Source organism: Arthrobacter sp. KNU-44, from assembly GCF_051843155.1.
Classification (GTDB): domain Bacteria; phylum Actinomycetota; class Actinomycetes; order Actinomycetales; family Micrococcaceae; genus Arthrobacter.
The window spans coordinates 3,229,167-3,456,227 of record NZ_JBPXNG010000002.1; the positions used below are offsets into that span (position 1 = coordinate 3,229,167).

Here is a 227,061-nt window from a genome sequence, read left to right on the forward strand (position 1 = left end):
TAAACTTGGGGGGTGCTGAACGAATTCTGGGCCACGGCCTCTACCGCCTACAAGACGCTGGTTTTCAGCGCGATGGGGCTTATCGCCGTCGGGATCATCCTTACGATCATCGGCAACACCTCCCATAACCAAAGCCTTGCACTGACGTCCTTGTTCGTGATCGGGCTCGGCCTGGTCCTGCATGTCGTGGGCATGGTGGTCCGCGGCCAGCAGGTCCGCAAAGGCTTGAAGAAGTAGCCTGGCGGAGCATGGCGATGGCCAAGCATGCGGTGGTGATCGCCGGAGGAGGCCCTACAGGGCTGATGCTAGCCGGCGAGATGGCGTTGGCCGGCGTCGATGTCGCCATTGTCGAGCGGCGTCCAAACCAGGATCTCGCCGGTTCACGTGCGGGCGGTTTGCACTCACGTACCATTGAGGTCCTCGATCAGCGCGGAATCGCTGATCGGTTCCTGTCCGAGGGGCAGGTGGCCCAGGTCGCGGGGTTCGGCGGCGTCCGTTTTGACATCAGCGACTTTCCCACCCGGCACAACTACGGGCTTGGGCTGTGGCAGAACCACATCGAGCGCATCCTGGCCGGCTGGGTTGCCGAGCTCGCGGTGCCGATCTACTACGGACGAGAGGTAACCGGTTTCGCGCAGGACGAGACCGGCGTCGACGTCGAGCTGTCCGACGGCGGGCCGTTGCGGGCTGAATACCTGGTCGGGTGCGACGGCGGACGCAGCCTGGTCCGTAAAGCAGCCGGAATCGAGTTCCCCGGGTGGGATCCGACCACCAGCGCCCTGATCGCCCAGGTCGAGATGACCGAGAAGCCGCCATTGGGCGTCCACCCCAATGCTTTCGGCATCCACTCCTTCGGCAAGCTGGATTACAAGATTCTCGACGGCAAGGTGGTCTACGCGGATGGCGGGCCGGTGGGGGTCATGGTGACCGAAGAGCACGTAGGCCCCGCGAGCGAACCCACCCTGCATGACCTGAGCGAGGCGCTCATCGCCGTATGCGGGACGGATTACGGGATCCACAGTCCCATCTGGATCTCCAGGTTCACCGATATGACCCGGCAAGCCGCGAGCTACCGCGACAAACGGGTCCTGCTCGCCGGCGACGCCGCACACGTGCATGCCCCCGACGGCGGACAGGGCCTCAACATGGGTGTGCAGGATGCCGTGAACCTTGGATGGAAGCTGGCCCAGGTGGTCAAGCGGACATCGCCGGAGAGCCTCCTCGATAGCTACCACGCGGAGCGCCACCCGGTGGCCGCCCGCGTGCTGCGAAATACGATGGCGAGTGTCGCGCTTCGCCGCCCGGACGAACGCACAAAAGCCGTGGGCGAGGTCATAGCCGAGCTCCTAGGCATGGAGGAACCCCGCAAGCGCTTCGCGGCGATGCAGTCCGGCCTCGATGTACATTACGACGTCGGCGAGGGGCACCCGCTGCTTGGACGCCGCATACCCGATCTCGACCTGGTCACGGCTAACGGCCCGTTGCGCGTCTTCAGCTTGCTGCACGATGCCCGGCCGGTCCTCCTCAACCTTGGATCGTCCGGCGGCATCGACATCACGCCGTGGGCGGACCGCGTCCAGTTGGTCGACGCCGCCTACCTTGGTGCCTGGGAGCTTCCGGCACTCGGGGCCGTCACTCCTCCGGCCGCCGTGTTGATTCGGCCCGACGGATACGTGGTCTGGGTGGGAGACCGAACCCAGGAGGGCCTTGCCGACGCGCTGACCGCATGGTTCGGACCGCGTGCCGCGGAGTAGTGGTACGGCGTCGATGCTCATCCGGAGACACGTCCCGGGCCGATAGGGTTGGACCATGACTATTAACCCGGACTTGCAGGGCCGCAGCTACCCTGCCGCAGAGGTGTACGACGTCGGCCGCGAGAAGATCCGGGAGTTCGCCCGGGCCGTGAAGGCCACCCATCCCGCCCACTTCGACGTCGAAGCCGCCAAAGCCCTTGGCCACAGCGACCTCGTCGCCCCGCCGACCTTCGCCATCATCGTCGCGCAGCGGGCCGATGCCCAGCTGATCGAGGACCCCGATTCCGGGATTGACTTCAGCCGCGTGGTTCACGCCGAGCAGCGCTTCACGCACCACCGCCCGATCGTTGCCGGGGATCAGTTGCGGGCCGAACTGCACGTCGACGGCGTCCGCGCCATGGGCGGCGGGGCAATGATCACCACTCGTTCGGAAATCTTCGCTGTCCGCGAGGACAACCAGCGCGAAAGGGTCGCCACCACCACCTCGTCCATCCTGGTCCGCGGAGAGGGACAGTAACCATGAGCTTGAAACTTGAAGAACTCACCGTCGGGCAGGAAATCGGCACCCGCAGCATCGAGGTCACGCGCCAGGACCTGGTCAAGTACGCCGGCGCGTCCGGCGACTTCAACCCGATCCACTGGAACGAATCCTTCGCCACCGGCGTCGAACTTCCCGGAGTCATCGCCCATGGCATGTTCACCATGGGCTCCGCCGTCCAATTGGTGAGCGACTGGGCCGGCGACCCCGCCGCCGTCATCGACTACCAGACGCGCTTCACCAAACCGGTGCTGGTCACCGACACGACCGGTACCAGCGAGCCCGGCGCCGTGATTGAGGTTGCCGGAGTGGTGGGAGCGCTCGACGCCGAAGCCCGCACCGCGCGCATCGACCTGACTGTCACCTTTGCCGGCCAGAAGGTCCTCATGAAGTCCCAGGCCGTTGTGAAGCTCGCTTGAGCCGGTTGCAACAATCAGCACCTCGCGCCACCGCGGCGGAATTGTCGCGGTGGCGTAATGCTGTGGTGGCCGCGTACGGCGCCAGCGGCCTGGCCTTCTCTTCGTGGGTCTCCCGCTTGCCCGCGATCCGCGATGGCCTGAACCTGACGCCCGGCACGGTAGGGCTCCTGCTGATGTGCATGACCGTGGCATCGTTCCTCTCCGTGTCGGCGTCCGGGGTGATCGTGATCCGGCTCGGATCACGACTGACCACGCGGATCGGCGGCGCCATGGTGGGCCTCGGCCTCGCGGTTGCCGGTTTTGGCACGTCCGTGCTGGCCAGCCCGGTGGTCGTGGCGCTTGGACTCATGGTCATCGGCCTCGGCACGGCCAGCTGGAACACGGCATCGAATGTCGAGGGAGCGTCACTGGAACGCGCCCTCGAACGGCACATCATGCCGCGTCTCCACGGATCCTTCAGCCTCGGCACCGTTGCGGGCGCAGGGCTCGGCGCTTGGGCCGCTGCCGCGGGACTGCCGGTCTTCTGGCATCTGGCCGCGGCCGGCCTGGTGGTCGCGGCCTCGGTGGTGACAACCACTGCCTGGTTCCGTGCGGATATCACCCGCCATTCCATAGCGCGAGGGGCTGCCAAGGCTTTCAAGCCCGAAAGGCCGGACACCTTCGAAGATCCTTCAACCGGCCCCTTGCCGGTCATCCAGCCGGGCGAGCCCGCTCAGCAGGGACCGGCCGAACCCTTGGACAGCAAGCGCATGGTGGCGCGGGCGTGGCGCGAACGCCGGACCCTCCTGCTTGGATTGCTCGTCCTGGGGCTCGCCCTGGCTGAGGGCGCGGCGGGGGACTGGGTGGCCTTGGCGTTGGCCGATGGCCACGGTCAATCCGATGCTGCCGGAGCCATCGGCTACGGAATCTTCGTGACCTTCATGACTGTGGGCCGTTTTGCCGGGACGGTGGTCCTGGACCGTTTCGGCCGGGTGCCCGTCATGCGTTGGTGCTCGGCCACGGCTGTGGTGGGGCTGGCGCTCTTTGTCTTCGCCCCCGTGCCGTGGCTCGCCTTCGCGGCCCTGGCCATCTGGGGTCTTGGCGCCTCTTTGGGGTTCCCGGTGGGCATGTCCGCCGCCGCGGACGATCCAGCCCATGCGGCGGCCCGGGTTTCAGTCGTCTCCACGATCGGCTATGGGGCTTTCCTTTGCGGTCCGCCGCTTTTGGGACTGCTGGCGGAGCACTTCGGCATCCTGCATTCCTTGCTCGCCGTCCTGGTCCTGCTCGTCGCGAGCTTCTTCTTGGCGCCGGTCTCGCGGAAGCGTGCCCCTGAGCCGGCGCACCCCTGAGTAGGCTAGGGCCTGCAATCCCCTGAGTCGGCTAGGGGCTGCAATCCCCGCTAGGCTTGTTTGGTGACCCAGACGATGCTTTCCGAACTGACCACGGCCGCTGTCGGTGGCCCCGCCGGCACCTTCGTGGAGGCCCGCAACGAAGCGGAAATCATCGACGCCGTCCGCTCGGCGGATGCTGCGGGCGACAAACTGCTCATCATCGGCGGGGGATCCAACTTGCTGATCTCCGACGCCGGATACGCGGGCACCGTGCTCAAGATCGCTTCGCAAGGCTTCACCGTCAATTCGGAGGATAGCTGCGGAGGCGTTTCCGTGGTGGTCCAGGCCGGGCACAACTGGGATGCCTTCGTGGAGCACTCGGTGCTGCACGCGTGGTCCGGGCTGGAAGCCCTCTCCGGCATCCCAGGAGCCACAGGCGCCACTCCAGTGCAGAATGTGGGCGCCTACGGTGCCGATGTCTCCCAGACCATCGCCGCGGTCCGTACCTGGGACCGCGAACGCAACGCCGTGCAAACCTTCACCAACTCCGAGCTCAAGTTCGGCTACCGGGACTCCATCCTCAAACAGACCACCACCGAGGGCTCACCGCGATACGTGGTGCTGACAGTTGAATTCCAACTGCCGCTCGGACGGATGAGCGCGCCCATCCGGTACGCAGAGCTGGCCCGGTCACTCGGGGTCGAGGCCGGGAAACGCGCGTATTCCAACGACGTCCGGCGCGAAGTCCTGCGGCTGCGTGCCTCCAAGGGCATGGTCCTCGACGCTTCGGACAGGGACACCTATTCCACGGGCTCCTTCTTCACCAACCCGATTGTCCCGGCAGCAGCGGCCGCGTCACTGCCCGAGGGAGCGCCGCAGTACCCGGCCGGAAACGATGGCCTCGTCAAGCTGTCGGCAGCCTGGCTGATCGACCAGGCCGGCTTCGGAAAGGGCTTCGGACTCGAACCCGCAAGCATCTCCGGCGGCCGCGCCTCGCTGTCCACCAAACACACCCTGGCCATCACCAACCGGGGAGGAGCCAGCGCGGAGGACATGGTGGCGATCGCGCGCGAGGTGCGCCGCGGCGTCGTCGAGCGTTTTGGCATTGAACTGCATCCGGAGCCGCTATTGATCGGGTTGGCCCTGTAGAAAACCGCTTAGGAACCCGCGAGGAAAGCCCTTCAGCGCTTTCCGCTCGGGAGGACCTTGTTCAGGAGCAGGAACGTCAGCCCGCAACTGGCTGCCCCCAAGAGGAAGATCTGGCTGAACGCTATGCTCTGCGGCGACGGACCGCCGGGGGAAATCCAGCCGGCTGCCGCAAAGCCAGCGACGCCCAAGAGCATAACGATGGCGGCAAGCAGGAAACTGCGCACTTGATCGCTCGCGCCTTTCTGGAACCCTGGTTCGGAATCGTCAACGTGCCGCTCGGACGAGGGCTGGCACGCGGCGGCAAGGCCCAGGAGGAGGGCCGCGGCGCCCGTGGCGGCAAGTCCCACCTCTTGGACAGCCTGCATCGACGGGGACAACCGGACCCCCGCACCAACAGCTATTGCCAAGCCGCAGACAAGCCCGACGGCGGCGGCGCACCAACCAGCGGCCGCTAACCGCCGGCTGAGCGGCCGCAGCAGCGGACCTAACTCACCGAACAGCATTCCCCTAGCGTAGGAGGGCCCGCTGGAAGGCCCCTGTGAGCGGCATGGGAGTTCCTTCAGCGGGCTAATGAGGACCGAAGCTGTCCTCCGTGCGTCCTATGATGGGGCCATGGCAGCTTCGACGAAGATCAGCGTCACTCCCAAAGTCATGGGCAGGCTGCGCCTTGCGAGCCAAGGATTGCTTGGCGGATTCAGTAGCCCGGAGGAATGCGTCTCCAGGATGGGCGCCATGCAGGCCCAGGACCTTGCCTCGGCTTTCTGGGCGGTGGGACAGCGGGTCCCCGGTTCCGGCCTCTCGAAGGTGCTGGAAGCGCTGGAGAACGGCACAGTGGTCCGGTCCTGGCCCATGCGGGGCACACTTCACTTGGTTCCGCCGCAGGACTTGCGCTGGATCCTGGCCATCACCACGGATCGGTCCATGCGTTCGGTTGCCGCACGGCATCGGGAGCTTGGGATCGACGACGCAGACATCGCCACGTGCCGGGACCTTGCCCTTGAACGGGTCGCCGGCAGCCCAGGCGCCACGCGCGAGGAACTTTTCAAGATCTTCGAATCCGCAGGCCAAGTGACCACTGCCCAGCGCGGCATCCATTTGCTCTGGATTCTGTGCCAGAACGCGTGGCTGGTCCAAGGCCCTCCGGCCGGCACGGCAGGCAAAGCGCTTGGACAGCAACTATTCGTGGCCTTCGATGAGTGGATTCAGGAATCCAAGGGCTTGGGCCGTGAAGAGGGAATTGCCGAATTCCTGCTCAGGTATATACGCAGCCACGGACCGGCCACGCTCTTGGACTTCGCGTGGTGGACCCAGATTCCCAAAGCCGAGGTCCGGGCAGCCCTCGAGGCTATTCGCAGCCAAATCGTTGAGCTCGTCTTCCGCGGAACGTCCTATTGGCTGTCGCCTGAGACGGCAACACTGCTCGACGACGGCGTCCCCGGCTCCCGGACGGTCCTCGCCTTGCCGGGATTCGATGAATTCCTGCTGGGGTATACGGACCGCAGCCTTGTCCTGCCCCCGGAGCATTTCCAGAAGGTCGTTCCGGGCGGCAACGGGGTCTTCAAGCGGATGATCGTGTCCGGCGGCGAAGTGGTGGGCACCTGGTCCCGCAGCGGCACCGGCCGGACCGCCGTCGTCGTGCCCGAACCGTTCGCCGCTGAAGGCCTGGCTCCGGCGGCCAAACGCTCCTTCGAACTCCAGGCCGCGAAGTACCTGCGGTTCATGGAGAGTTGACCGCGCCCAACTGGCTCGCAGTTGTTGTCGTTATGAGCGCTCAAAACGACAACAACTGCGAGTCAGTTGATGCCAGCAGGACGCCTAGAGCGTGCCGGTAGCGATCTTCAGCATGCGGCGCAGCGGCTCGGCAGCGCCCCACAGGAGCTGGTCGCCCACGGTGAAGGCGCTGATGTATTCAGGGCCCATCTCGAGCTTGCGGATACGGCCCACAGGGATCTCCAAGGTACCGGAGGCAGCCACCGGGGTGAGGTCAGCCATGGATGCTTCCTTCGTGTTGGGCACAACCTTGGCCCACTCGTTGTCAGCGTCCAGGAGCTTCTCGATTTCGGCGACGGACAAGTCCTCGCGCAGCTTGAGCGTCAGTGCCTGGGAGTGGGAGCGCATGGCGCCGATACGGACGCAGAGGCCGTCCATGACCACGTGGTCCTTGCCCGGCTTTCCGTTGCCCGTGCCGAGGATCTTGTTGGTTTCCACCCCGGCCTTCCACTCTTCCTTGGACTGGCCGTTGCCGAGGTCGGCGTCGATCCACGGGATCAGGGAGCCGGCCAGCGGCACGCCGAACTGGGTGGCATCGACGCCGGTGCGTTGGGTCGCAAGGACCTTGCGGTCGATTTCCAGGATCGCGGAGGCGGGATCATCCAGTTCGCTGCTGACTTCGTTGTTGAGGGTGCCGAACTGATTGAGCAGTTCGCGCATGTGGCGGGCACCGCCGCCCGAGGCCGCCTGGTAGGTCATGGAGGTACCCCACTCGACCAGGTTGTTCTTGAACAGACCGCCGAGCCCCATGAGCATGCAGGAAACCGTACAGTTGCCGCCGATGTAGTCCTTCACGCCGCCGGACAGGCCTGCGTCGATGACGTCGCGGTTAACGGGGTCCAGCACGATGATGGAGTCGTCGTTCATGCGCAGCGTGGACGCGGCGTCGATCCACAGACCGTCCCAGCCACGGCCGCGCAGCTCGCCGTGGACCTGCTTCGTGTAGTCGCCGCCCTGGGCGGTGACAATAATCGGCAGCTTGGCAAGAGTCTCAATATCGAACGCGTTCTCGAGCTTGCCTGCGCCGTCGGCAAATGACGGCGCGGCACCTCCAGCGTTCGAGGTGGAGAAAAATACCGGGTTGATGTTGGCGAAGTCGCCTTCTTCCTGCATGCGCTGCATCAGGACGGAGCCGACCATGCCACGCCAACCGACCAGTCCAACGGACGGATTAGCTGCTGTAGTCATTGAACCAGTCTAGACTTTCGCGGCTCCCGGCCGCTGTCGGTTACGTCACGAGGACATCCACGACAAACCCAACTAACTCGCAGTTGTTGTCGTTTTGGGCGCTCAAAACGACAACTAATGCGAGTTACTTGGGTGAGGGGCAGGGCACACAGCCTTACTTGCCGGAGTCGGGCTCTTCCAGCAGGGCCGCCTTGCGGGCGCGCAGGGCGTAGAAGGCGCCAAAAGCGAAGACCTGGGTCACAACTACAAGCACGATGATTCCCAGGATCTTGTTGCCGCCCAGGATCATGGTGAGTCCAACGATCGCGGACAAGAGCGCGAAGAGCGGCAACAACATGTAGCCGAGCACGAACAGGGTCTCAGGTTTCTTCAGCATTCTCAGTCTTCCGTCCGGCGCCACGTGGCGATCCGGTAGTTGGTACCGTTCTCGGACGTCAGCCAGCCTTCAGCCGGCTCCGTCGCCTCAAGATTCCAGGCCTCGCCGAACTCCGGCGCGTAAGTGTCGCCGTCGGTGTCGGTATCGATGACCGTGACGACGGCGACATTCGCGATATCCATGGACTGCCGGTAAATTTCGCCGCCGCCAATGATCCAGACATTCTGGCCGCCCGGTGCGAACTGGGACTCGAGCAGGGCTGCGTCAAGGGATGAAACCACGACGGCGCCACGTGCTTCGGGCGAGTCCGCCCAGCCGTGTTGCCGGGTCACCACGATATTGGTGCGGCCGGGCAAGGGCCGGTACTTTGCGGGAAAAGACTCCCAGGTTTTCCGGCCCATGATGACCGGATGTCCTTTTGTCAGCCGGCTGAAATGCTGCAGATCTTCGGGAACGTGCCAAGGCATGGTCCCGCCCTTGCCGATGACTCCGCTGCCGGTCTGTGCCCAGACCAGGCCGATTCCGTTGAGCGTGTCCGCGGCCTCCCCGGAGGAAGGCGACTCCGCGGCAGGAGTTTCGTGGGTGTTCATACCGCCACGGGCGCTTTGATCGAGGGGTGGTGGCGGTAGCCGACTACTTCGAAGTCCTCGAAGGTGTAGTCGAAGATCGAGTCCGGCTTGCGGGCGAAGCGCAGTTGCGGGTACTCGTAAGGCTCCCGGGAGAGCTGCTCGGTGACTTGCTCCACGTGGTTGTCGTAAACGTGGACGTCCCCGCCGGTCCAGACGAAATCGCCGGGTTCAAGGCCCAGTTGCTGGGCCACCATGCAAGTCAGCAGAGCATAGGAAGCGATGTTGAAAGGAACACCTAGGAACATGTCTGCCGAACGCTGGTACAACTGGCAGGACAGCTTGCCGTCGGCTACGTAGAACTGGAAGAACGCGTGGCACGGCGGCAGGGCCATGTCCTTGATCTCGGACACGTTCCATGCCGAAACGATATGCCGGCGCGAATCCGGGTTGGCGGCCAGGCCCTTCATGAGCTCGGCGATCTGGTCAATGTGCCCGCCGTCGGGGGTCGGCCAGCTGCGCCACTGCACGCCGTACACCGGGCCGAGTTCGCCGTCGGCGTCCGCCCATTCGTCCCAGATGGTGACACCCTGCTCCTGGAGCCACTTCACGTTCGACTCGCCGCGGAGGAACCACAAGAGCTCCAGCGCGAGTGATTTGAAGTGGACCCGCTTAGTGGTTATGAGAGGGAAACCCTGGCTCAAATCGAAGCGCAGCTGGCGGCCAAAAACGCTCCGCGTGCCTGTGCCCGTGCGGTCCGACTTATGCGTGCCGTTGGCCATGACGTCGCGCAGGAGGTCTTCGTATGGGGTTGGGATGCTCACGCACCCAGCTTACTGGAGTCAGTCGTCGAAGGGCTTGATCTGTTCCACGGCCACAACGCGCTGGCCGTTTGCCCGGGCCACGTGGCACACGATCATCTCGCCAGGCGCCAGGTACGGATCCTGGGCAGGCAGCATCTCGTGAAGCTCGGGACCCATACGCTCGCCGAGCGCCTTCAAGACGGTGGGGAGTGCCGGCCTGTGGGTGCACAGCGCAACCCCGCGTTGCTTGTCGAACAAGCCCTCGACGACGGCGGATGCCTTCTTCGGGCTCCGCTGGTGGTTGTGCTCGGTCAGGGCCTCCACAAGTTTCACCTTGGCTCCGGCTGACTTGGCATACGGCGCGATGGTGGATACGCACCTGGCCCACGGACTGCTCACGATCCGCTGCGGCTTCCACACGCCCAGAAGCCGTTCGACGGCCAGCGCCTGCCGCAGTCCCGTCACGGCCAGCGGCCGGCTGCCTTCGGCCTTGGACCAGGAGGATCGCGGCTTGGCCTTGGCATGGCGCACCAGAATCAGGGGCCAGGTCTCCAGCTCACCGTTCAGGTGTGCCTTCGCGAGCGCCTGGAGGGGTCCCACGTCCGTCGGGTTGCTGAGGAAACGCGCCGCTTTGTCCGGCGCGGCCCACATGTAGGCATCCACTTCCTCGCCGTCCGGCTTGATGATGGACCCGTTGACCTGCGTCGCCCAGTAGTGCACCACCTTCAACCCGGCCGCCACATGGTAATGGGTCGGCGGAAGGGGGATCCCGAGGGCAGCGTCGAGGCCGATTTCTTCCCTGATCTCGCGGACGGCGCACTCCGGGATGGTTTCCCCGGAGTCGAGCTTGCCCTTGGGCCAGGACCAGTCGTCGTATTTTGGCCGATGAATCAGTAGGACCTCAAGGGCGCCCTTGGTAATGCGCCAAGGAATAGCGCCGGCCGCCGTGACGGCGATCGGCTCCCCGGGATGGTCCGTCTGGTCTGCAACAGGTGTATCGCTCTTCAACTTTTCGCTGCCTACCGCCGGGCAACTGCACGTTGGCGGGACCGGGAGGCAAGCAGCCAGGACTGGATGTCCAACAGCGGCGTGCCGTCCTCGGTCTGGTGGAACCTGGTCCAGTGGCCTTGGTTGTCGAGGTGCCAGCTCGCCGTGCCTGGGTCCATGTAACGGCGCAGCAGGTCCATGACCTCGGCCGTGTCTTCGCGGTTGGAGAGCTGCACCAAGGCCTCAACCCGGCGGTCGAGGTTGCGGTGCATCATGTCCGCGGAGCCGATGTAGACCACGGGATCGTTGGCATTGGCGAAGGCAAACACGCGGGAGTGTTCCAGGAAGCGGCCAAGGACGGAGCGGACCGTGATGTTCTCGCTCAGTCCAGGCACTCCCGGACGCAGCGAGCAGATGCCACGGACAATGACGTCAACCTTTACCCCGGCCTGTGACGCCCGGTAAAGGGCATCGATGGTGGCCTCGTCAACCATGGAATTGACCTTGATCTGGACTTTGGCGGTAATTCCCGCGCGGGCGTTGCGGATCTCGGTCTCGATCCTGTCGATCAGACCGGACCGCACCGAGCGCGGCGCCACGAGGAGCCGCTTGAAGGTCGACTTGGGGGCATATCCGGAGAGCTGGTTGAAGAGCTTGGACAGGTCCTCGCCCACCTGCTCATTGGAGGTCAACAGGCCAAGGTCCTCGTAGTAGCGGGCCGTCCGCGGGTGGTAGTTGCCCGTGCCGATATGGCAGTACCGGCGGAGGCCATCCACTTCCTGACGGACAACCAGGGACAACTTGCAGTGCGTCTTGAGTCCCACGATGCCGTACACCACGTGCACACCGGCCTGCTCCAGCTTGCGGGCCCAGGAGATGTTGGCCTGCTCATCAAAGCGGGCTTTGATCTCCACGAGGGCCAGGACCTGCTTGCCAGCCTCGGCGGCGTCGATCAGTGCGTCCACGATCGGGGAATCGCCGGACGTGCGGTACAGGGTCTGCTTGATGGCCTGGACCTTGGGGTCGGCGGCGGCCTGCTCCAGGAAGGCCTGGACCGACGTCGAGAACGAGTCGTACGGGTGGTGCAGCAGGATGTCGCGGCGACGCATCGCCGCGAAGACGTTGGCGGCTTTGGAGGTCTCGGATTCGTTCAGGTACCGCGAGGTGTGGGGCACGTGCTTGGGGTAGTGGAGGTCGGCGCGGTCAATTCCGCCGATGACCGACAGGCCCCGGAGGTCCAAGGGAGCCGGAACGGAGTACACCTCGGATTCCTCGACGCCGAGTTCCCGCACCAGGAGCGCACGGATGTTCGGGTTGATGTCGGTGGTGACCTCAAGCCGGACGGGAGGGCCGAAGCGGCGGCGCAGCAGTTCTTTTTCAAGCGCCTGCAGGAGGTTCTCGGCGTCGTCCTCCTCAACTTCCACGTCCTCGTTGCGGGTAACGCGGAAGGAGTGGTGCTCCATGACTTCCATTCCGGGGAACAGCTTGTCCAGATGCACGGCGATGACCTCTTCGAGCGCGATGAATCGTGCCACGCGGCCCGGGACCGCGCCGGCACGCGGTCCGTCGATCGAGACTAGCCGCGGCAACTGGTCCGGAACCTTGACGCGTGCGAACAGTTCCTTGTCGCTCACGGGGTTGCGGACAATCACGGCCAGGTTGAGGGAAAGGCCGGAGATATACGGGAACGGGTGGGCGGGATCGACAGCGAGCGGGGTGAGGATCGGGAAGACCTTCTCGCCGAACATGATGCTCAAGCGGTGCTGGGCCTCGTCGTCGAGTTCGTCCCAGCGCATGAGGTGGATGTGCTCGTAGGCCAAGGCGGGGCGGATCTGCTCGGCAAACACGCGCGCGTGCCGTTCCTGCAGCTTCCGGGCGGCATCGCCGATCTGCTCCAGGACTTCGATCGGGCTCAGCCCGGCGGGGGAGGGGACCGCGAGCCCGGTGGCGATGCGCCGCTTCAAGCCGGCAACCCGCACCATGAAGAATTCATCCAGGTTCGAGGCGAAGATGGAGAGGAAATTGACCCGCTCCAGCAGGAAGAGGTCCGGATCCTCCGCGAGCTCGAGAACCCGGGAGTTGAAGGCGAGCCAGCTCAGCTCGCGGTCCAGGAAGCGGTCCGGAGTGATGTCGCCTTCCGGTTCAAGGGAGGGCGCAAATTCGGGAATGTCGATGCGGTCCTGTGTTGCCCGCGCAGCCGGGACTTCGGAAGATCCGAAGCGGGGAGGCAAGGTTGCGCCCTTGACCTCGGTTTTGGTGGTTCCGACCGGGTCCGGGTTCATCGGGCTCTCCTTCGTTCAGCGCGGGGGTTTGATTCAACCCTACAAGGATTCCACGTGCCGGAATCCTAGATGTCCTAGCCTTTCAGATACGCCTTGGTTCCGGGTTACTTCCGGGTCAACGGCGCATACATGACATCGACGTCCCAGCGGACGAAGCCCAGCTTCTGGTAAAGGGCGACGGCCGCGGTGTTGTCGGCGTCCACATACAACATTACGGAGTGCAGCTCGTGGCTCTGGAGATACCTGATTCCGGCGACCGTGAGCGCCTTGCCAAGCCCCAGCCCTTGGGCCGCGGGGGTCACACCGACGACGTAGACCTCTCCGATGGCCGGATGGGGTCCTTGCCGGGGGTGCACCTTGGTCCAATGGAATCCGAGCAGTTCCCCGGCCTGGTTCACAGCCAGCAGGAAACCGGCGGGATCGAACCAGTCCTCGGCCATACGCGCTTCCAGGTCGGCCCTGGTCAGGGAACCCTGCTCGGGGTGGTGGGCAAATGCCGCCCTGTTGGCGGCCAGCCAGGCGGACTCATCCTGGCCCGGCACGAAGGCGCGCAGCGAGACTCCCTGAGGGAGGCCGGCGTCGGGCAGCTCCGCTGTGGAGGTCATGAGGCGCATCTTCCACAGTTCGCGCGCCGGGCCGTAGCCGTAACGGGCCGCAAGCTCCGCGGCGGCCTCGTGATTCCCATGGGACCAGGCGTTCAGCCCCTCGAGCCCGCGGCTGTCCCGGAGCGAGTCCAACAGCCGGCCTGCGACACCCTGGTTGCGGTAGCTGGGGTGCACCGCCATTTCCAGGACTCCGGTCCCGTCGTCCGCTTCAACCACGACGGCGATTCCCGCCAGATCCTGGCCGCTTGCGGGATCGGACTGCTCGTCCGGGGCGTAGAGGGCCAGCGTGAGCACCGAGTGGTCGCCGGCATCGGCTCCGCGCAGCATGACCAGGGTCTGTTCGGACAGCGGGGGATTGCCGTCCGACTCCTCGGCAGCTGCGGCCAGCGTCTTGATGTCTTTCAACAAGTCGTTGTCCGACGCGCCTTTGACGACGAGGACGGGCCAGTTCTCCGGGTGCGCAGGGCTCATGCTGCAAGGCTATACGTCTCCGGCCGGTTTGGCGGGATGGATTTTGCGGCCACCGTGTTGGCCGTGTAAGGTCTATATCTCATCCGGCTTCGCGAAGCAGGATACGAGGGGGATCCACCAGTGGGGTGGCCTCGATACGTTCGACCCGTATGTCCTCCACTCAAGCAAGGGAAGGCCCGGACTCAGTGAGTCCGGGCCTTCCCTGTGTTTTGAAGGGTGTCGGAAGCCTAGGCCTCCGTGAGCTCGTCTTCCGGTAAGCGGACCAAGGTCAGGCGGTAGCCGACGTTGCGGACCGTGCTGATGAGGTTCTCGTGGTCCACGCCCAGCTTGGCGCGCAGGCGCCGGACGTGAACGTCCACGGTGCGCGTGCCGCCATAGTAGTCGTAGCCCCATACTTCCGTGAGCAGCTGCTGGCGCGTGAACACCCTGCCCGGGTGCTGGGCCAGGTACTTCAGGAGTTCGAACTCCTTGAAGGTCAGGTTGAGCGGCTGCCCGTTCACGCGGGCCGTGTAGCTCGCTTCATCGATCACGACGCCGGCCGCCCGGATTTCGGTGTTGGTTTCCTCTTCGCCGGGGATGGCGCGTGCCACGGCCAGGCGGATCCGGGCTTCGACTTCGGCCGGCCCCGCCGAGTCGAGGACGATGTCATCAACAGACCATGCGGAAGAGACTGCAGCCATGCCGCCTTCGGTGAGGATCAGGATGAGGGGGGCGCTCAAGCCCGTGGCTTTGAGCAACTGGGTCAAGGAGCGGGCCCCCACGAGGTCCTTGCGGGCATCAAGGAAGACGACGTCGGTGGGGTCGGTTTCGAGCAACGCCGTTGGCTCTGCCGGAAGGATGTGGACCCGGTGGTTCAATAGCTCCAAGGCGGGCAGGATGTCTACCGACGAGCCGGTGCTGTTCGTCAGGAGCAGGATGTGCGACATAGTTCCTCCAATGGGCGGTCCGCGCATCATCGGGCGTCTGAACCGGGTTTCCACCGGCCGGTAGCTGCTTATGGGGCGTGGTTCCGTTGTAACGGAAGCGTTGCAACAAGAAGCGCTGTTGACAACCGAGTATACCCAAAGGCCCCTGCAACGTCAGGGATTCGTGTCACCTTCAACCCATGTTTGCGACATATTTGTGCCGTATAAGGCAGGATTGGCAGGAGGTTGCTCGCAGCCTGGAACGAAATGGGGCCCATCGCGGATCCCACGAGGGCGCAACGAGGTTAGGGACACAGTGAGGTCAGGGGCGCAGTGAAGTCTTGGAGCATCGGGGTGGTCGGCCTCGTGGCGCTCGCGGTTTTCGTCGCCAGCTCTTACGGTCCCACGGAAGGGCTGGTCGCCGTCGGAGTTCTGGCGTCGGCCGCGGTTGGCATCGGCTGGCCCCATTTTCTAGCGGTCCCCGCGAAGAAGACGCTCGCCACCGTGATCGGCCTGAGCGGTGCGGGTTCAGCCTTGGCTGCCGGCTTCGTGCCAGCCCCCGGATTTCTCGACGCAACCCCCGCCTTCATCGCCGCAGGCGTGATCGCGGTGTTCGTCGTGCAGCTGATTCGCGGAACCGGTCAGGCCCAACGGCTCGAATCCACCCTTGGCAGCTGCGCCGGCGTCCTGCTAAGCTGCCTTGGCGCGGGCTGGATTGCGGGTGCTAGGTTCAACGGGATCAAGGAAATGGTGCTGGTCGCCGCTCTCAGCGCCGCCGTCGCGCTCCTCGCCGGCTTGTTGCGCTGGCCGGACCGGGTTGTGGCGCCTTTGGGCATCGTGGCGGCCGGGTTGGTGGCTCCGCTGGCAGGCCTGGTGTTCTCCAATATCGCGATCGTGGCCGCCATCGTGGTGGGCGTCGTCATCGGCTCGGTCCTGGTCAGTTTCCGCCGGATGGTGACGCTTCGGCTCGGCCGCCTCAATTTCCCGGCCGTCCTTGGAATGGGTGTCGCTCCCGTCTGGGCGGTTGGCGCCATGTGCTACTTCATCGACAAACTACTCATCTACTAACAGTTAGGATGGCATCATGTCCGTACTTGCATTTGAAATCTTCTTCCTTGTCCTCCTCGGCCTGGCCAGCCTCTCGATGGCGTGGTTCGCTGGTTTTGTCGTTTACCGTCTCTTCAAGGGCCAGAAGTAGAGCTCCCATCGCTTTTGATCAACCTGTACCTTCCGGTCCACTGAGGTAATTGCTGTGCCCATCGAAATCCCTTCCGACCTAACACCCGAATTGGTACCTCTTTCCTGGCTCATTGGTGAGTGGGAAGGCCGGGGACGGCTTGGAACCGGTGAAGAAGACTCGGATCATTTCATCCAGCATGTCTCCTTCACGCACCACGGTCTGCCTTACCTGGAGTACCGCGCGGAAAGCTGGCTCAGCGACGAGGACGGCACCAAGTTGCGGCCCCTCACGGTGGAAACAGGCTTCTGGGCGCTGGAGCGGAAAATGCTCGACGCCGACGGCGGCCCCGGCTTGATTCCCGCGGAAATTGTCCCGGTTTTGAAAACCGCCGACGACGTCGAGGCGCACCGGAATGCGGACGGCGGGTTCGACATCACCGTGACGATCGCCCATCCAGGTGGCATCAGCGAGCTGTACTACGGCCAAATCAAGGGGCCGCAGATCCAGATGAGCACCGATATGGTGATGCGCGGCGGCCACTCCAAGGAATACACTGCGGCCACACGCATCTTCGGCCTCGTGGATGGCAATCTGTTGTGGCGCTGGGATGTGTCCACTCCGGGCAAGTCGCTCGAGGCCCACGCTTCGGCTTTCCTGAACAAGCTTTAGTAGGAGGGTTTGTTCCCTGGCTTCAAGGTCTCACCGAAGAGGTCTCACTGAACGTCCTGTTTCGCAATCCGAACCAAAGGGGAACAGCAAGTGAACGAAGCAACAAAGCCTGCCAGCTATGACGATCTCAAAGCTGTGTTTTTCAACGGGACGCTCAAACCATCCCCGCAAGTGAGCAATACCGACGGACTGATAGCCATCAGCCGGCGCATCATGGAAAAGCAGGGCGTCAGTACGCAGGTGATCCGCACGGTGGACCATGACATTGCCGCCGGAGTGTATCCGGACATGCGCGAACATGGCTGGGCCACGGACGAATGGCCGGAGTTGTACCCGGCCGTGTTGGAGGCCGACATCGTGGTGGTGGCCGGTCCTATCTGGCTTGGTGATAACTCCTCCCAGACCAAGAAACTCATCGAGCGGCTCTACGCCCATTCGGGCCAGCTCAATAGCAAAGGCCAATGGGCCTACTATCCAAAAGTCGGCGGCTGCCTGATCACGGGCAACGAGGATGGCATCAAACACTGCGCCATGAACGTCCTGTACAGCCTCCAGCACGTCGGCTTCACGATTCCGCCGCAGGCCGACGCCGGCTGGATCGGTGCCGTCGGCCCCGGCCCCAGCTACCTCGACGAAGGATCAGGCGGCCCCGAGAGCGACTTCACCAACCGGAACACCACCTTCATGACGTGGAACCTGCTCCACTACGCCCGCATGCTCAAGGACGTCGGCGGCATTCCTGCCTACGGCAACCTCCCGGATGAATGGAAAGCCGGCACACGCTTCGATTTTGAAAACCCGGAATACCGCTGAGCCCCAAGGACTTCTACTACATATGACTTACAAGAGCCCCCTATTGTCGCGCCCCGGAGCTGTAGAAGGCGGCGGCGAGGACTCCGGCGTCGCGGCCCACTACGGCGAACCCCTGCGTGAGCAGCGCGCACTCGCCGCCGGCACCGCCGTCGTCGATCTTTCCTACCGGGGCGTTGTCACCGTCACCGGCCCTGACCGACTGAGCTGGCTCAACACTCTTTCCTCGCAGCAATTGACCAACCTCCAGCCGCGCGTCTCAAGCGAACTGCTGCTTCTCACCATCCAAGGCCGCATCGACTTCGATGCCCGTGTGGTGGACGACGGCGGGACCACCTGGCTGCTGGTCGAAGCCGCCGAGGCTGCCCCGCTGGCGGAGTGGCTCGACAGAATGCGGTTCATGTTGCGCGTCGAGGTGGCCGACGTGTCGGCCGATTGGGCCGTCGTCGGCTCAACCAAGCCCGTTGACGCCTGGTCCGGGCGGCTCGTCTGGGAGGACCCGTGGCCGCACATCGGCGTCGGCGGGTATTCGTACAGCGTGGTGGAGGAAAGCTCCCATCCCGGCCTTGAGCGTCCCTGGTTCGAGTACCTCATTCCCGCGGACGAGTTTGAAGCGGCCGTTGAAGGCATGGCCCTCGCCGGCTCGTTGGCGGCGGAGGCGCTCCGCATTGCCGCGTGGCGTCCCCGGCTCGGCGCGGAGACAGACGAGAAGACCATTCCGCACGAGCTCGATCTCCTGCGGACCTCGGTCCACTTGTCCAAGGGCTGCTACAAGGGCCAGGAGACCATCGCCCGCGTCCACAACTTGGGACACCCACCACGGCGGCTCGTTTTCCTGCAATTGGACGGCTCGCAGCACACCCTTCCGGCGCCGGGCAGCGTCGTATTTGCCGGAGAGCGCAAGGTGGGTACGCTGACATCCGTGGCCCAGCATTTCGAAATGGGGGCAGTAGGACTGGCTCTGATCAAGCGGTCCGTCGACCCGCACGAAGTGCTGACCGTGCTGGACGGTGAGGAGCCTTATCCGGCCGCCCAGGAAGTAATCGTTGCGCCCGATGCCGGACAGGTGGTGGGGCGTCAGACCGGATTCCTGAAGGGACCCCATCGATGAGCGAAACGACGGGCGCCGAAGCCCAAACGGGCGGTGCCGATGACGAGGCCATTGCCTTGGCGCATGCCTTGTTCGATGCCGCCAGGGAAGGCAACTCGCAGATCCTGCGCAGCTACCTCAATGCCGGTGCGCCGGTTGGAATGCGCACTGCCGCGGGTGACTCGCTGCTGATGCTGGCCGCATACCATGGCCACGCTGAAACCGTTCAGCTTCTGCTCTACCACGGTGCCGACGCAAACGGCGCGAACGACCGTGGCCAGACTCCGCTGGCCGGCGCAGTCTTCAAGGGTTACACGGAGGTGGCCCGGGTTCTGATCGACGCCGGCGCCGATCCCGACGCCGGCGCACCCACAGCGCGCGACACCGCCCGGATGTTTGCCCGGACGGAGATTCTCGGACTGCTCGGATAGGCCAAGGCGGGGCCGTCGGGTTTTGCCCATGCGTGACGGCCTCACCGCGCCGGCTGGCTTGCGGCCAAATATTCCATGTGGAATATTTGTTGTGGAATAGTTCGCACGGAGGATGGGGAAATGGCACGAGCCGCACTGACTCCACTGGGCGTCGCTGCATTGGCCCTCCTTGTCGAGGCGCCGATGCATCCTTACGAGATGTACCAGCTCCTGATGGCCCGCCACGAGGATCGTTTGGTCAAAGTCCGGCCGGGTACGCTCTACCACGCGGTCGGTCGCCTGGAAGAGGCGGGTTTGGTCGAGTCCACTGGCATTGACCGTTCCGGCAACCGGCCCGAGCGCACCACCTACCGAATCACGGGAGCCGGCCGGGAGACGCTGACCGAGCGCCTCCAGAACATGCTGGAGGAACCCGTGAATGAGTACCCGGTGTTCCCCCACGCGATCGCCGAGGCGCACAACCTGCCCTCCGGCGTCGTACTCGAACTACTGGACCACCGCGTGGCGAACCTGGAAAACCAGCTCGACTTCCTGGTCCGCGGTGAAGAAGCTGTCGCTGCCAAAGGCGTCGAGCCCAAGTTCTGGATTGACGTCAAGTACCAACAAGCTATGCTGCGGACGGAAATCGACTGGATACGCAGCTTCCAAAATGATCTCCGCAGCGGGCAGTTGCCATGGTGACCGCCCATCCCACGAACCAACTTGCAATAGATTCAGCACAGTCAAAGGAAACCCATGGAAAACGTAGCTAAACCGTGGCCCGCACTGTGGTCCCTCGTGGTCGGGTTCTTCATGATCCTGATCGACACCACCATTGTCTCCGTGGCGAACCCGCGGATCATGGAGGGCCTGCACACGGATATCAACGCCGTAATCTGGGTGACGAGCGCCTACCTCCTCGCCTACGCCGTCCCGTTGCTGATCACCGGACGGCTCGGTGACCGCTTCGGGCCGAAGAACCTCTACCTGATCGGCCTCGTGGTCTTTACCCTGGCTTCGCTGTGGTGCGGCCTCTCGGGCGATATCGGCATGCTGATCGCCGCCCGGGTGGTCCAGGGCATCGGCGCGGCCATGATGACGCCCCAAACCATGGCCGTCATTACCCGGATCTTCCCGCCGGACCGCCGCGGCGCGGCCATGGGCCTCTGGGGAGCGACGGCCGGCATGGCTATCCTCGTCGGCCCGATCCTCGGCGGCGTGTTGGTTGACGGCCTCGGTTGGCAGTGGATCTTCTTCGTCAACGTTCCCATCGGCGTCGTTGCCTTCGTCCTCGTGACCCGGCTCGTACCGAAGCTGACCACGCACAGCCACAAGTTCGACGTCCTGGGTGTGCTGCTGTCCGCAGCGGGTATGTTCCTGCTGGTGTTCGGCATCCAGGAGGGCCAAAGCTACAAGTGGGGCACCGTCAGCGGACCCATTACCGTTTGGGGACTGATCATCACGGGGCTCGTGGTCCTCGCCTTGTTCGTCTTGTGGCAGTGGCTCCTGGAACGCCGCGGCGGCGAACCCCTGCTGCCGTTGGGCCTGTTCAAGGACCGCAACTTCTCCTTGGGAAACACCACCATCATGGCGGTGGGTTTCACCATCACCGCGTTCCCGTTGCCCACCATTTTCTACTACCAGGTAGTCCGCGGTTTGTCCCCGACGCAGTCCGCGTTGCTCATGATCCCCATGGCCGTGATCTCCGGGGCGCTGGCACCTTTCGTTGGCAAGCTGATCGACCGCATCAACCCGCGTTGGTTCGCCGCCTTCGGCCTCGTCTGCCTGTCCGGTGCACTCTTCTGGACGTCGACCCTTCTGAAACCGGACACCCCCATCTGGATGTTCCTGCTGCCCAGCGCCCTCCAGGGTGTGGCCAACGGCTTCATTTGGGGACCGGTCTCGAACGCCACCACCCGAAACCTCCCGCCGCGCTCGGCAGGCGCCGGTTCGGGTGTCTTCAACACGACGCGCCAGATCGGTGCGGTGCTGGGATCGGCCGCGATTGCTGCCCTCATCCAGTCCCGGCTCGCGGCCGAGCTGCCCGCGGCTCCGCCAGGTGCCGCCCCGGCGGGCGAAGGCGGATTCACCGGCAAGTTGCCTGAATTCCTGCATGACGGGTTTTCGACGGCGATGAGCCAGTCGGTCTTGCTGCCGGCCTTTGCGATTCTGCTGGGCGCCGTAGCCGCGTTGTTGTTTGGCAAGCCCAAAGCCGTCCAGGGCTGGGGTTCCCCGACTGCCGCAGAGGCCAAGCCTGAGACTGTTTCGCAAGACGGTTAGTCCGCGCGAACTGGCAGACGATGCCTTCAAAATGCGATTTTGAGGGCATCGTCTGCCAACTCGCGGGCAGTGGAGGGCGCTAGCGGAGCAGCACGGAGGTCTGGATGCCGCCGTCGACGAATCCCAGCTTCCGCGCCAAGGCCATCGAGCCCCGGTTGTCCAGCGCAGTCCGCCATTGCAGCGTCAGGCCGGAGGCCAGCGCCTCGTGGGCGGCGATCGACACAGCCAGGGTTCCGAGCCCTTGCCGGCGCAATTCCGGGGGCACCAGGACGCCCATATCCGCGAGGATCCCCTGCCACTCCGCATAAGCGCCGCAGGCAACCGGTTTGCGGTCCGGTTCGTTGCCATCCATCACCGTGAAATGGTGGTCCATCCTGGAGAGATGGACTTCATTGACGTCGTCCGGAGGGCACCTGCCTTCCAACTCGATCGCCTCCGGATGGCCGTGCGAGACGGTGACTTCGCCGCCCGGCTGGAAGAGGGGAAGGTCATCGGCGAACAGCAGCGCAGACGTCCCGAGCCCGTGGCCACCGTGTTCGCGGCTGATCCGCAACAGTACGGAATGCTCGCTCAGTTGATCATCCGAGAGCTCGACGGCGGCGGCCGCCGCCCATCCCGGGGCCACCAATGCGGAGCGGCCGAAGAGCCTCACGAACGTAATGGATTCGGCGTCCTCATCTTCCCGGACCAACCGCTCGCCGTTGAGGGCAGCAGGTGAGCCGGAGACGAAACTGAAGGCTTCGTCGTCGAACCCTAAATGTCGGGCCCAGGCCAGCAGCACAATTTCCGCCGATCCCGCATCAAGTTCCATGACATCGAGTCTATGCAGTCCCTGGAAAAGGAAGGAGCAGGCAGGCACCTGGTGGTGCCCGCCTGCTCCTTGAAGAACCGGCTCAGCCGAACGGCAGCAGCTCAGCCGAACAGTACCGCGGCCTCGTCATAGCGGTTCTGCGGGACGGTCTTGAGCTTGCCCAGGGCGGCTTCGAAGCCCACGTGCTCGATGTCCGTGCCCTTGAGGGCCACCATGGTTCCCCAGCGGCCTTCCACGACGGAATCGATGGCCGCCATTCCCAGGCGGGTGGCCAGGACGCGGTCGAAAGCCGAGGGGACGCCGCCGCGCTGGATGTGGCCGAGGATCGTGGCGCGGGTCTCGATGCCGGTGCGGGCTTCGATTTCGGGGGCGAGCTGGTCGGCGATGCCGCCCAGTCGGGGCCGGCCGAAGGTATCCAGGCCGCGTTCGGAGTGCGGGGCTTCCATGTGGTCGGGAACAAAACCCTCGGCAACAACAATCAACGGCGCACGGCCACGGTCGTGGGCCTCCTGGACCCATTCGGTGATCTGCTCGATGCTGACTTTCTGCTCGGGGATCAGGATGGCGTGCGCGCCGGCAGCCATGCCCGCGTGCAGGGCGATCCAGCCCACGTGGCGGCCCATGACCTCGGCGATCATGCAGCGGTGGTGGGATTCCCCGGTGGTGCGCAGCCGGTCGATGGCCTCAGTGGCGATCTGGACGGCGGTGTCGAACCCGAAGGTATAGTCGGTGGCGTCGAGATCGTTGTCCACGGTCTTGGGGACGCCCACGATCTTCAACCCGGCGTCGGTCAGGCGCTTCGCGGCGGCAAGGGTACCTTCGCCGCCGATGGCAATGATGGCGTCGATGCCGAGGCGGTCCATGTGGGCCTTGATGACATCCGGGCCGCCGCCGTTCTCGAACGGGTTGGTACGGGACGTGCCGAGGATGGTTCCACCCTGCTTGGCGATACCGCGGACCATGGTGCGGGGAATGTCGATGACGTCGCCCTCCACGACGCCCCGCCAACCGTCCCGGAAACCGACGAATTCCTGGCCGTGAATGGCAATTCCCTTGAGGACGGCGCCGCGGATGACGGCGTTAAGTCCGGGGCAGTCGCCACCGCTGGTAAGGATTCCAATTTTCATGAGGGCTCAAATCCTGGCTAGGAGGTATACGTGCAGAGCGCCACGCTGAGCTCACAATGATTGTAGGGGGCAATGTGGGGTGGGACACAAACCATGACCACCGCCGGGGATGAGACTTTTGAAACAGGGTTGAAACTCGCCGGCAAACCCGGGCTGTGCTACTTCCGGCCCTGCGAACGCTGGGTGAGGAAGGATTCCAGTGCAATGGTGCCGCTTTGGTTGGGAAGCAGCAGCCAAGCCACCACGTAGATCACTACGGCGGGCCCGGGTAGCAGGCAGAAGATCAGGTAGCCAATGCGGACGTAGGCCACGTCCACATTCAGTTTGGCGGCAATGCCACCGCACACCCCTCCGATCAAACGCTGCGGACCGCGCTTCAGGCCGATGCCCCGTACGATGCTGAAGAACTTGTTCATGGCTAGAGCCTTCCCTGTTGTGGCTGCTTTGTCACGTGCTGCTTGCTACCGGTGGTCGGAATCGGTGACGCCGGCCCCGGAGTCCGGGCCTGACCCGCTGCCCTTTCGGGAGCGGGCGGACATTAGGCCTCCGATCACGAGTGCCGCGCCGGCCCCGATCATGAGCCCGATCAACACATAGTTGCCGTTGAGCGCCACGAGGCCGAGCTTGGAAATGATGATCAAAGCAGCGAGTGCGACGACAATCAGCCCCCAGACCACCGTGCCCACCCTGGCCCGGGCGGCTTGCGCCCCGGGCTCGGGTGCCGTTTCAAATGCCCGCGTGGGTTCGTGCGTGCTCATGTCAGTTTCCTTCCTGGACGGTGACGTTGCTGAAAGTGCCGTTGAGTCTGACGACCAGCTTGGCCCCGGGTTTGTTCGTGTTGAAGCTCTCCCTGGTACCACCGTTGCTTTGGGTGACGGCGCTACCGTCCTGCTTGAGGTTCGCGAAGGTCATGTCTGCTTGGACCTCCACCGGCACGGTCGAGGGGATGACGAGTTTGATGTTGCTTGCGGTCACGTCCATCGGAACCACGACGTTGGAGCCCAACGGCGCGCTCAGGTTCAGTTTGGTCAAGTCAACGGTCCCGTTGGCTCCCGTGATGTCGAAGCCTTTGCGGGCATCGTCGATGCTCACGGGATTCCATTGGGCATTCTGGAGGCGGAAGTGGTCCGCGCTCGGGGCGATATTGAATACGGCTCCGATTATCAGCGTCGCTACGGCCAGGAAGCCGAGCAGCCCCGACGAACGGCCCCGGAGTCCGGCGACAAGGATGCCGAGGCCGAGGACTGCGGCGCCCGTGGCCCAGACCACTGCGTTGGCGGCGTCGCCAAGGTGGATGACATTGCCGGTGTCGAGCAGCTTGAGCGTTCCGCCGGCCAACAGGGCCGCCCCGGCTGAGACCGCTACGATGGCCGCGCCCGGTCCTTGCCGCCTCGGCCGCTCTGGCCGCTCTGGGCGGTTGGGTACGCCGGCCGGTGGGTACGGGCCAGCTGGATTGACGGGGCCTGCGGGAGTTGAGGGGCCGCCTGTCCCGTAAGTACCGGAGCCGTAAGGAGCTGCGCTGTAAGGAACCGCACCGTAAGGGCCTGCGGTGTAGGGGCCGGCTGGATAACCTGCCGAGGCAGGGGTGCCCGCCCCGCTGGGGGAGCCGGGAGCGGCCGCGTGGTTGTGAGGGCCCATGGTCTGCCTTCCGTTGCGGGATTTGCTGCGCTGGACCAGGAAGTAGATCAGGTAGATGGTGCCGCCTACCCAGAACAGCGTCCAGAGGATTCCAGGAACGCCGTTCCAGCCCCATCCCCAGAAACCGCGGCCGAGGCCCGGCAATCCGATGATGGTTGTGATGAGGGCGCCGGTCATGCCTGCGGACCAGCGGCCTGCTCCGGCCTCCTGGGCGTGGATGCGGCCATCCGGTTCGGGCAGGAGCGCCCAGGCGACGCCGTAGAGCAGCATGCCGACGCCGGCGAAGAGGGTAAGGACGATGAAGATGCCGCGGACGATCAATGGATCGACACCGAAGCGGTGCGCGATGCCGCTCGCTACGCCGCCCACCCAACGGTCCCGGCCACGGCTGATGCCTTGGCTGCGGATCCAGTTGAAGAAGTTCTGCGGGGGAGCGGGAACGGCGTAGTTCGGCGAGGCGCCGCTGTGGGCAGCGTTTGGCTGGGCCGGTTCTTCCGGCGAGCCTGTCCCGGCCGGCTGGCCGGATTCTTCAGGTTGACCGGGCTCCGCTGCTTGTCCGGAGTCCTCGGGATTCATGCTGTTCGCGTTCATACTTCGATCTTGCCGCCCGGCGACGCCGCCCTCTATTGGGGGATACCCTGAACGTTCCCTGAGTGGCCCCCTGAGATGCCCTGGCTTCGAGCGCCGAAGGCCCTGATACGTGTTTGGATGGAATCATGACAACCGCCATGCAACGCCCGCCGCTGGTCCGGAGCAGCGACCGGATGATTGCCGGCGTGTGCAGTGGCCTGGCGGACCACCTTGGCTGGCCTGTGAAATACATCCGGCTCGGTATGGTCCTTGCCTCGTTCGCCGGCGGCGCGGGCCTGGCCTTCTACGCCTGGCTTTGGGTCATGGTGCCCACTGCCGACGAAAGCGCCCGTCGCAATAGCCGCCGGCCGGCGTCGCCCATTGCTCCCGCAGTGAGCATGCCCCTTTCAGTGAGCATCCCTCTCGAGGTAACAGCGCCCGACGGCGGCGCGCAGCCGCTGCCGCTGTCCACCCCGGCCCCCGTCTTCGCCTCCTGGTTCAGGATTCGTCGCATCCAGTACGGGAAAGAGATCCTCCTGGGAGCCGGCCTGCTCCTGGTGGCCGCCATCCTCATCGCCCGGCAGTTCGGCGTCGAGGTCCCTCTCGGCACGCTGATCCCGGCGGCGGCCATACTCGGCGGAGCGTCGATCGCGTGGATGCAGTTGGACGAGACACGCCGGGCCGGGCTGGTGGACAAGACCAAGGCCGACCAAGCAGGCGGCTGGGTCCGTCTTGCCGCGGGCCTGGCCTTGGTGGTTGCCGGGGTGTTGGTCATGGTGTCCGGTTCCGGCTCGTGGGAGCAGACCTGGCTCGCGCTGCTGGCTTCGATCGCAGTGCTTGGCGGCGTCGCCCTGGTGCTGCTGCCGTGGGGCTTGAAGTTCTGGAAGGACCTTGAAACTGAGCGGGCGGCGCGGGTCCGGGAGACGGAGCGGGCCGAGATTGCCGCCCACTTGCACGACTCGGTACTGCAGACGCTCGCCTTGATCCAGCGCCGGGCAGGTTCCGAGCAGGACGTGGTCCGCCTCGCCCGTGCCCAGGAGCGCGAACTGCGCACCTGGCTGTACCGGGACGCCGCCAAGGATGCGGGACTCCTGGCGGAGCGGATTGCCGCGGCCGCAGCCGAAGTCGAGGACGCCCACGGACACGCCGTCGACGTCGTCAGCGTGGGAGACGCCGCCATGACAGACAGGCACGAAGCGCTCGTCCTGGCGGCCCGGGAGGCCATGCACAATGCCGCCCGGCACGGCGGCGGCGCCGTGTCCGTCTATCTCGAGAGCTCGGACACGGGCAGCGAGGTTTTTGTCAGGGACCGCGGGCCTGGCTTTGACCCCGATACCGTCCCGGAAGACCGGCTCGGAGTCAAGGAATCAATCATCGGACGGATGAAGCGCCACGGCGGAACGGCGGTCATCAGCAGTAGCTCGGAGGGCACCGAAGTACGCCTGAAACTGCCCGTTGAGAACCCCGATAAAGCAGAGAACCGAAACGGAGAAGCCAAAGCATGAACGCCCTATCAGAGCAAGTAGCGCGGAAGGTTCGTGTGGTGATCGTGGACGACCACGCCATTTTCCGGTCCGGGCTGAAGGCCGACCTCGATTCCAGGATCGACGTCGTAGGCGAAGCCGGAACAGTGGAGCAAGCTATCGCCGTGATTGCCGAAGTTCACCCGGAAGTGGTGTTGCTCGACGTCCACCTGCCTGGCGGCCTTGGCGGTGGCGGTCGGGAAGTCATCAGCGCATCCGCGCCGTTGCGTGGGAGCACGAGCTTCCTGGCCTTGAGCGTCTCGGATGCCGCCGAGGACGTCGTGGCCGTCATTCGGGCTGGCGCCCGGGGCTATGTCACCAAGACCATTTCCGGCCCCGAGATCTCTGATGCCGTGATCCGCGTGGCCGACGGTGACGCCGTCTTCTCGCCGAGACTGGCCGGTTTTGTCCTCGACGCGTTTGGAACCTCCCCGGCCGAGATCGCCGACGACGAACTGGACCGGCTTTCCGCGAGGGAACTGGAAGTCATGCGCCTCATCGCCCGCGGCTACAGCTACAAGGAGGTGGCCAAGGAGCTGTTCATTTCCATCAAGACCGTGGAAACCCATGTCTCGGCGGTGCTCCGCAAACTCCAGCTCTCCAGCCGCCACGAACTGACCAGGTGGGCCGCCGAGCGCCGCCTCCTCTGACGCCCGCTCACCTTTAGCGGGTTAAACCCAAACGCCCGCTCACCTTTCGCGGGTTAAACCCAAACGCCCGCTCACCTTTAGCGGGTTAAACCCAAACGCCCGCTCACCTAAACCCAAGGTGAACGGGCGTTTGTGCAGGCGGAAGGCTACTTGGCCTGGCCGAGGAATTCCTGGAGGCGACGAACGCCTTCGGCAAGGTCGTCGTCGCCCAAGGCGTAGGAGAGGCGCACGAAACCGGAGGGGCCGAAGGCCTCGCCCGGAACAATTGCGACCTCAACCTCGTCGAGGATCAGCGAGGCCAGCTCAGCGGACGTTGACGGACGGACAGGACCGTTCGACGTCGGGAATTCCTTGCCCAGCAGACCGCGGACGTCGGCGTACACGTAGAAGGCGCCGGTCGGCGTCGGGCATTCCACACCCTCGATCGCGTTCAGTCCGGCGACAATCGCCTTGCGGCGGCGGTCGAAGGCGACTTTCATTTCGTCGACGGCGGTCAGCGGACCGGACACGGCAGCCAGGGCTGCGATCTGCATGATGTTGGAAACGTTCGACGTCGCGTGCGACTGGAGGTTGGTGGCGGCCTTGATGACGTCAGCCGGGCCGATCATCCATCCAACACGCCATCCGGTCATGGCATAGGTCTTGGCGACACCGTTGAGGATGACCACCTTGTCGCCGAGTTCGGGGGCGGCAGTGGCGATCGAGGTGAAGGGCACGCCGTCGTAGGTCAGGTGCTCATAGATTTCGTCGGTGACAACCCAGAGGCCCTTTGCCGCAGCCCATTTTCCGATCTCAGCCACCTGTTCGGCGCTGTAGACGGCTCCGGTCGGGTTGGACGGCGAAACGAAAAGCAGGATCTTCGTCTTGTCGGTGACCGCGGCTTCGAGCTGCTCCACGGTGACCAGGTAACCCTGCTCGGGGCCGGCGAAGACCTCAACGGGAACGCCTCCGGCCAAGCGAATTGCCTCCGGGTAGGTGGTCCAGAACGGCGTGGGGATGATTACTTCGTCGCCCGGATCAACAAGGGTCGCGAAGGTGTTGTAGACGGCCTGCTTGCCGCCATTGGTAACCATCACCTGGGAAGCGTCTACTTTGTAGCCCGAGTCGCGGAACGTCTTGTCCGCGATGGCCTGCTTCAGCTCCGGCAGGCCGGCGGCAGGGGAGTAGCGGTGGTACTTCGGCTGGCCGGCGGCCTCGACGGCGGCCTTGACGATGTAGTCGGGGGTCGGGAAGTCGGGCTCCCCGGCGCCAAAGCCAATCACGGGGCGACCCGCTGCCTTGAGCGCCTTGGCCTTGGCGTCAACGGCAAGGGTGGCGGATTCGGCGATGGCGGAAATTCGCTGTGAAATGCGGGCGGCTGGTATTCCGGCAGACATTAAAGCACCGTTCTTCGCGGGCAGCTCATGGGCTGGATGGTGGGATTCGACGAAATCTACTTTATGCTGTTCTGCGGAGCTATCGGGCTAACGCCGGGAAAGTGACAGTGAAGGCTGATCAAGCGAGCGCTGATCACACGAGCGGGACGGCCTGAACGCTCCGGAAATGGCCCGGTTCGACTATCGCGACGTTGTTGCGTAGACTGGTTCACCGGTGTTGAAAAACATCACAATGGTTCGCGCCCCAGATAGGCTCCGGAATCTCGTGTTCTTCTGGATTCCTTGGCTTCGATGGAGTGCGGCCGAAATATGGATTCGTTCCATAGGGTAGTGGCGCAATTGGTAGCGCAGCGGTCTCCAAAACCGCAGGTTGCAGGTTCGAGTCCTGTCTGCCCTGCGCAAGCTGTTCCGGGTTTTGCTCGGAACAAGCGCAGCAACCATGACTCTGATCAGAGTCGGGTCAACGACGTTTGCATAGATGAGTGAGGATCAGGTGACCGAAACAGCTGCGAGCAGCTCGAAGGGCCGCCCTGCCAAGAAGTCCGATTCCGGCCTCTTCGCTCGAATTGCGCTTTTTGTTCGCCAGGTAATTGGCGAGCTCAAGAAGGTAGTTGCCCCCACCCGTAAGGAACTGGTCAACTACACAGTCGTGGTGCTGGTGTTCGTGGCCATCATGATGCTGGTCGTCACCATCCTGGACCTGGCTTTCGGTACGGGAATCAAATGGGTTTTCGGCGCTACCGGCACCACGAACCACTAAGCGGATCGCTCCGCAAACCGCGCGGAATCCCCGGAAAATCAAGGGATTTCGTAGGGTTTGCGGAATTGAGCCATTTAAATAGGCATGTTAGGCAATGAGGAAGCAGGAGACCAAGTGTCTGAGCAGGAGCTCGAGGTAACTGAGACTGAGCTGGATGGGCCCGCTGAAAGCACGGCCCACGCCACGGCTGACGCCGTGGAAGGATCCGAGGTCGATTCTGCTGCGCCCGAAACTGCCGACGTCGACGACGCCGATGAGTCCGACGCCGAGGTGTCCGACGACGACGAGTCTGACGACGCCGAGTCCGGCGCCGACGCCTTGGCCGCCGCTGCAGCCGTAGCGCCCGCCGACCCCGCTGAGGAGTTCAAGGCCAAGCTTCGCCGCCAGGAGGGTGACTGGTACGTCATCCACTCCTACGCCGGTTACGAAAACCGCGTCAAGGCCAACCTTGAGACCCGCATCCAGACCCTGGACATGGAAGATTACATCTTCGAGATCCAGGTGCCCATGGAGGAAGTCGTTGAGATCAAGAACGCCCAGCGCAAGATCATCAACCGCGTACGCATCCCGGGTTACGTCCTCGTCCGTATGGACCTGACCGACGCATCCTGGGGCGCCGTCCGCCACACTCCGGGTGTCACTGGCTTCGTGGGCAACGCACACAACCCGGTCCCGCTTCGCCTTGACGAGGTCTTCTCCATGCTGGCTCCAGTCTTCGAAGAGCAGCAGGCCGAAAAGGGCAAGCCGGTCAACAAGCAGCACCAGACGCCCGTCGACATCGACTTCGAGGTCGGAGAGTCCGTCATCGTCAAGGAAGGTCCGTTCGAGACCCTTCCCGCCACGATCTCCGAGATCAAGATGGATTCCCAGACGCTTGTGGTGCTGGTGTCGATCTTCGAACGCGAAACCCCGGTTACGCTCGCATTCAACCAGGTCACCAAGATCTAGTTGATCCAAGAATTTCGCCCCGTGGTTGCCCGCTTAGCAACCACGGAGCGGTCGGTCGCCTTGCCATGGCGGCCACAAACCTGAGGCACGCTCCTGTGTCCTAGGAAGTTATTGAGAGAAGGACCTACATTGGCTCCCAAGAAGAAGGTCACCGGCCTCATCAAGCTGCAGATCCAGGCAGGTGCCGCCAACCCGGCCCCGCCGATCGGTCCTGCGCTTGGCCAGCACGGTGTCAACATCATGGAATTCTGCAAGGCGTACAACGCTGCAACGGAAGCCCAGCGCGGAAACGTTATCCCGGTTGAAATCACGGTCTACGAAGACCGCTCTTTCACCTTCATCACCAAGACCCCGCCGGCTGCAGAGCTCATCAAGAAGGCTGCAGGCGTTGCAAAGGGTTCGGCCACGCCGCACACCGTCAAGGTTGCCAAGCTGACCCAGGCACAGGTTAACGAGATCGCCACCACCAAGATGGAAGACCTCAACGCCACCAGCCTTGAGGGCGCTGCCAAGATCATCGCCGGCACCGCACGCTCCATGGGTATCACCGTCGAGGGTTAATTCCCCTCACCGCTTCATGGCGTCTGTTTTGGGAAACTGACGACGCCGGGTAGCACCGCCGGGAAACCGGCACCACTGAAATATTGAAAATGTTGGAGATCCACGCCGGATTTCCAACTGTGGCAGGGCCCAGCGCGGTCCGCAGACCACAACTGCACAAGGAGAATAAGCAGCATGGCAAAGCGCAGCAAAGCATATGAGGCAGCCGTAGCCAAGATCGAGGCAGACAAGTTCTACGCCCCGTTCGAGGCCATCAAGCTCGCCAAGGACACCAACCCGTCCAAGTTCGACGCCACCGTTGAGGTTGCTTTCCGTTTGGGCGTTGACCCGCGTAAGGCCGACCAGATGGTGCGCGGCACCGTCAACCTGCCGCACGGCACGGGTAAGACTGCCCGCGTCCTGGTTTTCGCAACGGGCGACAAGGCCGAAGCAGCAATCGCTGCAGGCGCCGACTTCGTTGGTTCCGATGACCTGATCGAAAAGATCGCCGCCGGCTGGACCGACTTCGACGCCGCAGTGGCAACCCCGGACCTCATGGGCAAGGTTGGCCGTCTCGGTAAAGTCCTCGGCCCGCGTAACCTCATGCCGAACCCGAAGACCGGTACCGTGACCGCAGACGTCACCAAGGCTGTCAACGACATCAAGGGTGGCAAGATCGACTTCCGCGTCGACAAGCACTCGAACCTGCACTTCATCATCGGCAAGGTTTCCTTCGATGAACTGAAGCTGGCCGAGAACTACGCAGCCGCTCTGGAAGAGGTGCTTCGCCTGAAGCCGTCCGCTTCCAAGGGCCGGTACATCCAGAAGGCTACGGTCGCCACCACGTTCGGCCCGGGCATCTCCGTTGACCCGAACGTCACCAAGGTTCTCACCGAGGCGTAAGCCACCGGGAGCATCGACTCTGAAAGGACCGTCCGGCATTCGCCGGGCGGTCCTTTCGTTGTACGCAAACCGGCACCTATCGCGCGTAGCGACCGCTGATTAGGCTAAGGGCATGACAGACCGGCTTCCGGATTTCAGCATCCATGAGCTCCACCTGCCGGAGTCCCTGGACGGGCCGGACGCCAAGGAATTCCGGGAGCTTTCTTCCGTAATGGATGCCATGGTGCTGGAAACCTGGGGAAACCTGGACCGGGCATCATCGGCGCAGGCCCGGCTCGCCGGATGGCGGGATTCCCCATACGAGGCCTCAAGGAACTTCTTCGCCCGGGTTCACGGAAGCATCGTCGGCTACGCTTCCTGCCAGGTTCCGCTCAAGGACAACGTCCACACCGCTTGGCTCCATGTAGATGTTCTGGAGGGGCACCGCCGGTATGGAATCGGAACCGCACTGCTCCGCACCGTAGAAGAGGTTGCCAGGGCACAGGGGAGGCACGTCCTGCAGGCGCACACCGAACACCCGATCGGTTCCGCAGGGGCCGAAGGAGTACCCGGGGGAGTGCCCGAAGACAGTCCGGGCGTGGCCTTCTGCCTCAAGAATGGATTCACCTTGGAACAGGCCAGCAGATTCAGCAGCCTGGACATGGACCACAGCGGGGAATGGTCAAGGCTGGAGCTTGCGGCCCATTCCAAGGCCGACGCCGCCTACGAGGTCCTTGCCTGGACGAACCGGTGCCCCGCAGAACACGTGGACCACATGGCCGTGCTGATGGGCCGGATGAGCACGGATACCCCGGCGGGCGGTCTTGAGATCGAGGCAGAGGCCTGGGACGCTGCGCGCGTCAGGCAACTCGAGGACACAACGCTTGCCGAGGGCCAGACTGCCCTTGTGGCAGCTGCGCAACATCAGCGGACAGGGGAGCTCGTCGCGTACACCGTGATCTACCTTGATCCAGCGAAGCCCTGGGTGGCCGAGCAGGACGATACTTTGGTGGCAAAGCCGCACCGGGGCCATGGACTGGGAATGCTCGTGAAACTGGCCAATCTGCGCAGACTTCAAGCGGAATATCCAGCCGTCCAGCGCGTCATGACTTTTAACGCCGAGGAAAACGAACATATGCTGTCCATCAACGTACAGCTCGGCTTCAAACCGGCGGGATACGACGGCGAATGGCAAAAGAGGATCAAATGACGAGCACCGTGGAGATCGGCCAACTCTGGATCCCGGATTCCCTTGACGCCGACGACGCAAAGGATTTTCTGGCGGCCGTCGAAGTCAGCCGCAGGGTCCGCATGCAGATCTGGGGCACGGACGATCTCGCCTACACTCCGTTGGAGAAACTGCTCGAACTCGGCGACCCTTACGAACGCCAGGTCATTCTCGTAGCCCGCGTCGACGGCCGTATTGTCGGTACCGTGGACATCGCGCTGCCCCTTGCCGACAACATGGACCTGGCCGAGTTCACCCTCGACATCCTTCCTGAATTCCAGCGCAGGGGCGTCGGCCGGCAGCTTCTGGAAGCTGCCGAACATTTCGCGAAAAGCGAGGGCCGGACGATGATCATGGTGGACACCAACCATCCTGCCGAGTCCTTGCGCGGTGGTGCCGAGGGCCAGCTCGTACCTGGCAGCGGCCTGGGCTTCGTTCCCTTGGCCAGCCGCGAGGTCGACTTTGCCCGTCGTACCGGTTACACCCTCCAGCACATCGAACAGTTCAGTTCCTGTGCGCTCCCGCTGGATTCAAAACTCGTCGCTGAGCTTGAGGCCGAGGCCGAAGCCGCGAACGCCGGCCGCTATCGGGTCCACCACTGGACCGATCGCTGCCCGCAACAGTGGCTCGAAGCAGTGGCCGCGCTGGAGAACGCGGCCGGAGAAGTGGTGTCCGAGAGCAGTGAGACCGCGGAGGCCGAGCAGCAGCAGTTAGTGTTCGACGCCGGTGTGTTGCGCCAGGCGGAAGACGCCGCCGTCGCGCAGGGGCGCCGAACGGTGGTCACCGCCGTCGAGCACGTCGCCAGCGGGCGGATCGTTGGGCTCACCACGATCGGCGTCCTGGCGCAACGCCAGGACGTCGTCTTCCAGGACGACACGATCGTCCTGCAGGAACACCGGGGAAACAAGCTCGGGCTCCTCATCAAGGTCGCCAACATGCAGCGCCTTAGCGAACAGTTCCCCGATGCCCGGGTGATCTACACCTGGAATGCCCCCGAAAACCGGTACCTGCTGACGGTGAACAAGCAATTGGGATTCACGACGGCCGGGGTCACGGGGCTTTGGCAGAAAGAACTGCCGAGCATGGGCCCGAGAGTCACCTCCTCCGAGTGAGGCCGCGCGATTTGGCGATGCACTTGCCAGTCCCGTAAGCTTGAACTACCAAAGACCGTCGGTTGATGGGAATCCACTCCTCCGGGCGCAGCTCAACTCTGCAGCAACGCGCGGAAGAACCAAGTGGATTCCTTGACGAAGGACCCTGACAAAGGGCGGCCGGCGCAGGTGAACGAAGCAAATCTCCGCGATCATTCGATCGTGTTGAGCCAAGCCCCGTGCATCTGCGCGGGGCGTTTTTTAGTTGCAGCTCTTTTGAGCGGGGACCCGGAAAACCGGCTTTATTCCCCGGAAGGAGGGTTATGGCAACGCCTAGCAAGATCTCTGCAGTAGCTGAGATCACCAACGATTTCAAGGAATCGAACGCCGCTGTCCTGACCGAATACCGCGGGCTCTCTGTTGCACAGCTCAAGCAGCTGCGTGTTTCTCTCGGCCTGGACACCAAGTTCTCGGTCGTTAAGAACACCCTGACCGCCATTGCAGCCAAGGAAGCTGGTGTCGAAGCATTCGACGGTCAGCTCGCCGGCCCCACTGCAATTGCATTCATCAAGGGTGACGCGGTTGCTGCCGCCAAGAGCCTGACGGACTTTGCCAAGGTCAACAAGCAGCTGGTCATCAAGACCGGCTACTTCGAAGGCAAGGCACTGAACGCAGCAGAGGTTGCCGCACTGGCAGCCCTCGAGTCCCGTGAGCTGCAGCTCGCCAAGGTTGCAGGCATCCTCAAGGCACCTGCTGCCGCGGCTGCACGCATCATTGACGCTCTGCGCCTCAAGCTTGAAGAAGAGGGCGGCGCTGTAGCACCGGCCGCTGAAGAAGCACCGGCTGCCGAAGAGGCTCCCGCCGAGGCTGCTGCAGAAGAGGCTGCCGCTCCGGCTGAAGCCGCTGAAGCAGCAACCGAAGAGAACTAAGTTCTCCCCATTCAAACTGCGGTGCAGTAACGGACCACGTCCGTGGCAGCACCACCTAAAGGAAGGACGCCAAACATGGCGAAGCTCAGCAACGAAGAGCTCATTGAAGCTTTCAAGGAACTGACCATCATCGAGCTCTCCGAGTTCGTCAAGCTCTTCGAAGAGACCTTCGAAGTCACTGCTGCTGCTGTTGCAGTTGCAGGCCCGGCTGGCGCCGGCGCTGGCGAAGAAGTTGAAGAGAAGACCGAATTTGATGTCATCCTCGAAGCTGCCGGTGAAAAGAAGATCGCAGTGATCAAGGAAGTTCGCGCCATCACCTCCCTCGGCCTCAAGGAAGCCAAGGACCTGGTTGACGGTGCACCGAAGGCTGTTCTCGAAGGCGCCACCAAGGAAGCCGCTGAGAAGGCCAAGGACCAGCTCGAAGCTGCAGGCGCCACGGTTACTGTCAAGTAACTCGCCTTTTCAGAAAGCCCCGTCCGGATTCGTCCGGGCGGGGCTTTCCTGCGTTTAAGGGCAACGCGGGGTCACTTACGGCCCATTGGGTGCTGCTGGATGGGCCGTAAGTGACCCCGCGTTGCTCAGATGGGGTCGCTGATGTCGGCCACGACGGCCTGCAGCGCGGCTGCCAGCTCATCGGCCTTCACGAAAGCGCTGAATCCGTGTTCGCCCGCCCCCATGGAGATCCTCCGTCCGGCGATGCTGGCATCGGCATATACCGGCCAGGGCTTGGAACTTCCGAGCGGCGTGATGGTACCGCGCTCATAGCCGGTTGCCTCGAAGGCGATGTCTGCGGACGGCATGGACAGCTTGTTGACGCCCAGGAGGGCGCGCAGCTTGGGCCAGGAGATCTGCCGGTCACCCGGAACCAGCGCAAACAGGAACGTGCCATCCCGGCGCTTGACCACAAGGGACTTCACGATGTCCGCCGGTCTGATCCCCATGATGCGGGCCGCTTCGTCAAGGCTGCTTGCCGCTGTCCGCTCCACGAGTTGGACGTCGAGTCCGCGGGCGGCCGCGTCGGCCAGGAATCGCTCAGTGCCCCGCATTCATGCCCCTTTTCCAGTCATGGCCGCTCCCGCTGCCGAATACCCCGAATATCTAGTCGCGGTAGAGAAGCAGTGCTTCGCCTTGGCCGCCGCCACCACAAAGGGCGACGGCCGCTTTGCCCTTCCCGCGGCGCTTCAGCTCGTGGGCCGCATGGAGGGCAAGCCGCGCTCCTGAGGCGCCGATCGGGTGTCCAATCGCAATTGCTCCGCCATGGACATTGCACTTCTCCAAGGGATAGTCCAGGTCCTTCAAGGACTGCACCGCAACCGAGCCGAAGGCTTCATTGATCTCGATGAAGTCCAGATCGGCCGTTGTCCACCCCGCGCGGCCCAGCGCGTGCCGTATCGCGTTGGAAGGCTGCGAATGCAGGCTGTTGTCGGGTCCGGCTACTTGGCCGGGTTTGCCGACGACGGCGAGGTAGTCAAGGCCGTTCTCCTCGGCAAAGCGCCGGCTCGTGAGGACGAGTGCGGAGGCGCCGTCGGACAGGGGAGAGGAGTTGCCCGCGGTGATGGTTCCGTCGGTGGCAAAGGCGCCCTTCAAGGGGGCCAGGGTCTCCAGGGTCGTCTGGGGGCGGACGCCTTCGTCGCTCGTCAGCACCAAGGGTTCTCCCTTGCGCTGCTTGACGCTGATGGGTGTGATCTCGCCGTCGAACACGCCTTGCGCGGCGGCCGCGGCGGCCCGCTGGTGCGAAGCGGCGGCCACTTCATCCTGGGACCGTCGGTCGATCCCAAGCGAAAGGTTCTTGATCTCGGTGGACAGGCCCATTGACTGGCCATCAAACGCGTCGGTGAGGCCGTCGTGGGCCGCGACGTCGAGGGCCTGGATCGCTCCGTAGCTCCACCCTTGCCTCGAACCGGGCAACAGGTGGGGAGCGCGGCTCATCGATTCCTGGCCGCCGGCAACCACGACGGCGGCGTCCCCGCTGCGGATCATTCGCGCGGCATCGATCACGGCAGTCAGCCCGGAGAGGCAGACCTTGTTGATGGTGACGGCCGGGATGTTCCAGCCGATTCCGGCGGCGATGGCGCTTTGCCGGGCCGGATTCTGGCCGGCGCCCGCCTGCAGGACCTGTCCCATGATCACCGCGTCCACTTTGTCCGCGGTGAGTCCGCTCGCGGCGATGGCGCCCGAAATGGCGTGAGCGCCGAGCTCGACGGCGGTGAGCCCGGCCAGTTGCCCGTTCAACCGTCCCTGTGGGGTGCGGCTGGCGGAAAGGATGACAACGTCGTTGTTGTTGTCCGTCATGTCTGAGGGGGTGCTCATTTTCTCTCTTCCGATCAAGGGTGGTGAGCCTAGGTTACCGTGGCGTACATCACCACTCCATTCAACAATGGAGCCTGGATCTACATTCCGTCGACGGCAGTATCGGGCAGGGCCGCATAGGTGCCTGCAGCAACTGTGCTTGCATTCGGGCGGGATGTGGGGTAGACAGGTGGGTTGATTTGCCGTATTGTGGATATTTGCGTCTTCCCTGTTAACCTTCAGCCTTCATATAGCGGTGGGCTTTACCTCTCAGCTGCGCCATCGACGTGCCGTTAAGAACGCGCATGGTCTTGGCCAGCGGGGGTCCCGGGTCATATAGCGGAACCGGAAAGGTACACTGCGGATTCAATCTGCAGGGTGCAAGCGGGGGAGATCTGAAAACGCCTGAAGGTCTGTGGAAGGATCCCTCTTGGTCGCCTCGAGCACCTCTAATAACGAAACCGCTAATACGGCAAGCACCGATGGTGCAACTCGCCGGCTCTCATTCGCAAAGATTCACGAACCGCTGGACGTTCCGAATCTGCTCGCACTGCAGACGGACAGCTTTGACTGGCTGGTCGGAAACGAACGCTGGCAGTCGCGGGTAGCGAAGGCCGTCGAGGAAGGCGACCTGAGCGTCGCCACCACCTCGGGACTTGCTGACATCTTCGAAGAGATCTCCCCCATCGAGGACTTCCAGGGCACTATGTCCCTGAGCTTCTCCGAGCCGGAGTTCGCTGATCCGAAGTACACCATGGCCGAATGCAAAGACCGTGACGCCACTTACTCGGCACCGCTGTATGTCAAGGCCGAGTTCATGAACAACAACACGGGTGAAATCAAGCAGCAGACCGTGTTCATGGGCGATTTCCCTCTCATGACCGAGAAGGGAACGTTCGTTGTCAACGGCACCGAGCGTGTCGTCGTCTCCCAGCTGGTCCGTTCGCCGGGCGCCTACTTTGAGCGCACCGCTGACAAGACCAGTGACAAGGACATCTTCACTGCAAAGATCATCCCGTCCCGCGGTGCATGGTTCGAGCTCGAAATCGACAAGCGCGACCAGGTCGGCGTACGCCTCGACCGCAAGCGCAAGCAGTCGGTCACCGTTCTGCTGAAGGCCCTCGGTTGGACCGAAGGCCAGATCCTCGAAGAGTTCGGCCAGTACGACTCGATGCGCGCAACGCTGGAGAAGGACGCCACCGAAACCCGCGAAGACGCCCTGCTGGACATCTACCGCAAGCTGCGTCCGGGCGAGCCGCCCACCGTCGAGGCTGCCCAGTCCCTGCTGGACAACCTGTACTTCAACGCCAAGCGCTACGATCTGGCCAAGGTCGGCCGTTACAAGATCAACCGCAAGCTCGGCATCGACCGCTCCCTTGGCGACAAGGAAGCTTCGGTCCTGCACGTTGAAGACATCGTGGCCATGATCAAGTTCCTCGTCGCGCTTCACGCCGGCGAGAAGACCCTCATGGGCAAGCGCGATGGCGAAGACCACGAGCTCCGCGTCGAGATCGATGACATCGACCACTTCGGCAACCGTCGCATCCGCGCCGTCGGCGAACTGATCGAAAACCAGGTCCGCACCGGCCTGTCCCGCATGGAGCGCGTCGTCCGCGAACGTATGACCACGCAGGACGTCGAAGCGATCACGCCGCAGACCCTGATCAACATCCGCCCTGTTGTGGCAGCTATCAAGGAGTTCTTCGGAACGTCCCAGCTGTCGCAGTTCATGGACCAGAACAACCCGTTGTCGGGTCTGACCCACAAGCGCCGCCTGTCGGCCCTTGGCCCGGGTGGTCTGTCCCGTGACCGCGCAGGCATGGAAGTTCGAGACGTGCACCCGTCCCACTACGGACGTATGTGCCCCATCGAAACTCCTGAAGGCCCGAACATCGGTCTGATCGGTTCGTTGGCTTCCTACGGCCGTATCAACCCGTTCGGTTTCATCGAGACTCCGTACCGACTGGTGTCCGAGGGTGTCGTTTCCGATGAGGTCCAGTACCTCACCGCCGACGACGAAGCAGAAGTCCTGATTGCACAGGCCAACGCACCGCTCGACGCCGACAAGAAGTTCGCGGAAGAAACCGTGCTTGTCCGTGCCCGTGGTGGTGGAGGCGAGCCCGTCCTGGTTCCGGCCGGCGAAGTTCAGTTCATGGACGTTTCCCCGCGCCAGATGGTGTCCGTGGCTACCGCCCTGATTCCGTTCCTTGAGCATGACGATGCAAACCGCGCACTCATGGGTGCCAACATGCAGCGCCAGGCTGTGCCGCTGGTCCGTTCCGAGGCCCCGTTCGTGGGTACCGGCATGGAGCGCGCTGCCGCCGTCGACGCCGGTGACGTTGTCATCGCGAAGAAGGCCGGTGTCGTCAACGAAGTTTCCGCTGACCTCGTCACCATGCTTAACGACGACGGCACGGAAACCAGCTACCGCATCAACAAGTTCGCCCGTTCCAACCAAGGCAACTGCTACAACCACCGTGTCCTGGTCAACGAAGGCCAGCGCCTCGAAGTCGGCGGCATCATCGCTGACGGCCCGGCAACGGACCAAGGTGAACTCGCCCTCGGTAAGAACCTCCTCGTGGCATTCATGTCCTGGGAAGGCCACAACTTCGAGGACGCCATCATCCTGTCGCAGCGCATCGTCGCTGAGGATGTTCTTTCCTCCATCCACATCGAGGAGCACGAGATCGATGCCCGCGACACCAAGCTTGGTGCCGAGGAAATCACCCGTGACATCCCCAACGTGTCCGAGGAAGTCCTCGCAGGACTGGACGAGCGCGGCATCATCCACATCGGTGCCGAGGTTGAAGCCGGCGACATCCTGGTCGGAAAGGTCACCCCGAAGGGTGAAACCGAACTGACTCCGGAAGAGCGCCTCCTCCGTGCGATCTTCGGCGAGAAGTCCCGCGAAGTGCGTGACACCTCCCTGAAGGTTCCCCACGGTGAGTCCGGCACGGTCATCGGCGTGCGCGTCTTCGACCGCGACAACGACGACGAGCTGCCCCCGGGCGTCAACCAGCTGGTCCGCGTCTACGTTGCTGCCAAGCGCAAGATCACCGACGGCGACAAGCTCGCCGGCCGCCACGGTAACAAGGGCGTCATCTCCAAGATCCTCCCGATCGAAGACATGCCGTTCCTTGCCGACGGTACGCCGGTGGACATCGTCCTGAACCCGCTGGGTGTTCCGGGCCGCATGAACGTCGGCCAGGTGCTCGAAACGCACCTCGGTTGGGTTGCGAAGACCGGTTGGAAGATCGAAGGCGAGCCGGAGTGGGTCAAGAACCTCCCGAACCTGCCTCGTGAATCCGGCCAGACCACTGTCGCCACCCCGGTGTTCGACGGTGCACGCGAAGAGGAAATCACAGGTCTGCTGGATTCCACCAACGTGACCCGCGACGGCGACCGCCTGATCGACTCCTCCGGCAAGACCCGTCTGTTCGACGGCCGCTCCGGCGAGCCGTTCCCGGACCCGATCTCCGTGGGCTACATGTACATCCTGAAGCTCCACCACCTGGTGGACGACAAGATCCACGCGCGCTCCACTGGCCCGTACTCCATGATCACGCAGCAGCCGCTGGGTGGTAAGGCACAGTTCGGTGGCCAGCGCTTCGGTGAAATGGAAGTGTGGGCGCTCGAAGCATACGGCGCTGCCTACACCCTCCAGGAACTGCTGACGATCAAGTCGGACGATATCCACGGCCGCGTGAAGGTCTACGAAGCCATCGTCAAGGGCGAGAACATCCCCGAGCCTGGCGTTCCGGAATCCTTCAAGGTCTTGATCAAGGAAATGCAGTCGCTGTGCCTGAACGTGGAAGTTCTTTCCACGGACGGTACGACGATCGAAATGCGTGACTCTGATGACGCAGTCTTTACGGCTGCGGAAGAACTGGGCATTGATCTGTCTCGCGCAGAGCCCAGCTCCGTAGAAGAGGTCTAACAGCCGCTCTGGCTGGCGGTGCAGACCGCCAGCCAAGGCAGCTGCCTCTTTCCGTAAACCCAAGACTTCAGAATTTAGAGAACAAGAGAGAACAGGGACCATATGTCCAGCGAATCCTCCTTCGGCCTCATGCAGATCGGCCTCGCCACCGCGGAAGACATCCGCGGCTGGTCTTACGGTGAGGTCAAGAAGCCGGAAACCATCAACTACCGCACGCTCAAGCCCGAGAAGGACGGCCTCTTCTGCGAGAAGATCTTCGGCCCGTCCCGGGACTGGGAATGCTACTGCGGCAAGTACAAGCGCGTGCGCTTCAAGGGCATCATCTGCGAGCGTTGTGGCGTTGAAGTCACTCGCGCCAAGGTGCGCCGCGAGCGCATGGGCCACATCGAGCTGGCCGCTCCCGTCACGCACATCTGGTACTTCAAGGGTGTTCCCTCCCGCTTGGGCTACCTCCTTGACCTGGCGCCGAAGGACCTTGAAAAGGTCATCTACTTCGCTGCCTACATGATCACGAGCGTCGACACCGAGAGCCGTCACGCGGAACTGCCGAACCTTCAGGTGGAGCACGACCTCGAGAAGAAGCAGCTCGTCGACAACCGCGACAGTGACATCGCCACGATCGCCCGCGACCTTGAGGACGAGCTTGCCCGCCTCGAAGGTGAAGGCGCCAAGGCTGCGGACAAGAAGAAGGCCCGCGACTCCGCGGACCGTCAGATGGCCAACGTCCGCAAGCGCGCGGATGCTGAGATCGAGCGCCTCGAGCAGGTCTGGGACCGCTTCAAGAACCTCAAGGTCGCCGACCTTGAAGGTGACGAAGGCCTGTACCGCGAACTGCGCGACCGCTACGGCATGTACTTCGAAGGCTCCATGGGTGCCGAAGCCATCAAGAAGCGTCTTGAGAACTTCGACATGCAGGCAGAGTCGGAGTCCCTCCGCGACACCATCCAGAACGGCAAGGGCCAGCGCAAGACCCGAGCCCTCAAGCGACTGAAGGTTGTCAACGCATTCCTGACCACCAACAACAGCCCGCTTGGCATGGTTCTTGACGCTGTCCCGGTGATCCCGCCGGAACTGCGCCCGATGGTCCAGCTGGACGGTGGCCGCTTCGCGACCTCCGACCTCAACGACCTCTACCGCCGTGTGATCAACCGCAACAACCGACTCAAGCGACTGCTTGACCTCGGCGCTCCGGAGATCATCGTCAACAACGAGAAGCGCATGCTTCAGGAAGCTGTTGACAGCCTCTTCGACAACGGACGTCGCGGCCGTCCCGTCACGGGTCCGGGCAACCGTCCGCTGAAGTCCCTGAGCGACATGCTCAAGGGCAAGCAGGGTCGTTTCCGCCAGAACCTGCTCGGCAAGCGCGTCGACTACTCCGGCCGTTCGGTCATTGTCGTCGGCCCGCAGCTGAAGCTGCACCAGTGTGGTCTGCCCAAGCAGATGGCCCTGGAGCTCTTCAAGCCGTTCGTGATGAAGCGGCTGGTTGACCTCAACCACGCGCAGAACATCAAGTCGGCAAAGCGCATGGTCGAGCGTTACCGCCCGCAGGTCTGGGACGTGCTGGAAGAGATCATCACCGAACACCCGGTGCTGCTCAACCGTGCACCTACCCTGCACCGCCTCGGCATCCAGGCATTCGAGCCGCAGCTTGTTGAAGGCAAGGCCATCCAGCTTCACCCGCTGGTTTGTGGCGCCTTCAACGCCGACTTCGACGGCGACCAGATGGCAGTCCACCTGCCGCTGAGCCCCGAAGCGCAGGCTGAAGCCCGCATCCTGATGCTGTCCTCCAACAACATCTTGAAGCCGTCTGATGGCCGTCCGGTGACCCTGCCTTCGCAGGACATGATCATCGGTCTGTACCACCTGACCACCAAGCGCGTTGGTTCCGCCGGCGAAGGCCGGATCTTCTCCTCGGTTGCGGAAGCCATCATGGCCTACGATGCCCGCGAGCTGCACCTGAACTCCCAGGTCAAGATCCGCCTTGAGGGCTTTGTCCCTTACGCCGGCTGGGAAGCTCCGGAAGGTTGGGAGCCGGGTCAGGTCGCACTGGTCCAGACCTCCCTCGGCCAGGTTCTCTTCAACGAGACCCTGCCGGAGGACTACCCGTGGGTTGAGGCTGTTGCCGACAAGGGCGAGCTTTCCCGGATCGTCAACGACCTCGCAGAGCGCTACCCGAAGGTTGTCACGGCTGCAACGCTGGACAACCTGAAGGACTCCGGTTTCTACTGGGCAACCCGCTCGGGCGTCACCGTGGCAATCTCCGACATCGAGGTGCCTACCTCCAAGCCGGCCATCCTGGCCCGTTACGAGACCATGGCTGCCAAGATCCAGGGCCAGTACGACAAGGGCCTGATCGACGACGACGAGCGTCGCCAGGAACTGATCGAAATCTGGAACAAGGCCACCAACGAAATCGCCCAGGCGATGCGTGACAGCCTGTCCCCGATGAACACCATCAACCGCATGGTGTCCTCCGGTGCACGTGGTAACTGGATGCAGGTCCGCCAGATCGCGGGTATCCGTGGTCTTGTGGCCAACCCGAAGGGTGAGATCATCCCGCGTCCGATCAAGTCCTCGTACCGTGAGGGCCTGTCGGTGCTGGAATACTTCATCGCCACGCACGGTGCCCGTAAGGGTCTGGCCGACACCGCGCTGCGTACCGCCAACTCGGGTTACCTGACCCGTCGTCTGGTGGACGTTTCGCAGGACGTCATCGTCCGTGAAGAGGACTGTGGCACCGAGCGTGGTCTCATGACCGCAATCGCCGTGCCGGACTCCAACGGTGAGCTGGTCCTTGACGAGAACGTCGAGAACAGCGCCTACGCACGTACCCTCGCCGTCGACGTCGTCGACTCCAAGGGTGCGGTGCTGGCAGCTGCCGGCACCGACTGCGGCGACGTCGTCATTGCCGAGCTGCTCGCAGCCGGCATCACCGAGGTCAAGGTCCGTTCCGTGCTCACGTGTGAGTCCAAGGTCGGCACCTGTGCACTCTGCTACGGCCGTTCGCTGGCTACAGGCAAGACCGTGGACATCGGAGAGGCCGTCGGCATCATCGCCGCACAGTCCATCGGTGAACCCGGTACCCAGCTGACCATGCGTACGTTCCACACCGGTGGTGCTGTTTCCGCCAGCGGTGGCGACGACATCACCCAGGGTCTGCCCCGTATCCAGGAGCTCTTCGAAGCCCGTACTCCGAAGGGTGTTGCACCGATTGCTGAAGCAGCCGGCCGCATCGCCATCGAAGAGTCCGAGCGCCAGATGCGCCTCATCATCACCCCGGACGATGGTTCCGAGGAGATCGCCTACCCGGTGCTGCGCCGTTCCCGCCTCCTCATCGAGGATGGCGAGCACGTCAGCGTCGGCCAGAAGCTGATCAACGGTCCTGTGGACCCGAAGCAGGTTCTGCGCATCATGGGTCCGCGTGCCGCCCAGAAGTTCCTGGTGGACGAGGTCCAGGGCGTTTACCGCAGCCAGGGCATCGGCATCCACGACAAGCACGTGGAAGTCATCGTCCGTCAGATGCTGCGTCGCGTGACCGTCATCGAATCCGGCGACTCCGATCTGCTTCCGGGCGAGCTCGCTGAGCGCAGCCGCTTCGAAGACGAGAACCGTCGCGTGGTGTCCGAAGGCCGTACCCCGGCTTCCGGTCGTCCGGAACTGATGGGTATCACCAAGGCATCTCTGGCAACCGAGTCCTGGCTGTCGGCCGCTTCCTTCCAGGAGACCACCCGCGTTCTGACGCAGGCGGCCATGGAAGGCAAGAGCGACCCGCTGCTTGGCCTCAAGGAGAACGTCATCATCGGTAAGCTCATCCCGGCCGGTACGGGCCTGCCCCGTTATACCGAGGTCACCGTGGAGCCGACTGAAGAAGCAAAGGCAAGCCTGTTCACAGGCCCCAGCGCCTTCACCGACTTCTCGTATGACGCCCTGGGCGGCGACGGAGCTCCCGAGTTCCACGCCATCCCGCTGGATGACTACGATCTCGGCAACGACTTCCGCTAACGGGCGCGGCGGGCCCTTTCGTGTCGCGTTCCGCGCCACGTAGGGACCCTGCCGCCCTGCCCTTAGTCTTCTAGTCAAGGTAAGGACCCCGTACTCAGTGAGTACGGGGTCCTTCCCGTTAAGTGCCCGACGACGGCGGGCGGCACCCGCCGTCGTGGTTCACCCCTTTACACCCGATTAAGGCCTCAGATCAAGCCATGCTAGAATTTTGGTAATTGTTCTGTGTGGCAGTGGATGAAGGCCGCCGCAGCATCATTTCGGTTTTGTTCTCATGATGTTGGGTGGAGCCTGTTTCCGGGTTGCGGGCTACGTGCGCAACGAATGCCGCACTTTTGCACGCCCACCGGTCTTCGGACCAGGGCCGCATGGACAACGCCAAAGCTCTCACGCAAACACAGGCCAACGTCTGGGCGCGGAGCAGAGATCAACCAACGGAGAACACGAAAGTGCCTACGATTAACCAGCTGGTCCGCAAGGGCCGCACGCCGAAGGTCTCCAAGACCAAGGCTCCCGCGCTTAAGGGCAGCCCGATGCGCCGCGGTGTTTGCACCCGCGTTTACACGACCACCCCGAAGAAGCCGAACTCGGCTCTCCGTAAGGTTGCACGTGTGCGCCTCAACGGTGGCGTTGAAGTTACCGCCTACATCCCCGGTGTTGGCCACAACCTCCAGGAGCACTCCATCGTGCTGGTCCGTGGTGGTCGTGTGAAGGACCTTCCGGGTGTCCGTTACAAGATCGTCCGTGGTGCCCTCGATACCCAGGGTGTCAAGAACCGCAAGCAGGCCCGCAGCCGCTACGGCGCAAAGATGGAGAAGAAGTAATATGCCTCGCAAGGGTCCGGCCCCGAAGCGGCCGCTAGTTTCCGATCCCGTTTACGGTTCCCCGTTGGTCACGCAGCTGATCAACAAGGTTCTGATCGACGGCAAGAAGTCCACCGCAGAGCGCATCGTTTACGGCGCACTCGAAGGTGCACGCGCCAAGTCCGGTGGCGACCCCGTCGCCGCCCTCAAGAAGGCCATGGACAACGTCAAGCCTTCCCTCGAGGTCCGCTCCCGCCGTGTCGGTGGCGCAACCTACCAGGTTCCCGTTGAGGTCAAGCCGGGCCGCTCCACCGCCCTCGCTCTCCGTTGGCTGGTTGGCTACTCCAAGGCCCGCCGCGAGAAGACGATGACCGAGCGCCTCCAGAACGAAATCCTGGATGCGTCCAACGGTCTCGGTGCCGCTGTGAAGCGTCGCGAAGACACCCACAAGATGGCCGAGTCGAACAAGGCCTTCGCACACTACCGCTGGTAAAACTTCCCGTACGCCGCCGGCTCCCTGAGCTGGCGGCGAACGTGTAGTCCATCCGAAAGGGAGACACCGTGGCACAGGACGTGCTTACCGACCTTAGCAAGGTCCGCAACATCGGCATCATGGCCCACATCGATGCCGGCAAGACCACCACCACCGAGCGCATCCTGTTCTACACGGGTGTGAACCACAAGATCGGCGAAACGCACGACGGCGCTTCGACGACCGACTGGATGGAACAGGAAAAGGAACGCGGCATCACCATCACGTCTGCCGCCGTGACCTGCTTCTGGGACAAGAACCAGATCAACATCATCGACACCCCGGGCCACGTGGACTTCACGGTTGAGGTCGAGCGCTCGCTGCGCGTCCTCGACGGTGCCGTTGCTGTCTTCGATGGCAAGGAAGGCGTCGAGCCGCAGTCCGAGACTGTTTGGCGCCAGGCCGACAAGTACAACGTGCCGCGTATCTGCTTCGTCAACAAGATGGACAAGCTCGGCGCTGACTTCTACTTCACCGTAGACACCATCATCAGCCGCCTCGGTGCCAAGCCGCTGGTCCTCCAGCTGCCGATCGGTGCAGAGAACGACTTCATCGGCGTTGTGGATCTCCTTGAGATGCGCGCCCTGGTGTGGCCGGGCGATGCCAAGGGTGACGTCACCATGGGTGCCAAGTACGAGGTCCAGGAGATCCCCGCTGATCTCCAGGCCAAGGCTGAGGAGTACCGTGCACAGCTCGTTGAGACTGTTGCCGAGGCTTCCGAAGAACTCATGGAGAAGTACCTCGAAGGTGAAGAACTCACTGTCGAGGAGCTCAAGGCCGGCATCCGCAAGATGACCATCAACTCCGAGCTCTACCCGGTTCTCTGTGGTTCTGCGTTCAAGAACCGCGGCGTACAGCCGATGCTGGATGCTGTTGTCGACTTCCTGCCGAACCCGCTCGACGTCCCGCCCATGGTCGGTCACGACCCGCGCGACGAAGAGAAGGAGCTCACCCGCAAGCCTTCTTCCGAAGAGCCGTTCTCGGCCCTCGCGTTCAAGATTGCCGCGCACCCGTTCTTCGGCCAGCTCACCTTCATCCGCGTGTACTCCGGTCACGTGGAAGCAGGCGCACAGGTGGTCAACTCCACCAAGGGCAAGAAGGAGCGCATCGGCAAGCTGTTCCAGATGCACGCCAACAAGGAAATGCCTGTTGAAGGCGCTACCGCCGGCCACATCTACGCAGCGATCGGTCTGAAGGACACCACCACGGGCGACACCCTGTGCGACGCGAACAACCAGATCGTCCTCGAGTCCATGAGCTTCCCGGAGCCCGTGATCTCGGTTGCCATCGAGCCGAACACCAAGGGTGACCAGGAGAAGCTCTCCACGGCCATCCAGAAGCTCTCTGCTGAGGACCCGACCTTCCAGGTCTCCCTCAACGAGGACACCGGTCAGACCATCATCGCCGGCATGGGCGAGCTCCACCTGGACATCCTGGTGGACCGCATGCGTCGCGAATTCAAGGTCGAGGCGAACGTCGGCAAGCCGCAGGTTGCTTACCGCGAAACCATCAAGCGCGCTGTAGAGCGTCACGACTACACGCACAAGAAGCAGACCGGTGGTTCGGGTCAGTTCGCAAAGATCCAGATCGCCATCGAGCCGATGGACACCGCCGACGGCGAGCTCTACGCGTTCGAGAACAAGGTCACCGGTGGCCGCGTGCCCCGCGAGTACATCCCGTCCGTTGACGCGGGCATCCAGGATGCACTCAACGACGGCGTTCTGGCCGGCTACCCGGTTGTCGGCATCAAGGCCACGCTGATTGACGGCGCGTACCACGATGTTGACTCCTCGGAAATGGCGTTCAAGATCGCCGGCCGTATGGCTTTCAAGGAAGCCGCACGCAAGGCGAACCCGGTTCTGCTCGAACCGCTGATGGATGTTGAGGTCCGCACCCCTGAGGAATACATGGGTGAAGTAATCGGTGACCTGAACTCCCGCCGTGGCCAGATGCAGTCCATGGAAGATGCCGCCGGCGTCAAGGTGATCCGCGCGCACGTTCCGCTGTCCGGCATGTTCGGCTACATCGGTGACCTGCGTTCGAAGACCCAGGGCCGTGCTGTGTACTCCATGACGTTCAACAGCTACGCCGAGGTCCCGAAGGCAGTTGCCGACGAGATCATCCAGAAGAACCGCGGCGAGTAATCACCGACGGATAAACCAGGATGTTGGCCCGTTCCGGGAAAGCATTCAGCGCAGGCGCCGGGCTGTAGCCCAGGCCGCAGTCCGGTCCCTGCGCGAACAGACTCCAGGTGCCGATAATGGTCCCTGAATCTGCAATTTCACCAAATCCAAAGCCCCCAAGTAGACTTGCTGGAGTTTCTGCCGCGAAAAGCGCGGCCGAGGAGCAACTCACTTGAAATCGTTCTAGGAGGAACCTGTGGCAAAGGCAAAGTTCGAGCGGACTAAGCCGCACGTCAACATCGGCACCATTGGTCACGTTGACCACGGTAAGACGACGCTGACTGCCGCCATTTCCAAGGTGCTGTACGACAAGTACCCCACTCTCAACGAGCAGCGCGACTTCGCGTCGATTGACTCTGCTCCGGAAGAGCGCCAGCGTGGTATTACCATCAACATCTCCCACGTTGAGTACCAGACCGAGAAGCGCCACTACGCACACGTAGACGCTCCGGGTCACGCTGACTACATCAAGAACATGATCACCGGTGCTGCACAGATGGACGGTGCGATCCTCGTGGTTGCCGCCACTGACGGTCCGATGGCTCAGACCCGCGAGCACGTCCTGCTCGCCCGCCAGGTTGGTGTTCCCTACCTGCTGGTCGCGCTGAACAAGTCCGACATGGTCGACGACGAAGAGCTTCTCGACCTCGTTGAAATGGAAGTTCGCGAGCTGCTCAGCGCTCAGGGCTTCGATGGCGACGACGCTCCGGTTGTACGCGTTTCCGGCCTCAAGGCACTCGAAGGCGACCCGGTTTGGGTCAAGTCCGTCGAGGACCTCATGGAAGCTGTCGACAACTCGGTTCCGGACCCCGTTCGTGACCGCGACAAGCCGTTCCTGATGCCGATCGAAGACGTCTTCACGATCACCGGTCGTGGCACCGTTGTTACGGGTCGCGCCGAGCGCGGTACCCTCGCGATCAACTCTGAAGTTGAAATCGTTGGTATCCGTCCGGTCCAGAAGACCACCGTTACCGGTATCGAGATGTTCCACAAGCAGCTCGACGAAGCATGGGCCGGCGAGAACTGTGGCCTCCTGCTCCGCGGTCTGAAGCGCGACGACGTCGAGCGTGGCCAGGTTGTCGTCAAGCCGGGTTCCATCACCCCGCACACCGACTTCGAGGCCAACGTCTACATCCTTTCCAAGGACGAAGGCGGACGTCACAACCCGTTCTACTCGAACTACCGCCCGCAGTTCTACTTCCGTACCACGGACGTAACCGGCGTTATCACCCTGCCGGAAGGCACGGAAATGGTTATGCCTGGCGACAACACTGAGATGACCGTTGAGCTCATCCAGCCGATCGCTATGGAAGAGGGCCTCGGCTTCGCAATCCGTGAAGGTGGCCGCACCGTTGGTTCGGGACGTGTCACCAAGATCATCAAGTAGTTTCTACTTGTAGATCGGTGGAGGACCGGGCGCCTGGCGACCGGTAGCAAACCAAATAAGAACCCCGTCACTATCGTGGCGGGGTTCTTCTTTGCTATAGTTTATCGATCGAATGGATTAATGGTGACAGTGGATCCGTGCCTTGCGAATCCACAGCCCGTGTGGCTTCGTCGCCCCTGGACAGGAGAGCAGGAATGTCTGGCTTCTTTGGCACCGTCCTCGTACTGCTTGTCGTCTTCGTCACCGCTTTGGTGGCATACTCCACAGGGAAATCGAAAGGGCGATCGCTTGCCGCAAGGGCCGCCCAACGGCTTGCTGACGATTCTGTCCGGCAGTATCGCTTAGGCTATCTGGCTGGTCACCTGGCAGGATGGCGCGACGCCGAGGCTCACCGCGGGGGGCCTCCCGCGAAGGAAGGGGATTCCCGCCCGCCAGGCGCGGAACGCGGTCAAACGTTCGCACCTGCTTCCGTCCAGACGGTCCCGGTTCGGACTACTCCAGTTCAAGCCACCCCAGCCCAGGCCGCCCCGGTTTGGCCCGTTCCAGTCAAGCCCGGTCCACTCCCCATCCATCCGCAAGCAGCCCGGATCCCGCCGGAGGCGCTGCGGGAGGAGCAAGCGGCCCGGAAGCTGAAACGGGATCGGCAGAACATCAACGTCACGCTGTATGTGGCGAGCCTTCTACTGGTCGCAGCTTCGGCACTGTTCATTGGCACCAGCCTCCCGTCTGTCCTCCGCTTTGCCGGCGTCTGGACCATCACTGCTGCCTTCTACGCGGGGGGTTTCATCCTCCACGCGAGGGCTCCCAGGCTGCGGCCCGCCGCGATCGCCTTTGCGGGAACGGGCCTTGCCTTGATCCCTGTGACGGGTTTGGCGATGTACAACTTCGCGCTGCACAATGGCCCGGCCGCCTGGCTGGTCACGTCCGTCGTTGGGACAGTGGCCTATGTTGTCGCCGCGGTGCGACTCGACAACAGGGTTCTCGCCTTCCTGTCGTTGAGCTTTGTGGTCTCCGCGGCTTGGTCCGGTGTATCCATGCTCGGCGGCGCCCTCGTCTGGTATTTCGCGTCCCTGATCGGGTTCGCCGCGGTCCTGACCCTGATGGCCATGCGGAGACCGCGCTGGCTTCCGCCGGTCTATGTCCGGCCTTTGATGTCCCTCCACCCTTATGTCGTGCCGTTCGTTGCACTTGCCGCCAGCTTCGTGCCCGAGCATCTGGGGAAGGGTGAGTACGCCATGATCATGATGGCGTGTGGACTGTATTTCGCCGTGATGGCAGCCATTCCCCAGAGCGTGTTCCGGCTCCCACAGTTCTACGCGGCGAGGCTCTCATTCACCGTGGCTTTCCTCGTGGCCCTGGCCGACGCAGGGCTTGGGCTGCCGGAAGTGCTGCTCGCCGCGGCCGCTCTCTTTGCACTGCAGGCCCTGTGGTCGGCATTCGACAGCCGCCGGCACGTCCGTTGGTTCCCGGGACCGGGCACATCCCAGGCAATCCGGCGCTGCTGGATTGATGCCGTGGTGTGCTTCGGCCTTCAATTGGCCGCCGCCTTCATGGCGGCCTTCGCCATCCTGGTCCGGCATTCCGAGACGCCCTTGGGGATTCCGTTGTTCGCGACCCTCCTGTGCAGTCTGGTCCTGGCGTGGAAGCTGGGAGGGCCGGCCGAATGGCTCCCTGTGACAGCCATTGCGGTGGCTGCTCCGTTTGCCGATGAGCTGGGCGGGTGGCCGACGGCGGCCCTATTGGCTATCGCCGGCGCGTTCTGGCTGTTGCGGGCAAGCAGGCCAACGGAGCCCAAGCGCAGGGTGTTTGTCTTGGCGGGGCGGATTGCGCTCACTCTCAGCGTCCCGGCAATGACAGCGGGGATATTGCCGGAGAATTCCGACCGCATTGCCGCGGTCGTCCTGGCGTTTCTTGCCGCAACGACGTTCCAGTTGCTGGTGGAAGGCGCGCTGATCCGTTCCGGCGTCAGGACCTTCGCGCCGACCGCCTGCCTCGCAGCCTTTGCCGGTGCCGGCATGGCAGGGATGCCTTTGGTTGTGTTGTTCGAGCAAGCGCCCCGCCAGCCCCTGACAGTATCGGCCGTCGTGATTCATGTCCTCGCCGTCGCGTTGCTTGGCTGGGCGCTGTTCCCGAAAGCCGTAAGAGCTACCTTGCGCGGAAGGGTGGTTGAGTTCCTCGCGCCGGCATCCTTTGCCTGGGCTGGGGCGTTTTCCTTCGGGGCGGTGTCCGTGGCGTTGGGAAACGTTGTGTTGCTCATTGGCGTGGTCTACTTCGCCGTTCAGGCGCTCCGCCTTCCCCGCGCCCTGCACCGCCGCCGCTATTGGTGGGCCGCCCGTGCGCTCGTCACCGTGCTCGCCGGCACAGCCTATCTGCAGTTGCTCCGGGACGGAGGCGGCCTGGTGGTGGCGGGGGAGAGGCTTCAGCTTGCCACCGTGGTCTTCGTGGCATTGGCACTCCAACTGATTCCGCCGCTTGCCGAGGCGTTGCGCGGCCCTGATCGAGGTCTCGCTGCACTCGACGTTGCCGTGGTGCTGCCTTTCATGGCCGGCGCCGCCGCCGTCGTGAGCATTTCCGGGAGCTACTTCGACAGCTCCGCGGCCGGAAGCTGGCAGGCGGTAGCGATCTCAATCATCATGGCGGTGTCGGCTGTGGTGGCGGGGTTCATGATTCGCTCGGAGGGCGCGTCTGCGGTCTTCGCGCCGGCGACGTTGGCGCTCTTGCTGTTGCTTCGCGGTGCACACATTCACGAAGTCGAGGCGTTGCTCGCCATCTTCGCCGTATTCGGCGCGGTCATGGTGGCCGCGGCTCCCGGGCGCACTGCGAAGGGCATTTACTTCATCGCCGCCAGGTTTCTCACGGCCGCCGTTGCCGCGGTTTTTGCCCATGACCTATCGGCGTCCGCCACGGTGGTGTCGCTGACTTTCGCGGCCGTCCTGGTACTCCAGCACATCATCCGTTGGTTCATGCGGAACCGATTGCAGCAGATTCCCTTCCAGCAGGCAGCAGTGTGGGTGACGCTCAGCGCGCAGGCCGTGCTGCCGGCGACGTACCTTTCGTCTGTGGTTCAGCCGGAAGCCCACGACGGCGGCCGCTGGGTCCTGTTGCTTGAGCTGGCCGTGTTGTTGGTTTCCGCCGTTGTCGCGAACCGGATCTTTACCGCCCGAGGCGCTGTGTATTTCACCATTCCGGCGTCGATCGCGGCGGTGGCGGCAGCCGGACCCGAGGCGTCCTTCCCTTCCGGGACGTGGCTTGCCGCACCTCTCCTCAGCCAGTTGGCGGTGCCCCTGGTGCTGCTCGCGATGTCACTCTTGGTGACTGTTGTGAGGCTACTCGTCCAGCCGGTAAACGGCGTCCCTGAACGTTGGTTCTGGTTGGTGGCGGCGCTGGCTTTCACCGGCGCCGGTGGGGCGCTGTCAGTGGACGTGTCGGACACCGCCACGGGAATGGCGGGACTGGTATTGGCTGTAGTGTGCTTCGTGGCCTCGCACGTCGAGGGAATGCCCGGCTTCTATCCTCTTGCCTCCGCCGCGAGCCTCGTCGGGGCTACAGTCTTCGCCTCTTCTGTCTTGGAAAGGGCTCCGATTGTTGGCCAGGCCGGGGCTCACTGGGAGGATTTCCTGCCGTGGCTCCTGGGCTGCGCAGGAACGGCCGCTGTTCTTTACGCTGTCCGGTGGTCCCGGATTCCGGGGGTGGGGTCGCAGCCCGTGCGCAAGTTGTCGCTCGCAGTAGCGGCAGGAGGGGGATTCGCCCTGGCCGGAGCTGCAGGCCTACTGCACGATGACATCGCTCTGGCAGGAACTTGCTTGCTCGGCGCTGCGGTGGCCGTGGCTTTCCTAGAGGCACCCCGGGCCATCAGATTCGCTGTCGCCGAGCTGGGTGCGGTGCTGGTGCTTGCCGCTGCTCAGCGGGCGGTTCTCTTCGTCCATGGAACCAGGCCAGAGCTCTTTTGGGTGGTGCAGTGGTTCACGGTCCTCGGCGCCGTTTTGGCAGGGCTGCGCTACTACGCGGGGAACCAGCTGGAGGGGCGTATCAGGTTGGGCCTCGCCTCAGGCCTATTGTCCCTCGGGGGCCTCCTCTCGATAGTGCCAGGCAGCGTCTTCACGGGCACTGTGCCACAGCAACTGTGGGTCCTCATCGGATACGCGATGCTACTGCTTGCCGGACTGGTCCTCGCCGAGCGCATGTTTGTATGGTGGGGTGCCGCGGGCGTTGTCCTCAGTGTTATGTGGGCCCTTCGTTCCTACGCCTTCGCGATGCTCGCCGTGATCGCCTTGGCGCTGATCGTCCTTGCCGTCTGGCGCCTGAACAGGACCGCGCCCTGATAGCGTTGCCTCAAAGGAGGAATGCGGAATGGGATGGCTCATTTTTCTGGTTGTTGTGGTTGTGGTGGTGGCTGGCGTGATGTGGGGAAGGAAATACTTCCGCCGCGAGATCGAGCGCGCCAAGCGGATCAATCGGGCCAACAGGAAAGATTGATTTAGCACGATCGGTCCACAAAAGGGGCTCGAATCAGCTCCTGCGTGCCTTGCTCAAGGACTGGTACCAGTAGTACGAGTCTTTGGGGGTTCTTTCGAGGGTGTCGAAGTCGACGTGCACCAGCCCGAATCGCTGTGAATACCCGGCGGCCCATTCGAAGTTGTCCAGCAACGTCCAGACGTAGTAGCCCAGAAGTTCGACGTCGTGGGCGATCCCGCCGGAGGACGTGGCCCTCAAGGCCTGGCCAAGGTGCGAAGCAAGGTAGCTGATGCGATCGGCGTCGTGCACCGGACCCGGGGTGTGGTCCGGTTCCGGGAAGCTCGCGCCGCTCTCCGTGATGAACAGGGGAGGCAGCGCTGCCCCGTAGCGGTCTTTCAGCTCCCGCAGCAGGATTCCGAGGTGTTCGGGAGCCACAGGCCACCCAAATCCCGTCGTTTCGTATTCCGGGAAGGCCGCCAGATGGAACGGCAGCTTGGCCATCATGTCCGGGTTGCTGCTGGGTCCGCTTCCGTCGCCGCGGCCCGAGGCCACCTTGATGGGGTAGTAGTAATTCAAGCCGTAGAAATCCAACGGCTGGTGGATGGTCTTGAGATCCTCGTCGCGGACCTTGCCCAAGGCCCGGAACCAGGGCCTTACCTGTAGTGGCGGTTTCGGGTACCGCCCCAAGAGGATGGGATCGGCATAGACCCGGTTGAAGATGAGGTCGAAGGCCTTGGCCATCAGACCGTCTGCAAGCCGCTTGCTTGCGGGCCGGACTGGCGAATGGACGTTGGCTACGCCGACAGTTCCCGCCACGCCGGCAGCGCGCAGGGCCTGGACAGCAAGGCCGTGCCCCAACAACTGGTGGTGGGCGGCCGGCAAGGCATCGAAAAGCAACCGCCTGCCGGGAGCGTGGACACCGAGCGCATAACCTTGCAACGCGACCGAAACGGGTTCGTTCAGGGTGACCCATTGCGCCACGCGGTCACCGAAGCGGTGCGCGGCCGCAGCGGAGTATTCGGCGAACCGTTCCGCCGTCGCCCGGTTCAGCCAGCCGCCGTCGTGCTCTAACGGCAGGGGAGTATCCCAATGGAACAGGGTCACCATGGGCGAGACCCCGGCCTTCAGGAGCTTGTCGATCAGACGGTCGTAGAAGTCCAGGCCTTGTTCGTTGATGGGGCCCTTGCCGCCGGGTTGGATCCGGGGCCAGGAGAGCGAGAACCGGTAGGAATCCACGCCCAGATCCTGCATGAGGGCAATGTCCTCGTCCGTCCGGTTATAGTGGTCGCAGGCTACTGCGGGGGAGTGCCCGTCGACGATCGCGCCTGGTTTCTCGGCAAATGCATCCCAGCTTGACGGTCCGCGCCCGTCCGCTGAGAGCGAGCCCTCGATCTGGAAGGCTGCCGCAGCGACGCCCAAGGTGAAGTCCGGCCGGATGCGGCCTGCAAGATCCCCCACCGTGGCAGAATCTTGGACAGTCATGACCCCATCATCCCGAGCGCGGGAGCCGATGGCAATGGTCCGCGAGGCCCGATTGGCTTATGCCGGGGAATTCCGGCATACTAGGTGAGTTGTTCAAGCGCTTCTTCGCGTCCCGATCCGGATAATGCCGGGTGTCAGGGTCCAAGCTGAAGCCCAAACATAACCCAGATCCCCAAGGAAGTCGGACGCGTTTGCGTGGAAATCGCGACACGCCCGACCGCGGGGGTCGGTTACACCGGCAAGTTGAGGAACCCGGATCCCTCCGGATTCAGCTTGTGCGGCGGGTGGTAGTACTACTTCAAATGCTTCGGCAGCCACATACAACACGTAAGTGAACAGGGCAGCCTTTATTCGAGGGCAGCACAGACTGAAAGAGAGTCAGGCGACATGGCGGGACAAAAAATCCGCATCCGGCTGAAGTCATATGACCACGAGGTCATTGATGTTTCAGCGCGGAAGATCGTTGAGACGGTCACGCGCGCAGGCGCAACGGTAGTGGGCCCCGTGCCGCTGCCGACGGAGAAGAACATCTACTGCGTGATCCGCTCTCCCCACAAGTACAAGGACAGCCGTGAGCACTTTGAAATGCGTACTCACAAGCGTCTGATCGACATCATCGACCCCACGCCGAAGGCTGTTGACTCGCTTATGCGTCTCGACCTGCCGGCCGACGTGAACATCGAAATCAAGCTGTAGGGAGGTGCTGAGAAAACTATGACCGCAACCCGTAATGTAAAGGGCCTGCTGGGCACGAAGCTCGGCATGACCCAGGTCTGGGACGAGAACAACAAGCTCATCCCGGTAACTGTCGTCCAGGCTGACTCCAACGTCATCACTCAGCTGCGCAATGCAGAGACTGATGGCTATGTCGCCGTTCAGATCGGCTACGGCCAGATCGATCCCCGCAAGGTCACCAAGCCGCTGGCTGGTCACTTTGAAAAGGCTGGCGTAACTCCTCGCCGCCACGTCGTCGAACTGCGCACTGCAGACGCCGCGTCTTACGAACTGGGCCAGGAGCTTTCTGTTGAGCTCTTCGAAGCCGGTCAGAAGATCGACGTCGTCGGCACCAGCAAGGGTAAGGGCTTCGCCGGTGTTATGAAGCGTCACGGCTTCCACGGTGTTGGAGCCTCCCACGGTGCGCACAAGAACCACCGCAAGCCCGGTTCCATCGGTGGCGCATCCACCCCGAGCCGCGTCTTCAAGGGTCTGAAAATGGCCGGTCGCATGGGCGCAGAACGTCACACCACGCTGAACCTCACGGTTCACGCTGTTGACGCCGAGAAGTCGCTGCTCCTTATCAAGGGTGCCGTCCCCGGCGCCCGCGGCCAGGTCGTCCTCGTACGCACCGCCGTGAAGGGAGCCTAGTTAAATGACTAGCACTGTCAAGGTAGACCTGCCTGCAGAGATCTTCGACGTCCAGACCAACGTGCCGCTGCTGCACCAGGTCGTCGTCGCACAGCTCGCTGCTGCTCGCCAGGGTACCCACAAGACCAAGACCCGCGCCGAAGTTTCCGGTGCAGGCCGCAAGCCGTTCAAGCAGAAGGGTACCGGCCGCGCCCGTCAGGGTTCCATCCGTGCTCCTCACATGACCGGTGGTGGCGTTGTCCACGGCCCGACTCCGCGTGACTACAGCCAGCGGACCCCCAAGAAGATGAAGGCTGCCGCACTGCGTGGCGCCCTGTCCGACCGCGCCCGTAACGGCCGCATCCACGTCCTTGCTGAACTGGTCGCCGGCCCCAAGCCGTCCTCCAAGGAAGCACTGGCCGCGTTGCGTGCAGTTTCCGAGCGCCGGAACCTGCTCGTTGTTATCGAGCGCGCCAACGATGTTGCTGCACTTTCCGTGCGCAACCTCACGGATGTTCACGTTCTGTACGCAGACCAGCTGAACACCTACGACGTGCTGGTTTCCGACGACGTTGTCTTCACCAAGGCTGCGTTCGAGGCTTTCATCGCTGACAAGGCAAAGAACGAGGAGGATGCCAAGTGAGTGCAGCCACCATCAAAGACCCGCGCGACGTCGTCATTGCACCCGTCGTTTCGGAAAAGAGCTACGGCCTGATCGATGAGGGCAAGTACACCTTCCTGGTGGACCCCCGCTCGAACAAGACCGAGATCAAGCTGGCCGTGGAGAAGATTTTCTCCGTCAAGGTCGAATCGATCAACACCATCAACCGTGCCGGTAAGCGCAAGCGCACCAAATTCGGCTGGGGACAGCGCAAGAGCACCAAGCGTGCAATTGTGACCCTCAAAGAAGGCACAATCGACATCTTCGGCGGTCCGCTCGCGTAGCGGAGACCACTTTAACGAGGAAATGAATTATGGGAATCCGTAAATACAAGCCGACTACCCCGGGCCGTCGCGGCTCGAGCGTAGCCGACTTCTCCGAAATCACGCGATCGACTCCGGAAAAGTCGTTGCTGCGTCCGCTGCACAAGACTGGCGGCCGTAACAACACCGGTAAGATCACTACCCGTCACAAGGGTGGTGGCCACAAGCGCCAGTACCGTCTGATCGACTTCCGTCGCCACGACAAAGACGGCGTCAACGCCCGCGTTGCCGAAATCGAGTACGATCCGAACCGCACGGCTCGCATCGCCCTCCTGCACTACGTTGATGGCACCAAGCGTTACATCATCGCCCCGAACAAGCTGTCCCAGGGTGACTTCGTCGAGGCTGGCCCCGACGCTGACATCAAGCCGGGCAACAACCTGCCGCTGCGCAACATCCCGGTTGGTACCACCATCCACGCAGTTGAACTGCGTCCGGGTGGCGGCGCTAAGATGGCCCGTTCCGCAGGTGCTTCGGTTCAGCTCGTCGCCAAGGAAGGCCGTTTCGCCCAGCTGCGTCTGCCCTCCGGTGAAATCCGCAACGTTGACGTGCGCTGCCGCGCAACCGTCGGCGAGGTCGGCAACGCCGAGCAGTCGAACATCAACTGGGGTAAGGCCGGCCGTATGCGCTGGAAGGGCGTTCGCCCGACCGTCCGTGGTGTCGCCATGAACCCGGTCGATCACCCGCACGGTGGTGGTGAAGGTAAGACTTCCGGTGGACGTCACCCGGTCAACCCGAACGGTAAGCGTGAAGGCCGCACCCGCCGCCCCAACAAAGAGAGCGACAAGCTTATTGTTCGTCGCCGCCGTACTGGCAAGAACAAGCGATAGGAGCCTGGACACATGCCACGCAGCCTGAAAAAAGGTCCTTTCGTAGACCAGCACCTCTTTGTGAAGGTCGCCAGGGAAAACGAAAAGGGCACCAAGAACGTCATCAAGACCTGGTCCCGCCGTTCGATGATCGTCCCGGACATGCTGGGTCACACGATTGCCGTTCACGACGGACGCAAGCACATTCCGGTGTTTGTCACTGAGTCGATGGTCGGGCACAAGCTCGGCGAATTCGCTCCCACGCGGACATTCCGCGGCCATGTCAAGGACGACCGTAAGGGCAAGCGCCGCTAAGGCGCTGGCTCTACGGCTAAGACGAGAGAAGGAAAGCAATGGAAGCCAAGGCTATTGCGCGTCACATCCGCGTAACGCCTATGAAGGCCCGGCGCGTCGTCAACCTTGTTCGTGGTAAGCAAGCGAATGAGGCTCTGGCAATTCTGAAGTTCGCCGAACAGGCAGCTTCGGAGCCGGTATTCAAGGTAGTTCAGTCGGCAATGGCAAACGCACGGGTCCTCGCGGACCGCGACGGCGTTGCCTTTGACGAGGGAGACCTCTACATCAGCGAAGCGTTTGTTGATGAAGGCCCGACCATGAAGCGGTTCCAGCCGCGTGCTCAGGGTCGCGCATTTCAGATCAAGAAGCGCACGAGCCACATCACCGTGGTAGTCGCTACCCCGGAGAAAGAGGAGGCTCGCTAAGTGGGACAGAAAGTTAACCCGCACGGGTTCCGACTCGGCATCACCACCGATCACGTATCGCACTGGTTTGCTGACAGCACCAAGGCTGGCCAGCGGTACAAGGACTTCGTTCGCGAAGACATCCGCATCCGCCAGCTCATGTCCACGGGCATGGAGCGCGCTGGTATCGCCAAGGTCGAAATCGAGCGCACCCGTGACCGTGTCCGCGTGGACATCCACACGGCTCGTCCGGGTATCGTCATCGGCCGCCGCGGCGCAGAAGCAGACCGCATTCGCGGCGAGCTCGAAAAGCTCACCGGCAAGCAGGTCCAGCTGAACATCCTCGAGGTCAAGAACCCCGAGATGGAAGCACAGCTTGTTGCCCAGGGCGTTGCTGAGCAGCTGACTTCCCGCGTGGCTTTCCGCCGTGCGATGAAGAAGGCCATGCAGTCCGCACAGCGTGCGGGTGCCAAGGGTATCCGTATCGCTTGCTCCGGTCGACTGGGTGGCGCAGAAATGTCCCGCTCGGAGTTCTACCGCGAAGGCCGTGTGCCCCTGCACACCCTGCGTGCGAACATCGACTACGGCTTCTACGAGGCCAAGACCACCTTCGGCCGCATCGGTGTGAAGGTCTGGATCTACAAGGGCGACGTCACCGCCAAGGAACTGGCTCAGCAGGCAGCTGCTGCTCCGTCCCGCGGCCGCGGTCCGAGCGACCGTCCGGGCCGCCCGGGTGGCGCAGACCGTGGTGACCGCCGCCGTCGTACCGACCGTCCGGCAGCTGACGCAGCACCTGTTGCTGCAGAGGCTCCGGCAGCTGAAGCTGCTGCTCCCGCAGCAGAAGGAGGACAGGCTTAAATGCTTATCCCACGTCGAGTCAAGCACCGTAAGCAGCACCACCCGGGTCGTTCCGGCGCTGCAACGGGCGGCACCAAGGTCACTTTCGGTGAGTACGGCATCCAGGCGCTGAGCCCGGCCTACGTCACGAACCGTCAGATCGAGTCTGCCCGTATCGCGATGACCCGCCACATCAAGCGTGGCGGCAAGGTCTGGATCAACATTTATCCGGACCGCCCGCTGACGAAGAAGCCGGCCGAAACCCGCATGGGTTCCGGTAAGGGTTCTCCGGAATGGTGGGTCGCAAACGTCAAGCCGGGCCGCGTTCTCTTCGAGCTCGCCGGTGTCAATGAAGAGGTAGCTCGCGAGGCACTGCGCCTGGCAATCCACAAGCTGCCGTTGAAGGCACGCATTGTGCGTCGCGAAGGTGGTGAATAGAAATGGCAGTAGGGTCGAAGGATCTCGCACCCGCACAGCTGGACGGTTTCGACAACGAGCGTCTCGTTGAAGAACTCCGCAAGTCCAAGGAAGAGCTGTTCAACCTGCGTTTCCAGTCCGCCACCGGACAGCTGGAGAACCACGGTCGTCTGCGCGCGGTAAAGAAGGACATCGCACGCATCTACACCGTTCTCCGTGAGCGCGAGCTGGGCATTCGTGCCGAGGTTGCCGCACCGGTTGTGGAAGCCAAGGAAGAAAAGAAGTCCAAGAAGGCAGAAGCCAAGGCTGAAAAGGCCGAAGCCGAGGCTGGAGAGGACGCCAAGTGAGCGAACAGAAGGAAACTGTGACGGAAGCAGCAGCCAGCGCTGAACAGCGCGGTTACCGTAAGACGCGTCGCGGCTACGTTGTCTCTGACAAGATGGAAAAGACCATCGTTGTTCAGGTCGAAGACCGCGTGAAGCACGCTCTGTACGGCAAGGTCATTCGCCGCACCTCGAAGATCAAGGCTCACGACGAGCAGAACACCGCCGGCATCGGCGACCTCGTTCTGATCTCTGAGACCCGCCCGCTGTCCGCTACAAAGCGGTGGCGCCTGGTCGAGATCCTCGAAAAGGCTAAGTAATCCCGCGCCGGACTTTGTCCGGCAGCGATATGGATTGGTGGGAAGGCCCGTATTCCGGAAGGAATGCGGGCCTTTCCGCGTTTCGGTCCTTAGCATAAAACGTGCTAGGATATTGAGTTTGTATGGCGCCACTTGTGCGTCAACAACCACCTCGTAAACAATCGTGCCGCGGCATACTGCCCCGCGCAGTTATTTCCGCAAGGGAAGCTGATGCTGGCGGCACGGGAGTTTAGGCCTGCTCTGGCAAAATCCAGGCAGGTCAAGAGACACCCCGATCAACCGTTCCGCAAGGCTCATTCCGTATGCTCCATTTCGGTCTGAGAACCGGCGCGACGCAAGGAGTAAAAATTGATTCAGCAGGAGTCGCGACTGAAGGTCGCCGACAACACGGGTGCTAAGGAAATCCTTACCATTCGCGTTCTCGGTGGATCCGGCCGTCGCTACGCAGGCATTGGCGACGTCATTGTCGCAACCGTCAAGGACGCTATCCCGGGCGGCAACGTAAAGAAGGGTGACGTCGTCAAGGCTGTCATCGTTCGTACCAAGAAGGAACGCCGCCGTGCGGATGGTTCCTACATCAAGTTTGACGAGAACGCAGCTGTGATTCTGAAGAACGACGGCGACCCCCGCGGTACCCGTATCTTCGGCCCGGTTGGTCGTGAACTCCGTGACAAGAAGTTCATGAAGATCGTTTCGCTGGCTCCGGAGGTGCTGTAACCCATGGGTGCAAAGATCAAGAAGGGTGACCTGGTTCAGGTCATCACCGGCGCCAAGCAGGAACGTGGCGGCGACCGTGGCAAGCAGGGCAAGGTTCTGCGCGTGTTCACCGAGACCAACCGCGTCCTGGTAGAAGGCATCAACCGAGTCACCAAGCACGCCAAGGTCGGTCAGTCGCAGCGCGGCACCAAGACCGGTGGCATCGAGGTCGTAGAGGCCCCGATCCACGTCTCCAACGTTGCTCTTGTTGACCCCTCGACCAAGAAGCCGACCCGCGTTGGTTTCCGTCTCGAGACCGTTGACAAGGACGGCGTCTCCAAGACCGTCCGTGTCCGCGTGTCCAAGGCCTCCGGGAAGGACATCTAATGACTGAGACTCTCGAGACCCCAGCGAAGATCGTTCCGCGTCTGAAGACGAAGTACGCCGATTCCATCAAGCAGACCTTGGTTGAGGAATTCAAGTACGAGAACGTGAACCAGGTTCCCCGCCTGGTGAAGGTTGTTGTGAACATGGGTGTTGGAGATGCCGCCAAGGACTCCAAGCTGATCGACGGCGCTGTCCGCGACCTCACCCTGATCACCGGCCAGAAGCCGCAGGTAACCAAGGCCCGCAAGTCCATCGCACAGTTCAAGCTGCGCGAAGGCATGCCCATCGGTGCACACGCAACTCTGCGTGGGGACCGTATGTGGGAATTCGTGGACCGCCTCGTGACCCTCGCCCTGCCCCGTATCCGCGACTTCCGCGGCCTCAACGGCAAGCAGTTCGACGGCAACGGCAACTACACCTTCGGTCTGACCGAGCAGGTTATGTTCCACGAAATCGACCAGGACTCCATCGACCGCGTTCGCGGTATGGACATCACGGTTGTCACCACTGCAAAGACCGATGACGAAGGCCGTGCGCTGCTCAAGGCACTTGGCTTCCCGTTTAAATCCGAAGACTAATAACTACGTAGTAGGTCCGGCCGCGGCTCCTTTGTAGCCAACGCGGAAACCATTACGAGGAAGGGCAAGAGCCCACAATGACTATGACAGATCCTGTCGCAGACATGCTTACGCGTCTGCGCAACGCCAACTCGGCATACCACGACACTGTGAGCATGCCGTACAGCAAGCTCAAGGCACGCGTTGCCGACATCCTGAAGGCAGAAGGCTACATTGCTGCCTGGAAGGAAGAGGAAGCCGAAGTCGGCAAGAAGCTGACCATCGACCTCAAGTTCGGTCCGAACCGCGAGCGTTCGATTGCTGGTGTCCGCCGCATTTCCAAGCCTGGTCTCCGCGTTTACGCGAAGTCCACCAACCTGCCTCACGTGCTGGGTGGCCTGGGTATCGCAATCCTGTCCACCTCTTCCGGCCTCCTGACTGACAAGCAGGCCGGCAAGAAGGGCGTGGGCGGCGAAGTCCTCGCGTACGTCTGGTAACGGGAAAGGAAGAGAATAATGTCACGTATTGGACGTCTCCCCATCACCGTTCCTGCCGGCGTTGAAGTTAAGGTTGATGGCTCTGTCATCAATGTCAAGGGCACCAAAGGCGAGCTGAGCCACACTGTAGCCAGCCCGATCGAGGTCACCCTGGACGAAAGCACCTTGACTGTCACCCGCCCGAACGACGAGCGCACTTCGCGTTCCCTGCACGGCCTGACCCGCACCCTGATCGCCAACATGATCGAGGGCGTCACCAAGGGCTACGAAAAGAAGCTTGAAATCGTTGGTACCGGTTACCGCGTTCAGGCCAAGGGTTCTGACCTTGAGTTCGCTCTCGGCTTCAGCCACCCGGTGAATGTCGCCGCTCCCGAGGGCATCACCTTCACGGTGGAGGGGCCGACCAAGCTCTCCGTCGCTGGTATCTCCAAGCAGCAGGTCGGCGAGGTTGCTGCCAACATTCGCAAGCTGCGCAAGCCTGACCCCTACAAGGGCAAGGGTGTCCGTTACGCCGGCGAAGTTATCCGCCGCAAGGTCGGAAAGGCTGGTAAGTAAACCATGGCCATCGCAATTAACAAGAAGCGGTCGAACAAGAGCAAGTCTGCTGCACGCAGCCGTCGCCAGCTTCGTATCCGCAAGCGCATCACCGGTACGGCTGCTCGTCCTCGTCTGGTCGTCAACCGCTCCGCACGCCACATCTTCGTCCAGGTTGTCGATGACAGCAAGGGTGTAACCGTGGCTTACGCTTCCACTTTGGAAGCTGACCTTCGTGCATTCGACGGCGACAAGACTGCCAAGGCCAAGCGCGTCGGCGAGCTCGTTGCCGGGCGTGCCAAGGCTGCAGGCATCGAAGCTGTTGTCTTCGACCGCGGTGGTAACAAGTACCACGGCCGGATCGCCGCCGTCGCTGACGGCGCACGTGAAGGTGGGTTGGCACTGTGACCGTTGAGAATAACGATAAGGACATTCAGGTGACTGAAGCTGCAGCTGCTGAGGCAACTGAGACTGCTGCTGCCACCGACGACCGCCGCGGCGGCCGTCGTGGCGAGCGTGGTGACCGTGGCCAGGGCCGCGGCGACCGTGGTGGCCGTGGTGGCCGCGACGGCGGTCGCGAGGCCGAGAAGAGCCAGTTCGTAGAGCGCGTTGTAACCATCAACCGTGTTGCCAAGGTCGTCAAGGGTGGTCGTCGCTTCAGCTTCACCGCCCTCGTCGTCGTCGGTGACGGCAACGGCCTGGTTGGCGTTGGCTACGGCAAGGCCAAGGAAGTTCCGGCAGCTATCGCAAAGGGCGTTGAAGAGGCCAAGAAGTCCTTCTTCCGCGTTCCCCGCGTTGGCAGCACCATCCCGCACCGCGTGCAGGGTGAGGCCGCAGCAGGCGTTGTCATGCTGCGTCCGGCTTCCCCGGGTACCGGTGTTATCGCTGGTGGTCCGGTCCGCGCGGTACTGGAATGCGTCGGTATCCACGACGTTCTCTCCAAGTCGCTCGGTTCCTCGAACGCCATCAACATCGTTCACGCGACTGTTGACGCCCTGAAGCGACTGGAAGAGCCCGCTTCCGTGGCAGCCCGCCGTGGCCTGCCGCTGGACGAGGTTGCTCCTGCAGCTCTGGTGCGCGCACTCCTGAACCAAAAGGCAGGTGTCTAGTCATGGCTAAGAACCTGACTCCCTCCGACGCTCAGTTGGAGATCACCCAGATCAAGGGCGTCATCGGCGCCAAGCAGAACCAGCGTGAGACCCTGCGGTCCCTCGGCCTCAAGCGCATCGGACACACCGTTGTCCGTACCGCTGATGCCGTAACCGTTGGAATGCTCAACACGGTTCCGCACCTCGTGAATGTAGAGGAGGCGAAGTAATGGCTGAGAACAAAACCGCCGCAGAGGCTGCCGACAAGCAGAACACTCTGAAGGTCCACCACCTGCGTCCCGCCCCCGGTGCCAAGACTGCCAAGACCCGTGTTGGTCGTGGTGAAGGCTCCAAGGGTAAGACCGCCGGTCGCGGTACCAAGGGTACGAAGGCCCGCTACCAGGTCAAGGCTGGCTTTGCCGGCGGCCAGTTGCCGCTGCACATGCGCCTGCCGAAGCTTCGCGGCTTCAAGAACCCGTTCCGGGTCGAGTTCCAGGTTGTAAACCTGGACAAGCTCAACGAGCTGTTCCCGGAAGGTGGCGCTGTCACCGTCGAGTCCCTGGTTGAGAAGGGTGCCGTTCGCAAGAACCAGCCCGTCAAGGTGCTGGGCACCGGCGACATCACCGTCAAGGTGGACGTCACCGCCCACGCTTTCTCCTCCAGCGCAGCTGAGAAGATCGCAGCAGCAGGCGGAACCACCACTGCCCTCTAAAGGGCATTGGGGCTATCGCCCGCTGTGAAAAGACTCCCGGTGTGGAGGGCTTCGGCCCCTCGCGCCGGGAGTTTTTTCATATGGCGCACACCCCTCGATTGTTCGCATGGCGCCTCAAACCGTTAGACTCGGGTGTTGGGTTTCAATGACCCCTTTCGACACCCTTGGACTTTTAACTCAGGAGGACGCTTGCTAAGCGCATTCGGCCGGGCATTTCGTACGCCTGATCTGCGACGCAAGTTGTTGTTCACGCTGGGAATCATCACAATCTTCCGCTTGGGAGCTTTTATCCCCTCGCCTGGTGTGAGCTACCAAAATGTTCAGCAATGTTTGTCAAGCAATCAGGACCAGGGCGGCCTCTACCAGCTCGTCAACCTGTTCAGCGGTGGTGCACTGCTGCAGGTTTCGATCTTTGCCCTGGGGATCATGCCGTACATCACGGCCAGCATCATCGTGCAGCTGCTCCGCGTGGTCATTCCGCGGTTCCAGGAGCTGTATGACGAAGGCGCCTCGGGCCAGTCGAAGCTGACGCAGTACACGCGTTATCTGACCATTGCGCTGGGCCTGCTGAACGCCACCACATTGGTGTCCCTGGCACGCTCCGGGCAGCTGCTGCCCAACTGCCAGCTGCCGATCATCCCCGACACGAGCATCATCGCCACGATTCTTGTCGTCATCACCTTGACGGCCGGTACAGGCCTCATCATGTGGATGGGCGAACTCGTTACCGAGAAGGGCGTGGGCAACGGCATGTCGTTGCTCATCTTCACCTCCATCGCAGCCGGCTTCCCGACCTCGCTTGGTGCCATCTGGAACTCCAAGGGACCGGGCACCTTCTTCACCGTGTTGGCGATCGGCCTCGTGACGGTCGCACTCGTAGTCTTCGTGGAGCAGTCCCAGCGGCGCATTCCGGTCCAATACGCCAAGCGTATGATCGGCCGGCGCACCGTGGGCGGCACCAGCACCTACATCCCCATCAAGGTGAACATGGCCGGCGTCGTGCCCGTCATCTTTGCTTCCTCCATGCTCTACCTGCCCGGGCTGATTGCGCAGTTCAACCAGCCGAAGGCCGGAGAGTCGATCGCCCCGTGGGTTGAGTGGATCAACAACAACCTCACCAAGGGCGACCACCCCATCTACATGGCGTTGTACTTCGTCATGATTGTGTTCTTCACCTACTTCTACGTCGCGATCACCTTCAACCCTGAAGAGGTCTCGGACAACATGAAGAAGTACGGCGGGTTCATTCCGGGCATCCGGGCGGGTAAACCGACCGCGGACTACCTGCAGTACGTGCTTTCCAGGATCACCCTCCCCGGCGCCTTTTACCTGGGCTTCGTGGCGTTGATTCCGCTGGTCGCACTCGTCCTGATCGGCGCCAACCAGAACTTCCCGTTCGGTGGCACGTCAATTCTGATCATGGTGGGTGTGGGCCTGGAAACCGTCAAGCAGATTGATGCGCAGCTACAACAACGTCACTACGAAGGGCTTTTGCGATGACGAGAATGCTGATCATTGGACCCCCGGGTTCGGGCAAGGGAACCCAGGCTGAGCGGATTTCCGGGCGCTTGGGCGTAGTCCCCATTTCCACGGGCGACATCTTCCGGGCAAACGTCAAGGGCGAAACCCCGCTGGGTATCGAAGCCAAGAAGTACATGGACGCCGGCGACTTCGTTCCGGACAGCGTGACCAACAAGATGGTCCGTGACCGCCTGAGCGAGAGCGACGTCGAGAACGGCTTCCTGCTTGACGGATACCCGCGCACCACCGCCCAGGTGGAATACCTGGACCAGATCCTCGCCGACACGGAAGAGAAGCTCGACGTCGTGCTTCAGCTGACGGCCGACGACGAGGAACTTGTTTCACGCCTGCTGGGCCGCGCCAAGGAGACCGGGCGCTCGGATGACAACGAAGGTGTCATCCGCCACCGCCTGGACCTCTACCACGAGCAGACCGAGGCCGTCGTGGCCAAGTATGCCGAACGCGGCATCCTGACCCAGGTCGATGGCATTGGCGGCATCGACGAGGTCACGGATCGCGTCCTGTTGGCCATCGAGGCGGCCAAGGCAGTCTAGTCGCCGCACGACTGTCGAAAAGGGTGTGTCCCGCGCTGGAGTGAACCGCTCCCCACGCTGGACACGCCCTTTTCTGTTCCCCCTTCCGGGGGTGCGGGACCCGGGACCGTTTCCGGGCGTTCGCGGCTCCGGTTTCGGGCACTACCGCTGGTGCGGGAAAATAAGAGATCCGAGGGTGATCTGGTTCCGCAGCCCACCACAAGCAGCACACGACAAGAGGAGACCATGGCGTTCGGCCAGCCCCGCATCGAATACAAGACCAATGAGCAAATGCGCAAGATGCAGGAGGCCGGATTGGTCCTCAGCAGAGCGCTCGACGCAGCCGTTGACGCTGCGAAACCCGGCGTTACCACGCGTGAGATCGACGCAGTGTTCGCCGCGGTCCTCATCGACGCTGGAGCGAAGTCGAACTTCCTCGGGTACCACGGCTTCCCGGCCACCATCTGCGCATCCGTCAACGAGGAAGTGGTCCACGGCATCCCCGGCGACCGGGTCCTCCAGGACGGGGACATCATTTCGATTGATGGCGGAGCGATCGTTGACGGTTGGCACTCCGACTCCGCACGCACCGTGATAGTCGGGACGGCGGATCCTGAAGACCAGCGGCTCTCGGATGTCACCCAGGCCGCCATGTGGCGTGGAATCGCTGCTTTGTCGAAGGGCAAGTTCGTGGGCGACATCGGCAACGCCGTGGATGACTACGTCTCCTCCGTACCGGGGAAACCGCTCGGCATCCTGGAGGACTACGTCGGCCACGGCATCGGCTCCGAGATGCATATGGCCCCGGATGTGTTGAACTACCGCACCACGCACCGCGGCCCGAAGATCAGGCCGGGACTGTGCCTTGCGATCGAACCAATGCTCGTCCGCGGCAGCATTGAAACAGCAACCCTCGACGACGACTGGACCGTGGTGACCACTGACGGCAAGCGTTCGTGCCAGTGGGAGCACTCGGTTGCCGTCCACGAAAAGGGCATCTGGGTGCTTTCCGCGCCCGACGGCGGTGCAGAGCAGCTGGCGCCGCTCGGCGTCGTGCCCGTTCCGATTCCCTGACGCCCAAGCCGGGAACCGAAACAGAAAATCCCTGGCGACTCCCGAATTCGGGTGTCGCCAGGGATTCTGCGTATCAGGAAGCTTACCTAGCTCTTGAGCTTGGGCTTCACGTCCTTGGTGTAAATGCCATCGAGGGTTGTCTTGAGGTCCGTCATGGTGGCCTTCACGTCGCCCTGCTGGGTGAGGATCTTCGCGGCCGCCTTGGCCATCTCCTGATCGGCACCAGGCAGGAACACGCGGGCGTTGTCCTGCACCTTGGTCACGGCGAGCTGGTCCATGGCCGTCTTGATCTGGGGAGTCTTGGCGAGGACTGCCGTCATGTCCGCGGAGACGCGCGTGGGCATGTAGCCGGTCGCAGCCGAGAATGCAGCGGTGTTCTCCGGCTCGGTCATGAATTTCAGGAAGGTGGCAGCCGCGAGCTGGACTTCCTTGCTCACACCGCTGGGAATCCCGAGTCCGGCGCCGCCGGTGGGGCAGACGTTGGTCTCGGCCTTGGGGCCGCCCGGCAGGAAGCCGACGCCGACGTTGAACTTGGCGGACTTCAGCACGCCCAGCAGGTCCCCGGTGGAGGAGATCGTGGTGGACGTGATGCCTGCGGAGAAGTCGTCCGCGGCGTTCTTGGAGGAGACGCCGGCCCACTTGTCCTTGTAGATGGAGTCCTGGGCCCACTGCAGGGCCGTGACGGACTCGGTGGAATCGCAGTTGAAGGTCCAGCCGTTGGACCAGCTGCCGCCCCAGCCCCACAGGTTGTTCTGCAGGGTCCAGCCGGCGTATCCGGCAAGGGCCGGGTAGATGTAGGCGTACTTCGCGCCCGAGCTGGCCTGGAGCTTAGGGGCCCACTCGGCGAACTCCTGCCAGGTCTTGGGTGCCCGGTCCGGAAGGCCGGCGGCCTTGAAGTGGTCCTTGTTGTAGTAGAAGAGCGGGGTGGAGCGGCCGTAGGGAAGCGCCCACTGCTTGTTGGCGTATTGGTAGTCCGCTACGAGGGACTTCTGGAAGTCGTCGATTTTGACGTCCAGCTGCTTGATGAGCCCGTCCAACGGAATGATGTTGCCGTTGGTGTAGTAGCGGAACCACCAGACGTCGGAGAGCACGACGAGGCCGGGGAGGGCCGACTTCGCGGCCTGCGAGGTCTGGAACTTCTGCGCGATCTCCTCGTAGTTGGCGCCTGCCGTCACGAGGTTCACCTTGATGTCCGGGAACTTCGCCTGGAACTTGTCGATGATGGATTGCTCGACAGCCTGGGACTGTCCGGGGTGGCTGGTCCAAAAGTCGAACGAGCCGGCCGGCTTGACGCCGGTGAAGTCGATGTCCGAAGGGCTGCTGCTCGCTGCGCTGCCGCTGGTCGACGGACCGCCGCATGCTGCCAGGGCGGCGGCGCCGACTCCAAGTCCGGCGAGCCCCAGGAAGTTTCTACGATCAAGATTCATTGCCATGGTTGGTCCTCTCAAGGATGCAAAGGTGGTGATGGGGTTGTGTGGAAGGTGCGGTGTTACTAGCCAGTGACGCTGCCCTGGGTGAGCCCGGCAACGATGTAGCGTTGCAACGCTGCGAAGACCAGGAGGATGGGGATGATCACCAGGACTGCTCCGGCCATGAGGATCCCCCAGCCGGCGCCGTTTCCTTCAGAGTTCTGAAGCAGGGTCAAGCCGACCGGGAGGGTCATGGTTTCCGGCCGGTCCGTGATGATCAGGGGCCAGATGTAGTCGTTCCATTCGCTGACCACGGTGACGAGGGCGACGGTGGCGATGGAGGGAAGCGACACGGGCGCCACTACTTGCCACAGCCTGCGCCAGTGGCCCGCGCCGTCGATTTCCGCGGCTTCGAGGATGGACCCCGGAAGCGTCTTGAAATGCTGGCGTAGCAGGAAGGTTCCGAAGGCGGTGCCGAGTCCCGGAAGAATGATTCCCCACAGGGTGTTCTTCCCGCCGATTCCCGCGATCAGGATGTAGTTGGGGAGGATCGACACCTGCGGCGGCACCATCAGGGCCACGAGGATCACGACGAATATGACGTTCTTGAACGGGAAACGGACAAAGACCAGGGCGTACGCCGTCAGGATGGCGAGGATCACCTTGACCGTGGAACCTACCACGGTGACGATCAGGCTGTTCAGGAAGAACCGGGCGAACGGCACTGTGGTCATGGCCGTGTGGTAGTTCTCCAGGTTCAGGCCCTGCGGCAGGATCTTGAGATCGGTGGTGACGATCTCGCCGGGCTGCTTGAAGGAACTCAGCAACATCCACAACAACGGCAGGACAACCACCAGCGTGGCCACGATCAGCGGGATGTAGCCTCCAGCCAGTGTCTGGACGAGGTTTGCGCGCGAGAACGGCTTGTCGCGCCGCGCTGGGAGCTCCGGACCGCCGTCGGGAGCTTTCAGGGTCCCGACGCCGGTCGCGGGGTTGGGGCTGACGGGAGAGAGCGTGCTCATGAGTAGTGCACCTTCCGTTCGACGAACCGCAACTGGAGCACGGTGATGATGAGCAGGATGGCGAAGAGGACTACCGAGATGGCGGCCGAGTAGCCGGCACGGTTGTAGGCTCCGAAGGCCTGCAGATAGGCCTCGTAGATCAGCGTGCTGGTGCCGTTGCCGAGCGGCGTCATGATGCGGATCAGGTCAAAGGCCTGCAGCGAGCTGATCATCGTGGTGATCAACAGGAAGAACGTGGTGGGGGAGAGCAGCGGAACGGAGATGCTCATGAAGCGGCGGAAGCCGTTGGCGCCGTCCAGGGAGGCTGCCTCCATGACGTCCTTCGGGAGCGACTGGAGTCCGGCGAGGTACACGACGGCGCAGTAGCCCAGGTTCTTCCAGACGTAGACGATGATGACCATCACGAGGGAGAGCTGCGGATCGTTGATCCACTGGGGACTTTGCTGGCCAATGCCGCGAAGCAGCCAGGACAGCACGCCGTATCCGGGGTCGAAGATGAACAGCCACACGAGGCCGACTCCTACGCCGCTGAGGACATAGGGGGCGAAGACGGCGGAACGCGCAAAGGTAGTGCCGCGGACCTTCGCGTTCAGGGCCAGGGCCACCAAGAGGCCCAGCACCATGGAACCGCCCACGGTGACCGCGGTGAAGATGAGGGTGGTGCCAAGCACTTGCGGGGCGTCGGAGCTCGTGAAGAAGTTGACGTAGTTGTCGAAGCCCACAACGGTGGCCGAGGTGGAGCCCAAGGTCCAGTCAAGGGTCGAGTAATACATGTTGTTGATCAACGGCAGATACGTGAACACCGCGATCAGCGCCAAGTTCGGCAAGGCCAGCGCCAGGAACACAAAGAAGTCGCGTCGGGTTCGGCCGGACCAGCGTCCCCGGCGCTGAGGGGCCGGGACAGCCTGCGCGGTGTGCGCGGGGCTACCTGTCAGTTGTCTTGTCATGGGAGGTCTCTAACGGTTCGCAGATATCGGGGCGCGCCGGACCCGAACTGTTGGGTCAAGGGGGCGGCTAGTTTTACCTCACCACACGGGAGCACCTGTCAAGTCAAAAAAAGGGCTGTTCGCGGGATTGTTGGACAAGCCTTTTGCGCTTGTTCACCCGATGTTCCGTGGCGGATGGGGCCGTGTTTACATTCGAGGCACGACTACCGTTTGTGTTCGGAAGGAGGCCCGGCGTGCTCAGGAAATCCTGAGCATGCCCAAGTAGCTCGCAGTTGTTGTCGTTATCGCGGCTGATAACGACAACAACTGTCAGTCAGTTGGGTGGCGGGGAGCAGAATAGGCACATGACTTCGAAGATCACTGATGTGCCAGGAATCCGGGTGGGACATGTCCAGCGGATCGGCGATGGCTGGCTGAGTGGGGTGACCGTTGTCCTTCCGCCGCGAGGGACCGTGGGATCGGTAGACGTGCGAGGCGGCGGCCCCGGCACGCACGAGACCGACGCCCTCGACCCCACCACCCTCGTGCCCACAGTCGACGCGGTAGTGCTCGCCGGCGGGAGTGCCTTTGGTTTGGTCACGGCCCACGGCGCCCAGCGATGGTGCGAAGAGCAAGGGCGCGGGTTCGCCGTGCCCGGGGGAGTGGTGCCGATCGTTCCGGCCGCCGCGATCTTCGACTTGGGCCGCGGCGGTGACTTCGCCGCCCGCCCCGACGAAGCCATGGGATACGAAGCGGCCGTTGCGGCTGCGGCCTCAAGCGAGCACGCCGACGTCGGACGCGGAAACATCGGCGCCGGTACCGGTGCAGTGATTGGCCGCGGCGCCTTCAAGGGGGGAGTCGGCACCTCGTCGATCACCTTGGATAGCGGCGTGGTGGTGGGCGCGCTCGCGGTGGTCAACGCGTTGGGGATGCCTTTCGGCACATCGTCCCCGCGGATCGAATCCGGCAGTTCAGAACCGGCGGGGCCCCCGGCGCTGAACACCACGCTCGTCGTCGTCGCCACCAACGCGGTCCTCGACCCCGCCGAATGCAAGCGCACCGCGAGTGCGGCACACGCCGGCCTTGCCCGGGCGCTGAGTCCATCCCATACACTCGCCGACGGCGACACCGTGTTCGCGCTGGCGACCGGCGCCGTCGGGCTTGACCGCAGTTCGGAACAAGCAAGGCAGGTTTCGCTCATTACCCTGCAAAGCGCGGCGGCGGACGCCGTCCGCCTGGCTGTCCTTGACGGTGTCGCGGCTGCGGAATCCATCACGACGGCGGCAGGCACCTTCACTGCCTACGGCGAGGTTTAGCGGGATCCAAGGGGGCTCCTCGGTCCACGGAAGGGTGACACCGTGCCGGTGTCTGCGCTAGCATGGGCGGATTTAACTTTCGTGCCATTTTGGCGTAGAGTTGTTTGTTGGTTGTCTCCACAGCCACGCCCATTTAACAGGTCGCGAGTCCTGCTTCGTGGAGTGGCAAGAGCCGGACGGCCAAACAAACAAAAAACGTCCGCAGATTTTCCGGTGCCTAACCGGAGGGCTGCGGCAAACAACAGTTAGCGGAGGATATGGCCAAGAAGGACGGGGTCATTGAGATCGAGGGCGTTGTGACTGAGGCGCTGCCCAACGCGATGTTTCGCGTTGAGCTCACCAACAAGCACATCGTTCTTGCACATATCTCGGGGAAGATGCGACAGCACTACATCAGGATTCTCCCTGAGGACCGCGTAGTGGTGGAGCTAAGCCCTTACGACCTCACACGTGGTCGCATCGTCTACCGCTACAAGTAATTGCTGGGCGGCAGCCTCGGGAAACCGGGGTAGTTGCCGCAACAGCCGACCAACTGCAACACGCAAAGGAACGCCATGAAGGTCAAGCCGAGCGTTAAGCAGATCTGCGACAAGTGCAAAGTGATCCGCCGTAATGGCCGGGTCATGGTGATCTGCGAGAACCCGCGCCACAAGCAGCGCCAGGGCTAATTCCCCGCAGGGGAACTAGCGCCCGCGAGGGCAACCTGGGTTGCTAACCCACGCAAGTAAATAAAGGCAGCACAAGCTGAATCGGGACGTATTAGAGCCTGGCAGCTAACCCCCGGTCGGAGGCTGGGGCCGCACTGAAAGTGCGGGTGTACTGCCTACGACCTCCGGTTTATTCAAGGAGTACTGCCACTATGGCTCGTCTCGCTGGCGTGGACATTCCCCGCGAAAAGCGGTTGGAAATTGCGCTTACTTACATCTACGGCGTGGGCAAGACCCGTGCACACGAAACCCTGGCTGCCACCGGCATCAGCGCTGACGTTCGGGTCAAGGACCTGACTGACGCCGAGCTGGTCCAGCTGCGTGACTACATTGAAGGCAACTACAAGGTTGAGGGTGACCTTCGCCGCGAAGTAGCAGCAGATATCCGCCGCAAGGTTGAAATCGGCAGCTACGAAGGCCTGCGTCACCGCAAGGGCCTGCCCGTACGCGGTCAGCGTACGAAGACCAACGCTCGTACCCGCAAGGGCCCGAAGCGTACCGTCGCCGGCAAGAAGAAAGCCGGCCGCTAGAAATAGCAGCTGACTTTCCCCCGATAACTTTCTGTAGGAGAAATAATGCCCCCGAAGACTCGTGGCGCGGTTCGCAAGCCGCGTAAGAAGGACAAGAAGAATATCGCGCTTGGCCAGGCGCACATCAAGAGCACCTTTAACAACACCATCGTGTCCATCACGGACCCGAATGGTGCTGTAATCTCCTGGGCTTCCGCCGGTGAGGTTGGATTCAAGGGCTCCCGTAAGTCCACCCCGTTCGCCGCCCAGATGGCTGCCGAGGCTGCTGCAAAACGCGCCCAGGAGCACGGCCTGCGCAAGGTTGACGTGTTCGTCAAGGGACCGGGATCCGGACGCGAGACCGCAATCCGTTCGCTGCAGGCCGCTGGCCTCGAGGTTGGCTCCATCCAGGACGTCACCCCCAGCGCCCACAACGGTTGCCGCCCGCCGAAGCGCCGCCGCGTCTAATTGGATTCTTGGCCTTGCCGGCCGGGTCCGCCACGGAACAGCTTGACTGCTCCGTGGCGCCCGGCCGGCAAAGCCGGAACCAAGCCGATTTCCACCACCTGTGTTGCGTCATATAGCGGATGCTCGCCGAAAGGAAACCTAAGTGCTTATTGCACAGCGCCCCACTCTGTCTGAAGAAGTAGTCTCCGAGAACCGCTCGCGTTTCATCATTGAACCGCTGGAACCGGGCTTCGGTTACACCCTCGGAAACTCCCTCCGCCGTACCCTGCTCTCTTCCATCCCCGGTGCTGCTGTAACCAGCATCCGGATCGATGGCGTGCTGCACGAGTTCACGACGGTTCCGGGTGTCAAGGAAGATGTCACTGAGATCATCCTGAACATCAAGAACCTCTCCGTGTCCTCCGAGCACGATGAGCCGGTTGTTGCATACCTGCGCAAGCAGGGCCCCGGAGTCGTCACGGCCGCGGACATCGCTCCGCCGGCCGGCGTCGAATTCCACAACCCGGATCTGCACATTGCCACGCTGAACTCGAAGGGCAAGTTCGAACTCGAACTGACCATCGAACGCGGCCGCGGCTACGTTTCGGCAGCTCAGAACAAGTCCGGCGACTCCGAGATCGGCCGTATTCCGGTCGACTCGATCTACTCGCCGGTCTTGAAGGTTACCTTCCGCGTGGAAGCTACCCGTGTTGAGCAGCGCACTGACTTCGACAAGCTGATTGTCGACGTCGAGACCAAGCAGGCTATCGCCCCGCGCGACGCCGTTGCCTCGGCAGGCACCACCCTGGTGGAACTGTTCGGTCTTGCACGTGAGCTGAACACCGCAGCTGAAGGTATCGAGATTGGCCCGTCGCCGACGGATGCTGCCTTGGCAGCTGACATGGCACTGCCGATCGAGGATCTGGACCTCACCGTCCGTTCCTACAACTGCCTCAAGCGTGAGGGCATCCACACCGTGGGTGAACTCGTTGCCCGCTCCGAGGCTGACCTGATGGACATCCGTAACTTCGGTGCGAAGTCCATCGATGAGGTCAAGGCAAAGCTGGTTGAACTGGGTCTGTCCCTCAAGGACTCGCCTCCCGGTTTCGATCTTGCAGCCCGCGCCGCAGCCATCGAAGAGGACGACGCCGCGTTCAGCGACGACGAGCTCTAACAAGCAGATCTTGGCCACCGAGTCCACGTTCGGACCCGGACGGCCTTCATTACAGGAGAAATTACTATGCCTACCCCCACTAAGGGTCCGCGCCTCGGAGGCGGTCCGGCTCACGAGCGCCTGATGCTCGCGAACCTGGCAGCAGCCTTGTTCGAGCACAAGCGCATCACCACGACGGTCACCAAGGCCAAGCGCCTGAAGCCGTACGCAGAGCGCCTCGTGACCTTCGCCAAGCGCGGCGACCTGTCCTCCCGCCGTCGCGTGCTCGGCCTGATCAGCGACAAGGGCGTTGTCCACGAGCTGTTCACCGACATCGCAGGCGCCGTCGCCAACCGCGATGGTGGCTACACCCGCATCACCAAGATCGGCAACCGCAAGGGCGACAACGCTCCCATGGCTGTCATCGAACTGGTTCTTGAGCCGGTTTCCCCGAAGCAGGCTGTAATTGCCGAGGCAACTGCTGCTGCCAAGAGGGACGCCGAGAAGGCTGCTCCGGCCGCCGAAGAGACCGCTCCGGTTGTCGAGGAAGAGGTCGTTGAGACTGAAGCCGCAGAGACCGAAGCCGAGGCTCCCGAAGCTGAAGCTGCTGAAACCGAAGAGGCTCCGGCCGCTGAGGAAAAGAAGTAATTCACTGAATTCTTCACAGTAGACTTAAGTCTATGAACGAACGAAAACCCGCTGCCCCCGTTTTGGGGGGCGGCGGGTTTTTGCGTGTCCGGATGGATCTTTCGTACGACGGCGGCCCCTTCAGCGGGTGGGCGCTTCAGCCCGGTCTCCGGACCGTGCAGGGATCGTTGGAAGAGGCATTGGCACTGATCGTGCGGCGCCCCGTACGGGTCACCGTGGCGGGACGGACCGATGCCGGTGTCCACGCCCGCGGACAAGTGGCGCACATTGACCTGTCCGAGGCGGAGTGGGGCGTGCTGCCGAGGGGCCACGAGATCGACCCCGCCGCCGCGCTGTTGCGGAGGCTTAGGGGAGCCTTGAGCCGGGTCCTGCAGGATGAAACCGGGGCCATTGAAGTGCACGACGTCGGATTGGCGCCTGACGGTTTCGATGCTCGCTTCTCAGCGTTGTGGCGCCGCTACAGTTACCGGATCGCCGACGGCCCGGAACGCTGGGACCCCGTCCTGCGCAGGCTGACGCTTTGGCACAAGGCCGCCCTGGACGAGGGAGCGATGAACCAGGGAGCAGTGGCGCTGCTTGGGCTTCAGGATTTCCGCGCGTACTGCAAGCCCCGTGAGGGAGCCACCACCATCCGCGAGCTGCAGCGGTTTGAGTTCGTGCGCGGCAGCGACGGTGTGCTGGTGGCCAACGTCCAAGCAGATGCCTTTTGCCACAACATGGTGCGTGCCTTGGTGGGATCCGCATTGCGTGTGGGGGAGGGCTTGGAAAGTCCGGAGTGGCTGCATGAGCGACTGCTCGCTGGTGTGAGGGATGCCAAGTCCGTGTTGGCTGCTCCGCACCCCTTGGTGCTCGAGGAAGTGGCCTATCCTTCCGACGACGAACTGTTTGCGCGGGCCGAGTTGACGCGGGCGCGGCGGGAGTAGGCGGCGCGGTGGTCCGAAGGGGTCCTCCTCGACTCTGGGTGTCGAGGAGGACCGGTCTTTGGGGGAACTGAGAGCCTGTCGCTTGGACGAGCGTTCAGCTCGGGATTTGGATCAGGTGGGAGTTACCGCTGATCGCATTGATCGCCGAGACAAAGATCGGGCCAAGCGCCGTTCCGCTCCCTGCGCAGAAGAAGTAGTCGCCATCAGAATTCTCGGCGGAGATGTCGGCGGCTGTGGTGCAGCTATTTGCTGTGCTCGGATTACCATGCGAGTCCGGCGATGCCGCAGCGGCGAGGACATCGCGCACATACGCTCCGCTACCCCCGCATCGTTCCGTGCTGAGGTTATACCCGACAGTGACGATCAAGATTCCACGCGCCTTGGCATCAGCCGCCACGGCTAAGAGATTGTTGCACGCTGTGACGCCGTTGGAGCTTCCAATATCGCCGGGAGTCGCTACCGATGTGGATCCGGCGACGTCAGGTTCGTTGGGCTGACCATCGGTCTCCAAGATAATCGCATTGCGTGGTGTTCCTGAACGTGTCGGGAGGGTCGCCAGGTTGTTGGTGTCGAAGCCCAGCAGATATCTGGCTGCAGACTTCATCGGCGATGCGAGGCTGGTCCCTGTGCCCGAGTGGGTCAAGCACTGCAGACCCTTGACCAGATTGCTGCTGCTGTTGAGTGCCGGTGGTGTGGCTGAGGTCGTGTAGTCGTTGGAAAAGGGAACCGGGAGCCAGGGGCCGCTTGTTTGCGAGCCGGAGGGGTTGGTGATGCAACCGGAGGTGGAGCTGCTCCGCCCGATGGTGCCCAGAGCCACGTATTGCTGGGTGTTTGTCATGGTCTGCAATGTGCTCTGGATACCTGACTTAAGCGAGGACAGATCAGCGTCGCTCATGCTGCCTGTCCGGTCCGCGACAATCGCAACATTCATGGGGTTGGGACTCTGGGCGCCGCAGGATCCGCGGCATGCATTCGAGGACAGAGATCCGGTATTCCCGGTGTTTATGCCGATCACCGGTGCGAACGCAAAGGGGACATCCGTAGAGGCGGTCACAGTTATCGAGTTGCAGGTGTGGCCGCTTCCCGCTACGCAGGGGATTGCGCAGATCGTCTCGTTGCACTTGGCGCCGGCGACCGTTCCCGGGTCGCAGACACTGGGTACCTGTCCGCTGGCCACAGTCTTGGTGGCTCCCGTGGAGCCGACCACACACCAGAATTTGACGGTGGGGACGGTGCCGGGATCGTTCGAGTTGGCGTACGAGAGCGCGGCACTCTGTGCCGTGGCGGGATCGTTCGGGAGGGAGGTCACACCCGCTAAGGCGGCGGCATCCAAGGCATTACTGAGGTGCTGGCGTTCGAAAAGCAAGTGGCCGAAATCGATGGCCAACGCTACCGAGCCAAAGAGAACGGGAACCAGCAGCGCAAACATGAGAATCGACGCGCCTCGCTCCCGGCTCGTCGGGTCCGGACGCCGAGCGCCGTGAGCAATTCTCAGACGTACCGGTTTCCCGCTCTCACCGACACCGGCTTCGGTATTTCCGTTTCTATCCTTTAGAGAGTGCATGATCCTCCGCTCCAACCCTGTGAACCTGAGGTCACAGCCGCTGCGCCTTCCATTTTCATGACCGCTTTGGCCTCGAAGAAGCCATTGAGTACCCACGAGTAGAAGCCCGACATGGACGATTGGGGGTAGCGCAAGCACACAACCATCACCCCGGGCGTACCCCCAGACGTATCCACGACGAACTTCACCTGGAGTTTGGTGTTATCCATCATTCCCTTCGCCAAGTTCGCGGAGGCAATGACGTCGCCTTGAGTCACACCCTGCCGTGCGCTTTCCCGCGCCGCACCCTGGAGGCTGATGCTTTGCCCAAGAGCCGTGCCGAAGTCGATGACGCCAAGGAGCATGGAGAGGAGTAAGGGGAGGACGAGGGCAAATTCAACCGCCGCCGCACCTCGCTGACGAACATTCCGTTTCGCTGCCCTTCCTGCCCGGGGTCTAGACATTAGTTGCTCCTTCAAAATGTGTTGTGGGGACCCGAAGACTTCCAATGATTTTGTGGTCTTGGAGAGCTAGTACGCTCCAGCCATGCTGTCCATTACTCTGATAATTGCCGGCCCGATGATCACGATGAAGAGCGCCGGAAGGATGCAAAACATCAGCGGGAATAGGACCTTCACGGGCAGCTTCATGGCCTTTTCTTCCGCACGCTGCCGGCGTTTGATTCGCATTTGCTTGGCTTGGGACCGGAGCACATTGGCAATTGCAATGCCGTAGATGTCGGCCTGGACGATTGCCGCGACGAAACTCCGAAGATCCGGCACATCGGCGCGTTCGGCCATGGAGAGGTAGGCGTCCTTGCGGGTTCGTCCCACTTGCATGTCCTGAAGCGTCCGGGCTAGCTCTGCCGCAAGTGGTCCTTTGCCATTTTGACCGGCCCTGGCCATAGCCGTTTCGAAGCCGAGCCCGGCTTCGACGGAGATCAGCATTTGATCCAAGGTGTTTGGAAGTTCAAATTCGATGGCCTTTTGCCGCTCGGCGCCGCGCCCGTGGATCAAGATGTCCGGCACGAAATATGCCAGCGCTGTGAGGACAATTGCCACGAGCACGCCGCTTCCGCTGGGCGACTTCAGCAGGACCAGGATCGCCAGGACCGCGACAATGAGTGACAGGGCTGGTTTGGCCATGAGGAGGCGGTCAAGCTGAAAGCGGGCCGGCCGGCCGGCTTTCGCCAGGAGTTTGTCGAGCCACGCAGCGTAGCCTTTGGGCGTAACGCGAACCCCCAGGGGCGCGGATTGCTTTGCTTCGTTCGTTGTAAGCGCCCCGGCCCCGGTGTTACCAATGAGGTTCCGGCCTCGATTCAAATTGGAACGAACAGCTGCGTATCCCCTCCGATCCACGGATACTACGGACCACACAATGTATGTGATGGGAACGATAATGATTGTCACGATCACCCATGCCATTGCCGTCATGATCTCCCCTAGAACTTGATCTTTATAACTCGACTGAGCCAGAAAGCGCCGGTCATGAGTAGCAATGTCCCGACCACCAGCATGACCCAGCCCAAGAAGGTTGTGTATAGAGTTCCTACGTAGCTGGGATTTGCAACACTCAGCCAAAGAAACACCGCTATAGGCAGGCCCGTGAGGATGTAGGCCGACAGTCGACCCTCCGCACTCAGGGACTTCACTTGACCCTTGATTTGGGATCGTTCCCGAATGGTCTCGCCCACATGGTCCAGGACTTCTGCCAAATCCCCACCCACTTCGCGGTGGATTTCAATCGCTTGACCCGTCCAGTCGAAGTCCTCGCTGCGAAGGCGATGTGCGGCATCCTGGATGGAGTCTCTGAGTTCGCGGCCAAGCCTGGTTTCATTGACGATTCTTGCAAGTTCTTCGGACGTGGGTGCCTCGGTTTCCTTGGCGACGGCATCCACCGAACGGAGAAGACTGTGGCCGGCCCGGAGGCCACCGGCAAGCATTTGCAAGGTATCGCCGAGTTGGTCTTCGAATTTTGCCCGCCGCCGCCCCGTCAGGACCTTCAGGAGAATGATGGCAGCGATCGGGGTGGCCAAAAAGAACAGGATGCCAAATGCTATTCCATTGACAACGAACCCGATAAAACCAGCAGTGATAGCAGCGCATGCCACTAGGAGAATGAAGTCTGCCTGGCTCATCTTAAGACCGGCCCGATCCAGGGACTCTCGACTGCCGAAACTGGCGCTGCGGCCGACGCGGCGTTCGACGAACGAGGTGGCCTGATCGGTGGCCTTGGTGAGCAGAGAGCGGCTATCGGAGACCCCGGGGCGTCTGCGGGACAACGCAATCTGGCCGCGACCAGATCCTAAAGTAGCGATCAGGAAGATGCTCAGCGAGACGAAACACAGCCCTACGCCGATTGCCAGGAACGCTGGGTTGGCGCTGGTCATCTAAACGCGCCCCCCACCGGTGCCGGAGCAAAAACCGACGGAGAGAGGGTGATTCCTAGATCGGCGAAGTGATCCGCGAACCGGGGACGTACCCCCGTCGGAACCGGGCGTCCCAGGAAGCGTCCATTCGCATCGACCCCTGCTGCGTAATCGAACACAAACGCATCCTGGAGCGTGACGATATCGCCCTCCATTCCCTGAACCTCCGTCACGTGCGTGACTCGCCTGGTTCCATCGCGAAGCCTTGAAATGTGGACAATCAGGTTGATTGCGGAAGCGATTTGTTCGCGGATAGCACGGAGAGGCAAATCCATGCCTGCCATGAGCACCAGGGTTTCCAAGCGGGCAATCGCGTCACGTGGGGAGTTGGCGTGCACTGTCGAGATGGACCCATCGTGACCAGTGTTCATCGCCTGGAGCATGTCCAGGGATTCCCCGCCGCGGACTTCACCGATGACGATACGGTCGGGGCGCATACGGAGGGAATTTCGTACGAGGTCCCTGATGCTGATTTCGCCTTTTCCTTCGATATTGCGCGGGCGGCTTTCCAAGCGGACAACGTGCTCCTGCTGCAGCTGGAGCTCCACTGCATCCTCGATGGTGACGATTCTTTCGTCAGCCGGAAGGAAGCTGGAGAGGACATTCAACAATGTGGTCTTGCCGGTGCCCGTACCGCCGGAAACAACAATGTTCAACCGAGCCTGAACACAGGCATGAAGCAATTCGGCCATTTCGGGGGATATTGTGCCGAAGGAGATCAGCTTCTCCACGCTGAGTGGGACGCGGCTAAACTTGCGGATAGTCAGTGCTGAACCGTTGATGGCAAGGGGGGCAATGATGGCGTTGACGCGGGAACCATCGGAAAGCCGCGCGTCCACCAAGGGGGAAGACTCGTCGATTCGCCGGCCGACTTTGGTCACGATGCGTTCGATGATGCGCCGGAGGTGCTCTTCGTCGTTGAATTTGGCAGCGGTAAGATGCAGCCTTCCGCCCCGCTCGACGTAGACTTTTTCTGCTCCGTTGACCATGATCTCTGTGACGGCTTCTTCTTCCAGGAATTTCTGGAGCGGGCCGAGTCCGAGGACGTCGTCGATAATTTCCTGGACCAGGCGCTGGCGTTCAGAGATAGTCAGCGGAATCTCGTCCTGTTCGATAATGACTCGGAGTTCGTCCTTGACGTATTGGTGCAGCTCAGCCTCGTCCATCGACGAGTCGGTGATTCGGCTCCCCATTCGCTCGTACAGTGCGGTACCGACGCGTTCCTTGACGGCGTTGAGCGCTTCATTCGTATCTGATGCTTCCCTTGCACTGGAATGGCTAGGGGACTGCCCTGCGCCTCCGATTGTGGGGGCGCCCCAGGGAACGGACTCGCTAGTGTTTGGAGGTTCCGCGACGGCGGTTTCAATCCCTCGGGCGGCTTGGAGTCGTCTGCTCAGGCTCATTGGACTACTGCCCTTCTGTGAAGTTTCTTATGAGACCGTTCTTCCCAGTCGGGTTTGAATCGCTCAACCAATTGCGCCAGGCCTTTAGCCGCTGGATCTCGGGTTCCGTCTTGAAGTAGCGGTACCCCTTTGTTCGTGGAGTAAGGTACCGTCCGGGACCGTGGAAGCACGACGTCGACGGGACAGCCGATCGTGGCTTCCACGTCTTTGAGTGTGAGCCCGCTGCGACGGTCGGCGAAATTGAGGATGACGTGACGGTGTTCACTCAATAGCCCAAGTTCGTTGAGTATCCCGAAGCCGGTTCGGAGGCCCCGGATGCTGGGGATGTCCATGCCGCACACCCAGACGGAATCAGTGGCGACTTCGAGTGTGGAAAGGACGTGTTCCCCCAGGCCTGGGGCGGTATCAACCACCACAAATTGAAACTCCGTGGAGAGTTGTTGGATCAGATGGGCCACTTGGGCGCCGGAGATCTTGTCGGAATCCACCGGATTCAGGGGGGCGCAGAGTGCATAGATCCCAGCCGGATGCACGGACAGGTAGGATTTCAGAACCATGCTGTCCTGGACGGCAGCTCCTTGTACTGCATCGGCGAGAGTCCGTTCCGGTTCCAGCATGAGTCCTGAAGCGACGTCACCAAACTGCAAGTCGAGATCCAGGACCACGACTCCCATGGGCGAAACTTTGCCAAGGCCCACCGCGAGGTTCGTGGTGACGGTTGTCTTTCCGACTCCTCCCTTGGGCGACATGACGGAGATGATCCTGCCAGCGCCTGGGTGGCTTTCAACGGAATTACTCAGTCCGCGCCGCCGACTGGCTGCTGCCAAGCTCGAGCGCTCCAGCATGGCCCGGATGTCATCAGACTGGGCGTGGGGCGCAAGAAGATCCCGGACGCCTGCGCGCATGGCTGGCAGGGCGACATCCGCTTCTTTCTCCGTGACGACAACAATGCTAATTTCCGGGTATTGGAGGTCGAAGAGACTCGCAATCCGAATTGAGTCCTCCAGCGGGAGGCCAGGACCCAAGAGTATTACTTCAACGGGTTCGCCCGTCAGTATCCGGAGGATATCGTCGGGACTCGGGGGCAGGTAATCGGCGACGATAACATGGATCGCGCCATGGAGTCCCTTCGTAGCTAGCCGGGCGCGGCGTTCAAAGTCTTGGTCTGGCGTGATTACCACGAAACGGCTCATCGGAACACATCTGCCTTCTTGACGACCGTGGGCGCACTTTCAGTAGTGGACGCCGGCTCCTTGGTGAGCCAAATCGTGCCGAACTGTGCGGCCAGGGCTATTTTGGCTGAATCGACGTCGTTGCGGGCAACGGTGACCAGGAGCGACCCGGAAGGAAGCTGTGTGTTGGCCTGCGCTTTGGGGTCTTGAGCCGTCGTAGAAGGTTTGGAATCCGCGCGCTGGACGCTGGTAACCATGACTTTGTGGAAGACCTGTTGGGCTGTTTCCCCAGCTGCACCGTCCGCAAAAAGCACAATGACGCCGACAGTGTCACCGGCTTGTATGCGGCCCCCGATGACCCGCTGGGCCTCCAGCTGGACAGAGATTTCCTGCATTCCAGGTGGAACGGGAACCGATCCCGGGGCTGCCAGGGTGTTCGGATCTACCAGACGGGCCCCAACCAGGGCCTCACCCGGGAGCAAGTCAGTTGCAGCCACTTTGCCCTGCAGGCCGTCGAGGCTCTTCAGTGCCCCGTTGGGAACTGAAGCTTGCGGCAGCGAGACGAGTTTCACAGCAGCTTTGATGCTATCCGCAGTTGCGCCGGATGGTATTTGGCTTTGCACCACCAAAACGTCGACGGGTTGGAGATCCCGTTGGGCCCGAGCTTCGGCCCCCTGAACGTATGAGACCAGTAGCAGTGTGCCAACAACGGCCAGCACAAGAGCAACAATGCCTCCCAGTAGGCGAGTTTTCACTTGTTCCCCTCACGTAAATCTTATTTGGAAAGTTGAATCGTGACTGCCCCTGTATGTTCAACAAGAATAATGAAATGCATCTTTGGGGCGTGGCCGGCGTTGGCGGCGACACAATAGAAATGCCCAGGAGCGGTGACTGCGTGGCGGAATTTTGGCTCCGATCGTCAGCACCGCCCCCGGGCATTGTTTCAGCCTCTGGATTACAAGGCCGTTGAAACAGATGTAAACGCTGTGTTGATCTGACCACCCAGGGTGATCACGATCGCGACAATGACCGCCGCGATCAGTGCAACCAACAAGCCGTACTCGACGGCAGTCGCGCCAGTTTCGGATCTGACCAACTGCTGCGCCCGCCAACTAAGGGGCAGGGCTCGCATTATCAGGTGCCTCATTGGACTTGTTAGAGCTTGCCCGAGATTGTGTTGAAGGCGCTGTTGATTTGCGTACCGAGGGTTGCAACGACGGCGACGATTACCGCCGCGATCAGTGCAACAAGCAAACCGTATTCAACGGCTGTCGCGCCCTTTTCGGAGGAGAACCGGTCTTTTACGCCGGCGATGAATGCGAGGGTGTGGATCATGAGAGTTGACATCGGAAAACCTTCCCAGATAAGTGAATTTGTCTACGAATTCCTGCCGCTCGCATATCCCGTTTAGCGGATCGGATTTCGATAGGACAAGAATTGCTCCTGGAAGGGTTAACAAACAATGCGTAGTGGTACTCGTCTTTCCATCCTGGAACAACGCCTACTACTCGCGGATGCGGGTGCAAGTACTCGGTTTTTTTGGCTAAGTACTACTTAAGCGGCGAGACAGTAGTAGCCCCGCGGGCCTGCACGGAGCCCGTGGGAGAAGCCTCGGCGTCACGCGGAGAGAAGGACTACTCCAATTGCCGCTGCGAACATAGCCGGCCCGTGTGCCACTTCCGATGGCTTGATTCCGCGCTTCAGGCGCAACATCAGCACCGTCATCACCCCGCCAATCACAAATCCCAGCATTCCCCCGTAGAACACTTGGCTCCAGCCCAAGTAGCCCAAGTACATTCCGAGTGGCGCTGCGAGCTTCACATCGCCCATTCCGAGGCCTCCGGGAGAGATCAATCCAAGAATTAAGTACCCGAAGAAGAAAATGACGCCGCCGGCAGCCGCACGCAGGAGCCCCGGCCAGTCCGAAAGCAGCGCAGCAGACGTAGTTAAAAGGACCAAGCCGGCTGCAAGCAACAGCAGGATCAGCGGGTTTGGGAGCAGGTGGTGTGCCACGTCCACGCGTGACAGCTGCACTGCCATCACTGCTAAAAGCAGATAGGCGGGGAGAATCGGTGAGAAACCGAAGCGGAGGGTCAGGAGGCCAAACAGCACAGCGGTGAGCACCGCCGTCGTGAGCCTCATAGCGGGGGATGGGATGCCGCCAAGCCGCGGCAGGGAACGGGCTATCAGAAGCTCCGCGAGAGGGCTTGTGAGGAGCCCCAGGAGCCCGAAGGCGGCCACAAGCAAGGGCTGGGCGGCAGTTGCTGTCATGGCATCTCCTAGGAGCTCAGGAAGGGTCTCGGTGGTTCACGCTGGTTTCCAGCCTATTTTGACCCTGGAGCTCGTTGCCGCTATTGTTGATAGTCGTTGTGCGTGTCCTTTCTCGATGACACATGCCCGCTTGGGGATCCAGTTGCAGGATCGTTAACTCGACAGGCATATCGGGACTTCGGGATAACTGGTACATAGAGCCCTCACCTCTGCTCCGGTAACGCATACCTAGTAGGCACACGCTTCAAGCGTGCCGCCTAAAACATGAACGCCAGAACAAGAACGAGGCAAAACCGTGCGTACGTACACCCCGAAGCCCGGCGATATCAACCGCCAGTGGCACGTCATCGATGCCACCGACGTTGTCCTTGGTCGTCTTGCCAGCCAGACCGCAACACTGCTGCGCGGAAAGCACAAGCCGACCTTTGCGTCCCACATGGACATGGGCGACTTCGTCATCATCATCAACGCTGAAAAGGTCGCCCTGACCGGCGCCAAGCTGGAGCAGAAGCGCGCATACCGCCACTCCGGCTACCCGGGCGGCCTGACCTCCGTCAACTACGCGGAGCTGCTGGAATCCAACCCGGTCCGCGCCGTGGAGAAGGCCATCAAGGGCATGCTCCCGAAGAACTCCCTCGCTGCACAGCAGCTGGGCAAGCTGAAGGTCTACCGCGGTGCAGAGCACCCGCACGCCGCCCAGCAGCCCAAGACTTTCGAAATCACCCAGGTCGCCCAGTAGTCCTGGCCACCAAACAACTTTTAATCAAGGAGAATCGTGGCTCAGAACGAAGAACTGACCACCGAGGCCGTTGTGGCTGAGGAAAACCTGACCAGCTACACCTCGGAGAGCGGTCCTGCGGAAGCAGAAGCGCCGAAGAAGGAGCGCCCGGCACTGACTGTTGCCGGCGCCGCAGTTGGCCGTCGTAAGGAAGCTGTTGCACGCGTTCGCATCGTGCCCGGCACCGGCAAGTGGATCATCAACGGCCGCGAGCTGGCCAACTACTTCCCGAACAAGCTGCACCAGCAGGACGTCAACGAGCCCTTCAAGATCCTTGATCTTGACGGCGCCTACGACGTCTTCGCACGCATCCACGGTGGCGGCATTTCCGGCCAGGCCGGCGCATTGCGTCTCGGCATCGCCCGTTCATTGAACGAGATCGACACCGAGAACAACCGCGCCACCCTGAAGAAGGCCGGCTTCCTGCGTCGTGACGCCCGTGTCATCGAGCGTAAGAAGGCTGGTCTCAAGAAGGCACGCAAGGCTCAGCAGTACTCCAAGCGCTAAAGATGCGCCTACCCCTAGTGTTGCCGCTGGCGCGACATCACTAGGGGGCCCTCGGCGCTTTTTAGCGCTCGGATCCACAAGCGCTAATCCGCTTGCACGAAAGCCCGTCTCGCCATTTGGCGGGGCGGGCTTCGTCGTACTCTGAACTACTGGATAAGGCGATACATGGTTGCCCCGTCGATGATTTCGGGTTGGAAGGTACTTTTGACCCATTGCACAATCCGGGCAGATTCCCCTCTCCCTTCAACTGTCAGCGGTGGAAGGTTCTGGATCAGAAACGTTCCGACGTTGCCGTTGCGGACCATTGCCTGAAATTGCTCCAGCGTCGGGAAGGGATCCGTTCCGTCGAATCCCCCCACTGCAAGAATCGCTTTGGAGCTGGCCAGTTGGTAGTTGGCCGCGGTCTCCGAACCCACAGTGGCAGCCGCCCACCGCACCGACGCGGGTTCCGACTCGATTCTCCCAATGGCTCCTGGCGGCGGCACGTCGCCGAACATGACTGCGGTGAAGGCTATCGGTGTATCGGCCGGCAATTGTTTTCGATCCGGACTATCAGTCCGTACGCCCAGGATGCTTGGCCCGGAGACCACTCCGGCCCCCACATGGGGGCTCAATACCGTGTTTATCGACCAGATCGTAGGGCCAAGGAAGGTCGAGGCGCCGATCAGCAGCATTGCTGCCGTTCGAAATCGCTTTTTGACCGGTGGAAGCAACGCGATGGCGACCGCCAGCCCTCCTGTGACCAGCAGAATCTGGGGCAGCCACGGGAAGTCCAACACGGACCGAGACGCGGAAGCGTAACCGAAAATCAGGCAGAGAGCCAAAACGAACCCAGTTGCAACCCGGACTAGACCGTTTTTTAGGCGGCGCATCATGAAGGTTGCCGCAAACGCAGCCAGGCAACTAAGCGACGGCACAGTCGAGATTGCGTAGTAGGGGTGGACTATGCCTGACATTATGGCCAACACCGATGCCGAACAAATAAGCCACGCTGAGCACAAAACAAGGAACGAACGCTGTTCGGGAGTGCCGAGACGGCGAAAGAGAAACACTACGGTGATGCCGATTCCTGCAAGGGCGACTGGGAGAAACCACCCGAACTGGCCGGAGAACTGCGGTTGCAGGAATCGCGTGATTCCTGGTTCAAGCTTCACGTCCAACGCTGCTGTTGCACCTGACATCGTGCGGCTGGCATCCGCACCGCTCAGCCGATCCAGCCCGTTGTATCCCAGTGTGAGCTCCCAGATGCTGTTGGATCTGGAGCCGCCGATGAAAGGTCGCCGGGCAGGATCAGCCGCCTGTGCGATGATGAACCACCAGCCCGAGGCCACGATCGCTGCAAGCAGCCCGGCACCCAAGTGAAGCAACCTGACATACACAGGGAATCGGGCGAAAAGAACGTACGCCAGTCCGATCGCAGGGAGGACGAGTGCGACCTGAAGTTGTTTCGTCAGGAACCCGGCACCCACCAGGGCTCCCGCGACGAGTAGCCAGCGCAACTTCCCCTGGTCGATTGACTCGAGGGTCGCGTAGGCGGCCCCGATTATCAAAAGTGTCAGCAGCGCATCCGGATTGTTGTATCGGAACATGACAGTGGCCACGGGCGTAACTGCGAAGATTAGCCCCGCCAATAGGCCAGTTGCAGGGTCGGTTCGTTTCGCCACTATCCGGTAGATCAGATAGACGCTGAGTACTCCCATGAGTGCCTGTGGGATGAGGATGCTCCATGAGTTGAGCCCGAAAACGCGCACGGAGAGGGACATGATCCATAGAGACATCGGAGGCTTGTCAACGGTTATCGCATTGCTGGGATCCGAGGACCCGTAGAAGAACGCGGTCCAATCTTCCGATCCGGCCATGGCGGCAGCCGAGTAGTAAGAGTTAGCCCACCCGTTTCGATCGAGCCCCCACATATAGAGGACAGACGCGAAAGCCAGAAGGCTCAGAAGAGACGGACGCTGCCAGGGAAGATCCTGGGCTGGTCCGCGGAACAGGGTCCACCGGAGGTTTCTTGTCCGTGTTCTGACGCCCGTCGACATTTCAACCCCCCAATGTTGTGCGAACCGGGTGATGGTTCATTCCGAAACTGCTTCCCGGTCTGCCAGGCTCAGCGCCCATTGTGAGTCGCGGAATTGCTGTAAGGAGCGTAAGTGTGGGCAGGGCGAATACGGGAGAGACCAGCACCATGGCGGGGGCAATGAGCCAAGGCCAACCTTTTCGGGCGCCAACTGCAGCTACGCCCGCTCCAAGCAGGCATCGTAGGAGGAAGCTAAGACCGCCGTCTTGTGTAGCGTCCCGGTGCTCAACCAGGAAGGTGAACCAGGCCTGCCACTCGGAGGGGCCAAAAAGATATGAAAGACCCGCTATGACCAGACACGCGCTGATGCCTTGGCCGAGTCGACGCCACTCACCACGCACCGCGAAGCAGATGAGCCCTACTCCGCTGGTGATCTTCGTCAGCACCGGGAAAGCCCAGGCGGCAGGCATTTTGGTTCCGATTACTGCCGAAGCGGCAAGCAGGATGAAGATGTTTCCATTGACCAATTCTGGAACACTGAGCAAGAAGAGCGGAATCGCCCACTTGAGCTGTAGTGGTTTGAGGAGCCAGACAAGAACGGCCGACTCCAAACACACCCACACTGCGAAGAAAAACGGCCATTCGAGCATGGCAAGCGGGCGAATGGCCGTGGCAAAGGCTGGAGAGTAAAGATACGCATCGAGTGCTCCGGCAGGTTTGTCATACAAAAGGGGGCCTTGCCCTGCCAGCCAGTACGCATGAGCGTCGAAACCGGGGTTGCTGTTCAGTATGGCGAAGTAAATGCCGTGCGTTGCAAAGTACGGACCGGCTAGCCAAACCAGCACGAATGCGGCTTTTGTAAGAAGAGGAAACTTGCTGGCAAAGGCAGTCCGTGGACTGACCAAGGCATCGGTGATGTTCTCTTCATCCGAATTAATCATGGCAACCCGACCGCGTCCGGCTCGCTTGCAAGGTAATCGTAATTCCCCAACCGGGCAACAATTCCCAGCGTCTATTGTTAGAAAGCCGGCAAATGCTTCTTTCGAGTATGGCGGACTCGTTGAAAACGGGGACAATTATTTCGAGCGCCAAGCCCCCAGAGCTAGGTGTCATGCGGTAATCGTAGATACTTGTTAAGGGCCTTTACTAGAGTGGAGCGCAAGACGCAAGTCAAGTAGTCCCACTCTTGCGCTCGCGCCGCTGAAGAGGTATGGGCGGGGTCGGCGGGCCGCCTTTCCTCGACCCCTGCAACCGTCGTCTAGACTGGGACGCGATGGCTAGATTATTTGGAACAGATGGCGTGCGTGGTCTCGCCAATGGATTGCTCACCGCGGAGCTCGCTCTTCAGTTGGCCCAAGCAGCCGCGGTGGTCCTTGGCCACGAGCGTGCGGCCAACGGAACGCGGCCCCGCGCCGTGGTCGCCCGGGATCCGCGCGCCAGCGGGGAGTTTATCGCCGCAGCGGTGGAGGCCGGGCTTTCGAGCTCCGGTATCGACGTGTACGACGCCGGCGTGCTGCCCACGCCCGCCGCGGCCTACCTCATCGCGGACCTCAATGCCGATTTCGGCGTCATGATCTCGGCCTCGCACAACCCGGCGCCGGACAACGGAATCAAGTTCTTTGCCCGCGGCGGCCAGAAGCTCCCGGACGAGGTGGAGGACGCAATCGAGGCTCAGCTCGGCAAGGAACCCTCACGCCCAGTGGGGGGCGACGTCGGCCGCATCCAGCGTTTCTCGGACGCCGAGGACCGATACATCGTCCACCTGCTCGGCACCCTGCCGCACCGCCTCGAGGGTCTCAAGGTTGTGCTGGACTGCGCACACGGTGCAGCCAGCGGCTGTTCCCCGCAGGTCTTCGCCAGCGCGGGCGCCGAAGTAGTGGTGATCGGCGCGGAACCCGACGGTCTGAACATCAACGACGGCGTCGGTTCCACCCACCTTGGCCAGCTCAAGGAAGCGGTCATCAAGCACGGTGCGGACTTCGGTATAGCGCACGACGGCGACGCCGACCGCTGCTTGGCCGTGGACCACGAAGGCAACGAGGTTGACGGTGACCAGATCATGGCGATCCTGGCCCTCGCGCTGAAGGCGTCCGGAAAACTGAAGGACGACGTCCTGGTAGCCACCGTGATGAGCAACCTCGGGCTCAAGATCGCATTGCGAGACGCTGGAATCACCCTCCGTGAGACCGCGGTGGGGGACCGGTACGTCCTCGAGGCAATGCGCGACGGCGGCTTCAGCCTTGGGGGAGAGCAGTCGGGCCACGTGATCTTCTCCGATTACGCCACCACGGGCGACGGCGTCCTGACCGGTCTGCAGATCGCCGCCCAGGTGGCCGGGACAGGCCGCACCCTCCAAGACCTCGCCCGCGCCATGACCAAGCTGCCGCAACTCATGATCAACGTGAAGGGCGTAGACAAGTCGCGCGCCGCCACGGACGAAGGCGTCGCCGCTGCGGTGGCTGCCGCCGAACTCGAACTTGGTGACACCGGCAGGGTGCTCCTGCGGCCGTCGGGCACCGAAGCGCTGGTGCGCGTGATGGTGGAGGCCGCGGACATGGAAACCGCCACCCGCATCTGCACTGAACTGGCCGGCGTCGTCGAAGACCGCCTCGCTATTCCACGCGAACTGGCTCTCTAGGCGCGAAAGCACCACGCAACTGTGGCCCGTCTCCGTAAGGAGGCGGGCCACAGTTATTTCAACTGCTTACCGTTGGACCAGGTTGTCGCGGATCTCGGTGAGGAGCGTGACCGTGGGATCGGCCGCCGGCTCATCTTCCGAGATTCCCAACTTGGCGTTGCGGCGCTCGATGAGGTGGTTCATCGGTGCTACCACGACGAAATAGATTGCGGCGGCTACCAGGACGAAGTTGACGATCGCGGTCAGCAAAACCCCGAACTGCAGGTCATTTCCGTTGATGGTTACCTTCGCGAAACTGTCAAAGTTGGGGGATCCAACCATGGCAGCGATCAGCGGCATGAGGACGTTCTTGACGAGTGCATCAACCACTGCACCGAAGGCGGCACCCATGACGACGGCTACGGCAAGGTCTACGACGTTGCCCTTCAGAATGAAATTCTTAAATCCACTCAACATGGCACCAAGCTAGTGCATGCTTGTGAATTCGAAGTGAGCAGCCGTTCAATTCCCGAGGAGTGTCGGGAAGTTCCCTGGTTAATCAACCGTTAGGGGTAGCCTGGCGCCGCTTCGAGTCCGAAATACTCCTCAAGGGTGCCGATGCCCCGCTTGGCCATATCCGTTGCGGCCTCAACCCCGATGAATCGCAAATGCCACGGCTCGTAGTAATAGCCGGTGATTTCATTGAGCATCCACGGGTACCTGACGACGAAGCCGTACTTGTATGCATTGGCCTTGGCCCAAACGGCGGCTGGCTGATCAGCGAAGCAGGGCTCGAAGCTGCACGCCCCGCCGCCGTCTCCGATGTCGAACGCCCAACCGGTCTGGTGTTCCGAGAATCCGGGACGGGCGGAAGCCGTGTCCGCGGAGGCCTGGCCGCGGGTGCTCACGTAGCCGTTGTATGTGGCGGTTTGGGTCTGAAAGGAACGATAGCCGGACGCCAGAGTCATGGTCACGCCGTCCGCGTCCGCTGCCGCGAAGAGCTTTTCGGCTGCTCCGGCGGTGGTGCCGTTGAGCAGGGACGCCTCTCCGCTGACTGCGAGTTGCACGCGTGGCTGTACCAAGTCGGCAGGGACAAACTGCAAAGGGGTCAGCGGCCGGCGCTTGTTGACGATGACCCACTGGCTCGCCGGGTCGCTCAGGGAAAACTGCTGGGACAGCACACCCGACGGCGGAGCCTTCGACGGCGGTGCGCTCGACGGCGGCTCGCTCGCCGGTGCGGCGGGAACCGGCGTCGTGGTCGTCGGCGTCGGCGTTGCGGTCTGCGGGCCCGAAGAGGACGGTGCGGATGTGGGCGAAGCGACCCGGGTATCCGGGCTGCAGGCCGCCAAGGCCGCCATTCCCACCCCTGCACCAAGTAGCGTTGCGAAGGACCTTCGGCTGGGACCGCAGGTGTAGCACATCCGTGCTAAACCTTTCGGAGCAGCATGCGGCGGATGGAATGGTCGGCGTCCTTGGTGAGGACGAGTTGCGCACGGCCACGGGTAGGGAGCACGTTTTCCTCAAGGTTGGGTTCGTTGATGCGCTTCCAAATGCCGCGTGCAGTTGCTTCCGCCTCGGCGTCGGAGAGCGTGGCGTAACGGTGGAAGTAGGATTCGGGCTGGGCGAACGCCGTGGTTCGAAGCTTGCGGAAACGGTCCACATACCAGTCTTCGATGTACGAGGTCTTGGCGTCAACGTAAATGGAGAAATCAAAGAAATCGCTCAGGGCCAAGCCTTGCCGGCCGTCCTGCCGGGGACGGGCGGGTGCCAAGACGTTGAGGCCCTCGACAATGAGGACATCAGGCCGTCGGACCACCACTTCCTTGTCCGGGACGATGTCGTAGGTGACGTGCGAATACCAAGGAGCGCGGACCTCTTCGGCACCCCCTTTGATCGCACTCACGAATCGAAGAAGTGCACGGCGGTCGTACGACTCCGGAAAGCCCTTGCGTTCGAGCAAATGCCGGCGCTTCAACTCAGCGAGCGGGTACAGGAACCCGTCGGTGGTGATGAGTTCGACGTTCGGAGTGCCAGGCCAACGGCGGAGCATCTCGCGCAGCACGCGGGCAATAGTGGACTTACCGACCGCCACCGAACCTGCGACGCCGATCACGAAGGGCGTGCGCTGGGTCTGCTCACCGAGGAAGGTGGTTGTGGCTGCATGAAGCTGCTGTGACGCCTGGACATAAAGGTGCAACAAGCGGGAGAGCGGAAGGTAGACCTCGCGGATTTCCTTCATGTCCAGGGGATCGCCGAGGCCGCGAAGCCGGATGATGTCCTCTTCGTTAAGCGGCTGCTCCATCTGTGCACCCAGCCGGGACCACGTCTGCCTGTCCAGCTCCACGAACGGAGAGGAGCTGTCGCCGTTCGCTTCATTGCGTTGCAAAGTCACTATAGAGATTCTGCCCCTCCGTTGGCTGATCCGGAAATACAGCATGAACGGCGGGAAGATTTTGTGTGAGCATGCTCTCCGGAAAAGGTGCGCTATCCCGCATATTCCGCGGCCTGGCCTACGTGCGGGCCCGGATATCCTACGTCCATTTCGAGGGGCACCCGCTACTCTTGTAGGCATGTGTGGAATCGTAGGTTACGTTGGCAATTCATCCCGCCGGGCAGATGCCGGGCACTCGGCTCTCGACGTCGTGCTTGAAGGACTCCGGAGGCTTGAATACAGGGGCTATGATTCAGCCGGAGTTGCCGTGGTGGCTGATGGAACCATCGCAGCCCGGAAGAAGTCGGGAAAACTAAGCAATCTGCTGAACGAGCTCGAGGGAAATCCGCTCCCGGACTCGCTGACCGGCATCGGCCACACCCGCTGGGCCACACATGGTGGACCCACCGACCAGAACGCCCACCCGCATCTGGCGGATGGCGGACGCTTGGCCATGATCCACAACGGAATCATCGAAAACTTCGCCGAGCTCAAGCTGGAGCTCATCGCCAAGGGTGTCACTTTCGAGTCCGAGACGGACACCGAGGTAGCGGCAGCGCTCCTGGGCGATATTTTCCGTAACCAGCTCAACGGTGACTCCTCCAACGGCAAGCTCACCAAAGCGATGCAGCTTGCCTGCCAGCGGCTCGAAGGTGCGTTCACGCTCCTCGCCGTGCACGCCGAGCGGCCGGACGTCGTCGTCGCAGCCCGTCGCAACTCCCCCCTTGTTGTAGGACTGGGGGAAGGCGAGAACTTCCTCGGCTCCGACGTCTCCGGTTTCATCGATCACACGCGCCGCGCCGTCGAGCTGGGCCAGGACCAGATCGTCACCATCACCGCCGAGACCGTGGAGATCACAGACTTCTTCGGGGCCCCCGCCCAGGGCAAGGAATACCACGTTGACTGGGACCCGGCTTCCGCGGAAAAGGGCGGCTTCAGCTCGTTCATGGAGAAGGAAATCCACGACCAGCCTGACGCAGTCACCCAGACCCTCCTCGGCCGCTCGGACATTAACGGCCAGCTGACCTTGAGCGAGCTCCGGATCGACCCTGAGCTGCTGAAGCAGGTCAACAAAATCATCGTCCTGGCTTGTGGCACGGCCGCATACGCCGGGATGGTCGCCAAGTACGCGATCGAGAACTGGTGCCGCATCCCCACCGAGGTGGAGCTCGCGCATGAATTCCGCTACCGCGACCCGATCGTGGACGCCAACACCCTGGTGGTGTCCATCAGCCAGTCCGGCGAGACCATGGACACCCTGATGGCCGTTCGTTACGCCCGCGAACAGGGCGCCAAGACGATCTCCATCTGCAACACCAACGGATCCACCATCCCGCGCGAATCCGATGCTGTTCTCTACACCCACGCCGGTCCGGAGATCGCCGTCGCTTCCACCAAGGCGTTCCTGGCCCAGATCACGGCCGCGTATCTGCTCGGTCTCTACCTCGCCCAGCTGCGCGGAAACATCTTCTCCGGCCAGATCAAGGACGTCCTGGCGGACCTTGGCAAGATACCCGCCCACATCCAGAAGATCCTCGACAACGCGGGTCCCATCCGTGAGCTCGCCCGCAGCATGAAGGACGAGAAGTCGGTGCTGTTCCTGGGCCGCCACGTCGGATTCCCGGTAGCGCTCGAGGGCGCGTTGAAGCTCAAGGAAATCGCGTACATCCATGCTGAAGGGTTCGCAGCCGGTGAGCTCAAGCACGGTCCGATTGCCTTGATCGACGAAGGGCAGCCCGTCTTTGTCGTGGTTCCCTCGCCTCGGGGCCGCGATTCCCTCCACGCGAAGGTCGTCAGCAACATCCAGGAAATCCGCGCCCGCGGTGCGCGTACCCTGGTGATCGCCGAGGAAGGCGACGAAGCCGTGCGGGCTTACGCCGAGCACGTTTTCTACGTCCCTCAGACGCCTACCCTGCTGATGCCGCTTCTCACAACTGTTCCGCTGCAGATTTTTGCTGCAGAGCTGGCCAAGGCCAAGGGATACGACGTGGACCAGCCGCGCAACCTTGCCAAGAGTGTGACCGTAGAATAGCCGCATGATTGTTGGCATAGGCGTAGACGTCGTAGACATAGAGCGCTTCGGGCGCCAACTCGAGCGGACCCCGGGCCTCCGTGACCGTTTGTTCGTTCCCGCGGAACGCGAACTCAACACGCGGTCCTTGGCCGCGCGCTTCGCGGCCAAGGAAGCCGTAGCCAAGGTCTTGGGGGCTCCGGCGGGCATGAACTGGCAGGACTGCTGGATCGGCCTGGACCAAAACGGCCCCACCATCAAGGTTAAGGGCACCGTGCTGGCAGTTGCCGAGTCCATGGGCGTGAAGCGCTGGCACGTGTCCATGAGCCACGACGGCGGAATCGCCACTGCCATGGTCATCGCCGAAGCCTAGCAGCGCAAGCAACCATGATCAGCGCCTTCACCGGAACACAGATCAGGGCAGCGGAACAACCGCTTCTTGATGCCGGCGAAGGCGCTCTTCTCATGCAGCGCGCAGCATACGGACTGGCAAACGCCGTCGTGCGTGAACTGCAGTCGGAAGGCCGCCGCCTTTACGGATCGAGCGTCACCGTGCTGGCGGGCAAGGGCAACAACGGCGGGGACGGTCTTTTCGCCGCGGCAATGCTCGCGAGGCGTGGCATGCGCACGACGGCAGTGCTCACCGCCGGTTCCGCCCATCCTGACGCCCTCGAGGCCGTCCGTGACGCGGGCGGACGCGTCCACGTCTTGGACCGGGACAACGCCGAAGAACTGGCAGTGCTGATTGCCGGCGACGATGCAGTCATCGATGCCATCTTGGGCACCGGTGCCCGTGGCGGCCTCGGGGGTCCGGCCGCGGAATTAATTGCCGCCCTGGAGGAGCTAAGGCCCAGTCTGGTGGTGGCCTGCGATACTCCCAGCGGAGTGGACGCCGACACAGGCGAGGTCCACTGGCCCGTATTGGCAGCGCGGCTGACCGTGGCATTCGGGGGAATCAAAGCCGGGCTGATGGCCGACCCGGGTGAGGGCCGCGCCGGCCGCGTGATCCTCGTGCCCATCGGCATCGAGGAGCATCTTCCGGCACCTGCCCTGCGCCGCTTCTCCGCCCTTGACCTGGCCGCCGTGCTTCCTGAGCCGGGGCGTCGGGCCCAGAAGTACACCAGGGGAGTCCTGGGCATCGTGGCAGGTTCCGAGCGCTACACCGGGGCCGCGGCTCTCTGTGTCGAGGCCGCCTCCGCGGGCGGTGCGGGAATGGTGCGGTACCTCGGTCCGGAAGTCGTGGCGCGGCAGGTCCTGGTACGGACCCCCGAAGCCATCTGGGAGCCGGCCGAGCCCGGCAGGGTCCAGGCGTGGCTGCTCGGTCCTGGCCTGGACGGAGCCGAACAACTCCAGCGAGCCCGCGACGTGCTGGCCGTAGCGGCCAGCGCCGGCCAGCCCGCCGTCGTCGACGCCGGAGCCCTGGAGCTCCTGCCGGAACGCTGCCCGCCGAACTGGATTCTCACCCCGCACGCCGGGGAGCTCGCGGCCCTTCTTGGCCGAGGCGAAGTGCGCGTAACGCGGGAGGACGTGGAATCGCGGACCGTGCACTTCGCCCGGCTTGCGGCCGAGCACACCGGTGCCATCGTCTTGCTCAAAGGTGCCACGACCGTAGTTGCTTCGCCTTCCGGGGCGGTCTTCAGCCAGTCGGATGGATGCGCGTGGATGTCAACGGCAGGCAGCGGGGACGTCCTTGGCGGGATTGTCGGCGCGTTGGCTGCGGCGTACGCGGAATCCGGGCTGGACGACGACGGACCCTTCGCAGCGTTGGGAATCGCCCCTGATGAGCGCTGGGCCGCGGTAGCCGCCGTCGGCGCGGGCATCCACGGAATGGCAGGCAGCGCAGCCTCGGCGGGCGGGCCATTGACCGCTTCCGATATTGCCCGGGCAGTCCCCGATGTCTTCCGATTTCTCGGGGAACATCGCGCCGGATGATCCCGGATGTTCCATGAAAGTCGCATAGTCTCGCTAGGCTGGCAGGAAGTTATCCGGCACATGAAGGAGAACACATGGACGTTTGGCCAGGATCCGCATACCCGTTGGGGGCTACTTTCGATGGGACGGGAACCAACTTCGCGCTGTTCAGCGAGAAGGCGGAAAAGGTGGAATTGTGTCTCTTCGACGACGACGGGGAAGAGATTTCCTACACCGTCAGCGAGGTGGACGGCTACGTTTGGCATTGCTATCTCCCGCACGTCCAGCCCGGACAGAAGTACGGCTACCGCGTGCACGGTCCGTATGACCCGGCTAACGGGCAGCGCTTCAATCCCAACAAGCTCCTCCTGGACCCTTACGCCAAGGCCATCCACCGGCAGATCGACTGGGACCCGGCGCTTTTCTCGTACAACATGGGGGATCCGGACTCCCGCAACGACAAGGACTCCGCGCCCCACATGATGATGGGCGTGGTCATCAACCCGTTCTTCGACTGGGACGGGGACCACCTCCCGCGGATCCCGTACCACCGTTCCGTGATTTACGAGGCGCATGTCAAGGGCCTGACCCAGCTCCACCCCGAGGTTCCTGAGGAGCAGCGCGGCACCTACGCCGGCGTCGCCCACCCGGCGGTGATTTCCCACTTGCAAAAGCTCGGCATCACGGCGATCGAGCTCATGCCGGTGCACCAGTTCACGAACGACGGCATCCTGCAGGACAAGGGGCTGAACAACTACTGGGGCTACAACACCATCGGGTTCTTTGCCCCGCACAACAGCTACAGCTCCAAGGGCGATACCGGCCAGCAGGTCCAGGACTTCAAGGCCATGGTCCGGTCCCTCCACCGGGCCGGCATCGAGGTCATTCTCGACGTCGTGTACAACCACACGGCCGAAGGCAACCACCTGGGCCCCACGCTGTCCTTCAAGGGGATCGACAACTCCGCGTACTACCGTCTGATGGAGGGCGACGAGAAGCACTACATGGACTACACGGGCACCGGCAACTCGCTGAACGTGCGCAGCCCGCATTCCTTGCAGTTGCTCATGGATTCGCTGCGCTACTGGGTCACCGAAATGCACGTGGACGGTTTCCGCTTCGACCTCGCATCCACGCTGGCCCGCGAATTCTATGACGTGGACAAGCTGTCCACGTTCTTCGAACTTATCCAGCAGGATCCGGTGGTTTCGCAGGTCAAGCTGATCGCCGAGCCGTGGGACGTCGGTCCCGGCGGCTACCAGGTGGGCAACTTCCCGCCGCAGTGGACGGAATGGAACGGCCAGTACCGGGACACGGTCCGCGACTTCTGGCGCGGCGAGCCCTCCACCCTCGGTGAGTTCGCCTCCCGGTTGACCGGATCGGCGGACCTTTACGAGCACTCAGGGCGCCGCCCGGTGGCTTCCATCAACTTCGTCACGGCCCACGATGGCTTCACCTTGGCCGACCTGGTGTCCTATAACGAGAAGCACAACGAGGCGAACGGCGAGGGCAACAACGACGGCGAATCCCACAACCGTTCCTGGAACTGCGGCGTCGAGGGGCCCACGGAGGACCCGAAGGTCCTGGGCCTTCGTGCCCGCCAGCAGCGGAACTTCATCGCCTCCATGCTCCTGTCCCAGGGAGTCCCGATGCTGCTGCACGGTGACGAGCTCGGCCGGACGCAACGGGGCAACAACAACGGCTACTGCCAGGACTCCGAGCTGACCTGGATCAACTGGGACAGCGTGGACCAGCCCTTGGTGGAGTTCACGGCCGCGGTCAGTGCTTTGCGCGCCAAGCACCCCACCTTCCGGCGCAGCCGATTCTTCGACGGACGCCCGGTACTGCGAGGCGAGGGCGAGAGGCTTCCGGACATCGTATGGCTCGACGTCGACGGAACCACCATGACGCCGTCGGACTGGGACAGCGGCTTCGGCCGCTCCGTGGGCGTGTTCCTCAACGGCGACGGAATCCGCGGCCGGGACAACCAGGGCCGGCGCATCACGGACGTCAACTTCCTGCTCTACTTCAACGCCCACGACGACGAAGTCGGCTTCAAGGTGCCCTCGGATGAATACGCACCTGCGTGGGACATCATCATCGACACCGCCGGTGGCGGAGCCGACACCGAACCCGTGCAGGCGGAAGCGGTCCTGGGTGTTGGGGCCAAATCGCTCGTCGTGTTGAGGGCACACAGCGTCCCGGACACGGACCCGGACCATTCGGTGGCGGCGTCCCTCGCCGCGTTGTCGCAGACAACCACCACCGAAACGGCTTCCTTGACTTCCCCGGCCACGCCGGCACCCTCCACCCGGACGCTCCAGGCTGTACCGGAAGCAGCCCCTGAACCGAAAAAGCACCATGCTCCGGAGCCGAAGGCTGACCCCGAAACCAAGCCTGCCGCTGCGCCGAAGAAGCCCAGAAAGCCACGCGCCCACAAGAACGGGGGATCATGAGGACACCCGTCTCCACATACAGGCTCCAGATCAGGCCCTCGTTCACGCTCCAGGACGCGGCGGCCCTCACGGGCTATCTGCGCGAGCTCGGGGTGGATTGGGTGTACGTGTCACCCATCCTGACGGCGGAGGAGGGCTCGGACCACGGTTACGACGTCACCGACCCCTCAACCGTTGATGCTTCGCGCGGCGGCGCCGAAGGGCTCGCCGCGCTCTCCAAGGCAGCACGGGAGGCCGGCCTCGGGGTCCTGGTGGACATCGTCCCGAACCACATGGGCGTTGCGTCGCCCCCGCAAAATGCTTGGTGGTGGTCCCTCCTCAAAGAGGGCAAGGCCTCCCGCTATGCGGAAGCGTTCGACGTCGATTGGGACTTCGCCGGCGGAAAGCTCCGGCTCCCGGTCCTCGGAAGCGACGACGACGTCGACAAGCTGGACGTGGTCGACGGCGAATTGCGCTACTTCGACCACCGCTTCCCGCTGGCCGAAGGCAGCTATGCCGCGGGTGAAAACGCCAGGGACGTCCATGCGCGCCAACACTATGAGCTGGTCGGCTGGCGCCGGGCCGACGACGAGCTGAATTACCGCCGGTTCTTCGCAGTCAACACCTTGGCCGGGATCCGCGTCGAGATCCCATGGGTCTACGATGAAGCCCACTCGGAGATCGCCCGATGGTTCCGTGACGGGCTTGTTGACGGGTTGAGGATCGATCACCCCGACGGGCTCGCTGACCCTGCCGGGTACCTGGAGCGCCTCAAGGAAACCACGGCCGGCTCCTATCTGCTCGTCGAGAAGATCCTTGAGCCGGGGGAGGAACTTCCGGAGAACTTCAACTGTGAGGGGACCACAGGCTACGACGCCCTCGCCGACGTCGACCGCCTTTTCGTGGATCCCGACGCCGAGGCGCAGCTTGATGCCTTGGATGCCAGGCTCCGGGGCACGGGCTCGCCCGTTGACTACCAGGCCATGATCCACGGAACCAAGCGGCGAATCACGGACGGCATCCTGCATTCGGAAATCCTCCGGCTCGCGCGGCTCGTCCCGGACGCTCCGGAGACGCCCCGTCCGGAGGTGGCAGACGCCCTGGCCGAGACCATCGCCTCGTTTCATGTCTACCGGAGCTATCTCCCGTACGGCAAAGACACCTTGGTTGAAGCCGTTGAACGGGCTGCCCGCACCAGACCGGAGTTGGAACAGGTCCTCAAGGCGCTGCTTCCGCTGCTGCTCGACGCCGGCAGCGAACTGGGCCGCCGCTTCCAGCAGACCTCCGGCATGGTCATGGCCAAGGGCGTGGAAGACACTGCGTTCTTCCGCTACACGCGCCTTGGGACGCTGACCGAGGTGGGAGCGGATCCCACGGAATTCGCCTTGTCCGGGGCCGGATTCCACGAGCGGATGGTACGTCGCCAGGCACTGCTGCCGCTGTCCATGACCACACTGACCACCCACGACACGAAACGCAGCGAAGACACCCGGGCCAGGATCTCCGCTATCTCCGAGACGGTCGCCGAATGGGAACCATTCGTGGATCGTATGCAGGAAATGGCTCCGATTCCCGACGGGCCACTCGCCGTCCTCGTATGGCAAGCCATCGCGGGTGCCTGGCCGGCCAGTCGTGAACGCCTCCACGGTTATGTGGTCAAGGCTGCACGCGAAGCCGGCAACTCCACCAGCTGGACCGAGCCGAACGAAGAGTTCGAAGCGAAGCTGGCTTCCGCCGTCGACGCCGTCTTCGACGTGCCGGAGGTGACGACCGCCCTGGAAGAGTTCGTTGCCCTCGTGGACCCGTATGGGACGTCGAACTCATTGTCGGCAAAGATTGTCCAGCTGACCATGCCGGGCGTACCGGACGTCTACCAAGGCACGGAGTTCTGGGATCGTTCACTCACCGACCCGGACAACCGGCGCGCGGTCGACTTCGAACGGCGGAGGGCCGCTCTCGCAGCCCTCGACGCCGGTGTCCAGACTGAAGCGAGGGACGAGCTGGCGAAACTGCTGCTGACTTCCCGGGCCCTGCGGTTGCGCCGGGACAGGCCGGAGCTTTTCGCTGGCTACAGTGCTGTCAATCCGGAGGGTCCCGCGGCCGACCATCTCATCGCCTTCGACCGTGGCGCCCTTGCCGCCGGTGGCGGTGCCATCACCTTGGCAACCAGGCTCCCGCGGAAGCTCCAGCGGAACGGCGGGTGGCAGGACACGTTCATTCATCTTCGGAGCGCAGTCCAGGATCAACTGACAGGCAACAGTTACCCTGCGGGCGAGGTTCACGTCGCGAGGCTTCTGCAGAGATACCCGGTGGCCTTGCTTGTGCCCATTGGCTAGCCAGAGCACCAACAACGGCGGGCAAACGAAGCCCGAACGAGACAATTGAGGGGAAGCGATGGCCGAGAAGACCAGCGCGGGGAAACAGTTCGACGTGTGGGCCCCGTTTGCAGAATCTGTCACTTTGCTTGCGGAGGGTCAGCACCACGAAATGCGGTCGGACGACGACGGCGCCGCGGGCTGGTGGACGGCAGACGTACCCCGGCGGGCCGGAACTGACTACGGCTACCTGGTGAACGGGGAGGGGCCCTTTCCCGATCCGAGGTCGCAGCGCCAGCCGGACGGGGTCCATGCCCATTCCCGCACCTTCGACGCCACGTCCTATGCCTGGAACGACTCGGATTGGGCGGGACGCGGGCTCGGCGGCGCTGTCATCTACGAGCTTCACCTCGGTACCTTCACTCCGGAAGGCACGCTGGACGCTGCAGCGGAAAAACTGGACTACATCGTTGAACTTGGAATCGACTTCGTGGAGCTTCTGCCAGTCAATGCCTTCAACGGCCCCCACAACTGGGGGTACGACGGCGTGCTGTGGTTCGCCGTCCACGAGGGCTACGGGGGACCGGAGGCGTATCAGCGATTCGTGGATGCGGCGCATGCTGCCGGACTAGGCGTGATCCAGGATGTGGTCTACAACCATCTGGGGCCTAGCGGTAACTACCTGCCGAAATTCGGCCCCTACCTGAAATCCGGCGAAGGGAACACATGGGGCGACTCGGTGAATCTGGACGGCCCCGGCTCCGACGAAGTCCGTCAATACATCCTGGACAACGCCGCCATGTGGTTGAGCGACTTCCACGTGGACGGGCTGCGCCTTGACGCCGTACACGCCCTGCGCGATGAGCGGGCCGTCCATATCCTGGAAGACCTAGCCAGCCTCGCGGATGGCATCGAAGCGGAAACAGGCGTCCCCAAGACCTTGATTGCGGAATCGGACCTGAACAATCCGCGCCTGATCTACCGCCGGGATACCAATGGCTACGGCCTGGAAGGGCAGTGGAGCGACGACTTCCACCACGCCGTGCATGTGAACCTCACCGGGGAGACAGCTGGCTACTATGCGGATTTCGATTCCTTGGGCGCACTGGCGAAGGTGCTTGAACACGGATTCTTCCACGACGGGAGCTACTCGAGCTTTCGCGGCAGGCATCATGGCCGCCCCATTCGCCCGGGGCTCGTTCATCCTGCCGCGTTGGTGGTCTGCAACCAAAACCACGATCAAATCGGCAACCGCGCGGCCGGTGATCGCCTGAGTTCGAGCCTGTCCTACGGCAGGCTCGCGCTGGCCGCCGTGCTGACTATGACGTCGCCGTTCACTCCGATGCTCTTCATGGGCGAAGAATTCGGTGCGTCCACGCCGTGGCAGTTTTTCACCTCGCATCCTGAGGAATGGCTGGCTGAGGCTACGGCAAAGGGCCGGCTCAAGGAATTCGAACGGATGGGCTGGGACCCTGCGTTGGTGCCCAACCCCCAGGATCCGGAGACGTTTGAACGTTCCAAGCTCAAGTGGGAGGAAGCACACGACGGCGATCACGCCCGATTGCTGGACCTTTACCGGGCGCTGGCGAACCTCAGGCGCTCGACTCCGGAGCTTGCGGGCGGCGGATTCACTGACACACACGTCGACTTCAGCGAAGAGGACAAATGGCTGGTTCTTAGCAGGGGCGCGGTAAGGGTTGCCTGCAACTTCGGGGACCGGACCCTGACGAAGGCGATGGATGGCGAAGTCCTGCTCGCCACGGACTCCACTGCCGCCGTCGGGAACGGAAAGCTGACCCTCCCGGGCGAGAGCGCCGCCGTCGTGCGCCTTAAGTAAGGCGGTGGCCGCCCCGAACGGTGAGCTCCGGCTCCCCGGCACCTCACCACAGGCTCCAAGGGGGATGGCCCGGTAAATGTGTTTGAGGTAGGCTCCGCAACATGCTGCTGCGCGGTCGAAAACAAAACTGGGGATTTCGTAGAATTCCGCGATCTTGCGAACGTTTCTTCCGAAATTTGGTTCAAGCGCTCGACAGGCTGATTACTGCGGAGCGCCTGCGGAACTATCCGATGATTTTCATAGTCCTGGGTGCGCTCATGACGGTCGTTTCGTCCGCGCAGCGCGTCATTGATCCCGGAGCGCAGGGGGCATTTCTCCCTGACTATCTCGCACATTGGACGGGAGGCGGACTCCTTCTATCTGGTGAACGTGACGGGCTGTACGACCCCGCAATCCAGTTGGGGCATCAGGTTACAGCCTTGGGTCCGACCGCCTACTTGGCATGGTTTGTTTCTCCTCCACTCGTCGCGGCCCTGTACGCACCCCTTTCAGTGTTGAACTACAACGTGAGCGCGGCATGCTGGGTAGTCTTGAGCGCTTCGATGTTGATCTGGTGTGTTCATAGCCTTGGCTTCCTCGCCCCGAACCTCATGCGACGACGGCGCAAATATGTGTTCCTGGCAATATTCGCTTCCGCACCGGTTCTTGAATTGATAGGTGGCGGGCAGGATTCTGCATTCGTACTCGCCGTTTGGCTCGTCGGGCTGCGCCTCATGGCAACGCGCCGTCAAGGCCTCGCGGGGGCGGTTATTGGTCTTGGGTTCTTGAAACCCCAGCTGGTAGTTCTAGTCCCATTCGTCCTGCTTTTCACTCGAAAATACAGGGCACTCGCAGCCTTCGTGGCGGTTGTGGCGGGACTGTCTGGGATATCGGTACTACTTGTTGGAATCGACGGAGTCCAACATTGGGTGGCCGCAATCACTAGTTCGGTCTACAACGAACAGGTCCAGCAAGGCCAAGCCTGGAAGATGGTGAGCCTTCCGGCGTTCATCATCGCCATTCTGCCGCCGGGATGGAGTGCTTGGCTCGCCACATACGTGGGGTGGGCATTCATCTCCGTCGGTTTTGTTTTTCTCCTCCAAAGAATCCGGGCAGCCAGTACTACCACTGTGGACACCCAAGCCGTATGGGTGGCCACGCTGGCAACCACCGTCGTATTCTCGCCCCATCTAATGATCTACGACGCTGTCCTCCTCGTCCCCGTCGCGCTCTTTCTCTTGGAACGGCGACCGTCTGCTTTTATCCGTGTGATGTTGGTGGCAGCATTCGTGCTGATGTGGCTGGCTCCGGCGCTGCACGTGCTGTCCTTATCGGTGCCGTGGCCCTTTGCGGCTGTAAGTGCCCCTTGGGCGTCGCTACCCCTAACCGCCCTCTGGGTCGAATCGCTAAAGGAGGTACTGACCCGGCGCAGCCCGTCCCCACAATCAGCGATGGTGAATTTGGACCCTGGTAAGTGACCGCGCCCACATGACGGACATCGCACTTCGAGCCTCGAAGGCGGTGGCAGGATGGTAGGTATGACTTATTCGGCTGCGGAAAACCGCTATGAAACCATGCCCTACCGCCGCGTCGGACGCAGCGGCCTCAAACTTCCCGCGATCTCGCTGGGACTGTGGCACAACTTCGGCGACGACAAGCGTTTCGAAGAGCAGCGCGCCATCCTCCGCCGGGCGTTCGATCTGGGGGTCAACCACTTCGACCTGGCCAACAACTATGGTCCGCCGGATGGATCGGCCGAAACGAACTTCGGCCGCCACCTGAAGGACGACTTCAAGCCGTATCGCGACGAGCTCGTCATTTCGACCAAGGCCGGTTACTACATGTGGCCCGGCCCTTTCGGAGAATGGGGCTCCCGCAAGTACCTGCTCTCCAGCCTCGACCAGTCGCTTCAGCGCATGGGACTGGACTATGTGGACATCTTCTACAGCCACCGTCCCGATCCCGAAACCCCGCTGGAAGAAACCATGGGCGCCCTGGACCACGCAGTCCGTTCTGGCAAGGCCCTCTACGCCGGAATCTCCTCCTACACCCCGGAGCAGACCCTTGAGGCAGCCCGGATTCTCAAGGAGATGGGCACGCCGCTGCTCATCCACCAGCCCAGCTATTCCATGCTCAACCGCTGGACCGAGAACGGTTCGCCCAACCTCTACGAAACGCTGGACCAGGTTGGTGCTGGATCCATCGCCTTCTCCCCGCTGGCACAGGGGATGCTCACCAACCGGTACCTGAACGGAATCCCCGCGGATTCACGCGCTGCCAAGGAACGGTTCCTGTCGGAATCAGCGCTTACTGAGGAAAAGCTGAGCCGGGTGCGTGGTTTGAACGCCATTGCCGACGGACGCGGCCAGACCCTCGCCCAGATGGCCATCGCCTGGATCCTGCGCGATCAGCCCAAGGGTTCGCCTGTGACCTCGGCGCTTGTCGGGGCGTCCAGCGTGGCCCAGCTCGAGGACACCGTGTCCGCGATCAACAACCTCGACTTCACGTCGGAGGAACTGACAGCGATTGACGAGTTCGCCGTCGAATCCGACATCAATCTGTGGGCGCAGAAGTAGATTCGGAAACTTAACACACTTGCGGGGCCGGCTGGGAACAAAGCCGGCCCCGTTTGGGTTGGCTACAATGCTAAGAGCGCCGAATGGCGCTGTGCCTTTAAGACGCCGTCGTACATTCAGGTACTGACGCGCTAGGCACCTGAGGTTAGTTCTCAAAGGAGTTCCGTGTCTTCACATCCGATTCGTGTCGCCATTGTCGGCGTAGGTAACTGCGCCGCTTCGCTGGTCCAAGGTGTCCACTACTATCGCGATGCCGACCCCCAGGCCACGATTCCGGGTCTGATGCATGTTGAGTTCGGCAAGTACCACGTCAACGACGTCCAGTTCGTCGCTGCGTTCGACGTCGACAGCAAGAAGGTCGGCCTCGACCTCGCTGACGCCATCGGCGCCAGCGAGAACAACACCATCAAGATCGCTGACGTGCCTTCCACTGGTGTGACCGTGCAGCGCGGCCACACCCTGGACGGCCTGGGCAAGTACTACCGCGAGACCATCGTCGAGGCCCCGGAAGAGGCAGTGGACATCGTTGCCGCACTGCGCGAAGCCAAGGCCGACGTCATGGTCTGCTACCTGCCCGTTGGTTCCGAGGACGCCGCGCATTTCTACGCCCAGTGCGCCATCGACGCCGGCGTTGCCTTCGTCAACGCCTTGCCCGTCTTCATCGCCGGCACCAAGGAATGGGCCGACAAGTTCACCGTCGCCGGCGTGCCGATCGTCGGCGATGACATCAAGAGCCAGATCGGCGCCACGATCACCCACCGCGTCATGGCCAAGCTCTTCGAGGACCGCGGCGTCACGTTGGACCGCACGTACCAGCTCAACGTCGGCGGCAATATGGACTTCAAGAACATGCTGGAGCGCGACCGTCTGGAATCCAAGAAGATCTCCAAGACCCAGGCCGTGACCTCCAACGTCGAGGCCGTCCTGCACGCCGACGACGTCCACATCGGCCCGTCGGACTACGTCGCCTGGCTCGATGACCGCAAGTGGGCGTTCGTCCGCCTCGAAGGCCGCAACTTCGGCGATGCCCCGGTGTCGCTCGAGTACAAGCTCGAGGTCTGGGACTCCCCGAACTCGGCCGGTGTGATCATCGACGCCATCCGCGCCGCCAAGATCGGCCTGGACCGTGGCATCGGCGGCCCGCTGCTCTCTGCTTCCAGCTACTTCATGAAGTCCCCGCCGGAGCAGTTCAACGACGACCTCGCCCGCGAAAAGGTCGAGGCCTTCATCCGCGGCGACGTCGAGCGCTAACCCCGGCTCACTTATATCGGCTTTTGGCCGGACGCTCGCTCACGTATGCCGGGTTTTGGCCGGACGCTCGCTCAGGTATGCCGGGTTTTGGCCGGACGCTCGCTCACTGATAGGTGAGCGGGCGTCTGTCGTTTAACGCTGGCTCACTACACGGCGCTGGCAAAGCCGGATGCGACGGCGGGATTAACCCACGCCGATCGCAGTGCCTTCTTGATCTTCTTGGTAGCCAGCTCGAAACCATCCGCCAAATCGTCCCTGCGGAATACGAGGACGGTCCATCCGGCCGCTTCGAAGGCTTTGTTCCGGCGTCGATCACTTAGTGTCTGCGCCTCCTCAAGGTGATGGCCGCCGTCGTACTGAATGGCGACCCGCCTTTGACGGAACCCCAAATCGGCCGACGGCGAGAACGGATCGTCACTTCGCAACTTGAGTTGAAGTTCGGGTTCGGGAATTCCAGCGTCCATCATGGCCAAGCGAAGCAGGGACTCTGGCGCCGAATCCGCGCCTACGCGCATCAGTTCGAGAGCCTGCCGGGCACGCACGACGCCCTGCAAATTTGGATGCCGCTCCACCAAGGCGTGCAGTTCTTCAAGGGTTGCGAACGGTGTGTCTCGTCCTTCCAACGCCTGGCGGGGTACGCGAATCAGCTCGTCGCCCATACAGACGAGGTCGTTCAAAGGCAGCAGCCGGGCCATGTCCAGCCAAGTGCGCGGGCGCGTGCTTATGCGTATTCCATCAACGGATTCGACCTCGTCCTCGGCCGTGATCACCCTATGCCCGATCACGCCTTTCCGACGCGCTCCAGGCACCGATCGCGGCTTGCTGAGGTGCAGTTCCGTCGAATCGGCAAGCCACGGCGGAAGGCAGGAACAGCGAAGGCGCGCTGCCGTCACATGGGAGATCCAGGCCCCTGGGGTAGCGGCCGACAGCGCACGGGCGGCGGACTCAAGATCGAAGTCCCAGTCGATCGGACGGTAGAGGCTGCGGCTGACGCGTTCGACGTCGGCGCGAAGCAGGCGGCTGCGCGGGACACCTTGGGCTTGGGCCTGGGTGAGCGTGAACGGACCTGAAAGCAGTTGAGCGGGAAGGGCAAACTCTTTTCGCATACCCGCATTGTGCCGCAAACCGACCGGTGCCCGCAGAAGTTATCCACAGGCCCGGGACTCGGCTGTACGACTTGTCCGCCGCGTGCGACATATGTGAGCGAGCGTTCCGCGAAAGTGCGACATATGTGAGCGAGCGTTCCGCGAAAGTGCGACATATGTGAGCGAGCGTTCCGCGAAAGTGCCACATAAGTGAGCGAGGCCCTCATCGTCAAGCTGGTTGTGAGTCATTCATTACCTTTTGATTGAAGGAGCCGGCGATGGCCGTTGATAACAAGGGTTTTACGCGTGAAGAGATCCGTGAGTTCATGCATGAGTACTATTTGCAGCCGCACGGGTCGAGGAAGGAATGGATGGCCTCGACGTCCGTTTCGGAATGGACGTTCCGCCGGTGGCGCAAGATGATGGTCCAGGGCGATATCGACCGTGGCCTGATTCCGCGGGAGCATGGAGGCATGGTCCCGACGAATCGTGAACTCTCCGCGTTTGAAAAAGCACGCGCGAAGGAAATGGCTGCCCACCGTGCCGAAGTCGAAAAACTCCAGAAGCGGGTGCAGGAGCTGGAGGACACGAATTCCGCGCTGGGAAAAGCTATCGGGCTCTTGCACGAGTTGAGCGTGCCAGAGCCCGATACAACCCCGACGAGCGCTCACAACGATTCATAGCGGCCGAGAACACTCTGGTCCTGGAACTGCATGTGATCATCGGCTCCCAGCGGACAGCGCTCAAGCTGGCGGGCCTCTCGCGCGGGACCTGGCATTACCGGTCCAATCCCCGTCCGGCGGTGCAGCACCCGATCCACCAGAGCGACCGGGCCTACGAATCCCGGATCAGCTCCGCGCATCAGGACCGGATCCTGGGGCTCATCCTGGCCAGCTGGGAGAAGGGCAACTCCGTTGACCATGCCTTCGCCACAGCCTGGGACAACGGCGAGCTGCTCGCCTCCAACCGCTCGTGGTGGCGGATCGCGGCAGACTACGAGGACCAGCAGGCCCGCCCAACCATCCCGCGCAAGCGTTGGGGCACGCGTGGTTCCTCTGAAAAGCCGGTGGTCAAGGCCACCGGACCCTGCCAGGTCTGGTCCTGGGACATCACCGACATCTATGCCAAGTGGCAGGGCAAGGTTTTCAAGGTGTACTCCATCATGGACATCTTCTCCCGGGAAATCGTCGGCTGGCGGGTGGAGGAACGCGAGTCCGACCACCTCGCCGCGCAGATGTTCAAGACAGCCATCGCCCGGCACGGCGCCCCGCGCATCGTGCATGCCGATTCAGGCCCGGCCATGAGATCAACCCTGCTCCGTGACACCCTCACCGCCCACGGCGTGGAACTCAGCCATAACCGCCCGTACGTCTCCAACGACAATCCCTTCTCGGAGTCAGGCTTTCGCACGATGAAATACCGGCCCGGCTACCCCCGGATCTTTAACGATCTCGAGGCCGCCAGGGAGTACCTCACCTGCTACGTGCACTGGTACAGCACCGATCACAAACACTCCGGCATCGCACTGTTCTCACCATCACAGGTCCACGACGGGTCGTGGAAAGAACTCTGGACCAAGCGAGACAAAGTCCACCAGGACTACTACGAACGACACCCGGGAAGATTCCGCCGCCGACCCACCACACCGGCCCCCGCCACATACGCCGGGATCAACCTCCCCCAGACCAAAACACCCCAAAAACTAGCCCAGTGACTCCACACAGCTTGACAACTTTCGAGGGTTTCGTAAAGACGGCACATAGCTGAGCGAGGGTCAGAAGAGGCCCACCGGATTTCCGTGCTCATCGACGTCCATTCGCATCGCGGCGGGCTCCTTGGGCAAACCGGGCATGGTCATGACAGCACCTGTCAGAGCGACAATGAAGCCCGCTCCGGTCTTGGGAATCAGCTCGCGCACGTGCACCGTGAACCCCTTGGGGGCGCCCAACTGGGAGGCATCGTCGGTGAATGAATACTGCGTCTTTGCCATGCAAACGGGCATTCCGCCCCAGCCATTTTTCCGGATGTCCGCCAGGCGCCGGAGCGCAGGAACCGAGAACTCAACGCCGTCGGCGCCGTAGATTTCCTGCACGATCGTGCGGATCTTGTCCTCCACAGACAGGTTCAGAGGGTACAAGTGCCGGAAGTCCGACGGCGCTGCTGCCGCCACCGCCGCGGCGACCTTCGCCGCGAGCTCGTCACCGCCGTCGCCCCCACCACCTCTGCCCCAGACATCCGCCACCGCCGCCTGGACTCCTTCCTGGGCGCACCAAGCCAGCAGCCATTCGAGCTCTTCTGTTGTGTCCGTCGCGAATTTGTTGATTGCAACAACGGGGGTGACGCCAAACTTCTCGACATTGTGCACATGCCGTTTCAAGTTCTCGACGCCGGCAGCGAGCGCTTCGACATCCGGCTCCTTGAGAAGCTCCTTCGGGACGCCGCCCTGCATCTTCAGAGCCCTAATCGTCGCGACCACGACGACGGCCGACGGCGCAACGTCTGCGATGCGCGACTTGATGTCCATGTACTTTTCGGCACCAAGGTCGGCGCCGAATCCGGCCTCCGTGACGACAATGTCGGCGAGCTGTTGGGCCGTTCGCGTGGCGATGAGCGAGTTGCAGCCGTGCGCGATATTGGCGAACGGGCCGCCATGCACAAGGGCCGGGGTTCCTGCGATGGATTGCACGAGATTCGGTTTGATGGCGTCCTTCAGGAGCATGGTCAGCGCACCCTGGACACCAAGATCGGCCACGGTGACCGGCCGCCGGTCATAGCTGTATCCGAAAGTGATGCGGCCGAGGCGCTCGCGGAGATCATCCAAGTCCGTTGCGAGGCAGAAGACGGCCATGATTTCGGAGGCGACGGTGATGTCAAAACCGTCCTGTCGCGGCACGCCTTGAGCGGGGCCGCCCAGGCCGATGATGACCTCGCGCAACGCGCGGTCGTTCATATCGAGGACGCGTTTGAACGTCATACGCCGCGGATCAATGTTGAGCTCGTTGCCTTGGAAGATGTGGTTGTCCACGAGGGCCATCAGGGCATTATTGGCCGAGGTGATCGCGTGGAAGTCGCCGGTGAAATGCAGGTTGATCTCGTCCATGGGAAGAACTTGGGAGTAGCCGCCCCCGGTCGCGCCTCCCTTCATCCCGAGGATCGGTCCAAGGGACGGTTCGCGTAGCGCGATCATCACGCGGTGCCCGGCCCGCGCCAAGGAATCGGCGAGGCCTACCGTGGTTGTGGACTTCCCCTCACCCGCCGGGGTCGGGGACATAGCCGAGACGAGGACTATCTTGCCCGCGCGTTTGGCGTCCGGGAGACGGAGCTTGGCCGGATCGATTTTCGCCTTGAACCGGCCGTACAGTTCCAACGCATCGATGTTGATCCCGGCACGCTCCCCGATCTCCTCGATGGGACGTATCGCTGCATTCTGGGCAATTTCGAGGTCGCTCAAGATCTTGTTTTCAGACATCCTTGTCCTCAACTCTGTGCGGAACACTGTCCGCGACAATCTATCAGTCGTGCCCTCATAGGTGAGCGGGCGTTTGAGGGATTGCCCTCATAGGTGAGCGGGCGTTTGGGGAAAAGCCGTCATAGGTGAGCGGGCGTCGTCGGGATTGCCGTCATAGGTGAGCGGGGGTCTAGCTTGGGCGGACGAGGACAGCGCCGATGGCTGCGTGGTAGCTCTCGAGCGCGATGGCTGCCGTTCTCTGCCAGCCGAAGGCCTCCGCATGAACTGCAGCGGCTCGGCCCATGTCTTCGCGGGTCCGGGGATCGTCGTACAGGGCTTCGATGACGTCGGCCCAGCGGGAAGGATTGTGGCCGTCAACCAAAATGCCCGTCCGCCCGTCGGCAACGGCACGGGACAGGCCGCCCACGTTGGTAGCGACCACCGGAGTGCCGCAGGCCTGCGCCTCCAGGGCAACAAGCCCGAACGATTCGCTGTAGGAAGGCATCACCACGACGTCGGCTGAACGGAACCAGCCCGCCAGCTTCGGCGCCTTGACCGGCGCGCGGTGCGTTACGACGTCGTCGAGCCCAGCGGCAGTGATGAAGGACTGCAGATTGAAGTCCTTTGCGCCGCTCAAGGCGCCCAGGATGGTCAGTTCGAGGTCGATGTCGGGGCGCCGCTTGCGGAGGATGCCGGCAGCCTCGATGAATACTTGCGGTCCCTTGAGCCGCTGGATGCGTCCGGCGAAGAGCAAGTGGAAACTGCCGGGCCGGACTCCAAGCTCGGCGCGGGACCGGGCCCGGAACGCGGGAGTGAACACGGTGAGGTCAACGCCGGGGGGAGCGATGTCGATGTGGTCGAAATCGGCGTCGTAGTGCGATACAAGCTCCTGGGCTTCGGCAGGAGTGTTGGCCACGAGGCGCGTGGCTCCATCGACAATCTTTTGTTCGCCGTCTTCACGCAGGCGCGGCTCCGGCCGCTCGCCGGATTCGAGCACCAGGTTCTTGACCTTCGCCATCGTGTGCATCGTGTGGATCAGCGGCACGTTCCACAATGCCGAGAGTTCGAGGCCGGCCACACCGGACACCCAGTAGTGCGAATGGATGGCGTCGTAACGGCCGTGCGGTTGCCGCTGCCGGATCCTCTCGACTTCGGCAACCATGGCGTGGAGGAGGTCGGGAAGTTCCTCCTTGGGCAGTTTCCTGCGCGGGCCTGCCAGGACGTTGTGGACGCAGACCCCGGGCCCGGGATGTTCGACGGCGGGCTGCCCGGCGGACGTCGAACGCGTGAAGATCTCTACCTCCACGCCGAGATCAGCCAACGCCATGGCCAGCGCCCGGACGTAGACATTCATGCCGCCCGCATCGCCCGAACCTGGCTGCTCCATGGGCGAAGTATGGAGTGACAGGAAGGCCACGCGACGGATCAACGACACCGCTACCTCCTGTATCCAACGCAATTCAACAAACTCCGCAAAGCGATAAATCCTCTGCGTACCAGCGAAAACACTACTCCTGAGCTCCCCGGCATTGCAGCCGGCCCACCAGGGCCGGCATCGTAGGGCGGGCTGATACCGTAACGGACGTGAGCCAATCAATCAGCGAAACAGGAACGGCGGCGGCCGTTAACTACGAGATCCGGCCCGCCCGGGCAAGCGACTGGCCCGGGATCTGGACAGTCCTGGAACCCGTGATCCGTGCAGGGGAGACCTTCACCTGGGACCGCGATACTACAGAAGAAACTGCCCGGGGCAAGTGGTTCAAGGAAGCGCCCGGCCTGACCTTTGTAGCAGTGCGCGACGGCGACGTGCTGGGTACCGGTGAACTGCACGCCAACCAAGGTGGCGGCGGAAGCCACGTGGCCAACGCCGGCTACATGGTCCATGCCGATCACGGCGGGCAAGGAATCGCCCGGGCACTTTGTGCCTATTCCTTGGTTGCCGCCCGGGACGCCGGGTTCAAGGCGATGCAGTTCAACGCCGTCGTCGAAAGCAACGTCCGCGCAGTGGGACTATGGCAGTCCATGGGGTTCCGCATCCTTGCGACCATCCCCGAGGCCTTCCACCATCCGACCCTCGGCTACGTGGGGCTGCAGGTCATGTACCGGGAGCTCTAAAGGCTTTGCACAATCGTGGCCGCGGCGTAGTCTGCCGTGCATGGACGCAACGCCCAGGACAGGATTCGATCCCCTCGCCGCTATCCGCGGGGATGCGCGGGAGGACGGGGCCGCTTCAGGCTGCGATCTCCTGCTGACAGGCACCGTGTTCCAAGACATTATCTTTACCGGACTGGACCGCAGCCCGGAACCGGGGACCGAAGTGTGGAGCCAAGGCATGGGGACCTGCCCCGGCGGCGTGGCCAACCAAGCCATCGCGGCTGCCCGGCTTGGGTTGCGGACCAGCCTCGCCGCGGCCTTCGGGGATGACGGATACGGGGACTTCAACTGGCGGATCCTGGAAAGCCAGGAGCACGTGGACCTCTCCCTGTCCAGGCGGTTCGAGGGCTGGCATTCTCCGGTCACCGTCTCCTTGTGCGTCGATCAGGATCGTTCCATGGTCACTCACGGCCATCCCTCGCCCATGAGCGCCTCGGAACTGATTGGCGAGCCGCCCAATGCGCTCGCCGCCGTCGCGGATCTCGGCGAGGAGCCAGAGCCCTGGATGTTGGCGGCGACGAAAGCCGGCGTCAAACTCTTTGGCGACGCCGGATGGGATCCGACAGGAGAATGGTCTTCAAGGCGGCTGGACCAGCTCAGCAATTTCCACGCCTTTATGCCGAACCAACGGGAAGCAATGGCATTCACCGGCAAAGACAACCCGTGGTCCGCGCTCTACACCCTCGCCGACCGAGTTCCGGTGGCTGTAGTGACGCTGGGAGCGCAAGGAGCCATGGCCGTGGATTCCGAAACCGGCGAGGAGGAGTGGGTGCCGTCCCTCCCCGTGACGGCGTACGACCCCACCGGAGCGGGCGACTGCTTCGGCGCGGCGTTTATTGTGGGCTGCCTGGCCGGATGGCCTTTGGGAGACCGGCTCCGTTTTGCCAACCTTTGCGCCTCGCTGGCGGTGCAGGAAGTGGGCGGATCGCTTGCTGCGCCCGGTTGGGGTGACATTGCCGACTGGTGGCAGCGAGCGAACGCCCGGAGGGAGCGGCAGTCCAGCCAGTGGCTCAAACGGTTCGCTTTCCTTGAGGACATTGTGGCGGATGTCCCGCCCGGGGCCCAACGTCGTGCGACAGCCACGATCGCCCACAACTCGGACGCCTGAGCGGCGTTCACCCCGGTCAGCTCGCTCACCCTCAGTCAACCCGCACGCCGTCGCGGCACTAGAATCGTGAGGGTGACTTACGAAGCAGCTGCCAGTTTCGAGCCCTCGACGGAATCAGGTCCGGCAACGGTCCTCGAACGATCAGCCGTCATTGACTTGGACGCCATCCGGCACAACGTACGCCAGTTCGTGGCGATCGCCTCGCCCGCAAACGTCATGGCCGTCGTCAAGGCCGACGCCTATGGGCACGGCGCGGTGCAGGTAGCTCGGGCAGCCCTCGAAGCCGGCGCCCGATGGCTCGGTGTTGCCCATATTTCGGAGGCCTTGGCGCTGCGCGCCGCTGGAATTGATGCCCCGATGCTGGCCTGGCTGCACACCAGCCAAAGCAACTTCCAGGCGGCAGTCGCGGCCGGCGTCGACGTCGGGATTTCCGGCTGGGAGCTGGACGCAGTGGTTGCCGCGGCACGCGAACAGGAACGCCCGGCCCGCATCCACCTCAAGGTTGACACCGGCCTGGGCCGCAACGGCTCCACCATCGCCCAATGGGACAAATTGGTGGGCCAGGCCATGGAGCACCAGGACGAGGGCCTCCTGCGCGTGGTGGGCATCTTCTCGCACTTGGCTGTGGCCGATGAACCGCACCGTCCCGAGACAGATGAGCAGTTGGCTGCATTCCGGGAAGCGATTGCCGTGGCCGAGGACGCCGGCGTGGACACCGAAGTCCGGCACCTGGCCAACACTCCCGCTACGCTTTCGCGCCCGGATGCCCATTTCGACCTGGTCCGCGTGGGTCTCGGACTCTACGGGCTGTCCCCATTCGAAGGACAAAACTCGGCGGAACTTGGTCTCCGCCCGGCCATGACTGTGCGCACCCTCGTTTCCAATTGCAAGCGGGTGCCCGAGGGCCAGGGGGTGTCATACGGACTCAACTACCGGACGTCCAGCGAGAGTGCCCTGGGCCTGATCCCGCTCGGTTATGCCGACGGCGTGCCGCGCGTCGCCACCGGCGGACCGGTGCGGGTCAACGGAGTCAACTATCCCGTTGTGGGTCGGATCGCCATGGACCAGATGGTCATCGACCTTGGGAACGCGGTGACGGACGAAGCCGGCTGGCTGGGCGCCGAAGCTGTCATGTTTGGTGACGGGGCCGACGGCGGCCCGACGGCGGACGACTGGGCAGCCGCCGCGGGAACCAACAACTATGAGATTGTCACCCGCATCAGCCCACGCGTGCCGCGGATCTACATCAACGAGACCCCGGGGGCGGATGCCCGGTGAGCGGGGCTTCGATGAATAAGACCCCGTTGAGTGATGCGTTGTGGGAACGGACCGTCAAGGTCGCGACGGCGGAGCAGACACACGCTTTGGGCTCGGCGCTCGCCGGGGTCCTTGGGCCCGGTGACCTGCTGGTCCTGACGGGCGAACTCGGTGCAGGCAAGACCACCTTCACGCAGGGACTCGGCGAAGGACTGGGCGTCCGTGCCGGCGTCATCTCGCCCACGTTTGTCCTGGTGCGCATCCACCCCAACCTGCCGGACGGGCCGCGCCCCGGCGGCCCCGATCTGGTCCACGTTGATGCTTACCGGTTGGCATCCGCCGCTGAAATCGACGACATCGACCTCGAAAACACCATGGACAACTCCGTGACGGTGGTCGAATGGGGGCGCGAGCGCGTGGAACACCTTTCGGATAGCCGCCTGGACATCGAGATGCACCGGACGGTGGGCGGCACGGAGAGGGCGGCAACCCGCCATGAAGCAGGCCAGGACGCCGTGCTGGACTTCGACCCGGAGGACGACGACGAACCCCGTACCATCGTTTTCCGCGGCTTCGGCCCTCGTTGGAGCGCCGTGCCCGAAATACTGGAGGAGAACGCCTGATGCTGATCTTGGCCATTGATACTTCAGCCGTGGCGAGTGCGGCACTCATCTCGGACGATGCCATGGAAGGCGTCCTGGAATCTTTCGCCACCGAGGACACCCGCAGCCACGCCGAGGTCCTGGCGCCCGGCATTGAGAAGCTCCTTGCAGACGCCGGTGTAAGCGGCGCGGACATCGACCTCATCGTCACCGGCGTCGGCCCTGGGCCGTTCACGGGCCTCCGCTCAGGGATTGCAACCGCCCGCACTTTGGCATTTGCCTGGAGCAAACCCCTTTTCGGTCTCATGAGCCTGGATGCGATCGCGTTGGAAGTGGCCGAGTCAACGGAGGCGCAGGCCGAGTTCCTGGTGGCCACGGATGCCCGTCGCAAAGAGGTCTACTGGGCGCGCTACACGCTCAACGATGGCCAGCTCCCGCAACTCGTGGACGGTCCGCACGTCGGTTTCGCCTCGGAGTTGCCCGATCTCCCCGTCTTCGGTGCCGGCGGCGGCATCTACGCGGACGTGGTCAACGCGAACGAGGAATTCAGCACCACCCAGCCCGACGCCGCTTCGTTGGGCCAGTTCGCCATGGCCCTCCTGGCAGCCGGGGCGGAACTGCCGGATTCCACCCCGTTGTATTTGCGGGAATCCGACGCTCAAGTGCCAGGCCCTAGGAAGCGTGCCCTGTGAACCCCTCGTACCAGTTCAAGCTCGACGGCGTGACCGTGCGCGACATGACCGCCGACGACGTCACCGCGGTCGAGGTCCTGGAGCGCAGGCTATTTCCGGTGGACGCGTGGCCGATGCAGATGTTCTTCGATGAACTTGCCCAGGTTGATACCCGCCGCTACGTGGTGGCCGAAGCCGGCGGGCAGATTGTGGCCTACGCAGGGCTCATGTGCATCGAGCCGATCGCGGACGTCCAGACGATCGCCGTCGTGCCCGAATTCGAAGGCAGGGGAATAGGCTCCGCCATCCTCACGGAACTGATCGAAGAGGCCCGCCGGCGCGACGCGGTGGAAGTGCTCCTGGAAGTCCGTGCCGACAATCCACGAGCGCAGGCACTCTACGTGCGGTTCGGTTTCGAGCAGATCCACGTCCGTCGGCGCTACTACCGGGACGGCACGGACGCCCTCATCATGAGGCTGACATTGACTGAAGGAACACCGGCATGAACCGCTCCCACACCATCCAGCCGCTCGTGCTGGGGATCGAGTCCTCCTGCGACGAAACCGGCGTCGGGATTGTCCGGGGCACCACGCTGCTGACCAACACGGTGTCCTCTTCGATGGATGAGCATGTCCGTTTTGGCGGCGTCATTCCGGAGATCGCCTCCCGTGCGCACCTGGACGCCTTCGTACCCACGCTGCAGGAGGCCTTGCACGAGGCAGGGGTGACGCTCGACGATATCGACGCCATCGCCGTGACCTCCGGACCTGGCTTGGCCGGCGCGCTCATGGTGGGTGTCTGCGCGGCCAAGGCCCTCTCAGTTGCCACGGGCAAGCCGCTCTACGCGATCAACCACTTGGTGGCGCATGTCTGCGTCGGACTTCTTGATGGAAAAGAGAGCGGCGCCGCCGGCGGCACCGGGAGACCCGGTTCGGGCGGACGGCTGCCGGAAAACCTCGGTGCGTTGCTGGTTTCCGGCGGGCACACGGAAATCCTGCGCATCCGCAGCATCACCGACGACGTCGAGATGCTCGGCTCCACGATCGACGACGCCGCGGGTGAGGCCTACGACAAAGTGGCGAGGCTCCTGGGCCTTGGCTACCCGGGCGGACCGGCCATCGACAAACTCGCCAAGCAGGGCAACGCCAAGGCCATCCGCTTCCCGCGCGGACTTTCGCAACCCAAGTACATGGGAACCGCGGAGGAACCCGGACCCCATCGCTACGATTGGTCCTTCAGCGGCCTGAAGACCGCCGTCGCGCGCTGCGTTGAACAATTCGAAGCCCGGGGCGAGGTCGTTCCCGTTGCCGATATCGCCGCCGCGTTCCAGGAGGCGGTTGTGGACGTCATCACGTCCAAGGCAGTGTTGGCCTGCAAGGAGAACGGCATCACGGATCTCCTGCTGGGCGGCGGGGTTGCAGCCAACTCCCGGCTCCGTGAGCTGACAGGGCAACGCTGCGCCGCTGCGGGGATCACCCTGCATGTTCCGCCGCTGTCACTGTGCACCGACAATGGTGCCATGGTGGCGGCCTTGGGCTCGCAGCTCATCATGACGGGAATCGCTCCCAGCGGCGTCACGTTCGCCCCGGATTCCTCGCTGCCGGTGACCACCGTTTCGGTGTAGCAGCGGGAACCCGGCGGGCGGCTATACGGCCGAAGGCTAGGCGGTCGGAACGGAGCGCATCTGCTCCACGAGATCCTGGACGACCGCGTGAAGATCGCCGTCGTGCTGGGCGGCGACGCGGCGCTGGCGCTGATAGCCTGCTCCACGGGCGATGATCTTTTCGACGTCTGCCAGTTCTGCCGAGCAACCCAGCTTTTCCGCGACAGGCGCCAGGCGCAGCAGCGTTTCCTTGAGGTGCTCAGTGACGAGCTGCTCATTGCCTTCCGCGTCGAGGATGATGATCGCTTCCATGCCGTAGCGGGCGGCGCGCCACTTGTTTTCCTGGATATGCCACGGCGGCATGGTCGGAATGCTGCCCCCGTTGTCCAGGATCGTGGAAAACTCGTCCACGAGGCATTGGGTCAGGGCTGCAACTGCGCCCACTTCCTCAAGGGTGGCCAGGCCGTCGCAAATACGCATCTCGATGGTGCCCAGATTCGGCACAGGCCGGATATCCCAGCGGATTTCAGACAGGGTGTCGATCACTCCGGTAGTGAACATGTCCTGGACATAGGATTCGTATTCGGCCCAGCTGGGGAACTGGAAAGGCAGACCGGCCGTGGGCAGTTGCTGGAACATGAGGGCGCGTTGTGACGCATAGCCGGTGTCCTCGCCGCCCCAGAACGGGCTCGAGGCGGACAACGCCTGGAAATGCGGGAAGTAGTTGACCAGCCCGTCGAGGATGGGGAGCGCCTTGTCCCTGCGGTCCAGTCCGACGTGGACGTGGACTCCATAGATGACCATTTGCCGTCCCCACCATTGGGTGCGGTCGATCAACTTGGCATAGCGTTCTTTGTCCGAGACCGGCTGAAGCTGCGGCGGGCTGAAAGGGTGGCTTCCGGCGCAGAAAAGCTCCACGCCCATGGGGTCCGTGACTTCCCTGACAGCCTGCAGCGAGCGGGCCAGGTCTTCCTTGGCTTCCTTGACGGTGTTGCACACGCCCGTGACAAGTTCCACGGTGTTCAGCAGCAATTCCCGCTTGATGTGCGGATGCTCGTCGTCCTCGTTCAAATCCGGATGCCGCGACGAAACGCCCCGCAGGACCTCATTCGCCACCGAGACCAATTCGCCGGTGCGTGCGTTGACGAGCGCAAGCTCCCATTCCACCCCCAGGGTCGACTGCCTGGATGAAGCGAAATCAATCTGCACGTGGGTCCCCTCGGTATTTGCCAAAAACGCCCTGAGCAATGCCCGCCGTGGGGCCGTCAGCGGTTGGCTCAAGTCTAATGCAGGGGCGGTACCGTACCGCATGATGGGACTGCGAGGTAAAAAAGGAAGCAAAGTCGTTTGCTAATGAGAATGATTTGCATCTAAGATAATGGGTATGCACCTTTCTGTCGTCAGCTCACTGGACAGCCAATGCCGCGAAGCAGCCACCGCCAGGCTTGGGCGGACCCACCGCGATTCGGTGGTGGTCCTGCACGACCTCCTGGACGGCTCCATCGTCTTGCGAAGGATCTTCCGCAACGGCGAACTCGTGGAGCAAGCGCAAACCGCTTTGGAGCACGGGTGCCTCAGCTGCACTGTCCGCCTCGATGTTGTCCCGACGGCGGAACGCCTCGCGTCCTGCGGCCATGACCACATCGTCCTGGGCCTGCCGCCCGGTGTCTCTGTGGACATGGCGGTGGCGGAACTCAAGCGCGGCCTGGGACGGCCCGCCGTCATCGACAACGCCGTGGTGGCGATCGATCCCTCCGGGCTCGAAGACCACATCTGGGACAAGCACACGCTGTATGAATCCGGCTTCACGGCCATGCCCGAGGATGAGCGCACCAGCGGAGAATTCCTCATCGGGGAACTGGGCCACGCGGATACTGTCATGGTCCACGCCGGTCTTGGGGCGGAGCTGGCAGGCTTGCGCCCGGACTCAAGCGAGGCCTGGGCCCAAGGGCTGGAACTGCTCGGGCAGCTTGCTCCGCACGCCGCCGTTTCCGCGAGCGACGACGACTTCCTGCCCGGCTGCTATGACGGTGCCGAGGCCCTCGCGAGGGTTCGTCGTGGTTCCGTGAGGGTGCCGCTCAAGGAAGAGTCGGGGAGTTTCCGGACCGTACTCCACAAAGTGGAGCGTCCCCTCCATCCAGGTCGCTTTCAGGAAGCACTGCCCAGGTTGGCCGAGGGATCCCACTGGATGCGCGGCCGATTGTGGATTGCCTCGGCGGCCAAGGTCCGGATCGCGGTGCAGGGAATCGGGCCGCGCGTCTGGCTCGAGAGCGCAGGCGAGTGGCTCGCGGACGCCGGCACCGGCGCTGTCCTCGACGGCAAGGACCCGCAGCCCGGACAGGGACTCCCCGACGTCGACGCCGTCCTTGACTGGCATCCCCGCTTCGGCGACCGGGGCACGGTGCTGGCCGTGACCGGACGAGGGGAAGACCTCGACGCCGCCGAAATCCGGGCACTCCTGGACGGGTGCGCGCTGAGCGAAGCGGAGATGCGTCTCGGCTTCGCCGGACTCGAGGACCCTTTTGAACTCGAATCCACCCTTTAGCCGGGCTTCGGCCTCGGTGGAACAAAACCGCAATCAAACAAATCAAAACCCCAGAAGGAGAACCCCATGAAAGTCCGGAATTCGCTGCGTGCCCTCAAGAAGGTCCCCGGCGCCCAAGTAGTCCGCCGGCGCGGCCGCACCTTTGTCATCAACAAGCTGAATCCGCGCTTCAAAGCGCGCCAAGGCTAGCTCCCCGTCTAGGCTGGGCAGAGAACCCGCTACGCGAAGGAAGCCCCGTTATGCCGATCCTCAATAAAGACATGACGCTCTGTATTTCTCTCTCTGCCCGGCCGAGCAACAACGGAACGCGTTTCCACAACTTCCTCTACGAGGCGCTCGGCCTGAACTGGATCTACAAGGCCTTCGCTCCCACAGACCTTCCGAACGCCATCGCCGGCGTGCGCGGCCTGGGCATCCGCGGCTGCGCCGTCTCGATGCCCTACAAGGAAGACGTCATCGCCCTTGTCGACCGCATGGACGCTTCGGCCGCCGCTATCGACTCGGTCAACACGATCGTGAACGACGGCGGCGTACTCACGGCCTACAACACGGACTACACGGCGATCGCCCAGTTGATCGAGCGCAACGCGATCGACCCGGCGTCGTCCGTGCTGCTCCGGGGTTCCGGCGGCATGGCCAAGGCCACTGCGGCTGCCTTCCGCGACGCCGGTTTCTCCCGCGTCACGGTGGTTGCCCGGAATGAAAAGCCCGGGCAATCCCTCGCGGGGCTTTATGGCTTCGGCTGGCAGGCAGAAGTAGGGGAGTCGACGGCGGACGTGCTCGTCAACGTCACACCGATCGGCATGGCCGGCGGTCCCGAGTCCGGCTCGCTGTCCTTCCCTGAAGAAGCGGTGTCGGCCGCGCAGGTGGTGTTCGACGTCGTCGCCCTCCCTGCAGAGACTCCGCTCATCAAGGCCGGCCGCGCGGCAGGAAAGACCGTGATCAGCGGCGCCGAGGTAGCCACCATCCAGGCCCTTGAACAGTTCGTGCTCTACACGGGCATCACGCCGACGCCGGAGCAAGTGGCCGCGGCCGAGGAGTTCACGCGCGCCCAATAGGGCGTCCCAAGTCAGGGATCGGCTCAAGCAGCCGCTACCGGCTCCACCACAACAGCCACCTTTTCCTTGCCGATCCTGGTGAGGACCAGGGTGGCTGTTTTGTTGCCGCGGGCTTTAGCCGAGTTCTTTCCGGCCGGCAGCAATTGTTTCCGCAGCTCTTCGGGGGTAACGGAGGTGCCGCGTTTCTTGATGTCCAGGACGCCGACACCGTTGGCCTTCACCCAGGCTTTGAGTGCCTTGACGTTCAGCGGCATGACTTCCAAAACTTTGTATGCGCGGGCGAACGGGGTCTCCGCCAGTTCCGGAGCGCAAATGTAGGCAATGTGTGGGTCCACCAGGTGGCCTCCGAGCCGGAGTGCGACGTCGGCCACCAGGCCCGCGCGGATCACCGCGCCATCCGGTTCGTAGAGGTATCCCTCCACGGGCCCGACGTCGGGCACCGGGCCGCCGTCGAAGTCTTCGCCGCTGGTGATCTCGGCGGCGCCCTGCGGCCCGAGCACCAGGGCAGCGCGGCGGATGCCGGGACGGGCGACGTCGTTGAACCACAGCGTGACTTCCGTGACGTCCCCTCCCACCGAGATCCACTGTGCCTCGCAGCCGGTTGGAACCGATTCGTGCGGCATTCCCGGACCCATCTTGACCCCGACGGACTTGCCGGTGGCGGCCAACGATTCAACGAAGGACAACGGCGGCGAGAACGCCTCGGGGTCCCAGATCCTTTTGGTTCCCGACGACGACGTCGTGCGTCGGGCCGGATCGAGCCACACGCCGTCGACCCCGTCGAGGGGCACCGAGGTTGCGTCGGAGTGCACTACCGTCGCGTGCGGGAAAGGAATGAGGTTGATGGTGGCGCAGGCTGCGGTGGTCTCGTCGAGCTCCACGGCGGTGACCTTGATGTCCATGGAGGCCATGGCCATGGAATCTGCTCCAAGCCCGCAGCCGAGGTCCGCGACGTGCTGCGTGCCGGCGTTGGCGAAGCGTTCGGCATGCCTGGCCGCAACATTGAGCCGGGTGGCCTGCTCCAGGCCGGCTTGTGTGAAGAGCATCTGCCGGGCGAATTCGCCGAACTTGGCCTCGGCCCGGGTGCGGAGCCTGGATTGGGTGAGGACGGCGGCAACGAGCGCAGGGGAGTGGCCGTCTTTGCGCAGGCGGGCATTCAGGGCGAAGGCTTCGTCATCGCGGTACGGTCCCAAGGACGCGAGCAGTTCCCAACCTTCCGTTGTCAGCAAGGGGGCGATCTGTTCCTGCGGTGTGTCAGCCATGGGAACTAGCCTAGTGCTCGCCCGTCATACGGGGTCGGGAGGGATCCGGGAGCGCTCGGGCGGATAGGGTTGATGCCATGGAAGACAACCCAGTACGCCAGCCTGACGACGCCAATGGATCTCCCTCTGCCCCCGATAAACGTCCCTTCGCCGGAAATCTCTCCAGTTATGCCCGTCCTGCGCTCATCGTGGGTGCCTTGATTGCCATTGTCTGCATCGCGCTGTTGATCATTATTTTCTTCCTAGACTCTTTCAACGCGGCCACCTACTCCATGACCGGAAAGAGCGTCCAGGACGCCACGGATGAGGCCCGGGACATCCGTGACACCTACGCCGGTGCCCGCATTGGAGCGATCGTCGGGCTGGTGGTATTCGGCGTCGTCGCACTCGCCAGCGGCGTGGTGCTCTATCTGAACCGCGGAACCGCACGGACGGAAGAGTACGACGACGGCGAGGACGTTGACTTCGACGACCTCGCCGGGCAATAAGCGTGTGAGCCGGAAGCCGCCATTGGACGTTCACCCGTGACGGAATTCTGGCACTCGCCTTGACCGAGTGCTAATGCTTACATAGAGTCTTGATTAGCACTCTCCCTAGGCGGGTGCTAATCATGCCGCCAGGCACTTACCGGCACCGCGACGACGGTAAGCCCGCCACGGCACCCCTGGTTTGATAGTCCATGTACTACCTCACGTAAAGGAGAGATCCGAGTGTCGGTCTCCATTAAGCCTCTCGAGGATCGCATTGTTGTCCGCCCGCTCGAAGCAGAGCAGACCACGGCTTCCGGCCTGGTCATCCCGGACACTGCACAGGAAAAGCCGCAGGAAGGCGAAGTTGTTGCAGTTGGCCCCGGCCGCTTCGATGACAACGGCAACCGCGTGCCCGTCGACGTAACCGTTGGCGACGTCGTCATCTACTCCAAGTACGGCGGAACTGAAGTCAAGACCGGCGGCAACGAATACCTCGTTCTGTCCGCCCGCGACGTTCTGGCGATCGTCGTTAAGTAATTCCCTGGATCCCGCATCGCAGATCAAGTCGGACTTCTTCCGGTCGAATCAGCGGTGCGGGTTTTCCGTCTTGAAAGGACACAACCATGGCAAAGCAGCTTGCGTTTAACGACGCTGCCCGTCGCTCGCTCGAAGCAGGCATTGACAAGCTCGCCAACACCGTCAAGGTCACCCTTGGCCCGCGTGGCCGCAACGTCGTTCTGGACAAGAAGTGGGGAGCTCCCACCATCACCAACGACGGCGTGACGATCGCCCGCGAAGTCGAACTCGACGACCCGTATGAGAACCTTGGTGCGCAGCTGGCCAAGGAAGTCGCCACCAAGACCAATGACGTCGCAGGCGACGGCACCACCACGGCCACCGTACTGGCACAGGCACTCGTCAAGGAAGGCCTGCGCAACGTTGCCGCCGGAGCCGCCCCTGGCGAAATCAAGCGCGGCATCGAGGTTTCGGTCCAGGCCGTGGCCGCCCGCCTTCTTGAGAACGCCCGCGAAGTAGAAGGCACCCAGGTTGCCAGCGTTGCCGCGATCTCCGCCCAGAGCGATGAGGTTGGCGAACTCCTCGCCGAGGCTTTCGGCAAGGTCGGCAAGGATGGTGTCATCACCATCGAAGAGTCCTCCACCACGCAGACCGAACTGGTCCTCACCGAGGGCATGCAGTTCGACAAGGGTTACCTGTCCCCGTACTTCGTCACTGACGCGGAACGCCAGGAAGCTGTTCTGGAAGACGCGCTCATCCTGATCAACCAGGGCAAGATCTCCTCGCTGCAGGAATTCCTGCCGCTCCTCGAGAAGGCCCTGCAGGCTGCCAAGCCGCTCTTCATCATTGCCGAGGACATCGACGGCGAGGCACTGTCCACGCTGATCGTGAACCGTATCCGTGGCACCCTGAACGTCGTTGCCGTCAAGGCTCCGGGCTTCGGTGACCGCCGCAAGGCCATGCTGCAGGACATTGCCACACTGACCGGCGCACAGGTTGTCTCCCCGGAGCTCGGCCTGTCCCTCGACCAGGTTGGCCTGGAGGTCCTCGGCAGCGCCCGCCGGATCACCGTCACCAAGGACAACACCACCATCGTTGACGGCGCCGGCACTCCCGAGGACGTCGCGGCCCGCGTCGCCCAGATCCGTGCAGAGCTGACCCGCACCGACTCCGATTGGGACCGGGAAAAGCTGCAGGAAAGGCTTGCAAAGCTGGCAGGCGGCATCGGCGTGATCAAGGTCGGCGCAGCCACCGAGGTCGAGCTCAAGGAAAAGAAGCACCGTATCGAGGACGCAGTGTCCTCCACGCGTGCTGCCCTTGAAGAAGGCATCGTCTCCGGCGGTGGCTCTGCCCTTATCCACGCCCTCAAGGCACTGGACGAGGACGCTGCCGTCAAGGCACTGGAAGGCGACGCGGCTGCCGCCGTCGGCATCGTCCGCCGCGCCCTGACCCAGCCCCTTCGCTGGATCGCCCAGAACGCCGGCTTCGACGGCTACGTCGTCGTCGCCAAGGTTGCCGAGCTGGAAGACAACCACGGCTTCAACGCGAAGTCCGGTGTGTATGAGGACCTGATCGCCGCCGGCGTGATTGACCCCGTCAAGGTCACCCGCTCCGCGCTTCAGAACGCCGCATCCATCGCAGCCCTGGTTCTCACCACCGAGACCCTGGTTGTCGAGAAGCCGGCCGAGGAAGACGAGCACGCAGGTCACAGCCACTAATCCCCACCGCCTCCCTAGCCTCGCTTCGCTTCGGCCAGGGAACCCGGGCGGTGTGGGCCCACACCGCCTCCCTAGCCTCGCTTCGCTTCGGCCAGGGAACCCGGGCGGTGTGGGCCCACCTGCGTGAAAGAAGGCCCGGTCCCCTTTGGGGGCCGGGCCTCCTGCATTTGGCTCGCCGTTTCGGCGCAGACGGGCCCACAGCTGGTACCGGGCAATCACCCTGTGAGCGCTCAGCTAGGTATGGCTCAATTGAAGGATGGGTGCTCTTCGGATGAATTTTCGATTGGCATTGAACATTACGAATCAGTAAGATTTATGGTTCGATCTAGGTCATTGAGGGGCATTGTGGTGTCAACTGTGCAAACGGCAGCTTCTATCAAGGGGCAGAGTCGTTCCAGTATCACCAGCCGAAAGTCAAAGTTCCGCCCCGAAATTCAAGGCCTGCGCTCGCTTGCCGTGCTCATGGTGGTGTCCTACCATGTGTGGTTCGGCCGCGTTTCCGGTGGCGTCGATGTCTTCCTCTTGGTCTCTGCTTTCTTGATGACACTGCAGTTCACAAGCCGTTATGAGCAGGGCCGCCCCATGGACCTGCTGAGGCACTGGCTTCACCTGTTCCGCAGGCTGCTTCCGGCCACTGTGGTCGTCCTGCTGGGTACATTGGCCGCAATTTTCGTGGTGCTCCCCAAGACCCGATGGGCGGCTTTGGTTGACCAGGTCTGGGCATCGCTTTTCTACGTCCAGAACTGGCTACTTCAGCGGGAGGCCGTCAACTACTACGCCGCTGATCATAGCCAGGCGAGTCCGCTCCAGCATTTCTGGTCGCTCTCGATCCAAGGCCAGGTCTTCATCCTGTGGCCGGTTATTTTCGCGCTCGTCGCCCTGGCTTGTAAAAAGTACCGCCTTCGGTATCGTGTCGCATTGCTGTACGTATTTGGCCTGCTCTTCGCGGTCTCGCTCACGTATTCAGTCATTGCGACCGCAACCGACCAGACGACTGCCTATTTCGACACGTTTGCGAGGCTGTGGGAGTTCGCCATAGGAACGCTGGTTGCCCTCATCCTGCCGGCGTTGAGGTTCTCGAAGCCCGTCCGCGTGATGATGGGCTGGGTGGGCATTCTGGCAATGTTGAGCTGTGGGATCGTGCTCCAGGTCCAGACGGCTTTCCCGGGCTTCGTGGCCCTCTGGCCCACCCTGGCGGCGGCCTGCGTTATTGTTGCCGGCCAGACAGGCAGCCGTTTCGGTGTTGACCGGATCCTGAGCTCCAAGCCTCTCGTACGCCTGGGCGACAACTCCTACGCGTTGTATCTGTGGCATTGGCCGCTGCTGGTCATCTCTCTCATTTGGACCGGCAAAGACCAGGCCGGGTGGCTCTCGGGGACTGTGATCATTGCGGCGGCACTGGTTTTGGCTTTCCTCACCACAAAGTTCGTCGAGAAGCCGTTGCGGGAGTGGAAATGGCCGGAAGCGAACCGGCGGCGTGCCGCCATTGCGGTGGTCGCCTGCTTGGCTGTTGCCGTCGTTCCTTTGCTCGCATTCAATGTGCAGCAGTACGTGAGCGCCAAAATTGCGATGGCCCAGGCGGAAAAGGACAACCCGGGCGCTGCCGCCATGGTGCCCGGCTATGTTAATGAAGTCAGCCCGAAAGCAGCTCTCCTTCCTACCCCGGAAAAATTGCCACAGGACTGGGCGGGCCTGTCCGACCACTGCAGCGGGGATCTGAAGCCTGCCTCGAACATCCTCCAGTCGGGGTGTAACCAAAACAGTCAACCCGCTGGATCGGACCGCACCATCCTGGCACTGGGCGACTCGCATGCGCAGCAGTGGTTGGCGGCATTGGCTCCTTTGGCAGAACAAGAGCAATGGCGCCTGTACAACCTGCTGCTCGGCGGCTGTCCGTTCACGGTGGACACCTCGGGGCTGAGCTCGGAATGCAAGGATTTTGATGACGCCGTTCACCAGCAAATCGACGAGCACCCGCCGAGCGCCGTGTTCCTCGTGGGAACTGCAGCCGTTCCATCGTCACCCGATGAAAAATTGACCGTCGGGTTTGAAGACACCGTGAAGATGCTCACAGACAAAGGCATATCCGTCATTGCCGTTCGTGACAACCCGAGGTTCGACTTCAACATGGCAGACTGCGTCGTGACCAAAGGACAGCACAGCCCCGACTGCAATCCCGGCGAGGCCCAGCTGCTTGCACCGCAAAACCCGCTCGCATCACTTCAAGGCAAGTACGTCGGCTTGTCCATACTGGACATGACCGATCTGATTTGTAACGGCGGCGAATGCCCTGGCGTTGTAGGTAACACCTTCGTCTACTTGGACAACAACCACCTCTCGAAGACCTATGTTGCGAGCATGGCGCCCATGTTCAGGGACCGGTGGCTGGCCGCGACCGCATGGAGCTAGCCGGCCCTAGCTAGGCTGTCGAGCGGCTCGACGGCTGGTGCCGGGTGCTGTTGCTCACATTGCCCTCTCGGAATATGGGGATCGGCGGCGAGGTTCTACTATTTATTCAGAACCTTTCTGCACAGGCCAGTCCCGTAATGACGGGCTGGTCATCAGCTGCAACCCCTACCAGAGCAACCCCCAAGAACCAAGGTAAGAGGCGCACTCATGACCCAGCCCGAACACGATCCCTTTGGCTTTGTTGGCCTGACCTACGACGACGTCCTGTTGCTGCCGGGCCACACGAACGTGATTCCGTCCGAGGCTGACACTTCCTCCCGGATCTCCAAGCGAATTTCGGTCCAGACCCCGTTGCTTTCGGCCGCCATGGACACCGTCACCGAGTCCCGCATGGCAATCGCCATGGCCCGGCAGGGCGGCCTTGGCGTCATCCACCGCAACTTGTCCATCGAAGACCAGGCCGACCACGTCGACCGCGTCAAGCGCTCCGAGTCCGGGATGATCACCAACCCCCTGACCATCCACCCGGAAGCCACCCTTCAGGAACTGGACGAACTGTGTTCGCGTTACCGGGTTTCCGGCCTGCCTGTCATCGACCCCGATGGGCGGCTGCTGGGTATTGTCACTAACCGCGACACACGCTTCGTGCCGGAGTCCGACTTCCCGCTGCGGCTGGTCAGCGATGTCATGACCAAGATGCCGCTCATCACGGGCCACGTGGGCATCAGCCGCGAAGAGGCCTCGCACAAACTGGCCACTAACAAGATCGAGAAACTGCCCCTCGTTGACGAGCAGGGTCGCCTCAAAGGCCTCATCACCACCAAGGACTTCACGAAGGCCGAGCAGTACCCGCTCGCGACGAAGGACGAGGAAGGCCGACTCCGCGTCGGCGCCGCCATCGGGTTCTTCGGCGATGGCTGGGAACGGGCCATGACCCTGATCGACGCCGGCGTCGACGCATTGTTCGTGGACACCGCCAACGGCCACTCGCAGGGTGTCCTGGACCTGATTACGCGCCTGAAGTCGGACCCCGTTGCTGCCCACGTTGACATCATCGGCGGCCAGGCCGCCACCCGTGAAGGCGCGCAGGCACTGATCGACGCCGGTGCCGATGGGATCAAGGTGGGCGTGGGCCCGGGCTCCATTTGCACCACCCGCGTTGTTGCCGGTGTGGGCGTCCCCCAGATCACGGCCATCTACGAGTCCTCGAAGGCGGCCATCCCTGCCGGTGTTCCGCTGATCGCGGACGGCGGCCTGCAGTACTCGGGCGATATCGGCAAGGCCCTCGTGGCCGGCGCCGACACCGTCATGCTCGGCTCTTTGTTGGCTGGCTGCGACGAGTCGCCCGGTGAGCTGATCTTCGTGAACGGCAAGCAGTTCAAGAGCTACCGCGGCATGGGTTCCCTGGGTGCCATGCAGTCCCGTGGCAAGAACACGTCCTACTCGAAGGACCGCTATTTCCAGGCGGACGTTTCCGGTGATGACAAGCTCATCCCGGAAGGCATCGAAGGCCGCGTCGCATATCGCGGGCCGCTCTCCTCGGTGGCATACCAGCTGGTCGGCGGCCTGCGCCAGACCATGTTCTACACGGGTGCTCCGACCATCGCCGAACTCAAAGCACGCGGTAAGTTCGTCCGCATCACAGCCGCCGGGCTCAAGGAGTCCCACCCGCACGACATCCAGATGACCGTCGAGGCTCCGAACTACGGTTCCCGCTAGGCGTATTTCGTGTCCTAGGCAGTCCGAAGCGAGCCCGCCACCTTCCTTACGGAGGTGGCGGGCTCGCTCGATTATGAGTGCAACGCCTGCCGCCATGGTGTGCGTCACCGTGCCGGTAGATCGCGCCGCACTGGGATAACCTAGAGCAGTGACTTACGAGATTGAGATTGGCCGTGGCAAGCGTGGGCGTCGTGCCTACTCCCTGGATGACATCGCGATCGTCCCCAACCGCCGGACGCGCGACCCCAAGGACGTTTCCGTCTCATGGCAGATCGATGCCTACAAGTTTGAGATGCCAGTGATCGCCGCACCCATGGACTCCGCGATGTCGCCTGAAACGGCCATCGCCCTTGGCCGGCTGGGCGGCCTGGGCGTCCTGGACCTTGAGGGTTTGTGGACTCGGTACGAGGATCCCCAGTCCGTGCTGGACGAAATCTCTGCCCTTGCGGATGAAACGGCCAGCCCGACAGTCACACGGCGCATGCAGGAGCTCTACAAAGCGCCCATTCAGCCCGAACTGATCACCACGAGGCTTGCGGAAATCCGAGCATCGGGGGTGACGGTGGCCGGCTCGCTGACACCGCAGCGCACCCAGGAGCACTACAAGACCGTGGTGGCCGCCGGCGTAGACATTTTCGTCATTCGCGGCACCACCGTCTCGGCCGAACACGTCTCCAAGAACCATGAGCCCCTGAACCTCAAGCAGTTCATCTACGAGCTCGACGTCCCTGTGATTGTCGGCGGGGCCGCCGGCTACACCCCTGCCCTGCACCTCATGCGTACCGGAGCGGCCGGCGTCCTGGTGGGCTTCGGCGGCGGCGCAACGACCACTACGCGCCGTGCGCTCGGTATCCATTCGCCGATGGCTTCCGCCATTTCCGACGTCGCTGCTGCCCGCCGCGACTACATGGATGAGTCCGGTGGACGGTACGTGCACGTGATCGCCGACGGCGGCATGGGTTCTTCGGGTGACATCGTCAAAGCCATCGCCATGGGCGCCGACGCCGTGATGCTCGGCAGCGCTTTGGCCCGTGCAGAAGAGGCCCCGGGCAAGGGCTGGCACTGGGGCCAGGAAGCCCACCACCTTGAGCTGCCCCGCGGCGACAGGGTCAATGTCGGCACTGTGGGTCCCCTCGAAGAAGTGCTCTTCGGGCCAGGCCACCACACCAACGGCACCTCCAACCTGATTGGCGCGCTTCGCCGTTCCATGGCGACCACGGGCTATTCGGACCTGAAGGAGTTCCAGCGGGTCGACGTCGTCGTCTCGCCTTACTCCGGCGGGTAGCTCCCGCTCGGGCCGCTGTAGCGCTCGCGCGAAACCCTGCCCAAGCCGCTGGACAAGAAGTAGTGTGGGGAACTACGGGTTTGTGCGATGGGAGGCGTCCAATGAGCAGTGTTGCAGATGGTTCGCAAAGGAATGATGCATCAACGGGTGCATTGAGTCCGCAGGCGCGGGCCAGATCCATCGAAGTTCTCAAGGGCACCACCGAACCCGGCAAGGAACTCGACATCCTGATTGTCGGGGGAGGCGTGGTCGGGGCCGGTGCGGCTTTGGACGCGGTGACCCGCGGTCTGTCCGTGGGTATTGTCGAGGCCCGGGACTGGGCTTCGGGCACGTCGTCGCGGTCCTCGAAGCTGATTCACGGCGGGTTGCGATACCTGGAGATGCTGGACTTTGCGCTCGTCCAGGAAGCCCTCCAGGAGCGCGGATTGCTGATCCAACTGATCGCACCGCACCTCGTCCGGCCTGTTCCGTTCCTGTACCCGCTCACCCGGCGTTTTTGGGAGCGGCCCTATGTTGGTGCCGGGATTTTCCTCTACGACACTCTTGGCCTCACCTCCGGCCACAGCCGCGGTGTGCCCATGCACAAACACCTCTTCCGGCGCGGCACGCTGAGGGCCGCACCCAGCCTCAAGAACGATGCCTTCGTCGGGTCCATCCGCTACTACGATGCACAGGTTGACGATGCCAGGCTGGTGGTCAATGTCGTCCGGACTGCGGCGCATTACGGTGCGCATGCCGTGAACAGGATGCGCGTGGTGTCGTTCGTGCGCGAGGGCGAACGCGTGGTGGGCGCGAAGGTGGAAAACCAGGAAGACGGCAGCGTCATCGAAGTCCGCGCCAAGCAAGTGGTCAATGCCACGGGAGTCTGGACGGACGAGACCCAGGCCATGGTGACGGATCGCGGCCAGCTCAAGGTGCGCGCCTCAAAAGGCATCCACCTTGTGGTCCCGCGCGACCGCTTCCAGTCGACGGTCGGATTGATCCTGAGGACCGAAAAATCCGTGCTGTTCGTCATCCCCTGGGGGCGGCACTGGATCATCGGCACAACGGACACCGACTGGAAGCTCGACAAGGCGCATCCTGCCGCGTCCACGAAGGACATCGACTATGTTCTTGAACACGTCAATCGTGTCTTGAAGCGTCCACTGACCCGTGAGGATGTTGAGGGCGTGTACGCGGGCCTCCGCCCGCTGCTGGCGGGGGAGAGCGACTCCACGGCCAAACTTTCGCGCGAACACGTGGTGGCGCACCCCGTTCCAGGCCTGGTGGTGGTTGCGGGTGGAAAGTTCACCACGTACCGGGTCATGGCGAAGGACGCGGTGGACGAAGCGACGCGGGCCATGGACGAGCGCGTACCCGCGAGCTGCACCGACACCATCCCGCTCCTGGGCGCTGAAGGCTTCAAGGCTGCATGGAACAGGCGGGCGAGAACCGCTGATGAGGCCGGGGTCCACGTCGCAAGGGTGGAACATTTGCTCAACCGCTATGGCTCCATGACCCCGGAAGTCCTGGCGATCATCAAGGACAACCCGGCCATGGCCGAGCCGCTGCCGGGGGCAGACGACTATTTGGCGGCGGAGGTCGTCTATGCCGCGACCCATGAGGGTGCCCGCCATGTCCATGATGTCCTGACCCGACGCACCCGTATCTCGATCGAGTCGTGGGACAGAGGTGTTTCCGCTGTCCCTGTTGTCGCTAAGCTGATGGGAGAAATTCTTGGCTGGAGCGACGCGCAGCGGGAAAGCGAAATCAAGCACTACCTGGCCCGGGTGGAAGCTGAACGGCTTAGCCAACAGCAGCCCGACGACGAATCGGCCGATGCTGCGCGCATGGGTGTCGATGACATCGTTCCCCTCCGCTGAGCGGCCCGGGTTGGCTGGCCACACTGGAGGGATAACGACTTGGCGGAACCACTGGACCCGTATGATGCCGAACTGACAACGCCGGAGACCGTCATCCTGGAGATGGAAGCGGTCGACAAAACAGATGCCGCCGGGCAGCTCGCGGAAAGGCTCTACGCCGCCGGGCGCATCACGGACCTTGAGGGCTTCCTCGAAGTCGTCAACTCGCGCGAACACCAACTTGCCACCGGGCTGCCGGGCGGCATTGGCCTCCCGCATGCCCGCAGCGAGTTTGTTTCCCGGGTCTCCATTGCTGTGGGTGTCACGAAGTTCGGTCACTCATTGGACTTCGGCGCCAGCGACGGACCAGCCACGCTGGTCCTGCTCATCGCTACGCCCGCCAGTTCATTCTCGGACCACTTGGAAGTCCTCGCGACCTTGGCCCGCTCCCTTTCCAAGGAATCATTCAGGGAATCCCTCAGACGCGCCCACGACCCCGAAGTCATCGCCGAACTGATCAACTCCAGCTTGGTGTTCTTCGACCACTGAGATTGGGGCAGGCCCTTTCGTGTCGCGTTCCGCGCCACGTAGGGACCCTGCTGCCCCACTCTAGGAAGGGGCAGGCCCTTTCGTGTCGCGTTCCGCGCCACGTAGGGACCCTGCTGCCCCACTCTAGGAAGGGGCAGGCCCTTTCGTGTCGCGTTCCGCGCCACGTAGGGACCCTGCTGCCCCACTCTAGGAAGGGGCAGGCCCTTTCGTGTCGCGTTCCGCGCCACGTAGGGACCCTGCTGCCCCACTCTAGGAAGGGGCAGGCCGTCCAAGCGGGAAGGGGCATGCCCTCCAAGCGGGAAGGACCTCCCGTTTAGCTGTTCTACAGCTTGGCGAAGTACGGTTAAGGGGTGTTGAAAACCGCTCTGAAGCCCCGCTGGATCGCAGGACTCGTGTTCGCGCTCCTGCTCTCCGGGGTGTTTGTGCTGCTCAGCCAGTGGCAGTTCGGCAGATCCACCCAGAGCGATGTCCCGGTTGACGACCCCGCTGTGGAGCAAGTCAAGCCGCTTACCGGGGAATTGCAGCCCGGAACGTTCTTCCCGGGTTCGGCGTCAGACCAAATGGTCAGCGCCAAGGGTAGTTACGACCCCGCCAAGCAGGTCCTTGTGGAGGGCCGGCTACTCGCCGGGCAAAAAGGGTACTGGGTAGTGACCGCGTTTGCGGTCGACGGCGCCCCTGCACTCCACGGCGTCGGCGCAACCGCGAAAACCTGGATCCCCGTGGCCCGCGGCTGGGTAGCCGATCCCGCCCAAGCCGGGCCGCCGCCGTCGGGCACTATTGAACTGACCGGACGGCTCCTGCCGTCCGAGGCGCCGGTGCCAAACGTCGACGCCGGAGCGGGTCGCGCCTCGGCGGTTTCGGTCGCCGAACTCATCAACACGTGGGAAGTCTCAAGCTATCCCGGCTTCGTCGCGGCGACGTCGGAGGTATCTGCGGGCAAGGCCCTCGCACTTCCGGCGCAGCTGAAGCCCTTGAATATCCCGGCCCAACCACCCAACCAACAGATCAATTGGCTCAACCTCTTCTACTCCGTGGAATGGGTGGTCTTTGCAGGATTCGCCCTCTACATCTGGTGGCGGATGGTGGCCGATGACTACCGGCGCACCCTCGAAGAAGACGAGGACGAGCCCGACGACGAATTCCCGTCAGACGATTTGCCAGCAATTACCAAGCCAGAACAGGTAAAGCCATGATTGAGCCCAAACCGGCCATCCAGCCCGAACAGTCCGGAGAATCCGCCGCGAAGCCAAGCGGGGCCAAGAAACGCCGCTTCGGTGGAACGACGGCCCAGATCCGCTCGGCCCTGAAGTTCTACAAAGTCATGGCCTACCTCACCGGCACCATGCTGCTGCTCCTGTGCGCCGAGCTCGTTGCACGCTATGCGTTCGGCGTGTATCTCTTCGCCGGCGGTACCAACGCGATCACCGGCCAGCCCTTCGGTTTCGGATTCGCCGACCCCGAGTCCAAGGCGGTCCTGGGCGGCGTCAACGTCTCCATAGCCGTGCTGATTGTCCACGGCTGGATGTACGTTCTGTACCTCATCTCGGATTTCCGCTTGTGGTCGCTCATGCGCTGGCCGTTCACGAAGCTCATCCTGCTCGCCTTGGGCGGCGTTGTCCCTCTCATGTCCTTCATCGTGGAAAAGAAGTTCCACTCGGAGGTAGAGATGGAGCTCGCCGCGAATCCGCAGGCGTCCAAGCGCTACTGACGGGACTGGCCCGGCGACATTGTGAGATCGCTAACGTCGGACTGTTTTCGGAGCTGATTCCGCGCTTCACGACCGGTTTCAAGGTGCACCGGGGCATCCCGGCAAAGTAGGCTGTTACGGTGACTACTCCCACCGCACCCTTCAGTTCTGAAGCTCAGACTTCCCAGAAGCCGGTGCTGGTTGTTGACTACGGTGCCCAGTACGCGCAGCTGATTGCCCGCCGCGTCCGTGAAGCGAATGTGTACTCGGAGATTGTTCCGCACACGTTCACCACCGAGCAGCTTCTGGCCAAGAACCCGGCAGCGATCATCCTCTCCGGCGGACCTTCAAGCGTTTATGCCGAGGGTGCCCCGAGGGTTGGCGCGGACCTTTTCGAGGCCGGCGTGCCGGTCTTCGGTATTTGCTACGGCTTCCAGGCCATGGCCAACGCGCTCGGGGGCAAGGTCGCGCAGACCGGATTGCGCGAGTATGGCGCCACCGAGGCCACCACCGTTGGCGAAGCCCGCTCCATCCTTGCGGGCGTTCCGGACTCCCAGAACACCTGGATGAGCCACGGAGACTCCGTTCACGAGGCTCCTGACGGCTTCGAAGTCCTGGCGACCACCGCAGGCGCACCTGTGGCTGCTTTCGCGAACGAAGAGAAGCATCTCTACGGCGTGCAGTGGCACCCGGAGGTAAAGCACTCCGTCCACGGCCAGCAGGTTCTGGAGAACTTCCTGTTCAACGGAGCCGGCCTGAAGCCGAACTGGACCACGGGCAACATCCTCGAAGAGCAAGTGGACCGGATCCGCCGGCAGATCGGCGACTCCAAAGTCATTTGCGGCCTCTCCGGCGGCGTCGACTCGGCCGTAGCCGCAGCGCTCGTGCAGCGCGCCGTGGGCGATCAACTGACTTGTGTATTCGTGGACCACGGCTTGCTGCGCGAAGGCGAAGCCGAACAGGTCGAGCGCGACTTCGTCGCCGCAACCGGCGTCAAACTCTATGTCGCCAACGAGCAGGAGCGATTCCTGTCCGCCCTGGCCGGGGTCAGCGATCCCGAGACCAAGCGCAAGATCATCGGCCGCGAGTTCATTCGTGCGTTCGAGGAAGCAGAGCGGGCCATTATCGCCGAGGCTGCGTCCGAGGGCGAGAGCATCAAGTTCCTTGTTCAGGGCACCCTGTACCCGGACGTCGTCGAATCCGGAGGCGGCGAAGGTGCCGCGAATATCAAGAGCCACCACAACGTGGGCGGCCTTCCCGAGGACCTGCAGTTCGAACTCGTTGAACCGCTCCGCGCCCTGTTCAAGGACGAGGTTCGCGCCGTGGGCGCGCAGCTCGGCTTGCCGCAGGAAATCGTCGGACGCCAGCCGTTCCCCGGACCCGGCCTGGGCATCCGCATCGTGGGCGACGTGACCAAGGAACGGCTCGACCTCCTTCGCAAGGCGGACGCCATCGCGCGGGCCGAACTCACAGCGGCTGGACTCGACAATGATGTCTGGCAAATGCCTGTCGTACTGCTGGCCGACGTCCGCAGCGTTGGCGTGCAGGGCGATGGCCGCACCTACGGACACCCGATTGTGCTGCGTCCTGTTTCCTCCGAGGACGCCATGACTGCCGACTGGTCGAGGCTCCCTTATGACCTCCTCGCCAGGATCTCCAACAGGATCACGAACGAGGTTGACGGCGTCAACCGCGTGGTACTTGATGTCACCAGCAAGCCGCCGGGAACCATCGAGTGGGAATAGCTTTCTGAGTGACCGGTCTCTGTTCCAGAGGCCGGTCACTTTGTATTTCCCCTGAAATCAGGGCTAATTTGCCTTTGCACCAGTGTTGCGGTGCGGACTGCCGGTCGATTCCCGCTACCCTCGAAAGTATGCCGATTTGGTCCAAGTCGTCTCGAGCTATAACAGAAAAGAAGGCAGCGGTGTCAGTAGGTCAAAGCCACGAAGAGAGTTCTGTAGAGCTCCGGAAATGGCTGTCAGGGCTCAAGCCCGTGACTGGCGCGGACACCATGCTGCGCTTCGTCAAGACGCCGGAAGGGTCGATAGACCTCAGCAACGGCCACCCTTCAGGCCTGGCACAGCTCCTCGCCGGACGTCGGACCCGGCTTTCCACCCTGATCCGCGATCGCCAGCAATATCTTGTTGCCGCGCGTGCCGCCAGGAACCTTCGCTCGAAGATCTTCGAACTTGGAAACGACCGGGGGATCGACGCCGGTTATCTGTCCTGCGGCACGGTCGTGTGGACCTCAGCTGTCGGCGGAAAGCCCCAGCGAGTCTCCGCCCCTGTCATGTTGGCCGCAATCTCACTCACGGCGCGGCCGGGCGAAGATGACTACGAGCTGCAACTGACCGAACAAGCGGGCATCAACCCGGCGTTGGTCCGGCACTTGAAGAACGTCCATGGAATCGTCTTTGACGTCAACGCCGTGAGCCGCATGGCCTACAACACCGCGCGCCTTGACCCCCTGCCGGTCCTCGACCGTCTTGCCACACTGGTACAACCGATCCACGGTGCGGAAGTAACGCCCAATCTCCTCATCACGACGTTGGCGGATCTGTCCGGGAACTTGGACGACCCCTGGATCAACGAGAACAGCAGCGTCGTTGCCTCCTTGTTTGAAGCCGCCAACGGCGGCGAAGTGGAACCCGAACCCATCAAATCCGGACGGTTCCCGAACCTCGACGAGCGCGACCCCGCCGAAGAATCGCTCCTCCTGGATGCGGACTCGGATCAGCAATACGTCGTGGATGCCGTCCGGGCAGGGGACTCGCTGGTAGTGAGCACCCCGCCAGGCAGTGGCCAGACACAGACGGCCATCAACGCGATCGGTGCCCTCGTCAACGAGGGGAAATCGGTGCTTGTGGTGGGTGACCGGCGGGCGAGCCTCAACGGCCTGGCGGCTCATTTTGAAGCCCTGGGCCTTGAATCGATGCTGTTCAGGCCGGGCAACGGTGCCACGCCCCAGCAGCTCAAAGGGCAGCTGGTCAGCGCGATCATCCGCAACGAAAAGTCGCTGGAACCGCAACTCGCGAATCTCCACAAGACTCTGACCGAGCACCGCCATGCGCTCATGGACCATGTCGCGTCTTTGCATAACGTGCGCCAGCGTTGGGGATGCTCTCCCTACCAGGCAATGCAGTCCCTCGCGGAACTGACCTCCATCCATCCGGCCCCCGCCACGACGGTGCGCTTGAAGCGCAGCGTGCTGGACAATATCAAAGACCGGGCTGAGCTGGCTGAACGATTGCGACGCGCTGCCGAGCTTGGCAGCTTCAGCCGTGCATCCACGTCTAGCCCCTGGTACGGCGCGCGTCTGGTCACGCGCAAGGAGACCGAGGAAGCCCAGCAACTGGCCAGTAGTGCCGCCGAACAACTTCCCCGGCTGCGGGATCGGATGAACCAGGTTGCGGAGCACTCCGAAATCCGGCTTGGGGCGAACTTCGCCGAATGGGGCGCGCAGCTTGAGCTCCTGATGGCGGTGCGGGAAAGCCTGGACAAATTCACCCCAGATATTTTTGACCGGCCGGTCCACGATCTGATTTCGGCTACCGCTACCTCCGCTTGGCGGCGAGAGCGGGGAGTCGAGATGCCCTCGATGCAGCGCTCCCGCTTGCGTCGCGTGGCGAAGGAATATGTCCGCCCCGGTGTCCACATTGCAGATCTGCACAGCTCCTTGGCGCTCGTTCAGGAACAGCGGGCACTGTGGGCCCAGTACGCGACCAGCCAACGCCATCCGGCAGTGCCCTCCGGACTTGCGGACCTCGGCGCCAGCTACCGTGAACTGGACCGGGATCTGCGCCGTCTGGGCGATTGCCTCAAACACACGGCCGGTGGCGGCGACCTCCACGCGACACGTTACGAAGGTCTCATGGACCGTCTTGAGCGCCTTGTGGCGGACACGGGGACCCTTGAGACGCTCCCGGAGCGCACGCTTCTGGTCGAGAATATGCGCGAGCACGGACTCGCCGAGCTTCTTGCTGACCTGGCTGAACGCGAAGTGCCTGCCGAATCCGTTGCCGCGGAACTTGACCTCGCCTGGTGGCAGTCTGCCCTGGAAGCGATGATCAGCGGTGACGACTATCTCGCGATGTCCGACGGCGATTCCCTCCGCCGTCTCGAAGCGGAGTACCGCCTGGCTGACCACGCGCACATCGCCAGCGGAGCCGCCCGGCTCCGGTGGAAACTCGCCGAAATGTGGCGGGCTGGAATTGCTGAACATCCCCGCCAATCGGAACTCCTCCGGAACCTGATCAAGGATGGCCGCGTTACCCTGTCGGCGCTTAGCGCCCAGGCGCCCGTCCTTGTCTCCCGCTTGGTTCCCGTGTGGTCCATCAGTCCGTACCTGCTGACCAGCCTCTTGCCGGCAGAGCAGAAATTCGATGCGGTGGTGATTCTCGACGCCGAGAGCACATCCTTGCAGGCCGTGCTGCCGGCCATCGCCCGAGCCCAGCAAGTTGTTGCCTTTGGCGACGCGAAGATCGGCAATGCCCGCACTTTCAGCGTTGCGGTGGAGCCACCCATGGCCGGTGCCGCAAGCCAGGACACAGTGGACAGTGCGTTCAGTGCTTTGGCCCGTGTCCTGCCCACGTGGCAGTTGAACTGGGTGTATCGGGCGGTTGACGAGGATCTGGTGCTCCAGTTGAGCAAGAACTACTACAACGGCGGTCTGCGTCGGCTGCCGGACGGGCAATCCGTGACGGGGCTGGACCGCTCGGTAGTAGTTGAATACATCCCGGATGGCACCGGCTTGCCGGGGGCCGATCACGAAGGTGTTGAATCGGTCGCCGCCGAAGTGAACCGCGTTGTTGACCTGGTGTTTCAACATGCCAGCCTTCGGCCGCGGACCTCGCTCGCCGTGGTCACCGCAAGCCTTCGCCATGCGGCAAGGATCGGCGAAGCCATCAGGCTCCAGCTTCCTAACTATCCGCTTTTGTCGGGTTTCTTCAACGCCGGCGCGGAGTCTTTTCGCGTCGTGGATTTGGAGCGCGCACAGGGACTGGTCCGCGACCACATCATCTTCTCCTTGGGCTTCGGGCGCACTCCGCATGGCCGGGCGCTGCACAGTTTCGGGCCCCTCTCCGTCGAGGGCGGGCGAAACAAGTTTGCCTTGGCAATGACCCGTTCCCGGAGATCGTTGCACGTCCTGAGCTGCTTCCGTCCGGAGGACCTCGATCTGGACCGGTTGGCTCACGGCGCCGTTGATTTCCATGAACTCCTTGACCGTGAACTGTCTGGGAATTCGGAACTGGGGACACCTGCCACCAGGGCTGCTGCCAGCGAGCAAGCGCTCGGAGAGGATCCGTTGGTGGCGGATCTGGGCGAGCGACTCCGTGCCCGTGGAGCCCGGGTGTGGCACCACTATGACGGAGCCTTGGACATTGCCGCGGCAGCCGACCCCGTGCACACCATAGGCCGTGATGACACTGAAATGCCCACCCCGGTGGCCATTGAATCGGATGGCACGCAACGATACCGCCGCATGAGCGTCAGGGAGCGCAGCCGGCTGCGGCCCCAATTGCTGGAACGACTTGGCTGGCGTTACATGTCCTTGTGGACCATTGAAGTATTCACTGATCCTTCGTCCTGCGCTGACCGCATCGGGTCCTACTTGGGTCTGGAGAAGCCGGTAGCACCCTCGTACGGTGCAGTCCAGGATGGATTCCTCGACATTGATGTTGAACAATTGGAACTGAACACTCAGGCGGAGCCGGCCGCGGCCGGACCCGGCAGTACGGAAGGCCCTGGCTCGGGACCGGCGATCCCCTAAGGAAGCGCAATGGCGGAAAGCAAAAGCACTCAATCCAAGCACCCTGCGGACGCCAGCGCCGATGCGGTAGGCGCTGACATCGAGTTGGACGAGCTGGAGAAAACAAAAGTGAAGCCCGCGCCCGAGCGGAAGCAGGCAGGAGAAAGCATTCTGCCCAAGAAAGCCTCCGAGGACGATCCGCGTCGCTGGGGTGATGAGCCTGGCTACGACCACGACGCCTGGCTGAAGGAACAAAGGCCCCCGCACTGGGGCTGAATATTTCATGGCCGGTTGTCAGAGGGATTGACCAGGACAAAGAATAGTTTCCCGCGAGTGGAAGCTCCGGCGAGGATTTCGGCCTGTTGCGGATTGGCGGCGACAACCACAAGGCCGTCCGCCTCGTTCGTGCCCAACCATTGGTTCGCTTTGCCTCCTTGCGCGGATGTCCACAAAACCGGGACCGCCGATGCCAAGAGTTCGGATTTCTTGCCGGGCCCTTCAAGTCCATCTGCTGCGGTGAGCACAACGTTGACCAACTGGCCGGGCGAGATGAGCTGAATTGAAGCGGGATCGGCCATGCGAAGTGGAACGGCCGCCGTCGCGGGTGCGGTCCCGGTCAGCAGGCCCGGTCCCAGGAGTTGGGCGTCTGTGGGGATCTGCCCCTTCTGCAGCGGCGAGGCAAGCTGCTTTCCGCCGTATCCGGTTCGCGGGGTGAGTGCCCCGGCTGGAATTCCATCAGGAAGGACATCGAGGGGTTTGAGGTCGGTATCCGTCAAAGTGGACCCGGCGGGAAGATCCCGCGCGGCGGCCAGGACCGTGGCTCGTCGCTCCGAAGCTGGAGTCAGCTGATGGACTGCGATCCCTGCGGCCACGCATAGCAGGAGGGCCACGACGAGGCGGCGGTTGCGGTTTAACCAGCTACCGAAGCTGCGGTGTTTGGATGGTCCCGTGGTAGCGCCCCGATGCCCGCCAGCCCTGGAGGGAAGAGCCTGTAGACGGCGGGTTCGGGCCCTGTTGATCGGTGCGAGCAGTCTATCGCGCGGCAGCGACAATGATCCGGCGGACATGGGGTCCGTGGGTACGTTCGGGGTTGCGGGCATGGTGCCACGCTAACCGGGCACGCAGGCCCGCGGCAGGGCTTTATTGAGCTATGTGGAACGTTGAGCTATGTGGAAAACCGGGAGCAGCTGGAAATCGCAATCAGCTCGCGGCAGCCGCCGGAACCGACGCTGGAGCCGGAGGCGCAGCTGGTGCGGCGGGAGCGGCCGAAACGGTGCTTCCCTTGGAGTCCCGGGAGTCGGTGCGGTAGAAGCCCGATCCCTTGAAGACGACGCCCACGCTGTTGAACTTCTTACGCAACGACCCTTGGCATTCAGGGCAGTCGGACAGGGAGCTGTCCGTGAACGACTGAACGATGTCAAAGGCATGTCCGCAGTCTTTGCAGGCATAGGCATATGTGGGCACTGGTGATCCTCCTCCGGGACGAACTACAGGTCCAGTGCTGCCAAGGCGGATTGTTCCGTCCATTAGCAGTCCCAGGGCCTGAGTGCCAATTCTATCATCCGGAGTCGGGGCCGCCACCACAAAATGTGGCGGAGAAGACAGGTCGGAAGCCCCGATCAATCGGCCGGAACCAGCCGGACGATCCTGTAGGGGGTAAGTGCCTCCGCCACGGGCTTGTCGAACGGTTCTGCCGGGATCGTCCCCGAGGCCAGCACTTCGTGGTCATATACGACGGCGACAGTCGGCGGACGCTGCGCGTCGGCGTCGAGCTTGTCGAGGAGCCGATCGTAGTAACCGCCCCCTTGGCCGATACGGTTTCCGTCTTCATCGACGGCGGTGGCCGGGAGGAAGATTCCAGTGGCATCCCTGATGACGTCGCTGTCGAATCGTTCGCCCACCGGCTCGTCAATCGGTGCGTACTTTGAGCGGACAAAGACCGTATCCGGTGTCCAATAGACCCAGCTCAGACGCCGTTCCGGTTCACAGACGGGAAGAAGGATCCTGTGGCCGGCGGCGTGGAGTGCCGCAAGCAAGGGCATTGTCGGCGGCTCGGCGGCTACTCCGACATAGGCCGCAAAAGTCGACGGTTTTCCCCGGGCAACCGAATCCGCCCATGAGAGGCCACCGAGGGCGATCCCCGTTCCGGCGTCGGCGCGCTGTTGCCGGGTCAATGTCAGCCGGCGCTTGCGGTGGTCCCGCCGGATTTCGTCTTTCAAAGTCATTTTTGCTCCAGTTCACGCTGCTTTGCGGCTCGATGACGGGGAAGAAACAGTGGAGTCCCTACTATCCAAACAGGTTTCTTTTGCCCAATGTCCAGCTCCTTCCGTTAGATTAGTCCGGTGACTTCCAACAACTGCACCGTCCGCAAGGCCGTTATCCCCGTTGCCGGACTCGGCACCAGGTTCCTGCCTGCTACCAAAGCCATGCCCAAAGAGATGCTCCCGGTAGTCGACAAGCCGGCCATCCAATATGTCGTTGAAGAAGCCGTGAGCGTGGGACTCAACGACGTCCTCATGATCACAGGCCGCAACAAACGTGCGTTGGAGGATCACTTCGACCGGGTACCGGCTTTGGAAGCGACCCTCGAGGCCAAGGGTGACACCACCAAGCTGGACTCGGTGCAGGCTACCAGTAACCTCGGCGACATCCACTACGTCCGCCAGGGCGACCCCAAGGGGCTGGGACACGCAGTGTTGCGTGCAAAGCAGCACGTCGGGTACGAACCTTTTGCCGTTCTTCTCGGTGACGACCTTATCGACGCCCGGGACACACTCCTGAGCGACATGATCGAGGTCCAGCACAAAACCGGTGGCTCCGTTGTGGCCCTCATCGAGGTCGAGCCCTCCCAGATCAGCGCCTACGGTTGCGCGGACATTGAAGATATCGGCGAGGACGGCTACGTCCGCATCAAGCAACTTGTGGAAAAGCCTGCTGTTGATGAAGCTCCGTCCAACTTGGCCGTGATCGGGCGCTACGTGCTCCACCCCTCGGTTTTCGACGTTCTCGAGAAAACCGAACCGGGCCGTGGGGGAGAGATCCAGCTGACGGATGCGCTTCAAGTACTCGCTGCGGGAGACGGCGAAGGTAGCGGCGTCTACGGAGTGGTCTTCCGCGGCCGTCGGTACGATACCGGGGATAAGCTCAGCTACCTCAAAGCCTGCGTCCAGCTTGCGTGCGACAGTGAAGACCTCGGGCCTGGCCTGCGTGAGTGGTTGCCTGGCTTTACCGCCGGCCTCAGCAAGTAGCTGCCAGTGTGGGGGTCGGCCATTTGGCCGGTGACGCTGGAGAGCGGCGACCTCATCTTGCGTCCCATTCATTTCCGGGACAAGAAGGAGTGGACCGAGGTCCGCTCACGCAATAGTGAGTGGCTGGCGCCTTGGGAAGCCTCCAACCCGGCCCCTGGCGGTCGCCTGCCGAACTACCGGCAGATGGTGGCTTCCCTTAACGCGCAGGCTCGGCAGGCCAGCGCCCTTCCGTTTGTGATCACGGAGCGGATTCCAGGGTTCCCGGAGCCCAGGATCGTCGGGCAGCTGACGGTCTCTTCGATTATGTGGGGATCGGCGATGACGGCAACCCTTGGCTATTGGGTCGACCAGGCCCGGGCCGGTCGCGGAATAGCGCCCACAGCGGTTGCCATGGCGACCGATCATTGCTTTGAGGCCCTTGGCCTTCACCGGATGGAGATCAACATCCGGCCCGAGAACGGGCCGAGCCTGCGGGTCGTTGAGAAGCTGGGTTTCCGTGACGAGGGCCGCCGTGAGCGTTTCCTTCACATCAACGGCGAATGGGCTGACCATCAAAGCTTTGCATTGACCTCGGAGGAGGTCCCTGGGGGTTTGCTGGCTGCTTGGCTGAGACGCGGGGCCAACTAGTCCGCTGGGGTGTACGAGTCTGTAAATCCATTGATTTGCCGACTCTCCGGCGACACACCGTGGGCAATGCGGTGGCCTCCGCGTATTTGCTTCTACGGTTTTGATTGTGGACTTCCCTCTCAGCAGCTCGGTGATATTGGTCATTGCTGTCGCGCTGTGGATTGTTTGGGTTGCGCCATACATACTGCGGAATCGTCACAACCACGTCCAACTGGCCGGTGACATCCCAGCAGATGTGATCGACGACGACGCTCATGAACTGCAAGCCGGGGTGGTTCTGTCAATCACCCCTCGGCAGGAGAAAGCAATGGAAACCATGCAGAGCACCGCAACCGCATTGCCCGAGGTATCGGCTGGCGCCGGCGAACGGCGTGATGCTGCATCGGATGCAGCGGTCTTCAAAGTCAGATACGGGCGCTGCGCCCTTGCTCTCGCCGGTCTCCTCCTGTTACTCACGGCAGCCGTTTCCGGCGTGCTGCGCATTCTTGGCCTCGTTTCGGGCTGGGTGCCATTGGTATCCATCGTCGGCGTGGTCGGGACCGTCTTCCTGCTTCGGCGGCTGGCCATCAGGGACCGCAGGGCGAAGATGAACAGGGCATTCCGCAACGCAATGGGTCCCGCGGTTGAGAGCCACCGCGTAGGTCGTCCGGCCTCGGACCGCCCGGCTACCAAGATCTTCGACGCCGAAGCCCATGCCCGGGAAGCGACCCGCCTGACCGCCGTCGAACTTCGTCAGGCTGCCCTCAACGTTGCCGTCGCCGCCGGCGACAACACAGTCCGGTTTACGGCGGAATCCAAGGAATCCGAATGGCAGCCGGTGGACGTTCCCAAACCAACATACGTCGATGCAGCCAAGGCACCCCGGCCGGCACCAGAACCCCTCGACTTGCCTGAAGCTCCCAAGCCACTCGGCAAGCCGACGTTGAAGCCGGCCAGCGCGCCGTCCGCGGCCCCGTCGGTCCAAGCGCAGCACGGCAAGCCTCAGAGCGCGCTCAGCAACCTCGACGACGTTTTGCAGCGCCGCCGGGCATAGCCTCCCTTGACTAGTGTCTGCGTCGCAGGTGGCACCGGACAGGTGGGGCGTGAAGTCGTCCGTTTGGCGCTCGACGCCGGACTAGGCGTGACGGTGCTGAGCCGCCGCCCGCCGTCGGGCACGTCATCGGTCCATTACGACGGCGCCCGCTACTTTCAGGCTGACGTCACCACAGGCGCCGGGCTGCCGGAAGCCCTGCACGGGGCCGACGTCGTGATCGATTGCTTGGAAGGGCAGTTCGGGAAGGCCCGCAAGAATTTCGCCGACGGCGGCGCGCGCCTGCTCGCCGCGGCCGCCGGTGCCGGCGTGCGCAAGGCGGTTCTTCTCTCCATCATCAACTGCGAGCAGAGCAACGCGGCGTTTTACGTCTCCAAAGCAGACAAAGAACGTGTCTACGCCAATTCGGCGCTTGAGACGGTTGTTGTGCGGGCCACCCAGTTCCACAGCCTCGTGACGGCGGTTTTCCAGGCCGGGGCGAAAGTCCGCCTCATCCCGGTCTTCAAAGGCGCACGCTTTCAAACGATTTCGCCGGCGGATGTGGCGTTCGAGTTGCTTGCCGAAGCCGTGGGGGAGCCCTCAACAGAGCGGCACCGGACACGAACCATCGGCGGACCGGACATCCGGACCATGCGTGAACTCGCTGAGATCTGGCGAAAAACTACCGGACATGGGCGGATCGTGGAGGTGCCGTTGCCAGGAGCGATGGGCAAATATCTTCGGAGCGGACTGAATTTGGTGCCAAGCCAGCGGACGGGAACAGACACGTTCGAGTCTTGGTTGGCAAAGCGCGAAGATAGTTTGTAGCCTAGGGACACTGGCAACGCACGGTTGACTAGGGGCTATAGCTCAGTTGGTAGAGCGCTTCGTTCGCATCGAAGAGGTCAGGAGTTCGAATCTCCTTAGCTCCACAGTGAAGGCCCTCCCACCTGCGGAAACGTAGGGGTGGAGGAGCCTTAGGTCATCCGCTCAGCAAGGGACACAATGATTCCCTCTGGACCTCGCACGTACGCCATGCGCCAGGCTCCTTCGTACTGGCCGATACCGCCGACCAACCCGTATCCCTCGGCGGCAAGCCGGTCGACGTGGGCCTGAAGATCATCGACTTCGAAGGACAGGCTGCGCAGCCCAAGTTCGTTGGCCATGGCGGCAGGCGATCCCGGCTCGGGGTCCGGCCTGACGAAGCTGGATAGCTCAACCCCTGTTCCTCCGTCAGGTGTCCGCAACATGACGATCTCCGTGCGGGAATCAGGGATCGCTATGACCGTGTCGATGAATTCGCCCTCCACGAAGGTCCGGCCCTCGACCTCGAGCCCCAGTCCAACGAAGAACGCCGCTACCTGGTCGAGGTCCTGAACGGTGACACCGACGTGGTCGAACCGCATGATTCGGGACATGGGAAAAGCCTCCAAGTGTTCGTTTCACGGCCCAGTCGGAGCCTACCGGGGACTTTACGGCGGATTCACGTCGGGAGAAAGACATCGTCCCGACGGCAGCCAGGCGGCGTGCCCAGCAATCCTGCCGGCTGGCTGGTACGGCCCGTGCGTACGCTTGGGGAGTGACCATGCATGAGAACCAGCTCAGCCTAGGCCGGGTTGAAGCCGTGCGCCTGGTGCGGGGCCTGTTTCCTTCGGTCTCAGAACCGGAAGTAACCGCGGTCGAGAGTGCCGGAACGGTCAATTACCTATACCGGGTGGGAACGGGGTGCGCCGCCAGGTTCCCAATACAAGGCGGTGACGCTCGCGAAGTCCGCGAAGTCCTTGTCGCGGAACACGCTGCAATGCGCGAGTTCGCCGCAGTGAGCACCGTGCCGTCCCCTTTGCCTGTTGCGATTGGTGAGCCAAGCGGAGAGTACCCGTTACCCTGGTCTGTCCAAACGTGGATCGACGGCGAGATCGCGACCCCGGGCTCGGTCGCGTCGTCGTTAGCCTTCGCGGTGGACCTTGCGGCGCTCATCGCGAGCCTTCGCCGGGCGGACACAATGGGTCGCTCATTCTCCGGCGAAGGCCGCGGCGGGGAGTTGGCCGCGCACGATGGGTGGATCGCGCAGTGCCTGCAACAGAGCGATGGACTCTTGCCGGTGGATCGGCTCCGCCGGGCCTGGGCATCGCTCAGATCGCTGCCTCGTCACGGCGACGATGTGATGTCCCACAAGGATCTCATTCCCGGAAATGTGATCCTCAGGGACGGTCGCCTCGCGGGTGTCCTCGACACCGGTGGCTTCGGTCCTGCCGATCCCGCGCTCGACCTCGTTGCCGCGTGGCACATGCTCGACTTCGGCCAGCGGGATATTGTCCGCACCAATCTCGGGATCGGGGACCTGGAGTGGAGGCGGGGTGCCGCCTGGGCCTACGAACAAGCGATCGGGCTCGTCTGGTACTACGCCGAGTCGAACCCCACAATGAGCGCACTTGGACGGAGCACACTTGATCGGCTGCTCACGGATCCGCTCTTGGGGTTGTAGAACGGATGCCGCCGGTCATCTTCTGCCATGTCAGACTGGACGCATGTGTCCCGTCCCTATCAAGCCGCGCGCTCTGTCCGACAGCGTTGACGGCGGGAGCCCGACGCCGCCGAGCGGCGCGCGCCGCCACCTCGCCCTGAGGCTCGACGACGGTTGGCTCAGGTTCCAGACCCGTCTCGCGATCCGGCGCGGTCGGGTGGAGACGGTCATCCCTTACACCGGTTACGGCACCACTTCCTGGGTCCGGGTGTTGGCGCGCATTGTCCGCAGTGAACCGCGGGACACGGGGAGCGGTCCTCAGGCAGGTGCGCTCAAACCGCTGAAGGATGGCATGCGCGGCTGGCGCAATTTCACGAGTGCGCCCGTGGCACACGCTGCCGTGCGCGTGACCATCGCCGGCACTGTCCATGATGTCGAAGCCGACCGCGGTGGCGTCGTCGACGCGCGTATCCCCGTAGCCCTCGACGCCGGCTGGCATACACTCACCATTGAATCCGGCGGATCCAGGATCGTGGAAGCCCCGGTGCAAATCATCGCGGACAACACAGACTTCGGCGTCGTCTCCGACATCGACGACACCGTGATGGTCACGGCGCTGCCTCGTCCATTCCTAGCTGCTTGGAACACGTTCGTACTCGATGAGCACGCGAGGACCCCGACGCCGGGCATGGCTGTGCTGTACGAGCGCATCGTAAGGACGGTGCCCTCGGCCCCGGTCGTGTACCTGTCGACGGGCGCTTGGAACGTCGCTCCGACGCTGTCGCGCTTCCTGTCCCGAAATTTGTATCCCGCCGGTCCCAAGCTCCTGACCGACTGGGGTCCCACCCCGGACCGCTGGTTCCGCAGCGGCCAGGAGCACAAGCGGACCTCTCTGGAACGTCTCGCGGCGGAGTTCCCGGGCATCAAATGGCTGCTGGTTGGCGACGACGGACAGCACGACGAGGCCATCTACGCAGAGTTCGCCCAACGCCATCCGCAGAACGTCAGCGCTATCGCGATCCGCCAGCTCTCCGCCAGCGAAGCGGTACTCGCTGGCGGGCGGTCGAAGTCCGCAGCTCAACCCACGCCGGGGATCCCTTGGATCTATTCTCCGGACGGTGCAGGGATGTCGGCCCAGCTGGAGCAGTTGGGCATCATCCGGCGCAGCGTCCGGTCCGCCGCGGTGGGCTGAGTCTGCCCTACCGGTAGCTGATAGCTGTGCCAGCCGCGCCGGACCAGGTGATTCGTCCGCCTTGGTAGTCCTGCGCCACACCGGTGCCGAACGCGAACTCATTGGTCGTCGGGTAGCCAAGGCGGCCGTTCTCCCAGCCCTGGGATGCGTAGGCTGCGCGGATAGCGCCGGCGTTGGAATGGGCCCCTGAACCGGCAGACCAGTAGATGACACCAAACTGGAAGTTCTGGTACACGCCACCGTTCTTGAGCCCGGTGATTTCATCGCTGGTGGGGTATCCGAGGATGCCGTTCTCCCAATTAAGTCCGGCCCAGGCGGCGTCGATGGCGGCCCTGGTGATGTGGGCGCCGGTGGCCGGTGACCAGTGGATGACACCGTGCTGGAAGGTCTGGTAGACGCCTCCGTTGGTGAGGCCGCCGATTTCATTGCTGGTGGGGTATCCGAGAGGGCCGTTCTCCCAGTTTTGAGCGGCCCAGGCGGCGTCGACGGCGCCGCTGGTGATGTGGGCGCCGGTGGCCGGTGACCAGTGGATGGCACCGTGCTGGAAGGTCTGGTAGACGCCTCCGTTGGTGAGGCCGCCGATTTCATTGCTGGTGGGGTATCCGAGAGGGCCGTTCTCCCAGTTTTGAGCGGCCCAAGCGGCGTCGATGGCGCCCTTGGTGATGAAGGCGCCGGTGGTCGCCGTCCAATGGATCACGCCTCCCGTGTAGTACTGATAGCACCCGCCGGCGGTGAGCCCGCACACAACCGCTCCGGTGGCCGTACCGGCGCCCGGAGGAACCGCGGCTGCTGCTGCGATGGCGTCCGCGCCCGGTGTCCCTCCAGACGTTCCTCCAACCTTGATGACGAGATCGTCGATGTACTCGTCTCCCATTTGCGTCAGATGCTCAGCGCCGAGCTGGAGCGCCGACACTGTGGTTGCTGTCGTATTGACTTGGTTGCTTGAAAAGATTGATGTTCCGTCAACCCAGACTTCAACCGTGGACGCGGCGCCGTTTGCTATGACATGCATTCCGACATGCCGCCACGCATTCAGCGCAATGGAGCCCGACACCAGCTTGGTGTAAGTAAAGCCCGTCGAGGACGTTACCCGGAGCCAAATTTGGCCGTTGCTGTTGTAGCGGTAGATGTCCACGAACCTTGTGGTGTCGAAGAAGAACCGGAAGTAGGGGACGTCGTTTCCGGCGACGCCCGCGGTGGTGATATTGAACCAGGCGTCCGCATAAACGTCATTGGAATTTGCAGGGAGCGTGGTCACCAAGTTGGCCAGGGAACCGGGGTCGGTGGTCACATGCAGGTGGGCCGAACATGATCCGGAGTGGGCCTGTGAGTTGTCGATGGTGGCCGTTCCAGTTGTTCCGGTATTGATCGTGAAGCCGTCAAGGGTTCCGGATTCGAAGTTGTTGGCCACAACCGTTGTTCCAGGATAAGTGTTCGTGGGAGCTGGAACTCCGGCTGAACAAGTGGTCGGCGGCGGGGCGGCTGCGCTTGCCGGACCGGACGCAAAGGCCAGTGCCATTACGGGCACAGCAAGTGCGCTGATGAAGCTCAAGCTAAGCAGTCGTTTCACTGATCTGTCCTCCCACTTCGGTCAACGTCCGCCACCACCGTGGTGCCGAAAAGCTGCCGGTAAGTGCGGAGGCTCGTGGCCCAGGCACCCGGCAACGCGGTCGAGAACCTATGGCACCATGGGGGCGGTTACAGGAGCGTTACCAAATCCCCGGGGCGGGTGATGACGGCGGTGGAGTGGAGGCATGACCGGTTGGCCTCCGCAAGCTCAGGGGTGCACGCTGAGGACGTCCGGACCGAAGCTGGGCAGCCCCGGGGCCCCCGCATAGCCCAAGCGGGGGAGGGAGAAGATGTCCTCCATCGTGGCGAGCAGGCTGTAGTGGTTGTACATCTTTGAGCTGCTGGTGCCCGCACTGGTGAACGGGGAGAGCACAAGGGCACCGATAAGGCCGCCAGCTGTTCCGCCTGGCAGACCGGAGGGGCCGGTTGCGTTACCGTCCGCCTCGTCGAAGGTGATGACGAGCAGGCCGTCCTGCCGATACGCCGGTGAGTTGAGGATTGCTGGGACTTGTTCCTTGAGCCAAGTGTCTGCGGTCGCCAGTCCGCCGGGTTGTCCATCGACGCAGGGGCTGTCGTGGCCGTCGTTGCAAAGGTTGGGGCTGATGTAAGCAAGGTTCGGAGTGGTGGCGGCGGACTGCAGGTCCCTCGCGAGGTTGGAGTAGTCCACTACGTTGTCTTGGCAGCCAGGGAGGGAAGTGATGCTGGTGAAATAGACGAAGGGATTGTGGCGCGTGGCGTACTGGTCATTGATTTTGGCGTTCTGGGAGTCGTCCTTTGCACCCGGGTTCGGGTGGCGGCACGGCGTTCCCATATCTTCCATGTATCCCTTCCAGGTTTTCCCGGCGCCGCTAAGTTGCCCGGCGAGAGTCGGGACTGAAGCTGGGTAGACGCAGCCCGATCCGAGCACTTGTCCCGGGTCGGCGGTTCCGGTTTGGATGAACGGAGCGTAGGTCGTGCAGTCGTTGCGCGTCATCGGGTTGGATGCCTGCCCCGAGATCTGGGCCAGATAGTTGGGGTTGGAATGATGGGCGACCCCGTAGTACTGGGTCAGGAGGACGCCCTGACTGCGCAGGGTTTGGGAGAGGTAGGGGGCTGCCGAACCCGGGCCCCAGGTCTTGTTGTAGCTCTGGTTTTCCAGATTGATCACGAAGATGTGCCCGACTTTCCCGGCTGCAGCCGATGGTACGGGACTGCCGGGAGGCGAGGCGGACGTCGGGGACGCGGAGGAACCGGTGATCGTGGTGGGATCAGGAACCGGTGTTCCGCCACCCGAGGGACCTTGGCAAGCCGTGCTGATCACCAAGAGCGCAGCTGCCATGACGACGCGCCGAGTCCGGGGAAGGCGGTATTGCGGACCGTCCTGGCGCGGGACCTTCCTGCCGGATTTCATTCTCGGTTTCATCTGATCCTTACTCCTCAAAATTCCCGCCGACCTCGGGCAGAGGCCCTGGCCAGCATGGCGGCAGGTCTGCGCCGAAGGATCACGCCTCGTTTTGGCGGTAGCAGGTATCGCGGAAGCGTTCCGGTGCGGACACTTTTGCACACTAAGTTCACCAGGGCTATGGTTCCCGGCTTCGGGTTAGCTGTGAATTCGCAGCCGGGGCCGTAGATGCAGCGGCTCCGGGCCTGGACGATGGAGGAATGGGCCGGGCCTTGTTTCGGTGCCTGTTTGCCGCCACACTGGCTCCCATGCACGTGGAGGAACGGCGAAACGGCAAGAGTTTCAAGACTGCCCTGCGCGCGGCTATGACGATCACGCTCGTGGCTTCCTTGGCGCTGGCCTCCTCCGGATGCGTCGACGCGTCGAAGGGACAACAGTCTCCTGAGGCAAGCAGGACGGCTGGAACCCCGCCGACCGGAACTCCGACGGCGGGATTTTCGACGGCGGGAACTGCGACAGTGGGGGCGGGCACAGGGCAGTCCGAGGCGACGGGACCGATGCCCGTGGGTGATTTGCCCGGATGGCGGCGGGTATTCAGCGAAGACTTCAGCGAGGGGGACGTCCCGGTCGGGAGTTTCCCCGGTGCGGCGCACAGCGCAAAATGGAGTGTCAACTACGCTGACGGCACACCGGACACGGCCGGTCAGCAAAGCGGCGGCAGGTCGGGGTACTACCCATCGAAGGTGCTCAGCGTCAAGGACGGGATGCTCGACATGTACCTGCACACCGAGAAGGGTGTCTCGATGGGGGCGGCACCGTCGCCGAAACTCAATCCGGCCAACGGGCGCCCGTACGACAGTCTGTTGTACGGGCGGTATTCGGTACGGTTCAGGTCCGAGGCATTGCAGGGGTTCAAGACGGCATGGCTGCTGTGGCCCGATAGCGGAGTGTGGCCGCGTGACGGAGAGATCGACTACCCCGAGGGTGATCTGTCCAAGTCCTTTTACGGCGCCGTCCACCAGGCCGGGTCGGACAAGGACATTTCCCGCAATATCCAGTCGGGCGCGCGGTTCACGTCCTGGCATACCGCGACGACCGAATGGACGCCAGGGCGCGTTGAGTTCTTCCTCGATGGTGTCTCGATCGGTGTCAGCACTGTGGGCATCCCCGACAAGCCGATGCATTACATCCTCCAGACCGAATCCTGCCTGACCGGCTGCCCCGCACCCGCAACAGCCGGGCACCTGCAGGTGGCCTGGGTGGCAATTTGGGCGAAAGCATAGGTGCATTGCCCGCGACTCGTTACCGCGCCGCTTCTCTTCGCCGGGACCGTCGGTCTACGGCTGCGAGGAGGACGAGAGTGAGCACGGCCAGGAGGGACACAGCCACCGATGGATGCCAGAAACCGGAGTAAAGCATCGCCGTCGAGAGCAGGATTGCCGAGGCAACGCTAAAGCATACCGCTATCGCGACGGCCAACGGGAGCACCTCGAATCCGGTTCCTTTTCGGAGCCGGGCGGGTTTTAGGAACAGGATGAGCGCTGTTCCCGGGCCAGAGAGAAGGAACGGTCCTATGACGGCAAGGCGTAGAGCCTCCGGGCCTGTAAAGGACAGGGGAATCGAAGCCAGCGCAATGGCGGCCACGATGGCGCCGATCATGCCGACGGTTCTTTCCTCAGATGCCATTCGGTGCTCCTTGCAGGTGGTAGATGACTCCGCCTGCGTTGCGGTACTCCACAGTCCACCCTCCTTGGACGGCGCACCTGTCGATGAAGTGCGGCAGGCCTTCGCTCGGCCCCGTGTTGAGAAGGTCGGCTGCGGTGACCTGGCTTGCAGTGACTATCAAATAGGCGCCCGCGGAGGGGACGAGTTGGGTTATCGATGCGCAGCCGGGCTGCGGGTCGCCAGGGCGTGCCGGCTCCGCTTGGAGGACGGTCTGGTACCGGTATCCGGCGTATTGCTCATACCGCCACGCCGTGTCGTGAACCGCCTCGATGAGGACCGAACCATGGGGCGCGGTGGCATAAAGCTGGTTAACCAGGGCGATTTCGTCGGGAGTGAAATTCTCAATTGCGTCATTGCCGTACCTGGTGGTGACTGTGCCCGCGGCGATAACGGAACCTAGCATGAGGAGCGCTGCCAGCTGGCGCAAGCCGGGAGGACTGGGACCAGCGGGAAGCAACGGAAGCACAACGAGGCTCGCGGCGAAGGGCAGGCTGAATAGGTATATCCGGAGCAACAGCTCACCGCCGTACGACTGGAGCGGGAACATGACGAAAGGTGCCACCGTCCCCATTGCAGCGGCCAGCCAGCGCGTCCCCAGGCGTCGTCCCCGGAGGCTACCCAGCCCCGCGAGGCCCCAGACCAAGGCTCCCTCCGCAAGTCGGGAGTAGACAATGAACTGATGGGCAGGGTTACCGCCCACCCTGTTGAGCAATGAGGCAGAAGCCGCGGCGTTGATGTTGCCTATGGATCCGAAGAGGGTGTGCAGGTGGCCAATGAGGAAAGGCGTGGCGGCCAGGACCAGCCAGCAGACCGGAAACAGCAGCGCCAGAACCGGCAGGAACCGCAGCCGGCACCTTCCGCTCAGGGCGAGCAGGGCCAGGATAGGAATCGCGGCGAAAGGTGTGAGTTGATGGGCGACCGTCATTCCGGCCAACAGCACCGCACACACCACGGCCAATATGATGAAGGCTGACCGTGACAGCTCGGCCGGTATCGGCGCCGGTTTCCCGGGTTCGAGCCGGCGCACCAGATTCTTCAGCCGGCTGGCGAGTTTATTCCCCGGCTTCCACGGCCACCCGGGGAATACTGTCAGGACACAGGCAATCAGGGTCAGCAGCAGCAGCAAGGCGCAGGCTTGTGGGGAGAGGTAATCCTGCCCCACCCAGCTGGCAAGGTAGAACATCCATACGCCCGCCCACGCTTGCCTTCGGCTGGAGGTGAGGCGCAGGGCCAGCGCCAGCAGGGCGGGCATGAGCAGGAGGTTGACGCCGACCGGCGCCCACGTAGCAGCCCAGGTCAGATCGTGGACTCCTGTGGTGTTCGAGAGCATCGCCAATAACCCGAAAAACCCGGGCCAGTTGAAATATGCGTCCAGCTTCCGGTCCAGGCCTCCGGACTGGGTGATGTAATCGGTGATGCCCAAGTGGCGGTAGCTGGCTTCCAGGCGGGGCAAACCGTGAATGATCGGGTCCGCCCCGTGCAGAATGACGATCAATACCAGGAGCTGAATGACGAGCAACCACGGGCGAAGAACCTTCAGACGCAGGGAACCGACGAAACCGGCCAGGCTTAGGCCCAGGGCAAAAAAATAGGCGACGGGCAGGACCTGGATCAGGCCGGCGCTGCCGATGTCCTTTACGTTGACCGTTTTGAGCGCCCAAACTCCCAGGATCAGAGCGGTCGCCGCCATGACCGCGAGAGCGCCCATAACCCGCGGGTCACCCCGGTCGGCCCGATGCTGGGCTTGGTGCAGGTGTTTCCTGTCGCTCGTGCGGAAAGGGACCACCCCGACGTCGGATCGGTGCAATCGCGCAGTGGAGACTCGCCACGGGGTTTGTACGGCCATCACGGAGCCGGCACTCCATGTGCCCGTGACCCGGATGTGCGTTCGACTTTGTGTTTGGCCGGCGCAAGGCGATGCTCCTGCGAGAAGCGATGCAGCCGCGCGGCTGCGACCACCGACGTGGCCAGTTGGGAGGCCAGCCAAAGCACGGAAACTCCGACGAGCCCGTAGCGCTGGGCGACCGCCGGGGCCGGCGCCACTGAGACCACGAACGCCGCAATCGCGACCACGGTCGACTCGGCCAAACGTCCGGCGGAACGGCACACGCCGTAATAGACCTGAGTGACGCAGGTGAGCATAAGGGCCGGGACGAGGACAGGCAGCAGCACCCACGCCGATGCGTAGCCGGATCCCAACAGGGGCAGGAGCAGCGAGCCGGCGGCGAGCAGCAGAACCCCGGCGAGGGCGGTGAGGAGGAGACTCATCTTCAAGGCCCGCCGAATCAAGCCCGCACGCGAGGAGAACCGGCTATCGGACGTGTCAGCGGCGATAGCGGTCTGAAGCGAGTAGCCAGCTGATTGCGGCACAAAGAAGATCGCTGACGCAAGCATCCAGACGAGGTACCAGGCCGCGGCTGCTGACGTGTTCAATGCTGCTGCCACAACGAGTGGAAGGACGTATCCGGGTGCGCGGTCGGCCAGCATCAGCGCATGCTGACGGAGTCCCGGGCCCCAGACTTTCGCCGCCTCACGCCAACTGAGCTGTGTCCAGTCCGGAGTCGTTTCGGTGCGTCTAAGCTGGTGCAGGCCCAGGAGTACGCTCGCCAAGGCACCCATGGCTACGGCGACGACGATTGCGGCTGGAGCGCGGTAACCCGCAAACAGGCAAGCCGCCAAGGTAACAAGCTGGCAGACGGCCTGGATCAGGCTGCGCGTCAATGCACGATCTGCCCGGGCCTGCGCGACTGCAATGTGATCGAGCTGGTACGCGACCGAGGCGAGGAGCGCAGCCGCGAAAAAGCCTGCACTCATGACAGGATCCTTCCAGGCGGTGCCGACGCCGGATCCCAGGAAATAGGTCACAACGACTAATCCCGCGCCCGTGAGAAGTGACGAAAAGCTCACCGCCGCGACGCTCGCCGGTATCAGGTTCCGGCCTTGATCTGACTGGGCAGGCAACAAGGTCAGCGTCGCTGGGCCGACCCCCAGCATTCCCAGCTGTACCGTCAGCATCGTTGCGGAGACCACCGCAGAGGCCAATCCCAGGCGATCGGGAGGAATCATGAGCGCGGCAAGCGCCCAGAATACGAGCCCGGCCGCCATTGGCGTGATGCGGGCTGCGGCCAGCCACACGGCGTTCCCGCCGAGGGACAGTCCTTGCTTGGGAAGGCGCAGTAAAGTGCTGCCAAAGGCCCCGTAGTTGTATACGAGGAAGCCCGCCCAGTAGGGCAGGTACCGGGGGGCTGTGGCCAAGGAAAGAAGGACGCCTCGCGCCGTTGCGAGCAAAGGCAGCAGCACCAGCCACCAGGCCCGGCCAGGGTGCTTGCACATTGTGCGTGCCAAGCCTGCCCCGTCCTGCAGCCACTGGTCGCGGGCGTACCCGAAGGAGTCAGCGAACCGGTGCCTTACGAAAGTCGTAGGGGAGACGCCGATGCGGTATCCACCGTCCTCAAGCCGGATCCTGAGCTCGATGTCCTCGCCCGAGCGGAAGCTTTCATCGAACCCGGCCTCGAGCAGAACGCTACGGCGCATGAGCGTGGCACTGACACCAAACCATGAGCGGACTCTGCTGTGGTTATGGTGCCAGGCAAGGGCGGCCCCCCAATAGCCTGCGCCGTCGGGCTCGCTCACAAGTCCAAACTGCAAGCCATCGAAGCCGCCCGCTTTGAACTCTTCCACCAGGTTTGCCAGGACGCCTGCTGGTACGACGACGTCGGCATCGATGAGCGCGACAAGATCGGCGTGCGCGGCCCTGGCCCCGAGCATCCGCGCTGCCGGAAGTCCTCGCCCCTTGTCGGAGATGACCCGCGCCCCGTAGGAGCGGGCGATCTGCACGGTGGAGTCATTTGAACATCCGTCGATGACGATCACCTCGCGGGGGTTCTGGTCAAAGACAGACTTCAGGCATTCGCCGAGCCAGTTGGCAGCGTTGCGGGCCGGGATCACGACAGACACGTCCAGAACGCTGCCAGACCCCGCGTTCCTGCTCACGGCCGGCCGTCCACCATGGAGGTGACGGTGCCTGCGACAAAGTCTGAGGTCCGGTCGGCGGACCAGGCCACGGGAAGGCGCAGCACGAAGCAAGGAACATCACTCAGCGAACGTGTGATGACGGAGGTTTTTGCGGAGAAATGCTCGCCCAATGGCACGAGGCCCGTGGCCCCTAAGGCCTCGATGAGCCGCCGCGACACGAAAGGCAATTCCGAATGAAAGTTGCCCACAATTCGCGCTGCCATCCAGGCTTCTGTCCGGCGCTCCAACCGGGCTTCCGCTTCGTCGAATCGTTCGAGGAAGACGGCGATTCTGGCGGGCGCCTGCGGAACGATCTTCCCTGGGCCGAAAACGTCTGCCGGGTGGACCATTCTGTGCTCGGGTGACCACCGACGCGTGAAGGCGGCCGTCCGTGGATAGCGGACGATGACAGGGTGTACAGCGGTGGCCACGCCGCTGATGGTCGAAGTCAGCCAGCCAGGCGCGAGGGGCTTGCGGATTCCTTGGAACAGTTCCGGATAGATTGGCCGGTGGTGGGGTTTGATGAACATCGGTTTTGCGTAGGACAGAAGGGTCCCGTCCGCAGTGATGAATCCCCAGTCATCGGCCATGAATCCGACCTCCGGCATGGCCAAAAGCTTTGCGACTGTACTTGTTTTACCGACGCCGCCCCATGCGGGCATCAGGATGCCCGCTCCCCGGTAGTTCACCATAGCTGCGTGAACCATCGCTGTATCCTGCCTGATACACAAGTGGTCCAACAGCGGCACGATCGCCGTCAACAGTTCGCCCGCCCCTTCGACCATGAAGCCGTTTTCCGTACGGGTAACCTGAACCCGGTCCTCCGGGAGGAACAGTGAATCATCTGTATACCGGTAGGCGTCTTCGGCGTGGGACTGCGCGGGAACCGGAGTGACGCCGCCGCTGATGTTCAACTGAAGGTTTGAAGCCGACGGGCCGAGGAACGGGGCAAGCATGTCACGTAGCTGTGCCTCACCCGGCGTGCCCTGGGCCACCCTGATTCCGACTCGTCCGTGGACGTCGAAGGCAACTGCGGGTGAGGTAACGATCTGCTGGTTAATCACTGGGCTTGCCTCCGCTGTTGTCGCGAATGAGCCGGTACAAAACGGAGCCGGACGCACGCACGGGGCTCGATGACGACTGCCACAGGCTCTGCAGATAGCCAATGGCAGTGACAGCCAGAACCGCTAGGATCACTCCCGCCCGGGCCAGTCCTCCGATGTCACCGTCTCTCCCGCAGGAACGTAGTCCGGCCAGAACAGCGCGCGGGAGCACTCGGCGGACATATCGGCGTTCCGGTCCAAGGATTTGGCTCCGCCCGAGAAGCCGGGTCACCTGGGCCTTCGAAACACCCTCCGACCAGGCCCTCGACAACATGTAGCGCAGGGTACCGCGCGTCGCAGGCACATGGTGGCGAACCACCGCTGCCGGTTCGTAAACCACGCGGGTGCCGGGGGAGCCCATGGATGCCCTCAGACACAATTCGGTCTCCTCGCATCCAAGCGGACGATCACCTTGCCGGCCAAGGGAAGCGTTGAACCCGCCGACCCGCTCAAAGACATCGGAGCGGAAGGACATGTTCGCGCCGATCACGTTACGCACTTGTGCCGCGACTCTGGGCAAACCTTTATAGGTGCACCCGACAATCCAATCAAGCTCTTCGGGAAAGTGCGCCGGACGACCCGATTCCCACACGGGTTCAACCCTGCCCCCGACCGCCAGCACATCCGGATCGTCATAGAGCAGGATGAGCCGGGCCAGCCAGTCCGGTGCGGCTTCGGCGTCATCGTCGAGGAAGGCCACAATGTCACCGGTTGCCGCCTTCACTCCGGTATTGCGCGCGCCGGAAAGTCCCCGGGGCCCGGAGTTCTCCACTACTTCAACCCCCAGCAGCCCACCCGTTAGTCGCCGGTACAGACCCAATCGCCGGTACAGATCCTCATTGTGGTCAACTACGACAACAAGCTGTTCCGGCCGAAGTGTTTGAGACTGAACCGACGCGAGCCCGCGGAGCAGCAACTCCCATCGGGCTTCGGTGAAGCAACAGATCACGACGCTGACACTGAGCCAGTCGGCCCCGCTGGGCATTAGCCGTCCGCCAGCATCGCAAGGACCGTCTTCGGGTCGGTTGGAACATGGGGAAACCTCATATCCGGATACCGGTACTTCACGCGCCGAAGGGCCTCCGGCCGTACCCCTGCCGTTGGCGCATCCCATCCGACGCACTCGCGGGTCAGCGTTCGCAGGACGCGCCACCCGTCGCGGAAGGTCTGCAGATGTGAGTTGCCTGAAATGCGGGACAACTCGTGGCTTGGCACCTCAGCGATGCGAAGCCCCGCCCGGGCTGCCCGCGACACCAGCTCGGTCTCGATTTCGAAACCATCGGACTTGAGTTCAAGGACCTCCAGGCACTCCCTGCGGAAAGCGATATACCCGTAGCAAAGATCCGAGAAGTTGCAGTGCAGGGCTTTGTTTGCCAGCCCCGTGAGCGCGCGGTTCCCGAGATTACGCAAACGCGTCAAGTCGTCGGACCCGCCGCCGGTGACATATCGGGAGCCCTTGACGAAATCGTGGTCGTGCTGAAGGGGTGAAACAAACCAACCGATCTCCCTCGGGTCCATGCTCCCGTCCGCATCGAGCATGACGATGATGTCCCCGGTTGCCGCGGCGAACCCTGCCCGCATGGCGGCGCCCTTGCCGGCGTGCAGCTCGTTCACTACGACAACGTCGAAGCGAAGCGCGCGCGCCACATCCACGGTGAGGTCTTCGGATCGACCGTCCACGACGATGACTTCGTCAACGTATGACGGCATCCGCCTGAGCACCCACGGCAGATTCAACGCCTCGTTCAGAGTAGGAATCACCACGCTGATCGAAGCCGTCGGGAGCGAAGCCCCGGGAGCTGAAGCGGCAGGGGTCCGGCCGCTGGCAGGCTCCAACTGTCCAATGGACACAGATCTCACCCCCGTCGATCTATCCGCACGAATGCGGAATACCAACTGGGAAGCATCCGGCGCCCTCTTTTGGACGGTCGCCGGAAAAGGGGGCCTCGATGGTTCATGACGGCACCTCCATTTCGCTCGCGATTACATGCACCCGGTCAAGTGGATGTTGGCATGAGCATGGGACCGGGAGCGTTACAGCACCGTTACAAGGAGGCGTGGCTCGTGTTGTGAAGGATTCAGCCGGGGGAGGCCTGCGTGGCCGGCCGAGGGAATTATCGATTACGAGTAAGTAGGGCTTCCTTCGGGGTTCCTTGATTCAAGTAGTGGCCACTCGTGACCGGCCTTGTCAAAACTGACTAGTGTCGGACGACGTAGCGTTTGCCCACGAGGAATCCGACTTTAGATTGGGGTACGAGACGTGGTTTCATCACCAGATCCCCAGTGGTCCCTGACCTTGCTCAACGGTTGGGCCTTGAGCCGGGATGGCGCACGGCAAAAGGTAGCACATCGGCAGCAACGCCTGATCACCGCGCTGGCCCTGCTCGGCGAGCGGCCGCGGACGTTCCTCTCCGGACTTCTCTGGCCTGACTCGTCCGAGGCCCAGGCGGCCGTCGGTCTCAGGGTGAGCATCTGGCACATCAATCACGAGCTCCCCGGCCTACTTGATGCTGACGGAACTACGGATGTCTCCGTCGCCCTTGGTGAGCACGTGCTGGTTGATATCACAGACCTTCAACGCGAGCTTCAAGTCCCGGGAGCTGAGTTGAGCGATTCGTACCCGAGATGGGAACGGCTACGGACTGCGGAGCTTCTTCCCGGATGGTACGAAGACTGGATTCTGGTCGAACAGGAACGGTTCCGGGCTCTTCGTACAGCGGCCCTCGACTCCATCGCGTCATACCACCTCAGTCAGGGAAACACCGAGGAAACCAAGGCTGCGAGCAAACTGGCCATTGCCCTGGAGCCATTCAGGGAGTCCTCGTACCGTTTGCTGATACAGGCCCACCTTGCGACCGGCGACCTTGTCTCAGCCCTTAAAACGTATCGGAGCTTCTCCGCCGACTTGAGACAGGAATTCGGTGTTGGCCCGTCCCCGTCACTCGTCAAGCTCATCGCCGGTGCTGTCGGAGACAGCGGCCGTCAAATGGACAACGGCGGTTTGCCGCCCACCCAGATGCTCCCGTCGCTCCGCCCCGTGACCTCCGAATCGGGGGCCCCCGGCGTAAACCTTGTCAGGGAACTGGCTGCGCAAAAACCGTAGTCCGGCGTCACCTTTCGACGCCGAGGCGTGCGAATCCAAGGCTCTCACCAGTAAGCCTGCCATCACGTACCTTGAACGGATACAGCCGCCCGATATCCAATCCTTTGAGTCCTGCCGCCGGGAAAAGCGCCGAAACCGTATCGCCGAGTAAGAACGTTGCATCAGTTGACCCGTCTACCCGCCCGAACGACCCGCTGAAGCGCGCGGCAGACGATACGCGCAGCAGGTCGAACGATCCCAGGACCCTTCGCCCACGGAACCGAATGCCCAGACATCGCACACTTCCGGCCAAGAAGTCGTCCGCGGTGAAGCCCACCAGGATTTCGCCGTGGCCGCGCAGATGCTCGCCCACGCGAACGGAGAGCATGATCTCCCGGTCGAAGTGGATCAGCAGCAACTGGTTCGGCCCTAGGTTGTTCTGTCCAAATCCTGATGGAATCCGTGAGTCGTTGCGAAAACTCGCTCCGCCCATGGCTCTTCTCCCGCCTGAACACCGAGACATCTTCTTTCCTGCAAACGTACGTCCGGAAAGTTGCGGCAATCTGAACTCCGCGTGAAGACTGGCGAAGTCCAGGCTATCTGCGCACACGGGGCCGACTCAAAGTCGTAAGCGAGGTGCGGAGGGGATTGGCCGAAACCATTGGAAGGCCGTCGTCCGGCTTGGGATTAGACGAAAACCGATAGCAGCAGGGTGAATCCGAATCCCACGACCGAAATTATGGTTTCCATAACCGACCAGGTCTTGATCGTCTGGCCTACTGTCAGTCCGAAGTATTCCTTGACCAGCCAGAAGCCCGCATCGTTGACATGGGAGAAGAACAGCGAGCCGGCACCGATGGCGAGCACTACCAGCGCTAGCTGAGCGGGCGACAAGCCGGTTGCCAGCGGTGCGATGATGCCAGCGGCTGTCACCGTAGCAACAGTCGCCGAGCCAGTGGCGAGGCGAATCAGCACTGCGATGATCCAGCCAAGCACCAGGGCCGACAGACTGGCAGCTACCGCGATCTTGGCGATCGCGGTTCCGGTACCGCCGTCGACGAGTACCTGCTTGAAGCCGCCCCCGGCGCCGACGATAAGCATGACCCCGACAATCGGCAACAGGCTCTCGCCGATCTTCTTCGTCAGGATGGAGGCGGAGAAGCCGACCCGTGTACCGAATGTCACCATTGCCAGAAGCACGGCCACGAGCAGGGCAAAGACCGGATCGCCGATGAAGTCCAGGAAAGGGCGGAGTGCGGCGCTCTTGTCCATCCAGATGTCTGCCCCGGCTTTGATCAGCATGAGCACCAACGGCGACAACAGGGTCACCAAGGTCCAGCCAAAGGACGGGCTGCGCGTTGCTTGCGGATCCTGTGCCTTGCCTACCGGCGCGTCGCCGTGCGAACTGGCGGCTTTCGCGCCGGGGCCTTGTGGCCTGGCCGGTTCAGCGTGCTCGCCGGATCCGACGGTGACTGCCAAGCCTGCGCCAGCGGCTCCGATCGGCACGATCCTTGCCGCGAGACGGCCAAAGAGGGGACCTGCGATGATGACCGTTGGAATGGCGATCAGCAGGCCAAAAGCAAGAGTCACACCGACATTGGCGTGCAGGATGCCGATCGCCGCCAACGGGCCCGGGTGCGGCGGGATGAACCCGTGGAGCACCGACAAGCCGGCCAGGGCCGGAATGCCAAGGCGCATGGCCGGACCCTTGGAACGGTGCACAGCCAGCATCACTACGGGAATGAGTAGCACGAGCCCGATCTCGAAGAACATGGGGATGCCGATGATGCCGGCGATGAGAGCCATCTTCCAAGGCAGCGTTGCGGGCCGACCATGGAGAAGCGTGTCGACGATCTTGTCCGCGCCGCCGGAATCAGCCAACAGCTTGCCCAGCATGGCTCCCAGCGCGATGAGCACACCAACGTAGCCCAGCACGCCGCCGACGCCGTTTTCGTAGGACGTGGTGACCTTGTCCAAGGCGATACCCGAGGCAATGCCGACGAAGAGGGCGCCGATGCTCAAAGCCAGGAAAGCATGCATCTTTGCCCAGACGATCAGTAAGACGACTATCGCGATGCCGATGGCCGCCACCACAAGTACTTGGGTGTCGTGGCCGGTCCACGGTTGATGCATCGCGTCCGTGGTTGCATCGGTGGCGACCCCGGCGAGGGGCCTGTTGAGGATGGAGATTCCGTTCATGGTTCTCGTCCTGTTCCGCTCGGCCGCAGGCCGAACTTGTCCATGATTTGTTGGGCAATCACTCCTGGAGCCGGACCAACGTCTATCCGGATTCCGGGCTCACCCGGGGACAGTTCCTCAAGGTCCGCAAACTGGCTCCCCAACATACTGGCGGGCATGAAATGGCCGTGGCGTTCGGCGAGCCGTGCGCTGATGGTCTCGGGCGTCCCGGACAGAAAAACGAAGACGACACCTGAACCTCGGCGATTGATGATGTTTCTGTAAGTCCGTTTGAGCGCCGAACAAGTAATGACGCCGTTTTCCCCGTGATCCAGCCTCCGGTCGACCCACTCGGCAACCTTCTCAAGCCAGGGATATCTGTCCTCATCCGTGAGCGGATGTCCCGCAGCCATCTTGTCGATGTTTGTTTGGGGATGCAAGGCATCGCCTTCCTCGAAGGCCCAGCCAAGTCGACCCGCCAGGAGCGCGGCAACCGTGGACTTGCCGGAGCCCGAAACGCCCATGACAACCAGCACAACCGGTTCGGCCAGAGGGGGTGTCTCCATGTCAAGAGGGTCCATGGAGCCCATCTTGGCAGCACGTGGGCCTCTGTGCCATAGCGAATCGCAGCTGCTCGCTCGGCGCCCAGCGCCGGAAATGCTTCCGTCAACGGCATATACAAAGCATACTGATGATCTACTCAAGGAGGAGGGCCATGTCAGCAGTGAGAGGTGCAACAAGCGACGTCATCGAAACGAACATCCCCGGCCGAATGGATCGCCTCCCTTGGTCCAGATGGCATTGGATGATCGTCATCGGTCTCGGCACCGTCTGGATCCTGGACGGACTCGAGGTCACCATCGTTGGGGCGATTGGCGACAGCCTCACGCAGCCGAATGGCGGTCTCGGCATGTCCACTGCGGACATTGGCGTGGCTGCCGCGGTCTATGTATCCGGCGCCTGCGCCGGAGCCCTCGTTTTTGGCCATCTCACGGACAGGTTCGGGCGGAAGAAGCTCTTCCTCCTCACCCTCGGGCTGTATCTGCTTGCCACCGTGGCCACTGCGTTCTCCCTGAACCCGATGTGGTTCTTCATTTGCCGCTTCTTCACCGGAGCGGGCATTGGCGGGGAGTACGCGGCGATCAATTCGGCGATAGACGAGCTCATCCCCGCCGCCCGTCGCGGCGTCGTGGATTTGGCCATCAACGGCTCTTTCTGGCTTGGGACGGCCTTCGGTGCGTCGCTCTCCGTGCTGTTGCTCAACCCAGTCTTCTTCGCGCCCGGCATCGGCTGGCGTCTCGCATTCGGCCTGGGGGCGTTTCTTGGCCTGCTGATCCTGCTCGTGCGGCGCAACGTGCCTGAGTCTCCGCGTTGGATGTTCATCCACGGCCGCGACAAAGAGGCGGATCAGCTCGTACGCAAGATCGAGGACGACGTCGAGGAGGCCGCGGGGGAGAAGCTGTCCGAGGTCCACGAGACGCTCAAAGTCCGTCAGCGCAAGTCAATTGGCTTCGGCGTCATCATCAAGACGGCGGTCCAGCGCTACCCGAAGCGGGTCGTCCTGGGTCTGTCGCTCTTCATTGGCCAGGCGTTTCTCTACAACGCGGTGTTCTTCACCTATGCGCTCGTGCTGACAAAATTGCTGAACGTCCCGAGCGACCTTGCCCCATGGACGCTGGTCCCGATCGCTGTCGGCAATTTCCTTGGCCCGCTCGTCCTGGGCCGCTTCTTCGATAGCGTCGGGCGCCGCACGATGATTTCCGGTACCTACATCGCGTCAGGTGTCCTACTTGCCATCACGGCGTTCGTCTTCTCCAGCGGAGCGCTTGATGCTTTCTGGCTCACCGCCTGCTGGATGGTGATCTTCTTCTTCGCTTCAGCGGGCGCCAGTTCCGCGTATCTGACGGTGAGCGAAATCTTCCCAATGGAGACTCGGGCCATGGCCATCGCGTTCTTCTACGCCGTGGGCACCGGTATTGGCGGCATCACTGGCCCTATCCTGTTCGGTCGGTTCGTTGAACAGGGAATCGGAGCAGTGGCCTTCGGTTATGTCATAGGCGCGGTGCTGATGGTTGCAGCCGGCGTCGTCGAGATCGTATTCGGGGTTGAGGCTGCGAGGCGGTCGTTGGAGGACATCGCTGCCCCGATCACTGCCCAGACGGGGGGAGCGCCAGCCTGACGACGGCTCATTCGGGGCACTTTTCGATCTCGGACAGGAGCGGCAATTCTCGAACGGCAGGGGAGGAAGCAATCGAGGGCTGCGCCTATCGGATCGATACCCCACGTGAGGACCCTGCCGGCGGAAGGGAATCTCCGGACGGCAGAAAGTTGCCAATATTTGGCAAGCGGTTGTCAACCGGGTGCGTAGCTGACTAGACTCGAGGTGAACGCATGCCCGCGAACTAGCACTTGGCGCCATACGCCGCCATGCGGGCGAACGGATCCAAAGGAGATTTCCGTGACTGAAACCAATGCCGTGTGGAGCCTGTCTGGTTTCGGCGACGAAGTAGATCCCGATCCCGCTGTCCAGGCCGCCGTCTTGCTGGCCCTCGGTGCCGGCCATATTGAAGTGCGCAGCGCATGGGGCACCAATGTTTCAGAACTTACGCCCGAAGCGGTCGAGCGGCTCAAGGCCATCCTGGACGAGAAGGGCCTGAAGGTTTCCGCAGTCGCGAGCCCCATCGGCAAGATCGACGTCAGTGTTCCCGTGGAGCATGAGCTCGCCCGGCTGCGCCAGATCATTTCAGTGGCCAAGGGCCTCGACGCCAAGTACATTCGCATCTTCTCCTTCTACCGGGCCGAAGGGCAGAGCCATGAGGACATCCGCGACTCAGTCATGGAGCGCCTGACTGCACTCACGAACGAGGCGGCCGCGTCCGGCGTCGTCCTCCTGCACGAAAACGAAAAGGGCATCTACGGCGACACCCCCGAGCGAGTCCTGGACATCATGGAGACCGTCGCTTCGCCGGCACTGCGCGTTGCCTGGGACAGCGCCAACTTTGTCCAGGTGGGGATCAAGCCGTACACGGAGGCTTATGCCGTACTGCGCCCCTACCTGGAGTACTTCCAGATCAAGGATGCAGTCGCCGGTACCGGTGAAGTAGTGCCTGCCGGCGAAGGCGACGGCGAACTGGACGCCACCATCGCCGCGCTCCAGGCCGATGGCTTTTCCGGCTTCTGTTCCCTCGAACCTCACCTTGCAAGCGCCCACGAGCTGGGCGGATTCTCCGGACCTGTAGCCTTCGGCGCTGCGGCGCGCGCCTTTGCGGCACTCGCAGCCAAGAACGGTGTTGCCCTCGCCTGAGGGCCTGTAGGTTCAAAGGAAAACATCTTTCGAGGGAGAAGAATGCCTACAGCAGCAGTCATCGGTTGCGGCGATGTGTCGAGCGTGCACTTCGGAGCAATCGCCAAGATGCACGACGTTGAACTCGTGGCGGTCTGCGACACCGACGCCGGACGCCTCCAGGCGGCAATCGCCGCCTACGGCGCGGCCGGGTACGCGGACCACCTGGAGATGCTCGATGCGGTGAGGCCCGACGTCGTGCATATCTGCACGCCGCACCACCTGCATGCCTCACTGGCTGTGGACTGCCTTGAGCGCGGGGTGAGCGTGATTGTCGAGAAGCCGCTCGCCCACACTCTCGAAGAGGGTCGGCGGCTGGTCGAGGCGGCGGAACGGAGCACGGCGAAGATCGCCGTGTGTTTCCAGAACCGCTACAACGCGACGTCGCAGGCCATGCGGAGACTGCTCGACGACGGCGGACTGGGCCAGGTTCTCGGCGCCTCGGCAACCGTGATGTGGCACCGGACGGCCGAGTATTACCGTGACAGGCCGTGGCGCGGGACCTGGGCTGAAGGAGGCGGCGGCCTCATGATGAACCAGGCCATCCACACGGTAGACCTGCTCCAGTGGTTGGTAGGTGACGTAACCACAGTGGAGGGTCACGCCTCCACCCGCTCCCTGGGCGGCGTGATCGAGGTGGAGGACACGGCGGAATTCATTGCCGGGCACTCCAACGGTGCTACGAGCGTCTTCTACGCCACCCTGGCCAACGCCACCAATGCGCCTGTGACGCTGGACATCGTGACCGAAAGGGCCACCCTCAGCCTCAGGGGCGACCTTGTTGTCAGCTATGCCGACGGCACCGTGGAAACCACCCCGGAACGGGCCTTGGAATCGGGTGGGCGCGCGTATTGGGGCGTATCGCACGAGCTCCTGATCAAGGACTTCTACGCCAAGCTCGGGGATCCTGCGCCGTTCTGGATCAGCCCAGCGGAAGCCGAAAAGTCACTCAGGATCGTCAAGGACATCTATGCCCAAAGCTACCCGGAGATTTCCGGGCAAGTGGACTAACCACGCGGCCCATGAGGGCACCGAACTAACGGAGGACAAAGTGGCAAAAATCGGCGTACAGGCAATGATGCTGAAGGGCAGTTTTGCCGAAGCCGGGGCGTTTGAAACGCTTCGCAAGGTCAGCGCGATAGGGTACAACGCCGTCGAAATCTCGCAGATCCCGATGACACCGGAAAACGTTGCCGATCTGGACCGCTCCCGCAGCGAACTGGGCATGGACATCGCGGCGCTTTCGGTCGCCATGGAGACGCCCAAAGGCATGCCGGGGGACTCCCTCAAGGACCACTTCGACAAGATCGTTGACGACGCAAAGCGACTTGACACGCACCTTCTACGGATCGGCATGATGCCGTTCCCGGCCATGAAGTCGATCGACGCGGCGGTGGACTTCGCGAAGCAAGCCAACGAATACGCCGAACGGCTCCGGGAATACGGCGTCGGCTTGTACTACCACAACCATCACATCGAGTTCGCCAAGTTCGAAGGCAAATACATGCTGGACATCATTGCCGAAAACTCCCCGGCCATGGGCATGGAAATCGACGTGCACTGGGTGCAGCGCGGCGGCCTGGACCCTGTCCGGACCCTCGCCAAATACGCCGGACGTACTGCCATGGTGCACCTGAAGGACTATAGGATCGGCGAGTTGCCGGAGCAGGCCTTCGGGCTCCTGGAAACGGGGGACATCGCGGGTTTCATGGCCGAGTTCAAGAACGTGGTCCAGTTCGCCGAAGTGGGGGAAGGCAACCTTGACTTCCCGTCCATCATTCCAGCGGCCCAGGCTGCCGGCGCCGAGTACCTGCTCGTGGAGCAGGACGAGCTCTACGGCCGCACGGTGTGGGAAGCACTACAGACTTCCTACGACAACCTGGTGGCCATGGGCCACGCCGACCTCTTCTAATCACACAACAACGGAGATCCACTCATGAGCAAGAAAGTACGCCTTGGCATCATCGGCCTGGGCCAGCAGGGCGGCACGTACGCCAAGTTCATCACCGACGGAATGGTCCCGAACATGGTGATCGGCGCTATCTGCGACACCGATCCCGCAAAGAAGGAATTGGCAGGCTCCCGGTACCCCGATGCGCCTTTCTATGACGACTACATCGCCATGCTTGAAAGCGGCGACGTCGATGCGATCGTCACGTGCGTGCCGCATTACCTGCACCCGGAAATGGGCATCGAATCGCTCAAGCGCAACGTTCACGCCCTCGTGGAGAAGCCTGCAGGTGTCTACACCAAGCAGGTCAAGGAGCTCAATGAGTTCGCGGCCTCCAAACCCGAGCTTTCCTTCGGGATCATGTTCAACCAGCGCAACAACCCGCTCCACAAGAAGCTCAAGGAGATCGTCGACAACGGCGAGATCGGTGCCATCCGACGCACCAACTGGATCATCACAAACTGGTGGCGTCCGCAGGGCTACTACAATTCCAGCGAATGGCGCGCCACGTGGGGCGGCGAAGGCGGCGGCGTCCTGGTCAACCAGGCACCCCACCAGCTCGACCTGTGGCAGTGGATCTGCGGCGTGCCGAAGTCCGTCTACTCCAAGGTGGCGTACGGATTCCGCCGGGACATCGCCGTTGAAGACGAGGTCACCGCCGTGGTGGACTACGGCAACGGCGCCACCGGCGTTTTCGTGACGGCCACGCATGACCTCGTGGGCACGGACCGCTTCGAGATCCTGGGCGACCAGGGCAAGATCGTGGTGGAAAACAGCAAGACCGCCACGGTCACCCGCCTGGTCAAGCCCGAGCGCGAACTGAGCGACGGCATGGACATGGACGATGTCCGCAAGCTCTTCATGGGCGAGTTGAAGGCCGAAGACTACTACACCACCGAGGTCATCGAGTTCGAGTCTGCATGGGGCGGACAGCACGCGGGCGTCCTGGAGAACTTCGCGGCCAACATCCTGGACGGCACTCCTTTGTTGGCGCCCGGCTCGGACGGCATCAAGGGCGTCCGCCTGGCCAACGCCATCCACCTGTCGAGTTGGACCGGCAGGGAAGTCCCCCTGGACTTCGATGAGGACGAGTACATGCGCGAGCTCAACAAGCGCATCAGCGAAGAAGGCAAGTTCGCCGAGCGGTCCTAGATACAGGGCATTTATGCATGGCATTTAAGCAGGGCGGTCGCCGGCCGAATGGTTTTGGCAACCGTCCTGCTTTTGTTGCCAAGCCAGATTACGATGGAGCCGTGACTGAAGCGACGAATTCCGGAGCAGCAACTTTCCCCGCCAAGCGTGGCCGCGGGGAGAAATCCTCGCCCACCATCTACGACATCGCGAGGCTCGCGGGAGTCAACCCTTCCACGGTTTCGCGCGCGTTGAGCAAACCGGGCAGGGTCAGTGCCAAGACCCAGAAGATCATCGAGGATGCCGCCGAGCAGCTGAACTACCAGGTGAACCCTTTCGCCCGGGCACTTCCCACCGGCCGTACCCAGACGATCGGACTGATCGTCGCGGATATCACCAACCCGACGTTCTTCGACATTATCCGCGGTGCGGAAACCACGGGGTCCGCCCGGGACTACACCCTGGTGCTGGCCGAGTCTGCAGAGTCGCCTGAAACCGAACTCATTGCGGCCCGCAGGATGTTGAGCACGGTGGACGGCCTCATTTTGGCGAGTCCGCGCATGGACGACGAAAAGATCCGTGCCCTGGCCGCGGACAAACCGGTGGTAGTGATCAACCGTGAAATAGAGGGAGTGCCATGCGTGGTCCCGGACGTCAACAAGGGGATTAGCCAGGCCGTGCGGAGCCTCGCCGCCAACGGCCACCAGCAGCTCGCTTATGTTGCGGGGCCGCCGCAGTCCTGGATGTCGCGCCGCCGCTGGGAAGGCGTCCAAGCTGCCTGCGATTGGTACAAATTGGGGGCGGTCCGCTTGGAATCGTCCAAGCCAACCGTCGACGGCGGCCGCCAAGTAGCGCGTGACGTCCTGGCGAGTGGCGCGACGGCGGTGATCACCTACAACGATCTCCTCGCCATAGGCCTCATGCAGGAGCTTCAGGCCGCCGGCATACACGTCCCGGATCAGATCAGCATTGTGGGTTTCGACGACATCTTCGGGGCAGACTTCACGACGCCGGCGCTCACCACCGTGAGGTCGCCGTTGGGGGAGTGCGGTTCCCGCGCTGCCGCCCTCCTGCTGGACATGTTGCTCGGCCAAGATGGGCCCGCGGGAGCAGTTCGCGTGGACACGGAGCTGGTGGTGCGCGGCTCCAGCGGACGGCTCATCGCGTAGCTTCAAGCGATCCCCGGGAGTAGTTGCAACGACATGGCAATAGTTGGCAACCGGTTGACAGATTGATTCTTCCGACTGAAAATTGACCTATGTCACAGTCGATCGCAGCCAATCCTGACCGGCTCCTGCCCGCGGATCCAGGGACGCGCAGCATTGCGCGCTCCCTTCTGGAGCGCGTCCAGGACCTGCCCATCATCTCTCCGCACGGCCACGTTGACGCCGCCGTCATCGAGCACAACACGCCGTTCCCTGATCCGGCCGCGCTCCTGGTCAGCCCGGACCACTACGTCACCAGGCTGATCCACGCCAGCGGAGTCCCCCTGGGTAAGCTGCTCTCGGGAGGCGCCAACCCCTCCGAATCGCGGGAGATCTGGCGGACTTTCGTCCAGGCCTGGCCCCTCTTCGAAGGCACTGCCTCCGGGTACTGGCTGCGTACGCAGTTCGACAGCGTGTTCAAGCTCGGCGCGGACCTTGGCGAGATGACTGCCGACGCCAGCTACGACGCCATTGCCGCCAAGCTCGTCGAGCCTGATTTCCGTCCCCGCCAGCTCTTCAAGGACTTCAACATCGAAGTCCTCGCCACTACAGACGATCCCCTGGACAGCCTGGCCAGCCACAAAGCCATCGCCGAGGACCCCTCCTTCAACGGCCGCGTGCTGCCGACCTTCCGTCCTGATGCCTACCTGAACATCGCCCACCCGGCGTGGAGCGCCAACGTTGAGCGGCTTGTCGATTCCGCCGGCGACGGCGCAACCGGTTATACCGGCTACCTCAATGCCCTGGAAAACCGCCGTCGTTATTTCGTGGACCATGGCGCGGTCTCCGCGGACCACGGCGTCCTCACCCCGGCGACGCTCAAGCTGGACCGGAGCGACGCCGAGCGGATCTTCGAGCTTGCGCGCGCCGGCAAGGCCACGGCCGAGGACCGCAACACCTTCGAAGCCCACATGATGTACCAGATGGCCAGGATGTCCGTCGAAGACGGCCTGGTCATGACGATCCACCCGGGTTCCTTCCGCAACCACCACCAGCCCACCTTCGAAGCCTACGGTGCGGACACCGGCCACGACATCCCGTTTGCCACCAACTACACCGATGCCATCCGGCCACTGCTCCAAGACTTCGGGACGGCCAAGGATTTCCACCTGGTGCTGTTCACCCTGGACGAGACGGTGTTCTCCCGCGAACTGGCGCCGCTGGCTGGGTTCTACCCCTCCGTGTACCTCGGCGCTCCGTGGTGGTTCCTCGATGCACCGGATGCCATGCTCCGCTTCCGCTCCGCCGTTACCGAGACAACCGGCTTCTCCCGGTCCTCGGGCTTCATCGACGACACCCGCGCGTTTTGCTCCATCCCGGCCCGGCACGACGCCTCCCGCCGGATCGAAGCGTCCTTCCTCGCCCGCCTCGTGGCCGAGCACCGTGTCAGCGAAGACCGGGCCCATGAAATCATCGTCGACGTCGTCGACTCCTCGCCCCGAAGGGTCTTCAAGCTGTGAGCAACGAACCCGAGCAAACTGCGGATCTTCCCCGCTTGAGCCGTGCCATCAAGCCAATCGGCAAAGCCCCGGTGCGCATTGTGCACATGGGACTAGGCGCCTTTCACCGATCACACCAGGCCTGGTACACCCAGCATGCAGGCGACGCGGCTGAGTGGGGCATCGCCTCTTTCACCGGCCGGCGCCCGGATGCGGCAGAGGTCCTGGCCGCGCAGGATGGCCTGTACACCGTGGTGGAGCGATCCGACGCCGGTGATTCATTCGAAGTCATCGGCAGCATTGTCGAGGCCGTCGACGGCGCCGACGTCGAGCGTTTTGTCGCACTTGTCGCCGCGCCGCTGACTTCGCTCATCACGCTCACCATTACCGAGGCCGCCTACCGGCTTGGTGCCGACGGCAAGTTGGACAACCAGGCGCCCGACGTCGTCGCGGACCTCGCCGTACTCTCTGGCGGCTCTGCTTCCGGCAAGCCGACGACGCCGCTCGGCCGCTTGGTGCTCGGTCTCTCCGCGCGCCGCGACGCAGACGCCGGTCCACTCGCCGTCGTCTGCTGCGACAACCTCTCCAACAACGGGACCGTTGCCAGAAGCGCGGTGATGGGGATGGCCAAGGCGTTCGACGCCGGACTCGCCGCCTGGATCGACGCCAACGTCAGTTTCGTCAGCACTTCCGTTGACCGGATCACGCCGCGTACGACGGACGCCGATATCGACGCTGTCGCTGCAGCCTGCGGATACCGCGACGAATCGCCCGTGGTCGCCGAGCCCTTCAGTAACTGGGTCCTCAGCGGGGACTTCCCAGCGGGACGCCCGCACTGGGAAGACGCGGGCGCCGTTTTCGTGGACGAGATCGAGCCGTACGAGAACCGCAAGCTGTGGCTCCTCAACGGCGCACACTCCCTCCTCGCTTATGCCGGCCAACTGCGCGGACACAAGACCGTGGCCGAAGCCCTCGCCGACGATACCTGCCGACGAATGGTGGAAGACTTCTGGGACGAGGCCGCCTCCAGCCTGCATGGCGAGGATTTGCGCATCCCCGAATACCGGGCTGCCCTCCTGGAACGCTTCGGGAATTCCCGAATCGCACACCATCTGGCCCAGATAGCGATGGATGGCAGTGCCAAGCTGCGCGTGCGGGCGCTGCCGGTGCTCCGCGCCGAGCGCGCCGCGGGCCGCAGTGGCCGAGCGGCCGCTCGGATGATCGCGGCCTGGACTGCCTACACCGCCACGGCAACGGGTCTCCAGGACCCGCAGGCGGCAGGGATCGCCGCCGCGAACCTCGGCCCGGCCCGTCCCCGGCTCGAAGCTCTGCTAGGGCTCGTGGATCCGGACCTGGTTGCCGACGCGGCGATCGTGGACCTCGTTGAGGGTTTGGCCGAGACCTTCGCGGTCGCTGGAAACCTCAGCTAATCCGACAGGCACTTTCGACGGCGCCCGTTGCCTTTCTTGTGAAGGGGCAACGGGCGCCGTCGTTTTGCCGGACACCCGCCATAGGTGAGCGGGCGTTTGCCGGAAACCCGCCATAGGTGAGCGGGCGTTAGGCAGGACCGACGCTCGCTCATATATGGTGCCTTTTCCCCCGACGCTCGCTCACTTCTTCTGAGCGGGCATTGAGACTGCACTGACGTTGAAAGTTTCTATGGAAACACTTGGCAACCGCTTGCCGAATGGTTGCCAGGGTGATTAGGATTACATCAAGCTTCAACAATTTCAGGCCTGGTTCGGCCGAAGCTTTTCCATCATCGCAAGCCGGAACATGGGGTACCGGCAAGGGTAAAGGAGCCCGCAATGAACAAGCTCAGCAAACTCAGCATCCTCGGCTATGGGGCTGGCGACGCCGCCAACAACCTTGCCTTCACTACTGCCACCATGTTCCTCCTGGTCTACTACACCGACGTCGCGGGCATATCCGCGGCGGCCGCCGGCACCCTGTTGCTTACCGTGAGGATCTTCGACGCTTTCGCCGATGTCTTCGCCGGACGACTGGTTGACCGCGCCTACAGTAAGCGTTTCGGAAAATTCCGCCCGTTCATCATGTTCGGCTCGATCCCATTGCTGCTTCTGAGCGTCGCGGCCTTCTCCATTCCGCAAGTCGGCGAAACAGGGATGTTGCTCTACGCCTACGTGACATACGCGGCCCTGGGCCTGGCTTACTCGCTGGTGAACATCCCTTACGGTTCGCTGGCCGGCGCGATGACACAAGAACCGGGGGAGCGGGCCAAGCTGGGCTCAGCCCGAATGGTCGGCGCTCTTTTGGTCAGTTCTGCGTTGGGCATCTTCGTTGCTCCGCTCATCAAGCCCGGCGCAAACCTGCAGTCCACGTTCACCATCATCACTCTGGTCTTCGTCGTGATCGGCGCAGCGCTGTACTTCTTCACGTTCCTGACCGCCAAGGAGCGCGTCCACCGTGCGGTGCCCAAGGTTTCCTTCCAGCAAAGCATGGCGACACTCAAGACAAACCGTCCCCTGCTCATGCTTTGCCTGAGCTCCTTCCTCTTCCTGACCGGCTACATGGCACTGTCTTCGGTGCAGCTGTATTACTTGCGCGACGTCCTCGGGCGGCTGGATCTCTACGCTGTCCTCTCCATCGTCCAGCTTGTTGTGACCTTTGCCCTCGCTCCGCTCATGCCGAGGCTGGTCCGAAACTTCGGCAAGAAGACCATCTACGTAGCTGCCGGTTTCCTCGCCATCATCGGTGGCGCAATCGTCTTCTTTGCTCCGGCCCCCATGGTCGGGGTTGGATTCTCCGGTCTGCTCTTGAGCATGCTTGGCGTCATGGCCGTCAACATCGTGGTGTGGGCCCTGGAGGCAGATACCGTGGAATACGGCGAATGGAAGACCGGTGTCCGGACTGAGGGCATCACCTACGCGCTGTTCTCCTTCACCCGCAAGACCGGCCAAGCCGTCGGCGGCGCCCTTGCCGCATACGCACTCGCGGCCGGCGGCTACAAGTCCGGCACTACGCACAGCGCCGAATCCCTGCAGGCCATCCAGTTTGCCGCAGGCGCGCTGCCTGCCATCATGACCATCCTCGCGATTGTCGTCATGGCCAAGTACAAGTTGACCGACGCGTTCCACGCCCAGATCCTGGGCGAGATCAAGGCGCGCCGCTCCCTGGAAGCGTCCGGCGAGGAGCCGTTTAGCGCGGAGGGCGCAGCCGCAACCCGGGTCGGGCGGGCCGCCGCGGAAGCCGCCGGGCCAGAAAAAATCTCGACGAAATAATACTGCAACCGGTTGCCAATAATTGTCATCCATCCTAAGATCGTCTTTACCCGCCCTGTGGTGCACGTCGCATCCGCGCCAGGCCAGCCCTCGATCAGCAACCCTGAAAGGACCAGCTGTGAAAATCATTGCTGCTGAAGTCTTCGTGACCAGCCCTACCCGGAACTTCGTGACCTTGCGGATCACCACCGAGGACGGCGTGACCGGCATCGGCGACGCGACCCTGAACGGCCGTGAACTCGCGGTGGCCGCGTACTTGAAGGAACACGTTGCGCAGCTGCTGATCGGCAAGGACCCGCACCGCATCGAGGACACCTGGCAGTTCCTGTACCGCAGCTCGTACTGGCGCCGCGGCCCGGTCACCATGGCCGCCATCGCCGCCGTCGACATGGCCCTGTGGGACATCAAGGGCAAGGTCGCCGGACTGCCGGTTTACCAGCTCCTGGGCGGCGCCTCCCGTAACGGGCTCCGCGCGTACGGCCACGCCTCGGGCGCGGACATCCCGTCCTTGTTCGACTCGGTCCGGGAGCACCTGGAGCTCGGTTACAAGTCGATCCGCATCCAGACCGCCATCCCGGGCATCAAGGCCGTCTATGGCGTGGCCGCCCAGGCGCAGGCCTCGGGTGAGCGCTACGACTACGAGCCAGCCGGCCGCGGTGCGTTCCCGCAGGAAGAGGACTGGGACACCCGCGCCTACCTGCGCCACCTGCCCACCGTCTTCGAAGCGGTGCGCAACGAATTCGGCCCGGAAATCCCGCTGCTGCACGACGGCCACCACCGCATGACCCCAATCCAGGCAGCCAAGCTCGGCAAAGCGCTGGAACCGTACGACCTGTTCTGGCTTGAAGACTGCACCCCGGCCGAAAACCAGGAAGGGCTCCGCCTTGTGCGCCAGCACACCACCACACCGCTCGCCATCGGCGAAATCTTCAACACGGTGTATGACTTCCAGACGCTCATCAAGGAACAGCTGATCGACTACGTCCGGGCCGCGTCCACGCACTTCGGCGGGATCTCGCCTCTGAAGAAGGTCATGGACTTCGCCGCCCAGTATCAGATCAAGTCCGGTTTCCACGGCCCGACCGATATTTCCCCTGTCGGTTTCGCCGCGCAGCTGCACGTTGGCCTGGCCATCCACAACTACGGCATCCAGGAGTACATGCAGCACTCGGACAAGACCAACACGGTCTTCGAACAGTCGATGACCTTCACCGACGGCTACCTGCACCCGGGCGACAAGCCGGGCCTCGGCGTCGAATTCAACGAGGAAGCCGCCAACTCCTTCCCGTATCAGCAGGCCTACCTGCCCTACAACCGCCTCGTGGACGGCACCGTCCATGACTGGTAGGAACGTGGGCGTGGCGGGCGAGCCAACCGCCGCCGCGGAAAAGCCGCGGCGCATTGTGGTGATGGGCGTCTCCGGCTGCGGCAAGACAACCATCGGGGATCTCGTGGCCCGGGCGTTGGGGGTTCCGTTCCTCGACGGCGATTCACTCCACCCCGTGGAAAACGTCGCCAAGATGGCCGCCGGAACCCCGCTGACTGACGAAGACCGCTGGCCGTGGCTCGCGACGGTCGGCACCGAACTCGCCAACGCTGGAGACGGCGGGCTGGTTCTCGCATGCTCCGCCCTCCGGCGCAGCTACCGTGACGCCATTCGTGAGAAAGCCCCGGACACCGTCTTCCTGCACCTGCACGGCAGCAAAGAGGTGCTTAGGGAAAGGACAGAAGGGCGTTCCGGCCACTTCATGCCGCCTGCCCTGCTGGATTCGCAGCTCGCCACCTTGGAACCGCTCGACGCCGACGAGGCCGGGTTCGTCGTGGACATCGCTGTCCCGGTCAGCGAGGTGGTCGCCGAAGCGCTGGCCGGAATTGCCGCCGTCGCGGGTTCCAAAGCTCAGGCGGGCATCAGCCCCGCCGGTGCCGCGGGCACGCAGGCGCGGCAGTTCGACGTCGACCTCCAGGCGGCGCCGTTCACTCTCGACGACGACGCCGTTGCGTGGGTGGAGTCCACCATCCTCGGCATGAGCCTGGAGGAAAAAATCGGGCAGCTCTTCATCAATCACAACAACGATTACTCCCCGGAGTACCTCGACGGTGTGCTGGAGAACTATCACGTTGGTGGGATGCGGTACCGGCCGGGCCCGTCTGCCGCTGTCCAGGAACACATCCGCTATGCCCAGTCCAAGACACGCATCCCGCTCCTGGTCGCCTCCAACCCGGAAATGGGAGGAGCCGGAAGCTGCGACGACGGAACCTTCGTGTCGACCCACCTCCAGGCCGGTTCCCATCCGGACAAGTCCATCGCCCGGAAAATGGGCCAGGTGGCCGGTGTGGAAACCGCGGCTTTGGGCTGTAACTGGGCCTTTGCGCCGATCGTGGATATCCACTACAACTGGCGCAACACGGTTATCTCCACCCGGGCGTTCGGCAACACCCCGGAAATTGTGGTGGAGCGAGCCAAGGAGTACTTCGACGGCATCAGCGAATCGCCCACTGTCTGCGCCATCAAGCATTTCCCGGGCGACGGCGTGGACGAACGCGACCAGCACGTCGTCACTTCGTACAACACGCTCGGGTACGCGGAATGGAATTCCAGCTACGGGCATGTGTACCGGGAAATGATCGGCCACGGGGTCCAGTCGATTATGGCCGGACACATCGGGGCGCCTGAGCTCACACGGCATTTCCGTCCGGGGACGGAGGACAGGGACATCCTGCCCGCCACCCTCGCTCCGGAGCTTCTCCAGGACCTGCTTCGTGGCGAGCTCGGCTTCAACGGGCTTATTCTCACTGATGCATCCCAAATGGTCGGCCTCACCCAGGCCAAGAAGCGCAAGGACCTCGTGCCGGCCACCATCGCCGCCGGCTGCGATATGTTCCTGTTCTTCCGCAACCCGGCCGAGGACTTCCAGTACATGTTGGACGGCTACAAATCAGGCGTGATCAGCGATCAGCGCCTGCATGACGCGCTGCGCCGGATTCTGGGGCTGAAGGCCAGCCTGGGGCTGCACAAGAAACTGCCGGAAGAATTGACGCCGTCCCCTGAGGCCCTGCGGCTGATCGGCAGCGCGGCCCACCTCGCCGTCGCCGCCGAAATCGCCGACAAGACCGTCGCTCTGATCAAGGACACCGCCGGGAACCTGCCCATCACGCCGGAAACGCACAAGCGGATTCGCCTGTACGGCATCTCCGGTGGTTCCGATTTCACCCGGGCGGACCCGCTGGCCTACTTGGATACCGTCAAGGAGGAACTCGAAACCGCCGGTTTCGAGGTCTACCTCTTCAAGACGGCGGAGCAACGTGAGGCTGCGGGGGAGCCGGGCGTGAACTTCATGAGCGTCATCTCGGACGAAGCCACCGGCGATTATGCGGAAAAGTACGATGCCGCGTTCGTCTTCGCTTGCGTGTTGGGCTTTGCCCAAGAGGCGGCCATCCGGATCAAGTGGTCCAGCCCGATGGCGGCGGAAATCCCGTGGTACGTCACGGAAGTCCCCACGGTGTTCGTCTCGCTGAACCAGCCGAACCACTTGATCGATGTACCGATGGTCAAGACGGCCATCAATGCCCACGCTGGGACCCGCGAGGCCATTCGGGCTACCATCCAGAAAATCCAGGGCAAGTCCGAGTTCCAAGGAACGTTCAACGAGAACGTGTTCTGCGACTCCTTCGACACCCGGCTTTAGCGCGGCTTTAGCCAGCGGCGGCCATTTCCCAGCTGCATGGGGGAATGGCCGTCGCATGCCCGGTGGCCGGAATGATGGAGCTATGGAGTTCGAATCTCCTGACCTCCATATTGTCGATGCCTCGCAGTAGTATTCGGGCATGCCTGACCAGCCCGAATACCCCGCGCCGTTGAATTCAGTCGGCGCCCCGCCTCCGCGGCAAACAGAACCTTTATCGACCGTTTCAAGGGTGCCTGTAATCGCCAAGCTCGTTTGGCCGAAATACCTTCAATATGTTCCGGCCATGGTCACCCGGACGTCGGAGGGCAAGGTCCTGGTCCAGTGGTGGCCGAATCCCTTCGGATCGGCCACGAGAATGACGTGGCTAAAGGATACGGACGTGAGGGCCGAGCTGCGCTACGAGCGTTGAGTCAGGCAGCCGGGTTCGCGACGTCCACCAACCTGGTGTTGTCTTCGACGAGTTCCACGGGCCTCATTGTCCACGCCGACGACAAGCCGTACGCCTCGCCCAGCACGGCGTCCAACAAGGCCTGGCCCCTGGTTTCCTTGGGGTCGATCCAATCGTCGATCATGTCCGCAGAGATCGGAACCGGAATCCGGTCATGCAAATTGTGGAGCCGCTCGTGAACGCCCTCAGGAGGGGAATCCATGGTCAGGATCGAGCAGGACAAACGCCATGCGCCGGGCGCGGACTTGTCCTCGATGCTCTCGTCTCGCCATGGTGCAAACAATCCCGCGAAGGTAATCAGCTCATCCTTCGGTTCGACGATGTAGCGCTGCTTGGGATCCTTGCGGCCGGGACCCGATTTCTTCCACTCATAGTAGGCAGAGGCCGGAACGACCGCCCGCCACTTGGGCAGGGACGCCCTGAACACGGGGATTGACCCGGCGGTTTCCGAGCGCGCATTCCAGGTGGGTACCTTCGAATCGAAGGACTTGGAGAATGTCGGAACCAATCCCCACCGGCCGGCGGCGAGCTCGCGGCCGACCGAACCGTCCCCCGCCCGTCCCCGCAGAAAGACCACGGGGTCAGTCGGGTTGATCTGGAGCGTTGGGGAGGGGTAGTCGGTATCACCGCGCAGCACTGCACCGAGCTTCCTCGAGAGATAGTCTGCTTCGAAACCGACGCTGAACCGACCGCACATATCGACATTCTCGCTTAGCGCTTGGGACAATGCCAGTCGTCGAAGCCCATACTGGAGCAAGACGGAAGAACCTGCATCCTGACAACCCGGACATTTGGAGGGCCCCATGAGCAACCCTCGCAGCGAGGACCCGCGGCCGCCCGAGGGCAGCCCGGCCCGCATGACCGGTCCCGTGCTGGCAGGGGTGCTTCCGCACCAGCCCGTCGCGGTGATCGAGAAAGCCGCGGAAGTAGCGCTCAGCGCCGGGTTGGAACTGGTCCTGGCCTTCGCTGATGTCACGAGTTTCCCGGCGGCAGGGGACCGGGACGGGCATCTGGCGGCCCAGCCCATCGATCCCGACGGAATCGACGACGACGCCGCGGCCATCTCGGAGGCGCTCCGATCCCGGATCGCGGATCAACTCGACGGAGCGGGTTTGCCGTGGACTTTCGTGACCCTCGCCGGCGAACCTGCCCGGTCTCTAGGCCGATATGCGGCGAGCATCAACGCTTCCATGATCGTCGTGGGGACCAAGGAACACGGCCTCGGCCCGAAGTTTGAAGGACTGGTCACTGGATCGGTAGCCTTGCATTTGGCACATCGCCAAAACTGCCCCGTGCTCATGGTTCCCTTGGGCCGTCACGACCCAAGCAGGGATCAATGAAGGAAAGCAGCACCGCACCGCCGGGAGCCAAAGCCGAGACGGCACCACCGGACCGGAACCCGCACCGCCCGCTCCACTTGCACGGGCGGTTCGTTCTGCTCGTCGCCGCCGGCGGAATCCTGGGCGCTTTGAGCCGCTACGGGTTCGGCATGGCTCTTCCTGCGCCAAACGCGTGGCCGCTGCCCACCCTGCTTATCAATCTATCCGGCGCGCTGGCGCTTGGCTGGCTCCTCGAGTCGCTCGCACGGAGCGGGCCCGACGCCGGTCTCCGCCGGATTGCCCGCTTGGGCATCGGAAGTGGTTTCCTTGGGGCCTACACCACCTACAGCACCCTGGCGCTGGACTCGGTGCACCTCTTCGGAGCAGGACGCGGGGTGGACGCCATGTGGTACCTGGTGGCCAGCCTGTTAGGCGGTGTCGCGGCCACAACCCTGGGTATCTGGCTTGGGGCGCTCCGGCACAAGTCTGCCCAACGGACGCCAAAGGCCCGGACATGACCTTCCTTCTCATAGCGCTCGCGGGCGGCGCAGGTGCGGCCGCCCGTTTCGTGGTGGATGGGGTGGTCCGTTCCTGGGCCCGGACTGCGTTGCCGCTGGGCACGATCTTCATCAACCTCTCCGGTTCGCTGCTCATGGGGATCCTGGCAGGGCTGGTCATGGCACATCAGGCTCCAGAATCTCTCCAGTTGATTCTCGGCACAGGGTTCCTTGGCGGATACACGACGTTCAGTACGGCAAGCTTGGAGACCGTCCGGCTTGTCCAGGCCGGCCGGACCGGTCTGGCCGTTCTCAACGGAGTGGGCACTATGGCGGCATGCGTCGGAGCCGCGGCAGCCGGCGTCGGGCTGGTCTTGTTGTTCTGAGCCGTACACGTCCGAGAAACCACCAACACCCAGTGGCAACCAAACACTGGAAAAACCTTTGGAGAGACTATGTTTGAAACGGTCGTGCGAGACGGAGTCGTCTTGAAGCCTCTCGAGACATGGCATGCCGGCGAGTTCGCCGAGCACATGAGCAGGGCACGAGACCACATCCGGCCGTGGGTCGGACCGACCTTTGTCACCGACACCGTCGAGGGTGCCCGCGCTACCCTTCAGCGTTACGCCACGGCCACCGCGAATGATGGAGCGCGTATCTACGGCCTCTGGGACCACGGCAAGATCGTTGGAGGCGTGATGTTTGTCACGTTTGACCCCGTCTGGGGCATTTGCGAGATTGGCTGCTGGCTCGAACCCGATGCTGTCGGAGGCGGCCTCATCACCCGGTCAGTTGAACTGCTCATGGAGTGGGCGTTCGTAGAGCGGGGAATGTCCCGAGTTGAATGGCGGTGCCGCACCGACAACGACCGCAGCGTTGCTGTCGCGCAGCGGCTGCGCATGCGTTCGGACGGTGTTCTTCGCAGTAGCTGGGTCTACGACGACAGGCGTTACGACAAGGAGGTATTTTCAATACTTCGGGCCGAATGGATGGACACGCGACCTGGTGTCGCGCAATGACAGACGCGGTCCAGACGCCATAGCGCTCTTCAGAACGCTCACTCTGCACGTACAACTCATGCCGGCCACGGGAGCGCCGTCAGCGTGTGCCATTCCGTCCTCCGGCGTCTGGTCTTGTCCTGGTCACTGCTTTGGGATGGTCTTCTCGCGGATGAGGGGTGCCGCGAGTCCGGCGAGGAGGATGCTGATGCCCTGGTCCAGTTCGGCCGCGCCGTCATAGTCCGCAAGAACCGGGCCAAGCGCGCGAAGGCGGGGAAATTCTTTCGCCGGCAGGCGGTGGAGACCAAGGCGGAGTAGTGCTTCGTTTTCGTCCGGATCCACGATGAATTCCTGCAGCTCATTGAGGATGTGGCCGTAGAGGAACCCATAGTAAGCCCGGTAGACGTGCAGCGCGTCCGCCGGGGCGAACCCTGCGTCGATCAGCAACGAGAGGATCTGCTCAAGCGGGCGCAGCGTTCCCAGGGGGCGCAGGCCCAAAGGCGTCGACAGCGGGCGGGTCACGAGCAATGGCACGACGTTCGGGTGCCGCAGCGCCAACAGGCGCAGGTCATGGGCAATCTGCCGGAGCTGTGCCTGCCAATCCGGGCGGTCCGGGAAGATGGAAAGCTCCTTCAGGACCAACTCGGTCACTCCGTCCAGGAGCGCAGCACGATTGGCGGCGTACCGGTAGAGGCTCATCGGATCCCGGCCCAGTTCCTGCCCGAGACGGCGCATGGTGAGCGCGTCGAGTCCTTCCGCGTCCACGAGTGCGAGCGCAGTGGACAGTACGAGGTCGCGGCTCAGCTTGGGTTTCTCCCCGGTGGCCTTCTCGCCGGCAGTTGAAGAATTGATCGGACTCTTTGGGGGCGGCACGGGTTTCCATCCTGATCTGATCGCGTCCTCGCTGGTTCCTGCGGAAAAAGCTTGCTTACTTTGTAGTCTACGCGTAAAGTCTACATCGTAGACAAGTTCCTACACAGGTTTCCCGAAACGGATTTCAGCGCACGGCCACGGCCCTGCGTACTGCTTCAGAAGCCCGTGACTGCGCACAACGCACAGACCGCCCGAGCCGCAGAGTTCCACAGAACCGGGTGACCGCTCCAGTGCCATGTGCACGCATTGGGGCTCCGCTGCTATAGCCACTTGGCAGCACACAACGCACCTGCAAAAAGGGCCCCATGGCTAATACGGCTAGTATCCAGTTCGACCAATTCCTTGAAGAAGCCACCATCATCACCAACGACCGGTCCGATTCTCCTCTCGGGCGGGATCGCTTTTACGGCCTGTATACGAGCTGGTGTTTGCTCCAACAGTCCGTGCCGCAGCCCGAGAGCGCTTTTTTGGCGGCGATGAGGACCAAGGGCATCCATCCTGCCGGCAATGGGCTCCGAATGACGGGCCCGGCCGCTGCCGACTACATTCTGGCAAGCTGCCCGGCCCTGGCCTGATCCGATGAGCGCCATCTCGAGCACCTACCTCCCGTTGGACGCCCACCAGCCCCGGGGCAAGCAGCCCTGGTGCGCGACCTGCGACACCGATCTGCACCTCGTCGTGGACTCCAGCACCATCATGGACCGCCGACGCGAAACCCTCGCCGTTGCCTTCAACTGTGCTAAATGCGGCGGGGCCCGCGTCCTGTCCACAACAGCGGGTTTCGTCGCCGCAGTCCTGGCCAGGTGCGGCTTCCAAATGGAAAAACCGCACTGATCCACGCACTTACCCTCATTGGTAAGTATACTTAGTAACGAATGCCCTAGGCCGCCGGCCTGGGTACGCGAACAAACGAAGGAGACACACTTGTTGCTTTGGATAGCCATCATTATCGCCGTTCTCTGGCTTCTCGGCTTTATCGGCGGCATCGGCGGCGGGCTCATTCACCTGCTTTTGGTTGTTGCCGTCGTCGTTCTGATTTTCCACTTCATCCGCGGCAGGTCACGCGTATAACAATGAACTTTTGCTCCGACGCCGGGACTCCTTATGTGATAAGGGGTCCCGGCGTTGTCGTTCGGCGTCATCACAGCCCTGGTTGGCCAGCCCGGCTCTCGCCGTAGGTCGTACGTGAGGCAAAGTGCCTGGAGGCTGGGAGTCTCTCAGCGTGCGGCAGGGCTTGAGTCCAGGAGCAGAGCCGGGCCGCCCATGATGCCGCACGAATAAGTCGTGGTATCCGTCTTGACCAGGATCGAAGCACCATTGCCCGAAGAGCAGGGCGGCGCTCAATGCCCAGATTGCAATTCGTTTCCCCACGTCATGTCGAAATCACTCGTCGGCTCCGGTGGGAAGTCACGGCCACCGTCTGGGCGAAGGTCATTTCGCAATCTTACGGCCGGGCGCCTAGAGAGAAGTCCGGAACCGAGGCGACGATTGGCCTCGCCCAGTGTCGGCGGGGAAGACATGCTTAGCTGCCCCCGGCCTCGACTTCTTCAAAAGGCGTCGAGTCTTCCACCCGGCCCAGGAGGGACAGGCGGCTCGCAATTCTGGCCAGATCAACGGGCTGGGTGCTGGTCCGGTGGGCGGGATCCTGGGCCAGGTCCCAGTCCAAGGGGCCGTGGCCCACCAGGAAGAGCGTGATGTCCTGGTCGTGCAGGACATCGACGACATTGCTGAACCGTTGCCAGGCCGGTGCGGACCCGGCAGTCGACTCAAGCGTTGGCGAGGGTACTCCGTCGATCACCCACGTTCCGTAGTCCTCCGCCAACGCCAGGTAGTCCGCCGTCGACATGAGGCCGCCGCACAATTCCGTGAAACTGACCCAGAGAACATCGTCAGCAGCTTTGACGGCGAGCCGTTCCGTCGTGGGGGTGAGGATCCGCTCTTGTGACTTCGCCGGCGCGAACAAACCAAAGACCCCCAGTTGCGCCGGCGTTCCGGGAGTAATGATCTTGCCCCTGCTGAAGCCCTCCTGTCCACGAGCCACTAGAGCCAGTTCTTCCGCTTGAAGATCACATACATGACAAAGCCCGCGGCAACCATCATGCCGAGCGCCATCGGATAGCCGAACGGCCAATGGAGTTCAGGCATGATGTCGAAATTCATGCCGTAGAGCCCGGTGACGAATGCCGGTGCGAAGAAGATCGCCGCCCACGAGGAGATCTTCTTGGTTTGTTCGTTTTGTGCCGCACTCGCCTCGTTTTGCCGGTTCGCAGTCAAGGTCCCGTCGAGGGTCAGGGCATTTTGAAGCAGGTCCCGGAAGCCATTGGCGCGGGATATGACTTGTTCGACGTGGTCCTCCACATCGCGGAGTTTGCGCTGCAGTTCGATGTCGACTCCGTATTTCTCGAACCCCCGCTTCAGGGAGGCCATCATTTCCGGCAGCGGATTGATTGCGCGCTGGAACTGGATGACCTCGCGGGCGAGTTCATAAATGCGCCGCGAAACCAGGGGATCGCCGCCGAAGAGCTGGTCCTCGATCTCGTCGATGTCGTTTTCCAGACCCGAGATCACGGGGCCATAGTCGTCCACCACTCGGTCCAACAGTGCGTACAGGACGGCTTCGGGACCATGGCGCAGAAGCTCCGGTTGTTGTTCCAGATCGCGACGGACTTTGGCCACTCCAGGCGTTTCCGCGTGCCGGACCGTGACCACGAAGTTCCTCCCCGTGAAGATGTGAAGCTCACCGAACTCCACGGTCTCTGTAGCGTCTACGTACCGCGCAGGCCGGAGGACGGTGAAGAGGTTGTTGTCGTAGCGTTCCAGCTTGGGCCGCTGGTGGGCGTTGACCGCGTCTTCGACGGCGAGCAGGTGGAGGCCGAACTCGGCAGCCACCGCCGCCATTTCCGTCTCGTCCGGCCGGTACAGTCCAATCCACACCATTCCGCCATGGGCGGCGAGTGTTTCGACGCTTTGCTCAAGGCTTTCCGGAGTCGCGGTCCGGATGCCGTTCACATAGACGGCATTGTCAATGATGGTCACGAGGTTATTCTCCTCTTGTTACTGCAACGCCCCGATGATTGACCCGGCGACAGTCATGGCCACGATGTCATGGCCGGAGTCGATGAGAGTCACGGCGGACGGCCTGCCTGCGAAACCGTTGTGGATGACGTGGCCGCCGACGCGGAAGACCACCGCAATCACTAGCGCAAAGAAACCGGCGTGCAAGCTTCCCTGCACGTCCAGCTTTCCGATGAGGACGGCCAACAGGATGCTTGTGAACGCTGCGGCCACCATCATGGGGATCCAGATTCCTGCGCCGCCGTCGATCTTCTTGAGGTCTTCCTCGGTCTTGCCGATAGCCTGCATCCACCGTCTGCCGAGGACCGCCGGCATGTACCAGACAAATCCGATGACCATGCTGGAAATGAAGGCCAGGAGTATGGCCAGCCAGTTGAGGTGCTGAAGAGAAGAGAGCCAATCCATTCTGGAATCCTAGTCGGCTTCCCTGACCGGCGAATCGGTGGAAACCTGCGTTTTGACCCGTTTCGCGGCGCCGGACGTTTCAGCGGCGTCCACGAGCCGGCCGATCAGCGGCTCTGTCCGGTAGGGGATATGGGTGTGCAGGGCAAGGACCGTTTCCGTGCGGATGACGCCCTTGGTTCTGAGGATGGAGCGAAGCGCCGTTTGCAGGTTGTGAGTGTCGGTGGCCACAACGCGGCATAAGAGATCGCCGCGCCCGGAAATTTCATGCACCTCAAGGACCTGGGGGATGCGGCGGAGGGCTCCGATCACGCCGTCGAGTTCCCGGTGGGTCACCTCCAGCGTCACGAAGCCGACGACGTCGTACCCCACCTTTTCGAGGTCGACCTCGCGGCCGCCGTCGTTCAGTACGCCCGAGCGGACCAAGCGGCGCATCCTCGATTGGGCGGTGTTGCGCGCAATCCCGAGGGACTCGCTCAGTTCGGCGATCTGAATCCTGGGATCACGGATCAACTCGAGCAGGATCTTCAGATCCGTTGGATCGAGGGTGTTCAAATCATCACTCCGGCTCATTTTTGGTCATTGGTGGATCTCAATTTTGACTGTTCTGATCAATTCTTTCATGGACATCTGATCTATTCGGCAGGCTTGCGACATCCTATTGCCATCAATATTTTGGGCCGTCCAGTCCCGGCCCACAAGGCCAGGTTCCGTGACGGCCGCTGAGGCGAAGGCACGGAAATGACTGTCTTTAGCGAACTGCGCATGCGCCAGGCCACCGCCGCGCGCTCGGGCTGGGATGCTTCCACCACGGCACGGCTGGTCCTGGCCGGCGCCGTCATGTTCACACTGCTGGTCGGTGCCAACTTGGCGAGCCCGCTGTATCCGCTGCTTCAGGCGGAACTCGGAATCACTTCATTGGGCGTGACCATTGCCTTTGCGAGCTACGTCCTGGCACTCGTGGCTGTGCTGATGCTCGCCGGCCACTGGTCGGACCATATCGGCAGGCGTGCAGCGCTGGTGCTGGCGGTCCTGGTGGGCTTGGCGGGCGGCCTGGTTTTCGCAAACGCTGACAACCTCTTGATGCTCTCGGCCGGCCGGATGCTCCAGGGCGTTGCCGTGGGCCTCGCTACCGGAGCGAGCTCGGCTGCGTTGCGTGAATTGCTTCCGTCCCGGCCCGAGTGGGCCTCCCGCTTCACCCTGTTGTCTTCCTCCGGCGGGGTGGCGGCCGGTCCCGCCATCGGCGGACTGCTTTCGCTGCTCCCGGGTGCCACGTCAACGCCGTTCTTCATCCACGCGGCCGTCCTGCTCCTCTTGCTGGTCCCGCTGTGGCTTCTCAAGGCGCGCCCCGCGATTCGGCCTGCAGAAGGCCCGCGTCCCTACACCGTGTTGGCCCCGCGGCGGCCCTCGGTATCGCGGGAAGCGAGGGGAGCGTTTTGGCTGGCCTCGAGCGTCGGCTTCCTCAGCTTTGCCGTGTTCGGATTCTGCCTTTCGCTCGCGCCCGGCTACTTCGCCGTCGTAGTGCACGCCGATTCCCGCCCCATGACCGGCCTGCTCGCCGGACTGACGCTCGGAGCGTCGGCGCTCAGCCAATTGCTGAAGGTCCGTGGCCGTTTCGCCGTGCCCGCTGGGCTGGCGGTCCTGGGGGTTTCCATTATGCTTGTCGGCGTTGCGGCCTCCCTTTCCAGTCCAGTGCTGCTGGTGGCAGCTAGCCTGTCCGCCGGGGTTGGGCAGGGGATCGCCTTCCGGCTCGTGTTCAACGACGTTGCCGGCAAAGTCGAAGCGTCCCGGCATGCCCAAATCATCAGCACTGTCTACGTCATCACCTACCTTGGCAGCGCTGTGCCGGTCATCGGGCTGGGCCTGGCCGCTTCGTTCATCGGACTGGGCGCCGCTGCCAGCTGTTTCACCGTGGTGTGCGGGCTTGCAGCGACGGTGCTCGCTGTCGTCTCCCTCCGCAGGGTTCTCCGCAAGGGCTGACTGACGGTCCATCCTGGAAGTCCAAGTTCGCAAAGATTGATTTGCAAAGAAAGTCTTGCAAAGGTTTCTTTGCAAGAGTAGCGTTTCCGGCATGGACAAGGTTCAAGAGCCGGAATTCCCCGTCCGCAAGGTCGATACGGCGTCCCTCAAAGCGCTCGCGCACCCCCTGCGCGTTCAGATCCTCGAGATGCTGTCGCGTTATGGGCCGCAGACCGCCTGCAGCCTGGCCGAACTCCTCGATGAATCCAGTGGCGCTACGAGCTACCACTTGAGGCAGCTCGCCAAGTTCGACTTCGTCCACGAAGTCCAAGGCAAGGGGACTGCGCGGGAGCGGTGGTGGGAGCGGCCCAGGGGAGCCATCCAGATCACGTCCCCCGAGTTGGCACATTCGCCGGCGACGCAGGAGGCATCTCGGCTGGTAACCCGCGAGTTCGAACGAAGCAGGCAGGCTGTCCTCGCCGACTTCATGGCACACGGCATGGATTCCTTGGACGAAGACTGGCTCGACGCGGCCATCGTCAACACCGCCAACGCCCGGATGTCAGCCGAACAACTCGGCCGCTACGCCCGGTCCATGGAAGCGTTCGCCCGCAACCTTCTGGAAGAAATCCGCAACGAACCCGAGGCGGACGATGCCCGCCCCGTGCAGATCCATTTGAACGCATTCCCGATCCTCGGAGTCCCGGCGTGGGCCGGAGACAAGAAATCCCGCGACGCGAAGTCGCACGCAGCAGCCACCGAAGGGAAAGAGTCATGAGCACTGCCACCGCATCATGCGGCACCTACCGCCGGCCCTCCATGCTGGAATCGGCAGCCGCCGGAATCGGAACCGGCCTGGTTGCGTGGGCCGAACGGAGGCGCTACATTCCTCCGGTCGACCTGGCCATGCAGCGAGCGGCGCTCACGCGCCGGCAGGATCTAGGTGATCTTCGCCAGGACGCGATGGGGGCCGCACACTCGGGCCTCGAACCACGTCACTGAACTGAACCGGGCGGCAGCAGAATCACCCGCTAAGTCAACGCTATTCCGGCAGCGGCCCGTGGTTGCCCTGGATGTGGGCGAAGACCAGAGTGGTCTCGGTGTGTCCCACCACGGGGTCCGTGGCGAGGTTGTCCAGGACCCAGTCGCGGAGGTCGTCGGTGTTGGCGACCGCGATATGCAGCAAGTAGTCCACGGAGCCCGAGGTGTGGAACGTGGAGATCACTGCAGGGAGAGCGGGAACCCGGGCCGTGAAGCGGTCGATCTGGTCGCGGTCATGGGCGCGCAGGCGCACGGCGATCAGGGCCTGGACCGATCGGCCGATTGCCGGGAGGCTCAGCACGGCTTCGAAACCCTCGATGATGCCGCGTTCGGAAAGTGACCGCGTGCGCATGAGCGCCGTCGACGGAGCAATTCCGACGAGTTCGGCCAGTTGCTTGTTGGAGATCCGGGCATCGTCAACCAAAGCCGCGAGGATGCGTTCGTCGATCGCATCCAAAGGCTCACTGATGCCGACGGGCCGAACGTTCTTCGGGGTGGTGGTCACGGATCCTCCTGAAAGTGCTGTGTATTCATCATAGGTGCCAGTTTCCGCTCAATGCATTCATTTGCACTGTCAATTTCCGAATTATTGCCAGATACTGACCGAATTCAACGGTGAATAATTCAAGGAGAGCAGTGACAGCCATCGACACACTCGCAGTCCACGCGGGCCGGACAGGACTCACGGAGCAGGGCGTGCATTCCGTTCCCATCGACCTCTCAACCACTGCGCCTTTGCCTTCCGTTCACGACGGCGGCCTCGCCTACGAGCAGATGGCCACGGGCGGGCTGCCCCTCGACGGTCAGAGCACGGTGTACCAGCGTCTCTGGAATCCTACGGTAGCCAGGTTCGAAGACGGCGTAGCGGCGCTTGAGGGTGCAGCGCAAGCTGTCGGTTTTGCCTCGGGGATGGCTGCGTTCAGCGCAGTGCTGCTCGCCTCCCAATCAGAAGGCAAGACGCACGTGGTTGCGGTGCGGCCACTCTATGGCGGCACTGACCACGTCCTGGCCAGCGGACTGCTTGGCAACCAGGTCACCTTCGTCAAGGCCGACGGCGTCCGCGATGCCCTCCGCCCGGACACCGGGCTGGTGGTAGTGGAAACCCCCGCGAACCCGAGCCTGGACCTCGTCGACCTTAACCGCCTGGTTGCCGACGCCGGAGACGTTCCGGTTCTCGTGGACAACACTTTCGCAACGCCGATCCTCCAGCAGCCACTCAAACATGGCGTCGCGATGGTGCTCCACAGCGCAACGAAATTCCTGGGCGGCCACGGCGATGCCATGGGCGGAGTGGTGGCAACAAGTCCGGAGTGGGCCACGCGGCTGCGTCGGGTCCGTGCCGTGACCGGGGGCATCCTGACCCCGTGGCCCGCCTACCTGTTGCACCGGGGCCTGGCCACCCTTCCCATCCGGGTGCGTGCCCAGCAGGACCACGCCCACAAGATCGCGGCGGCGCTCGCAAGTCACGAACTCGTCGCAAAGGTGTACTACCCGGGGCTTCCCGAGTGCGATCCTCTGCATCTGGTCGGTACGCAAATGGGCGGTCCGGGCTCGTTGATCTCGTTCGACCTTGAATCAGCCGAGCATGCGGAGCGCATTCCCGGCGCGGTCCGCCTCATCACGCACGCAGTGTCGCTGGGCGGCATCGATACGTTGATCCAACACCCCGCCGGATTGACCCACCGCCCGGTTGCCCCGGAGGCCAAGCCCCAGGCGCGCATGCTCAGGCTTTCCATCGGCTTGGAAGATCCGGCCGACATCATCGATGACCTGGTCCAGGCAATCGAGTCGACCCGCTAGCGGCTGCTACTTTCCCTGTCCGGCCGGTTCCAAGGAGCCGACGACGGCGAGCTGCGACGCCGGGGACCGGTGCACGACGGCGGTGATCACCGACGTCGTGCACCCCAGTGCGATGACCGCCCAGGCGAGTGCGGTCCAGCCGAACGCCTGGAAGGCGAGTCCGCCGGCCCAGCCGATAATGCTGGAACCCAGATAGTAGGAGAGGTTATACAGCGACGCGGCTTGCGCGCGGCCGCTCGTCGCGATGGTCCCGGTCCAGCCTGCGCCGATGCTGTGCGCGGCGAAGAAGCCGCCGGTGAAGACCACCAAGCCCGCCAAAACCGCGGCGATGTTGTCCCACAGAGTGAGTCCAAGGCCGGCCGTCATTGTCGCTATCCCGGCGAGCATGACCGTGCGGCGGCCGAAGCGCATGGACAATCCGGCACCCCAGCGGGAGCTCACGGTACCGGACAAATACGCCAGGAAAATCAGGCTGACCACGGTGGCCGGCAATCCGAAGGGCGCTGCATGGAGGCGGAATCCGAGGTAGTTGTACACGGCGACGAAGCCGCCCATCAAGAGGAACGCTTGAATATACAGAGCCAGCAGCGGCGGATTGGATGAATGGTCCGCCAGCGTCTTCATGGCCCCACGGAAACCTCCGGCGGAACTTGGAGTGAAGCGGCGCGGCTTCGGGACCAGCAGCAGGAAGAGGGCGGCCGATGCTGTCGCAAGGATGGAAACCGCGAAGGCGGCGGCCCGCCAACCCCACAATTCACCGATGGGTCCGGCGAGCAAACGCCCGGCAAGTCCGCCGAGGGTGGTCCCGGCTACGTAGCTGCCGGCGGCCAGCGCGGCGTGGACTTTGTTGACCTCTTCGTTCAAGTAAGCGATGGCGATCGCTGGAATACCGCCAAGGGCCATGCCCTCGAGCGCCCTCAAAGCGAGGACAAGCGAAAAGGTGGGGGCCAGGGGGACGAGCAGGCCCAGGACGGTGGCCGCCGCGATTCCGATGGCCATCGCACGTACCCGGCCGATCTTGTCGGCGACGAAGGACCAAGGCAACACCGTTGCCGCGAGGCCTACCGTGGCCAAGGAAATGGTGAGTGCTGCCTCCGCTGCCGTGATGTGCAGTTCGTTCGCCATGAGCGGCAGGACGGCTTGGGTGGAGTACAGCTGCGCGAAAGTGGCCACTCCGGCGAGGGCCAGACCGGCGAGGATCCGCCGGTACGCAATGGAGCCCTTCAGGTGTCCTTCCCAATCGGACTCGGCGGGGCTCGGGGATGCTGCGCTTGTACTCACCTTTCCACAGTAGGGCGAGCAGAAGTGATGATTCCAATGCATGATTCACTTAAGATTGATAGCGGTTTTGGATAATTTTGCGGATAGCCGATCTGAGGATGGACGGGTATGGACATCGAACACAAGCAACTGGTCCAACTGCTGCCGTTGCTCCCACTGCTGGCTGAGCTTGGCCGGACAGAACATGTCACCGAGACGGCCGAGCTGCTCGGAGTACCCCAATCGACGGTGAGCCGGGCGCTTGCCCGGGCTAGCGCCGTCGTCGGGACCGAACTCCTTATCCGTGAAGGCCGCGGCGTCCGCCTGACCCCGGCTGCGAAAACGCTGCTTCCCTACATCGAAGCGGCGCTGGCGGAATTCCAGGCGGGACTGGATGTGGTCCGGCACGAATCCGATGTTGTCCGCGGCCGAATCGCGGTGACCTTCCAGCACACTTTCGGCGAGGCCACGTTGCCGCTGCTCATGAGCGCATTCCGCAGCCGGCACCCCTCCACGGCCTTCGAGCTCAGCCAAGGAGCGCGTGCCGCGTGCCTTGAATCGCTCGTTGCCGGTGACGCTGACTTCGCCTTGACGGCACCCGTGGCGGCTCCGGGCAGGGGCCTTGGCTCGGCTGCGCTGTACCGCGAGCCGTTGCGGCTGGTGGTCCATCATCGCCATCCAGTGGCCCGGCGCGCCAGCGTGCGGCTTGCAGAGCTCAGACACGAGCCGTTCGTTTCCATGGGGCCAGGCTTCGGCCTGCGTTCGCTGACCGACGCGATCTTCCGGGATGCGGGCTTTCGCCCAAGGGTTGCTTTCGAGAGCCAGGACTCGCATACCATCCGCGGGCTCGTGTCGGCCGGATTGGGCTACAGCATCCTGCCGCCGGGAGGACTTGGGCCGGGACCCCAAGGGGTCCTGGATTCCACGGACCTGGGGTGGGTGGAGGTATCGCTTGACTCGGAGCTCGCATACCGCGAGATAGGGATTGCCTGGCGTGAACGGCGCAAGGAACCCGACCCCGTCAGGCTTTTCCGCGAAATGGTGCTTTCCGAAGGGCCGGGGCTGCTCGCAGGCCTTGTCAAAGCGCGATCCGCGACCCAATAGATCCACCCGGTGCGCCCACGCTAGGCTTTTGGACGTGGAGACTGCAGAAAACACGACCCCCCGGCCCGACGCAACGGTCATCGGGCTCGACATCGGCGGCACGAAGACCCGCGGTGTCCGTTTCGAGGACGGCAAGCCGGTCCGCGACGAAAGCACCGGCAGCTCCAACGTCCAGAACGTGAGCCGGGAGACGGCGGCCAGGAATCTCGCCGAGCTCTTCGCCATGATCGGTGGGGGCGACGTGGACCGCGTCCTCGCCGGGGCGGGCGGAATCGATACCGACGCCGATGCCCGCGCCCTCGCCGAGCTGATCGAACCCCATGTTCCGGGCGCGCAGGTCACGGTGGTCCACGATTCCCGCCTGCTGCTGGCGGCAGGCAGGGCCAGTACGGGAGTGGCTGTCATCGCGGGGACCGGATCCGCGGCCTGGGGAAAGAATGCCGAAGGTGAAGAAGCCCGTGCCGGCGGCTGGGGCTTTCTCCTGGGCGATGAGGGAAGCGGTTACTGGCTGGGCCGGGAGGCAGTGCGTCACAGCCTCCGGCGCATGAACAAAGGACTGGAGCCCGATGGTCTCACAGTGGCCCTCTTGGAGTCCTGCGGGTTAGACGATCCCAACAAACTCATCGCACTGTTCCATTCGGAGGACACCGACCGGCGGTACTGGGCCCAGCGCGCAACTGCGGTGGTGCAGACCGCCCGCGACGGGCTCGAGATCAGCCGCCAACTGCTGGAGCAGGCAGGACGGGATCTCGCGGAGCTGGCGGCGCAGGCCGTTCGCCAGCTTGGCCTCCCCGGACCGGTGATTCTTGGCGGCGGGCTCGGAATGAACGTCGAGCCCTTGCAGTCAGCTTTCCGGGCAGGACTGGCCGCGCACGGGATCACCGATGTGCGGGTCCTGGACCAGGAACCGGTTTTCGGTGTGCTGCGGATTGTCGCGGAACTGCCTTAGCGGGGGCCGTTAGTCGGTGGCCCTGTTCCTGGACCTCGGCTTGAGCTGGACCCCCGGCATGGGCGGTGCGGGGATGCGCCCGGCTTCGGCTCCGGCGTCGGGCCCGTGGCCATGGATCCAGCCGAATCGCGCGGCGCGGGTGTCTTCGTCGCTCAGGAGCGCCTGGGCTTCCCAGTCTTCGCGGGCCCGCTCCACTTCCTCGTGAGTGCGGCCCACGAAGTTCCACCACATCAGGATGTCTTCTTCGAAGGGTTCGCCGCCCAGGAGCATGAAGCGCGTTCCAGGAGCCGCGTCGAGCCGGAGGGCTTCCCTGCCCATGCCGAGGAAGGCCAAGGGGCCGGGGTCGACTTCCTGGCCGTCGATCACGGCTGAGCCGTCCAGGACCAGGACGGCATGCTCGAATTCAGGGTTCAGCGGCAGTTCGATCGGGCCGGAGGCTGAGATTTCGACACCGACAATCGGGCTGTACATGATCGCGGGGGAGCGCTGCCCGGCGAAGTCGCCCACGAGCACCGTGGCCTTGAATCCGTCCGCGGCGACCACCGGCAGGTCGACGATCTGCTGGAACGACGGCGCGCGGTGCCTCACGGCGTCGGGCAAAGCAACCCACAACTGAAGGCCCCGGGACAGCGGCAGGAGGGCGCCGCCGTCGGGCGCGTCCGGGTGAAGTCCGGGCGGGAGGACGCCGAACTCGGAATGCGAAATGCCGCGGCCGGCCGTCATGATGTTCAACTGCCCGGGGCGGACCACGACGTCGCTGCCTACGCTGTCGCGGTGCCGCACCTCACCCTGGAGGGGCCACGTGACCGTCTGCAGTCCCATGTGCGGGTGGGGAAGAACGCTCATCGCGACGCGGTCCGGACCGAAGCTGTCCAGGAAGCACCAGGCTCCAACCGTCGGCATTCCGCGCTGCGGGAGGGTTCGGGAAACATTCATGGCCCGGACGCCGCCCAAGGGCACTTCGCGGGCCGGCCAAAGCTGTACAAAAGGTCCCTGTCCGGGATGTCCGGCCGGGCAGACTTCCTGGGCCGGGGCCGTTTCCAAGTTGGTCACGATACAACTCCATGTGCTGAACAGTGTTCCTCCCAGCTTAGGCCTAGGCTGGCTCCATGAGCATGCAGTTCGACACCCGCCCGGCCGCGTACGGAGTGGTCATCCGCGACGGAGCAATCCTCCTCGCCTATTGGAAGCAAGACGGCAAGGAAGGCTGGACCCTTCCCGGGGGAGGCCTGGACCTGGGGGAGCATCCCGTGGACGGCTGCCGCCGCGAAATCCAGGAGGAAACCGGGTACGACGCCGATATCGGAGCGATGCTCGGTATCGACGTCGGCCACTGGCCGGGCGAGGAGCGGCTGGACGGATCAGACCGTGATTTCCAGGCAATCCGGCTGGTCTACGAGGCAAGCATCACGGGCGGCGAGTTGACCCACGAGATAGACGGCAGCACTACCCACGCCGCCTGGGTGCCGCTGGGCAAGGTTCCGGGACTAAACCGGGTGTCCCTGGTGGACATCGGCCTCCGCCTGCACAGTGAGCGGCCCCTCAACGGAAAACTGCCGACGCCCTGAGCATTGCCGATTCATTACGGTCTTCGCGCCTGCGCTGACATCGTCGGTGGTGCTGGTTAGGCTGTAGAACATCAGTTCACTGCTGATTGATTTCCATCGTTGATATTTGCGGCCCAAAAAGTTAGGTAAGCCCCGGAATGGCTGAAGCCATGATTGAGTTCCAGAGCGTCACCAAGCAGTATCAGGGCGGGCAACCCGCTGTTGATGGATTGAGCATGTCCATCGACAAGGGTGCCATCACCGTGTTCGTCGGACCCTCGGGCTGCGGAAAGACCACGTCCCTGCGGATGATCAACCGCATGGTGGAGCCGACATCGGGCACCATCACCGTGGCCGGCAAGGATGTTTCGAACGAACCGGCCGCCCAGTTGCGACGCTCCATGGGTTACGTCATGCAGTCCTCGGGACTCATGCCGCACCGTTCTGTGCTGGACAACATTGCCACCGTTCCGCGGCTCAACGGCGTTTCCAGGGCGGCAGCCCGCAAACGCGCGGAAGAGCTGCTCGACGTCGTCGGGCTGGCTTCGGGGCTCGGCAAGCGATACCCGTCCCAATTGTCCGGCGGCCAGCAGCAGCGCGTCGGAGTAGCCCGAGCGCTCGCAGCGGACCCGCCCGTGCTGCTCATGGATGAGCCCTTCAGCGCGGTGGACCCGGTGGTCCGCGACGAACTCCAGCAGGAACTCCTCCGGCTCCAGCGCGAACTGGCCAAGACTATTGTCTTCGTCACCCACGACATCGATGAGGCCACCGTGCTCGGCGACAAAGTGGCCGTCTTCGCCGTCGGGGGCAAACTTGCGCAATACGCGGCGCCCGAGGAGATCCTCCGGGCACCTGCCAATGACTTCGTGGCCTCTTTCGTGGGCCGTGACAGGGGCTTCCGGCACCTTGCCTTCAATGGCGCCGATGCTGTTCCGGTGCATCCGGTCAAGACGGTGGAAGCCCCGCAAGTTGCCGCGGGCAGCAGCGAATGGGCCTTGGTGCTCGACGGCGACTCCCGGCCTATGGGGTGGGCCTCGCCGCGCGACGGCGCCGGGCTGATTCCCGGAGGTTCCTTGTTCCGGCGCGGGGATACGCTCCGCCGGGCCCTGGATGCCGCGCTGTCCTCACCTTCGGGCCTTGGCGTGGTGGTGGACGACGATGGCAGGCTCGCCGGCGTCCTCAAAGCCGATGAAGTGCTGACGCTCATCGAACAGACCCGGCACAACAGGGAGGACGCCCCCTGATGGAATGGTTCCTGGCGAACAGCGGCATGGTCTTTGAGCGGGCCGGCGAGCACCTTATCCTGGCTCTGATCCCCATGGTTTTGGGTCTGCTCATCGCGGTGCCCTTGGGGCAATTGGCCCGGCGCAACCGTACCCTCAGGACCGTGGTCACCACTGCAAGTTCCCTGTTATATACCATTCCTTCCCTGGCACTTTTCATCATCCTGCCGCCGATCCTGGGAACCCGGATCCTGGATCCGCTCAACGTGGTGGTTGCCCTCACCATGTATGCGGTCGCCTTGCTGGTGCGGGCTGCCATGGACGCCTTCGATTCCGTCGACGACGACCTCCGGATGGCGGCCGTGTCCATGGGATTCAAGCCGACCGCGCGGTTCCTGCAAATCGACCTGCCGCTTTCCTTGCCCGTGCTTTTTGCGGGCCTGCGCGTGGTGTCCGTCAGCAATATCTCCCTTGTGAGCGTCGCCGCGCTCCTGGGGGTCGGGAACCTGGGGATGTTGTTCACCGACGGGCTGCAGCGGGCGTTCGTCACCGAGGTGGTGGTCGGCATCATTGCGATCCTCTTGCTGGCCCTCGTCATGGACACATTCTTGGTGCTCCTTGAGAAGCTGCTGACGCCCTGGACTCGGGCCGGTGCCGTCACGGCCAAGCAAGAGGCCAAAGCAGGGGAGTTCATCGCAGATGCCAGGATGCACGCGGAGGCAAGTCGATGAGCAATATCTTCGTTGACACCCTCGCTTGGCTCACGGACCCGGCTCACTGGTCAGGAAGCGGCGGAATCGCTACGAGGCTCCTGGAACACCTGCAGTATTCCGGGCTGGTCCTGGTGATTGCCGCGGCCATCGCCATGCCCCTGGGTCTCTTCATCGGGCACACAGGACACGGGCGCGTGGTTGCCGTGGCGTTCGCCGGCGCCCTGCGGGCCCTCCCGACCCTCGGACTGCTTGTCCTCTTCGCCCTGTTGGCCGGAAGCGGCCTCATGCCTCCCGTCTGGGCCCTCGTCATCCTGACAGTGCCGCCCCTCCTGGCCGGGACCTACGCCGGGATTTCCAGCGTTGATCCAACGGTGGTTGACGGAGCCCGCGCCATGGGCATGACAGAACTGCAGATCCTGTTCCGCGTAGAGCTGCCCAACGGACTTCAGGTCATGTTCGGCGGCATCCGCACGGCGGTCCTCCAGGTCATCGCGACGGTTTCCGTGGTGGCGTATCTTCCGCTGGGAGGCCTGGGGCGTTATCTTTTTGACGGATTGGTCCTTCAGGACTTCCCCCGCATGCTCGGCGGGTCACTGCTCATCGCGGCGTTGGCAATCGTCGTCGACCTCATTCTGGCCATGGCGCAGAGGATCCTCCTCCCGCCCGGACTTTCCATCGATTCCAACGGCGGCCACAAGGTCGCCGGAGATCTCGCAGCCGCCGCACCAGCGGGGACTGCCGTTCAAGGAGGTACCGCATGAAGCAACCCGTCACCCTGACCCGCCGCGGGCTCGGCGGCCTGGCGGCCGGAGTCGGCATTGCGCTCGCACTGAGCGCATGTGGCGGCAGCCCGCTGTCCAGCCCGTCCACCAACGCTCCTTCGGGGGCCGGTGGCTCGCTCACCGTAGGCTCGGCAGATTTCCCCGAAAGCCAGGTCATCGCCGAAATCTACGCCGGAGCACTGAACGCCGCCGGCGTCACCGCAACGACGAAGCCCAATATCGGATCCCGCGAAATCTACTTCAAGGCCGTGCAAGACGGTTCGATCGACCTCGCCCCTGACTACTCCGGCAACTTGCTGTCCTACCTGGACACCAACGCCTCGCAGGTGTCGGCCGACGATGTCTTCAAGGCGCTGCCCGGGAAGCTTCCAAAGGGCCTCGGAGTGCTCGACCCCGCCAAGGCTGAAGACAAGGACGCCATGGTTGTCACGAAGGCCACGGCGGAGAAGTACAAGCTAAAGTCCATCGAAGACCTCGCAAAGAATTGCGGCGACTTCACGATTGCGGCACCGGCAACCTTTGAGACCCGCGCCTACGGGCTCCCGGGCCTCAAGTCCAACTACAACTGCGTGCTCAAGGGCCTGAAGCCGTTCAGCGACGGAGGCGGCAACCTCACGCTCCAGGCTCTGTTGTCGAACGACGTCCAGGTTGCCGACATCTACACCACCACGCCGTCCATCCCGGACAACGCCCTGGTGGTGCTGGATGATCCTAAGAACAACTTCAAGGCCCAGCAGGTCCTCCCGCTGTACAACATGGCCAAGATGACGGACAAGGCGAAGGATGCGCTCAACAACGTCTCCAAGATCCTCACCACGGACGATCTCATCAGCCTTAACCGCGCAGTCAGCGGCAACCAAAAGCAGAATCCCAAGGACGCTGCAGCCGCTTGGCTCAAGGACAAGGGGATCGTGAAGTAAGTCCCCACCGCCTCCCTCGCCTCGCTCCGCTCGTCCAGGGAAGCCTCCCCGCTACCTCCCCAATCTCGCAAGCTCTATTGGGGCCCCTCGGTAGCGGGGGCCCAGGCGGCGGAGGCCCCTGCCAAGGAATGCCCGACGGCGGTGAGGAACCCTTTTTGGGGGCCTCGCCGCCGTCGTCGTTAATGTGAGTGATGTCTCAACGGAAGTACATCCCCGATATGGCATATTTGATGAATGGCAGAATTCAAGCAGTCCACCAAGCTTCATAATGTCCTTTACGACATCCGTGGACCGATTCTTCAGGCCGCCCAGCAGATGGAGGCAGAGGGTCACCGCATCCTCAAACTGAATATCGGAAACCCGGCACCGTTCGGATTCGAAGCGCCGGACGCGATCTTGGTGGACATGATCCGCCACCTGCCCCATGCCCAGGGATACAGCGATTCGCGCGGAATCTTCTCGGCCCGCACCGCCGTCTCGCAGTACTACCAGACCCGCGGCATCCAAAACATCCACGTTGACGACATCTACCTTGGCAACGGCGTCAGCGAACTCATCACCATGTCGCTCATGGCTTTGCTGGAAGTGGGAGACGAGATTCTCATCCCCACTCCGGACTACCCGCTGTGGACCGCCTCGGTGGCTCTGGCCGGGGGCCGTCCGGTCCACTATCTGTGTGACGAAGAATCGGGCTGGCAGCCGGACCTTGAGGACATGGAATCCAAGATCACGCCTCAAACCAAGGGCATCGTGGTCATCAACCCCAACAACCCCACTGGTGCCGTGTACCCGGAGGAGACCCTCAAGAAGATCGTGGCCCTCGCCGAAAAGCATGGCCTTGTGGTCTTCGCCGATGAGATCTACGAGAAGATCCTTTACGAAGACGCCGTCCACGTGAATCTTGCCGGGCTCACCGGCGACGACGTGCTCTGCCTGACGTTCAGCGGATTGTCCAAGGCCTACCGGGTGTGTGGCTACCGCGCCGGTTGGATGGCCATCTCCGGTCCCAAGAAAGACGCCGCAGACTACCTCGAGGGCATCAACCTGCTGGCCAACATGCGTCTGTGCGCCAACGTGCCGGCACAGCATGCCATCCAGACCGCGCTCGGTGGACACCAAAGCATCAACGATCTCATCCTGCCCGGCGGCAGGCTCCTTGAACAGCGGAACAAGGCCTACGATCTGCTCAACGCCATCCCCGGCGTCAGCACACAACAGGCCCGGGGTGCGCTCTATCTGTTCCCGAAGTTGGACCCCGAGGTCTATCACATTCGCGACGACGAGAAGTTCGTCCTCGACCTTCTCAAGGAACAAAAGATCCTCGTCTCACATGGACGGGCCTTCAACTGGGTGCGTCCTGACCACTTCCGCATGGTGACCCTGCCGAACGTCAAGGATATTGAAGAAGCGATTGGCCGCATGGCGGACTTCCTCGGGCGGTACCAAGGCAACTAGCCTGTTGTGCAAGCTGCGACGAATGCGGCCGGACCAGAGGGGACGTCGAAATGGCCGGGACCAAGGAATTCACCAAGCAGGTATCCACGATCTTGAAGGCCGGGCCGGGATTCTCGCTGGACGCAGTAGACCCCGGATCGACGCCCGGCTACAAGGGAAAGAAGTCTGACGGCGTAGCTTTGCTGGCAGCGCAGGATGGTCGATTGGACGTGCTGCAGGAGATGCTCTTTGCCGAGGGAAAATTCGGCAGCTCCAAACGGGTGCTTTTGATCCTGCAAGCCATGGACACCGCAGGCAAAGGCGGGATCGTTGAGCATGTCGTCGGATCAATGGATCCCCAAGGTGTCAAGGTTGCCCCGTTCAAGGCGCCGACTGATGAGGAGAAAGCCCACGATTTCCTCTGGCGGATCGAGAGAGCCTTGCCTGACGCCGGGTTCGTCGGGGTTTTTGACCGATCCCACTATGAGGACGTGCTGATACACCGAGTCCACGGTTGGGCGAATGAAGCTGAACTGGAACGGCGCTATGCGGCCATCAACGAGTTCGAGGCACGCCTCGCCGAACAAGGTACGGCGATCGTCAAGGTCATGCTCAACATCAGCCGCGATGAACAAAAAGCGCGGCTGCTGGCACGATTGGATGACCCGTCCAAGCACTGGAAATACAGCACGGGTGATCTCAAGGAACGCGCGTTTTGGGATTCCTATATGGACGCCTATCAGCGGGTCTTCGAGAAGACTTCAACCGAGGTGGCGCCCTGGTATGTGGTTCCGGCGAACAAGAAGTGGTTTGCGAGGATCGCTGTCCAGGAGCTTCTGCTCGAGGCCCTCGGCAAGCTGGACCTGAGCTGGCCGAAAGCAGACTTTGACGTGCCGGCGGAGCGGGCTCTGGCCGTCCAATCCTAGCTGGCTGCCGCGCCGTCCTCGCCGTTGCTTCGGGCCGCCGCCAGCCTCCTGCGGGCACCCTCCAGCCACTCTTCGCAGCGCTTCGCCAAAGCCTCGCCGCGTTCCCAGAGCGCGAGGGATTCCTCAAGGCTTGCTCCGCCGGCTTCAAGGCGGCCAACCACGGCCATGAGCTGCTCGCGGGCTTCCTCATAGCTGAGACTGTCCAGGTCCTCAGGGGATCCCTTAGCCGCGGGGGATGTGTTTTCTGCTGTCATTTCATAGTCCTCATTGCTGGTGCTTGCTGGGCTGTCCGGCTGCAGCGGGCGCTCCGGAAGATACGGCGGCAAGGCGGCCTTCCGCCAACCGGAGGGTCAGCTCCGTGCCATCAGGGGCCTGGTCAGGGCTCCGGACGACGTCGTGGCCGACCCCATCCGCTCCCGCGACCTGGACGACGGCGTACCCGCGGTCCAACGTTTTTTGGGGCGACAATGCCCTTACCTGGGCGCGGAGATGGTGCACCTGATCAAGTGCGCGGATAACAGCGGAGCTCACCGCGGTGTGGGCATGTTTCCGGAGCCGTTCGACATCGTCCTGCCGTATCTTGACCATTACTTCCGGGGACGCCAGCACAGGACGCGATCTTAGGGCGTGGAGTCGATCCGTTTCGCGGTCCACCAGTCGTCCAACGCCGCGACGTAGCTGCTCGCGGGCCTGCCGTACCCTCGCCAATTCCTCGACGACATCAGGGACGATCCTCTTTGCGGCGTCGGTGGGTGTGGATGCGCGAAGGTCAGCGACATCGTCCAGGATGGGATGGTCGGCTTCATGGCCGATCGCGCTGACCACAGGGGTGGCCGCTACGGATACCGCACGGACCAGATCTTCGTTGCTGAACGGAAGCAGATCTTCCAGCGCTCCGCCACCACGGGCGATCACGATCACATCCACGTGCGGATCGGCGTCGAGTTCCTTGAGCGCTGCCAGGATCTGGCTCACCGCGGTAACTCCTTGGACTGCGACCTCCCGGACGGCGAATTCGACGGCGGGCCAGCGAAGCGCAGCGTTGCGCAGTACGTCTTTCTTGGCGTCGGAATCGCGGCCGGTGATGAGCCCGATCCGGTGGGGGAGCAGGGGCAGCCGTTTCTTCCGCGAGTCTGAAAACAGCCCTTCGGCGCCAAGGGCCTGGCGCAAGCGCTCGATTCTTGCGAGGAGATCGCCGAGGCCGACCGGGCGGATGTCCTTGATCGACATGTTGAGCCGACCGGTCTTGAGCCAGAATTCGGGTTTCACCAAGGCCACGACGCGTGAGCCACGCTCAAGTGGCATCTTCTGGCGGTCCAGGACGTTGGACCACAGCGATGCGGGCAAGGAGATTTCGGCGTCGGTGTCCCGCAGCGTCACGAATGCGCTGCCGCCTCGACGGTTGAGTTCGATGACCTGGCCTTCGATCCACGCAGCCGGGGCACGTTCTATGTGGGTCTTGAGCTTGCGGGATAGCAGCTGCAGCGGCCAAGGGTTGTCGGGACTTGTCTCCGACGCCGTCGCGGGCAGGGTTGACTCTGCCTTCGTGGATTCTTCTCCGGAGGACCCTTCGCCCGGGGCTCCCGGGTTCGGGAGTCCTGAAATCGGCAACGCCTGTGGCGCGCCGCCGGGTACGGCATCATAGGACACGCGGATAGCCTCCTGTTGGTGGCTGGTGCATGGTTCCGTCCTCGCTGGTACGTTGCTAAGTGGCAGGCTTCCAACTCTATCCATACCTTGTAGCATGCATGACCGACATTTACTCGTCGTCGCCCCGACCGGAACTGCTGCAGTCCAAACTTGAGGAATCCATTGCGTACGTTCGTCTCTGCAATCGCAGTGATCTTTGCCCTTCTGCTCACAGGAATCGCCGTCCCGATGGCATGGACGGACGCCAACGTCGTCCGGGAAGACGGGTTTGTGCCTCTCACCTCTCCGATCGGGAAGGACCAGGCGTTCCAGGCGCGGCTGGCGGCTACCGCCGTCGCAAGCCTTGAATCCAAAATCAATCTACCGGCGCCCGTGGAACAACTTGGCGCTTCGTTCCTCAAGGACGCCGCCACCGCGATGTCAACGTGGCCTGAATACCCGCAAGCGTGGGATGAAACCGTACGCCGGAGCCACCAACTGAATTTCGCAGGCACTGCCGGCCCCGGGAACTCGACCGCGGGGACGTCCTTGGTGCTCGACGTCGGGCCTCTGGTCAAGCTCGCCGCTGACCGGCTGCACGCGGCAACCGGCCTCCCCATTGCGACGCCGGAATCCACCCTGATCAACGTCGGCGGCCCCGCTCAGCGCCAGCAGGTGGATGCCATCGCCGCGTATGCGCCGATGTGGTGGATTCCCGGCCTCGGCGCCGTCCTGCTGTTTGCCCTGGGCTTGCTTTCCGCGAAGCGCAGGGGAGTGCTTCTCTTGTTCACCGGACTGGGCTTGGCCGCAGTCGCCGCGCTGTGGCAAGTGGCCACGACGGTGCTCAAGGGCGCAGGCGATGCAGGACTGGGCGGAACCGCCACGGGCGGCCTCTTTGCGCGGGAGTTGGTGGCAGCTTCCGTCGACAATTTCACCGGTTGGATCACCATCGCCTGGATTGCCGCGGGAGTGTTTGCACTTCTCGGCCTGCTCGGTGCGATCTTCTCACGCAAAGCCAGGCCGAGCGTGCGGGCGAACGCTGCCGGTAGCATGGAGGGATGACCAGCTCAGCAGTTTCCATTCCGATGCCCTCTATCCCGCGTAGGCGTCGGACGCCGGAAGAGGTGCTGGCCGCCGCTCCGGTCTCCGGCCCCAAACGAGTCTTGCTCGCGGCCCCCCGCGGATATTGCGCAGGCGTCGACCGCGCAGTCATCGCAGTGGAGAAGGCACTGGAACACTACGGTCCGCCGGTATACGTGCGTAAGCAGATCGTACATAACGTGCACGTGGTCACCTCGCTGGAGGAGAAGGGTGCCATCTTCGTCGAAGAGACGGACGAGGTACCCGAAGGCGCCCTGGTCATCTTCTCAGCCCATGGCGTGTCCCCGGCTGTCGTGCAGTCGGCCGAAGACCGCGGCCTACGCACCATCGATGCCACCTGCCCCCTCGTCACGAAGGTGCACCGCGAAGCCGTCCGCTTCGCCAAGGAAGATTACGACATTCTCCTCATCGGCCATGACGGTCACGAGGAAGTGGAAGGAACGGCGGGCGAAGCCCCGGACCACATCCAGATCATCAATGGTCCGCACGAAGTGGACAAGGTCAAGGTGCGCAATCCGGAGAAGACGATCTGGCTTTCGCAGACCACCCTGAGCGTCGACGAGACCATGGAGACCGTCCGGATGCTCAAGGAGCGGTTCCCCACGTTGCAGGATCCGCCCAGCGACGACATTTGCTATGCCACCACCAACCGCCAAGTGGCCATTAAGAAGATTGCCCCGCAGGCTGACCTCGTAATCGTGGTGGGATCTGCGAATTCTTCAAACTCCGTACGGCTCGTCGAAGTGGCGCTCGAGTATGGCGCCAAGGCCTCCTACCGGGTCGATTTCGCGAACGAGGTCGACGAGAGCTGGTTCGAAGGCGTCGCCACCGTGGGCGTCACCTCCGGCGCTTCCGTTCCCGAAGTCCTGGTCCAGGACGTTCTCCGTTTACTGGCCGACTACGGCTACGGTGCGGTTGAAGAAGTGGTGACGGCGGAGGAAGACCTGCTGTTCTCGTTGCCGAAGGAACTGCGAGCCACCCTCAAAGAGGCCGGAGACGTCACACGCGCCTTGGGCGGACGCGGGAACCGGCAGACTTCGTAGTCCGGCCCCGGCCCGTTTTGCCGGGCCCGGACCACTACGGGGCGGGTCCTAGGCCGCCGACTCTCCTTCGATCAGTTCGGGTGCGGCAAGGGTCCGCGGCACTGCTTCCACTGCGGACGGTGACACCAGGCCGTCTGTGTCCATGGAGTTGAGCTTCCGCGCCGTCGGCAAAACACGTGCTTCGAGAGTTCCGACGAGCGCGTTGTAGCGATCCACCGAGGTCTTCAACGACGAACCCAGCTTGCCCACGTTGTCACCGAGGGTTCCCATGCGTTCGTACAGCTGCCGGGCGAGCTCGAAGAGCTCCCGGGCGTTGTCCGTCAGGACGTCCTGGCGCCAGGTGAAGGCGACGGACTTGAGTACTGCCAACAATGTGCCGGGGGACGCGAGAACTACGTTCCGGGACAAGGCGTGATCCAAGAGCGCGGGGTCCGCTTCGAGCGCAGCGGCCAGGATGGATTCCGCTGGCAGGAAGCAGATCACCAGCTCGGGCGAGTTGCCTGGGATGTCCCAGTACTTTTTCGACCCCAGGGCATCAACGTGGGATTTGAGGGCTTTCGCATGTGCGAGGAGCAAAGCATCCGCGCCATTGCCCACAGACTGAAGGCCGTTGACCCTCTGGGTAGAGCTGCCCTGTTCCTGGGCGGCGAGGTAGGACGCCAACGGAACCTTTGCGTCCACCACGAGCTGCTTTCCACCCGGCAACTGGACCACAAGATCCGGCCGGATGGCGTTGTCGACTGAAGCGGAATGCACCTGCTCGTGAAAATCGACGTGACGCAGCATCCCGGCCGCTTCCACTACCCGGCGCAGCTGGACTTCTCCCCACTGGCCCCTGGCACTGTTGGACCGAAGGGCAGACGCCAGGGCATGGGTGGAGCGCAGGAGTTGTTCATCGGACAGCCGGGCTTCCTGGAGCTGCTGGGCGAGCTGACCGTACTGCTCCAAACGATCCCGCTCCAGAAGTGAGACCTGTTGTTGTACGGCCGTCAGCTTCTCGGCAACCGGGGCGAGCGCGCGCAACACGCTGCCGTCCTGGTTCCTGGAATCGTTCAGTTCACGGTTCTGTGATAACAGAAGCCGCCGTTCGGCGTCGGCGGCGGCATACTGGGCGTTCACCGCGGCAAGCCGGGCGGAGACGCCGTCGAAATCTTCTTCAAGCGCGGCAGCGCGGCGCCGAAACAGGAGGAAGCCAGCCACCACCCCGGCGGCCGCTCCCAGAAGAAGCATGAACAAAGCGAGTATTACTGCAAAACCATCCATGTCTCCAACCTTGGCATAGGGGTCCGACAATTTAGCGAAGCCGGCTCACGGCACCGGGGCGTCCGGTCCTGGGTTCTCCTCTCAAAGCGGAGAAGTGCCCTCAGCGGGTAGAATCAATGCTCGTGGCTCTTACTATTGGCATCGTCGGACTGCCCAACGTCGGCAAATCAACTCTTTTCAACGCACTGACCCGCAACCAGGTGCTGGCCGCGAACTACCCGTTCGCCACCATCGAGCCAAACGTCGGCGTCGTCAACCTCCCGGACCCGCGCCTGCAGAAGTTGGCGGACGTCTTCGGATCGCAGCGCCTCCTGCCCGCCGTCGTCTCGTTCGTTGACATCGCGGGAATCGTCAAAGGCGCCTCTGAAGGCGAAGGCCTGGGCAACAAGTTCCTTGCGAACATCCGCGAAGCAGAAGCCATCGCCCAGGTCATCCGCGTCTTCGACGACCCCGACGTTGTCCACGTCGACGGCAAAGTCGATCCGCGCTCGGACATCGAGACGATCAACACCGAGCTGATTCTGGCCGATCTCCAGACGATCGAAAAGGCCATTCCCCGGATCGAAAAAGAAGTCAAGATCAAGAAGCGGGAAGCCGCGGAACTCGCAGCAATCCTGGCTGCCCAGGCCGTGCTGGAACGCGGCGACACGATCTTCTCCTCGGTCAAGAGCGACAAGCTCGAGATGGAGCACCTCAAAGAGCTCAGCCTCCTCACGGCCAAGCCCTTCATCTACGTCTTCAACTCGGACGAGGGCATCCTGGGCAACCCGGAAAAGCAAGAGGAACTGCGCGCAATGGTGGCGCCGGCGGATTGCATTTTCCTTGACGCCAAGCTGGAATCGGATCTCGTCGAACTCGACGAGGAAGAAGCCCGCGAGATGCTCGAGATGAACGGCCAGGACGAATCCGGCCTCGACCAGCTGGCACGCGTAGGTTTCCACACGCTCGGACTGCAGACCTACCTCACGGCCGGTCCCAAGGAAGCCCGCGCCTGGACCATCCACCGAGGCGACACCGCGCCCCAGGCCGCAGGAGTCATCCACACGGATTTCCAGCGCGGATTCATCAAGGCCGAAGTTGTCTCCTTCGATGACCTCATCGCCGCCGGATCCATGGCCGAGGCCAAGTCCCGCGGGAAGGTCCGCATTGAAGGCAAGGAATACGTCATGGCCGACGGCGACGTGGTTGAATTTAGATTCAATGTGTAACCCGTCGCTGGCTGAGACCAAATCCCTACCGGCTTGAGCGCCAGAATTCCGGCCGCCACCAGTACAAGGTCGTGAGGTCGTCGGGCCACTTTGCGTCTTGCTCATCTTCGGCCTCGAACGAGTCTCGTTCCGGGTCGATGGGCCGCCAGCCGTTGTCTAGGGGTTCCTGTGCGCTAGCCGGGCGGACCAGTTCGACGAACCGGGACTCCATGGCTCCGTCCTTCGCGTACGCGCGTTGCGACTCGATCAGGCTTGGATGGTTGGCTCCTCCTTCAAAGGTCGGCCACCGGAGCTGGACGGCGTCGTCCTCCCAGAAGCACACAGAGCAGATCTCGTAAGATCCTGGCGGCTCACCGAAAATGAGATGGCCGCAGCACGGGCATGGGTACTTGACGAGCATGAAACTTAGTCTGGCATCGCGCGTGCTGGTTTGGCGAGCGGCGATGCGCACATGGCTGCACCAGATGTGCGTCCGTGCCGGAAAGCGGTGGAATTTAGATTCGCGCTCTAACGTCTGGTAAATCCCCGGCTCCGCCTTCAGCGGTCAAGAGGCTGACTGTCCGATTTCGAGAGGGATCTCCCTAAAGGTCTTTGCGGGGAACTCCAGCTGTGTTGCCGCAACTGCCCTGACCGATGCCAGGGCGGCAACCCCGGGGCTTTTCCGTTTCTCCTTACCAAAAGCCATGCACGGCAGATAGTTCTTAGAGACGCTTAAGCTCGTCATCGAAGCAGAACCGAATCCGCAAACTTGATTTTGTGGCCCGGGATTGTCGGTGGCCGCCATGGAGTCTCACCTTTTCCGTTTTCCGGGACCTCATGTCGTCAACAGGAGAATCAATGAAAATTCGCAGCATCGCAGGGCCGCTACTCTTGCCTCTCGTCACTTTCGGCATTCACGCCCTGGTCTGGAGCGTCAAGACGAAGAACGAATGAACAAATCCGGGGCGGCTATTCCCACGGCGTGGCTGCTGATCATTCCGATCGCCAACATCGTGTGGCCGTGGAAGTATTCGGTCGATGTCGAGTCGTTCACACGTATGCGCTTTGGCCGTCATGCCGCTTTCTGGCTAATGCTCCTTCTGGGCGGCATTGGCTCTGCCATAATGCAGAACCAGTTCAACAAGGCTCTTGAGTCTGCCCCGACACGGGCGCAAGTAGCTTCCTGACTTCCCTGCAGAGCGTTGTCGGGGCCATCTCCGGTCACAAAAATAACCGCGGGCACGAAGTCAGACCGCTCCTATTTTTGTTCTGGCACTCTCCGGGCTGCAGTCCACCACCGTCTCCTGGACAACGCTCCATGTTCGACCTGATGACTTACACCGCCGACACAGCTGATGGGACAGTGAGAAACCGATGACGCCGATGGCTCAAGCCCTCAACAAACCAGATACTCGATCCACCTCAACGCGCGTAGCAGCACATGTCGCAGGAATCTTGGCCATCCTCGTTTCCCTGTTCGTTCTAAGTGAACCTCGACTTCCTGTCGGTGACGCCTTCCTGGGAATAGCTCTCGTCGTCCTGTGGCTTTTCGTCTTGGGATTCAGGATCAAATACGAGCCAACCCGCAGACCACAGTGGCGGCGCTACCTTTGGCCCCTAGCGCTACCACTGGCAGGCCTAGCCATCGAACTCCGCCCTGGTGGTGGCGGCTTCAACCCGACGGTGTGGATTGTCATAGGCATCTACTCGCTGGCTGTCCTCATCATTACTTTCCACGTGTGGAAGCTCATGCGGGTCGCGAAGGAAAACAACTACACTTTCTCCGGCCAGGACTACCGCCGTGCACTTCGGACTGCCCGGGCTTTCTCGTGGATCGTACCGGTATTCGGTGTATTGGTGTTTGCGTCCGACTGGGCGTTTGGATCAGACGGAGACTTGGCCAATAAGAGCCTGGATGCTTTGCGGAACCAGCTCTACGGGGTAATCGGCGCTAGCGCGCTGATTGCCGCTCTTACAGCCGTCCCTGCTGAAACGAGAAGTATCGTCGAATCCACTCTCTACGAATCTCGGCTGGCCAGCCTACTGACAGAGTTGCAATCCCTTTCATCCCGAATCGACGCGCTTGGGGTGAATGATATTGATCGTTCGGAGGCAACGCACCAGGGACATCGCCTACGCCAGGCCATAATAGCGGCGTGCGGCAAGCTGCGCCGGAGCATGTTCACATGACCCCTGGAGCTTAGATTTTCGGCCCAACGTCTGGGGCCAGCGAGTCTGTGAATCCTTGAGGTATTCCAGATCACGAGGATGGGATGATCCGGCCATTGGGGCGTAAAGGCGCTGAGATGTCGGAATGAACCAATGTTGCCGTACGGCTGAATCGTTGAGGAGGCGAACTCACTCGTCGGGTTGCCTCGCGTCGCTGGGCACCCGCGGAAGATCCACAACAGGTCTGTTGGATCCGTACCAACGGACCTCGCCGGAATTGAAGGTCGCCTGGCCGATCAGGCGAGCGCCGAAGTGCCACTCAGTGAGCTCGGGCCCGTTACATCCCTCCTCGGGTTTGAACCCCCTGGGAATGCTCTCTTCGCGGCGCACATCCGGCGCAGAGAAATGGGGCGGCAGCGGGTAATCTCCGCTGACAGCGCACAGGGATCCCCGTACGTACTCGATGTAGTTCAACAAGTCGTTGGCGTCGCGCCGTCGCGGGTCCTCCGAACGTTAACGATGTTCAGACTGGCTGAAACGGACTATCATGTCAGCGCATCCCATGGCTCGCGCAGGTCTGTCAGGAGAGCGCGTGCGTGGCTGGACCCGTTTGCAGCAGCGTGGATGCCCGAACTTCCCGTTCTCGATGAACGTCAACTCTTGCCGGGACTCGCACGAATGACTCCCATCGCTCCCGGTCGTCTCGGTTGACCGTGGTGAAGTCCGCAAGTACTGCAATCAACTGATCGGCTGCGAAGGATCGCCGCCGACCCGCATCGACGCGCTGTGTTTTCCGCCGCTCTGCCGCCGCCAAGTCGGTATCGTGCTTCAAGACTTTGGCGTTTTGCCGGGAGCCCTCCCAAGCGGACAGGACACCGCCAACGATAGCGCCCAGAAGCGCCGCCAGCAGTTTAGTCATGCTAAGCAATATAGCTTCCGGCGCCGACAGCGGGACTGGCGGCCAAGATAACGGATGCGGCCATCGTTTTTATGGGGTTGAGGCATTCCGGTCTTCCTCTTGTAGCGAGCGCAGGCACGACCCGACGGACTTCGCCGTGTGTGGCATTCGCCGGTAGTACCTTCCCAGTCGAAGCCGAAGTTTTGGTGCTGCACGGTCGTCATGTCGACTCTGCTGGCCTAAGGCGTCCCGGCTGCCGGAGATCACCCCTTATGGATGAGGTCGATGCCCTAGGTTGTTGCATGTCGACACGGGGCGACGGCGGCCGCCCGCGTGCTTCATCGCCTGTAGCCTGATAGAGGCTTCGGCGCACTGCAAAGATGCCTCGCCGGCCGGCGCCGACAATTACGAGGAGTCTTCCGATGCAAGTGCAGACCATGACCGAGCAGCTGCTGTTCACCACGGTGCGCATAACGACCACTGGTGCCGGACAGATCGGGAGCGGCACTGGATTCTTGCTCGCATAGGAGCGCCCCGAGGGCGGGACCGCAATACTTCTCGTTACCAACAAGCACGTCATTGCGGGAGCTGATCAGGTTGGCTTGCACCTAATTGCAGCCGGCCCCGCCGATACCCCAACTCTCGGAAGCGGGCTGACGCTTACGTGTTTTCCGAATCAGTTCATCGGTCACCCTGATCCTGAAATTGACATTGCGATGATCGGTGTCGGGGGATCCTTGCAACAGCTTGCCGACGCTGGTACCCCTGCATTCATCCGGACCGTGTCGCCTTCCATGTGCGCAACGACGGCAACGCTCGAAGAATACGAACCGATTGAACCGGTGACCTTCATCGGATACCCGAGCGGCCTGTATGACTCGGCTTCCCTCCTCCCGATAGTGAGGCAGGGCTTTGCAGCGACCGCGATGAACATCGATTACGAGGCCAAGCCGGTGTTCCTAATCGATGCGTCCGTCTTTCCGGGCTCGAGCGGGAGCCCTGTGTTCCTTGTGCCGAGGCCGTCGGTGCCGGACAAGCGTGGGAACATCACCATTGGAGGTCCCGCGAAGCCTCCCGTTTTGCTCGGCATTGTGGCGGCCGTGCACCAGCGCCAGGTGCCAGTGATTCTGGCAGCTGCGAACCAAGGTGTTCCTATCGTCAACGAACTCATCGACCTGGGCATCGTCTACAAAGCGAGCGCCATCCATGAGCTAGCCAGACAGGTCCTCTCCGCTGGCGCACAGACGGGCCGTGAGTCGTGATGCGGCAGCACGGATTGCGGATCGTGCTGGCAGTAAAGGAGCATGGCTGACTAAGTCGGGGAACTCGCCGGGGGCTCATGGACTTCCTCATCACAACGCAACATCTTTTGCCAGGGAGGTCTCGGTGATGGGACCCCTGTGCCACCCCGGACTCGCACTGTGAGGTTCAGAGGTTATTCCCCGACGGAACGTGGTGGAGTTTAGATTTAATGTCTAGTTTCTGATCTCCCTGAAACATTTTGCGACAGCCGCTAAGAACACGTGTTCTTAGCGGCTGTCCGCTTTAATGACCGCCCGCCTGGTCGAAAATGATGCCACCTCTGACTTGGGTCCCTGTCACGGTGCGGGGTACTGGCGGCGGGCCCGGTGCCGTTGCGGCCCATCAGGTGCCCGCGCTCGTCAGATCGGTCCGGTTCCGTCCGGATGGACCTCATCCCCGAAAACCCATCAAGGACGTGTCTACCTCCGTCGACTGCCTCGCGCAGGATATCCTCCCCTAAGTGCCACCCGACAGAGGGGCGCATCAGGGGGAGGATCACGCGTGCGCGCTATTCGGTTCAACAATCGGAGGACGGCCCGTATCCTCCTGTCTGCGTTAACCGGCTCATCGCATTCGAGGGTGTAGCGGGGGTGGGCGCGTCGGTGGCCGGATAGAGGTCGAGGTCTTCCGATGATGGAAGTTCCTACACTGCCCATCCGGAAGACCTCGCCGTGTCCCACGCTACCTTCCTGCCTCCTGACCTGACTACGTTCTGCCGGCTCGATGAGCTTGGGCTCGAAGCCGCCGGGCAGTGTCTCGCCCCCGGCCGTGCGGTGCTGGAATGCCGTGCCGTTGATCCGGACGACTGGTGCCATTCGTGTGGGGGCCAGGGCATCGCCCGCGGCACGGTCACACGGCCGCTCGCGCACGAACCGCTGGGATGGCGGCCGACGACGCTGCTGGTGCGGGTCCGCCGCTACAAATGCACCGGGTGCGGGCGGGTGTGGCGGCAGGACATCTCCAAAGCCGCGCAGCCGAGGGCGAAGATCTCCCGCCGCGGACTGCGCTGGGCGCTGGAGGGCATCGTGTGCCAGCACCTCACTGTCGCCCGCGTCGCGGAAGGCCTGGGCGTGTCCTGGCATACGGCGAACAGCGCGATCCTTGCCGAGGGCAAGCGGGTGTTGATCGAGGACCCGGCCCGGTTCAACGGGGTGGCCGTGATCGGCGTCGATGAGCATGTCTGGCGGCACACCCGGCGCGGGGACAAATACGTCACCGTGATCATCGACCTCACCCCGGTCCGTGACAGGACCGGGCCGGCACGGTTGCTGGACATGGTCGAGGGCCGCTCGAAACAGGTCTTCAAGGCCTGGCTCGCCGAGCGGCCCAAGGCCTGGCGGGACGGGATCGAGGTCGTCGCGATGGACGGGTTCACCGGGTTCAAGACCGCAGCCGCCGAGGAGCTCCCGGACGCGGTCGAGGTCATGGATCCGTTTCACGTCGTCCGGCTTGCCGGCGATGCCCTGGACAGGTGCCGCCAGCGCGTGCAGCAGCAGACCATTGGTCACCGCGGACGGTCCGGGGATCCGCTCTACGCAGCCCGCCGGACCCTGCACACCGGGCACGATCTGCTCACCGACAAGCAGAAGGACAGGCTGGAGGCCCTGTTCGTCGCGGACAACCATGCCGAAGTCGAAGCGACCTGGGGCATCTACCAGCGCGTCATCGCCGCCTACCGCGACCCTGACGGCACCCGAGGCAAACAGCTCATGCAAGCACTGATCGGCGCGATCAGCGCCGGCGTTCCCGCTGCGCTGACCGAGGTCATTACGCTGGGCCGCACGCTGAAACGCCGTGCAGGGGACGTGCTCGCGTACTTCGACCGGCCCGGCACCAGCAACGGCCCCACGGAAGCACTCAACGGCCGGCTCGAACACCTCCGCGGCTCCGCCCTCGGCTTCAGGAACCTTGCCAACTACATCGCCCGATCACTCCTCGAAACCGGCGGATTCAGACCGCGATTACACCCTCAAATGCGATGAGCCCGTTAACCGCTAGTGCGGTCATCTGGGGTGGCGTGACGCCCCCTGCGGTCGCCGCGTCGTCGCCCCCAACGACAACGTCACCGACACAATCGCCGGCCGCAACCATGCCGCCGGCCCCACCCGTGAGCCCTGCGTCTTCTCCGGCCTCTGCTGGAACCACGACGCCCACATCCACCCCTCCCCAGTCGACGACGTCCGCCGCTTCAGCGCCGGACATAACAGCGACGACTTCCGCGCCGGCTGGGTTCGTGGTCGGCAGCGCGTTCTGGACGTGGTACTCGACTTCAGCCGCCGCGGGCTACGGTCAGCCAATCACGGACCAAGTCTGCCCGGCGGTCGATTTCTGCTCGCAGGAATTCCAGAACGGGACCGCGTATTGGAAGCCGCGCTTCGGACCTCACGGAGTCCTTAAATCGTCTCCCGTCGGTTTGAAATATTTCGCCGACGGCGGGTATGCAACTTACGGGATGCCAGACCGTGACAACACCCACTTTTATGGCGCTTCCTCCATCGGCATTCCGGAGTCGGACCAGCAAGGCTTCGAGAACGCGATCATCGTCGTGCCTAACGGCGCGGCCGCATTCACCCTGTATCGCCCCAAGGAGATTGTTATGCTCCTGGACCCTCTGGGCGGTTCCCCGGCCCCTCAATGGGTCTCGCCGATCACGTGCGGCCTGCCCCCCAAAGGAGGCTGCGCAGCACAAACTCTGGCCGTATCAAGCGACCCCTCGGCACTCGTCGTCCGGCGTAACTACGAATACCCTGCCATGAACCTCAGCTACATCGACCTCCCCGGCCAGGTCTGGAAGCACTGGAACGACCTCGGAGCCGAAAACAGCTGGCTCGGTGTCCCGCAGGGCGTCGGATGTTCCGGGCTACTGCCAGCCGGTTATTGCGAGACGTCGTTCCAGAACGGGGTCATCCTCGCGAACGCGTCGAGCGCCGTCACCATGAAAGGTGCAATCCTCCAGTGGTGGAACACGTCAAACGGCCCCAACAACCTCGGCATACCGCTCGGCGACGAGAGGTGCGGGCTCGCGCAAAGCGGGTGCCGACAGGATTTCGCCGGCAGCAGTCTGACGTGGACCGCCGGCCTCGGAGTCCAGACCGTCAAGGGGGCGATACGGGACAAGTGGCTGTATATGGGAGCGGAGGCGAGTCGTCTCGGCTACCCGGCGGGACCCGAGACATGCTTCGGGTGGATCGTCAACAACGTCGACAAATCGGGCTGTTACCAGTGGTTCCAAGGTGGGATAATCTGGTGGTCCGCGGCCTCCGGAACTCACGTCGTACGGGGCGCGATCATGCGCGCCTACGAGCGCGCCGGCTGGGTGTGGCCTGACTACAACTCGTCCGGCTACCCCATGCAGATGATCGGCTACCCCATCAGCGACGAAAATTGCACAGGGCCCGGAGGCGGGTGTTACCAGTGGTTTGAGAATGGCATCATCTGGTGGTCTCCCACCACGGGCGCCCAGCGTCTCATGAATGGCGACAAGAGGGTGTTTGAGTCCCTCAACTGGGCTTGGGGGCCGCTCGGGTACCCGACGACCGAAGAGCGCTGGTGGAACGATTACGCTGCTTACCCGAAGTACTACTCCGGCACCCGCCAGTACTTCGAGCACGGCTACCTCACCTGGACGGACGGCTATGGCATAACGGTCACGTACTACTGAGGTCTTCTCATCGGGTTCCTCGTTCTGCCGGTGAGCGCCGAACGCCCCGTGTCGGTGAAGCGAAGGAGACGTTTACAGGCGGGCCTAAATGTAGGTGACCCACCATCCCGTCGGCGTCCAGTGGATCACGCCGCCCTCGTAGTTCTGGGCTACAGCACCACCCGGGCCGGTCGCGTACTCATTGCTCGTCGGGTACCCGAGCCTGCCGTTCTCGAAACCGGTGGAGCCCCAGATGGCGCGGGTCCCGCCGGAGGAGACGAAGCCACCAGTCGCGGGGGACCAGATGATGGCCCCGTTCTGGTAGTTCTGGTACACGCCGCCGTTCCGAAGCCCGGCGATCTCGTCGGTGACCGGGTAGCCCAGGCGTCCGTCCTGAAACCCGGTCGCGGCCCACACTGTGCGGATGCCGCCGAATGAGATGTGGGCACCCGTGGCCGGGGACCAGAGAATGGCTCCGCTCTGGTACTCCTGGTATATTCCGCCGTTCCGGAGTCCCGGCACCTCGTCGGTGACCGGGTAGCCCAGGGGCCCGTTCTCGAATCCGGTTTCAGCCCATTTGCTGCGGATGGCACCCATGGTCAGGTGCGCCCCGGAAGCTGGGGAGTACAGGATGCAGCCGACCTGGTAGCACTGGAAGGAGCCGCCGTACTTGAGCCCGGAAACCTCCGGGCTGGTCGCGGTCCCGATCGAACCGTTGTACGAGGCAGCCTTGGCCCCGATCGGGGACTTCGACCCCGGCGCGGCAGGAGGGTTGGTCATCGGGTAGGCAGCCATGTTGGAGACTACTAAGTGCCAGCCCTGGTACGGTCCGGAGGTGGGGACGACGTAGCCGAGGCCGCCGTCGGTAAGCCGTGGATCCAGCATGGCGGCCTTGTGGCTAGGAGAGTTGATCCACCAGTTGACGATCTGTTCCGGCGTGAAATTGAAGCCGATGATCTCCCGATACATGCTGGCATCCGCGGGGATGAGCGAGCCGCCGGCGTCCGCCCGGTGGATGGTGGCGAAGTTGAAGGCGGGGTCCATCGTGGCGACGCCAAGATGGTTCGCCCAGTCCTGCGAAACGTCGGCGATCCGCTGGTTCCACACCAGGGGCCTGGCGCCGACCTTGGCGCGCTCTGCATTCATCAGGTCCAAAGTCTTCTTAGCGAAGGCGTCAGAGTAGGTGGAGGCCGGCACGGCCGCGGGAACCGGAGCGGCGGTAGAGGTGGTGGCGCCGATAAGGCCGCCGGACAGCGAGAGCAGCAGGCCGAGGGTCACCGCGGACATGCGGGTAGGACGTGATTTCATGGGTCCCTAGATTGAGTGCCGGGTGGGAATGCCGGGAGACGGTATAAGTCTGCCCGAACATCAACGGCTGAATGCACGATTTACGGTGATGTGGGGAAAACCTTGGTAAATCCTGCGGAACAAATACCACACATCGGCGAATCGACCCCCGCCCCAAGCCGAACGCTCCATGCCGGCCCAATTCCCTTAGAACAGGGGCCAGGGCACCGCTGACATCTCACCGCTTGGAGCCGGAAACCGCCCTGCCAGGCGCAACCGGGCGCAGCGCGCGGCTAGGGATGCGATTTCTTCGGCGCTGAGCAATTCCGCCAGGTTTCGGCCCAGCCTGCCGTGGAGTCCTTCACTGACACGATCGATGCCGTCGCATTCCTCGGGGGCCAGGGGGTCTCCCAGCCATCCCCACAGCACCGTGCGCAGCTTGTGGTCACGGTGAAAGGTGAGCCCATGGTCCACGCCGTGCCGGTGTCCGTCCGTCATGGCAAGAATGTGGTCCCCCTTGCGGTCGGCGTTGTTGACGACGACGTCGAACACCGCTATGCGTCTGAGCGCTGGCGAGTCTTCGTGAACGAGGGTGACCATCCGTCCGTTCTCATCTCGTCCCTCGAGAACGTGTTTCCAGCCTGTCTCCGGCACATGGTCCGTCGCGACCAGGTTCACGGCGTTTTGGGCGGGGTCTTGCTCCTGCCAGAGCTGCACCATTCCTTCGCCCATCGGACCATTGCGCAGCCAGGTGTGAGGCACGATGTTCCAGCCGAAGACCTGCGAGACCAAGTAGGCGGCCACCTCCCGGTGAGCCAGGGTGCCGTGGGGAAAATCCCACAGCGGAGTTTCGCCTGCTATCGGCTTATAGACGACCATCACGTCGCCGATGCGGCCCAGAAATGTAGCGTTTGAAGCCGTCGTGATGCGGCCGGTGAGCGTCAGCTCGGCGGTCACAAGGTCCGGCTTTGGCATCAGACTTCGGGAAGGGTGCAGATGTGCCCGTCGGCGTCTATGGGGTATCCGCAGAGCGGGCATGTCGGACGCCCGGCGCCCACGATCTCACGGGTGCGCTTGGCGAATGCGCGGGCGGTGCCGACCGGCATCCGCACCAGCAGCATTTCAGGCTCGTTAGCGCCGTCCTCATCAAGCGACGCGTCGTTGTCATCAGCATCGACATCGGTGATGGGGTAGGCCTCCAGCACAACCTGGGCCGTCGTCGGGTCCCAAGCTAAGGTCATGGCGCCGGTGCGGAACTGCTCCTCAACGGCCTCGAGCTGGTCATTGTCAACAAGTTCAATGGGAGTACTCGTGGGAACGCTGAAGGGGTTGCCCTCGACGGTGATGAGCTGGTCGAGAATTTCGTCGATCTTCTCTGCGAGCAGAGCCGACTGCTGCTTCTCCAGGGCAATACTCACGATCTGCGTCCCTGCGCGCACCTGCAGGTAGAACGTGCGCGCCCCGGGAAGGCCGATGGTGCCGACGACGACCCGATCAGGCCAGGCAAACTCGTGAACGCGTGTAGGCATGTCAGTATTCTAGGCACATGAGGTTCACGGCGCCGGTTGCCCTGCACCGCCGCCCACCGGCGCATCGCCAGCATGGATGCCGTTCGACAGCCACGACAGATCACCCGCGTCGGTGTTGGTCGCGTAGACGCTCGGCCGACTAGCGCCGTAGCGCACGATCGATACGGAGCCGGGCCCCACGGTAATACGCTGGAACAGGTCAAGGTGCATGCCCAGCGCGTCGGCGAGTATTGACTTGATGATGTCACCGTGACTCACCGCCACCCACACGGCTCCTTGCCCGTACTCGGCCTCGAAGGCTGCATCGTGGCGTCGAACCGTTGCAACCGACCGAGCCTGCATCGCGGCCATGGATTCACCGCCGGGAAAGACGACGGCGGACGGTTGGGACTGCACAACCGGCCACAGTTCCTCGGTCGCGAGATCACTGAGCGTGCGGCCCTGCCACTGGCCGTAATCGCACTCGGTGAGATCGGGATCGACCGGCGCGTACGGCGTGCCAGCCTGGCGATCGATGATGAGCTGGGCGGTCTGCTGACAACGCTCAAGAGGGCTCGACACCACCGCGACCAAGGGCACGGCCGCGAGCCGGTCTCCGGTCAGAGCCGCCTGATCGCGCCCGATCTGGTCCAGGCTGACGCCGACCGCCCGCCCGGCTAGCAGCCCAGTAGCATTGGCTGTGGTCCGGCCGTGCCGCACGAGGATAACTGTTGCCATCCACCCAGCCTAACCACCCGCTCGCTGCGGTGGAGCCGATATTTTTCAGCCGGCGGGGAATCGGGGGCTCGGACGGTCCACAGCGAACCGCTCCTCCTCCGGATCCTGCGCGCAGCCCAACGTCGTGGCGATCTCCGCGTTCCGCCGGGAACCGGCTCGAAGCACTGAAAGGTGACCGGGCCGGTCAATACAGCATCAGGATCAACGACCAGTGGCGGATCTGCTTCAGGTGGACAGACGCTGGACCCGACGCGGCACTACGTCTCGGCAAGTATTTTGGAACGTCGGCTCAGTTCTGCCTCAACCTGCAGACGCATTACGATCTCGACGTTGCCGAAGATCGTGCGGCTGGGCAGATCGCGGCCATGACGCCTCTCAAGGTCGCGTGAACAAATCGGTGCGGCTGGTCATCGACATGCCGGTACAGTTCATCTCGCGAGTTATCCACATAACGCAACTCACCCGTCCTGCGCAGCTTGCATTTGGCAATACTTGGTGAATGGGAATCAGATATTACGCATATGCATTCGACGGCGACCTCACTGAACAGGTGCTTTCCGACCCGATGACCTTCGTGTCGGTCGATCCGCTTGCTGATGCTTGGGGCCTTGACCCTGGTGTCGGGACCAGTGGTACCACCTTCGAGCAATTGATATCTGAGCGCGACATGCTCTATCTGGACAAGGCATGGCGGCATCTGCAGGTTCTCACGGCCCCATTGGGGGCCGCCATGGCGGCGCGACCCGCTTTTCGTATGTTTGAAGGCAACGTGACCATGCATGGCGAAGGTTGGGATCCGTGGGTAAGGGCCTTGACTCCGTCCGAGGTTTTGGCGATTGCCCAGGACCTGGACGATATCCCTGATGCGGAGGTGAGGCTGCGGTTGCCGGATTCGCCATGTGTCGATCGGGACCTTGACGTCGAGTATGCCGTTGGCTATCTTCGCCGGGCTCGGGTCTTCGCCACCAATCTTGCCGAGGAGGGGCGTGGCATGGTCTACCTGATCGGGTAACGATCATCCCGTCCTAACCCCAACCGGCGACATCCTGGCTCAGAATATTGGGCCAAGTTTCGACATCTCCCGGGGTGCGGGCCACCGTCAGTGTTGCTTGGGGGAGCAGTGCGG

At 62.9% G+C, this 227,061-nt stretch carries 226 protein-coding genes, 2 tRNA genes and 1 pseudogene (1 of these 229 cut by a window edge); 153 read left to right on the top strand and 76 right to left on the bottom strand.

Annotated elements, in window-relative coordinates:
- Positions 1-12 precede the first annotated feature (12 nt).
- The 6 genes from ACSVHC_RS16115 (at position 13) to ACSVHC_RS16140 (ending at position 5,170) form a co-directional block, all read left to right on the top strand.
- Complete coding sequence (locus tag ACSVHC_RS16115; protein ID WP_236812333.1) at positions 13-237, top strand: DUF3188 domain-containing protein; 225 nt, start codon at positions 13-15, stop codon at positions 235-237.
- Positions 238-254: 17 nt separating this feature from the next.
- Positions 255-1,754 (top strand): FAD-dependent monooxygenase, encoded by a 1,500-nt coding sequence (locus ACSVHC_RS16120; protein WP_439181126.1) that lies wholly within the window; start codon positions 255-257, stop codon positions 1,752-1,754.
- 55 nt (positions 1,755-1,809) lie between these two features.
- On the top strand, positions 1,810-2,271 hold the full coding sequence (locus tag ACSVHC_RS16125; RefSeq protein WP_437771086.1) for an FAS1-like dehydratase domain-containing protein: 462 nt from the start codon (positions 1,810-1,812) through the stop codon (positions 2,269-2,271).
- Positions 2,272-2,273: 2 nt separating this feature from the next.
- Complete coding sequence (locus tag ACSVHC_RS16130) at positions 2,274-2,711, top strand: MaoC family dehydratase (protein WP_437771085.1); 438 nt, start codon at positions 2,274-2,276, stop codon at positions 2,709-2,711.
- A complete protein-coding gene (locus ACSVHC_RS16135; RefSeq protein WP_437771084.1) occupies positions 2,708-4,039 on the top strand; it encodes an MFS transporter in 1,332 nt (443 codons plus the stop codon). The genes ACSVHC_RS16130 and ACSVHC_RS16135 overlap by 4 nt, the downstream gene beginning before the upstream one ends.
- 63 nt (positions 4,040-4,102) lie before the next feature.
- On the top strand, positions 4,103-5,170 hold the full coding sequence (locus ACSVHC_RS16140; protein WP_437771083.1) for a UDP-N-acetylmuramate dehydrogenase: 1,068 nt from the start codon (positions 4,103-4,105) through the stop codon (positions 5,168-5,170).
- A gap of 32 nt (positions 5,171-5,202) precedes the next feature.
- Here ACSVHC_RS16140 and ACSVHC_RS16145 read toward each other — a convergent pair whose 3' ends face one another.
- A complete protein-coding gene (locus tag ACSVHC_RS16145; protein WP_437771082.1) occupies positions 5,203-5,673 on the bottom strand; it encodes a hypothetical protein in 471 nt (156 codons plus the stop codon).
- A gap of 109 nt (positions 5,674-5,782) precedes the next feature.
- On the opposite strand from ACSVHC_RS16145, the gene ACSVHC_RS16150 reads away from it, so the two are divergent.
- The gene (locus tag ACSVHC_RS16150) at positions 5,783-6,901 is read left to right on the top strand and encodes a winged helix DNA-binding domain-containing protein (protein ID WP_437771081.1); all 1,119 of its coding nucleotides are present in this window, start codon (positions 5,783-5,785) and stop codon (positions 6,899-6,901) included.
- A gap of 84 nt (positions 6,902-6,985) precedes the next feature.
- On the opposite strand, the gene asd is transcribed toward ACSVHC_RS16150, so the two are convergent.
- The 8 genes from asd to ACSVHC_RS16190 all read right to left on the bottom strand — a co-directional run bounded on the left by asd (position 6,986) and on the right by ACSVHC_RS16190 (position 15,144).
- The gene (gene asd, locus ACSVHC_RS16155) at positions 6,986-8,128 is read right to left on the bottom strand and encodes an aspartate-semialdehyde dehydrogenase (protein ID WP_439181127.1); all 1,143 of its coding nucleotides are present in this window, start codon (positions 8,126-8,128) and stop codon (positions 6,986-6,988) included.
- A 154-nt stretch (positions 8,129-8,282) separates the two neighbouring features.
- Positions 8,283-8,504, bottom strand: coding sequence for an NF038396 family protein (locus tag ACSVHC_RS16160; RefSeq protein ID WP_437771080.1), 222 nt, complete (start codon positions 8,502-8,504; stop codon positions 8,283-8,285).
- A 2-nt stretch (positions 8,505-8,506) separates the two neighbouring features.
- Positions 8,507-9,094 carry a dihydrofolate reductase gene (locus tag ACSVHC_RS16165; protein ID WP_437771079.1) on the bottom strand — a complete coding sequence of 196 codons (588 nt, stop codon included), beginning with the start codon at positions 9,092-9,094 and terminating at the stop codon, positions 8,507-8,509.
- A complete protein-coding gene (locus ACSVHC_RS16170) occupies positions 9,091-9,894 on the bottom strand; it encodes a thymidylate synthase (protein ID WP_366176353.1) in 804 nt (267 codons plus the stop codon). The genes ACSVHC_RS16165 and ACSVHC_RS16170 overlap by 4 nt, the downstream gene beginning before the upstream one ends.
- A gap of 18 nt (positions 9,895-9,912) precedes the next feature.
- Complete coding sequence (locus tag ACSVHC_RS16175) at positions 9,913-10,881, bottom strand: NUDIX hydrolase (RefSeq protein WP_437771078.1); 969 nt, start codon at positions 10,879-10,881, stop codon at positions 9,913-9,915.
- Between the two features lie 11 nt (positions 10,882-10,892).
- Entirely contained in the window at positions 10,893-13,142 is a 2,250-nt protein-coding gene (locus ACSVHC_RS16180; protein ID WP_236812317.1) for an RNA degradosome polyphosphate kinase, read from the bottom strand.
- 104 nt (positions 13,143-13,246) lie between these two features.
- Positions 13,247-14,218 (bottom strand): mycothiol synthase, encoded by a 972-nt coding sequence (gene mshD / locus ACSVHC_RS16185; protein WP_437771077.1) that lies wholly within the window; start codon positions 14,216-14,218, stop codon positions 13,247-13,249.
- 227 nt (positions 14,219-14,445) lie between these two features.
- Complete coding sequence (locus ACSVHC_RS16190) at positions 14,446-15,144, bottom strand: winged helix-turn-helix transcriptional regulator (protein ID WP_059387339.1); 699 nt, start codon at positions 15,142-15,144, stop codon at positions 14,446-14,448.
- A gap of 312 nt (positions 15,145-15,456) precedes the next feature.
- Here ACSVHC_RS16190 and ACSVHC_RS16195 point away from each other — a divergent pair, with 312 nt between their 5' ends.
- The 7 genes from ACSVHC_RS16195 (at position 15,457) to ACSVHC_RS16225 (ending at position 21,562) form a co-directional block, all read left to right on the top strand.
- Complete coding sequence (locus ACSVHC_RS16195) at positions 15,457-16,191, top strand: permease (RefSeq protein ID WP_437771076.1); 735 nt, start codon at positions 15,457-15,459, stop codon at positions 16,189-16,191.
- Positions 16,192-16,375: 184 nt separating this feature from the next.
- Positions 16,376-16,972 (top strand): nitrobindin family protein, encoded by a 597-nt coding sequence (locus tag ACSVHC_RS16200; protein ID WP_437771075.1) that lies wholly within the window; start codon positions 16,376-16,378, stop codon positions 16,970-16,972.
- 90 nt (positions 16,973-17,062) lie between these two features.
- Positions 17,063-17,785, top strand: a complete 723-nt coding sequence (locus tag ACSVHC_RS16205; protein ID WP_059387341.1) for a flavodoxin family protein — start codon at positions 17,063-17,065, stop codon at positions 17,783-17,785.
- A 22-nt stretch (positions 17,786-17,807) separates the two neighbouring features.
- Positions 17,808-18,893 carry a CAF17-like 4Fe-4S cluster assembly/insertion protein YgfZ gene (gene ygfZ, locus ACSVHC_RS16210; protein ID WP_437771074.1) on the top strand — a complete coding sequence of 362 codons (1,086 nt, stop codon included), beginning with the start codon at positions 17,808-17,810 and terminating at the stop codon, positions 18,891-18,893.
- The gene (locus ACSVHC_RS16215; protein WP_437771073.1) at positions 18,890-19,303 is read left to right on the top strand and encodes an ankyrin repeat domain-containing protein; all 414 of its coding nucleotides are present in this window, start codon (positions 18,890-18,892) and stop codon (positions 19,301-19,303) included. The genes ygfZ and ACSVHC_RS16215 overlap by 4 nt, the downstream gene beginning before the upstream one ends.
- A gap of 120 nt (positions 19,304-19,423) precedes the next feature.
- Positions 19,424-19,984: a PadR family transcriptional regulator gene (locus tag ACSVHC_RS16220; RefSeq protein WP_437771072.1), complete on the top strand. Its 561-nt coding sequence runs from the start codon at positions 19,424-19,426 to the stop codon at positions 19,982-19,984.
- Between the two features lie 54 nt (positions 19,985-20,038).
- The gene (locus tag ACSVHC_RS16225) at positions 20,039-21,562 is read left to right on the top strand and encodes a DHA2 family efflux MFS transporter permease subunit (RefSeq protein ID WP_437771071.1); all 1,524 of its coding nucleotides are present in this window, start codon (positions 20,039-20,041) and stop codon (positions 21,560-21,562) included.
- 79 nt (positions 21,563-21,641) lie between these two features.
- On the opposite strand, the gene ACSVHC_RS16230 is transcribed toward ACSVHC_RS16225, so the two are convergent.
- The 5 genes from ACSVHC_RS16230 to ACSVHC_RS16250 form a co-directional block, all read right to left on the bottom strand.
- Positions 21,642-22,373: a GNAT family N-acetyltransferase gene (locus ACSVHC_RS16230; RefSeq protein WP_437771070.1), complete on the bottom strand. Its 732-nt coding sequence runs from the start codon at positions 22,371-22,373 to the stop codon at positions 21,642-21,644.
- A gap of 101 nt (positions 22,374-22,474) precedes the next feature.
- Entirely contained in the window at positions 22,475-23,500 is a 1,026-nt protein-coding gene (locus ACSVHC_RS16235) for an ATP-dependent 6-phosphofructokinase (RefSeq protein ID WP_234749032.1), read from the bottom strand.
- A gap of 158 nt (positions 23,501-23,658) precedes the next feature.
- Complete coding sequence (locus ACSVHC_RS16240; protein ID WP_345448649.1) at positions 23,659-23,916, bottom strand: PspC domain-containing protein; 258 nt, start codon at positions 23,914-23,916, stop codon at positions 23,659-23,661.
- 45 nt (positions 23,917-23,961) lie between these two features.
- Positions 23,962-24,258, bottom strand: coding sequence for a hypothetical protein (locus tag ACSVHC_RS16245; RefSeq protein WP_439181128.1), 297 nt, complete (start codon positions 24,256-24,258; stop codon positions 23,962-23,964).
- Between the two features lies 1 nt (position 24,259).
- Positions 24,260-25,729, bottom strand: coding sequence for a PspC domain-containing protein (locus ACSVHC_RS16250; protein ID WP_439181129.1), 1,470 nt, complete (start codon positions 25,727-25,729; stop codon positions 24,260-24,262).
- Positions 25,730-25,854: 125 nt separating this feature from the next.
- On the opposite strand from ACSVHC_RS16250, the gene ACSVHC_RS16255 reads away from it, so the two are divergent.
- Positions 25,855-27,213, top strand: a complete 1,359-nt coding sequence (locus ACSVHC_RS16255) for an ATP-binding protein (protein WP_437771067.1) — start codon at positions 25,855-25,857, stop codon at positions 27,211-27,213.
- Positions 27,210-27,881, top strand: coding sequence for a LuxR C-terminal-related transcriptional regulator (locus ACSVHC_RS16260; protein ID WP_437771066.1), 672 nt, complete (start codon positions 27,210-27,212; stop codon positions 27,879-27,881). Before ACSVHC_RS16255 ends, ACSVHC_RS16260 begins: the two co-directional genes overlap by 4 nt.
- Before the next feature lie 146 nt (positions 27,882-28,027).
- On the opposite strand, the gene ACSVHC_RS16265 is transcribed toward ACSVHC_RS16260, so the two are convergent.
- Positions 28,028-29,257 (bottom strand): pyridoxal phosphate-dependent aminotransferase, encoded by a 1,230-nt coding sequence (locus tag ACSVHC_RS16265; RefSeq protein ID WP_439181130.1) that lies wholly within the window; start codon positions 29,255-29,257, stop codon positions 28,028-28,030.
- A 324-nt stretch (positions 29,258-29,581) separates the two neighbouring features.
- Between ACSVHC_RS16265 and ACSVHC_RS16270 the strand changes: the two genes are divergently transcribed.
- The 9 genes from ACSVHC_RS16270 (at position 29,582) to rplL (ending at position 36,088) form a co-directional block, all read left to right on the top strand.
- Positions 29,582-29,654: transfer RNA gene (locus ACSVHC_RS16270), tRNA-Trp, on the top strand.
- A gap of 81 nt (positions 29,655-29,735) precedes the next feature.
- A complete protein-coding gene (gene secE / locus ACSVHC_RS16275) occupies positions 29,736-30,017 on the top strand; it encodes a preprotein translocase subunit SecE (protein WP_059387348.1) in 282 nt (93 codons plus the stop codon).
- Between the two features lie 114 nt (positions 30,018-30,131).
- A complete protein-coding gene (gene nusG / locus ACSVHC_RS16280; RefSeq protein ID WP_437771064.1) occupies positions 30,132-30,965 on the top strand; it encodes a transcription termination/antitermination protein NusG in 834 nt (277 codons plus the stop codon).
- 129 nt (positions 30,966-31,094) lie between these two features.
- Positions 31,095-31,526: a 50S ribosomal protein L11 gene (rplK, locus tag ACSVHC_RS16285; protein WP_018773647.1), complete on the top strand. Its 432-nt coding sequence runs from the start codon at positions 31,095-31,097 to the stop codon at positions 31,524-31,526.
- Between the two features lie 174 nt (positions 31,527-31,700).
- A complete protein-coding gene (rplA, locus tag ACSVHC_RS16290) occupies positions 31,701-32,408 on the top strand; it encodes a 50S ribosomal protein L1 (protein WP_234749040.1) in 708 nt (235 codons plus the stop codon).
- A gap of 112 nt (positions 32,409-32,520) precedes the next feature.
- Positions 32,521-33,597 (top strand): GNAT family N-acetyltransferase, encoded by a 1,077-nt coding sequence (locus ACSVHC_RS16295; RefSeq protein ID WP_437771063.1) that lies wholly within the window; start codon positions 32,521-32,523, stop codon positions 33,595-33,597.
- The gene (locus ACSVHC_RS16300; protein WP_437771062.1) at positions 33,576-34,727 is read left to right on the top strand and encodes a GNAT family N-acetyltransferase; all 1,152 of its coding nucleotides are present in this window, start codon (positions 33,576-33,578) and stop codon (positions 34,725-34,727) included. The genes ACSVHC_RS16295 and ACSVHC_RS16300 overlap by 22 nt, the downstream gene beginning before the upstream one ends.
- 302 nt (positions 34,728-35,029) lie before the next feature.
- Positions 35,030-35,635, top strand: coding sequence for a 50S ribosomal protein L10 (rplJ, locus tag ACSVHC_RS16305; RefSeq protein ID WP_234749043.1), 606 nt, complete (start codon positions 35,030-35,032; stop codon positions 35,633-35,635).
- A 75-nt stretch (positions 35,636-35,710) separates the two neighbouring features.
- Entirely contained in the window at positions 35,711-36,088 is a 378-nt protein-coding gene (gene rplL, locus ACSVHC_RS16310; RefSeq protein ID WP_234749044.1) for a 50S ribosomal protein L7/L12, read from the top strand.
- Positions 36,089-36,213: 125 nt separating this feature from the next.
- Here the strand turns inward: rplL and ACSVHC_RS16315 are convergent, their stop codons facing one another.
- Together ACSVHC_RS16315 and ACSVHC_RS16320 are read right to left on the bottom strand one after the other, a co-directional pair.
- The gene (locus tag ACSVHC_RS16315; protein WP_437771061.1) at positions 36,214-36,681 is read right to left on the bottom strand and encodes an aminoacyl-tRNA deacylase; all 468 of its coding nucleotides are present in this window, start codon (positions 36,679-36,681) and stop codon (positions 36,214-36,216) included.
- Between the two features lie 52 nt (positions 36,682-36,733).
- Entirely contained in the window at positions 36,734-37,945 is a 1,212-nt protein-coding gene (locus ACSVHC_RS16320; protein WP_437771060.1) for an acetyl-CoA C-acetyltransferase, read from the bottom strand.
- Between the two features lie 409 nt (positions 37,946-38,354).
- Here ACSVHC_RS16320 and rpoB point away from each other — a divergent pair, with 409 nt between their 5' ends.
- The 8 genes from rpoB (at position 38,355) to ACSVHC_RS16360 (ending at position 55,241) form a co-directional block, all read left to right on the top strand.
- Complete coding sequence (rpoB, locus tag ACSVHC_RS16325; RefSeq protein ID WP_078108119.1) at positions 38,355-41,861, top strand: DNA-directed RNA polymerase subunit beta; 3,507 nt, start codon at positions 38,355-38,357, stop codon at positions 41,859-41,861.
- 102 nt (positions 41,862-41,963) lie between these two features.
- Positions 41,964-45,863 (top strand): DNA-directed RNA polymerase subunit beta', encoded by a 3,900-nt coding sequence (locus ACSVHC_RS16330; RefSeq protein ID WP_437771059.1) that lies wholly within the window; start codon positions 41,964-41,966, stop codon positions 45,861-45,863.
- Between the two features lie 446 nt (positions 45,864-46,309).
- Positions 46,310-46,684 carry a 30S ribosomal protein S12 gene (gene rpsL, locus ACSVHC_RS16335; protein WP_009358312.1) on the top strand — a complete coding sequence of 125 codons (375 nt, stop codon included), beginning with the start codon at positions 46,310-46,312 and terminating at the stop codon, positions 46,682-46,684.
- Position 46,685: 1 nt separating this feature from the next.
- Positions 46,686-47,156, top strand: a complete 471-nt coding sequence (rpsG, locus tag ACSVHC_RS16340; RefSeq protein ID WP_059387355.1) for a 30S ribosomal protein S7 — start codon at positions 46,686-46,688, stop codon at positions 47,154-47,156.
- 68 nt (positions 47,157-47,224) lie between these two features.
- Complete coding sequence (fusA, locus tag ACSVHC_RS16345; RefSeq protein ID WP_437771058.1) at positions 47,225-49,339, top strand: elongation factor G; 2,115 nt, start codon at positions 47,225-47,227, stop codon at positions 49,337-49,339.
- 235 nt (positions 49,340-49,574) lie between these two features.
- The gene (tuf, locus tag ACSVHC_RS16350; RefSeq protein WP_059387357.1) at positions 49,575-50,765 is read left to right on the top strand and encodes an elongation factor Tu; all 1,191 of its coding nucleotides are present in this window, start codon (positions 49,575-49,577) and stop codon (positions 50,763-50,765) included.
- Positions 50,766-50,959: 194 nt separating this feature from the next.
- Positions 50,960-55,087, top strand: a complete 4,128-nt coding sequence (locus ACSVHC_RS16355; protein WP_437771057.1) for a hypothetical protein — start codon at positions 50,960-50,962, stop codon at positions 55,085-55,087.
- Positions 55,088-55,115: 28 nt separating this feature from the next.
- Positions 55,116-55,241: a hypothetical protein gene (locus ACSVHC_RS16360; RefSeq protein WP_272909588.1), complete on the top strand. Its 126-nt coding sequence runs from the start codon at positions 55,116-55,118 to the stop codon at positions 55,239-55,241.
- A gap of 33 nt (positions 55,242-55,274) precedes the next feature.
- Here the strand turns inward: ACSVHC_RS16360 and ACSVHC_RS16365 are convergent, their stop codons facing one another.
- Complete coding sequence (locus ACSVHC_RS16365; protein WP_437771056.1) at positions 55,275-56,702, bottom strand: GH1 family beta-glucosidase; 1,428 nt, start codon at positions 56,700-56,702, stop codon at positions 55,275-55,277.
- Between the two features lie 387 nt (positions 56,703-57,089).
- On the opposite strand from ACSVHC_RS16365, the gene rpsJ reads away from it, so the two are divergent.
- From rpsJ to map, 23 genes are all read left to right on the top strand, one after another.
- A complete protein-coding gene (gene rpsJ, locus ACSVHC_RS16370; protein ID WP_038464699.1) occupies positions 57,090-57,398 on the top strand; it encodes a 30S ribosomal protein S10 in 309 nt (102 codons plus the stop codon).
- 18 nt (positions 57,399-57,416) lie between these two features.
- Entirely contained in the window at positions 57,417-58,067 is a 651-nt protein-coding gene (gene rplC, locus ACSVHC_RS16375) for a 50S ribosomal protein L3 (protein WP_059387360.1), read from the top strand.
- 4 nt (positions 58,068-58,071) lie between these two features.
- On the top strand, positions 58,072-58,689 hold the full coding sequence (gene rplD, locus ACSVHC_RS16380; RefSeq protein ID WP_437771055.1) for a 50S ribosomal protein L4: 618 nt from the start codon (positions 58,072-58,074) through the stop codon (positions 58,687-58,689).
- A complete protein-coding gene (rplW, locus tag ACSVHC_RS16385; protein ID WP_059387362.1) occupies positions 58,686-58,991 on the top strand; it encodes a 50S ribosomal protein L23 in 306 nt (101 codons plus the stop codon). The genes rplD and rplW overlap by 4 nt, the downstream gene beginning before the upstream one ends.
- Before the next feature lie 29 nt (positions 58,992-59,020).
- The gene (gene rplB / locus ACSVHC_RS16390; protein WP_028265104.1) at positions 59,021-59,860 is read left to right on the top strand and encodes a 50S ribosomal protein L2; all 840 of its coding nucleotides are present in this window, start codon (positions 59,021-59,023) and stop codon (positions 59,858-59,860) included.
- Positions 59,861-59,872: 12 nt separating this feature from the next.
- On the top strand, positions 59,873-60,154 hold the full coding sequence (gene rpsS / locus ACSVHC_RS16395; RefSeq protein WP_018773666.1) for a 30S ribosomal protein S19: 282 nt from the start codon (positions 59,873-59,875) through the stop codon (positions 60,152-60,154).
- A 38-nt stretch (positions 60,155-60,192) separates the two neighbouring features.
- Positions 60,193-60,558, top strand: a complete 366-nt coding sequence (rplV, locus tag ACSVHC_RS16400) for a 50S ribosomal protein L22 (RefSeq protein ID WP_028265103.1) — start codon at positions 60,193-60,195, stop codon at positions 60,556-60,558.
- Positions 60,559-61,395, top strand: a complete 837-nt coding sequence (gene rpsC / locus ACSVHC_RS16405) for a 30S ribosomal protein S3 (RefSeq protein WP_028265102.1) — start codon at positions 60,559-60,561, stop codon at positions 61,393-61,395.
- On the top strand, positions 61,396-61,812 hold the full coding sequence (gene rplP / locus ACSVHC_RS16410; RefSeq protein ID WP_028265101.1) for a 50S ribosomal protein L16: 417 nt from the start codon (positions 61,396-61,398) through the stop codon (positions 61,810-61,812).
- A 2-nt stretch (positions 61,813-61,814) separates the two neighbouring features.
- Positions 61,815-62,138: a 50S ribosomal protein L29 gene (gene rpmC, locus ACSVHC_RS16415; protein WP_059387364.1), complete on the top strand. Its 324-nt coding sequence runs from the start codon at positions 61,815-61,817 to the stop codon at positions 62,136-62,138.
- Positions 62,135-62,434, top strand: a complete 300-nt coding sequence (gene rpsQ, locus ACSVHC_RS16420; protein ID WP_059387365.1) for a 30S ribosomal protein S17 — start codon at positions 62,135-62,137, stop codon at positions 62,432-62,434. Before rpmC ends, rpsQ begins: the two co-directional genes overlap by 4 nt.
- Before the next feature lie 348 nt (positions 62,435-62,782).
- The gene (gene rplN, locus ACSVHC_RS16425) at positions 62,783-63,151 is read left to right on the top strand and encodes a 50S ribosomal protein L14 (RefSeq protein WP_003803789.1); all 369 of its coding nucleotides are present in this window, start codon (positions 62,783-62,785) and stop codon (positions 63,149-63,151) included.
- Between the two features lie 3 nt (positions 63,152-63,154).
- Entirely contained in the window at positions 63,155-63,517 is a 363-nt protein-coding gene (gene rplX / locus ACSVHC_RS16430) for a 50S ribosomal protein L24 (protein ID WP_439181132.1), read from the top strand.
- Entirely contained in the window at positions 63,517-64,095 is a 579-nt protein-coding gene (gene rplE / locus ACSVHC_RS16435; RefSeq protein WP_059387367.1) for a 50S ribosomal protein L5, read from the top strand. Before rplX ends, rplE begins: the two co-directional genes overlap by 1 nt.
- A gap of 77 nt (positions 64,096-64,172) precedes the next feature.
- Positions 64,173-64,571 (top strand): 30S ribosomal protein S8, encoded by a 399-nt coding sequence (gene rpsH / locus ACSVHC_RS16440; RefSeq protein ID WP_028265096.1) that lies wholly within the window; start codon positions 64,173-64,175, stop codon positions 64,569-64,571.
- Positions 64,572-64,589: 18 nt separating this feature from the next.
- Positions 64,590-65,126, top strand: a complete 537-nt coding sequence (rplF, locus tag ACSVHC_RS16445; protein WP_437771053.1) for a 50S ribosomal protein L6 — start codon at positions 64,590-64,592, stop codon at positions 65,124-65,126.
- A gap of 3 nt (positions 65,127-65,129) precedes the next feature.
- The gene (gene rplR, locus ACSVHC_RS16450; RefSeq protein ID WP_234749066.1) at positions 65,130-65,513 is read left to right on the top strand and encodes a 50S ribosomal protein L18; all 384 of its coding nucleotides are present in this window, start codon (positions 65,130-65,132) and stop codon (positions 65,511-65,513) included.
- 29 nt (positions 65,514-65,542) lie between these two features.
- On the top strand, positions 65,543-66,214 hold the full coding sequence (gene rpsE / locus ACSVHC_RS16455; protein ID WP_437771052.1) for a 30S ribosomal protein S5: 672 nt from the start codon (positions 65,543-65,545) through the stop codon (positions 66,212-66,214).
- Positions 66,215-66,216: 2 nt separating this feature from the next.
- On the top strand, positions 66,217-66,423 hold the full coding sequence (gene rpmD, locus ACSVHC_RS16460) for a 50S ribosomal protein L30 (protein ID WP_059387371.1): 207 nt from the start codon (positions 66,217-66,219) through the stop codon (positions 66,421-66,423).
- Positions 66,423-66,905, top strand: a complete 483-nt coding sequence (rplO, locus tag ACSVHC_RS16465; RefSeq protein ID WP_059387372.1) for a 50S ribosomal protein L15 — start codon at positions 66,423-66,425, stop codon at positions 66,903-66,905. The genes rpmD and rplO overlap by 1 nt, the downstream gene beginning before the upstream one ends.
- Positions 66,906-67,094: 189 nt before the next feature.
- Positions 67,095-68,405: a preprotein translocase subunit SecY gene (gene secY, locus ACSVHC_RS16470; protein ID WP_236812275.1), complete on the top strand. Its 1,311-nt coding sequence runs from the start codon at positions 67,095-67,097 to the stop codon at positions 68,403-68,405.
- Positions 68,406-68,410: 5 nt separating this feature from the next.
- The gene (locus ACSVHC_RS16475; RefSeq protein WP_437774082.1) at positions 68,411-68,980 is read left to right on the top strand and encodes an adenylate kinase; all 570 of its coding nucleotides are present in this window, start codon (positions 68,411-68,413) and stop codon (positions 68,978-68,980) included.
- Positions 68,981-69,205: 225 nt separating this feature from the next.
- On the top strand, positions 69,206-70,033 hold the full coding sequence (map, locus tag ACSVHC_RS16480) for a type I methionyl aminopeptidase (protein WP_437771051.1): 828 nt from the start codon (positions 69,206-69,208) through the stop codon (positions 70,031-70,033).
- An 86-nt stretch (positions 70,034-70,119) separates the two neighbouring features.
- Here map and ACSVHC_RS16485 read toward each other — a convergent pair whose 3' ends face one another.
- Genes ACSVHC_RS16485 through ACSVHC_RS16495 form a run of 3 tightly spaced genes read right to left on the bottom strand, consistent with a single transcriptional unit; the run spans position 70,120 to position 73,411 of the window.
- Positions 70,120-71,466 carry an ABC transporter substrate-binding protein gene (locus ACSVHC_RS16485; protein ID WP_234749072.1) on the bottom strand — a complete coding sequence of 449 codons (1,347 nt, stop codon included), beginning with the start codon at positions 71,464-71,466 and terminating at the stop codon, positions 70,120-70,122.
- Between the two features lie 59 nt (positions 71,467-71,525).
- Complete coding sequence (locus tag ACSVHC_RS16490; RefSeq protein ID WP_437771050.1) at positions 71,526-72,464, bottom strand: carbohydrate ABC transporter permease; 939 nt, start codon at positions 72,462-72,464, stop codon at positions 71,526-71,528.
- Entirely contained in the window at positions 72,461-73,411 is a 951-nt protein-coding gene (locus tag ACSVHC_RS16495) for a carbohydrate ABC transporter permease (protein ID WP_437771049.1), read from the bottom strand. Before ACSVHC_RS16495 ends, ACSVHC_RS16490 begins: the two co-directional genes overlap by 4 nt.
- A gap of 344 nt (positions 73,412-73,755) precedes the next feature.
- Here ACSVHC_RS16495 and ACSVHC_RS16500 point away from each other — a divergent pair, with 344 nt between their 5' ends.
- The 8 genes from ACSVHC_RS16500 to ACSVHC_RS16535 all read left to right on the top strand — a co-directional run bounded on the left by ACSVHC_RS16500 (position 73,756) and on the right by ACSVHC_RS16535 (position 79,093).
- Complete coding sequence (locus ACSVHC_RS16500) at positions 73,756-74,706, top strand: P1 family peptidase (RefSeq protein ID WP_437771048.1); 951 nt, start codon at positions 73,756-73,758, stop codon at positions 74,704-74,706.
- A gap of 257 nt (positions 74,707-74,963) precedes the next feature.
- On the top strand, positions 74,964-75,185 hold the full coding sequence (gene infA / locus ACSVHC_RS16505) for a translation initiation factor IF-1 (RefSeq protein WP_009358723.1): 222 nt from the start codon (positions 74,964-74,966) through the stop codon (positions 75,183-75,185).
- 75 nt (positions 75,186-75,260) lie between these two features.
- On the top strand, positions 75,261-75,374 hold the full coding sequence (rpmJ, locus tag ACSVHC_RS16510) for a 50S ribosomal protein L36 (protein WP_011775570.1): 114 nt from the start codon (positions 75,261-75,263) through the stop codon (positions 75,372-75,374).
- 191 nt (positions 75,375-75,565) lie between these two features.
- Positions 75,566-75,943, top strand: coding sequence for a 30S ribosomal protein S13 (gene rpsM, locus ACSVHC_RS16515; RefSeq protein ID WP_011775569.1), 378 nt, complete (start codon positions 75,566-75,568; stop codon positions 75,941-75,943).
- 45 nt (positions 75,944-75,988) lie between these two features.
- Positions 75,989-76,390, top strand: a complete 402-nt coding sequence (rpsK, locus tag ACSVHC_RS16520; RefSeq protein ID WP_028265083.1) for a 30S ribosomal protein S11 — start codon at positions 75,989-75,991, stop codon at positions 76,388-76,390.
- 142 nt (positions 76,391-76,532) lie between these two features.
- Positions 76,533-77,543 carry a DNA-directed RNA polymerase subunit alpha gene (locus ACSVHC_RS16525; protein WP_011692778.1) on the top strand — a complete coding sequence of 337 codons (1,011 nt, stop codon included), beginning with the start codon at positions 76,533-76,535 and terminating at the stop codon, positions 77,541-77,543.
- Positions 77,544-77,609: 66 nt separating this feature from the next.
- Entirely contained in the window at positions 77,610-78,170 is a 561-nt protein-coding gene (gene rplQ / locus ACSVHC_RS16530) for a 50S ribosomal protein L17 (RefSeq protein WP_437771047.1), read from the top strand.
- Between the two features lie 32 nt (positions 78,171-78,202).
- The gene (locus ACSVHC_RS16535) at positions 78,203-79,093 is read left to right on the top strand and encodes a tRNA pseudouridine synthase A (protein WP_437771046.1); all 891 of its coding nucleotides are present in this window, start codon (positions 78,203-78,205) and stop codon (positions 79,091-79,093) included.
- Between the two features lie 94 nt (positions 79,094-79,187).
- Here the strand turns inward: ACSVHC_RS16535 and ACSVHC_RS16540 are convergent, their stop codons facing one another.
- The 10 genes from ACSVHC_RS16540 to ACSVHC_RS16585 form a co-directional block, all read right to left on the bottom strand.
- Positions 79,188-80,657, bottom strand: coding sequence for a pilus assembly protein TadG-related protein (locus ACSVHC_RS16540; RefSeq protein ID WP_439181133.1), 1,470 nt, complete (start codon positions 80,655-80,657; stop codon positions 79,188-79,190).
- Entirely contained in the window at positions 80,645-81,100 is a 456-nt protein-coding gene (locus ACSVHC_RS16545; RefSeq protein ID WP_437771044.1) for a TadE/TadG family type IV pilus assembly protein, read from the bottom strand. Before ACSVHC_RS16545 ends, ACSVHC_RS16540 begins: the two co-directional genes overlap by 13 nt.
- A 66-nt stretch (positions 81,101-81,166) precedes the next feature.
- On the bottom strand, positions 81,167-82,069 hold the full coding sequence (locus ACSVHC_RS16550; protein WP_437771043.1) for a type II secretion system F family protein: 903 nt from the start codon (positions 82,067-82,069) through the stop codon (positions 81,167-81,169).
- A gap of 8 nt (positions 82,070-82,077) precedes the next feature.
- A complete protein-coding gene (locus ACSVHC_RS16555; RefSeq protein ID WP_437771042.1) occupies positions 82,078-83,025 on the bottom strand; it encodes a type II secretion system F family protein in 948 nt (315 codons plus the stop codon).
- Entirely contained in the window at positions 83,022-84,467 is a 1,446-nt protein-coding gene (locus tag ACSVHC_RS16560; RefSeq protein ID WP_437771041.1) for a CpaF family protein, read from the bottom strand. Before ACSVHC_RS16560 ends, ACSVHC_RS16555 begins: the two co-directional genes overlap by 4 nt.
- Positions 84,464-85,660: an AAA family ATPase gene (locus tag ACSVHC_RS16565; protein WP_437771040.1), complete on the bottom strand. Its 1,197-nt coding sequence runs from the start codon at positions 85,658-85,660 to the stop codon at positions 84,464-84,466. Before ACSVHC_RS16565 ends, ACSVHC_RS16560 begins: the two co-directional genes overlap by 4 nt.
- The gene (gene cpaB / locus ACSVHC_RS16570) at positions 85,657-86,394 is read right to left on the bottom strand and encodes a Flp pilus assembly protein CpaB (RefSeq protein WP_439181134.1); all 738 of its coding nucleotides are present in this window, start codon (positions 86,392-86,394) and stop codon (positions 85,657-85,659) included. Before cpaB (ACSVHC_RS16570) ends, ACSVHC_RS16565 begins: the two co-directional genes overlap by 4 nt.
- A 200-nt stretch (positions 86,395-86,594) precedes the next feature.
- Complete coding sequence (locus ACSVHC_RS16575; RefSeq protein ID WP_439181135.1) at positions 86,595-86,786, bottom strand: Flp family type IVb pilin; 192 nt, start codon at positions 86,784-86,786, stop codon at positions 86,595-86,597.
- An 8-nt stretch (positions 86,787-86,794) separates the two neighbouring features.
- The gene (locus ACSVHC_RS16580) at positions 86,795-86,986 is read right to left on the bottom strand and encodes a Flp family type IVb pilin (protein ID WP_437771039.1); all 192 of its coding nucleotides are present in this window, start codon (positions 86,984-86,986) and stop codon (positions 86,795-86,797) included.
- 270 nt (positions 86,987-87,256) lie between these two features.
- Positions 87,257-87,910, bottom strand: a complete 654-nt coding sequence (locus ACSVHC_RS16585; protein WP_439181136.1) for a prepilin peptidase — start codon at positions 87,908-87,910, stop codon at positions 87,257-87,259.
- Positions 87,911-88,205: 295 nt separating this feature from the next.
- Here ACSVHC_RS16585 and rplM point away from each other — a divergent pair, with 295 nt between their 5' ends.
- Both rplM and rpsI read left to right on the top strand, forming a co-directional pair.
- Positions 88,206-88,649 carry a 50S ribosomal protein L13 gene (gene rplM, locus ACSVHC_RS16590; RefSeq protein ID WP_024817563.1) on the top strand — a complete coding sequence of 148 codons (444 nt, stop codon included), beginning with the start codon at positions 88,206-88,208 and terminating at the stop codon, positions 88,647-88,649.
- A gap of 36 nt (positions 88,650-88,685) precedes the next feature.
- Positions 88,686-89,195, top strand: coding sequence for a 30S ribosomal protein S9 (rpsI, locus tag ACSVHC_RS16595; protein WP_234749102.1), 510 nt, complete (start codon positions 88,686-88,688; stop codon positions 89,193-89,195).
- A gap of 146 nt (positions 89,196-89,341) precedes the next feature.
- On the opposite strand, the gene ACSVHC_RS16600 is transcribed toward rpsI, so the two are convergent.
- Positions 89,342-91,054 (bottom strand): glycosyltransferase family 39 protein, encoded by a 1,713-nt coding sequence (locus ACSVHC_RS16600; RefSeq protein ID WP_437771037.1) that lies wholly within the window; start codon positions 91,052-91,054, stop codon positions 89,342-89,344.
- 181 nt (positions 91,055-91,235) lie between these two features.
- A complete protein-coding gene (locus ACSVHC_RS16605) occupies positions 91,236-92,153 on the bottom strand; it encodes a glycosyltransferase 87 family protein (protein ID WP_437771036.1) in 918 nt (305 codons plus the stop codon).
- A 332-nt stretch (positions 92,154-92,485) separates the two neighbouring features.
- Between ACSVHC_RS16605 and glmM the strand changes: the two genes are divergently transcribed.
- On the top strand, positions 92,486-93,850 hold the full coding sequence (gene glmM / locus ACSVHC_RS16610) for a phosphoglucosamine mutase (protein ID WP_439181137.1): 1,365 nt from the start codon (positions 92,486-92,488) through the stop codon (positions 93,848-93,850).
- 66 nt (positions 93,851-93,916) lie between these two features.
- Here the strand turns inward: glmM and mscL are convergent, their stop codons facing one another.
- The 3 genes from mscL to coaA form a co-directional block, all read right to left on the bottom strand.
- On the bottom strand, positions 93,917-94,306 hold the full coding sequence (gene mscL, locus ACSVHC_RS16615) for a large conductance mechanosensitive channel protein MscL (protein WP_437771034.1): 390 nt from the start codon (positions 94,304-94,306) through the stop codon (positions 93,917-93,919).
- Between the two features lie 89 nt (positions 94,307-94,395).
- Positions 94,396-95,250 carry a M15 family metallopeptidase gene (locus tag ACSVHC_RS16620; RefSeq protein WP_437771033.1) on the bottom strand — a complete coding sequence of 285 codons (855 nt, stop codon included), beginning with the start codon at positions 95,248-95,250 and terminating at the stop codon, positions 94,396-94,398.
- Between the two features lie 5 nt (positions 95,251-95,255).
- Entirely contained in the window at positions 95,256-96,266 is a 1,011-nt protein-coding gene (coaA, locus tag ACSVHC_RS16625; protein ID WP_236812222.1) for a type I pantothenate kinase, read from the bottom strand.
- 133 nt (positions 96,267-96,399) lie between these two features.
- On the opposite strand from coaA, the gene glmS reads away from it, so the two are divergent.
- The 9 genes from glmS (at position 96,400) to ACSVHC_RS16670 (ending at position 110,575) form a co-directional block, all read left to right on the top strand.
- Positions 96,400-98,292: a glutamine--fructose-6-phosphate transaminase (isomerizing) gene (gene glmS, locus ACSVHC_RS16630; protein WP_437771032.1), complete on the top strand. Its 1,893-nt coding sequence runs from the start codon at positions 96,400-96,402 to the stop codon at positions 98,290-98,292.
- Between the two features lie 4 nt (positions 98,293-98,296).
- Positions 98,297-98,644, top strand: coding sequence for a holo-ACP synthase (locus ACSVHC_RS16635; protein ID WP_236812218.1), 348 nt, complete (start codon positions 98,297-98,299; stop codon positions 98,642-98,644).
- Positions 98,645-98,658: 14 nt separating this feature from the next.
- Complete coding sequence (locus ACSVHC_RS16640) at positions 98,659-100,203, top strand: NAD(P)H-hydrate epimerase (protein WP_437771031.1); 1,545 nt, start codon at positions 98,659-98,661, stop codon at positions 100,201-100,203.
- 74 nt (positions 100,204-100,277) lie between these two features.
- Complete coding sequence (gene glgX, locus ACSVHC_RS16645; protein WP_437771030.1) at positions 100,278-102,638, top strand: glycogen debranching protein GlgX; 2,361 nt, start codon at positions 100,278-100,280, stop codon at positions 102,636-102,638.
- Positions 102,635-104,953, top strand: coding sequence for a malto-oligosyltrehalose synthase (gene treY, locus ACSVHC_RS16650; RefSeq protein ID WP_439181138.1), 2,319 nt, complete (start codon positions 102,635-102,637; stop codon positions 104,951-104,953). Before glgX ends, treY begins: the two co-directional genes overlap by 4 nt.
- Positions 104,954-105,011: 58 nt before the next feature.
- The gene (treZ, locus tag ACSVHC_RS16655) at positions 105,012-106,769 is read left to right on the top strand and encodes a malto-oligosyltrehalose trehalohydrolase (protein WP_437771028.1); all 1,758 of its coding nucleotides are present in this window, start codon (positions 105,012-105,014) and stop codon (positions 106,767-106,769) included.
- 101 nt (positions 106,770-106,870) lie between these two features.
- Positions 106,871-108,226 carry a glycosyltransferase family 87 protein gene (locus ACSVHC_RS16660; RefSeq protein WP_437771027.1) on the top strand — a complete coding sequence of 452 codons (1,356 nt, stop codon included), beginning with the start codon at positions 106,871-106,873 and terminating at the stop codon, positions 108,224-108,226.
- 60 nt (positions 108,227-108,286) lie between these two features.
- Positions 108,287-109,324: an L-glyceraldehyde 3-phosphate reductase gene (gene mgrA / locus ACSVHC_RS16665; RefSeq protein WP_437771026.1), complete on the top strand. Its 1,038-nt coding sequence runs from the start codon at positions 108,287-108,289 to the stop codon at positions 109,322-109,324.
- Positions 109,325-109,489: 165 nt separating this feature from the next.
- Positions 109,490-110,575: an inositol-3-phosphate synthase gene (locus ACSVHC_RS16670; protein ID WP_437771025.1), complete on the top strand. Its 1,086-nt coding sequence runs from the start codon at positions 109,490-109,492 to the stop codon at positions 110,573-110,575.
- A gap of 146 nt (positions 110,576-110,721) precedes the next feature.
- On the opposite strand, the gene ACSVHC_RS16675 is transcribed toward ACSVHC_RS16670, so the two are convergent.
- Positions 110,722-111,681, bottom strand: coding sequence for a DUF559 domain-containing protein (locus tag ACSVHC_RS16675; RefSeq protein ID WP_437771024.1), 960 nt, complete (start codon positions 111,679-111,681; stop codon positions 110,722-110,724).
- Between the two features lie 257 nt (positions 111,682-111,938).
- On the opposite strand from ACSVHC_RS16675, the gene ACSVHC_RS16680 reads away from it, so the two are divergent.
- A complete protein-coding gene (locus tag ACSVHC_RS16680) occupies positions 111,939-112,343 on the top strand; it encodes a hypothetical protein (protein WP_437771023.1) in 405 nt (134 codons plus the stop codon).
- Between the two features lie 32 nt (positions 112,344-112,375).
- Positions 112,376-113,374, top strand: a complete 999-nt coding sequence (locus ACSVHC_RS16685; RefSeq protein WP_437771022.1) for a transposase — start codon at positions 112,376-112,378, stop codon at positions 113,372-113,374.
- A 60-nt stretch (positions 113,375-113,434) separates the two neighbouring features.
- Here the strand turns inward: ACSVHC_RS16685 and ACSVHC_RS16690 are convergent, their stop codons facing one another.
- Positions 113,435-115,129, bottom strand: a complete 1,695-nt coding sequence (locus tag ACSVHC_RS16690; RefSeq protein WP_437771021.1) for a formate--tetrahydrofolate ligase — start codon at positions 115,127-115,129, stop codon at positions 113,435-113,437.
- 169 nt (positions 115,130-115,298) lie between these two features.
- Entirely contained in the window at positions 115,299-116,543 is a 1,245-nt protein-coding gene (gene mshA, locus ACSVHC_RS16695; RefSeq protein ID WP_437771020.1) for a D-inositol-3-phosphate glycosyltransferase, read from the bottom strand.
- 149 nt (positions 116,544-116,692) lie between these two features.
- On the opposite strand from mshA, the gene ACSVHC_RS16700 reads away from it, so the two are divergent.
- The 7 genes from ACSVHC_RS16700 (at position 116,693) to tsaD (ending at position 122,524) form a co-directional block, all read left to right on the top strand.
- A complete protein-coding gene (locus ACSVHC_RS16700) occupies positions 116,693-117,223 on the top strand; it encodes a GNAT family N-acetyltransferase (RefSeq protein ID WP_437771019.1) in 531 nt (176 codons plus the stop codon).
- Between the two features lie 40 nt (positions 117,224-117,263).
- On the top strand, positions 117,264-118,370 hold the full coding sequence (locus ACSVHC_RS16705) for a carbohydrate kinase family protein (protein ID WP_437771018.1): 1,107 nt from the start codon (positions 117,264-117,266) through the stop codon (positions 118,368-118,370).
- Positions 118,371-118,442: 72 nt separating this feature from the next.
- Entirely contained in the window at positions 118,443-119,648 is a 1,206-nt protein-coding gene (gene alr / locus ACSVHC_RS16710; RefSeq protein WP_437771017.1) for an alanine racemase, read from the top strand.
- 11 nt (positions 119,649-119,659) lie between these two features.
- The gene (gene tsaE / locus ACSVHC_RS16715) at positions 119,660-120,250 is read left to right on the top strand and encodes a tRNA (adenosine(37)-N6)-threonylcarbamoyltransferase complex ATPase subunit type 1 TsaE (RefSeq protein WP_439181139.1); all 591 of its coding nucleotides are present in this window, start codon (positions 119,660-119,662) and stop codon (positions 120,248-120,250) included.
- Positions 120,250-120,921, top strand: coding sequence for a tRNA (adenosine(37)-N6)-threonylcarbamoyltransferase complex dimerization subunit type 1 TsaB (tsaB, locus tag ACSVHC_RS16720; RefSeq protein WP_437771015.1), 672 nt, complete (start codon positions 120,250-120,252; stop codon positions 120,919-120,921). Before tsaE ends, tsaB begins: the two co-directional genes overlap by 1 nt.
- Positions 120,922-120,965: 44 nt before the next feature.
- Positions 120,966-121,406 (top strand): ribosomal protein S18-alanine N-acetyltransferase, encoded by a 441-nt coding sequence (gene rimI / locus ACSVHC_RS16725; RefSeq protein ID WP_437774079.1) that lies wholly within the window; start codon positions 120,966-120,968, stop codon positions 121,404-121,406.
- Entirely contained in the window at positions 121,403-122,524 is a 1,122-nt protein-coding gene (gene tsaD, locus ACSVHC_RS16730) for a tRNA (adenosine(37)-N6)-threonylcarbamoyltransferase complex transferase subunit TsaD (RefSeq protein ID WP_437771014.1), read from the top strand. The genes rimI and tsaD overlap by 4 nt, the downstream gene beginning before the upstream one ends.
- Positions 122,525-122,560: 36 nt before the next feature.
- Here the strand turns inward: tsaD and ACSVHC_RS16735 are convergent, their stop codons facing one another.
- Positions 122,561-123,712, bottom strand: a complete 1,152-nt coding sequence (locus tag ACSVHC_RS16735; protein WP_439181140.1) for a glutamate--cysteine ligase — start codon at positions 123,710-123,712, stop codon at positions 122,561-122,563.
- Between the two features lie 175 nt (positions 123,713-123,887).
- On the opposite strand from ACSVHC_RS16735, the gene ACSVHC_RS16740 reads away from it, so the two are divergent.
- The 3 genes from ACSVHC_RS16740 (at position 123,888) to ACSVHC_RS16750 (ending at position 126,106) form a co-directional block, all read left to right on the top strand.
- Positions 123,888-125,048 carry a GTP-binding protein gene (locus ACSVHC_RS16740; RefSeq protein WP_439181141.1) on the top strand — a complete coding sequence of 387 codons (1,161 nt, stop codon included), beginning with the start codon at positions 123,888-123,890 and terminating at the stop codon, positions 125,046-125,048.
- Between the two features lie 66 nt (positions 125,049-125,114).
- The gene (gene ykgO, locus ACSVHC_RS16745; RefSeq protein WP_059387417.1) at positions 125,115-125,237 is read left to right on the top strand and encodes a type B 50S ribosomal protein L36; all 123 of its coding nucleotides are present in this window, start codon (positions 125,115-125,117) and stop codon (positions 125,235-125,237) included.
- Between the two features lie 50 nt (positions 125,238-125,287).
- Positions 125,288-126,106, top strand: a complete 819-nt coding sequence (locus ACSVHC_RS16750; RefSeq protein ID WP_437771012.1) for a shikimate 5-dehydrogenase — start codon at positions 125,288-125,290, stop codon at positions 126,104-126,106.
- 23 nt (positions 126,107-126,129) lie between these two features.
- On the opposite strand, the gene ACSVHC_RS16755 is transcribed toward ACSVHC_RS16750, so the two are convergent.
- Entirely contained in the window at positions 126,130-127,368 is a 1,239-nt protein-coding gene (locus tag ACSVHC_RS16755; protein WP_437771011.1) for a THUMP-like domain-containing protein, read from the bottom strand.
- 77 nt (positions 127,369-127,445) lie between these two features.
- Between ACSVHC_RS16755 and ACSVHC_RS16760 the strand changes: the two genes are divergently transcribed.
- The 13 genes from ACSVHC_RS16760 (at position 127,446) to ACSVHC_RS16820 (ending at position 145,587) form a co-directional block, all read left to right on the top strand.
- Positions 127,446-127,856, top strand: a complete 411-nt coding sequence (locus ACSVHC_RS16760; protein WP_437771010.1) for a hypothetical protein — start codon at positions 127,446-127,448, stop codon at positions 127,854-127,856.
- Positions 127,857-128,078: 222 nt separating this feature from the next.
- Entirely contained in the window at positions 128,079-128,375 is a 297-nt protein-coding gene (gene groES, locus ACSVHC_RS16765; RefSeq protein ID WP_028265041.1) for a co-chaperone GroES, read from the top strand.
- 86 nt (positions 128,376-128,461) lie between these two features.
- Positions 128,462-130,072: a chaperonin GroEL gene (groL, locus tag ACSVHC_RS16770; protein ID WP_284756252.1), complete on the top strand. Its 1,611-nt coding sequence runs from the start codon at positions 128,462-128,464 to the stop codon at positions 130,070-130,072.
- 348 nt (positions 130,073-130,420) lie between these two features.
- Positions 130,421-132,481, top strand: coding sequence for an acyltransferase family protein (locus ACSVHC_RS16775; protein ID WP_439181142.1), 2,061 nt, complete (start codon positions 130,421-130,423; stop codon positions 132,479-132,481).
- A gap of 207 nt (positions 132,482-132,688) precedes the next feature.
- The gene (gene guaB, locus ACSVHC_RS16780) at positions 132,689-134,200 is read left to right on the top strand and encodes an IMP dehydrogenase (RefSeq protein ID WP_236812187.1); all 1,512 of its coding nucleotides are present in this window, start codon (positions 132,689-132,691) and stop codon (positions 134,198-134,200) included.
- Positions 134,201-134,348: 148 nt separating this feature from the next.
- A complete protein-coding gene (locus ACSVHC_RS16785; RefSeq protein WP_437771008.1) occupies positions 134,349-135,485 on the top strand; it encodes a GuaB3 family IMP dehydrogenase-related protein in 1,137 nt (378 codons plus the stop codon).
- A 101-nt stretch (positions 135,486-135,586) separates the two neighbouring features.
- On the top strand, positions 135,587-137,347 hold the full coding sequence (locus ACSVHC_RS16790) for a glycerol-3-phosphate dehydrogenase/oxidase (protein WP_437771007.1): 1,761 nt from the start codon (positions 135,587-135,589) through the stop codon (positions 137,345-137,347).
- A gap of 39 nt (positions 137,348-137,386) precedes the next feature.
- Positions 137,387-137,875 (top strand): PTS sugar transporter subunit IIA, encoded by a 489-nt coding sequence (locus ACSVHC_RS16795; RefSeq protein WP_236812181.1) that lies wholly within the window; start codon positions 137,387-137,389, stop codon positions 137,873-137,875.
- A 350-nt stretch (positions 137,876-138,225) separates the two neighbouring features.
- Positions 138,226-139,068, top strand: coding sequence for an SURF1 family protein (locus ACSVHC_RS16800; protein WP_236812180.1), 843 nt, complete (start codon positions 138,226-138,228; stop codon positions 139,066-139,068).
- Positions 139,065-139,583, top strand: coding sequence for a DUF3817 domain-containing protein (locus ACSVHC_RS16805; RefSeq protein WP_437771006.1), 519 nt, complete (start codon positions 139,065-139,067; stop codon positions 139,581-139,583). Before ACSVHC_RS16800 ends, ACSVHC_RS16805 begins: the two co-directional genes overlap by 4 nt.
- A 119-nt stretch (positions 139,584-139,702) precedes the next feature.
- On the top strand, positions 139,703-141,307 hold the full coding sequence (gene guaA, locus ACSVHC_RS16810; RefSeq protein ID WP_437771005.1) for a glutamine-hydrolyzing GMP synthase: 1,605 nt from the start codon (positions 139,703-139,705) through the stop codon (positions 141,305-141,307).
- Positions 141,308-141,435: 128 nt separating this feature from the next.
- The gene (locus tag ACSVHC_RS16815) at positions 141,436-145,332 is read left to right on the top strand and encodes an AAA family ATPase (protein ID WP_437771004.1); all 3,897 of its coding nucleotides are present in this window, start codon (positions 141,436-141,438) and stop codon (positions 145,330-145,332) included.
- Between the two features lie 9 nt (positions 145,333-145,341).
- Complete coding sequence (locus ACSVHC_RS16820; RefSeq protein ID WP_437771003.1) at positions 145,342-145,587, top strand: hypothetical protein; 246 nt, start codon at positions 145,342-145,344, stop codon at positions 145,585-145,587.
- A 5-nt stretch (positions 145,588-145,592) separates the two neighbouring features.
- Here ACSVHC_RS16820 and cpaB (ACSVHC_RS16825) read toward each other — a convergent pair whose 3' ends face one another.
- From cpaB (ACSVHC_RS16825) to ACSVHC_RS16835, 3 genes are all read right to left on the bottom strand, one after another.
- On the bottom strand, positions 145,593-146,411 hold the full coding sequence (cpaB, locus tag ACSVHC_RS16825; protein ID WP_437771002.1) for a Flp pilus assembly protein CpaB: 819 nt from the start codon (positions 146,409-146,411) through the stop codon (positions 145,593-145,595).
- A 100-nt stretch (positions 146,412-146,511) separates the two neighbouring features.
- The gene (locus ACSVHC_RS16830; RefSeq protein ID WP_437771001.1) at positions 146,512-146,775 is read right to left on the bottom strand and encodes an FmdB family zinc ribbon protein; all 264 of its coding nucleotides are present in this window, start codon (positions 146,773-146,775) and stop codon (positions 146,512-146,514) included.
- Between the two features lie 155 nt (positions 146,776-146,930).
- Positions 146,931-147,536: a 5-formyltetrahydrofolate cyclo-ligase gene (locus tag ACSVHC_RS16835; protein ID WP_437771000.1), complete on the bottom strand. Its 606-nt coding sequence runs from the start codon at positions 147,534-147,536 to the stop codon at positions 146,931-146,933.
- 117 nt (positions 147,537-147,653) lie between these two features.
- On the opposite strand from ACSVHC_RS16835, the gene galU reads away from it, so the two are divergent.
- The 5 genes from galU to ACSVHC_RS16860 all read left to right on the top strand — a co-directional run bounded on the left by galU (position 147,654) and on the right by ACSVHC_RS16860 (position 151,127).
- Complete coding sequence (gene galU, locus ACSVHC_RS16840) at positions 147,654-148,559, top strand: UTP--glucose-1-phosphate uridylyltransferase GalU (RefSeq protein WP_345448580.1); 906 nt, start codon at positions 147,654-147,656, stop codon at positions 148,557-148,559.
- Positions 148,560-148,565: 6 nt separating this feature from the next.
- Positions 148,566-149,186 (top strand): GNAT family N-acetyltransferase, encoded by a 621-nt coding sequence (locus ACSVHC_RS16845; protein ID WP_437770999.1) that lies wholly within the window; start codon positions 148,566-148,568, stop codon positions 149,184-149,186.
- Between the two features lie 106 nt (positions 149,187-149,292).
- A complete protein-coding gene (locus tag ACSVHC_RS16850; protein WP_439181143.1) occupies positions 149,293-150,219 on the top strand; it encodes a hypothetical protein in 927 nt (308 codons plus the stop codon).
- Positions 150,220-150,225: 6 nt separating this feature from the next.
- Positions 150,226-151,023, top strand: coding sequence for an SDR family oxidoreductase (locus ACSVHC_RS16855; RefSeq protein WP_439181144.1), 798 nt, complete (start codon positions 150,226-150,228; stop codon positions 151,021-151,023).
- Positions 151,024-151,054: 31 nt separating this feature from the next.
- Positions 151,055-151,127, top strand: a tRNA-Ala gene (locus tag ACSVHC_RS16860).
- 45 nt (positions 151,128-151,172) lie between these two features.
- Here ACSVHC_RS16860 and ACSVHC_RS16865 read toward each other — a convergent pair.
- Positions 151,173-151,613, bottom strand: coding sequence for a VOC family protein (locus tag ACSVHC_RS16865; protein WP_437770996.1), 441 nt, complete (start codon positions 151,611-151,613; stop codon positions 151,173-151,175).
- 167 nt (positions 151,614-151,780) lie between these two features.
- Here ACSVHC_RS16865 and ACSVHC_RS16870 point away from each other — a divergent pair, with 167 nt between their 5' ends.
- Positions 151,781-152,680, top strand: coding sequence for an aminoglycoside phosphotransferase family protein (locus ACSVHC_RS16870; protein ID WP_437770995.1), 900 nt, complete (start codon positions 151,781-151,783; stop codon positions 152,678-152,680).
- A 43-nt stretch (positions 152,681-152,723) separates the two neighbouring features.
- A complete protein-coding gene (locus ACSVHC_RS16875) occupies positions 152,724-153,851 on the top strand; it encodes an App1 family protein (protein WP_437770994.1) in 1,128 nt (375 codons plus the stop codon).
- A 7-nt stretch (positions 153,852-153,858) separates the two neighbouring features.
- On the opposite strand, the gene ACSVHC_RS16880 is transcribed toward ACSVHC_RS16875, so the two are convergent.
- Both ACSVHC_RS16880 and ACSVHC_RS16885 read right to left on the bottom strand, forming a co-directional pair.
- Complete coding sequence (locus tag ACSVHC_RS16880; protein ID WP_437770993.1) at positions 153,859-155,421, bottom strand: LGFP repeat-containing protein; 1,563 nt, start codon at positions 155,419-155,421, stop codon at positions 153,859-153,861.
- Positions 155,422-155,628: 207 nt separating this feature from the next.
- The gene (locus ACSVHC_RS16885; protein ID WP_437770992.1) at positions 155,629-156,810 is read right to left on the bottom strand and encodes an alkaline phosphatase family protein; all 1,182 of its coding nucleotides are present in this window, start codon (positions 156,808-156,810) and stop codon (positions 155,629-155,631) included.
- A 299-nt stretch (positions 156,811-157,109) separates the two neighbouring features.
- Here ACSVHC_RS16885 and ACSVHC_RS16890 point away from each other — a divergent pair, with 299 nt between their 5' ends.
- Entirely contained in the window at positions 157,110-158,084 is a 975-nt protein-coding gene (locus tag ACSVHC_RS16890) for a glycoside hydrolase family 16 protein (RefSeq protein WP_439181145.1), read from the top strand.
- A gap of 19 nt (positions 158,085-158,103) precedes the next feature.
- On the opposite strand, the gene ACSVHC_RS16895 is transcribed toward ACSVHC_RS16890, so the two are convergent.
- The 6 genes from ACSVHC_RS16895 to ACSVHC_RS16920 are packed head-to-tail and all read right to left on the bottom strand — an operon-like array spanning position 158,104 to position 165,494.
- Positions 158,104-158,487 (bottom strand): hypothetical protein, encoded by a 384-nt coding sequence (locus tag ACSVHC_RS16895; RefSeq protein WP_437770990.1) that lies wholly within the window; start codon positions 158,485-158,487, stop codon positions 158,104-158,106.
- Entirely contained in the window at positions 158,477-160,372 is a 1,896-nt protein-coding gene (locus ACSVHC_RS16900; protein WP_437770989.1) for a hypothetical protein, read from the bottom strand. The genes ACSVHC_RS16895 and ACSVHC_RS16900 overlap by 11 nt, the downstream gene beginning before the upstream one ends.
- The gene (locus ACSVHC_RS16905; RefSeq protein WP_437770988.1) at positions 160,372-162,483 is read right to left on the bottom strand and encodes a glycosyltransferase; all 2,112 of its coding nucleotides are present in this window, start codon (positions 162,481-162,483) and stop codon (positions 160,372-160,374) included. The genes ACSVHC_RS16900 and ACSVHC_RS16905 overlap by 1 nt, the downstream gene beginning before the upstream one ends.
- A gap of 32 nt (positions 162,484-162,515) precedes the next feature.
- Positions 162,516-163,604: a hypothetical protein gene (locus ACSVHC_RS16910; RefSeq protein ID WP_437770987.1), complete on the bottom strand. Its 1,089-nt coding sequence runs from the start codon at positions 163,602-163,604 to the stop codon at positions 162,516-162,518.
- A complete protein-coding gene (locus tag ACSVHC_RS16915) occupies positions 163,597-164,628 on the bottom strand; it encodes a glycosyltransferase family 2 protein (protein WP_437770986.1) in 1,032 nt (343 codons plus the stop codon). Before ACSVHC_RS16915 ends, ACSVHC_RS16910 begins: the two co-directional genes overlap by 8 nt.
- Positions 164,628-165,494: a glycosyltransferase family 2 protein gene (locus ACSVHC_RS16920; RefSeq protein ID WP_437770985.1), complete on the bottom strand. Its 867-nt coding sequence runs from the start codon at positions 165,492-165,494 to the stop codon at positions 164,628-164,630. Before ACSVHC_RS16920 ends, ACSVHC_RS16915 begins: the two co-directional genes overlap by 1 nt.
- 409 nt (positions 165,495-165,903) lie before the next feature.
- On the opposite strand from ACSVHC_RS16920, the gene ACSVHC_RS16925 reads away from it, so the two are divergent.
- Positions 165,904-166,746 carry an AfsR/SARP family transcriptional regulator gene (locus ACSVHC_RS16925; protein ID WP_437770984.1) on the top strand — a complete coding sequence of 281 codons (843 nt, stop codon included), beginning with the start codon at positions 165,904-165,906 and terminating at the stop codon, positions 166,744-166,746.
- A gap of 7 nt (positions 166,747-166,753) precedes the next feature.
- On the opposite strand, the gene ACSVHC_RS16930 is transcribed toward ACSVHC_RS16925, so the two are convergent.
- From ACSVHC_RS16930 to ACSVHC_RS16940, 3 genes are all read right to left on the bottom strand, one after another.
- Entirely contained in the window at positions 166,754-167,218 is a 465-nt protein-coding gene (locus tag ACSVHC_RS16930; protein WP_437770983.1) for a hypothetical protein, read from the bottom strand.
- A gap of 194 nt (positions 167,219-167,412) precedes the next feature.
- Positions 167,413-168,924 carry a GntT/GntP/DsdX family permease gene (locus ACSVHC_RS16935; protein ID WP_437770982.1) on the bottom strand — a complete coding sequence of 504 codons (1,512 nt, stop codon included), beginning with the start codon at positions 168,922-168,924 and terminating at the stop codon, positions 167,413-167,415.
- The gene (locus tag ACSVHC_RS16940) at positions 168,921-169,469 is read right to left on the bottom strand and encodes a gluconokinase (protein WP_437770981.1); all 549 of its coding nucleotides are present in this window, start codon (positions 169,467-169,469) and stop codon (positions 168,921-168,923) included. The genes ACSVHC_RS16935 and ACSVHC_RS16940 overlap by 4 nt, the downstream gene beginning before the upstream one ends.
- Before the next feature lie 149 nt (positions 169,470-169,618).
- Between ACSVHC_RS16940 and ACSVHC_RS16945 the strand changes: the two genes are divergently transcribed.
- From ACSVHC_RS16945 to ACSVHC_RS17000, 12 genes are all read left to right on the top strand, one after another.
- Positions 169,619-171,082, top strand: coding sequence for an MFS transporter (locus tag ACSVHC_RS16945; protein WP_437770980.1), 1,464 nt, complete (start codon positions 169,619-169,621; stop codon positions 171,080-171,082).
- Between the two features lie 279 nt (positions 171,083-171,361).
- Complete coding sequence (locus tag ACSVHC_RS16950) at positions 171,362-172,207, top strand: sugar phosphate isomerase/epimerase family protein (protein ID WP_439181146.1); 846 nt, start codon at positions 171,362-171,364, stop codon at positions 172,205-172,207.
- A 42-nt stretch (positions 172,208-172,249) separates the two neighbouring features.
- Entirely contained in the window at positions 172,250-173,257 is a 1,008-nt protein-coding gene (locus ACSVHC_RS16955; protein ID WP_437770978.1) for a Gfo/Idh/MocA family protein, read from the top strand.
- A 40-nt stretch (positions 173,258-173,297) separates the two neighbouring features.
- On the top strand, positions 173,298-174,158 hold the full coding sequence (locus ACSVHC_RS16960; protein ID WP_439181147.1) for a sugar phosphate isomerase/epimerase family protein: 861 nt from the start codon (positions 173,298-173,300) through the stop codon (positions 174,156-174,158).
- 24 nt (positions 174,159-174,182) lie between these two features.
- Positions 174,183-175,349: a Gfo/Idh/MocA family protein gene (locus tag ACSVHC_RS16965; RefSeq protein WP_439181148.1), complete on the top strand. Its 1,167-nt coding sequence runs from the start codon at positions 174,183-174,185 to the stop codon at positions 175,347-175,349.
- Between the two features lie 101 nt (positions 175,350-175,450).
- Entirely contained in the window at positions 175,451-176,497 is a 1,047-nt protein-coding gene (locus tag ACSVHC_RS16970) for a LacI family DNA-binding transcriptional regulator (protein WP_437770975.1), read from the top strand.
- Between the two features lie 89 nt (positions 176,498-176,586).
- Positions 176,587-177,993 carry a glucuronate isomerase gene (uxaC, locus tag ACSVHC_RS16975; protein ID WP_437770974.1) on the top strand — a complete coding sequence of 469 codons (1,407 nt, stop codon included), beginning with the start codon at positions 176,587-176,589 and terminating at the stop codon, positions 177,991-177,993.
- An 86-nt stretch (positions 177,994-178,079) separates the two neighbouring features.
- The gene (locus ACSVHC_RS16980) at positions 178,080-179,402 is read left to right on the top strand and encodes a mannitol dehydrogenase family protein (protein ID WP_437774077.1); all 1,323 of its coding nucleotides are present in this window, start codon (positions 178,080-178,082) and stop codon (positions 179,400-179,402) included.
- 378 nt (positions 179,403-179,780) lie between these two features.
- Complete coding sequence (uidB, locus tag ACSVHC_RS16985) at positions 179,781-181,214, top strand: glucuronide transporter (protein ID WP_439181149.1); 1,434 nt, start codon at positions 179,781-179,783, stop codon at positions 181,212-181,214.
- A gap of 118 nt (positions 181,215-181,332) precedes the next feature.
- The gene (manD, locus tag ACSVHC_RS16990; RefSeq protein ID WP_059387443.1) at positions 181,333-182,562 is read left to right on the top strand and encodes a D-mannonate dehydratase ManD; all 1,230 of its coding nucleotides are present in this window, start codon (positions 181,333-181,335) and stop codon (positions 182,560-182,562) included.
- Positions 182,552-184,900 carry a gluconokinase, GntK/IdnK-type gene (locus ACSVHC_RS16995; protein ID WP_437770972.1) on the top strand — a complete coding sequence of 783 codons (2,349 nt, stop codon included), beginning with the start codon at positions 182,552-182,554 and terminating at the stop codon, positions 184,898-184,900. The genes manD and ACSVHC_RS16995 overlap by 11 nt, the downstream gene beginning before the upstream one ends.
- A 283-nt stretch (positions 184,901-185,183) precedes the next feature.
- Positions 185,184-185,309 carry a hypothetical protein gene (locus tag ACSVHC_RS17000; protein WP_439181150.1) on the top strand — a complete coding sequence of 42 codons (126 nt, stop codon included), beginning with the start codon at positions 185,184-185,186 and terminating at the stop codon, positions 185,307-185,309.
- A 1-nt stretch (position 185,310) separates the two neighbouring features.
- Here the strand turns inward: ACSVHC_RS17000 and ACSVHC_RS17005 are convergent, their stop codons facing one another.
- Positions 185,311-186,045, bottom strand: a complete 735-nt coding sequence (locus ACSVHC_RS17005; protein ID WP_437770970.1) for an SOS response-associated peptidase — start codon at positions 186,043-186,045, stop codon at positions 185,311-185,313.
- Between the two features lie 106 nt (positions 186,046-186,151).
- Between ACSVHC_RS17005 and ACSVHC_RS17010 the strand changes: the two genes are divergently transcribed.
- The 4 genes from ACSVHC_RS17010 to ACSVHC_RS17025 all read left to right on the top strand — a co-directional run bounded on the left by ACSVHC_RS17010 (position 186,152) and on the right by ACSVHC_RS17025 (position 188,183).
- Positions 186,152-186,688, top strand: a complete 537-nt coding sequence (locus tag ACSVHC_RS17010; protein ID WP_437770969.1) for a universal stress protein — start codon at positions 186,152-186,154, stop codon at positions 186,686-186,688.
- Positions 186,685-187,185, top strand: coding sequence for a fluoride efflux transporter FluC (locus ACSVHC_RS17015; RefSeq protein WP_437770968.1), 501 nt, complete (start codon positions 186,685-186,687; stop codon positions 187,183-187,185). The genes ACSVHC_RS17010 and ACSVHC_RS17015 overlap by 4 nt, the downstream gene beginning before the upstream one ends.
- Positions 187,182-187,550 carry a fluoride efflux transporter CrcB gene (gene crcB / locus ACSVHC_RS17020; RefSeq protein ID WP_437770967.1) on the top strand — a complete coding sequence of 123 codons (369 nt, stop codon included), beginning with the start codon at positions 187,182-187,184 and terminating at the stop codon, positions 187,548-187,550. The genes ACSVHC_RS17015 and crcB overlap by 4 nt, the downstream gene beginning before the upstream one ends.
- A gap of 69 nt (positions 187,551-187,619) precedes the next feature.
- A complete protein-coding gene (locus ACSVHC_RS17025) occupies positions 187,620-188,183 on the top strand; it encodes a GNAT family N-acetyltransferase (RefSeq protein WP_437770966.1) in 564 nt (187 codons plus the stop codon).
- Positions 188,184-188,306: 123 nt separating this feature from the next.
- Here ACSVHC_RS17025 and ACSVHC_RS17030 read toward each other — a convergent pair whose 3' ends face one another.
- Positions 188,307-189,014 (bottom strand): TetR/AcrR family transcriptional regulator C-terminal domain-containing protein, encoded by a 708-nt coding sequence (locus ACSVHC_RS17030; protein WP_437774076.1) that lies wholly within the window; start codon positions 189,012-189,014, stop codon positions 188,307-188,309.
- A 326-nt stretch (positions 189,015-189,340) separates the two neighbouring features.
- On the opposite strand from ACSVHC_RS17030, the gene ACSVHC_RS17035 reads away from it, so the two are divergent.
- From ACSVHC_RS17035 to ACSVHC_RS17045, 3 genes are all read left to right on the top strand, one after another.
- On the top strand, positions 189,341-189,610 hold the full coding sequence (locus ACSVHC_RS17035) for a hypothetical protein (protein WP_437770965.1): 270 nt from the start codon (positions 189,341-189,343) through the stop codon (positions 189,608-189,610).
- Between the two features lie 4 nt (positions 189,611-189,614).
- Entirely contained in the window at positions 189,615-189,869 is a 255-nt protein-coding gene (locus tag ACSVHC_RS17040; RefSeq protein ID WP_437770964.1) for a hypothetical protein, read from the top strand.
- Positions 189,870-189,959: 90 nt separating this feature from the next.
- Complete coding sequence (locus ACSVHC_RS17045) at positions 189,960-190,106, top strand: lmo0937 family membrane protein (RefSeq protein WP_345449193.1); 147 nt, start codon at positions 189,960-189,962, stop codon at positions 190,104-190,106.
- Positions 190,107-190,557: 451 nt separating this feature from the next.
- Here ACSVHC_RS17045 and zapE read toward each other — a convergent pair whose 3' ends face one another.
- From zapE to ACSVHC_RS17065, 4 genes are read right to left on the bottom strand one after another with little or no spacing between them, the layout of a single operon-like run.
- Complete coding sequence (gene zapE / locus ACSVHC_RS17050) at positions 190,558-191,076, bottom strand: AFG1/ZapE family ATPase (protein ID WP_437770963.1); 519 nt, start codon at positions 191,074-191,076, stop codon at positions 190,558-190,560.
- Complete coding sequence (gene corA, locus ACSVHC_RS17055) at positions 191,076-192,071, bottom strand: magnesium/cobalt transporter CorA (protein WP_437770962.1); 996 nt, start codon at positions 192,069-192,071, stop codon at positions 191,076-191,078. The genes zapE and corA overlap by 1 nt, the downstream gene beginning before the upstream one ends.
- A gap of 18 nt (positions 192,072-192,089) precedes the next feature.
- Positions 192,090-192,515, bottom strand: a complete 426-nt coding sequence (locus ACSVHC_RS17060) for a DUF1761 domain-containing protein (RefSeq protein ID WP_437770961.1) — start codon at positions 192,513-192,515, stop codon at positions 192,090-192,092.
- Positions 192,516-192,524: 9 nt separating this feature from the next.
- Positions 192,525-193,085 carry an Lrp/AsnC family transcriptional regulator gene (locus tag ACSVHC_RS17065; RefSeq protein ID WP_437770960.1) on the bottom strand — a complete coding sequence of 187 codons (561 nt, stop codon included), beginning with the start codon at positions 193,083-193,085 and terminating at the stop codon, positions 192,525-192,527.
- A gap of 168 nt (positions 193,086-193,253) precedes the next feature.
- On the opposite strand from ACSVHC_RS17065, the gene ACSVHC_RS17070 reads away from it, so the two are divergent.
- The 3 genes from ACSVHC_RS17070 (at position 193,254) to ACSVHC_RS17080 (ending at position 195,473) form a co-directional block, all read left to right on the top strand.
- Positions 193,254-194,492, top strand: coding sequence for an MFS transporter (locus ACSVHC_RS17070; RefSeq protein ID WP_437770959.1), 1,239 nt, complete (start codon positions 193,254-193,256; stop codon positions 194,490-194,492).
- Between the two features lie 91 nt (positions 194,493-194,583).
- Positions 194,584-195,249, top strand: a complete 666-nt coding sequence (locus ACSVHC_RS17075; RefSeq protein WP_437770958.1) for an ArsR/SmtB family transcription factor — start codon at positions 194,584-194,586, stop codon at positions 195,247-195,249.
- The gene (locus ACSVHC_RS17080; RefSeq protein ID WP_439181151.1) at positions 195,246-195,473 is read left to right on the top strand and encodes a 2-nitropropane dioxygenase; all 228 of its coding nucleotides are present in this window, start codon (positions 195,246-195,248) and stop codon (positions 195,471-195,473) included. Before ACSVHC_RS17075 ends, ACSVHC_RS17080 begins: the two co-directional genes overlap by 4 nt.
- A gap of 40 nt (positions 195,474-195,513) precedes the next feature.
- Here the strand turns inward: ACSVHC_RS17080 and ACSVHC_RS17085 are convergent, their stop codons facing one another.
- On the bottom strand, positions 195,514-196,017 hold the full coding sequence (locus ACSVHC_RS17085; protein ID WP_284980732.1) for an Lrp/AsnC family transcriptional regulator: 504 nt from the start codon (positions 196,015-196,017) through the stop codon (positions 195,514-195,516).
- Positions 196,018-196,148: 131 nt separating this feature from the next.
- On the opposite strand from ACSVHC_RS17085, the gene ACSVHC_RS17090 reads away from it, so the two are divergent.
- Positions 196,149-197,312 carry a trans-sulfuration enzyme family protein gene (locus tag ACSVHC_RS17090; protein WP_439181152.1) on the top strand — a complete coding sequence of 388 codons (1,164 nt, stop codon included), beginning with the start codon at positions 196,149-196,151 and terminating at the stop codon, positions 197,310-197,312.
- A 6-nt stretch (positions 197,313-197,318) separates the two neighbouring features.
- Here the strand turns inward: ACSVHC_RS17090 and ACSVHC_RS17095 are convergent, their stop codons facing one another.
- Complete coding sequence (locus ACSVHC_RS17095; protein WP_437770955.1) at positions 197,319-198,635, bottom strand: MFS transporter; 1,317 nt, start codon at positions 198,633-198,635, stop codon at positions 197,319-197,321.
- A gap of 66 nt (positions 198,636-198,701) precedes the next feature.
- Between ACSVHC_RS17095 and ACSVHC_RS17100 the strand changes: the two genes are divergently transcribed.
- Positions 198,702-199,676: a LysR substrate-binding domain-containing protein gene (locus ACSVHC_RS17100; RefSeq protein ID WP_437770954.1), complete on the top strand. Its 975-nt coding sequence runs from the start codon at positions 198,702-198,704 to the stop codon at positions 199,674-199,676.
- Between the two features lie 34 nt (positions 199,677-199,710).
- On the top strand, positions 199,711-200,625 hold the full coding sequence (locus ACSVHC_RS17105) for an N-acetylglucosamine kinase (RefSeq protein ID WP_439181153.1): 915 nt from the start codon (positions 199,711-199,713) through the stop codon (positions 200,623-200,625).
- A 9-nt stretch (positions 200,626-200,634) separates the two neighbouring features.
- Here the strand turns inward: ACSVHC_RS17105 and ACSVHC_RS17110 are convergent, their stop codons facing one another.
- The gene (locus ACSVHC_RS17110; RefSeq protein WP_437770952.1) at positions 200,635-201,678 is read right to left on the bottom strand and encodes a pirin family protein; all 1,044 of its coding nucleotides are present in this window, start codon (positions 201,676-201,678) and stop codon (positions 200,635-200,637) included.
- 56 nt (positions 201,679-201,734) lie between these two features.
- Here ACSVHC_RS17110 and ACSVHC_RS17115 point away from each other — a divergent pair, with 56 nt between their 5' ends.
- The 7 genes from ACSVHC_RS17115 (at position 201,735) to ACSVHC_RS17145 (ending at position 208,170) form a co-directional block, all read left to right on the top strand.
- A complete protein-coding gene (locus tag ACSVHC_RS17115; RefSeq protein WP_437770951.1) occupies positions 201,735-202,193 on the top strand; it encodes an NUDIX hydrolase in 459 nt (152 codons plus the stop codon).
- 137 nt (positions 202,194-202,330) lie between these two features.
- On the top strand, positions 202,331-203,416 hold the full coding sequence (locus tag ACSVHC_RS17120) for an ABC transporter ATP-binding protein (RefSeq protein ID WP_437770950.1): 1,086 nt from the start codon (positions 202,331-202,333) through the stop codon (positions 203,414-203,416).
- Entirely contained in the window at positions 203,416-204,126 is a 711-nt protein-coding gene (locus ACSVHC_RS17125; RefSeq protein ID WP_236812105.1) for an ABC transporter permease, read from the top strand. Before ACSVHC_RS17120 ends, ACSVHC_RS17125 begins: the two co-directional genes overlap by 1 nt.
- Entirely contained in the window at positions 204,123-204,869 is a 747-nt protein-coding gene (locus tag ACSVHC_RS17130; RefSeq protein ID WP_437770949.1) for an ABC transporter permease, read from the top strand. The genes ACSVHC_RS17125 and ACSVHC_RS17130 overlap by 4 nt, the downstream gene beginning before the upstream one ends.
- Positions 204,866-205,810, top strand: coding sequence for an ABC transporter substrate-binding protein (locus tag ACSVHC_RS17135; protein ID WP_437770948.1), 945 nt, complete (start codon positions 204,866-204,868; stop codon positions 205,808-205,810). Before ACSVHC_RS17130 ends, ACSVHC_RS17135 begins: the two co-directional genes overlap by 4 nt.
- 234 nt (positions 205,811-206,044) lie before the next feature.
- Positions 206,045-207,265: a pyridoxal phosphate-dependent aminotransferase gene (locus ACSVHC_RS17140; RefSeq protein ID WP_059387460.1), complete on the top strand. Its 1,221-nt coding sequence runs from the start codon at positions 206,045-206,047 to the stop codon at positions 207,263-207,265.
- A gap of 50 nt (positions 207,266-207,315) precedes the next feature.
- Positions 207,316-208,170 carry a polyphosphate kinase 2 family protein gene (locus tag ACSVHC_RS17145; RefSeq protein WP_437770947.1) on the top strand — a complete coding sequence of 285 codons (855 nt, stop codon included), beginning with the start codon at positions 207,316-207,318 and terminating at the stop codon, positions 208,168-208,170.
- Here the strand turns inward: ACSVHC_RS17145 and ACSVHC_RS17150 are convergent.
- Both ACSVHC_RS17150 and xseA read right to left on the bottom strand, forming a co-directional pair.
- On the bottom strand, positions 208,167-208,424 hold the full coding sequence (locus ACSVHC_RS17150; RefSeq protein ID WP_437770946.1) for an exodeoxyribonuclease VII small subunit: 258 nt from the start codon (positions 208,422-208,424) through the stop codon (positions 208,167-208,169). The genes ACSVHC_RS17145 and ACSVHC_RS17150 overlap by 4 nt on opposite strands.
- Before the next feature lie 10 nt (positions 208,425-208,434).
- The gene (gene xseA / locus ACSVHC_RS17155) at positions 208,435-209,700 is read right to left on the bottom strand and encodes an exodeoxyribonuclease VII large subunit (RefSeq protein WP_437774075.1); all 1,266 of its coding nucleotides are present in this window, start codon (positions 209,698-209,700) and stop codon (positions 208,435-208,437) included.
- Positions 209,701-209,982: 282 nt separating this feature from the next.
- Between xseA and ACSVHC_RS17160 the strand changes: the two genes are divergently transcribed.
- Both ACSVHC_RS17160 and ACSVHC_RS17165 read left to right on the top strand, forming a co-directional pair.
- Positions 209,983-210,861 (top strand): hypothetical protein, encoded by an 879-nt coding sequence (locus ACSVHC_RS17160; protein WP_437770945.1) that lies wholly within the window; start codon positions 209,983-209,985, stop codon positions 210,859-210,861.
- A complete protein-coding gene (locus ACSVHC_RS17165; RefSeq protein WP_437770944.1) occupies positions 210,858-211,943 on the top strand; it encodes a 4-hydroxy-3-methylbut-2-enyl diphosphate reductase in 1,086 nt (361 codons plus the stop codon). The genes ACSVHC_RS17160 and ACSVHC_RS17165 overlap by 4 nt, the downstream gene beginning before the upstream one ends.
- Before the next feature lie 48 nt (positions 211,944-211,991).
- Here the strand turns inward: ACSVHC_RS17165 and ACSVHC_RS17170 are convergent, their stop codons facing one another.
- Positions 211,992-213,206, bottom strand: a complete 1,215-nt coding sequence (locus ACSVHC_RS17170; protein WP_437770943.1) for a DNA recombination protein RmuC — start codon at positions 213,204-213,206, stop codon at positions 211,992-211,994.
- Between the two features lie 122 nt (positions 213,207-213,328).
- Here ACSVHC_RS17170 and ychF point away from each other — a divergent pair, with 122 nt between their 5' ends.
- Positions 213,329-214,414: a redox-regulated ATPase YchF gene (ychF, locus tag ACSVHC_RS17175; protein ID WP_437770942.1), complete on the top strand. Its 1,086-nt coding sequence runs from the start codon at positions 213,329-213,331 to the stop codon at positions 214,412-214,414.
- 25 nt (positions 214,415-214,439) lie between these two features.
- Here ychF and ACSVHC_RS17180 read toward each other — a convergent pair whose 3' ends face one another.
- A complete protein-coding gene (locus ACSVHC_RS17180; protein WP_439181154.1) occupies positions 214,440-214,814 on the bottom strand; it encodes a CPCC family cysteine-rich protein in 375 nt (124 codons plus the stop codon).
- 529 nt (positions 214,815-215,343) lie between these two features.
- Here ACSVHC_RS17180 and ACSVHC_RS17185 point away from each other — a divergent pair.
- Both ACSVHC_RS17185 and ACSVHC_RS17190 read left to right on the top strand, forming a co-directional pair.
- A complete protein-coding gene (locus tag ACSVHC_RS17185; protein WP_439181155.1) occupies positions 215,344-215,580 on the top strand; it encodes a hypothetical protein in 237 nt (78 codons plus the stop codon).
- Positions 215,581-215,848: 268 nt separating this feature from the next.
- Entirely contained in the window at positions 215,849-216,583 is a 735-nt protein-coding gene (locus ACSVHC_RS17190; protein ID WP_439181156.1) for a hypothetical protein, read from the top strand.
- A gap of 559 nt (positions 216,584-217,142) precedes the next feature.
- Here ACSVHC_RS17190 and ACSVHC_RS17195 read toward each other — a convergent pair.
- The gene (locus ACSVHC_RS17195) at positions 217,143-217,481 is read right to left on the bottom strand and encodes a hypothetical protein (protein WP_439181157.1); all 339 of its coding nucleotides are present in this window, start codon (positions 217,479-217,481) and stop codon (positions 217,143-217,145) included.
- A gap of 530 nt (positions 217,482-218,011) precedes the next feature.
- On the opposite strand from ACSVHC_RS17195, the gene ACSVHC_RS17200 reads away from it, so the two are divergent.
- Entirely contained in the window at positions 218,012-218,722 is a 711-nt protein-coding gene (locus ACSVHC_RS17200) for a S1 family peptidase (protein ID WP_439181398.1), read from the top strand.
- A 711-nt stretch (positions 218,723-219,433) separates the two neighbouring features.
- Positions 219,434-220,744: an ISL3 family transposase gene (locus ACSVHC_RS17205; protein ID WP_439181158.1), complete on the top strand. Its 1,311-nt coding sequence runs from the start codon at positions 219,434-219,436 to the stop codon at positions 220,742-220,744.
- Here ACSVHC_RS17205 and ACSVHC_RS17210 read toward each other — a convergent pair.
- Positions 220,713-220,964 (bottom strand): hypothetical protein, encoded by a 252-nt coding sequence (locus ACSVHC_RS17210; protein WP_439181416.1) that lies wholly within the window; start codon positions 220,962-220,964, stop codon positions 220,713-220,715. The two genes, ACSVHC_RS17205 and ACSVHC_RS17210, sit on opposite strands and share 32 nt — an antisense overlap.
- Here ACSVHC_RS17210 and ACSVHC_RS17215 point away from each other — a divergent pair.
- Both ACSVHC_RS17215 and ACSVHC_RS17220 read left to right on the top strand, forming a co-directional pair.
- A pseudogene (locus ACSVHC_RS17215) lies at positions 220,852-221,184 on the top strand (hypothetical protein); the annotation flags it as partial. The gene ACSVHC_RS17210 and the pseudogene ACSVHC_RS17215 overlap by 113 nt on opposite strands.
- Before the next feature lie 30 nt (positions 221,185-221,214).
- Positions 221,215-222,423, top strand: a complete 1,209-nt coding sequence (locus ACSVHC_RS17220; RefSeq protein ID WP_437774074.1) for an LGFP repeat-containing protein — start codon at positions 221,215-221,217, stop codon at positions 222,421-222,423.
- A gap of 84 nt (positions 222,424-222,507) precedes the next feature.
- Here ACSVHC_RS17220 and ACSVHC_RS17225 read toward each other — a convergent pair whose 3' ends face one another.
- The 4 genes from ACSVHC_RS17225 to ACSVHC_RS17240 all read right to left on the bottom strand — a co-directional run bounded on the left by ACSVHC_RS17225 (position 222,508) and on the right by ACSVHC_RS17240 (position 225,935).
- Positions 222,508-223,710: a CAP domain-containing protein gene (locus tag ACSVHC_RS17225; protein WP_437770941.1), complete on the bottom strand. Its 1,203-nt coding sequence runs from the start codon at positions 223,708-223,710 to the stop codon at positions 222,508-222,510.
- A gap of 186 nt (positions 223,711-223,896) precedes the next feature.
- Positions 223,897-224,664 carry an SCO1664 family protein gene (locus ACSVHC_RS17230; RefSeq protein ID WP_437770940.1) on the bottom strand — a complete coding sequence of 256 codons (768 nt, stop codon included), beginning with the start codon at positions 224,662-224,664 and terminating at the stop codon, positions 223,897-223,899.
- Complete coding sequence (locus ACSVHC_RS17235) at positions 224,664-225,218, bottom strand: DUF3090 domain-containing protein (protein ID WP_437770939.1); 555 nt, start codon at positions 225,216-225,218, stop codon at positions 224,664-224,666. The genes ACSVHC_RS17230 and ACSVHC_RS17235 overlap by 1 nt, the downstream gene beginning before the upstream one ends.
- A 24-nt stretch (positions 225,219-225,242) precedes the next feature.
- Positions 225,243-225,935: a histidine phosphatase family protein gene (locus ACSVHC_RS17240; RefSeq protein ID WP_437770938.1), complete on the bottom strand. Its 693-nt coding sequence runs from the start codon at positions 225,933-225,935 to the stop codon at positions 225,243-225,245.
- Positions 225,936-225,964: 29 nt separating this feature from the next.
- On the opposite strand from ACSVHC_RS17240, the gene ACSVHC_RS17245 reads away from it, so the two are divergent.
- Both ACSVHC_RS17245 and ACSVHC_RS17250 read left to right on the top strand, forming a co-directional pair.
- A complete protein-coding gene (locus ACSVHC_RS17245; protein WP_437774073.1) occupies positions 225,965-226,324 on the top strand; it encodes a type II toxin-antitoxin system RelE/ParE family toxin in 360 nt (119 codons plus the stop codon).
- A 110-nt stretch (positions 226,325-226,434) separates the two neighbouring features.
- Positions 226,435-226,947, top strand: a complete 513-nt coding sequence (locus ACSVHC_RS17250; protein WP_437770937.1) for a hypothetical protein — start codon at positions 226,435-226,437, stop codon at positions 226,945-226,947.
- 13 nt (positions 226,948-226,960) lie between these two features.
- Here the strand turns inward: ACSVHC_RS17250 and ACSVHC_RS17255 are convergent, their stop codons facing one another.
- On the bottom strand, positions 226,961-227,061 hold the 3' end of the coding sequence (locus ACSVHC_RS17255) for an alpha/beta fold hydrolase (RefSeq protein WP_437770936.1). Its footprint extends 679 nt past the window's final position; the window shows 101 of its 780 coding nt (coding positions 680-780); its start codon lies off the right edge, out of view; it ends in the stop codon at positions 226,961-226,963.

Excerpts from the sequence above, each read along its gene's own strand:
- rpmC (WP_059387364.1), top strand. The coding sequence starts at position 61,815 with ATGGCAGTAGGGTCGAAGGATCTCGCACCCGCACAGCTGGACGGTTTC.
- ACSVHC_RS16930 (WP_437770983.1), bottom strand. The coding sequence starts at position 167,218 with ATGGGCGGAGCGAGTTTTCGCAACGACTCACGGATTCCATCAGGATTT.
- ACSVHC_RS17005 (WP_437770970.1), bottom strand. The coding sequence starts at position 186,045 with ATGTGCGGTCGGTTCAGCGTCGGTTTCGAAGCAGACTATCTCTCGAGG.
- glgX (WP_437771030.1), top strand. The coding sequence starts at position 100,278 with ATGGACGTTTGGCCAGGATCCGCATACCCGTTGGGGGCTACTTTCGAT.
- ACSVHC_RS17070 (WP_437770959.1), top strand. The coding sequence starts at position 193,254 with ATGACTGTCTTTAGCGAACTGCGCATGCGCCAGGCCACCGCCGCGCGC.
- ACSVHC_RS16545 (WP_437771044.1), bottom strand. The coding sequence starts at position 81,100 with ATGTCTAGACCCCGGGCAGGAAGGGCAGCGAAACGGAATGTTCGTCAG.
- ACSVHC_RS16360 (WP_272909588.1), top strand. The coding sequence starts at position 55,116 with ATGGGATGGCTCATTTTTCTGGTTGTTGTGGTTGTGGTGGTGGCTGGC.
- rplC (WP_059387360.1), top strand. The coding sequence starts at position 57,417 with ATGACCGCAACCCGTAATGTAAAGGGCCTGCTGGGCACGAAGCTCGGC.
- ACSVHC_RS16220 (WP_437771072.1), top strand. The coding sequence starts at position 19,424 with ATGGCACGAGCCGCACTGACTCCACTGGGCGTCGCTGCATTGGCCCTC.
- ACSVHC_RS17130 (WP_437770949.1), top strand. The coding sequence starts at position 204,123 with ATGAGCAATATCTTCGTTGACACCCTCGCTTGGCTCACGGACCCGGCT.
- coaA (WP_236812222.1), bottom strand. The coding sequence starts at position 96,266 with ATGCTGTATTTCCGGATCAGCCAACGGAGGGGCAGAATCTCTATAGTG.
- ACSVHC_RS17230 (WP_437770940.1), bottom strand. The coding sequence starts at position 224,664 with ATGCCAAAGCCGGACCTTGTGACCGCCGAGCTGACGCTCACCGGCCGC.
- ACSVHC_RS16165 (WP_437771079.1), bottom strand. The coding sequence starts at position 9,094 with ATGAACACCCACGAAACTCCTGCCGCGGAGTCGCCTTCCTCCGGGGAG.
- ACSVHC_RS16225 (WP_437771071.1), top strand. The coding sequence starts at position 20,039 with ATGGAAAACGTAGCTAAACCGTGGCCCGCACTGTGGTCCCTCGTGGTC.
- ACSVHC_RS16915 (WP_437770986.1), bottom strand. The coding sequence starts at position 164,628 with ATGCCCAGCGGGGCCGACTGGCTCAGTGTCAGCGTCGTGATCTGTTGC.
- uxaC (WP_437770974.1), top strand. The coding sequence starts at position 176,587 with ATGTCACAGTCGATCGCAGCCAATCCTGACCGGCTCCTGCCCGCGGAT.
- ACSVHC_RS17060 (WP_437770961.1), bottom strand. The coding sequence starts at position 192,515 with ATGGATTGGCTCTCTTCTCTTCAGCACCTCAACTGGCTGGCCATACTC.
- ACSVHC_RS16585 (WP_439181136.1), bottom strand. The coding sequence starts at position 87,910 with ATGACAGCAACTGCCGCCCAGCCCTTGCTTGTGGCCGCCTTCGGGCTC.
- mscL (WP_437771034.1), bottom strand. The coding sequence starts at position 94,306 with ATGTTGAGTGGATTTAAGAATTTCATTCTGAAGGGCAACGTCGTAGAC.
- rpsH (WP_028265096.1), top strand. The coding sequence starts at position 64,173 with ATGACTATGACAGATCCTGTCGCAGACATGCTTACGCGTCTGCGCAAC.
- ACSVHC_RS16565 (WP_437771040.1), bottom strand. The coding sequence starts at position 85,660 with ATGAGCCGTTTCGTGGTAATCACGCCAGACCAAGACTTTGAACGCCGC.
- ACSVHC_RS16875 (WP_437770994.1), top strand. The coding sequence starts at position 152,724 with ATGTGTCCCGTCCCTATCAAGCCGCGCGCTCTGTCCGACAGCGTTGAC.
- ACSVHC_RS16895 (WP_437770990.1), bottom strand. The coding sequence starts at position 158,487 with ATGGCATCTGAGGAAAGAACCGTCGGCATGATCGGCGCCATCGTGGCC.
- rplE (WP_059387367.1), top strand. The coding sequence starts at position 63,517 with ATGACTGAGACTCTCGAGACCCCAGCGAAGATCGTTCCGCGTCTGAAG.
- rpmD (WP_059387371.1), top strand. The coding sequence starts at position 66,217 with ATGGCTAAGAACCTGACTCCCTCCGACGCTCAGTTGGAGATCACCCAG.
- rpsG (WP_059387355.1), top strand. The coding sequence starts at position 46,686 with ATGCCTCGCAAGGGTCCGGCCCCGAAGCGGCCGCTAGTTTCCGATCCC.
- ACSVHC_RS16605 (WP_437771036.1), bottom strand. The coding sequence starts at position 92,153 with ATGATTAATTCGGATGAAGAGAACATCACCGATGCCTTGGTCAGTCCA.
- ACSVHC_RS16740 (WP_439181141.1), top strand. The coding sequence starts at position 123,888 with ATGCACCTTTCTGTCGTCAGCTCACTGGACAGCCAATGCCGCGAAGCA.
- ACSVHC_RS16250 (WP_439181129.1), bottom strand. The coding sequence starts at position 25,729 with ATGAACGCGAACAGCATGAATCCCGAGGACTCCGGACAAGCAGCGGAG.
- ACSVHC_RS17165 (WP_437770944.1), top strand. The coding sequence starts at position 210,858 with ATGACCAGCTCAGCAGTTTCCATTCCGATGCCCTCTATCCCGCGTAGG.
- ACSVHC_RS16640 (WP_437771031.1), top strand. The coding sequence starts at position 98,659 with ATGATCAGCGCCTTCACCGGAACACAGATCAGGGCAGCGGAACAACCG.
- mgrA (WP_437771026.1), top strand. The coding sequence starts at position 108,287 with ATGACTTATTCGGCTGCGGAAAACCGCTATGAAACCATGCCCTACCGC.
- ACSVHC_RS17135 (WP_437770948.1), top strand. The coding sequence starts at position 204,866 with ATGAAGCAACCCGTCACCCTGACCCGCCGCGGGCTCGGCGGCCTGGCG.
- ACSVHC_RS16940 (WP_437770981.1), bottom strand. The coding sequence starts at position 169,469 with ATGGAGACACCCCCTCTGGCCGAACCGGTTGTGCTGGTTGTCATGGGC.
- ACSVHC_RS16500 (WP_437771048.1), top strand. The coding sequence starts at position 73,756 with ATGACTTCGAAGATCACTGATGTGCCAGGAATCCGGGTGGGACATGTC.
- treZ (WP_437771028.1), top strand. The coding sequence starts at position 105,012 with ATGGCCGAGAAGACCAGCGCGGGGAAACAGTTCGACGTGTGGGCCCCG.
- ACSVHC_RS17010 (WP_437770969.1), top strand. The coding sequence starts at position 186,152 with ATGAGCAACCCTCGCAGCGAGGACCCGCGGCCGCCCGAGGGCAGCCCG.
- rplQ (WP_437771047.1), top strand. The coding sequence starts at position 77,610 with ATGCCTACCCCCACTAAGGGTCCGCGCCTCGGAGGCGGTCCGGCTCAC.
- ACSVHC_RS16230 (WP_437771070.1), bottom strand. The coding sequence starts at position 22,373 with ATGGAACTTGATGCGGGATCGGCGGAAATTGTGCTGCTGGCCTGGGCC.
- ACSVHC_RS17210 (WP_439181416.1), bottom strand. The coding sequence starts at position 220,964 with ATGTCCGGCGCTGAAGCGGCGGACGTCGTCGACTGGGGAGGGGTGGAT.
- ACSVHC_RS16300 (WP_437771062.1), top strand. The coding sequence starts at position 33,576 with ATGGCAAAAGAGGATCAAATGACGAGCACCGTGGAGATCGGCCAACTC.
- ACSVHC_RS17180 (WP_439181154.1), bottom strand. The coding sequence starts at position 214,814 with ATGCTCGTCAAGTACCCATGCCCGTGCTGCGGCCATCTCATTTTCGGT.
- rpmJ (WP_011775570.1), top strand. The coding sequence starts at position 75,261 with ATGAAGGTCAAGCCGAGCGTTAAGCAGATCTGCGACAAGTGCAAAGTG.
- ACSVHC_RS16965 (WP_439181148.1), top strand. The coding sequence starts at position 174,183 with ATGAGCAAGAAAGTACGCCTTGGCATCATCGGCCTGGGCCAGCAGGGC.
- ACSVHC_RS16555 (WP_437771042.1), bottom strand. The coding sequence starts at position 83,025 with ATGACCAGCGCCAACCCAGCGTTCCTGGCAATCGGCGTAGGGCTGTGT.
- ACSVHC_RS17080 (WP_439181151.1), top strand. The coding sequence starts at position 195,246 with ATGAGCACTGCCACCGCATCATGCGGCACCTACCGCCGGCCCTCCATG.
- ACSVHC_RS17225 (WP_437770941.1), bottom strand. The coding sequence starts at position 223,710 with ATGAAATCACGTCCTACCCGCATGTCCGCGGTGACCCTCGGCCTGCTG.
- rplL (WP_234749044.1), top strand. The coding sequence starts at position 35,711 with ATGGCGAAGCTCAGCAACGAAGAGCTCATTGAAGCTTTCAAGGAACTG.
- secE (WP_059387348.1), top strand. The coding sequence starts at position 29,736 with ATGAGTGAGGATCAGGTGACCGAAACAGCTGCGAGCAGCTCGAAGGGC.
- ACSVHC_RS17040 (WP_437770964.1), top strand. The coding sequence starts at position 189,615 with ATGAGCGCCATCTCGAGCACCTACCTCCCGTTGGACGCCCACCAGCCC.
- ygfZ (WP_437771074.1), top strand. The coding sequence starts at position 17,808 with ATGACTTACAAGAGCCCCCTATTGTCGCGCCCCGGAGCTGTAGAAGGC.
- ACSVHC_RS17095 (WP_437770955.1), bottom strand. The coding sequence starts at position 198,635 with ATGCATTGGAATCATCACTTCTGCTCGCCCTACTGTGGAAAGGTGAGT.
- ACSVHC_RS16125 (WP_437771086.1), top strand. The coding sequence starts at position 1,810 with ATGACTATTAACCCGGACTTGCAGGGCCGCAGCTACCCTGCCGCAGAG.
- ACSVHC_RS16145 (WP_437771082.1), bottom strand. The coding sequence starts at position 5,673 with ATGCTGTTCGGTGAGTTAGGTCCGCTGCTGCGGCCGCTCAGCCGGCGG.
- groL (WP_284756252.1), top strand. The coding sequence starts at position 128,462 with ATGGCAAAGCAGCTTGCGTTTAACGACGCTGCCCGTCGCTCGCTCGAA.
- ACSVHC_RS16935 (WP_437770982.1), bottom strand. The coding sequence starts at position 168,924 with ATGAACGGAATCTCCATCCTCAACAGGCCCCTCGCCGGGGTCGCCACC.
- ACSVHC_RS17250 (WP_437770937.1), top strand. The coding sequence starts at position 226,435 with ATGGGAATCAGATATTACGCATATGCATTCGACGGCGACCTCACTGAA.
- ACSVHC_RS16245 (WP_439181128.1), bottom strand. The coding sequence starts at position 24,258 with ATGAGCACGCACGAACCCACGCGGGCATTTGAAACGGCACCCGAGCCC.
- rplA (WP_234749040.1), top strand. The coding sequence starts at position 31,701 with ATGGCAAAGCGCAGCAAAGCATATGAGGCAGCCGTAGCCAAGATCGAG.
- ACSVHC_RS16890 (WP_439181145.1), top strand. The coding sequence starts at position 157,110 with ATGCACGTGGAGGAACGGCGAAACGGCAAGAGTTTCAAGACTGCCCTG.
- map (WP_437771051.1), top strand. The coding sequence starts at position 69,206 with ATGGCGTTCGGCCAGCCCCGCATCGAATACAAGACCAATGAGCAAATG.
- ACSVHC_RS16815 (WP_437771004.1), top strand. The coding sequence starts at position 141,436 with ATGCCGATTTGGTCCAAGTCGTCTCGAGCTATAACAGAAAAGAAGGCA.
- rplJ (WP_234749043.1), top strand. The coding sequence starts at position 35,030 with ATGGCAACGCCTAGCAAGATCTCTGCAGTAGCTGAGATCACCAACGAT.
- ACSVHC_RS16900 (WP_437770989.1), bottom strand. The coding sequence starts at position 160,372 with ATGGCCGTACAAACCCCGTGGCGAGTCTCCACTGCGCGATTGCACCGA.
- ACSVHC_RS16870 (WP_437770995.1), top strand. The coding sequence starts at position 151,781 with ATGCATGAGAACCAGCTCAGCCTAGGCCGGGTTGAAGCCGTGCGCCTG.
- ACSVHC_RS17000 (WP_439181150.1), top strand. The coding sequence starts at position 185,184 with ATGGTCACCCGGACGTCGGAGGGCAAGGTCCTGGTCCAGTGGTGGCCG.
- ACSVHC_RS16690 (WP_437771021.1), bottom strand. The coding sequence starts at position 115,129 with ATGTCTGAAAACAAGATCTTGAGCGACCTCGAAATTGCCCAGAATGCA.
- ACSVHC_RS16955 (WP_437770978.1), top strand. The coding sequence starts at position 172,250 with ATGCCTACAGCAGCAGTCATCGGTTGCGGCGATGTGTCGAGCGTGCAC.
- treY (WP_439181138.1), top strand. The coding sequence starts at position 102,635 with ATGAGGACACCCGTCTCCACATACAGGCTCCAGATCAGGCCCTCGTTC.
- rplO (WP_059387372.1), top strand. The coding sequence starts at position 66,423 with ATGGCTGAGAACAAAACCGCCGCAGAGGCTGCCGACAAGCAGAACACT.
- ACSVHC_RS16240 (WP_345448649.1), bottom strand. The coding sequence starts at position 23,916 with ATGAACAAGTTCTTCAGCATCGTACGGGGCATCGGCCTGAAGCGCGGT.
- ACSVHC_RS17065 (WP_437770960.1), bottom strand. The coding sequence starts at position 193,085 with ATGAGCCGGAGTGATGATTTGAACACCCTCGATCCAACGGATCTGAAG.
- ACSVHC_RS16750 (WP_437771012.1), top strand. The coding sequence starts at position 125,288 with ATGCCGATCCTCAATAAAGACATGACGCTCTGTATTTCTCTCTCTGCC.
- ACSVHC_RS16755 (WP_437771011.1), bottom strand. The coding sequence starts at position 127,368 with ATGGCTGACACACCGCAGGAACAGATCGCCCCCTTGCTGACAACGGAA.
- ACSVHC_RS17125 (WP_236812105.1), top strand. The coding sequence starts at position 203,416 with ATGGAATGGTTCCTGGCGAACAGCGGCATGGTCTTTGAGCGGGCCGGC.
- ykgO (WP_059387417.1), top strand. The coding sequence starts at position 125,115 with ATGAAAGTCCGGAATTCGCTGCGTGCCCTCAAGAAGGTCCCCGGCGCC.
- ACSVHC_RS16130 (WP_437771085.1), top strand. The coding sequence starts at position 2,274 with ATGAGCTTGAAACTTGAAGAACTCACCGTCGGGCAGGAAATCGGCACC.
- rimI (WP_437774079.1), top strand. The coding sequence starts at position 120,966 with ATGACCGCCGACGACGTCACCGCGGTCGAGGTCCTGGAGCGCAGGCTA.
- tsaB (WP_437771015.1), top strand. The coding sequence starts at position 120,250 with ATGCTGATCTTGGCCATTGATACTTCAGCCGTGGCGAGTGCGGCACTC.
- ACSVHC_RS17025 (WP_437770966.1), top strand. The coding sequence starts at position 187,620 with ATGTTTGAAACGGTCGTGCGAGACGGAGTCGTCTTGAAGCCTCTCGAG.
- ACSVHC_RS16980 (WP_437774077.1), top strand. The coding sequence starts at position 178,080 with ATGGGACTAGGCGCCTTTCACCGATCACACCAGGCCTGGTACACCCAG.
- asd (WP_439181127.1), bottom strand. The coding sequence starts at position 8,128 with ATGACTACAGCAGCTAATCCGTCCGTTGGACTGGTCGGTTGGCGTGGC.
- ACSVHC_RS16320 (WP_437771060.1), bottom strand. The coding sequence starts at position 37,945 with ATGAGCACCCCCTCAGACATGACGGACAACAACAACGACGTTGTCATC.
- ACSVHC_RS17150 (WP_437770946.1), bottom strand. The coding sequence starts at position 208,424 with ATGACAGCAGAAAACACATCCCCCGCGGCTAAGGGATCCCCTGAGGAC.
- ACSVHC_RS17035 (WP_437770965.1), top strand. The coding sequence starts at position 189,341 with ATGGCTAATACGGCTAGTATCCAGTTCGACCAATTCCTTGAAGAAGCC.
- ACSVHC_RS17015 (WP_437770968.1), top strand. The coding sequence starts at position 186,685 with ATGAAGGAAAGCAGCACCGCACCGCCGGGAGCCAAAGCCGAGACGGCA.
- rpsJ (WP_038464699.1), top strand. The coding sequence starts at position 57,090 with ATGGCGGGACAAAAAATCCGCATCCGGCTGAAGTCATATGACCACGAG.
- ACSVHC_RS16575 (WP_439181135.1), bottom strand. The coding sequence starts at position 86,786 with ATGAGGCACCTGATAATGCGAGCCCTGCCCCTTAGTTGGCGGGCGCAG.
- ACSVHC_RS16705 (WP_437771018.1), top strand. The coding sequence starts at position 117,264 with ATGGACGCAACGCCCAGGACAGGATTCGATCCCCTCGCCGCTATCCGC.
- ACSVHC_RS16820 (WP_437771003.1), top strand. The coding sequence starts at position 145,342 with ATGGCGGAAAGCAAAAGCACTCAATCCAAGCACCCTGCGGACGCCAGC.
- ACSVHC_RS16215 (WP_437771073.1), top strand. The coding sequence starts at position 18,890 with ATGAGCGAAACGACGGGCGCCGAAGCCCAAACGGGCGGTGCCGATGAC.
- ACSVHC_RS16265 (WP_439181130.1), bottom strand. The coding sequence starts at position 29,257 with ATGTCTGCCGGAATACCAGCCGCCCGCATTTCACAGCGAATTTCCGCC.
- ACSVHC_RS16475 (WP_437774082.1), top strand. The coding sequence starts at position 68,411 with ATGCTGATCATTGGACCCCCGGGTTCGGGCAAGGGAACCCAGGCTGAG.
- ACSVHC_RS17220 (WP_437774074.1), top strand. The coding sequence starts at position 221,215 with ATGCCAGACCGTGACAACACCCACTTTTATGGCGCTTCCTCCATCGGC.
- ACSVHC_RS16330 (WP_437771059.1), top strand. The coding sequence starts at position 41,964 with ATGTCCAGCGAATCCTCCTTCGGCCTCATGCAGATCGGCCTCGCCACC.
- ACSVHC_RS16620 (WP_437771033.1), bottom strand. The coding sequence starts at position 95,250 with ATGTGCTACACCTGCGGTCCCAGCCGAAGGTCCTTCGCAACGCTACTT.
- uidB (WP_439181149.1), top strand. The coding sequence starts at position 179,781 with ATGAACAAGCTCAGCAAACTCAGCATCCTCGGCTATGGGGCTGGCGAC.
- rpsK (WP_028265083.1), top strand. The coding sequence starts at position 75,989 with ATGCCCCCGAAGACTCGTGGCGCGGTTCGCAAGCCGCGTAAGAAGGAC.
- rplP (WP_028265101.1), top strand. The coding sequence starts at position 61,396 with ATGCTTATCCCACGTCGAGTCAAGCACCGTAAGCAGCACCACCCGGGT.
- ACSVHC_RS16635 (WP_236812218.1), top strand. The coding sequence starts at position 98,297 with ATGATTGTTGGCATAGGCGTAGACGTCGTAGACATAGAGCGCTTCGGG.
- guaB (WP_236812187.1), top strand. The coding sequence starts at position 132,689 with ATGACCCAGCCCGAACACGATCCCTTTGGCTTTGTTGGCCTGACCTAC.
- ACSVHC_RS16675 (WP_437771024.1), bottom strand. The coding sequence starts at position 111,681 with ATGCGAAAAGAGTTTGCCCTTCCCGCTCAACTGCTTTCAGGTCCGTTC.
- ACSVHC_RS17100 (WP_437770954.1), top strand. The coding sequence starts at position 198,702 with ATGGACATCGAACACAAGCAACTGGTCCAACTGCTGCCGTTGCTCCCA.
- glmS (WP_437771032.1), top strand. The coding sequence starts at position 96,400 with ATGTGTGGAATCGTAGGTTACGTTGGCAATTCATCCCGCCGGGCAGAT.
- ACSVHC_RS16865 (WP_437770996.1), bottom strand. The coding sequence starts at position 151,613 with ATGTCCCGAATCATGCGGTTCGACCACGTCGGTGTCACCGTTCAGGAC.
- ACSVHC_RS16120 (WP_439181126.1), top strand. The coding sequence starts at position 255 with ATGGCCAAGCATGCGGTGGTGATCGCCGGAGGAGGCCCTACAGGGCTG.
- glmM (WP_439181137.1), top strand. The coding sequence starts at position 92,486 with ATGGCTAGATTATTTGGAACAGATGGCGTGCGTGGTCTCGCCAATGGA.
- ACSVHC_RS16600 (WP_437771037.1), bottom strand. The coding sequence starts at position 91,054 with ATGGCCGGATCGGAAGATTGGACCGCGTTCTTCTACGGGTCCTCGGAT.
- ACSVHC_RS16835 (WP_437771000.1), bottom strand. The coding sequence starts at position 147,536 with ATGACTTTGAAAGACGAAATCCGGCGGGACCACCGCAAGCGCCGGCTG.
- ACSVHC_RS17170 (WP_437770943.1), bottom strand. The coding sequence starts at position 213,206 with ATGGATGGTTTTGCAGTAATACTCGCTTTGTTCATGCTTCTTCTGGGA.
- cpaB (WP_437771002.1), bottom strand. The coding sequence starts at position 146,411 with ATGCCCGCAACCCCGAACGTACCCACGGACCCCATGTCCGCCGGATCA.
- rpsS (WP_018773666.1), top strand. The coding sequence starts at position 59,873 with ATGCCACGCAGCCTGAAAAAAGGTCCTTTCGTAGACCAGCACCTCTTT.
- ACSVHC_RS17240 (WP_437770938.1), bottom strand. The coding sequence starts at position 225,935 with ATGGCAACAGTTATCCTCGTGCGGCACGGCCGGACCACAGCCAATGCT.
- ACSVHC_RS17140 (WP_059387460.1), top strand. The coding sequence starts at position 206,045 with ATGGCAGAATTCAAGCAGTCCACCAAGCTTCATAATGTCCTTTACGAC.
- ACSVHC_RS16160 (WP_437771080.1), bottom strand. The coding sequence starts at position 8,504 with ATGCTGAAGAAACCTGAGACCCTGTTCGTGCTCGGCTACATGTTGTTG.
- ACSVHC_RS17120 (WP_437770950.1), top strand. The coding sequence starts at position 202,331 with ATGGCTGAAGCCATGATTGAGTTCCAGAGCGTCACCAAGCAGTATCAG.
- ACSVHC_RS16580 (WP_437771039.1), bottom strand. The coding sequence starts at position 86,986 with ATGTCAACTCTCATGATCCACACCCTCGCATTCATCGCCGGCGTAAAA.
- ACSVHC_RS16355 (WP_437771057.1), top strand. The coding sequence starts at position 50,960 with ATGTCTGGCTTCTTTGGCACCGTCCTCGTACTGCTTGTCGTCTTCGTC.
- rplV (WP_028265103.1), top strand. The coding sequence starts at position 60,193 with ATGGAAGCCAAGGCTATTGCGCGTCACATCCGCGTAACGCCTATGAAG.
- ACSVHC_RS16180 (WP_236812317.1), bottom strand. The coding sequence starts at position 13,142 with ATGAACCCGGACCCGGTCGGAACCACCAAAACCGAGGTCAAGGGCGCA.
- ACSVHC_RS16495 (WP_437771049.1), bottom strand. The coding sequence starts at position 73,411 with ATGACAAGACAACTGACAGGTAGCCCCGCGCACACCGCGCAGGCTGTC.
- ACSVHC_RS16995 (WP_437770972.1), top strand. The coding sequence starts at position 182,552 with ATGACTGGTAGGAACGTGGGCGTGGCGGGCGAGCCAACCGCCGCCGCG.
- ACSVHC_RS16660 (WP_437771027.1), top strand. The coding sequence starts at position 106,871 with ATGCTGCTGCGCGGTCGAAAACAAAACTGGGGATTTCGTAGAATTCCG.
- ACSVHC_RS16885 (WP_437770992.1), bottom strand. The coding sequence starts at position 156,810 with ATGAAATCCGGCAGGAAGGTCCCGCGCCAGGACGGTCCGCAATACCGC.
- ACSVHC_RS16680 (WP_437771023.1), top strand. The coding sequence starts at position 111,939 with ATGGCCGTTGATAACAAGGGTTTTACGCGTGAAGAGATCCGTGAGTTC.
- ACSVHC_RS16315 (WP_437771061.1), bottom strand. The coding sequence starts at position 36,681 with ATGCGGGGCACTGAGCGATTCCTGGCCGACGCGGCCGCCCGCGGACTC.
- ACSVHC_RS16560 (WP_437771041.1), bottom strand. The coding sequence starts at position 84,467 with ATGAGCCTGAGCAGACGACTCCAAGCCGCCCGAGGGATTGAAACCGCC.
- infA (WP_009358723.1), top strand. The coding sequence starts at position 74,964 with ATGGCCAAGAAGGACGGGGTCATTGAGATCGAGGGCGTTGTGACTGAG.
- ACSVHC_RS16540 (WP_439181133.1), bottom strand. The coding sequence starts at position 80,657 with ATGCACTCTCTAAAGGATAGAAACGGAAATACCGAAGCCGGTGTCGGT.
- ACSVHC_RS16190 (WP_059387339.1), bottom strand. The coding sequence starts at position 15,144 with ATGTCGCACATCCTGCTCCTGACGAACAGCACCGGCTCGTCGGTAGAC.
- ACSVHC_RS16365 (WP_437771056.1), bottom strand. The coding sequence starts at position 56,702 with ATGACTGTCCAAGATTCTGCCACGGTGGGGGATCTTGCAGGCCGCATC.
- rpsM (WP_011775569.1), top strand. The coding sequence starts at position 75,566 with ATGGCTCGTCTCGCTGGCGTGGACATTCCCCGCGAAAAGCGGTTGGAA.
- ACSVHC_RS16790 (WP_437771007.1), top strand. The coding sequence starts at position 135,587 with ATGAGCAGTGTTGCAGATGGTTCGCAAAGGAATGATGCATCAACGGGT.
- ACSVHC_RS16150 (WP_437771081.1), top strand. The coding sequence starts at position 5,783 with ATGGCAGCTTCGACGAAGATCAGCGTCACTCCCAAAGTCATGGGCAGG.
- ACSVHC_RS17185 (WP_439181155.1), top strand. The coding sequence starts at position 215,344 with ATGAACAAATCCGGGGCGGCTATTCCCACGGCGTGGCTGCTGATCATT.
- ACSVHC_RS16490 (WP_437771050.1), bottom strand. The coding sequence starts at position 72,464 with ATGAGCACGCTCTCTCCCGTCAGCCCCAACCCCGCGACCGGCGTCGGG.
- rplB (WP_028265104.1), top strand. The coding sequence starts at position 59,021 with ATGGGAATCCGTAAATACAAGCCGACTACCCCGGGCCGTCGCGGCTCG.
- ACSVHC_RS17145 (WP_437770947.1), top strand. The coding sequence starts at position 207,316 with ATGGCCGGGACCAAGGAATTCACCAAGCAGGTATCCACGATCTTGAAG.
- ACSVHC_RS16535 (WP_437771046.1), top strand. The coding sequence starts at position 78,203 with ATGAACGAACGAAAACCCGCTGCCCCCGTTTTGGGGGGCGGCGGGTTT.
- ACSVHC_RS16760 (WP_437771010.1), top strand. The coding sequence starts at position 127,446 with ATGGAAGACAACCCAGTACGCCAGCCTGACGACGCCAATGGATCTCCC.
- ACSVHC_RS17195 (WP_439181157.1), bottom strand. The coding sequence starts at position 217,481 with ATGACTAAACTGCTGGCGGCGCTTCTGGGCGCTATCGTTGGCGGTGTC.
- crcB (WP_437770967.1), top strand. The coding sequence starts at position 187,182 with ATGACCTTCCTTCTCATAGCGCTCGCGGGCGGCGCAGGTGCGGCCGCC.
- ACSVHC_RS16295 (WP_437771063.1), top strand. The coding sequence starts at position 32,521 with ATGACAGACCGGCTTCCGGATTTCAGCATCCATGAGCTCCACCTGCCG.
- ACSVHC_RS17115 (WP_437770951.1), top strand. The coding sequence starts at position 201,735 with ATGAGCATGCAGTTCGACACCCGCCCGGCCGCGTACGGAGTGGTCATC.
- ACSVHC_RS16235 (WP_234749032.1), bottom strand. The coding sequence starts at position 23,500 with ATGAAAATTGGAATCCTTACCAGCGGTGGCGACTGCCCCGGACTTAAC.
- ACSVHC_RS16485 (WP_234749072.1), bottom strand. The coding sequence starts at position 71,466 with ATGGCAATGAATCTTGATCGTAGAAACTTCCTGGGGCTCGCCGGACTT.
- mshD (WP_437771077.1), bottom strand. The coding sequence starts at position 14,218 with ATGAGCCCTGCGCACCCGGAGAACTGGCCCGTCCTCGTCGTCAAAGGC.
- ACSVHC_RS17235 (WP_437770939.1), bottom strand. The coding sequence starts at position 225,218 with ATGCCTACACGCGTTCACGAGTTTGCCTGGCCTGATCGGGTCGTCGTC.
- ACSVHC_RS16805 (WP_437771006.1), top strand. The coding sequence starts at position 139,065 with ATGATTGAGCCCAAACCGGCCATCCAGCCCGAACAGTCCGGAGAATCC.
- ACSVHC_RS16255 (WP_437771067.1), top strand. The coding sequence starts at position 25,855 with ATGACAACCGCCATGCAACGCCCGCCGCTGGTCCGGAGCAGCGACCGG.
- ACSVHC_RS16550 (WP_437771043.1), bottom strand. The coding sequence starts at position 82,069 with ATGACGGCAATGGCATGGGTGATCGTGACAATCATTATCGTTCCCATC.
- tsaE (WP_439181139.1), top strand. The coding sequence starts at position 119,660 with ATGAATAAGACCCCGTTGAGTGATGCGTTGTGGGAACGGACCGTCAAG.
- rplX (WP_439181132.1), top strand. The coding sequence starts at position 63,155 with ATGGGTGCAAAGATCAAGAAGGGTGACCTGGTTCAGGTCATCACCGGC.
- tsaD (WP_437771014.1), top strand. The coding sequence starts at position 121,403 with ATGAACCGCTCCCACACCATCCAGCCGCTCGTGCTGGGGATCGAGTCC.
- rplF (WP_437771053.1), top strand. The coding sequence starts at position 64,590 with ATGTCACGTATTGGACGTCTCCCCATCACCGTTCCTGCCGGCGTTGAA.
- rplD (WP_437771055.1), top strand. The coding sequence starts at position 58,072 with ATGACTAGCACTGTCAAGGTAGACCTGCCTGCAGAGATCTTCGACGTC.
- ACSVHC_RS16945 (WP_437770980.1), top strand. The coding sequence starts at position 169,619 with ATGTCAGCAGTGAGAGGTGCAACAAGCGACGTCATCGAAACGAACATC.
- ACSVHC_RS17075 (WP_437770958.1), top strand. The coding sequence starts at position 194,584 with ATGGACAAGGTTCAAGAGCCGGAATTCCCCGTCCGCAAGGTCGATACG.
- rplR (WP_234749066.1), top strand. The coding sequence starts at position 65,130 with ATGGCCATCGCAATTAACAAGAAGCGGTCGAACAAGAGCAAGTCTGCT.
- ACSVHC_RS16260 (WP_437771066.1), top strand. The coding sequence starts at position 27,210 with ATGAACGCCCTATCAGAGCAAGTAGCGCGGAAGGTTCGTGTGGTGATC.